The following is a 230,686-nucleotide window of genomic DNA, read 5'->3' on the forward strand; positions in this document are numbered from 1 at the left end:
TATCAACAGATTCGGCTGACAGGCAAGCACACGTGCAAGCATTAAACGACGAGTTTCTCCCGTTGATAACACTCGAAAACCGCTGTGTGACAAGTGAGTTAGGTCAAGTTCTTCAATAAGCGTGTTGGTAAGATTATCATCGTTGCACTGTTGATAAATAAGAGAATAAACCGTGCTACCAGTATCGATTTTATCCATAAAATCAGTATCATCAATAGCCAGTTCGGATTCTAATAAACGCTGTTGTTCGGTTAGTGAAATTTGTGCGATATTTTTAGTCAGACCTAGAATTTCACCGTGATCTACTTGCTGTTCTTGGCAAAGTAGATCACCAAGAATGGAGCCGATATCACCTTCTGTACTGAATATTCCCCAAGATTGATGTTGAGAAATATGCCAATCTTCTATTTCAAGCATTGTACTGATGGTTTGCCGTGTTACTTGGCGAAAAGTAATCTCCATTTTTCACTATTTCCTTATTATTTTATGGCAACATGTAATTAAACCATGAGTTAGGGTATAAATAGAAAAAAAGATTCATACAGCTATAGACACTGTATGAATCTACAGTATAATTAATCGCAATTAAGCAAATAGTGCGGAGAAAGTAATGAACGAAAATAAGCAAAAGGCGCTGGCAGCGGCTCTAGGTCAAATTGAGAAACAATTCGGTAAAGGCTCAATTATGCGTCTTGGCGATAACCGCACTATGGACGTAGAAACAATTTCAACGGGTTCTTTGTCTCTAGACATTGCATTAGGTGCCGGTGGCCTTCCTATGGGACGAATTGTTGAAGTTTATGGCCCGGAAAGTTCTGGTAAAACAACACTAACACTTGAGTTGATTGCTGCTGCTCAACGTGCAGGAAAAACGTGTGCGTTTATTGATGCGGAACACGCTCTAGATCCTATTTATGCTAAAGCTTTGGGTGTAGACATTGATGCACTTTTGGTTTCTCAACCTGATACTGGCGAGCAAGCACTTGAAATTGTAGATGCACTGGCTCGTTCTGGCGCAGTAGATGTTATTGTTGTCGATTCTGTTGCCGCACTAACCCCTAAAGCGGAAATTGAAGGTGAAATGGGTGATAGTCATATGGGGCTTCAAGCTCGTATGCTTTCTCAAGCAATGCGTAAGCTAACTGGTAATCTGAAACAATCCAATTGCATGTGTATTTTTATCAACCAAATTCGTATGAAAATTGGTGTTATGTTTGGTAGCCCAGAAACCACAACAGGTGGTAATGCCCTGAAATTTTACGCTTCTGTTCGTCTTGATATTCGTCGTACCGGTGCAATTAAAGAAGGTGATGAAGTAGTAGGTAATGAAACGCGAATTAAAGTTGTTAAGAACAAAATCTCAGCGCCATTTAAGCAAGCGGAAACACAAATTCTTTACGGAAAAGGCTTTAACCGAGAAGGCGAGCTAATTGATTTGGGTGTCAAGCATAAGTTGGTTGAAAAAGCAGGGGCTTGGTACAGTTATCAAGGTGATAAAATTGGCCAAGGTAAAGCGAATGCCGGCAAATATATGCGCGAACATACTGCAACAGCTCTAGAGATAGAAACTAAACTTCGTGAGTTATTATTGGCACCAGTAGTCATTGATGAATCAGAAGAGCCTGAGGCTATTAAACCAGAACCAGAATTATAAACTAAAAAAGCCTCGCTAATGCGAGGCTTTTTATTTTAACTGATTGAAATATAAGTTTTTGTTAAAAGTTTCTTTACTTTCAAGTATTACCTACTAAAAACTAACTCATTGAATATTCTTTGTAAACTCAATGAGTTGACCTTCATCTGATATGATTGTATATCGAATATGGTTAGTGTTGAGATTCATCATATTCAGTGGTTTAACCTGTACACTTAGAGGCAGGGTTGTTACACGCTCTATCACTTCATCACCTATCTGTATTGATAAGAAATTCATGTGCCAATGTGTTTGGTTCGATATGTGTAGTTGATTCCCTACTATTTTAAAATTTATATCTTGGTAATCTGTATCGGATGGTTTTTGTACCCCATTTGGCCTAACTAATATTTTCAAGCGATATCGTAAAGGTAGTGTCACCTTTGCCACATTATCCTCATTATCCATGCCTTGAGGATTAATATCTTGAGGTACCTGCAATATATTCAACCAAAATAAACTCTCACTGGTTACATCTTTTAAATCCGAACGATTCAGCATAACTTTGATTTGCCGTATTTCACCCGGTTCTAACTTAAAAATGGGTGGCAATACAAATACTGGAGTCAATTCCTCGGAAGGATAAGCTAAAATATTGCCAGCATCTGTCCATAATTGGATTGCCGTGGGGTACTCTGCTGAATTAACTAGGCTCAATTCAGCAAACCTATCGTTAGCATTAATGATCAGTCGGGTTTTATCTATATTTACTTCAGCAGTGGCATTGCTAATACTTACAATTGCAAAAGTGAAAAATATAACTAGTTTACTGAAAACTAACAATAATTTGGACTTGGCCATAAACCCTCCCCGCAGTGACCGTTTCCCCAGGTAGTTTTTCTAGTGATGCTGAAAAATTGCCTCGATATATATTATGATCCACCTCAGTTCCTGCGTGCTGGGCCAGCTCTTGGTAGCCATACCAACCACCAGAATTACCGGTATTCGTTAACCTGCTTGGCAAGAGTTGCATCGCTCTGTTATTGCTGTCATAGATTCTAATTCCCACGCCTTGGGCCATATCTGAATCGCCATAATTATTGCTAAGTAAATAGGTAAGGCCACCTTCAGTGGTACTTAGTCCAAGCTCTTGTGCTTTTGATATGGCATTACTTGAGTTGACTAAAAATCCCATCGAAACCGGTCGGGATGTGGTGTTTATGCTAGTGCTTGATTCTACAGCAGTTCCCGACTTCGCATCGGTTTCACACTTCAAGCCTACAGAAAAATTTTCTACGACATTTTGACCAATATTTAGATATTCGCTGCTAACAGTAGGGAACATTATATGCGGCGTATAATCGGTAACTTCACAATAGGCACCGCGGACAAAAGTTAGTTGGTTCTGCCATCCCCAACCACCTGGCCAATAGCTATACCAACCATTATAACAACCCCCACCATGATCACATCCGACGGTTAATCCAGAACTTAGGCCACCTCCTTTAAAGGCTATATAGCCTAGAACCCTAGTGTAGGGAGGGGTATATCGACCATAATCTAAACCATAGTTTGTACTACTATTTGATACTTTTATAACTTCTACGCCTACATCACTGAATAGGCCTGCATGAACGTAAACATAATTATCATCGTAAAACATTTCGGAAGGGTCGAGCTTTCTCGCTTTCCAGTAACGTGAGTAGTATTCACCAGTAGAAAGATTAGTGAAGCGAAATGCAGCATACCGATAGTCTGAATAGTAGGCATTAGGTATGCCTATTACCTCATTCCTACCAGCAAAGTTATCGTCTCCATTGGTGGCATAGTACTCGTATAGTTCATCTTTATCCGATAAGTCGCAGCGAAAAAGAACCTGCTTTTGACCATAGGAGCTTCTATTTGCGCTGGTTAAAAATGAAGCCACAGATGATGCCAATACCGTACCATCTGGTTGAAATGCACTGCCACTATTAATGTTAATAATACCGGGCAGTCCAAGGCTACCATAGTTACCATCTGCCGCTCCATCAACATTGTTGCTTACGTAATAACCAGCCGCTATAGCTTCACTAGACAAATAAGAGGAGGTTGTAGTATCAAGTTTTCTACAAGCCGAAACTGCGAGTGAGCTCCACACAATACACATTACTACCACTAGCTTAATAATTATTTTCATTTTTTTTGCTCACAAGTTTGTGAATACGTATTCAATGCTGCTGTTTTATCCAGAGAGGTAGGATTGATGGGAATAAAACACTCGCGATTGTCATTCCAACGTAAGGTCACACCTTTGGCGCTTTCGTTCAACCTAACATACACTTGCCCAGCTTGCCCAACCATACCAACACTCATTCCCGTATCATCAAATGCGTCCGCTCCCATTGGCGGGTATTCGCCATTTTCTAGCGTAGTGGCTATCAATACGGCATAACCTGTTATTGTTTCAAATGTAACTTTTACTACCGCACCAGAATATGGCACGACTTTCTGGCTGCCGGTTTTTAAATCTACATTGCTGTAAGTATCTGGAGTCGCACCTAGCGCCACATTAGAGTATCGATACGACATTAAAGAAGGAAAAATAGCATAGCCGTTTCCATCAATTTGCGCGCCTTGACCATTTAATAATTGTAATCCTTGCCCATCTTCAGCATGGACTAAAGCAAAAGCATCGCTAACATAAGGGCCGAATGTTACGCCTCCGCTATGAGCAAGAATGGTACCTGACATTCCTGCGGAAACACGATTGTAGCCTTGCCCAGTTGCCGCTGAAAAGGATACATTCCCATACCTAGTCCTGGTTGATAGATTTGCGCCATAGGTATTATTACCACTTTCATGACCAGCATAAGCAGAATAGGACATTTGTGCTTTTTCTCCAATAGTTCCGGCGATGCTGGTGGTTGCTGTTTCTCCAGAATCACTTTGGGTATAGTTAAAGCTAACGGTTGACCAGCGGTCGAATATATCAAACGGTATCGACACGCCTACTGCCATGGTTGTTTCGTACCTTCCGTCGGTGCTATTGGTAAAACTATATTGCCTTCCTAAAGATAGATTATAGGAGACATTGTTCCAACTATTACTGTATGCCGCTTGATAGTTAATATTGGCGTTATCTTGATCATAATAATCGGCTATTGAGCCACTGACATTCAGTGATCCAAATTCCGCTAATGACTGGCTAAGCGATATGGTGAATCTATTGCGTTGATTAAAAGTGTCGGAAACATAGCCGCTTGTACCAGTGCTAATTTGTTCCCTTCTACCTAACACATCTGTCAAACTCATATAACCTTTTGATGAGTATCGATAGGCGAGCAATGATAGGTGCATACCAGTATCGAATGAACGAGCAAACGAGGTCTCGAGTTGCCATCCTTTGCTTGCTGGTTCACTTTCATAAGCTTGAGTGAAAGCATAGGTTCCTTTGAAACCAAATGCGCCTATTGGCGTAGCTATTACGCCGCCTGACATGTACGCTTGATAATCCTCCCCTAGTCTTACTCCTGAATTTAATGTTAAGAAATTGCTCATGCCATGTTGTATGGTCGCCTGAGCAAACCAGCTATTGACATTGTCGTAACCACGCACATTGCCAGTAGCAACATTATAAACTTCATTACCCGGCCTTATTGACAAAGGTACCGACGAGTACGGGACGGTATACGTATTCACCACGCCATCACTTTCACGAATGATTACCTGTAAATCACCATTGCTTTTTGTATCGTTTAAATCATTGATAACAAATGGTCCCGGCGGTACGGTGATTTCACGAATGACTTGGCCATTTTGTAAAACGGATACATGGGCGTTTGTTAAAGCCACTCCATTTACTTCTGGTGCATAACCTAATTGGCTTTGTGGCCACATACGCTTGTCGGTTTCGAGCTTGATACCTGTGTAAGATACGCTACCAAATAACCCTTCTGAAGTATAAGATTCACCTAAAATGACGTTACTAGCAATGCTAGCAATTGGCCTCTGAACGTAAGTGTTTAGTGCGCTGTAATCATGCTCATCATCACTGATTCTAACAAAACCGTCATGCCTAAATTGCCACAGTCCTATGTTACTGCCTACTTTGAAATTACTGTTTAAATACTGGTGATTTTGTGAATCATCGTATTGAGTGAAGTAGTAGTTAGAATTATGCTTAATAAATAAAGCAGATATACCACCGTCCCATTTACTCGGGTCGATATAACCCTCTCTTTCTCGAATTAACGCAGCTTGAGGAATTGTGTAGTCAAGTTTGAAATTTGATGGTTCAAATTTCCATGAAGATGACGGGATTAAATCAGATACAAAGTAACACTCAAGATTATGTTTTGGCGCTGGTACTCTCAACACGTCTAATTGAGTAAGAGAAAAGCACCCTTCAAATTTATCGAGTTTTGCGTTCATCGCAGAGCGTATCTCAAAGTTGGCTTTAACCAGTTTTCCATTTAAGTATAGATCAATGGTACTTGTGCCATTTATCCCATAGTTGGATAAATCAGAGTCACTATTTAAGTAACGATCGACATTAACGCTTCCTTGAAATAAAGAGGCATCAAATTGAGGCTTTTCAACCGCCATAGCAAAACAACTAAGTAGAGTTAAAGCCGTAGCAATAAAAATCTTTTTTTGCATGAAACTTACTACCTCTATTAGAAGTAAAGTGGATACTTTCTTTCCGTTAGACCACCTTGGTCATTAACGGACGAGAAAGTAAAGTTTGCTGGTGTAGAAGACAAGTCGTTACCAAAATCTGATATAAATTCAAAGTCTTGATAAGAATATGGCGCAACCATTAAGCCTGCCGATGCTAACTTTGTATCGCCGTACTCAAGCTTCGCCACGCCAGACATGGATAAATATAAAGGTCTATTATTGGTTACTCGTAATTGTAAGGTTTTATTATTGTATTCAAGAACATCAAGTTGAATATCTTGTGCCCAATTGGTTTGGTAATTGGCGATTTTTTTTGGTCGGTAGAAAAGTTTTACTTTGTGCTTAATGGTAATTACAAGTTTGTTGTTATCTTCATTACCATCGGTAACATCTGTATTTGCTGGAACCTGCAAAAAGTTGAAGTATGATACGGATTCTCGGTCGTCAGAAAACGCCTGTTTATCAATAAGGACAGCCCTTATAACTTGTCCAGTGTTTGCTTCTAATTTTGCGATAGGAGGAATGACTGCATAAGGTGTTTCTTCAATTTTTTCAGATGGCTTGTCATTGTTTTCAGTCCAAGATTGCACAAAAAACACTTTGTCACTTTTATTGTTCAGCTGAACATTGACGAACTCTTTACCTTCATTATATACAATACGACTTCCTGTCATGACGATATTGGCAGATGTATTGGTAGAAATAAAAAAGAGTAGAAAATAGAGTGTTTTTTTCATAGCACGAATCCCAGAGTTAACCGTATTTGCAACCAATTGGTTTAAATGAAGAATAGTAAGATATAGAACGTTTTTATCAGTGTGGTTTGTATGTATTGAACAGATGGGTATAAGATAAAATTTATTTCTTATACCCAACTTAATCAGAGGTGCTTCAGGTAGAGCACTTAATGTGATTTATTGATACGAAATTGCATATTGGAGAGATGCGTTTACCGTACCGGCAGCTGAAAGGCCTGTGGCATAGTACTGAGCTTTATATGTAGCGGTAGCTTCTGTGGCTGTTGCATCAGCAAGATTCAAGTCACCAACTCCGTTAAAATCACTGGTGAAATCAATCGCGCTGCTTGCAGTATCTAAAATTTGTATATCAACATTTGTCGCTGATCCTGTATTTCCTAAGTTTCCTGCTGTCGTTACTTGGTTGCCAACAAAAACAGTAGATATATCGCCTGTTGCACCAGCGGTACAACCAGAAACAGAAATATTGAATTCAGTAGTACCAGCAACGTTGCCATCTGCTGCCAAATCTGAGGTAGATACAGTTGGTAATAATACTACTGGATTTGCTTCCTCTCCATTTACATCAACAACACAAGTTTGGTCGGTTACTTCCCCTTGAAAGGTAATAACGTTTGCTTGTGCTGCTAAAACACTGGTGCTTAATATTGTGACGGCAGAAAGTAGTGCTAAATTTGACTTTTTCATTTTTTAAACCCTTAAGGATAATCTATCCTATAAATTTGATGAACCATTCAGTTCGTTAATTGATGAGGGCACTTTAGTTGATCTGAATGATCTATTCGTTATCATTCAGATCGAAATAATATAAATTAAATGCTAATAATTACGTTTTTAGAAGTTAGTTGGATTTATTAAAGTCATGATAAGAAAATGTAAAATAATATTTCATCTACACTACGAACATATAATGAATGTGTTATTTAAATGTTATTTTTGTTAACGAAATTGTTACAAAGTAACAGTGAGCTTAAAAAGTAACTCTTATTCTTTTATTTAAGAAAACTAGCCGAAATCAGCCCCTTCATTTACAATACCCGGCAAATAATTATTTTTGGGCGCTATTGCTCTAAATTCATCTTAAAAATTTTGGGAAGAGTCGCATGTATATGAGCACCGACGAGTTACGCCGTGCGTTTCTAGAGTTCTTTGAAAGCAAAGGACATCAGATAGTAGAAAGTTCATCATTGGTTCCAGAAAACGATCCAACTTTGTTGTTCAACAATGCCGGAATGAACCAGTTTAAAGATTGTTTTTTAGGTATAGATAAACGTGCCTACACAAGAGCGACAAGTGCTCAGCGTTGTGTCCGTGCAGGTGGTAAACATAATGACTTAGAGAATGTTGGGTTTACTGCGCGTCACCATACTTTTTTCGAAATGCTGGGCAACTTTAGTTTTGGCGACTATTTTAAAAACGATGCAATCAGTTATGCATGGGAGTTTTTAACTAAAGTACTCAAGTTACCACAAGAAAAATTATTAGTAACTGTGTATGAAACCGATGATGAAGCATTCGATATTTGGAACAAAGATGTCGGTATTCCTGCAGATCGTATTGTTCGCATTGGTGATAAAGACGGCGGTAAACCATACGAGTCAGACAACTTCTGGCAAATGGGTGATACCGGGCCGTGTGGCCCTTGTACTGAGATTTTTTATGACCACGGTGAGCATATTTGGGGTGGACGCCCTGGCACACCTGAAGAAGACGGCGATCGTTTTATAGAAATATGGAACAACGTCTTTATGCAATTTAATCGTCATGCTGACGGTACAATGGAACCTTTGCCTAAGCCATCAGTCGATACAGGAATGGGGATTGAGCGTATTGCCGCTATTATGCAAGGTGTGCATTCAAACTATGAAATTGATATCTTCCAAACCTTAATTAAAGCCTCTGCTGAAGTGATTGGTTATGAGGACTTATCTAATCAGTCGCTTCGTGTTGTTGCTGATCATATACGTTCTTGTGCTTTTTTGATTGTTGACGGTGTTATGCCATCCAATGAGGGACGAGGGTATGTACTTCGTCGAATTATTCGCCGTGCCGTTCGTCATGGTAATAAGCTCGGTGCGCAAGGGGTGTTCTTCTATAAATTGGTTGCCGTTCTTGCTGATGTTATGGGGTCTGCTGGTGTCGAGTTGAAAAAGCAACAGGCCTTGGTTGAGAAAGTTCTGCGAATCGAAGAAGAAAACTTCAGTCGTACACTTGACCGTGGTATGACCATCCTTAACGACGCGTTAGATGCGCTTGAAGGAAAAGAACTTGATGGTGAAATGGTATTTAAACTTTACGATACCTATGGATTTCCAGCCGATTTAACCGCTGATGTAGCACGTGAACGTAACTTTACTATTGATGAAGCTGGCTTTGAAAAAGCCATGTCAGCACAACGTAAAAGAGCGCGTGAAGCGGGGCAATTTGCGACTGATTATAATGAAGCGATTAAGGTTGATGCAACGACTGAGTTTTTGGGTTACCAAGGGACAGAGTCTACTAGCCAAGTGGTAGCAATATTTGTTGATGGAGGCCAAGTTGATTCATTATCAGCAGGGGATAAGGCGATTATTGTTTTAGATGAAACGCCATTCTATGCAGAATCCGGTGGTCAATGTGGCGACGCTGGTGTTCTTAAAGTGGCCTCGGGTTTGTTTAAAGTTGAAGATACTCAGAAATTAGGTAGCGCAATTGCTCACCATGGTGAATTAATTGAAGGTGTTTTTGCTAAAGAAGATGCGGTACACGCGTTGGTTGATGCAAAACGCCGACAAGCGATATCTCTCAATCACTCTGCTACCCATTTGGTGCATGCTGCTTTACGTCAAGTACTTGGCGAACATGTTACTCAAAAAGGGTCATTAGTAAAACCAGACGGCTTACGTTTTGATTTCTCGCACTTAGAAGCGGTTAAAGCGGAAGAGTTACGTGAAGTAGAAAGAATAGTAAACCGCCAAATACGTGCTAACAATGTGATCGAAACAAATATCATGGATATTGAGTCAGCCAAGAAAAAAGGCGCGATGGCTCTGTTTGGTGAAAAATACGATGCGCAAGTTCGTGTCTTAACTATGGGCGATTTCTCTACTGAGCTTTGCGGTGGTATCCACGTAAATAATACCGGTGATATTGGGCTGTTCAAGATTGTTTCCGAAAGTGGTATCGCAGCTGGTATCCGACGTATTGAAGCGACCACAGGTGAAGCTGCACTTGATGTACTTGAAGCACAACAAGCGCAATATGAATTGAGATTGATTGAAGCTACTAATAAATCTAAAGGATTAGAGAAAGAAATACAGCAACTAAAAGATAAATTAGCCACGGTAGAAAGTGCCAATGTGCTAGGTAAAGTTGAGCATATTTCTGGACACAAAGTGTTAGTTGCAGCATTACAAGATGCAGATAATAAAAACTTGCGTATTATGGTAGACAACATCAAAAACCAGATCGGTAGTGGTGTTATTTTGTTAGCTAACATTAATGGTGATAAGGTTGGTCTAATTGCTGGTGTAACCAAAGATTTAGTTGGCAAAGTAAAAGCGGGTGAGCTGGTAAATATGGTCGCAATGCAGATCGGCGGTAAAGGCGGAGGTCGTCCAGATATGGCACAAGCTGGCGGCACCGATGTGGCCGCTTTACCTGAAGCGCTTAAAACCGTTAAAGGCTGGTTAGAAGAACGCTTTTAATTCAGTATGTTAAGTTAGTAAAAAAACCAACTAATTATTCATTAGTTGGTTTTTTTACATCAAATAGAACCTAATTTGTCGAACATTATTTATTGGTTATTTAATCAACGTTGACGTGTTATTAACTTAAGGCCTGCCCATGTTTAGTTTGCTATTTATCCATGCTTAGAAACAAATCAAAGAAGTGGTCAGAAGTACGAGTATCAAGATAAGTAACGTTAAGAGTAGTTTTTATGGAAAAAATCCGTAATAGTTAATAAGTTGACTATAGTTATTGATAACGTTTTAGTTTTAAGTAGTAAATAACAAGCTTTCTGTCGTATTGTCGGTTGTATGTAAATTTGTTCGTCGTATGTAAAAGTGAAATAAAAAGAATAATTTTGACAAGTGGTGGTAGGTATACCATCTTTTTGTTAAGCCCTGTTTGTTAGGGAAAAGAGCTAACCTTATTGATGAAATATAAATAAATTAAAAGGAAGAGCTTGAAAAGCAAATAAAAGTAACTATTTCTTTACTAGACTAGTTTACGTAAATGCTATTAATGTTGGATAATAAGCGTTATTGCTTAAAAGTTCAGAGATTACTCAAGGAGTGGAAGAATGCTGATTTTAACTCGCCGGGTAGGCGAAACCCTAATGATAGGTGATGAAGTAACAGTGACAGTACTGGGTGTGAAGGGTAACCAGGTTCGAATTGGTGTTAATGCTCCGAAAGAAGTATCCGTGCATCGTGAAGAAATTTATATGCGTATTCAAGCAGAAAAAGGTGCTGCTCCAGCAACAGGAAATTTCTAAATTTTCTGTTGATGAAGGAGGCTGGCTTGTTGCTAGCCTTTTTTGTATCTGATAGGTTCCTTAAAATATGTGTAATATTGAAGATGTTAAATGGCTGAATATTTCCAATAAAAGCATGTTTTTCCATCTGGTTGGTTGATTAGTGGCCTATCACGCGTTTTTTCACTAATTTAATTCAGAAAGTATTTGACATATTTTGGGTAAATCGTAATATGTGCCTCCGCAAGATGGTGAGGTGGCCGAGAGGCTGAAGGCGCTCCCCTGCTAAGGGAGTATACGGCTTAATACCGTATCGAGGGTTCGAATCCCTCCCTCACCGCCATTCTTGTGAAATAAACATTGCGCGCTCGTAGCTCAGCTGGATAGAGTACCTGGCTACGAACCAGGCGGTCGAAGGTTCGAATCCTTCCGAGCGCGCCATATTATTTAATTAATGATGAATGTTCTTGTTAGTTTTGCAGCTAAAAAGATAGATCGTTAAATAGAAAAGATAAAAACGGTGAGGTGGCCGAGAGGCTGAAGGCGCTCCCCTGCTAAGGGAGTATACGGCTTAATACCGTATCGAGGGTTCGAATCCCTCCCTCACCGCCATTATTAGATAAACATTGCGCGCTCGTAGCTCAGCTGGATAGAGTACCTGGCTACGAACCAGGCGGTCGAAGGTTCGAATCCTTCCGAGCGCGCCATTATTTAAACAACTTAGTTAGTAACAGTTTTAAATTGTTACTGGCTGGGTTTTTGTTACATCGTTTTAGCAACACCCTGCGCGCTCGTAGCTCAGCTGGATAGAGTACCTGGCTACGAACCAGGCGGTCGAAGGTTCGAATCCTTCCGAGCGCGCCATTATTTAAACAACTTAGCTAGTAATAGTTTTAAATTATTACTATTTGGGTTTTATATAACATCATTTTAGCAACACCCTGCGCGCTCGTAGCTCAGCTGGATAGAGTACCTGGCTACGAACCAGGCGGTCGAAGGTTCGAATCCTTCCGAGCGCGCCATTTTCTCTTGTTATCCAGTTCATCTTTTCTTGGTATCCAACGCCATTGTCTCTGTTTTTTCAATATAGTGATAATTTTTTGTTGTTTTTAAGCAAAAACATCCGCTATTAACACTTTTTTATCATCTTCATTACCTTGTATTTACAAAGTTCTATTATCTGAAAAAGAAATTTTAGTTTTATCTGTTATCTCTCCGTTTTATTACCTATCTCTCAGTATTTTTAACTTTATTGGCTTAATTTATTTTTATCGTACGCTTGTTTTTGAAGAGAGTTAACTTTTAGTATTGGTATTGTTTAATAATTTAAATCATAAAAACTGCTGTTAGCTCACTTGAGTGTGTATTCAAATTTGACAATTTATCACTAATCGAGATAATCCTAGCCGTACAAGTTTGCGAATGGATCTCAAACTTGTTGATAATGTGTCTTTAAGACAGCGAAAGGAAGCATAATGACAGATATTGGAAGCTTATTGGAACAAGCAGCAACACTCATGATTACAGGCATGGCGGTTGTGTTTTTGTTTCTTACCATTCTTGTATACCTAGTTCGGTTCATGTCTTCGATAGTACCGGAAGAAATCCCAGAGCCGATCGTTGCTCCACTTCAGAATTCTAAAGTTCAACAATCATCATCTACTGTTAGTCCACAAGTTGTAGCAGCGATATCTGCTGCGGTGCATAAATACCGAACTTCTAATACTAAGTAGTAGTTTTAATAAGATTAAAAGGAGTTATTGAGCATGTCTAAACCACTTGCTATTACTGATGTAGTGTTGCGTGATGCTCATCAATCGCTGTTTGCGACTCGTATGCGTATTGAAGATATGTTACCTATTGCGTCTGAATTGGACAAAATTGGTTACTGGTCATTAGAAACATGGGGTGGAGCGACATTTGATTCCTGCATTCGTTTCTTAGGTGAGGACCCATGGGAACGCTTGCGTGAATTAAAAAAAGCAATGCCAAACACGCCAATGCAAATGTTGTTAAGAGGCCAAAATCTTTTGGGCTATCGTCATTATGGTGATGATGTTGTAGAAAAATTTGTAGAGCGTGCACATGTCAATGGTATGGATGTTTTTCGTATCTTTGATGCAATGAACGACGTGCGTAATTTTCAACAGGCAGTCAAATCTGTTGTAAAAGTTGGCGGACATGCCCAAGGCACTTTATCTTATACAACCAGTCCTGTGCATAATTCTGATACTTGGGTTGATTTAGCCAAACGTCTAGAGGATTTGGGGTGTCACTCACTGTGTATTAAAGATATGTCTGGCTTACTGAGACCTTACGAAGCAGAAGAGTTAGTGACTCGAATTAAAGCATCTTGTGATGTGCCACTTGCACTTCATTGTCATGCAACAACCGGTCTTTCTACTGCGACTGCGGTTAAAGCAGTAGAAGCAGGTTTAGATATCCTTGATACCTCTATTTCGTCTATGAGCCAAACCTATGGGCACACTCCAACAGAAACCGTTGTAGCTATGCTCGAAGGAACAGAGCGCGATACTGGGCTAAAATTAGAGCCACTTGAATCCATTGCCACTTATTTCAGAGAAGTTCGTAAAAAGTATGCAAAATGGGAAGGTGCAATGAAAGGCGTAGATTCACGCATTCTTATTGCTCAAGTACCTGGTGGCATGTTAACCAATATGGAAGGTCAATTAAAAGAGCAAGGTGCGGCAGACCGAATAGACGAAGTTCTACAAGAGATCCCGCGTGTTCGTGAAGACCTTGGTTTTATTCCTTTGGTTACACCAACATCTCAAATTGTCGGTACTCAGGCGGTTATTAATGTTCTTACCGGCGAGCGTTATAAAAGCATTACTAAAGAAACAGCTGGTGTACTAAAAGGTGAATATGGTACTGCGCCAGCAGAAGTAAACAAAGAACTACAAGCCCGCGTATTGGAAGGTTCTGAAGCGATCACTTGTCGCCCAGCTGATCTGATCGATGATGAATTAGATACTCTAACGACTGAGCTGCTAGAAAAAGCCAAATCAGACGGAATTTCACTAGCAGAAGATACCGTAGATGATGTATTAACCTATGCGTTGTTCCCTCAAGTTGGTCTGAAATTTCTGAAAAATCGTCACAACCCTGATGCATTTGAGCCTGCCCCAGGTAAAGAGCCGGAAGTTTCCGCTACCCCTGTAGTGTCTTCGGCTACTGTTGGTGGCGTGGAAGCGTATAGCGTTAAAGTGGATGGCCAAGTTTACAATGTTGAAGTTGGCCCTGAAGGCGAGTTGACGTCTGTCACTTCACCGTCAGCTACACCGACAGAAAAAGTTACAGCCCCGCAGACAAACTCTACCGCCGCAGCTAATGCAGAGCCAGTAGTTGCACCATTGGCTGGTACTATTTTCAAAGTTATTACCACTCCGGGAGCACAAGTTGCAGAAGGGGATGTATTGATTATTTTGGAAGCGATGAAAATGGAAACAGAAATTCGTGCAGCAAAAGCAGGAACCGTTGCTGATATCAATGTAAAAGAAGGGGATGCTGTCGCGGTTGGCTCTCCTTTGCTAAGTTTGACGTAAGGGAGAATCATGGAAGGTTTAATGCGTCTTTGGAGTGAAACAGGAATAGCCAATTTTGAGTTTGGTCAGCTGTGTATGATCGCAGTTGGCTGTGTGCTGCTCTTTTTGGCTATTCGTAAAGGCTTTGAGCCTTTACTGCTGTTACCTATTGGTTTTGGTGCCATACTTGCTAATATCCCTAATGCAGGTTTTACTGAGCCTGGTGGAATATTATACTACATCTATCACGTAGGGATAGAGACAGGCGTGTTTCCTTTGCTCATATTTATGGGTGTAGGGGCCATGACGGATTTTGGTGCTTTAATTGCGAATCCAAAAACTTTATGGTTAGGTGCTGCCGCTCAGTTTGGTATTTTTGTAACTCTGTTTGGTGCCATTTTGTTAAATTTCATTCCTGGTATGGAGTTTAGTTTAGCCGATGCTTCTTCTATCGCTATTATTGGTGGCGCAGATGGTCCCACAGCAATATTTTTATCTAGCCGGTTATCACCAGATTTATTAGGTGCTATTGCGGTTGCAGCATACAGCTATATGGCGTTAGTGCCTATTATCCAACCTCCGATAATGAAAGCACTTACCACGCCAGATGAACGAAAAATAACCATGGCTCAATTACGTCATGTTGGTAAAGTAGAAAAAATACTTTTCCCACTTGCCGTATTAATGATGACTATCCTGTTTTTACCATCAGCGACGCCATTAGTTGGTATGTTTTGTTTAGGTAATTTAATGCGCGAAGCCGGTGTTGTTGAGCGTTTATCTAAAACTGCCCAAAATGAACTGATCAATATTGTCACTATTTTCTTAGGTCTAGGGGTTGGGTCTAAATTACAAGCAGATAAATTCTTAAATTTGGAAACTTTGGGTATTCTTGCTCTCGGCGCTTTGGCATTTAGTATTGGCACTGCGGCAGGGGTTATGATGGCCAAATTAATGAATAAGCTATCAAAAGAAGATATTAACCCATTAATCGGTGCAGCAGGGGTGTCAGCAGTACCTATGGCCGCTCGTGTGGTAAATAAAGTCGGGCTAGAAGCCAATCCCCAAAACTTTTTGTTGATGCATGCTATGGGACCTAATGTGGCTGGTGTACTTGGTTCTGCTGTTGCAGCCGGTATTTTGCTAGCATTGGTAGGTTAGTTAGCATTAAATATTCAATAGCTTAGATTGTGCTGTGAATATTTGGTTTAACTAAACAGAACAAAATGGTTTATAGTCAAAGGGATGCAAATGCATCCCTTTTTTTGTCAATTTAAAGGAATAGTTATGACAGACAACATCAAAATAGTAATACCTGAATTTGGAGAGCCTCAAGTACTCGATTTTGTGACTGACACAGTGCCAGTTCCAGCAAAAGGTGAAGTATTGGTTAAGGTCTATTTTGCTGGCTTAAATCCGATTGATGTAAAAACCAGAGCAGGATTAGGTTGGGCCGCAGAGCAAAATAAAGATAATTTACCTTGGACACCAGGGTATGACATATCAGGGAAAATAGTTTCTTTAGGGGAAGACTCTAAACGTTTTTCGGTTGGAAATACAGTCGCTGGGTTGGTTGGTTTTCCATTGACCGCTGGGGGATATAGCCAGTATTTATGTGTGCCTGAAGAGCAATTAAGCCTAGTACCTGATGCGGTAACCTTAGAAGCCGCCGCCGCTCTCCCTGTCGCATCTCAAACCGCGGCACAAGCATTAAGCCAAGCTGAAGTGAAGGCAGGAGATAGAGTTCTTATTCTTGCTGGTGCTGGTGGTGTTGGACATATAGCCGTGCAAATTGCGATTGCAGCGCAAGCTGAAGTTTATACAACGTGCAGTGAAGCAAACTTAGATTATTTGGCACAATTAGGTGCTAATGCGATTAACTACGAATTTGCTGCGGCATCTGAACGAATTTCCGATGTTGACGTATTGATCGATCTTGTTGGTGGCGATACGGCTTTAGACGCACTTAAGTGCTTGAAAGATAAAGCACGAGTAGTGACAGTCCCGACGATAACTAAAGATTTAATTTGTGAAAAAGCACAAATGTTAGGGTTTAGTGCGAGTGGCATGTTGGTTACTCCGAGTTCAGAGCAACTTGATGCCATGTTATACATGGTGAGTGTTGGTTTGTTAAAAGTTGACGTACAGCCCGCCATATCATTCAAACAGGTTGTTGACGCTCATAGACAAATAGAAACTGGCCATACAAGAGGAAAAATTGTGTTGGATATGCGGTGCTAGAGCCGTTATATCTTTACTTTACTGAATCGGCTCTATGGGTACTGGGGATATCAGGCTTTTTTAGTGCCACCTTGCTACCCGGAGCGTCAGAAGCAACCTTCATAGCAACATTGAATACTCATCAATATACCGCTGTATCGATTCTATTGGTGGCGACGCTGGGGAATACATTAGGTGGTGTAACCAATTATTGGATAGGTTTTTGGTTACCGCATCGAACCTCAAAAGAAAAATATGGTCATAAAGCAGTAGAATGGCTACATAAGTATGGATATGCTGCACTTTTATTGAGTTGGCTACCTGTTATTGGCGATCCTCTTTGTCTTGTTGCTGGCTGGCTAAGAATGAAATTTATGCCTTGTATTATGTTAATTGCTTTCGGTAAGGCAATAAGATACAGCTTTTTGCTAGCACTATATTTTGGTTTTTTTTAAGGAGTTATTGATGAGAAAAGTTTGGCTCAGTGTGGCCTTTTCGGTCGCTTTATATGGCTGTTCTCAATTATCGTCACCTGATAATGATCTTCAAATCCCTGAAGGGTTTACCTTTATTGAACAATCTTCCAATCAAACGAACAAAGTATCTATTCCTTATTCCAAGTTTAAATTAGACAATGGATTAACTTTGATATTGTCACCTGATGATTCTGATCCATTGGTTCATGTTGATGTCACCTATCATGTAGGTTCGGCAAGAGAAGAGGTTGGCAAATCTGGTTTTGCTCATTTTTTTGAACATATGATGTTTCAAGGCTCAGAGCATGTTGGTGATCAACAGCACTTTAAAATAATTACTGAAGCAGGCGGGAGTCTCAATGGCACCACCAACAAAGATAGAACCAATTATTTTGAAACTGTTCCGTCTAATCAATTAGAGAAAATGCTTTGGCTTGAATCAGACAGAATGGGATTTCTAATTGACGCGGTGTCGCAAAAAAAATTCGAAATACAAAGAGATACAGTAAAAAATGAACGCGCACAAAATTACGATAATCGACCATATGGCTTAATGTGGGAAAAAATGGGTGAAGCATTGTACCCAGAAGGCCATCCTTATTCATGGCAAACCATTGGTTATGTTGAAGATTTAGATCGTGTTGACGTCAATGATCTTAAAGCGTTTTTTTTACGTTGGTATGGGCCTAACAATGCAACCTTAACTATTGGCGGTGATATTGATGTACAGCAGACTTTAGAGTGGGTAAATAAGTATTTTGCTTCCATACCTAGAGGTCCTGAAGTCAATAATGCTCCTAAGCAGCCAGCCACTCTAACAGAAGATAAATACATTACTTTAGAAGATAGAATTCGCCAACCTATGGTCATGATCGGCTGGCCAACCACCTATAAGGGTGAAGAGCAACAAGTCACTTTAGATACATTAGCCTCCGTTTTGGGTAGTGGTAAAAATAGTCTGCTCTACCAAAAACTAGTTAAGACAGAAAAAGCGATTGATGCAGGAGCATTTCATCAATGTGCTGAATTATCTTGTAGTTTTTATGTCTATGCTATGGGGGATTCTGGCGACAGTGGTAATTTAACCAATTTATACGATGAACTCATGTCTATATTGGATGAATTTAAAGCCTCCGGTGTAGAACAAGATAAATTAGAAGAAATTATTGGTAATGCTGAATCGAACGCAGTATTTGCACTACAAAGTGTAAAAGGAAAGGTATCGCAACTTGCGGCGAATGAAACATTTTATAACCAACCGGATCGTATTGAGGTGGAATTAGAGCAATTAAGAGACGTAACGCCTGAATCTATAATGTCGGTGTATCAAAAGTTTGTTGATGAAAAAGCTAAAGTAACCTTAAGTGTTATCCCTAAAGGAAAATTAGATTTAGCGGTAAGAGAAGCCAATTTTGTTACTCCGAAGCGAACTTTACCCGAGTACAAAAAAATACAAGACAGTGAGTTAAATTATACTAAGGCGGTTGACGATTTCGACCGTTCCGTGATGCCTCAAGTTGGAGGGGCGGTTAAAGGAAAAATGCCAGATTTGTACAATGTGTACTTGGATAATGGCATTGAAGTCTTGGGGACTGAAAGCACAGAAATTCCAACGGTTGAATTGCAAATCATCTTGCCTGCTGGGCACCGGTATGTACCTAAAGGAAAAGAAGGGCTGGCTAATCTGACCTCTGAAATGATGCAAGAAGGTACCACGCAGCGAAGCATCGAAGAAATTCGAGCTGAACTCGATAAGCTAGGAAGTGATATTAGTATTGGTTCGGGTAATTACACAACAACAATCAGCGTCTCGTCTTTAGATAAAAATTTATCCGAAACGTTGGCGATTGTAGAGGAGATGTTATTTGAGCCTGCTTTTAATTCTGCTGATTTTGAACGATTGAAAAAGCAAGCGATCGAAGGGTTAATCTATGAACATCAAAAGCCTTCATGGCTTGCTTCGCAAGCAACTCGACAAGTTCTGTTTGGCAACAGCATTTTTGGACGGTCAAATGATGGCACACTACAATCGATAAAAGAGTTACAGTTAGACGATGTTGAAGCGTTTTATCACTCCAACTACACTCCAATGGGAACGTCAGTGGTTGTTGTGGGTGATGTGGATAAAGCAACACTAGTGAGAAACTTGAGCTTCTTGAGTGATTGGCAAGGAAATGATGCACCCATTCTACAGCCACAAGTTATAGAACCCAATACAGCTCAACATATCTATTTAATTGATAAACCTAATGCACCACAAAGTGTTGTTCGATTGGTAAGGCAAGGTTTACCGTATGATACGGTTGGTGAACAATACTTAACGCAACTAGCAAATTTTAATCTAGCGGGCAATTTTAATAGCCGTATTAACCAAAATTTGCGAGAGGACAAAGGTTACACGTATGGCGCAAGTGGCTACCATGCGAGTAATAAAGAAGTGGGAATTATGTTGTTTAGCGCTCAAGTTCGAGCCGACTCCACATTACCTTCTATTGAAGAGATGTTAGCCGAGCTCAAACAGTACAGCCAGCAAGGCATGACAACTGACGAACTCGATTTTATGCGTTTAGCGATTGGTCAACAAGATGCTTTGAAATACGAAACACCTAGTCAAAAAGCGAGATTATTATCTAATATAGTCAATTATTCACTGGATGAAGATTACATAGAACAGAGAAATACTCTTTTAGATAATGTCACTAAGGCCGATTTAAACGCAGTATCAAGTAAATGGTTTAAGCCAGAAGATTTTCAGATTATTGTTGTTGGAGACGCGAAGAGCTTAAGACCTCAATTAGAAAAATTAACTATTCCCATCGTACAACTTGAAATAGCTAAATAAAGTACCTATATCTCATAAAGTAGCAAGATCAAAGAGTGGTGAATAGTTACCATTCTTTGATCGTCTGGTTTTATACGGTGAGTTTATTTGCCATAGATTCGTTTCATTAATCCATACCTTGCATTGATATACGTTCTATTGATAAGCAGAAGCTTGTTAAGCTGGCAATTAATATAAAAAGGCGTAATCTACGCCAAAACATAATTAAAAGTGACCTTTGTTTTGACAAATTTTTCATCAAGACTGCAAAAAGTAGCAAAGAATCCAGAAAATTTCACCAAAATAGGTAGAGGAGTCGAGCGAGAGGCTTTACGTTATACCTTAAATGGAAATTTAGCGCTTACGCCTCACCCTGAGAGGTTAGGATCGGCACTAACCAATAAATGGATAACCACAGATTTTTCCGAATCTTTGTTGGAATTTATTACTCCTGTTTCGTCAGATGTGGAAGAGCTTATTGGTCAACTTTCAGATATTCACCATTTCTCATTAAATGCAATGGGTCAAGAAAAACTGTGGCCTCTCTCTATGCCATGTTATGTAGAAAACGAAGATGATATTGCATTTGCTCAATATGGCCGTTCAAATATTGGCCAGATGAAGACTCTATATCGTAAAGGTTTAAAAAACCGTTATGGTAGTTTGATGCAAATTATCTCTGGGGTGCATTTTAATTTTTCGTTTCCAGATTCAATTTGGGATTCGCTCCATGGTGAACAAAATGAACAAGATAGATGTCAAACTCGCTCAGATGAATATTTCAATGTAATACGTAATTATTATCATTTTGGCTGGCTCATTCCCTATTTCTTTGGCGCCTCTCCGGCGATTTGTTCTTCCTTTTTACAAGGTAGAGAAACTAATCTTCCGTTTGAAAATATTGGCCAAACTTTATACCTGCCTTATGGCACCTCACTACGATTAAGTGACCTGGGTTATACCAATAGTGCTCAAAGTGAATTAAAAATTAGTTACAACAATTTAGATGAATATTTAGTCGGTTTGGATAAAGCCATACACACACCCTCTGAAGATTTCGCTAAAATTGGTATCAAAGTAGAAGGCGAATATCAGCAATTAAATAGTAATGTTTTGCAGATTGAGAATGAGTTGTATGCTCCGATACGAGCAAAACGTGTTGCTCAAGAAGGAGAGAAACCGTCAGAAGCTTTAAAGCGTGCGGGTGTAGAATACATTGAAGTTCGTTCTTTAGATGTTAATCCATTCAGTCCTGTAGGCGTGACCAAACAACAGATCCGTTTCCTCGATCTTTTCTTAACTTGGTGTTTAATTAAAGACACGGGGCCAATGAACAACAAGCAACTCGGTTGTTGGAAAGACAATTGGAATCGAGTGATTCAAGAAGGCCGTAAACCGGGTCTAATGTTAGCTGAAGGCTGCAATGGTGACGAAAAGTCACTACAAGAGCTAACTAGGCAGATTTTTGTGGATTTACAGCGGATTGCAGTTGAAATGGATAAAGCCGTTGGTGGCGATGAATACCAACAAACTTGTCAAGAGTTGCTAACTTGGATTGATAACCCTGAACTGACTATTTCAGGACGGTTATTAGAAAAAACCAAGCAGTTAGGTGGTATTGGTCAATTAGGTTGTGAGTATGGCTCTCAATATAGAGAATACCATTTAACCAGCAGCTATACTGTTTACAGCCAAGAAGAAATGATTCATGAGTCAGAAACTTCTGTACAGGCTCAAAAAGCAATCGAGAAAGCGGATAAGGTTAACTTTGATGACTTTCTAACTGACTATTTTTCATATTTAAAATAATGATAAGATTCGATATAAAACATCGAATCATTGGAGATTAAGCAATGCCGTTATTAGATAGCTTTACTGTAGATCACACCAAAATGAACGCGCCAGCAGTACGCGTAGCCAAAAAAATGCAAACACCGAAAGGTGATACTATTACGGTATTTGATTTACGCTTTTGTGCTCCGAATAAAGATATTCTTTCTGAAAAAGGCATTCATACATTAGAGCATTTATACGCCGGATTTATGCGTTCACATTTGAATGGGAGTGATGTTGAAATAATTGATATTTCTCCAATGGGTTGTCGTACTGGTTTTTATATGAGCTTAATAGGTACACCAACAGAAGAGCGTGTAGCCAAAGCTTGGCTAGACTCAATGGATGATGTACTTGAAGTAGAGAATCAGAACAAAATACCAGAACTAAATGAATATCAATGTGGTACTTACGATATGCATTCATTGAAGGAAGCAAAAGACATTGCGACCGATATTATTAAAGCAGGTGTGTTAGTGAATAAAAATGATGAACTGGCTTTACCCGATAGCATTTTGAAAGAATTAAATAACTAAGCCCAATTTAGGCATAGAGTTATTAAGATATAAGCAGATATAGTCTAGATAAATAAAAAACGGCATCGATTAAGATGCCGTTTTTTTTTACTTATATTATGTCTTTTCTGGAAAAACTTTAACTAAATTAATTTTGTTCTCTGTAAACTCAACAATTTCCATTAAATGTTTTTCAATTTCAATACTCACTTTACTTTCAGGAATATCTTCCAAGTGCTCTAGGATGAGACCGTTTAATGTCCTTGGGCCATCAGTTGGCAATGTCCATTTCAAACCTTTGTTGATGTCGCGAATATTAGCACTACCTTCAATAAGAAAACTGCCATCACCTTGTGGTGTGATTTCTTCAGATAAACTAGGAGCAATAGAGGTGGTAAACTCACCAACAATTTCTTCCAGAATGTCTTCTAATGTAATAAGACCGATAATGTCACCGTACTCATCAACGATCAAACCAATACGTTCTTTATTTCTTTGGAACTTAAGTAGCTGAACATTTAATGGTGTCGCTTCTGGGATAAAATAGACTTCGTCTGCCGCTCGTAAGAGTGTTTCTTTGGTAAACTCATTTTTTTCTAACATTAAACGATAAGCTTCACGCAGGCGTAACATACCCACGACCTCATCTATCTGATCCCGATATAAGACAACGCGCCCATGAGGGGAGTGAGTTAACTGACGAACAATCGATTTCCAATCGTCATTAATATCAATACCGGTAATTTCATTTCTTGGCACCATGATGTCATTTACGGTGACATGCTCTAAATCTAAGATAGAAACAAGCATATCTTGATGTCGACGTGGTATCAGCCCTCCAGCTTCGTTTACTACTGTTCTAAGTTCATCGGAGCTAAGATGATCTTGAGCAGCATGATCAGCTTTGATTCCCATGAGTAGCAGTACACCATTGGTGATTAGGTTAACTAATATGACCAAAGGAGAGAGTAATTTCATTAGTACATTGAGAAAGATACTACTGGCGTAGGCGACTCTTTCTGGATACAAAGCAGCTAACGTCTTAGGGGTGACTTCCGCGAACACCAATACAACTAGTGTCAATAATCCTGTCGCAATTGCTACACCGACATTACCAAATAAGCGTATGCCTAAAATAGTCGCAATAGCAGAAGCAAGTATGTTAACTAAGTTGTTACCTATTAAAATGAGACCAATTAAACGATCAGGTCGAGCTAATAACTTTTCGACTCGCTTGGCTCCCTTATGCCCTTGACCGGCAAGGTGCTTTAATCTGTAACGGTTTAAAGACATCATTCCTGTCTCGGAACCCGAAAAATAACCAGAAATGATAATTAGACATGCGAGAATGGCAAACAATATACCCGTTGATATGTCATCCAAAGTGAGGACTTCCTTTTTTTATTATTCGCACAATTAATGACCTAAATAATTTTCACTGTCAATTAAAATGAAATATTGAATGTAGATAAAGCGATTAACCTAAAATAATTTCGCGTACAAAGCGACTGCCAAAATAAGCAAGTGTCAATAAAGTCGCACCCGCTATAGCAAACCACGTTACTCTTTTACCACGCCAGCCTTTTTGGTAATGCCCCCATAATAAAATGGAGTAAATAATCCAAGCAATAAAAGATAAAATGGATTTATGTGCAGACCCTTTTGCAAACATGTCATCTAAGAATACCAAACCAGACAGCAAAGTTAAGGTTAATAAACCGTTGCCAATGAGAATAATATTAAAAAGCTGTCGTTCTACTTTCATCAGAGGAGGAAAGTTAGGATTGACGACCATTGCTTTTTTATTTTTCAATTTATAATCTAACCAAGCTAACTGAATGGCATATAAAGCTGCGATAGTGAGTGTTGCATAGGCAAATAATGCGATTGTAATGTGAATTAGTAATCCATGTTTGTCTTCAAAATGAGTAATAAACGTGCCCGGTAGAAAGCTAGAGGATAAAATACTGATGATGGCGAAACTGTAAACTACCGGTAATAGAAACCATAATCGTACTTTGAACATTGCCATGCTCATAACCCAAGCGATAATAAAACTCACTACTGAAGCGACATTTAGCATGCTTAGGTTTTGACCATCATTGCCATTATGGATTAAGCCGTGTAATAACCAGCCATGAAAAATAATGGCGAGTGAAGCACTAATAAAAACCGTTTTAGTTTTTATTAAGCTCTGTTGAGAGAGTCCTGGCACTATAGTTGCGACGGCTAGTGTGTATAAAACGGCAGCGGCGATAGCGATTAAACTGTCCATGATGTCCTAGTGATTTCATATTTATTCAAGTGATTATAACGCGGTTAAGCACGATGAGCTATCTAAGGATCGAATAAATAGCGTTTAGATTTTGGAAGATCAATTACCTAAGGTATACTGAGAGTATTACTCGCCTTTGCTTTGCTAAAAGGCTTTGCGAAAAGGTTTTGCGAAGAGTCCCAGCTAAAGAGACAGACATGTTTGAAAATTTATCGGATAGACTATCCAGAACACTTAAAACAATAAGCGGCAAAGGTCGCTTAACCGAAGATAATATAAAAGAGACATTGCGTGAAGTACGCATGGCTCTTTTAGAGGCTGACGTTGCCCTTCCCGTTGTTCGCGATTTTGTTAAGCGAGTGAAAGAAAGCGCCGTTGGTGTTGAAGTATCTAAATCCCTTACTCCCGGTCAAGAATTTATAAAAATAGTTCAAAAAGAACTTGAAGGCGTAATGGGAGAAGCTAATGAGGCACTGAACCTAGCTGCTCAGCCTCCTGCTGTTATTTTGATGGCTGGTCTACAAGGGGCTGGTAAAACTACCAGTGTCGGTAAATTATCCAAGCTATTAAAAGAAAAAGATAATAAAAAAGTATTAGTTGTTTCTGCCGATGTTTATCGTCCTGCTGCAATAAAACAACTTGAAACGTTAGCCAGCGATATTGGTGTGGACTTTTTCCCATCGTCAGCTGATCAAAAACCGATTGATATTGCTAACGCTGCCATCGACCATGCTAAGAAAAAATTCTACGATGTTTTGTTAGTCGATACTGCGGGTCGTTTAGCAATCGATGAGCAAATGATGGGAGAAATAAAAGCCCTTCATGAGGCGATTGAACCTGTAGAAACATTATTTGTTGTTGACGCTATGACAGGTCAGGATGCAGCCAACACTGCTAAAGCTTTTGGTGATTCACTTCCATTAACTGGGGTTGTATTAACTAAAGTTGATGGTGATGCAAGAGGTGGTGCGGCACTTTCTGTTCGTCATATTACAGGAAAACCGATTAAATTTTTAGGTGTTGGTGAAAAGACCGATGCTTTAGAACCTTTCCATCCTGATCGTATTGCTTCTCGAATCTTAGGCATGGGTGACGTTCTCTCTTTAATTGAAGATTTAGAGAGAAACGTAGACAAAGATAAAGCCGCTAAAATGGCGAAAAAATTCAAAGAGAAAAAAGGCTTTGATTTAGAAGATTTTCGTGAACAGCTTGGTCAGATGCAAAATATGGGCGGCATGATGGGGATGATGGATAAACTCCCAGGAATGAATAATTTGCCAGCCAATGTAAAAGATAAAGTGGACGACAAAATGTTTAAGCAGATGGAGGCAATTATTAGCTCCATGACAATGAAAGAACGTTTGCGTCCTGATTTGATTAAAGGTTCACGTAAAAAACGCATTGCCGCTGGTTCCGGTGTTCAGGTTCAAGATGTAAATCGTTTATTAAAACAATTTACTCAAATGCAAAAAATGATGAAAAAAATGCAGAAAGGTGGCATGAAAGGAATGATGCGCAACATGCAAGGCATGATGGGTGGCATGGGAGGAATGGGTGGTATGGGCGGTGGTGGCCCATTCGGCCGATAAATCAGTTTGGTAACAAAACCTAGAAACGCTCCATCGATGTGTAAAAATTCAAACAAAAGGGTTATATTTTTAACCCTTTTCCTTTCTAAAGTTAGATTTAATCAACCTCACAAAATCCTTGCAAAAGCCTCAGATAAGAGTAAAATTCGGGGGCTTTAAATTGGCACGAGACCCCAAACTGTTTTACATAGTATGGGGTTATTTTTATTATTGAGAAAGCAAAGAGGACGATATGGTTACCATTCGTTTGGCACGTCACGGCGCTAAAAAGCGTCCATTTTATCAAATCGTAGTAGCAGATAGCCGCAATGCAGCTACTGGTCGCTACATTGAGAACGTTGGTTTCTTTAACCCAACAGCTCAAGGTCAAGAAGAAGGTCTGCGTATCGACCTAGACCGCGTTAACCATTGGGTTGGCGAAGGTGCTTCATTATCTGACCGTGTTGCTAAATTAGTTAAAGACGCTCAAAAAGCGGCTTAATTAGTTAGTAACAAAGCAAATGTCGGTTAAAGGAAACGAACTAATGAAAGAGCAAGCTGAAAGAATCGTAGTGGGCAAATTTGGTGCTACTTACGGTATCAAAGGTTGGCTTAAAGTTATTTCCTATACGGACAATGCTGAAAGCATTTTTGACTATAGCCCTTGGTATATAAACCAAAAGGGCCAATGGGTTGAGTACAAAATTGAAAGTTGGAAGCGCCATAACAAAGGTATGGTGGCTAAAATAGAAGGCTTGGAAGTCCGCGAGGATGCACATCTTCTCACTAACTTTGAAATTGCAATTAATCCAGAGTCATTACCAGAACTGTCAGAAGATGAATTCTACTGGCGTGAATTATTTGGTATGCAAGTTCTAACAACGCAAGGATATGACCTCGGTACTGTCTCTGATATGTTAGAAACAGGCTCAAATGATGTTTTGGTTGTGAAAGCAAATTTGAAAGATGCTTTTGGCCAAAAGGAACGATTAATACCGTTTCTTGAAGAGCAAGTGATCATAAATATAGATCGTGATGCTCGACGGATCGAAGTTGACTGGGATCCTGGATTTTAATTCCACAGTAGAGCGAGAGAACAAATGTGGGTTGGCATAATTAGCCTATTTCCTGATATGTTCCGTTCAATTACTGAATTTGGAGTTACAGGTCAAGCGGTGAAAAAAGGTCTTTTGTCAGTTGAGTTATGGAATCCTCGTGATTTTACTCATGACAAACATCGAACTGTCGATGATAGACCTTATGGTGGTGGTCCAGGTATGTTAATGATGGTTCAGCCTTTGCGCGATACTATCCAGGCAGCCAAAAGATCATCGCCAGGAAAGACGAAAGTGATTTATCTCTCACCTCAAGGTCGAAAACTCGATCAACAAGGTGTTGAAGAACTGGCGACCAATCAGAATTTAATTCTTATTTGTGGCCGTTATGAAGGGATAGACGAGCGCATTATAGAATCCGATGTTGACGAAGAATGGTCAATAGGGGATTTTGTAATGACAGGCGGTGAATTACCAGCCATGACGTTAATTGATTCAGTCTCAAGGTTTATTCCTGGTGTACTTGGAGATTTTAGCTCAGCAGAAGAAGATTCTTTTGCAAATGGTTTGCTAGATTGCCCTCACTATACACGTCCTGATGTATTAGATGGAGTGGAAGTGCCTTTGGTATTGAAATCCGGAAATCATAAGGATATTCGTCGCTGGCGATTAAAGCAATCGTTAGGCCGTACTTGGCTAAGAAGACCAGAGCTCCTGGAAAACCTAGCTCTGACTGACGAACAGGAACAATTACTGGTTGAGTTTATAAAAGACAATTCGTCGTAAACAGCAATCAAGTAACCTATTTTATTTAGTATCAGTTTATTCTAGGAATTTAAAAATGAGTAACATCATCAAAGCTCTTGAACAAGAGCAAATGAAACAAGACCTTCCAACGTTCAGCCCAGGTGACACTGTTGTTGTTCAAGTTAAGGTAAAAGAAGGCGATCGCGAACGTTTACAGGCTTTTGAAGGCGTTGTAATCGGTATTCGTAATCGTGGCCTACATTCAGCGTTTACTGTTCGTAAAGTTTCGAACGGTGAAGGTGTTGAACGTACGTTCCAAACTCACTCTCCAATGGTTGATAGCATTGAAGTTAAGCGCCGTGGTGCAGTACGTCGTGCCAAGTTGTACTATCTACGTGAGCGTTCTGGTAAGTCAGCTCGTATTAAAGAGAAACTTGCTAAGAAGTAATGCTATAACCAGCATTCTCAAATTGAAAACGGGTTCCAGCTGGAACCCGTTTTTTTGTTATTAAATCACGAGATAGATAAGCTCGTGAAAGATAAAACAGTTAATATTGGTCTTCAGACCAACCATCAGAATCTGACATATCTGGTGCGCCTGCGATGCTATTTTCTTCATCAGCCCATTCACCAAAATCAATCATTTGACATTTTTTACTGCAAAATGGACGAAATTTACTTTCCTCATTCCAAACAACATCGGTTTTGCATTGAGGGCATTTGACAATAGTAAGTTTTGACACGGCAGGTTATTCCTTGTTACACAAAAATAATGAGTTGTTATTTAAAAAATTAATGACAGGTTCTTTAATCGGTTAGTTACAAATAGCGAGATCAAATTCGATGTCTTGGCTACAAGCCTGGCCACTATCAAAAGACATAAATTTAATTGCAAACCTATTTTTATGCCCCGAAATCATTGGGAATACACCATACTCCAGTGGGATATTGAGTCGGAGTATATTAGCTTCGTCGGCATCGCTTTGAAAAAAGCCGTTTCGAGCAATTTGAGGAGTAAAGTACCCTGTTTCTCGACAGAGTTTTAACCATAGAGTTAATGATTTTGATAATGGGGCTAAGGTGTCCATCCAGTTTTTGGCATTTTGTTGTCTATCTGCTAATGGCAGATGATTCCAATAGTGGAGAGCGGGTAAATCAAAACAACAAGTTCCTCCGGGCAAATTAAACCGTTGGCGAATAGAACTTAAAAAGCGATCATCTTTTAGTGAACGACCAAAGCGTTCAGCTGACATAAGGTATTTATGTGTTGTATCAATTTCGGTCAATACCGTGGATAATTTTTCTTGATCAACGCCGTCGACATTTAGCCAATGCTTGTAGTTTAAACGTTGTTTTTCTAAGTCTTTTGCTAATTCAGCTTTTAATTGGATTTGCTCAAATATTTCCAGTAAATCAAAGATTGAACGGAAAAACTGCTGATACTGTAGATTATCGGAAAAAGAGGCGGAGTGGTGCATCTGTCTTACAAGTGCTTCGACTCTCAGATAGATACGAGTTTTTTCATTCAGTGGGTGTTCAAACTTGTGTTTTGTCATTCCGCGACCTTATCTTCTCCCTGAGTTAATAGTTAATAGTTAATAGTTAATAGCTAATCGCATGTATTGGTGATGCAATGTGGTTACCATTGACAGTAAATTACAATTTTCATTATTGTTTACAATAACATCATCCGCGTATTTAAGTCGTTGCTCTCGGCTAGCTTGGGTTGCAAGTATCATTTCTGCCTGAGTTTTAGACACATTATCACGTTTTACTGTTCGTGATAATTGCACGTCAGGATTAACATCCACAACTAAGATTCTATTTGCCATCGATTGTAATTGATTTTCAACCAATAAGGGAACCACTAATAATGCATAAGGTGAGGTAATCTCATTTATGTCTTGCTGCATTTTTTGCCTGATTAACGGGTGAAGATGATTATTTAACCATGTTTTGGCATCGTTATCGGTGAAAATTATCTCTCTTAACTTTGCTCTATTTAGCTCACCATTTTGTTGCAGTATTTCGGTTCCAAAATAGCGAACAATACTTTTCAAACCTTCCGTTTCCGGTTGTACGACTTGCCTAGCAACAATATCTGCGTCAACGATGCCGATGTTAAAATGTTGGTGGAATAAATTGGCAACTGTTGTTTTACCACTGGCAATACCACCTGTTAATCCTACTATGTACCCCATAATTATATGCTCAACATGGATGAATAATACCAATACATAATTTTATCTCCCCATAGTAAACTTATCCATCCCGCGATGGCTAAATAGGGGCCAAATGGGAATTGCATGCCTATGTCTTTTTTTTGTAAGCGTAATTGAATTAAGCCGAACAGCAAACCAATTATAGAGGACAATAAGATGATGATAAAAAGGTGCTGCCATCCAAGCCAAGCACCTAATGCTGCAAGTAGTTTAAAATCACCATATCCCATGCCTTCTTTTCCTGTTAACAATTTGAATAGCCAATATACGCTCCATAAACAAAGGTAACCGGCAATAGCCCCAATAACAGCATCATTTAAAGATACTGGGCTTTGATTGATGAGAGCAATAAAAATACCAAACCAAGTTAAAGGCAAAGTGATTTGATCAGGAAGTAGCATGGTATCGAAATCAATAAATGTGGCTGTTATCAATGCAAATGTAAAAAAGACCAGTGCAACAGAGTAAAAACTAAAAGGGAAATGAACAGCAATAGCGATACTCATTATGGCAGTAAGTAACTCGATCAATGGATATCTAATACTAATTGCTTGCTGACAATGATGGCATTTACCTTTTAATAACAACCAACTCACAATGGGGATGTTATCTACTATTCTTAGGGGGTGTTTACAATTAGGACAATGAGAGCGAGGTGTACTTAAGGTTATCTTTGGGTTATTAGTTGTAAAGCTGGTATTGTTTGTTAGGTTGAGTTGTGGGAATGTATCAATGCAATCTTGTTTCCACTGTTGTTGCATCATCAATGGCAGACGAAGAATCACAACATTTAAAAAACTGCCCACAATGAGTCCAAAAATGCCAATAAAAGTAGGATAAAGCCAAGGGTAATAGTCAAATAATTGCATTGTTAGACTCAATTAGAAAAAAGCAAAATCATTCTACCCTAATATGTTCATCATGTTAAAGATAGGTAAGTAGATAGCCACGACTAAACCTCCAATAACTAAGCCTAAAAATACAATCAAAAATGGTTCTATAAGAACGCCCAGTTTCTCCATTGTTTGGTCCAGTTCTACAGTGTAAATGTCAGAAACCTTGTCGAGCATGAGATCTAATTGGCCGGTTTGTTCTCCTACCATGACCATTTGAATCATTAATCCCGGAAAGCATCGATGTTGTTTCATCGCAACGTAGATTGGCTGCCCATTCGAAATTTGTTCAAACATCAGTTCAAAGGCCTGCTTAAAATACAGATTTCCAGTCACATTAGCAGTACTCATTATCGCTTGTGCTACAGGAATGCCAGAACGTATAGCAACGGAAAGCGTGGCACTATATCTACTGATTATCGACTTGGTTAATATGGGGCCAATTAAGGGAAATAGAGTTAATTGTTTATCTATTATAAAGCCAACTCGTTCAGATTTAAGCAGTAGTTTAAATATTACAGCCAGAAAAAATAAGGACAGTAAGTGCTGAAAGGCATGAGCACTCAACCATTTTGATAGGCTAATAATTTGCTGTGTGAACCAAGGCAAAGGAGCATTGAAGCTAGCAAACATTTTTTCAAACTCTGGAATGACAGTTGTTAGCATTAGATAAGTAATCGAAAATGCTAGTAGGATAACGACAAAAGGATAAATAAGTGCTTTTATTTGTCTCGCTTGTTGTAACGCGACCTTTTCTCGATAATTGGCTATTCGGTTAAATGTTGCTCCTAATTGTCCTGACAACTCTGCACAAGCAACTAAGCTTACGTAAATTTCATCAAATTGGTAGTCAATTTTCTTAAGTATGACAGATAGTGGAATCCCTTCTTCTACGGCATTTTTTATCTCAGAAGTCATGTTTTTACATGAGTTTTGTTGCTGATTGTTTAGTATTAAACTTAGTGACATAGATAATGGCAGCCCAGCATTGAGCATGGTAGCAAGTTGCCTAGTAAATAATGTAATGTCTTTCGTCCGAACGGTTGATGATTTTTTTTTCCAAGTTATAAATGCAGATTTTGGCTTTATGCAACGAATTTTTATCCTTTGTTCCGTCAGTCGTATTATGACTTCTTGCTGACTCGAGGCGTAAATTGTGTCATGTATGATTTTACCGTCGCTGTTTACACCACGCCAATAATAGTGGTTACCGGTTTGTTGTGTTTTCATTCTCGACCTTTATCTAGGATTACCGCTGTGCTGAATATAGAGCGTTAACGACAGTAGCAATCTCGGTATGGTATTCAGTAAAGCAACACTCGTTGCAATTCATCGATACTGGTTATCCCTTCTAGTAACTTTTGCTTACCTGAGTCTTTTATAGGAAGGAAATGGTTTTTTAACGCAATTTTCTCAATATTGAAGGCACTGGTTTGGCTTTCAATAGCTTCTATTATATTTTTGTCGAGGTTAAGTATTTCATATAGTCCGACTCTGCCTGAGTATCCATTTATACAATTACTACAGCCATTGTTATTTGCTTGATAAATAACATTATTTGGTTGCAATTCGTCTGCCAAGGCTAAGGTTGAATCGTTATCGATCTCTTTGCAGATAGGACATAGTTTCCTTACTAAACGTTGGGCGACAATAATGGATAAGCATGATGCTAAACAGTGTTTGTCTGCTCCCATATTGATGAGTCGAGTCAGTGTTTCACATGCGGAATTGGTATGTAAGGTGGCAAGAACAAGGTGGCCTGTTTGTGCTGCTTTAATAACTATTTCAGTACTATCAATATCTCGAATTTCTCCTACCATGATGATGTCTGGATCTTGGCGTAATAATGCCTTTAGAGTGATAACAAAATTCAGTTCAATTTTTTCATTGATCTGCACTTGATTAACACCTAACAGGTTTATTTCTACGGGATCTTCTGCGGTTGAAATGTTTTTATCGGGAGTATTAACAATATTAAGAGCGGTATATAAAGATACGGTTTTTCCACTACCAGTAGGGCCAGTAATTAAAATAAGCCCTTGAGGTTTATGTATGGCAGATAAAAAAAGATCTTGTTGAGCCGAAGTAAAACCTAACTTATCTATTTCTAGGGGAATGGTTTGAGTTTCTAGTAACCTTAATACTACTTTTTCACCCCACAATGTGGGTAATGTAGACACTCGAATATCAACCGTTTGTTTAGATATTAATGTGAACTTAAATCGACCATCTTGAGGTAATCGTTTTTCCGCTATATCTAGGTTGGCAAGTACTTTTACTTTTGAAGACAGCCTATTGGCTAATTGAAGATCGGGTGACTGGATCTCGTTTAAAACACCATCACAACGTAATCGAATACGATAAGTTTTTTCGTAAGGTTCAAAATGAATATCTGAAGCTTTTTTTTCGATGGCATGAGTTAATACCTGATTTAAGTAACGGCTGATAGGATCGTTACTTTGAGTATGGGTGGCTGTTGTTATCCGTTCTTCATCAGAAAGTGTGACCATTTCTGAAAGTTGTTGGTTGCTGATAGTATTTTGAATTTGCATAACACAGCCTTTATCTATTTATCTATTTATCTATTTATCTATTTATTTAGCAAAGCAGAAACTAGCACTGGAGCTAAAGGATGGTGTCGGTAGTGCAGTGGTTTGGTAGCAATGTGCTATCAGTGATATCAGTAACACAGATCCAAGAACCATCTTGCTCTCTTTGTAAGGCTATTTTTTTGTCTTCAAATTGAGTTGAGTTATTCATGGTCAAAATTACTTGGCCAGAAGATTGCGCATTGGCGTCAGATTTAGATTCTAAATCGCCGATGGGTGAAGTTGTTGCTCCTAGCTGTGCGGATATATTTGTATTGGTTAGTGCTGGAAACTGCCCATTAGTGGCAAGGTAATCTTCGATGTTTATTTTTAGCGCGGAAATAGTGGCCAGTGCCGCGCCGAGTTGTGATTTTTTTATGTAATTTTGATATTGAGGGATAGCAATTGAAGACAATACACCGATCACTGCGACAACAATCATCAACTCTATAAGAGTAAATCCGTAATTTTTTTTCGTTGAATGTTTCATGTCTTTCCTGACTCATAAGATAACAGACAGAAATAGTAAGAAAAGCGGTTGGAAATAAATATGTATTTGAATTTTAGTTTGGAGACAGTTAGCTTAATTTTTTGCGTTATACATCATTTACCGGAAATGATTCGTTCAGACACAAGGTTAATCATGCTTTTTTAATACTAGTATTGAGTCTTTGCGAATAAGTAACAGATATATTTACAGAGAAACGTTTTTGGAAGGTAATCAATATGATTCCAGAAGAGGGACATAGACCTCTTCTGGATAATAATGCCTATCTAAAAATCGATTTATTTAAATTAACCAAAAACGTTACTTAAAACGCATAGAAAGATCCATCGCTTTTAAGTGTTTTGTTAGCGCTCCAACAGAGATGTAATCGACACCTGTTTTGGCAAACTCTTTAATGGTTTCTAATGTGACATTGCCCGAATTCTCAAGGGCAGCTCTACCGGCATTAATTTTCACGGCTTCTTTCATCATCTCGGTAGTAAAGTTATCGAGCATAATAATATCAGCGCCAGCACTAATCGCTTCTTCAAGTTCGATGAGGGATTCTGTTTCGATTTCAACTGGTTTGCCAGGATTCAGTTCTTTGGCAATAACTATAGCTTTAGTGATCCCACCGCAAGCAATAATATGATTCTCTTTTATTAGGTAAGCATCAAAGACGCCAATTCGATGATTAAAACCACCACCACAAACGACAGCATATTTTAGCGCACTACGTAAACCAGGAATGGTTTTGCGTGTGTCGAGTAATTTACACTGTGTTCCAACCAACTGTTGAGCGTATTGTGCCGTAACGGTTGCACAACCTGAAAGCGTTTGAATAAAGTTCATCGCATTACGTTCACCAGTTAACAATATTCTCGCTGGTCCTGAAAGAGTACAAAGTGTTTGGTTTGGTTCTACTGTATCACCGTCATTAACATGCCATTCGATAACAACTTGATTACCAAGTTGGTTAAATACTTCGTTCGCCCAATCTTGGCCACAAAAGACACCATGTTCTCTAGTAATAATGGTCGCAACACTTTGTTTATCGGCGGGAATGAGTGCAGCAGTAATATCTTTGGTTGTGTCTAACGTTCCGCCAAGATCTTCACGTAGTGTTTCAGACACTGCACGTGAGATCTCTAAAGGGAGTTGTTGTTTTAAATAATTGAGGCGAACATCACTATCGTGTGTATTTTTCATTGTCGAGCTCTAACGCAAAGAATTTAGATAGCAGGAATGATACTCCTGCTGGTGAATTTTTTCAGCAGAAAAACCAGCAAATTGTGCCTCTAGAATGAAAATACCTTGCTGCGTGCCTCATCAATTTGGCAGTTGTTGTTTATTTGCTAGCTGAGGTAAAGTGAAGGAACTATAAAGTGAGGAAAAGGTCTATGAAGTTAACAAAAGATTACTGGTTAGAAGGTGTTAAGCAGGTTCCTTCTCCTCATTATGATACAAGGCCTAGCTCAACAGAGGTAAGTTTACTGGTTGTGCACAATATCAGTCTTCCTCCCGGGCAGTTTGGCAGTCAAGCCATTGAGCAGTTTTTTACTGGTAAATTACTAGCGAGTGATCACCCTTTTTTTGCTGTGATTGCAAGTATGAAGGTATCAGCACACTGTTTGATTCGTAGAAATGGTGAAATCGTTCAGTTTGTGCCATTTAATATGAGAGCATGGCATGCAGGAAAATCGAGCTTTGCAGGTATAGAACGATGTAATGACTACTCTATTGGCATAGAACTTGAGGGTACCGATTTTGAGTGTTATACCCAACAACAATATTTGTCTCTAGCAACAGTTACTTGCGTTTTAATGCGTCACTATCCATTGATTACACCACATCGAATTACCGGCCACCAATATATCGCGCCGTTAAGAAAAACCGATCCTGGTTTGGTGTTTGATTGGCGATATTTTCACCGTGTTATTAATGAAATAACGCTATAAATTATGGGTATATACATTGACTGAATGTAACGGTATCAAAAGATTAATGTGCATCGATGGCAATGAAATGTTACCAATGGGTTAAAACGCCTGTTTTTTATGATTTGAATCAATTTTCGTCTAGACATTAACGTTATTTTTATGTTAACTTTTGTCCACTTTAAAATTGGTATTACCAATTTACATGGTTCGCAAGTTTGAATTACTGAGTAAACAAATAACATGGCTTATCAAAGGATACGTCAGCCCAAGCTTTCTGACGTAATAGAGAAGGAACTTGAACGGTTGATATTGGAAGGAACATTTTCTCCAGGGCAACAATTGCCTCCAGAGAGAGAATTAGCGATACAATTTGATGTTTCGCGTCCTTCTATCCGTGAAGCCATTCAGAGATTAGAAGCCAAGCGTTTATTAACGCGTCGTCAAGGTGGGGGAACTTTCGTAAGTGAAAATTTATGGAAAGGGTTTTCAGATCCTCTGCTTGAACTCTTGTCTACTCATAACGATACTCAACTAGACTTGCTTGAGTCTCGCCATGCTTTAGAAGGTATTTCTGCGTATTTTGCAGCCTTGCGTGGTACCGAAGAAGATTTTGCAGTAATTCGCCAAATTCAAGTGCGGATTAAAAAAGCTGAAGAAGAAAAAAATGTAGAACAAGAAGCGGTTGAAGTGATGAAATCTCTTATTGCTATTACTGATGCCGCTCATAATGTGGTTCTGCTACATATTGTGCGTAGCCTAGCCCCTCTTCTTGAGCAAAATGTATTACAGAATTTAAAACTATTGAACCGCCACAGTGATGTGGTTGGAAAAGTAAGTAGACACAGAGCTAATATTGTAGATGCGATTGTTTCTAGACAGCCTGAACGGGCCCGTGAACTTTCTCATACGCATTTAGCTTATATCGAGGAAACATTGTTGGATATTAATCGTCAGGAGAATAGAAGAAAACGCTCTTTACGTAGACTCCAGCAGAGTGATGAATCTTAATGATAGATTTATCGCATGTTCACCAGAGCTAACTAAAAAAAGGATAGACCGCCATGTCTGAAGTCATTAATAATGACGTTGATGCACTGGAAACTCAAGAGTGGCTTGCCGCACTAGAGTCAGTGGTACGTGAAGAAGGTGTAGAGCGTGCACAGTTCTTACTAGAAACAGTTTTAGATAAAGCACGCCTTGATGGTGTAGATATGCCAACAGGTGTAACTACTAACTACATCAACACTATTTCGCCTGACCAAGAACCTGCTTACCCAGGTGATACAACTTTAGAGCGTCGTATTCGCTCTATTATTCGTTGGAATGCAATCATGATTGTATTGCGCGCCTCTAAGAAAGACTTAGAGTTGGGCGGTCACATGGCATCTTTTCAATCTTCGGCTGCGTTTTATGAAACATGCTTTAACCATTTCTTCCGTGCTCCTAACGAGAAAGATGGTGGCGACTTAGTTTACTATCAAGGTCATATCTCTCCTGGTATTTATTCTCGTGCATTTGTTGAAGGTCGACTTACTGCGGAACAACTTGACAACTTCCGTCAAGAAGTAGACGGCAAAGGTATTCCTTCATACCCACACCCTAAACTTATGCCAGAATTTTGGCAATTCCCAACAGTTTCAATGGGACTTGGACCAATTGCTTCTATTTATCAAGCTCGATTCCTTAAGTATCTTGACGGTCGCGGACTAAAAGATACATCAGAGCAGCGCGTTTACGCTTTCCTAGGTGATGGTGAAATGGATGAGCCAGAATCACGCGGAGCAATTTCATTTGCCGCTCGTGAAAAACTGGATAACCTTTGTTTCCTAATCAACTGTAATCTACAGCGTCTAGACGGCCCAGTAATGGGTAACGGTAAGATAATTCAAGAGCTAGAAGGCCTGTTCAAAGGTGCTGGCTGGAATGTAGTTAAAGTGGTTTGGGGAAGCGGTTGGGATGCTCTGCTTGCTAAAGATACCTCTGGTAAATTGCTACAACTAATGAATGAAGTTGTTGATGGCGATTATCAAACATTCAAATCTAAAGATGGCGCGTTTGTTCGTGAACACTTCTTTGGTCGTTATCCTGAAACAGCAGCGCTTGTTTCTGACATGACCGATGATGAGATTTTTGCTCTTAAGCGCGGTGGTCATGATACATCTAAGCTTTATGCTGCTTATAAAAATGCCGCTGAGACCAAAGATCGTCCAACTGTTATCTTAGCCAAGACGGTTAAAGGTTACGGCATGGGTGCAGCAGCCGAAGGTATGAACATTGCTCACCAAGTTAAGAAAATGGACATGACACATGTTCAACATCTTCGCGATCGTCTAGGCCTTAAAGATCTTGTTTCTGATGAAGAAATGAAGTCTCTACCTTACCTATCGTTAGAAGAAGGTAGCGCAGAGTATGAATATTTACATGCTCGTCGTAAAGCGTTGCACGGTTACACACCAGTTCGTTTACCTAAGTTTACCCAAGATTTAGACATTCCAAAACTGGAAGAGTTTAAACCATTGCTTGAAGAGCAAAAACGTGACATTTCGTCAACAATGGCATTTGTACGTACTTTAAATGTTTTGCTTAAAAACAAAGGTATCGGCAAAAATATCGTTCCTATTATTGCCGATGAAGCACGCACGTTCGGTATGGAAGGATTATTCCGTCAAATCGGTATCTATAATCCAAATGGTCAGAACTATACGCCACAAGATAGAGACATTGTTTCTTACTATAAAGAAGCAACATCAGGTCAAGTACTTCAGGAAGGTATCAACGAATTAGGCGCGATGTCGTCATGGGTTTCTGCAGCAACATCGTACAGCACCAATGATTTACCGATGATTCCGTTCTACATCTATTATTCTATGTTCGGTTTCCAACGTGTTGGCGACATGGCGTGGATGGCTGGTGATCAGCAAGCTCGTGGTTTCCTATTAGGAGCAACAGCAGGTCGTACTACACTAAATGGTGAAGGCCTACAACATGAAGATGGTCATAGCCATATTTTGGCCGCTACGGTTCCAAACTGTATTTCTTATGATCCAACGTTTGCTTACGAAGTAGCTGTTATTGTTCAAGATGGTATTCGTCGTATGTACGGTGACCAAGAGAACGTTTTCTACTACCTAACATTAATGAACGAAAACTACGCAATGCCTGCGATGCCAGAAGGCGCAGAAGAAGGTATTCGTAAAGGTATCTATAAGCTTGAAACTTATACTGGTACTAAAGGTAAAGTGCAGCTACTAAGTTCAGGTACTATTATGAACGAAGTACGTAAAGCTGCTGCGATTCTAAGTGAAGAGTACGGCGTATCATCTGATGTTTATTCTGTTACTTCGTTCAATGAAGTGACGCGTGATGGACAAGCTGTTGAGCGTTACAACATGCTTCACCCAGAAGCTGAAGCAAAAACAGCTTACATCTCTGATGTGTTGGGTACAGAACCAGCGATTGCAGCGACGGATTACATGAAAAACTATGCTGAGCAAGTACGTGCGTATATTCCTGCAGAATCTTATAAGGTACTGGGTACTGATGGTTTCGGTCGCTCAGATAGCAGAGAAAACCTACGTCGTCACTTTGAAGTGAACGCAGGTTATGTGGTTGTTGCGGCTCTAAATGAACTAGCGAAACGTGGTGATGTTGAAAAATCGGTAGTAACCGAAGCGATTAAGAAATTCAACATTGATACAGATAAAACTAACCCGTTATACGCTTAATAAGGTAGGAAAGAACAATGGCAATCGAAATTAATGTACCTGACATTGGTGCGGATGAGGTTGAAGTTACTGAGATTCTTGTTAGCGTAGGTGACAAGGTTGAAGAAGAACAATCTCTTATTACTGTTGAAGGCGACAAAGCTTCAATGGAAGTCCCAGCTTCACAGGCTGGTGTGGTAAAAGAAATTAAAATCGCTGAAGGCGATAACGTGTCTACTGGCTCGTTGATCATGATCTTCGAAGACGCAGAAGGTGCTGCAGCCCCTGCTCCGGTTGAACAAGCTGCTCCAGCCGCTGCTCCTGCAGCTGTGTCATTAAAAGAAGTGAATGTACCTGATATCGGTGGTGATGAAGTTGAAGTTACTGAGATCATGGTTTCTATTGGTGATGCTGTTGAAGAAGAGCAATCACTAATCACGGTTGAAGGCGACAAAGCATCAATGGAAGTCCCTGCTCCTTTTGCAGGTGTACTAAAAGAAATCAAAATATCAGAAGGCGACAAAGTAACGACTGGTTCGCTAATCATGGTATTTGAAGTTTCAGAAGGTGGCGCTGCGCCAGTTGAAGCGGCTGCACCAGCTGCTCCTGCGAATAATGCCCCCGCCGTTGCTGAGTTAAAAGAAGTCAATGTACCTGATATCGGTGGCGACGAAGTTGAAGTTACTGAGGTTATGGTTTCTGTTGGTGATGCAATTGAAGAAGAGCAATCACTTATCACCGTTGAGGGCGACAAAGCTTCAATGGAAGTACCTGCACCATTTGCTGGTACATTGAAAGAAATCAAAATAGCAGAAGGCGACAAAGTAACTACTGGCTCTCTGATTATGATTTTTGAGACAGTATCAGCAAGTGCGGCTGCCGCGCCTGCTCCTTCTGCTGCCCCTGCCGCCGCTCCAGCTGCGAAAACAGAAGCGCCTAAAGCTGCTGCTTCTGCGCCAGCTAAGAGTGACGAGTTTGAGGCAAACAATGAGTACTCTCATGCATCTCCAGTTGTACGTCGTATAGCAAGAGAGTTTGGTGTTAACTTAGCGAAAGTTAAGGGTACTGGTCGTAAGAGCCGCATCCTTAAAGAAGATGTTCAGAGCTACGTTAAAGAAGCACTGAAGCGTTTAGAATCTGGCGCATCGTCAGCTAAAGGTGGCGACGGTAGTGCACTTGGTTTGCTTCCTTGGCCGAAAGTTGATTTCAGCAAGTTTGGTGATACTGAAGTTAAGCCATTATCACGTATCAAGAAGATTTCAGGCGCAAACCTGCATCGTAACTGGGTAATGATCCCGCACGTAACACAGTGGGACAACGCAGACATTACGGAAGTAGAACAATTCCGTAAAGAGCAGAACGCAATCGAAGCGAAGAAAGATTCTGGTATCAAGATTACTCCGCTTGTTTTCCTAATGAAAGCTGCAGCCAAAGCGTTAGAAGCGTTCCCTTCATTTAATTCTTCTTTAAGTGAAGATGGTGAAAGTTTAATTCTTAAGAAATATGTCAATATTGGTATTGCGGTTGATACACCAAATGGCCTAGTTGTTCCTGTATTTAAAGATGTGAACAAAAAAGGCATTTATGAACTTTCAGAAGAGCTTATGGCTATTTCTAAGAAAGCGCGTATGGGTAAACTGACAGCGTCTGATATGCAAGGTGGTTGTTTCACTATTTCTAGCTTAGGCGGTATTGGTGGTACAGCATTTACTCCTATCGTTAATGCCCCTGAAGTTGCTATCTTAGGCGTATCAAAATCTGAAATGAAACCTGTTTGGAATGGTAAAGATTTTGTACCGAGACTACAATTGCCGTTATCATTATCTTACGACCATAGAGTAATAGACGGAGCAGAAGGTGCTCGATTTATTACTTACTTGAATGGTTGTATGACAGATATTCGTCGTTTAGTTCTGTAATACCAAATGATAAAGGTGGCAAGTTTGCCGCCTTTTCTTGGTTAATGTAATTAATTTATGCAATTGTTTCATTTCAATAAGCGGTTTGAAGTGGAATTGTTGTCTAGCTCACAGGCTAAATGGAATTTCTTTTCACTTTGTTAACAAGTTTGTAAACTGTGGCAACCTGAAAAAGAAATGAATCATTAATTATCAATATTTAGCCTGTTAGGGAAAATGACTACAAGAGGTCACAATGAGCAAAGAAATTAAAGCCCAAGTTGTTGTACTTGGTGCAGGTCCTGGTGGATATTCAGCTGCATTTCGTTGTGCAGACTTAGGTTTGGAAACAGTACTTATTGAGCGCTATAGCGCACTAGGTGGTGTGTGTTTAAATGTTGGTTGTATTCCATCTAAAGCCCTATTGCACGTTTCTAAAGTAATTGAAGAAGCTAAAGCGCTAGCAGAACACGGTATTGTGTTTGGCGAACCACAAACGGATATTGATAAAATTCGTTTATGGAAAGAGAAAGTAGTTGGTCAGTTAACCAACGGTATTGCTGGCATGGCGAAAATGCGTAAAGTAACCGTGGTTAATGGTTACGGTAAATTTACAAGCCCTAATTCTATTGAAGTTGAAGGCGAAGACGGTAAAACGACCGTTAACTTCGATAATGCAATTGTTGCTGCCGGTTCTCGCCCTATTAAACTGCCATTTATCCCTCATGAAGATCCACGTATTTGGGATTCTACTGATGCACTTGAGCTGAAAGAAGTACCAGGAAAGCTGCTTATTATGGGTGGTGGTATTATCGGACTTGAAATGGGTACAGCTTATCACTCGTTAGGTTCTAAGATCGACGTGGTTGAGATGTTTGATCAGGTGATCCCAGCTGCAGATAAAGACATTGTAAAAGTGTTCACTAAGCGAATTAAAGATAAATTTAATTTGATGCTAGAGACTAAAGTAACGGCAGTAGAAGCAAAAGAAGACGGTATTTACGTAACAATGGAAGGTAAAAAAGCACCAGCTGAACCTGAACGTTACGACGCAGTATTGGTTGCCATTGGTCGTGTACCTAATGGTAAATTGCTTGATGCAGAGAAAGCAGGCCTAGAAGTTGATGATCGCGGCTTTATCAATGTCGATAAGCAAATGCGTACCAATGTACCGCACATTCATGCTATCGGTGACATCGTTGGACAACCAATGTTGGCTCACAAAGGTGTGCATGAAGGTCACGTTGCTGCTGAAGTTATTTCTGGTAAGAAACATTACTTTGATCCAAAAGTTATTCCTTCTATTGCATATACTGAGCCAGAAGTGGCTTGGGTTGGTAAAACAGAAAAAGAAGCGAAAGAAGAAGGTATTAACTATGAAGTGTCTACTTTCCCATGGAGTGCTTCTGGACGTGCTATTGCATCGGATTGTTCTGATGGCATGACTAAGCTTATCTTCGATAAAGAATCTCATCGTATTATTGGTGGCGCTATCGTTGGTACCAACGGTGGTGAATTACTAGGCGAAATAGGTTTGGCTATCGAAATGGGTTGTGATGCAGAAGATATCGCATTAACGATACATGCTCACCCAACCTTACATGAATCTGTTGGTCTTGCAGCAGAAGTGTTTGAAGGATCAATTACTGATCTACCAAACAAAAAAGCAAAGAAAAAGAAATAGAGTAAAGCGATTACTCTGATTTATTGAAAAGGCCGCTTCATTGAGAAGCGGCCTTTTAGTTTGTTTAGCATCAAATAATTGCATTTTGATGAGATATCTAACCTTACCGATATAACTAGAACAAACGATATTTTTATCGGTGTCGGTACTGGCTATAACTGTTGACACTATTTATCGTTGTAGATACAAAGCATGTCTAAAAAATTGGTGGTGAAAGCGGTTAAATGTTCTTTATCACCGTTTCTATTGGCTTCTAAATAAATAGCGTAACAAATCGCTTGAAACATTTTCGCTAAGTTTTCTGGATTTTGCTGTGCGCTTATTTCTCCGCGTTCAATGGATTGGGTAAACATATTCTCCACTAAAAGTCGGCTATTTTTATTCAGAGAGACGTAAAGCGGCCATACTTCATCACGAGCGGAAGCACTCCATTCAAACCAAATTTTTAACCAATGTGTATCTTGTAGAACAAGTTCACACATAGATTCTGCTACGTTTTTCAGGTTTTCTCTAGCGTGTAAAGAAGTATCAAGATTTTCGTTAAGAAAGCCTGAAAATTGACGAACTACGTGATGTAGTATTTCGTCAACTAAATCTTCTCTGGTTGGGAAATAATTAAAGACAGTTGCAACTGAAACTTGTGCAACGTCCGCGATATCTGCATGACCGCCACGGCCAATACCGCGACGAGCGAAAACTTCTAATGCTATATCCATCAATTGCAGTTTGCGTTTTTGAGGTGATAAGCGAGTTCGGGGATGTTTTTTTATCATATCCATGCTGGGTTACCTTAGCCAAATCGTTGTTAATTAATTATGTTTATTATTATTTTATATTACTTTATGAGTGTACAGGTGCATATGATCTTGGTCAATTTATACAGTTAACAATTATGTCACTAATTTGAGAACTATTGATAAAATCGTCATAAATCTTAGATTTCAATTTTATACCAGCGTACGGTTAACGTTGTAATTCGACAATACTGGCATATGAATAAGGTTAGTTCGGTAGTTTACTAGTCGAATAGGTTTAAGTTCATCACCCAGAGAACTAATTGGTAACCGTTAATAGAGTAATGTTAGAATGCGCCAATATTTTTAGTTACCTCTTAAAATAGAAGTAGGTAACTTAACCAAGATAATTGAGAAAACTATGAAACATACGGTTGAAGTGATGATCTCTGAACAAGAGGTTCAGAAACGAGTAAATGAACTAGGTCAGCAGATCACAGAACACTATAAAGACTCGGATAATCTGGTAATGGTTGGTCTATTAAGAGGCTCTTTTGTCTTTATGGCTGACTTAGCTCGTGCTATTAAAATTGATCTCTCTGTTGATTTTATGACCGCATCTAGTTACGGAAATACCATGGAAAGCTCTCGTGACGTACGCATTTTAAAAGATTTAGACGACGATATTAAAGGTAAAGATATCATTTTAGTTGAAGATATTATCGATACAGGTAATACCTTGAGTAAAGTATGTGAAATATTGTCACTTAGAGAGCCTAATTCAATCGAAATTTGTACGCTACTCGATAAACCTTCGCGTAGAGAAGTGACGGTAGATGTTAAGTGGATAGGCTTTGCTATTCCTGATGAATTTGTCGTCGGTGTTGGTATTGATTACGCGCAAAAATATCGTAACCTGCCGTATATTGGTAAAGTTGTACCACAAGATTAAAAGTATCTGTTAAATAAGTATGAAACTTAAACACAGAAAGCGAGCGTTAATGCTTTCTGTGTTTATAAACCAATTAGAAGCGGGTTATTCGATAATACAATTACTCATGATCTTAGCTATTGCACCTTGATAAGCAATGCCTAAGGTTTCTCGGCTATGACTTCGCATACCCAAATCTTTCAATCTTCCGTCACCAATACCGTATACAACACCATGTATGTCAATATGTTGGCCTCGTTCCCAGGCACTTTGAATGATCGATGAATTGCCTAGGTTGTAAACTTGTTCAGCAACATTAACTTCACATAGCTTATTGCCCCACTGATCTCGTGGATACTCAGCTAGCCAGCTTTTGTGTTTTAGGTATAAATCTCTAACATGCAATATCCAGTTATTTATTAAACCTAATGGTGGGTTGTCTATCGACGCGTTTACGCCACCACACCCATAATGGCCACAAACAATAATATGCTTAACTTTTAGTACATCTACCGCATACTGAACAACCGATAAGCAGTTTAAATCGGTATGAATAACTTGATTGGCCACATTTCTATGTACAAACAGTTCGCCTGAATCTAGCCCGGTTAATAACTCAGCCGGTACTCGGCTATCTGAGCAGCCTATCCATAAGTATTCTGGGCTCTGCCTACTGACTAGTTTAGTGAAATATTCAGGACTCTCGGCGGTCATGCGATTGGACCACGTAGCATTATTTTCAAATAGTTCTTTAATATGTGGCATTTTTGTTCCCTCTTTATCTCATACACTATACACAAGCTATGACATTGACCGTTATAATTAGTTGATAAATATTTATAATTTCAATGCTGGTTGGAGCAGTTAATTGCAAAACAGACTCTTCAAATGGCAAAATAACAGGCAGCTTTATTACACAAACTCTAATCTCTGCATTGAGGATTGTTTTTCGCTGTAATAACCTCCATATACAAAGATGGCCCGCGATACATTGATGCACTAAAATCAGTTTCTATCGTTTATCAACGAAATTTGGCAAGGCACTAAATAAGACAATAATTATGTTTGCACTTGAAATAGATAATTTAAAAAAAACATACGCTGGTGGTTTTGAAGCACTGAAAGGTGTCAGTTTGAAGGTGGAGAAAGGGGACTTTTATGCGCTTTTAGGTCCAAATGGTGCAGGTAAGTCAACGACTATTGGTATCATTACTTCATTGGTTAATAAAACTTCAGGCAATGTAAAAGTTTTCGGAAAAGATATTGATACCGATCTTGAGCTGGCAAAACGGTATATAGGTTTAGTACCTCAAGAATTCAACTTTAATCAATTTGAAACAGTCGAGCAGATTGTTATTCAACAAGCAGGTTATTACGGGGTTTCTAAAGCTCAAGCAAAAGAAAGAGCCAAGGTATGTTTATCGCAGTTAGATCTTTGGGATAAGCGCTCAGAACGCGCTCGAGCGCTTTCTGGCGGTATGAAGCGAAGGCTGATGATTGCGCGAGCGCTTATGCATGAACCTAAATTGTTGATCTTAGATGAACCAACGGCTGGAGTGGATATTGAATTACGTCGTTCAATGTGGGACTTTTTGCAAAAAATCAATCGCGAAGGGATCACTATCATTTTAACCACTCACTATCTGGAAGAAGCCGAAATGCTTTGTCGTAATATCGGCATTATTAATAGTGGTGAAGTGATCGAAAATACTACGATGAAAGCGTTGTTGAATAAATTGGACGTTGAGACCTTCATCCTTGATTTGAAGCCAGACAGCCCAGAACCGCAACTCAATGATGTACATTCGATGGAGATTAAGAATGGCTCATTAGAAATTGCTATTGATAAAACACAAGGCTTAAATTCGGTGTTTAGTCAATTGTCTGAGCAAGGTATTCAAGTGTTATCGATGAGAAATAAAGCCAATCGATTAGAAGAGTTGTTCGTTGGTATTGTCCGTGCGCAGAGCGAGAAGTAATTAGTTATGTATCAAATATATTGGGTAGCATTTAGAAGCTTATTATCGAAAGAAATCAATCGTTTTACACGAATTTGGGTACAAACATTGGTGCCACCGGCCATTACTATGACGCTGTATTTTATTATTTTTGGTAATCTTATTGGGTCGAGAATTGGTGAAATGAGTGGATTTACTTACATGGAATACATTGTTCCTGGATTGATCATGATGTCGGTTATTACCAACTCTTATTCTAATGTCGCTTCCTCTTTTTATAGTTCAAAATTCCAGAAAAACATAGAAGAGTTGTTAGTTGCTCCAGTTCCAAACTATATCATTATTGCTGGATTTGTTATGGGGGGAGTAACACGAGGATTACTTGTTGGTGCTATTGTTACTTTTGTGTCGCTGTTTTTCGTTGATATACAGATAGAGCATTGGGGGATCATTATTGCTACCGTGTTTATGACATCGGTTGTGTTTTCATTAGGTGGTTTAATTAATGCGGTTTTCGCCAAAACATTTGATGATATTTCTATTATCCCAACCTTTATTTTAACGCCATTAACTTACTTGGGCGGGGTGTTTTATTCTATTAGTTTATTGCCTGAATTTTGGCAAGGCGTATCAAAAATTAACCCGATTGTTTATATGGTTAATGCATTTAGATATGGTTTTTTGGGTGTGTCTGATGTGGGGATTGTAACCTCGTTTTCTGTGCTTAGCCTATTTATGCTCGTGCTGTATGCTATTGCCCATTATCTAATATCTAAAGGTACAGGGCTACGTTCTTAATACTAGGTTTTTAACACTACGTTCTTAAATTAAAGAGCAAAGGGCAAAACTGCCCTTTGCTTAAAGTGATTACTTTTCTTCTACTTGTTCTTTTTTATCATTCGTTACAAGTTTATCTTCGACCGCCAAATCAACTAACTGATTATCAATCAATCGAGCTTTGCCTAAGAAAGCGGAGATTAAAATAACCGCTTGGGTTGACTGTTCATTAATGGTTTGTAGAGTATTTGCATCACGGATAAATATTTCATCCGGTTGGAGATCTGCGGCTCTAAGTTGATCTTGAGCATCTTCAATTATGGCGTTGTAATCCACTTTACCACTACGTATTTGGCTACTTATCCAACGCATAGTTCTAGCTAGTACTGGCGCTCGTTGACGTTCATTCATAGTTAGCAAACTGTTACGAGAACTCATGGCTAAGCCATCCATTTCTCGTACCGTTGGCACACCTATTACTTCAATATCCATGCAAAGGTCTGTTGTCATTTGTTTTATGACTGCCAGTTGTTGAAAATCTTTCTCGCCAAAACACGCTACATTTGGAGAAACGATATTAAATAACTTGGCAACAACCGTGGCTACTCCGCGAAAATGGCCAGGGCGAGATGCGCCTTCAAGCATATGAGACAAACTAGGCACTTCGACAAAAGTTTGTTTATCTAAGCCTTGTGGGTACATTATGTCTGGGGTAGGAGTAAAGACAAAATCTACCCCTTCCGAATTTAATTTACTCAGATCTTCATCAAGAGTACGTGGATAATTGTTTAGATCATCTGCTCGGTCAAATTGCATTGGATTAACAAAAATACTTACAACAACAATATCAGCTTGTTTTTTCGCCGTGCGTACCAACGTTAAATGACCATCATGAAGGTTGCCCATTGTAGGGACAAAGGCAATGGTTCGACCTTCACGCTTTAAAGCTGTAATGTGTTCCCTTAACGAAGAAACATCAGTAAATGTTTGCATGATTTATTTTCCTCAAGCAATAGTATGGTTAGGACCAGGAAAGGTCGTTGCTTGAACTTCAGCAATGTATAATGATACTGCTTCTCGCATATCGCCCGTTTCTGCCAAGAAATTCTTCGAAAATTTGGGCATATAATTTGCGGATATACCAAACATGTCATGCATCACTAAAATTTGGCCATCCGTATCACTTCCTGCGCCAATACCAATCACGGGCACATTAACGGCTTCGGTGATTTTTTTAGCGAGTGCTGCGGGAACACATTCTAATAAAATAATTTGAGCGCCTGCTGCTTCCATTGCTAAAGCATCTTTTAGTATTTGATCGGCTTTTTGTTCTTCACGGCCTTGTACTTTGTAGCCACCAAATATATTCACAGATTGGGGAGTTAATCCTAAGTGAGCGCAGACTGGAATAGCACGATCAGTTAAAAACTTAACGGTGTCAACCAGCCAGTCGCCACCTTCTAATTTCACCATATTCGCGCCAGCTTGCAGCAACAAAGCGGCATTTTGACCAGCTTGCTCTGGTGTGGCATAACTCATAAAGGGCATGTCGGTCATTAATAGGCTATTAGGGCTTCCTGCACGTACGCTACGTGTATGATAGGTCATATCTTCGACTGTGACAGGAAGAGTTGAGTTGTTGCCCTGTAAAACCATTCCAAGGGAGTCTCCAACCAATAGTACTGGCATTTCTTGTTGCTCGAAAAGTTGAGCAAAGCTCGCATCATAAGCGGTAGATGAAGCAAATTTTTTGCCTTGTTGTTTCCAAGTCATTAAGTCGTTTATAGTAATTTTTTTCATGTATGATCCTTAACGGGCTTTTGTTTGGCTATGATTGCCAAATTTTAAGGCCATTTTTATCTACTTTTGAGAGCAGATTTGATAGCACTTCACCATCTGGAAATATTAAATTCGGGGCGATTTCTGCCAGTGGGTAGAGAACAAACTCTCTTTCTTTCATTCCATAATGAGGAACGATAAGGCGATCAGAATCAATAGTGTTATTTCCGTAAAGTAGAATATCTAAGTCGAGAGTTCTTGGCCCCCAACGTTCTTTTTTACGAACTCGACCATGTTCTAACTCAATCGCTTGAGTTGCATCTAACAACATAATGGCTGGCAATTCTGTCTGTATTGCTACCACAGCATTAATGTAATCAGGCTGCTGCTGTGGCCCCATTGGAGTACTACTATATAATGAAGAGGCGGTTAAAAATTGGCTCTTTGGCAAACCTTTCAATGCTTTTATTGCATTTTTTGTTTGCGTAACGGGATCGTTCAGGTTACTGCCAATCGCAATATAAACCGTCTTCATTCTTTTGGTTTGCTCTTATTTTTATTTCGATAATTTTTACGTCGTCGAAAGTTTGTTTTGTCTTGACCGAGTTCATTACTCATCGTTTGGCGAGCATTTCTGCCAGAGTTTTGGTAGGTTTGCCACCATTTTGCTAATTCTTTGGTTTCGCCTTGCTCAACTTCTCCGCGCATCTCTAAGAAGTCAAACCCTGCTCTGAATTTGTTTAATTCCATTAGACGACTTGCTCTTTTGCCATGTCTTCTTGGTAAACGTAATTGCAGTTGCCAAATTTCTCTAATTGTAGCGGTATGTCTTCGTGGTATTGCGATAGTTTTAACTTGTTTGTCCAATACAATATTACTGGCTTCCATAATGGCGTCATAGTAAGGCAAGCCTTTTTCACTCATCATTTGACGAGCGACACCAACAACTGGGTACCACAACATAGCGGCAAAAATAAAGGCAGGATTAACTCGCTTGCCATCATTAATCCGTTTGTCGGTCGATTCTAAAACCAGCTCGATCATATGTTCGGTGTCAGATTCTCCGGTATCGGTAAAGTATTCAGAAATCAGTGGAAATAATGGTCTAAATAGGTCGTAATCTCGCATCAATAAATAGGTTTCAAGCCCATTGCCTGATTGCAGAAGTTTTAATGACTCTTCAAAAAGACGTGCAGAAGGAATATCATCTAGTAAATGGGCGAGCTCAAGCATTGGATCAGCAGTTGTCGCACAAAGATCCATATCTAATTTAGCCGCAAACCTAACCGCTCTCAGCATACGAACTGGATCTTCGCGGTAACGCGTTTCCGGATCGCCAATTAGTCGAATTAGTCCGTCATCAAGGTCTTCTTTTCCATCGGCAAAATCGTAGATACTAAAATCGGCAATGTTGTAATACATCGCATTGATTGTAAAATCTCGGCGTTCGGCATCTTCTTCAATTGTTCCGTACACGTTATCTCTAAGTAACATGCCTTCATCTGATTGAGCCGAAACATTTTTTGCTGGTTCTTGATGGTGGCCACGAAACGTTGCGACTTCAATGATTTCGCGCCCAAACATAATGTGTGCTAAGCGAAATCGACGTCCTATGAGTCGACAGTTCTTAAATAAAGCTCTAATTTCTTCAGGTGTGGCATTAGTGGCTATATCAAAGTCTTTAGGTTTATGATTTAAAAGTAAGTCTCTTACTCCACCACCAACTAAGAATGCATCAAACCCTGCATTGCTGAGGCGGTATAGCACCTTCAATGCATTGTCACTAATGTCTTTACGGGAAATACCGTGGTCATTTCGTGTGATAATGTTCAGCTTAAATTCTCCAATATTATGGTGGTACTAAAAACGGTGCTAATAATAGCCTACACAACGTCATTTGAGAATGGTGTTGTTATCTCATTGGTATTGGGTAGTGTATTAATTGACCAGTTGGTGCATCCCCAAACGAGTATTTCGTCCAAATTAGCGGCTTCGACCTCTGGCGGCAAGGAAAATCCTAAAAATTGCATTGCTTTAATAAGCGTTGCTTTGGGCGATTTCAGGTCGATGGCTTTTGCATGATTCTGTTTAGATAATTTATTACCTGACGGGTCGGTTGCCAATGGTAAGTGTAAGTAACTAACAGGTGTTACATTGAGAAGGTGGTAGAGGCTAATTTGGCGTCCTGTAGGTTCGATTAAATCGGCCCCTCTAACAACTTCGGTTACATGTTGTTCAATATCATCTATTACAACAGCTAAATTGTAAGCAAAAAGGCCATCTCGACGTTTGATGATAAAATCTTCGTTTGCTAACGCTTGAGGAATGGTAATTCGTTTTTGCTTTATATCATCAAAATGATAAACAGGTTGGTCGACTCGCAATCGTATAGCGTTATTCATAGGAGAAGTCAGTTTTTTGTCTCTACAGAATCCGAGATAAAAGCCGCCTTGTGCTTTTATCTGTTTTCTTGAACAGTCACAAAAAAACGCTTGGCCGTTATTTAACCATTTATCGATGTAAGCTTGATAGACTTCGTGTCGTTGGCTTTGATACATGACGTCACCATCCCAATAGAGATGATAAGCTTCTAGAGAACGCAATATCAAGCTAGCAGCGCCTGGTACTTCTCTTGGTGGATCGAGATCTTCCATTCGAACCAACCACTGGCCTTGATTGGATTTCGCCTGAAAATAGCTTCCGAGTGCTGCAACTAATGAACCGAAATGTAATGGTCCTGAAGGAGAAGGAGCAAAGCGACCAATATAGTTCATATTTGGATTAGTTTTTCGTTTAGGGAGTAATGGGTTTTCTGTTTAGAGCGACTAAATAATAGCAAAAAAACAGTAATAGTTTAAAGCGAATACAATAAAAATAACCACCGCAAAAAGGGAGCAAAAGCTCCCTCAAATTTTTGCTGCAAGGTTAACCTTGCATTTGTCTTTCTTTCATTTCAGCAAGTGTTTTACAATCGATACATAAATCGGCTGTAGGACGAGCCTCTAAACGACGTATGCCTACTTCGACACCGCAAGATTCGCAAAACCCAAAATCGTCTTCTTCGATCTTCTTCAACGTTTTTTCAATTTTTTTGATTAAACGACGTTCGCGATCTCGGTTACGTAATTCAAGGCTGAACTCTTCTTCTTGTGAAGCTCTATCAACTGGATCTGGGAAGTTTGCAGCTTCATCTTGCATATGATGCACTGTTCTTTCAACTTCATCTCTAAGTTGGTCTCGCCATGCTCCTAAGATTTTAGCAAAGTGAGCCATTTGTTCTGGTGACATATATTCTTCACCAGCTTTCTCTTGGTAAGGCTCAACGCCCGCTATGGCTAAAATACCTAGCGCTTTTTTCTTCTCTGGCATACCACTTCTCCTACTGACACCAACATCAACTGACTTGCAGTTAATTTTAGGCGCGTATCTATATCAGAAAAAAAAGCTGGAAGCAAACACTGAAATTCCATTTTGCTCGCTGTGTGAACATTGCATCATTTTTGGTTCATCATTTAATAAAATCAATTGACGAAATAAGTTGCATACTGTTCATTGAAATATCTGCTTTATAACAGAGTATTTCCACACCAGCTTTTCTTGCTTGCTCTAGTAATAATGAATAATTTGCATCTATATGGTGTGCTGCGGATACTTTTTCAATACCTGAATGTAAAACAGCGAATAAAAGTACGGCTCGATTGCCATTATTGACCATTTCTGTGAGTTCGCGCAGGTGTTTTTGTCCTCGAGTAGTCACTGCGTCGGGAAAATAGCCAATACCTTGAGCACCTAGCAAGGTGACACTTTTTACTTCTATGTAGCAAGGTTGGGTATTTTTCGACTCAAGTAAAATATCTATTCGGCTATTTTCGCTACCATATTTTACCTCAGTTTTGAGCGTTTCGTATCCCTTTAATTCTGAAATAATATTGTTATTGATAGCCTCTACAGCAAGCGTATTTGCTCTAATAGTATTAATACTAATCATATCGCCCTGTTGAGTTTGACTAATCTCCCAACTATTTGGATACTTCCTTTTTTGGTTGCTAGACGTGGAATACCAAATGGTATTGCCGGGATCTGCACATCCGGTCATTGCACCTGTATTTGCGCAGTGTATGGTGCGAACTTCACCACTTGGAAGTTCGATATCGGCCAAAAACCGTTTATAACGTTTTATCAATGTTGCGCATTCTAACTTCGGTTCAAAGTGCATATTATCTCGGTTTTCATTACAATCTATATATTAAGTAAATCATAAGGTTCTACCTTGTCACAACTACCAATTGAATCTGTTATCTCTGATTTGTTGACTCAGATAAATCTGAGTAATCAAATTATCCTTAAAGCGCCACCGGGTGCAGGTAAGTCAACATTTTTTCCACTTGAGTTAATTCGGAATAATATTATTGAAGGCAAAATTGTCATGCTAGAACCAAGGCGTTTAGCGGCAAAAAATATTGCTCATTATTTAGCGAAGCAACTGGGTGAAAAAGTAGGAGAACGTGTTGGTTTTCGAGTAAGAGGCGAGACCAAGGTTAGTTCTAAAACTAAGTTAGAGATAGTGACCGAAGGTGTAATGACTAAAATGCTTCAGTCTGATCCTGAATTAACTGGAATTGGCTTACTTATTTTTGATGAATTTCATGAAAGAAGTATTCATGCCGATACGTCTTTGGCTTTTGCGTTAGAAGTGCAAGATGCACTGAGAGACAATCTAAAGATTTTGTTGATGTCAGCAACACTTGATAATAATGCATTGTATAACGTATTACCTGAAGCTAAATACATTGAATCTGAAGGTCGAAGTTATCCTATTGATTACCAATATTCTCCTTTGGGTGTTAATGACGGGTTAATTACTGGGGTTGTGAAAGTTATTCAGCGCACCTTATCCAACGAACATGGTTCAGTATTAGTGTTTTTGCCAAGTGTCGGTGCGATTAAAAGTGTGGCTTCTGCGTTAGAGCGAACAGTTGACGATACACCAATCCTCCCTCTGTATGGAAGATTGACTTTTCAGCAACAGCAACAAGCGATAACGCCGAGCATAGACGGTAAACGAAAAGTAGTGTTAGCAACCAACATAGCAGAGACGTCGTTAACCATCGAAGGTATCCGTATTGTTATTGATTCTGGGTTGGAAAGAGTGGCTAAGTTTGATCTCAAAACTGGAATCACCAAATTGGAAGAAAGCCGCATAACTCAATCTTCTGCTATTCAAAGAGCGGGTAGAGCAGGACGTTTACAACAAGGGCTGTGTATTCGATTATATAGCGAAGAACAATATAAACAGCAAACGAGTACTCCCGAGCCTGAGATCCTGCGTTCTGATCTTTCGTCGTTATGCTTAGAACTGATTCAATGGGGCGTAACTGAAGTCAATCAACTCCGTTGGTTAGATATTCCTTTAGCAACTAACCTTTCTCAAGGTTTCGATTTATTAGAAAAATTAGGTTTGATTACTGATGAGAAAAAATTAACGTCTGTTGGTTTGTCTGCGCAAAAATTAGGAATAGAGCCAAGACTTGGTGCCATGTTATCTAAACTACATTTACATCAGTTTGATGCAAAAGGTAATAACGACAGCAGCAGTGGTGATTTTATAAATCAGGATAATTTGATAATCACAGCCTTAGCGTTGATCGCTATGCTAGAAGAGTCTTCTCAAACTAATGTTGATATAGCCCAATCACTGTATTTATTGAAGGAAAAACGCCATCGAACTCAACACTCAATTGAAGCGAGAATTCGATATCTTGCGCAAAAAATAGGGTTCAAGTTTACACTCAATAAAATTGATGAAGATAACGCCGGTTTGTGTCTCGCATTAGCTTATCCTGATAGGATAGCCCAACAACGTCAAGGACGTGATGGGCAATTTTTATTTGCTAATGGCCATGGTGGCGCTATAGATAGCTTAGAAAATTTATCAACCCAAGAGTATATCGTGGCAGTCAATCTGATACGAAATCATAAACAAACCAGCCAAATATTTGCAGCAGCTAGTCTTAATATAAGCCGGCTATACCAACTTAACCCTAGCTTATTTGAATATAAAGAGTGGGTTGATTGGGATGATTTTAAAGGTCAATTAATCGCTGAAAGACAATTAAAATTGGGCAAGTTAATTATATCTGTTCAACCATTACCAAAACCTGATGCAAAAAAAATGACACAAGCATTGCTTAATTTTGTCAGACGTAAAGGGTTATCCTGCTTAAACTGGACGACATCGAGCCTTAGCTTGTTACAAAGAATACGCTGTGGCGTAGAGTGGTTTGAGGAAAAGTCTTGGCCTGATTTTTCTGAACAAGGCTTATTAGATAACTTAGAGACATGGTTAGAGCCGTTTATGACAGGAAAATTAACGGTAAAAAGCTTAACCAGTATTGATCTATCAAAAGCATTACGTGCTTACTTAGGTTGGCCATTGAATCAAGAGATAGATACATTGCTCCCAGTTTATTATCAATTACCGACTGGAAGTAAAAAATCAATTATTTATCAGCAAGGTTCAGAGCCTATAATCTCGGTTCGAATGCAAGAGGTATTTGGTGAAAAAGATTCACCATTAATTGCTGATGGTAGAAAACGAATTGTATTGGAACTTTTATCTCCAGCTTATCGCCCATTACAGATTACCTCTGATTTAGCCAGTTTTTGGACTGGAAGTTACCAAGAAGTGCGAAAAGAAATGAAAGGAAGATACCCTAAACATCCTTGGCCTGACGATCCGGTCAATCATGTTGCTACTACAAAAACTAAACGACAGTTGAAGTCATGATAAAGACAACAAATAGCTTAGGTAATCAAAATTACGTCAATGGCAATCGCGTAAAAAAAGCCAATAATATGAATAAAAATGAGATGATAAAAACCAGAAGCAATGCGACAAAAAAAACACCAGTAAAACGAAAATCACCGGCTAAAAAGAGCACGACTAAGAAAAAAACCACCACAAAAACTAAAGTAAAACAGAGTAATAATAAAAAAGGGTGGTTTAAGGTAATCTGGAGTTTCGGTTGGAAATTATCTGTTACGTTAGTCGCCGTGTTGGTTTTTGTCGGCATTTATTTCGATTCAATAGTGAAAGAAAAATTTGAAGGCCAAGTGTTTGATTTACCGACTGTGGTTTATGCACGAGTGCTAAACTTATCACCTGGTATGGAGCTTAGCTTGCAAGAAATGCTGCAAGAGTTGGATGTCTTGGCCTATAGAAAAGTACAGAATCCAAAACATGTGGGAGAGTATTCTGCTTCATCGACAAAAATAGAGTTAATCAGGCGTCCTTTTGATTTTGAAGACGGCCCTGAACCCGATCGACATGTAATGTTGCATTTTGATAATCTAGGTTTGAAACGGATTGAGTCTTTAGAAAAAAAAGGCGATCTTGGTTTTTTAAGAATTGAACCGAAAATGCTTGGCATGTTGGAAAAGCAGGTGAGTGAAACGCGTCTTTATTTAAAGCGTAATCAATTTCCTGAGTTTTTAGTTGATGCATTACTTGCAACCGAAGATAGAAACTTTTATCAGCATGATGGCGTTTCTCCAACTTCGATACTTAGAGCATTAGTTGCCAATATCAAAGCTGGTCGTACCGTTCAAGGCGGAAGCACCTTAACTCAACAATTGGCAAAAAACTTGTTTCTGAGTCGGGAAAAAACGATTTGGCGAAAAATTCGCGAAGCTTACATTGCTTTGATTCTAGATTATAGATACGACAAAGATAAAATCTTAGAAGCATATTTAAATGAAGTGTATTTAGGTCAAAGTGTTGGACAAGCGGTACATGGATTTGGTTTGGCGTCTCGGCTGTATTTCGGCGCGCCAGTACAAGAGCTAAGGTATGATCAGCTCGCGTTGCTAGTGGGAATGGTGAAAGGCCCATCTTATTATAATCCAATTAAAAATCCGCAAAGAGCGAGAGAGCGACGAGATCTAGTGTTGCGACTTATGATGCGACAAGAATATTTAACCGCGAGTCAATATGATCAAGCGGTAAGTCGAGATCTAGATATTCAAGACAATCCACGAATTGCTCGTCGACAACCTGCTTATTTTCAACAATTAGCCAATGAGTTAAAACAAAAGGTCGGAGATAAATTTAACACATTGGCCGGACTCACTCTGTTTACTACCTTAGATCCTGTCTCGCAAACGATGTTAGAGCAAGCGGTACAGAAAAAAATACCAGAACTAGAAAAATACAGCGGTAAAGGATTAGAAGCCGCAGCCATTGCCGTTGACCGAAAAACGGGTGAAATTAGAGCGATGGTCGGAGGGAAACGTATTGGGTATGACGGTTTCAATAGAGCATTAAATGCAAGCAGACAAATTGGATCATTGGTTAAGCCTGCCGTGTATTTAACTGCATTATCCGATCCTGAACATTATAATTTAGCAACATCACTTACTGACAAGCCGATTACTTTAAAAGGTAGTAAAGGTAGTGTTTGGCAGCCTAAAAACTTTGATAATAAATTTAGAGGAGACGTGCCACTTTATCAGGCAATGGCTAAGTCTATTAATATTCCAACAGTCAGGCTTGGGCTAGAATTAGGTATTGATAAGGTAACGGATACACTAGAAGCTCTTGGTGTGGACAGGCAAGAAATTCGTCCTGTGCCATCAATGTTTCTCGGTTCATTTTCACTCACCCCATTTCAGGTTGCGCAAATGTACCAAACGTTAACCAACTCTGGTCAAAGGGCATCACTCACTGCTTTGCGAGTGGTAAAAGATAACGATGATAATATTTATTATCAGTCAATGCCCAAAAAACAGAGAACGGTTGATCAACAAGCGGCTTGGCTTACGACTTACGCAATGAAAAAAGCGATTAGTGAAGGCACAGGACGTTATTTACATACCAAATATAGTTGGGCTGCGTTGGCGGGTAAAACAGGCACAAGTAACGATAGCAGAGATAGCTGGTTTGTTGGTGTCGATGGGCGAGAAGTGGTGACATTATGGGTTGGACGAGATGATAACAAACCAACTAAATTGACAGGATCTAGCGGTGCTTTGCGTGTGTATAGCGACTATCTCTCCTCTAGAATTCCACAGAGGTTGACACTACCTTGGCCAAAAGACATGGTTACCATCGGCTTTAAGCAACAAAAAAATGGCCAGTATGAACTAGATTGTGACAATAAGTATAAGCTGCCAATTTGGGATAAAAATCATACTTTAAAGGATTCTTGTGCAAGTATGACCCCATGGTTTAAAAAATTATTCAATTGATATAATCAGAGTTTTTATCGCTGTTTATTCAACTTTATGCAAAGGGATTAATGTGAAAAGTAAGGATCTACTTATTCGTTGTTGGTATTTGATCATAGCTTTATTGGTTCTTCAGACCAATGGTACGTCTGCTGAGACTGGAGCACTTGTCGGCTCTGGAGTCATTGTTGAGTCTGAAATACCAGTTGAGTCTGAAATACCGGTTGACTCAGAACTTGTTGTTAACGCGAAAATGGCAGACATTTCCAAAAAAAAATCACGACCTACTATTGCATTAGTTCTTGCCGGAGGAGGAGCAAAAGGCGCGGCTCACATAGGTGTCCTTAAAGCGCTCGAAGAGATGTATGTGCCGGTTGATATTATTACTGGTACAAGCATGGGCGCATATATTGGGGGTTTATATGCAACCGGAATGAGTGCCGACGAAATTGAATCACTCATTTACTCAACGGAATGGAACGATGGTTACAGAGATAGAGTGGACAGAAGTGAACTTAGAGTCATTCAAAAATCGCACGAAGATCATTACCAGATAAATACAGATTTAGGTGTTCGATTTGGTGAATTACGCTCCCCTAAAGGCGTGGTTCAAGGGCAAGGAATGATGCAGATCTTACGTGTCACTTCAGGAAACTTACCTACCTTTCAATCTTTTGACCAATTGCCTATTCGATACCGAGCGGTTGCTACTGATATCATTGATTTAAAACCAGTTGTTCTTGAAAAAGGCTTGTTGGCGGATGCAATGATGGCAAGTATGTCGGTTCCTGGAGCTTTACCTCCTTATGAAATTGATGGTCGCTTATTGGTTGACGGAGGGGTAACCAATAATATGCCAGTAGATTTAGCCAAAGAATTAGGTGCGGATATTGTTATCGCTGTTGATATTAGTACGGAGTATTTTAATAAGGAACAGATGAGTAATTTTGTCACCGTAGGTGGTCAATTATCGAATTATCTTGTCCGTCGTACCACCGATGAGCAAACCCAATATTTAACAGATCAGGATACCTTATTAAGGCCAACCGTTGGTGATATGGAGACAATGGAGTTTGATAAAATGCCTGTAGCTTATACTCAAGGGTATGACGTTGCACAAAAAGAGAAACAGGCGTTATCGCGTTATTCTGTATCAACAAGCGAATATCAACAGTATATTGATCATAAAGAAAAGCTGAGACGCGAGCTGATTTATGGCGATGACCTCGTAGTGGATCGTATTACTTTGAATAATAATTCCCATTATGATGATAGGTTAGTATTAAATAAATTAGCCATCGAAAAAGGCAACAAAATATCCACTGAATCTTTGGAAAAAAGTGTGCGTAACCTTTACGCTATTGATCGGTTTGAAACCGTCGCTTACCACTTTGAAACAAATAATGATGAAACGAATTTAATCATTGATGTTAAAGAGAAAGAGTGGGGGCCCAATTATATGAACTTTCGTTTGTTTGTAGAGGAGGATTTTGCATCAGACAGTGAATATTCTTTGGGTTTTTCAACCAATTTTACTGGCTTAAATAGTGCCGGTGCAGAATTAAGGTTTAATCTAGACTTTGGTACCGATAGACAAGTCGCATTGATTTGGGAATCTCCTTTTTTATTCAGCCCTAGTTTAATGAATATGGCGAGTGTGGTTTACAGTAAAGATCAAAAAAGTACGCCGATAGGCGGTTATTTGAGTGGTTCACCTTTGGATATGACCGACAACTCCTTATCGACAACTTATACTGATTTTACTGTTGAAGCTGCTATTGGCTATCAGCCTGAATTTTGGCATGCCTCTTACCTGGGATTAAGATATATCGACGGCTCAGCAAATTTAACCACACTGCCTATTTTAGGGAATGCTGACTACACTCGAAGAGGCGCTTTCGTTCACTATCGATTGGATACTTTAGATGATTATAGTCTTCCTACTTCCGGTTTTTTAGTCGATTTAGATTACTTCATTTCCGACGATTCAGTCAGTGGTAGTCGACTTTCTTACACTGATGCAACGGAACAGATTGAGTATAGTCATGATGTTGTACATGAAGTTTCTGCGAAATTTCGTGGTGCGGTTAGTTTTGACAAACATACTTTGGTTGCAGCGGCTGAATATGGCGTAGTAGCAGATAAAAGCAGTAACAATCCACCTATTCAACCTAAAGAGTTGGGTGGTTTTTTACGTTTGTCTGGCATATCGAGAGACAGTTTAGTCGGCGATAATTTATTATTTGGTAGTGTTGTATACCGCTATAAATGGTTTGACAACGATTTTGGACTCTTTACAGCACCTGTCTATTACGGTGCATCGTTGGAGTATGGCGGCGTCTGGTCTGATACCGATGTGTCCGCTTCTGATGCTCCATTATATATGGCAGGTTCGGTATTTGCTGGTGTAGCATCTCCTATTGGACCGATAGTATTTGCTTTTGGCATGACGGAAGAAAATCACCAATCCTATTATTTGATTCTGGGTCAGACGTTTTAGTTGTAGATGAGTGAATGATTGTTTTTATTGATATGAGCATTTTAAACTACAACTTTAGTCGTAACTTGCTATGTTGGTCAATATGATTAGATTTTAATTTTTCGTTAAATTTGCTATATTCCTCGCACAGTTTGGTCTTTGCCACTATTGATCATTAGCAAGAAATCAACAGCGAAAAAAGTGGTGAGCCATATTTCCAAGGATGTTTGTATTTTTAAATATAGACCGTAATAAGAGGAATAAGTCGTGCTTGAAGCCTATCGTAAACACGTCGAAGAGCGTGCAGTAGAAGGAGTTGTACCTCAACCCCTAAATGCTGAGCAAGTTGCTGCTCTTGTAGAGCTTGTTAAAAATCCCCCAGAAGGTGAAGAAGAAGTACTTCTTGAACTTTTTGAAAATAGAATTCCACCAGGAGTAGATGAAGCGGCTTATGTCAAAGCTGGCTTTTTAACTGCTTTAGCAAAAGGAGAAGCATCTTCTCCGCTCATTAACAAAGAGAAAGCGACCGAATTGCTTGGTACTATGCAAGGCGGCTATAACATCGAATCACTAATCGATTTATTAGAAGACGACACGTTAGCACCGATTGCAGCTAAGGCACTTTCACACACATTGCTAATGTTCGATTCGTTTTATGATGTAGAAGAAAAAGCAAAAGCTGGCAATGCTTATGCCAAGCAAGTTATTACGTCTTGGGCAGAAGCTGAATGGTTTTTATCTAAGCCAGAATTGCAAGAAAAAATCACACTAACTGTGTTTAAAGTAACTGGTGAAACTAACACGGATGATCTCTCTCCTGCACCTGACGCTTGGTCTCGTCCAGATATCCCTTTGCATGCTTTAGCAATGTTGAAAAATGCACGAGAAGGCATAGAACCTGATGTTCCAGGTTCAGTTGGTCCAATTAAGCAAATAGCTGCTCTACAAGAAAAAGGTCATCAATTAGTCTATGTTGGTGATGTTGTCGGAACGGGTTCTTCGCGTAAATCAGCAACAAACTCAGTATTATGGTTTATGGGAGATGACATTCCTTATGTACCGAATAAAAAAGCCGGCGGATACTGTCTTGGCGGTAAAATTGCCCCAATCTTTTTCAATACCATGGAAGATGCTGGCGCCTTACCAATAGAAGTTGATGTTGCTAAGTTGAATATGGGCGATGTTATTGATGTGTTCCCGTATGAAGGTAAAGTGACTAACCATGAAACGGGCGCTGTCTTAGCTGAATTTAAGCTTAAAACAGATGTACTGATTGATGAAGTAAGAGCCGGTGGACGTATTCCGCTTATTATTGGACGTGGGCTTACAGATCGTGCTCGTGAATCTCTAGGGTTAGACGCTTCAGATGTTTTCCGTCGTCCAGTTGCTGTTGCCGATACTGGCAAAGGTTACTCATTAGCACAAAAAATGGTTGGTAAAGCTTGTGGCGTTGAAGGTATTCGCCCTGGGACTTACTGTGAACCTAAGATGACAACTGTTGGTTCTCAAGACACAACGGGACCAATGACTCGAGATGAACTCAAAGATTTGGCGTGTTTAGGTTTCTCTGCCGATTTAGTTATGCAGTCTTTCTGTCACACATCTGCTTATCCAAAACCAATAGATGTAAATACTCACCATACATTGCCTGATTTTATTAGAAATCGAGCTGGCGTTTCATTACGTCCAGGTGACGGTGTTATCCACTCTTGGTTAAACCGTATGCTATTACCCGATACTGTGGGTACTGGGGGCGATTCACATACTCGTTTCCCTCTTGGTATTTCTTTCCCTGCCGGTTCTGGCTTGGTTGCTTTTGCCGCAGCTACAGGGGTTATGCCATTGGATATGCCTGAATCAATCTTAGTTCGCTTTAAAGGTGAAATGCAACCGGGTATTACTCTACGTGATTTAGTTCATGCTATTCCACTGTACGGTATAAAACAGGGGCTTTTGACCGTAGAAAAAACAGGAAAAATTAATGAGTTTTCTGGCCGAGTATTAGAGATTGAAGGTGTAGAACATCTTACAGTTGAGCAAGCTTTTGAGCTCTCTGATGCTTCAGCAGAACGCTCTGCGGCAGGTTGTACAGTTAAGCTTTCTGAAGAGTCAATATCAGAATATCTGAACTCTAATATTGTTATGCTTAAATGGATGATCTCAGAAGGTTATGGTGATCGCCGTACTATCGAGCGTCGTATTAAGTCTATGCAAGAATGGCTAGCGAATCCTGAATTAATGGAAGCGGATGGTGATGCTGAATATGCTCATGTTATTGAAATTGATTTAGCTGAAATTAATGAACCTATTTTGTGTGCACCTAATGATCCTGATGACGCGCGTTTGCTATCAGAAGTACAAGGTACAGCAATCGATGAAGTATTTATTGGTTCATGTATGACAAACATCGGACATTTCCGTGCTGCAGGTAAGCTTTTAGATAACTATAAAGGCCAACTTGATACTCGTTTGTGGATCGCACCTCCAACTAAAATGGATAAAGATCAGCTAACTGAAGAAGGTTATTATGGGATATTTGGTCGAGCAGGAGTAAGAATTGAAACCCCAGGTTGTTCATTATGTATGGGTAACCAAGCTCGTGTTGCGGATAATGCCACAGTAATGTCTACATCGACTCGTAACTTCCCTAACCGTTTAGGTACAGGGGCGAATGTTTATTTAGCTTCTGCCGAATTGGCATCTGTTGGTGCTATTTTAGGCAAAATTCCTAGTAAAGAAGAGTACTTGGAATACACTAAACAGTTAGATGCAACCGCATCGGATACCTACCGCTATTTGAACTTCCATAAAATGGGACAGTACACAGATAAAGCGGACACGGTCATCTTCCAAGAACCAGCTTAAAGTCTAAATAATTTATTTTAGTCTAAATAGAACCCGCTTATTTTAGCGGGTTTTTATTTGTAAAGTTGATACTAAAAAATCATGCATAACTTGATATAATGAATATATGTGCTATGTCTTAATAATGAGACGAAAAATTGCATAGAATGGCTTAATAATGGGACAGTAAATTTGCGGTTCAAAACTCGACTATTTTCTGTTAGTGATATTATCTCAAAATGATAAAGGATTTTTGAATGGGAACTCAATTCCGTATGGATTCTGTCCCCGGTCCACTCGTCGTGGTAAGCGGTAAGCATGAACCTTGGTTGTCTGTTTTAGAACAAGCTGGTTGGCAATGTCAAAGGTGTGCTGACTTACGTAAAGCCGATACATTGTTGCTTGATATAGGGCCTTGTATAGGGATTGTTGATCTAAGTCAGGATGAATTTAGTTTAAATGGAATCGCTAATTTAGTCAGTCGATATAAGCATGTACGTTGGATTGCGTTTATTAGAGAATCGCAGTTAAACTCCGATACCATTTGCCAGTTTATCGTTAATTTTTGTATTGATTTTTTCACCTCTCCTATTCCAGATGCACAACTATTAAGTACCATTGGCCATCAATCTGGCATGCTAAAATTAGAAAAAAATGTATGGCCTGATTACGGCAATACTAAAAATATGGGCATTTCTGGTGAATCAATTTCAATTAAACGTTTACGAGAACAAATAAGGCGTATCGGTTCGACTGATGTGAGCATTGTTATTTATGGTGAAAACGGTGCAGGAAAAGAAAGCGTTGCTAAAGCCGTGCATAATATGTCAGCACGAGCTAACGAACCTTTTGTGGTCGTTAATTGTGGCGCTCTTTCTGAATCTAGGATGCAAGAAGATATTTTTGGTATCGGAGCAGAAGAAGGGACGAAGAGTTATCTAGAGCAAGCTAATGGCGGAACTATCTTTTTTAACGATATTTTAACGTTACCTTATTCACAACAGAAAAATTTATTGCGATTCATGCGTGATGGAAAAATTGAGTCGGATAATAGTAGTAAAGAACTGAATGTTAGAGTACTTACTGCATACAGCTCAGATATTGAAAAAGCTCTAATTGATAAAGATTTTAACGAAGAACTTTATCACTATATTAATGTATTAAGAATTAATGTTCCTAGCCTTAAAGAAAGAGCAGGGGATATTACTATTTTGGCTCGACAATTTTTGAGAGAGTTCTCTAAAGATTATAATGCTCAAGCGAAAGATTTTTCCGATGAAGCTCTTAAAGCGCTGACACAATATCATTGGCCAGGAAATGTAAGAGAGTTGATGAATCAGATTAAACGCGCGGTTTTGATGTCGGACAGTGAGATTATCGATGTTAACCAATTAGACTTACCACAAATATCAAATGATAAACGTAGTCTTAAAGTTATCAGAGAAAATGCAGAACGCGATGCGTTGATTTATGTTCTAGAATCGTATGATGGTCAAGTCTCACCTGCGGCTAAAGAGTTGGGTGTTTCAAGGGCGACTATGTACCGATTATTGAATAAGCACAATCTTATTACAGAAGCCATTTAAGAAGAAGAAAGCCGATACAACATTGAATAGCTCCAGAGAAGAGTAGAAGTAGCTAAACTGGCGATGAGATCTAGATAAATAATCGATCTTTACACGGACAGAAGAGACTTTCGAAAATTAGCGAGTTGATCTAGATCTACTGGTAGCGGCTTTCGACTTTTAGCTTCAAGTAACCCTGCTTGTTTAAGCTTTTTACAATATCGGATGACGGTTGTTGTGTCACTGCCACTAAATTCACCTATTTCACGATAGGTCCACGGGTATTCTGGGTAAGTATCAAACATATAGTAGATGGTATCTAAAATCCGCTTTTTAGCGCTAAAGGCATTAAATTGCATTAAGCGTTTCTCCGCTTCTCCTAACTCTTCACAAACTTCACGCATGAGACGATTAGCTAACGATGGTGCAATTTTTTCCAGAGCAGTAAAATCGTTTACATTGATATGCACGATTTTACTGTCTAACATCGCGCGAGCTGTTGAGGGGTAATATTGTTCGGTAAACAGTGACCGATATCCAAAATATGCGCCTGGTCCATATATGCGTAGTAGTGTTTCTTTTCCATTTTCTGAAACTTGATACAGTCCGACTAAACCTTGTGCAACATAATAAAAACCACGCGCAGGTAAACCATTACGATAAACCAAATACTGTTTGGCAACGTCACAATAATTTACGTGTTCAATCAACTGTTGGTGAATATCTAAGCACATATCCGAGGAAAAAAACATTTAATAGCAGATGGATGTGTATACCTTACGCGAAAACCAAATTGCAGAATATGATCATCACCATAAATTATTCATCGTTGCATAGAGTAAAGTGCGATTAAATGAAATCGTTTACAAATGTTACATGATTTATTGGTGTGGCATAAAAGGGCTATGGTATGGATATTGGCAGTTTGATGACAGAGTTACTGACCGCAGAAGCCACCGGAATAAAATTGGGGTTAGGCAGTTTATTCGGTTTGTGTCTTGGACTTACTGGCGTAGGGGGTGGTGTGTTATTAATACCTATGTTGCAGTTATTCTGTGATATGTCACCAGTATTGGCAGTTGGTACCGCTAGCTTGATTTCCGCCTTAGTGAAGATAAATGTTTCGGTTATCCATGTAAGAGCAAAAAATGTGTCATGGCGACAAATTGTATTGCTATTTATTGGCGCCGTTCCGGTCACACTGATGGTAACTCAGTTGGTTGTATATTTAAATAATCATCCAGAGTATAAAGAGACGACTCAATCTTCTGTTGCAATGTTAGTCGCTTTGGTCATGATTGGTTCTCTTGCTTCAGTGTGCATCAAATTTCGTTCTCGTTATCATCAAGTTAACGAATCTGCTAACGGGACAGGCACCCAAGTTCTTGCTCAAATTACCGGGACACAAATTACCGGGACAGGCACGACTAGACACAAAACTAATGGCAAGAAAGCTCTACTATCAGGTATGTTTTGTGGCACGGTAATGGGCTCTACAGGTGTTGGTGGGGGCGTACTTTTACTGCCAATACTTAACAGTGTATTAAATATTGATATTAAAAAAGCGATTGGTTCTTCGGTAGTGTTGGCATTGTTTTTGTCTTCTGTTGCGGCACTAGGATACGCAAAAGGAGGACAAGTAGACGTTGTCACTGCACTGTTGTTTGTATTTGGTTCATTTTCTGGTGTGGCAATAGCCGCGCGTTTAATTCGTCAATTATCGGAAAAAATGACCTATATTATTACCATTTCTGTTATATCTATCAGTTTGTTATTGTACCTTTTTGCTTAGTGAGTAACGATATAGCTCAATGATGATAAAGTTTCTCTTGCATAGCTAGTTAGCTGGCTTTATCTTTTTGATCTAACTTGCTCTTTTTGAGTGAAAATGATGCTAATGACGGGTTGCAACCGAAAAGAAACTGGTCATTGATAATTGAAGGGAGTGATTATGATATCTAAATGGGCAAAGCGTTTCTATCAGATGGCTGAACTGGTCGCGTCATGGAGTAAAGATCCATCGACTCAAGTCGGTGCGGTGATAACAGAGAAAAATCGTATAGTCTCTGTAGGATTTAATGGTTATCCACATGGTGTTTCTGATAGTGCCAATACGGATGATCGTGATATGAAATACTTGAAAACGCTGCATGCCGAGGAAAATGCGATTTTGTTTGCCAAAAGAGCATTAGATGGTTGCGAGATTTGGGTGACACATTTTCCATGTCCAAACTGCGCGGCAAAAATTATCCAAACAGGCATATCGGCGGTTCATTGCCCAGAGCAAACAGACGATTTTTTATCACGCTGGGGGGATAAAATTACGGTCAGCCAAGATATGTTTTTGCAAGCAGGCGTTAAAGTTGATTGGTTAGCTATTTCTGAAATAAAGTAATCGTTTTGATATTAAGCAATCGTTCTAATATTAAGTAATATTTGATGAGTAAAGTTTTTTCGCAAATAAAACCCTCTAGGTAGGGTTTTAATTGGTTTTCCTGTTGCGCCAAAAGCTTCGGTTAGAACACGACTATTGGCAGCTTTTGGCCTCAGTTGTAACACTTCGCCATGTTTGGCGGTAATTTGCTCTACTTGCCCTAAAACGATCATTTCCATTAACTCTTCCCAATCTGCTTGTAGCTGTCTATCTTGTTCTTCATTCGGGCTCCATAAAATAGGTGAGCCTACTTTACGATCTGATAAAGGAATTTCACGCTCTCCTTCTACTGGGATCCAGAGAACTTTAGACAACTTTTGACGAACATGGCTAGTGTGCCAAGTTAAACCATGCACTCCAACTAATGGCGCAACACAAACGAATGTTGTTTCAAGCGGTGCGCCAGTATAACTAACTGGAATACTTTTTAACTCTATACCAAGGTCAATGAAATCTTGTTGGGGTTTGCTTCCTGCTTTGGCTCCTAAGTGCCATTCGAGTAACTGTCCTACCCAACCTTTGTCACGTTTTAAATTTGGTGGCATTGGTATGTTTGCGCTAGATGCTAATTCAGTAAAAGATGATCCAGCAATATCCAATGCTCTTTGCATAAGTTCAGCTTCTGTTTTAGGTTCAGGATTCATAAGTTGTCACAGCAAGTCAAAAAAGCAATGGTAACAAATTTGTGATTAGGAAAAGAATCTTTATGTTGATCCCATTTAGCCATTCACGTTCTATTTAGAGTTATCCACAGGTAAAAAAATAAAAACCGCGATTATTTTCTAACTGGATCAATTAACAGTAGTTTAGGGCCACTTTATCGATTGAAAAAAACAACAAATAATGAAACATGCTAGTATGACTGTGGATAAACATTATGGTGGTGGATCTTTGACCGATCAAAAATTATCAAAGATCTTTATAAAAGAAGATAGTATTAAAATAGCATTAAAACTATTTAACTCGTTGTTATTAAATTTAAAATTAAAAATTTTTAATCAGTTAAGTTTTTTGAACTGCTTATTGAGAAACCAATTAATATAGTTTAACAGTAATTCTTCACAAACTTATTCACAGAAAAAGTGAATAAATAACGGTAAGGTGGTTAGACTATGTTGATAACTACCAAAGTCAGTAAACCTAGTGTAAAAGTGAGTGTTGGTTAATAAATATTACTTAAATGTGGCGAGTAAATTTGCGACCTTTGGGGATATGTGGAAAAATCACAGTAACAAATATTTTTTTAGAGGTTGGCCAGTGATCGATGGCGATGGTTACCGCTTAAATGTGGGAATCGTGATTTGTAACAACCATGGTCAGGTATTCTGGGCTAAACGATACGGACAACATTCTTGGCAATTTCCTCAAGGGGGAATTGATGAAGGCGAAACTCCAGAACAAGCTATGTTTAGGGAGTTATACGAAGAAGTTGGTCTTACTAAACAAGATGTGAAAATCATCGCAACAAGTCGTCATTGGTTAAGGTACCGCCTACCAAAACGTCTTGTTCGTTGGGATTCTAAACCTGTTTGTATCGGACAAAAACAGAAATGGTTTTTATTACGTATGGTGAGCGATGAGTCGCAAGTCAATATGCAACGTGGTAATACCCCTGAGTTTGATGGTTGGCGGTGGGTTAGTTTTTGGTATCCTGTTAGGCAAGTTGTTTCGTTTAAACGCGATGTCTATCGGCGAGCAATGAAAGAGTTTGCATCTTTAGCTATGCCCTTTAAAGAACGAAAAGTAAAGGGTAAGCGAAAAAACCGTAGGGGATAACAATGCTAACTCAACTAAGGGACATAGTTGAAAAGGTTATGAAGCTTGATGATGTTCATCAAGCTTTAAACCTATTAGTTAAAGAAACGTGTCAAGCAATGCAAACAGACTGTTGTACAGTCTATTTGGCTAATGATGAGCATCAACGTTTAGAGTTAATGGCCACGCAAGGCTTACAGCTTAGAGGTAATTCAATTCAAATTGGTTACAATGAAGCACTTGTTGGTTTAGTGCGACGCAGCGCAGAACCGCTTAATTTAGCAGAAGCCTCAAAACACCCTAATTATAAATTCTTCCCTCAACTGGGCGAGCAAGTTTATAACTCCTTTCTCGGTACGCCAATAATACACCGCAAGCAAGTATTGGGTGTGTTGGTTATTCAGCAAAAGTCACCACGTTTGTTCAGCGAAATGGAGGAATCGTTTTTAGTAACTCTTGCTGCGCAAATAGCGGTCATAATTGCTCATGCACAAGCTCAAGGCCTCTGGCTACTCTCTGAGCAAGGCTCCGAAAAAACAACCGGTATTGCGGCTTCACCTGGGGTTGCTGTTGGTCCTTTTTGGTGGGATAACACTCAGCCTGAGTTGTCGGATGTGTTACCAGCATCAACGATCAATATTGAGCAAGAGCATGAATGGTTAATGCTGGCGATTGAAAGCGCTATTAATGACTTTCGACGTATGCGCAAAAAGTTTGATGGCGAACTAAATAAAGATGCTCTAGCTATCTTTGACTTATTTACTCACTTACTCAATGACCCTATGCTTCGTGCTGATTTAAAGGCACAGATCAACAAAGGTGATCGAGCTGATTGGGCTCTAAGGCAAGTAGTCGAGACCTATTCCTATCGATTTGCTCAAATGAGTGACGTATATATGCGAGAACGAGCTCAAGATATTAAAGAGCTCGGTCAGCGTTTACTTTACTTTTTACACAATTCTGAATCAGGTCAAATTGAACTAGATAAACCGGTTATTTTGGTTGTGAGTGAGCTCACGGCTTCAATATTAGCCAGTATACCCAAAGAAAAGCTGCTAGCTGTTGTGTCGCTCGAAGGCGCAGCGAACTCTCATGCTGCTATTTTATCTAGAGCATTGGGAGTACCTGCTATTATGGGCGCTGTCTTGTCTCCAGAATCGGTACATAATCGTATCGGAGTGGTGGACGGCTACAGCGGTGATATTCTTGTTGAGCCTAATGAGCAAATATTAGAAGAATATATAGCCTTACAGACCGAAGAGTATGAGCTGTCTCAAATGGTTGAAGGGGAACTTGCTCAAGAAGCCTGCACTCAAGATGGAAGTAGAATTGAAGTACTGCTTAATGCTGGTCTTAGTGCTGATTCTAATATTGCTATTAACCAAGGTGTTGATGGTGTAGGGCTATATAGAACTGAAATTCAGTTTTTAATGGAACATCGATTTCCATCCGAGGATGAACAAACTCAACAATATAGAAAAGTATTAGAAGCGTATTCAGGCAAAAATGTGGTGATGCGTACACTCGATATTGGTGGAGATAAGCCTTTACCTTATTTACCCATCGAAGAAGATAACCCATTTTTAGGATGGCGAGGGATTCGTTTTACCTTAGATCATCCTGATATATTTTTGATCCAATTCAGAGCGATGTTACGTGCCAGTGTTGGGTTAGATAATTTGCGTATTTTATTGCCGATGATCGCCAGTTGCCAAGAAGTTGACGAAACATTGGTATTGTTAGATCGGGCGTATACCGAAGTTAAAAAAATTGAACCTCAGGTGAAAAAGCCAAAAGTCGGTATTATGGTGGAAGTGCCTTCTATGATTTACCTATTGCCTATGCTGGCGAGTAAGGTCGATTTTGTTTCAGTTGGCAGCAATGATCTTACTCAATATTTGTTAGCGGTTGACCGAAATAACTCCAGAGTCGCTGGTATATATGAGTCGATTCACCCTGCAGTACTTCTTGCCTTAAAGCAAATTTTAGATACTTGCAATCAACATAACATTCCTGTGAGTCTATGTGGCGAATTAGCCGGAGATCCAGTTGGCGCACTGTTGCTGGTTGGTTTAGGTTACACCACATTGAGTATGAATACTTCGAATGTTGCTCGAGTAAAATACTTACTCAGACAGTCCACTATGTCTGATTTACAATCGTTTGCCGAACAATCATTGACTAAGCAATACAGCAAAGACACTTATTCTATGATGTTCAAGTATTTAGAAGATAAAGATCTTGCCGGCTTTACTCGCGCAGGGAAAAAATAGATCCTAGCGAATCAAAGCAACAATTAAATACAGTCTTCCCTATATTTTTTTTGTTTATCATAGGTAAAATGGTCGCATCAGATTTATCGCACGTGTCACTTAAAAGAGTAACTATTTATGCCTCAAGGCTTTATTGATTTCCCACAAATTGATCCTATTCTCGTTTCCATTGGTCCAGTATCTGTTCGTTGGTACGGATTGATGTATCTATTTGGTTTTATGTTTGCAATCTGGTTAGCCAACAGAAGAGCTGACAAACCCAATAGTGGTTGGACTAGAGAACAAGTTTCAGATTTGCTGTTTGCTGGTTTTTTAGGTGTTGTAGTTGGTGGTCGTGTTGGCTATGTTTTGTTTTATCACTTTGATCTATTCCTAGATGATCCACTGTATTTATTTAAAGTGTGGACGGGCGGTATGTCTTTTCACGGTGGTTTAATTGGTGTTATCTCTGCTATGGCATGGTACGGGTATCGCAATAAACGCGCTTTTTTCAGTGTCGCCGATTTTGTCGCCCCTCTTGTGCCATTTGGTTTAGGCCTTGGCCGTTTAGGTAACTTTATGAATGATGAGCTCTGGGGACGAGTGACTGATGTTTCTTGGGCGGTATTATTCCCGAGTGGTGGATATTTACCACGTCACCCTTCTCAACTTTATGAAGCTTTCTTAGAAGGTGTAGTGTTGTTTATTATACTAAATATCTTTATTCGTAAACCAAGACCAGCAGGCGCCGTGTCGGGCCTATTTTTGATTGGATATGGTGCATTTCGCTTTATCGTCGAGTATTTCCGCGAGCCAGACGAGCATTTAGGTCTATTTGGTAACTTTATTTCCATGGGACAAATTCTGTCATCTCCGATGATAATTATTGGTGTTTTGATGATGATTTGGGCCTATAAAACCGAACGCCAAGCAGTAAATAAAAAAGGGTGAGATTGTGAAACAGTATTTAGATTTGTGTCAACGCATTGTTGACGATGGCGTTTGGGTCGAGAATCGTCGAACCGGTAAGCGTTGTCTTACCATAATTAACGCCGATTTAACTTATGATGTAGCTAATAATCAATTCCCTTTAGTGACCACTCGAAAAAGCTTTTGGAAATCGGCGGTAGCTGAATTACTTGGTTATATTCGTGGCTATGATAGTGCAGAAGATTTCCGAAAATTAGGGACTAAAACTTGGGATGCTAATTCAAATTTGAATGAAGCTTGGTTGAATAATCCGCACCGTAAAGGTGATGATGACATGGGCCGAGTTTATGGTGTGCAAGGTCGAGCTTGGGCAAAACCGGATGGAGGGCATATCGATCAACTGAGAAAAATTGTTGACGACCTTTCTAACGGAATTGATGATCGAGGCGAAATTTTAAACTTTTATAATCCCGGCGAGTTTCATATGGGCTGCTTGAGGCCGTGTATGTATAGCCATCATTTCTCTTTGCTAGATGGCACTCTATATTTGAATAGTACCCAGCGTTCATGTGATGTGCCACTTGGTTTAAATTTCAATATGGTTCAGGTGTACGTATTTTTAGCTATCATGGCACAAATCACAGGTAACAAGCCTGGACTGGCTTATCATAAAATTGTTAATGGCCATATTTACGAAGATCAATTGCCTTTGATGAAGGATGTGCAATTAAAACGTAAGCCTTTATCGGCGCCGCAATTTAAAATAAATCCTAAAATTAAATCATTGGAAGATTTGGAAACGTGGGTGACATTGGATGACTTTGAAGTTGTTGGCTACGAGAGTCATGAAGCCATCAAGTATCCATTCTCGGTATAAAAGTCCCTTTTTTCAATATAAATAACTAATTGGATAGAAAATCCCCCAGTAACTTTCCATTACCGGGGGATTTTTATTTATACCTTGTTTACAGCCTAACTAACCGTTAAGTGGTAAGTGCTAATATCGTGCCTGGCATAACAATAAACACAACAACCAGATAAATGGCGACTACCGCTCTATTTTTTATCGCCATATCGGAAATAATATCCGCACCTTTGAGTGGTAACTCACGTAAGAAAGGAATACCAAAAATAAATACCGTGGCAAGGATATTAAAGGTTAAGTGAACCAAAGCGATCTGTAAGGCATAAACGGCAAACTCTCCTGTTACTGCTGTTGCAGCCAGTAAAGCAGTAATACATGTTCCTATATTCGCACCTAATGTAAATGGATAGATATCTCTTACTTTAAGGACACCTGTACCAACTAACGGAACCATTAGACTTGTTGTCGTGGATGATGATTGAACCAATACCGTGACAATAGAGCCGGACAAAATACCATGTAGTGGCCCCTTACCAATTGCACTTTGTAGAATGTTTTTCGCTCGACCAACCATCAACTTCTTCATTAATTTACCCATAAAAGTGATAGCAAAGAAGATGACACTAATACCAAGAGCAATAAGGACCACACCAGTAATTACATCACTAAAGCTACTGAGAAACTCTGTAAGGGATGAGATAACTGGTTTAGTTAATGGTTTGACAAAATTAAACCCCTTAATACTCATATCACCTGTAGCGAGCATAGGTGAAACGAGCCAATGAGAGATTTTTTCTAATAAACCAAACGCCATTTCGAGTGGTAAGAAGATGATAACGGCCAATAAATTAAAAAAATCATGAATGGTCGCACTGGCAAAAGCGCGTTTAAATTCATGCTTACATCTCATATGACCTAAGCTAACTAAAGTGTTGGTAATGGTTGTTCCTATATTGGCTCCCATGATCATTGGAATCGCTGTGCTTACAGGTAAGCCACCTGCAACTAAGCCGACAATAATAGACGTTACCGTACTTGACGATTGGATCAGAGCCGTAGCCACCAAGCCGATCATTAAACCTGCTACAGGATGTGAAGCAAACTCAAATAGTGTTTTTGCTTGTTCACCGACGGCAAGTTTAAAACCACCTCCAACCATAGATACAGCAAGAAGCAGTAAATAAAGCATGAATACCAAGTTAGCCCAACGCATAACATTAGCCATTGAACGTTGTTGTGGTGAGCCAGTTGTTGTCGCTTGGTTCATTTTTTTCTCCAGGACATAATACAAGTTAATTAACTTATCTGATGGGCATACTAGAGAGTAAATATTTCACTAATATTACATTTTTATAAAACTAATGTTTTATCTGTATTTATTTATTTGGCCTATTTTTAAAATGCATAAAAATATAACTATTTGTTTTTTAATGTTTATTTTTGATTTTAACTGGTGTTTTTTCTATTTAGACTGCTCTTAAGGGATTTATTGCGTTAGTTTTATTGCAGTTTTAATAAATTGTTACTAATTTTTATTCGGTAAAACTTGTTATTTTGCTATTTTAATTCGGATATAACGAATAATTAGCTTCATAAATATGTTGCGCCAACATGGGTACACTAGCAACATAAGTCCAATCGCAACATAGGTACAATCGCAACATAGGTACAATCGCAACATAGGTACAATCGCAACATAGGTACAATCGCAACATAAGTACACTAAAAAACTAGCCACAACAGACTAAAATGAGTGGAACAGCAGAATGTCGCATTTAAATTATAACCACCTTTATTATTTTTGGATGGTGTGTAAGCAAGGATCGGTATCGAAAGCAGCCGATGCGTTATTTTTAACGCCTCAAACGGTTACAGGACAAATTAAGGCGTTAGAAGAACGAGTGGGAGGTAAACTAACCAAACGTAGTGGCCGAAGTATTCAACCTACTGAATTGGGGCAGCTCATATACAAATATGCTGATCGCATGTTTGGGCTCAGTTATGAGATGTTGGATATTGTGAATTACAGCCAACGATCGAACGTGTTATTTGATGTGGGAGTCGCTGATGCTCTTTCTAAACGTTTGGTAAGTAAAATATTGATGACCACAATCCCTGAAGACAACAGTATTCATTTGCGCTGTTTTGAATCAACCCATGAACTATTGTTAGAACAGTTGTCACAGCATAAATTGGATATGATTCTTTCAGACTGTCCGGTTGATTCAACACAAAGTCCGGGGCTGTATAGTAAAAAACTAGGAGAAAGCTCATTGAGTTTTTTCTGTTCTGGTCATATTGATAAATTTAGTTTTCCTGAAATTTTACAAGAGCGCAAATTATTGGTTCCGGGAAGTAGAACATCAATGGGAAGGAAAATTTCTCAGTGGTTCGATCAGCAAGGTATTCAAGTCAATATTCTTGGTGAGTTTGATGATGTCGCGTTGATGAAAGCATTTGCTCGCTACCACAAAGATGTCATCTTCCTTGCGCCTAATCTTTATATTTCAGAGATAGGTCAAGAGTTGTCTTCGCAACTCATTGCTAATGTGAGTGAACTAAAAGAAGAATATTATGTGATTTTTGCTGAGAGAATGATTCAGCACCCAGCGGTTAAAAATGTGTGTGATGCTGATTTTAGTCATTTATTTGACTAAATTAGGCTTTTCTTGTTTAGAAACTTGATGAAAAATCAATATAGAGGTAATTTGTCTTACTATTTTATAAATAATCACTATTTATAAAATAATACTTACCTATAAAGATGAATAAAAATTAGATAGATAATTCAAACCAGTATTATTTAGTTTGATGGAGAGTAGCGAAATGAACCTTCAGGATATGGAACAAAATTCTGCACAGGCAGTGGCTTTATTGAAAGCTATGGCAAATGAGCGAAGATTACAAATTCTTTGTATCTTACATGACCAGGAATTATCTGTAGGTGAATTGTGTGCTAAATTAAATCTTAGTCAATCGGCCTTGTCTCAACATCTTGCTTGGTTAAGACGTGACGGGTTAGTCACAACTAGAAAAGAAGCTCAAACCGTTTATTATTCATTACATAGTCACGAAGTTAAAGAGATGATTCGTCTGCTTCATTCTTTGTACTGTGTTGTTTAGCGTTTATTCTTTATAGAATTAAGAGATGATTTAGCTTCGCTGGTCTCGAATTGTTTTATTTTAGATATAAAAAAACCGGCAAATGCCGGTTTTTTTTCGCTTAAATCAATTCTTAATAAAACAAAAAGTAATATTAAAGAGCTTTGATTGCAGAAGCGAAACGAGACTTGTGACGTGCAGCTTTATTCTTATGAATAACGCCTTTATTCGCCATACGGTCTAGGATAGGTGAAACTACTGCAAATGCAGTTGTTGCAGCTTCTTTATCGCCTGCTTCAATAGCAGCGACAGTTTTTTTCATGTAAGTGCGCATCATAGAACGACGGCTAGCGTTATGCTGGCGACGTTTCTCAGCTTGGATAGCGCGCTTCTTAGCAGATTTACTGTTTGCCAAGGGTCTAACTCCCAAAAACTTTAGTTCGGTGACAATTTAAGGCGGAAGAGGATGCCTCTTTCATACCAATATGTCAAATGATTTGTGCAAAAACTCAACTAAATCCACACAAATTTGGAATAGTTAGGTTAACGCGGTTAAGATGGCGGGATTCTAACAGTATTTCAGTACCAATGCCATTAAATAAGTGACCAAAATACATGCTTGCTATAAATTGGTATTTAGTTTTGCTATTTATGTAAATAAAAGAGGTATTTGTGAGCAAGCGACTCTTAAAGTCAGGCTTAATTGTCAGTGCAATGACACTTATTTCACGTGTGTTGGGTTTAGTTCGTGATGTTGTGGTTGCTAATCTTATGGGAGCAGGAGCGAGTGCTGATGTATTCTTCTTTGCCAATAAAATCCCCAACTTCCTTAGGCGACTGTTTGCTGAAGGCGCATTTTCTCAAGCATTTGTTCCGGTATTAACTGAGTATCAAGCATTAGACGATAAAGAGAAAACCAGACAGTTGATCGCTAAAGTGTCGGGTACATTAGGAGTGCTTGTCACTATTGTGACAGTATTTGGTATTGCTTGTTCGGGAGTTGTTACCGCTATTTTTGGTGCGGGTTGGTTTATCGATTGGCTAAACGATGGACCGTCCGCTAACAAGTTTGAACTGGCCAGCCTTATGTTGAAAATAACATTTCCTTACTTGTGGTTTATTACTTTTGTCGCGTTATCAGGTGCAATTCTTAATACTTTAGGCAAATTTGCGGTTTCATCATTTACTCCTGTTTTTTTGAATGTAATGATTATTGGATCTGCCTTATTTATTGCTCCTAATTTATCTCAGCCAGAAATTGGACTCGCCATAGGGGTATTTCTAGGTGGAGCCGTTCAATTTATGTTTCAAATTCCTTTTCTTATTAAAACAGGCTTTCTTGTAAAACCCCAGTGGGGATGGCGAGATCCAGGTGTGGTTAAAATTCGCACATTGATGATCCCTGCACTATTTGGTGTTTCTGTTAGCCAAATAAATTTGTTGTTAGATACTTTTATAGCCAGTTTCTTAGCAACCGGATCGATTAGTTGGCTATATTACTCCGATCGTCTTTTAGAGTTTCCTTTAGGTTTATTTGGTATTGCTATTGCAACGGTAATTCTTCCTGCACTCTCTCGTAATCATGTGGATGCGCATAGCGAAGGATTTAGAAATACCATGGATTGGGGAATTCGCATGGTGTTGCTACTCGGTTTGCCGGCCATGCTCGGGTTAATGGTATTGGCAAAGCCTATGCTTATGGTGCTGTTTATGCGTGGAGAGTTTAGTGCTTATGACGTACAACAAGCATCAATGTCTTTATTCGCTTATGCGTCTGGTTTGCTAAATTTTATGCTAATTAAGGTACTTGCTCCGGGGTATTACTCAAGGCAAGATACTAAAACGCCAGTAAAATATGGAATAATAGCAATGACCGCCAATATGGGCTTTAACGTCATTTTTGCCTATTTTTATGGTTATGTTGGTTTAGCGATGGCAACTGCTTTATCGGCTTTTGTTAACATGGCATTGCTTTATAGAGGGCTGCATATTGCACAAGTATACCGTTGTTCTAAGCAGACGATTCTCTTTGTATGTAGGTTGTTTATTTCTGGTGCGGTAATGGTTTATGTGCTTAGTTGGCAGTTACCAGTAATGTCTGTTTGGCTTGAATGGGAATTGTTTGAACGGGTGAAAATGCTAACTTTATTGATTTTTAGTGGAGCTCTCAGTTATTTATTAGCTGCTGTCATTCTAGGGGTTAGACCTCGACATATATCACCAACAAATTAACAAAAAGCTTAGGGTTAGTTTAGTTTGCTAAAAGAAAGCGTACCAATAGAATACTGACGTTATTTGCATGATAATAAAAGCAGTTACGGACAAAGGTTGTTTGGTATATAATCCGACGTTTTCGTACTAATTATTTTAATAAACTGAACTGGGGTTGCTCATTTTAAGCTTAGTTTATGTTATGACGTTGAGTTTGTAGTTGATCTAATGGAATTGATTCGTGGCATTCATAATATAAAAGCGCATCATAGTGGGTGCGTTTTGACTATTGGCAATTTTGATGGTGTCCATTTAGGACATATGGAAGTGTTAGCGCAAGTCGCTCATCAAGCTAAACTTCTCAAGGTTGCTTCAATGGTCATGACATTTGAACCCCAACCTATGGAGCTTTTTGCAAAAGAGAATGCTCCGGCGAGACTTAACCGACTACGCGATAAATATGTTCAACTTAGTAAGTTAAAAATCGATCGATTACTGTGTGTTAATTTTAATCGGCGTTTTGCCGACTGGACTGCGGAATCTTTTATAAGTGACTTGTTGGTTCGGCGCTTGAATGTTAAATTTTTAGTTGTTGGTGATGATTTTTGTTTTGGCCGAGGCCGAGTCGGTAATTTTTCCATGCTTAAAGAAGCGGGTTTAAAGTACGGTTTTGAAGTTGTCAGTACGCAGAGCTTTTGTGTCCAAAAACAAAGAGTCAGTAGTACCGCTATTCGCCAAGCACTGAGTGAGAATAACTTAGCAGAAGCAGAAAAATTGTTAGGTAGAGCATATAGTATTAATGGTCGCGTATCTCACGGGCAAAAACTAGGACGAACCATTGGTTTTCCTACTGCCAATATACCGTTAAAACGAACGGTTTCACCTGTATCTGGTGTCTATGTTGTTCAGGTGTATGGCGTGAGTGACAAACCGTTAGGCGGTGTCGCTAATATAGGCCAACGACCGACAGTAAATGGTGTACGCCAGCAACTGGAAGTTCACTTATTTGATTTTAGTGAAAATTTATACGGAAAACAGCTTGAAGTTTCATTGTTGAAAAAGCTGAGAGAAGAAAAACGTTTCGAATCATTTGAAGCGTTGAAACAACAAATTGAATTAGATGCTGATGCTGCACGGGTGTGGTTACATCAGCTAGAGAATTAGTTGAATATTCAACTAAATAATGTCTAACGCTCGCCCAAGATAACGGAATTAAGAATCAATGACAGACTATAAAGATACCCTGAATTTACCAGAAACAGGGTTTCCAATGCGCGGTAACTTGGCTAATAGAGAGCCAGAAATGCTTAAGCGTTGGTATAAAGAAGATCTTTACGGTGAAATCCGTAAAGCAAAAAAAGGCAAAAAATCCTTCATATTGCATGATGGCCCTCCCTACGCCAATGGTGATATTCATATTGGTCATGCGCTGAATAAGATTCTTAAAGACATTATTATTAAATCTAAAACCTTAGCTGGATATGATGCACCTTATGTTCCGGGTTGGGATTGTCATGGATTACCAATTGAATTAATGGTCGAGAAGAAAGTCGGTAAACCAGGTCAAAAAGTGACTGCGGCTGAGTTTCGTGAGAAATGTCGTCAATACGCAGCAGGTCAAGTCGAAGGTCAAAAAGAGAGCTTTAAGCGTCTTGGTATTACTGGTGAATGGGATAAGCCTTATCGCACTATGGATTTTGGTACCGAGGCAAATATCATTCGAGCATTAGGCAAAATTGCTGATCAAGGCCACTTATTGAAAGGGTTTAAGCCTGTTCATTGGTGTACAGATTGTGGTTCTGCTCTTGCTGAAGCTGAAGTGGAATATAAAGATAAAGTGTCTCCTTCGATCGATGTGAAATTTCTAGCCGTTGATGAAGAACTGCTTGTAGAGAAGTTCTCGTTGATTAAAGACCACCAAGGTCAAGGTGATATTTCAGTTGTTATCTGGACTACAACGCCTTGGACACTACCTGCAAACCGTGCAGTTACAGTAAGGGAAGATTTAGAGTATGTCCTTATTCAGGTTGAAGGTGACAATCCGCATAGACTAATTGTTGCCTCTGAACTCGCAAAAAGTGTGATGGATCGTGCTGGTATTGAGCACTATCACAACCTTGGGTTCAGTTCAGGAAAAGAATTGGAACTGGTTCGCTTTAAGCATCCATTCTATGATTTTGATGTGCCAGTTATTTTAGGCGACCACGTAACAACCGATGCAGGTACTGGTATCGTTCATACCGCACCTGGTCATGGTCAAGAAGACTTTGTTGTCGGTCAGCAGTACGGTTTGGAAACGGCTAACCCTGTCGGCTCTAATGGTGTCTTCCTGCCTGATACCGAACTTTTTGCTGGACAACATGTATTCAAAGCAAATGATGCGGTTTTAGACGTATTGAAAGAGCGTGGTGCTTTATTACATCATCATGCCTATGAGCATAGCTACCCTCATTGCTGGCGCCATAAAACGCCTATTATTTTCCGGGCAACGCCACAATGGTTTGTTTCAATGGATCAAGCTGGATTGCGCGCTAAAGCTTTAGAAGCAATCAAAGGTGTACAGTGGATCCCTGATTGGGGACAAAGTCGCATTGAGAGCATGATAGAAGGCCGTCCGGAATGGTGTATCTCTCGTCAACGTACTTGGGGCGTTCCAATTGCGTTATTTGTTCATAAAGAAACAGCAGAACTTCACCCTAATTCTCCTGAACTGATTGAGAAAGTAGCAACGTTGGTTGAAGAAAAGGGTATTCAAGCATGGTGGGATGTTGATCCTGTTGAGCTAATGGGTGAAGAAGATGCCGCAAAATATGAAAAAGTTCTGGATACTCTAGATGTTTGGTTTGATTCAGGAGTAACGCACTATTCTGTGGTTGATCATCGTGAGGAATTTAACGGTCATACAGCGGATATGTATCTTGAAGGGTCGGATCAACATCGTGGTTGGTTCCAGTCGTCAATGATCTCTTCTATTGCTATGAAAGGGGTTGCACCGTACAAACAAGTATTGACTCACGGTTTTGTCGTTGATGGTCATGGTCGAAAAATGTCGAAATCGGTTGGTAATGTTGTTGCACCAAAAGATGTTACTAATCGTCTTGGTGCCGATATTCTACGCCTGTGGGTTGCTTCAACAGATTATACTGGTGAAGTGGCTGTTTCTGATGAAATCTTAAAGCGTAGCGCTGACGCATATCGTCGTATTCGTAATACTGCGCGCTTTTTATTAGCTAACCTAAATGGCTTCAATCCTGAAACTGACTTAGTGCCAGTTGAAGAAATGGTCGCACTTGATCGTTGGGCTGTTGGACGTGCGAAAGCAGCCCAAGAAGAAATTGAAAAAGCGTATGACGAGTATAATACACACGGCGTTACGCAACGTTTGATGCAATTTTGTTCGATTGAAATGGGGTCGTTCTATCTCGATGTGATAAAAGATCGTCAATACACTGCGAAAAAAGGTGGCAATGCTCAACGTAGCTGTCAAACGGCACTTTATTATATCGTCGAAGCTCTGGTACGTTGGATGGCTCCAATCATGTCATTTACTGCAGATGAAATCTGGAATGAAATGCCTGGTAAGCGTAGTAAATATGTATTTACTGAAGAGTGGTACGACGGGTTATTTGGCCTTGCAGATGGTGAGCCATTAAACGATGAGTTTTGGAGTGACGTTCAACAAGTTCGTGGTGCAGTGAACAAATTGCTTGAATCAGCGCGTAAAGAGAAAGTTATTGGTGGTTCATTACAAGCCGAAGTAACACTTTATGTTGACGCAACGTTAGCGGATAAATTGAATAGTTTGCAAGATGAGTTACGTTTCGTTCTTCTAACCTCAAAAGCAGCAGTTAAATCTTTGGCTGAGAAAACAGATTCTGCTCAAGAAACAGAGATTGAAGGTCTATTTGTCGATGTGGTTGCTTCAGATGCACAGAAATGTGATCGCTGTTGGCATCACGTTGCAGATGTTGGCACTATCGAAGGTCATGAAAAAATCTGTGGCCGCTGTGCGTCAAATGTTGACGGTGATGGTGAAGTACGTCAATTTGCTTAATCTAAAAATATTATGACTATGAAAGCAATGACACTTAAACAATCTGGAGTTCGCTGGCTATGGCTAGCGGCTTTAGTGTTTGCTTTTGATATTGGTATTAAACTGGTTGTTATGGACAGCATGGGATATGGATGGGCACATCGCATAGAAGTGTTACCTTTCTTTAATCTATTGTATGTTCATAACTACGGTGCTGCTTTTAGCTTCTTGAGTGATCAAGCTGGTTGGCAGAGGTGGTTTTTTGCTGCTATTGCATTTTTCGTTAGTGGCTTACTTTTGTTTTGGATGAGTAAATTACCTGCAACTGAAAAGTGGAATAATATTGCTTATGCAATGATTATTGGTGGTGCACTTGGTAATGTATTTGATCGGCTAGTGCATGGTTTTGTGGTTGATTACCTAGATTTTTTCTGGGGGAGTTATCATTGGCCAGCTTTTAATCTTGCTGACTCTGCTATTTGTATCGGTGCCGCTATGATTATTTTAGATGGGTTCTTTAGCTCTAAATCGAGTTCGAAATAGCTTATTGGGCGATAACCAAAAAAGAAACCAGTAACTTACTTATTAAGATTAAGTAACACTCTATTAAATAAACACCAGTGAGAATTTCCTCTTCTGGTGTTTTTTATTTATAGTCAATCGCTCTATATAAATCACATCTCTTACATCCTGATCAAACTTGTGGTTTTTAAAACCTTCGGTTGGTGGTTAAATAGAGAATAGTGTCCCTTTATTATCTTTAGGAATGTTTTAAACCATGTCTAAAATCTTATCTTCGGAGACTGATTCGTTTGATTCAGTCTCTTCTAATAGTAAAAATAAAGTTATCAATAATAGTAAAGTGGTGCTTCATTTTACTATTAAATTAGCGAATGGTTCCGTTGCTGATTCAACTCATAATATGGGTAAACCGGCTCAATTATCAATTGGCGATGGAAGCCTGAGTGAAAACTTTGAAAGTCACTTGCTTGGTTTGTCTGCTGGCGATAAAAAATCTGTTAACCTTAAAGCAGAAGATGCTTTTGGCGCACCTAACCCTGATAATATTCACCATATGGACCGTTCTAAATTTGTCGGTGATGCTGCTGTCGAAGTCGGTACTATTATGGCTTTTTCTGGGCCTGATGGCGTCGAAATACCAGGAATTATTTCAGATATCACGGGTGATTCCGTAACCGTTGATTTTAATCACCCTTTAGCTGGGCAAGATGTCACCTTTGAAGTTGAAATATTATCTGTAGAATAACCTACAAAGATAAACGAAGAGTCATTAAATGAAAATATTACTGGCGAATCCTCGAGGATTTTGTGCTGGAGTGGATCGCGCTATCAGCATTGTAGAACGAGCTTTAGATTTATATAAGCCACCAATATATGTGCGTCATGAAGTTGTACACAATCGTTTTGTTGTGGAAGGCTTAAAGCGCCGCGGGGCTGTTTTTATCGAAGAACTTCATGAAGTACCGGATGATAACATTGTTATTTTTTCTGCTCACGGCGTATCTCAAGCGGTGAGAGAAGAGGCGAAATCTCGAACATTAACGGTATTTGATGCTACTTGTCCATTGGTTACTAAAGTGCATATGGAAGTGGCTCGTGCGAGTAAGAAAGATATGGAAGTGGTGCTGATCGGTCATGCAGGACATCCAGAAGTTGAAGGGACAATGGGGCAATATGCTAGTGCTAACGGCGGAATGTATTTGGTTGAAAAACCAGATGACGTGAGTAAGTTAGTGGTACGAGATCCAAGCAACCTACATTATGTGAGCCAAACAACACTCTCTGTTGATGAAACTGCTAGTGTTATTGAGCGGCTTAGAGCGGTATATCCGGATATTCAAGGACCACGTAAAGATGATATTTGTTATGCGACTCAAAATAGACAAGATGCAGTACGTGAGATGGCGCAACAAGTTGATGTTTTAGTTGTGGTGGGGTCTAAAAACTCCTCTAATTCTACTCGATTGAAAGAACTCGCAGAAAAATTAGGTACAAAAGCCTATTTAACCGATTGTCCTGAGGATATTAGTGCGGATTGGTTTAATAACATGGTTAATATTGGTGTGACTGCTGGTGCTTCGGCTCCCGAGGATCTCGTTGACCAAATTTTAGATAGAATAAAAGAGCTTGGTGCAACCGAAGTCGAAGAAATTTCAGGCAGAGAAGAAAATATGTTTTTTGAAGTTCCAAAAGAACTGCAAATAAAAAATCTTTCTTAGTTTTTACTCTTTGTTGGAATTAGGTTTTCTATTTATAAAGTGAGCCACTAACACTAAAATAAGTTTCATCAATTGTTCTAAAAAGGGAGGAGCGAATTGGCTCCTCCCTTTTTAATTTATAATTACTTTAGGCTGTTTTCGCGGTTGATTCGACTTCCTCTTCATCTAGTTCTTCATCGAGTAAATCTATGTCTCCCTTACCTTTAGAAATGGTAATCACGTAAGCTGTAATCAATACTGCAGCAATAACGCCAACAACAGTTGATATAGAAATTGGCAAACCGAAACCTAATTTAGAGCTGCTCATAATAAAGGATACGCAAACCGTCGTCATAAACATCGCTGGAATGGTCGCAATCCAATGTAATTTATTATGACGAAGTAGGTATGCAGAAGCTGTCCAAAGCATGATAGTAGCAGTAGATTGATTAGCAAACCCGAAGTAGCGCCAGATAATACCAAAATCTACTTGAGTCAAAATTCCACCGAGAACAAATAGAGGAACGGCCATCAACAGACGTTTAGGTAAAGTTTTTTGCTCAACATTAAAGTATTCAGCAAGAATTAATCGGCTCGAACGAAATGCAGTATCGCCAGATGTGATAGGGAGAATTACCACACCAAGAAATGCTAAAATACCGCCAAAGACACCTAGTAGGCCAAATGAAGAACTATAAACCACGTTACCTGGTCCACCTGCAGCAACCGCCTCTTGCAACCCTTCTACAGATCCAAAGAAAGAGAGCGCAAGAGTACACCAAATAATAGCGATAACACCCTCACCAATCATTGCACCATAAAATACAAAGCGACCATTTTTTTCGTTTTCCATACATCGAGCCATTAATGGAGATTGAGTCGCGTGAAAACCAGAAATAGCACCACAAGCGATAGTAATAAATAGCGCAGGCCATAATGGAAGGTTATTTGGGTTCATATTAGTGAATATATCACTGATCACAAAACCACCTAAGACAGTGTGTTCGCTTGAGATAACAATTGCTGCCATTAAACCAATGGACATAAAGACAAGTAATGCGCCAAACAAAGGGTAAAAGCGACCGATGATTTTATCTACAGGTACAATAGTCGCGATAATGTAGTAGGCAAAAATAACTACAACCATTGTTACATTGGATATTTCAAAAGACGTTTGCTCGTTAACAAGATTGGTGATCATACCTGCAGGAGCGGAAACAAACACGACCCCAACTAGTAGTAAAAGGACGATAGCAAAAACGTTCATAAAATGGCGCGCTCCGTTACCTAAATAACGGCCTGACAGCGCTGGTACTGAAGCACCTTTGTTACGAACAGATAGCATCCCAGAAAAATAATCGTGCACACCACCAGCAAAAATACAACCAAATACAATCCAAAGTAGAGCCGAAGGACCATATAGCGCGCCCATAATTGGACCAAATATAGGACCAACACCAGCAATATTTAGTAATTGCACAAGATAAACTCTAGGCGTTGACATTGGTACAAAATCGACACCATCTTGCATGGTATGTGCCGGGGTTTTACGGTTTTCGTTAATACCGAATACTTTTTCTACAAAAGTACCATAAATGAAGTAGCCGCCGATCAAGGCAACCACACAGAAAAGAAACCACATCATAATATTAATTGTCCCACGTTTATTAGTTATTTGTATCGCTCAGTTTCAATATTAAGTTGGACTAATGTCAGTTGCATTCCATGTGTGCTTGAGTGGACCTATTCTATGTTAAGTGGCATTTATATGGATTTAATGGTTTGGTGTTTTTTTTAATGTGATCAAGCGCATTATTTTGGTAAATGGTCATGCGTCTTAGATATAGGTGCATAGCTATTTGACTTAAAAGAAAATATAGCCCATTTTTAGTAAGTATATTGAATCCCTAAGGAATGAAAATGTTAAGAAGTAAAGTGGTCTTGTTTGCACTCTCGCTGTTTTTAACGGCTTGTTCCTCAAGTGATAGGGAGTTAGCTAAAAATGGTGATTGGTACCAGGTTGGCTTTTCGGATGGTATTAAAGGATTCCATACTCGCTCTTTTGATGATTTACAGAAATTAGGTCAAGTGAATCAAGCCGAATATGATCAAGGATATATTGACGCAATAAAGGAATATTGTAATCCTAACTTTGCTTATCAAATTGGTTTTTCTGGCCAATATTATGAAGGGGTATGTGAAGGAACCGTCGACGCGCAAAAATTTAGAATGGAATGGCAAAGAGGTTGGGCAGAGTCCCAATAGTGCTATTTTATTCATGCGTTAATTTTTCTTTTACTCTTAATAACGCTAATTATTTTAGATGGTGAAGGTTTAATTAATGCTTACTGAAGACATGTATAAAAAGGGACAAATTTTAATCGGTGTTGTTTGTCTCGTCGTCTTGCTTTTTTTGGCCGCATTGCTTTTTTGGTCTGGTCGATTTTTCACTACGATAGATCAGTTTACTTCAATTACTCATTTAACTTATCAATTAGACAAGGCGCGTCTAAGTGAACTGACTTACATGAGAGATAAGGATGAGAATAGCGCTGAGGACACAGCATTTTATATTGATCAAGTACTCCATACTATAATCAAAATAGAACAAATAGATGGACGTACAGATGAAGACCAACAAGCGTTGGATCTCTTTACTCAGAATATCTTAGATTATAGGAAAAATTTCAGCATATTTGTCGAACAAAGACAGCAAATCGATGCGTTAAACTTCACTTTACGTACTCAAGCAAATAATGCTGTTTTTTTAGTTGAGCGGTTAGTGCGTCAACCGTTATCTTATGAACTAAATAATTCCAATGAGTTAGATAAACTAAAATTAGATTTATCAAATTTACTTCAAATGGAAAAAGAGTATTTACTGCTTAAATCTCAAGAGAGTAAATCTCTTTCTATCTCACAAATTAATCAACAATTGGATCATATAATTGATGCTGCCGAGCAGGTTGAAATAACACTCGTTAGCAGTAATGCTATTCAAGATATTAATGGTTTTGTTGCTTGGATTTCTTCTTATAAATTGACTTTTGAACAACTGGTAAATGCTGATTTAAATGGGGAGAGCATCAGTAAAAATGTTATCTCATCAGTATTAAAAGCCGATGAAATTCTGCAAAAATATTTAGATCTTCGCTATCAAGACTTACAACGTTCTAGAGATAACTCAAAATATTTGTTTTATCTCGCCAGTGTATTTATTTTTATTATGTTATGGCTCATGGTTATTTTGCGTCGTTCGCAAGTCGCAATGAGAGATCTAAACCTATCGGTTAAACAAGCAAAAGAAAACGTAGAAGAAAAGCATCGTTTATTAACTACTCTATACAATAGTATTCCTGATCTTATTTATATTAAAGATACTCAAGGACGATATATTGATATTAATAAGAAGTTTGAAGATTATGTTGGAGCAAACAAATCTCAAATTATTGGCCATCAAGATGCTGATTTTTTCGATAAAAATGAGGCTAAAAAACTACGAGAACAAGATTTAAATGTGATGGCGAATAGAGAAACGCATCGCTATGAATTTACGCTTCGCCTTGATAATACCGATCGTGAAAGTATCCCTTTTGATATTGTTCAAACTCCGCTATTTAATAATGATGGAGTAATGACAGGGTTGATGAGCATTGCACGCGACATCACGGAAAGAAAACGACAACAACAAGCTTTACAACAATCACAACAGGAAGCGATTCAAGCCAATAAATCTAAGTCCGATTTTTTGGCAAATATGAGCCATGAAATAAGAACCCCAATGAATGCCATACTCGGTATGAGTTATTTAGCTTTGCAAACAGACCTCGATACCAGGCAACGAAACTACATACAAAAACTCCATCGCAGTGCTGAATCTTTACTCGGAATCATTAATGACATTCTCGATTTTTCGAAAATCGAAGCAGGAAAAATGCAAGTTGAGCAAATAGACTTTGAATTAGAAGACGTCTTTGATCAACTTGCTAACTTAGTGGGATTACGTGCTGAAGAAAAGTCTCTAGAGTTCCATTTTGATATTCCAAGTGAAATACCAATGTCGCTTAAAGGTGATCCGCTGCGTTTAGGACAAATATTGACTAATTTAGGTAATAATGCCGTCAAATTTACCGACAAAGGAGGAGAAGTTATTATTAAAGTTATTCTCTTAAGTCGTAAAGAGAATACTCTTTCGTTGCGGTTTGAGGTTAATGATAGTGGAATAGGAATGACGCCAGAGCAGATGTCTCGTCTGTTTCAATCTTTTTCTCAAGCAGATTCATCAACAACAAGAAAATATGGAGGAACAGGGCTTGGTCTAACCATTTGTAAAAAGCTTGTTGAAATGATGGGGGGAGAAATTGGCTGTAGCAGCGTAGAAGGAAAAGGAAGCCAATTTTATTTTGTGTTAGATTTTGTGATTCAAAAAACTCAATCGATTGAAATTCAAAAAATCACCTCTAAATTAGACTACCTAAATATATTATTAGTGGACGACAATTTAGCATCTAGAGACATCTTCACTCAAATGCTGACCAGTTTTTCTTTTAGTAATACGGCGGTTGGCAACGGAGCTGACGCGATTAAATCCATTGTCGATGCAGAAAAAAACAATGAAAAATACGACATTGTTTTGTGTGACTGGGATATGCCTGAAATGGATGGGATAGAGACAGTGAAACAGATTATATCTCATTCAGCTATTACTCATAAACCAAAAGTAATTTTACTGGCCAGCCATGCTAAAGAGAGTGCATTTGACGTTACTAATGAGTTGGGTATCAATGATGTTATTTTTAAACCAACGACCTCTTCTCATTTGCTAGACAGCATACTAAATACTATTGGCGCAAAAAATCTCATAGAAAATAGTAATAAAAGCAGAAAGGATGATTCATGTGAAGCTCGAAAACACTTACGTGGAGCACATGTTTTATTAGTCGAAGACAACGAAATTAATAGAGAACTAGCTGTTGAATTATTGACTACAAACAAAATGACTGTCGTGTTAGCTAATAATGGTCAAGAAGCTTTAGATAGAGTAGCTGAGCAATCATTCGATGGCGTATTGATGGATTGTCAAATGCCGGTAATGGATGGCTATACGGCGACCAAAAAAATTCGCCAACAGCACCATTTGGCTGTACTACCGATTATTGCGATGACGGCAAATGCGATGGTTGGCGATAAACAAAAAGTATTAGATGTTGGGATGAATGACCATATATCGAAACCTATTGATGTTGATGGCATGTTTATTACCATGGCTAAATGGATACATCCTGAAAGAAAAGTAACGGATACCATTGAAAGCAGCCATCAAGAATTAACCTCTGAATTGAATGTTCCGAATATTTTTGCAATCGATATAGAATCAGGCTTAAAAAGAGCTCAAAATAACTCCCAACTTTATGTCAAATTACTAAAACGTTTTTATCATAATTATCAACATTTCGTGGAAGATTTTGACAAAGCATTAAATGGTACTCAGGATACTGACCAAGCGGAAAGGATGGCTCATACCTTAAAAGGAACCGCTGGAACAATCGGAGCAAATCAAGTATATAGCGCTGCCGAACAGCTTGAATCTGCTGTAAAAAATAACGTATCTGATAGTAAAGCGAGTTTATTGCGCTTAGTTGAACAACTTGAACCTACTTTAATTGATATAAAGGATAAATTAGTCGATATAAATAGTTCTCCAGAACAGCAGGTTGTTCGGCGGAAGCTTAATTATGAGAAACTAGATACGTTGCTTGTGCAATTAGAACATTGTATTGCTGAATACAATACTGAGGCTTCGGAAGTTGCTCAACAGATCGCGAGTATCTTGGAGTCTACCGATAGAGCTGATTCTTTCAATAAGATAATCGATTATGTTCAAGAGTATGAATTTGATGCAGCTGCCGAATGTTTAGTTGACTTTAAAGGTAAAAATAGCCGTTGATTTTTTCTTCGAGGACAGCCACCTTATGAAAGAGTTGTCCACAAATTTTATACTAGGACAGGCACTTTAATGGCTTTACTTAAGTTTAGTAGTGTTTATCGGGACAGACACTGTATGAAACAAACAGACTGTTTACATTAAAAAATAAATTATCGCTCGAAAGGCGATTAATCATTTATCTGCTCTCAACGTATTTCCGTTATATTGGTTGCGATACCTAATATAGGAAGCATCCATGACCACTGCAAGAAGCCAACAAGTTAGTATTGACGCCACACCTTATTATCACTGCGTTTCTCGTTGTGTTCGCCGCTCTTTTCTATGTGGTTATGATGCCTTTTCACAAACAAGTTACGAGCACAGAAGAGACTGGATTGAATCTCGCATCAAAATACTCGCCACTGTCTATTGTATCGATATTTGCGCTTATGCGGTGATGAGTAATCACTACCACCTTGTGGTGCACATAAACAAAGCCAAATTGGATGAATTAACTGATAGTGATGTTATTCAGCGTTGGTCTCAACTTCACACCACACCAGACATCATAAAACGATTTATGGGCCATGATTTGAAAGGGAAAGCTGAAATCAGCTTAGCGAATAAGATAATTCTGCAATGGCGAGAGCGACTCTATAGTTTGAGTTGGTTTATGCGTGAGCTAAATTTTGATATCGCTTTGAAAGCGAATAAAGAAGATAATTGCAAAGGCCACTTTTGGGAAAGTCGATACAAAAGTCAGGCTTTGCTCGATGAAAAAGCGTTGCTTGCTGCAATGGCTTACACTGACTTGAATCCCGTCCGTTCCGGTACCGCTAAAACCCTCGACACCTCTGATTACACTTCAATCAAAAGTCGATTAAAGACGCTTTATCAACAACAACCCACCGAGCCGAATTTATTTCCTTTCGTTGGCAGTATAAACGGCAAAATTAACGCGGGAATACCATTTAGACTGATGGACTATATAGAGTTGGTTGAATGGTCAGGCAAAAGATTGAAAAAAGGCAAAGCGAGCCTACATCTGTGTACTCCGCCTATTTTACAAAGGTTAAATCTAACGGATAAAGATTGGTTAATTGCTTGCTCTGAGTTAGAGAAACAACGAGCCATTTTAGTTGGGTGCAGACAAAGTTTTCCATCAGCTCTACCTAAATTACGCCGAAGTCGAATACGTGGATACCAGTTAAGTTAGACAAATTTAATCAATTTTCCTTTCATTTAGAACGTATAAAACTTCTTATTCGTGTGTAATATTTGGTATGCCTTCTTAATAGAATACGTACTTTCAATATTTAGAATGTTTTATTTTGAAAGTATTAAAATATATCCCTATATGTTAAATCCGAGCTTAGGATGTATGTCCTGACATTAATGCAGTTAGCCTGGAGCTTATATCAAAGGTGCATGTCCTTGTAATTTTTGAGGTGCATGTCCTTGTAATTTTCTTGTAATTTTTGTAATTAGTCTGCTGGGTAGATAACTCCTAAAGACGCTGGCTTACTTGCGCCAGTTACTTCTGGAAGGTTACTTGGTAAGCTATTGCATCGTCTATATGCTAACCATGCAAAAGCAATCGCTTCCATATATTCGCTATTTACTCCCTTGTCGTCAGTGGTACAGACATGCCAGTTTGGTAGTAAAGTTGCTAGGCGTGCCATTAATCGTGGATTACGTGATCCTCCACCGCAAACGAGTAACTCGGGTGCATGTCCTTGGTAATATTTTTTTACCTCGTTGGCTATGGTCAAGGCGGTAAATTCACTGAGTGTTGCTTGGACATCTTGAGGTGCAAAAGTAGAGTTCAATTCGTTCAGTTTTTTCTTTAACCAATCTAGATTAAATAATTCTCGTCCAGTACTTTTAGGCGCTTCTAATTGGAAGTAATCGTCGTTACATAAAGTGGTTAGCAACTCGGGGATAATTTTTCCCGTCGCTGAATATTGACCATTTTTATCGTAATTATCACCTGTTTGCGTATGAATCCAAGCATCTAATAACATATTTCCAGGTCCAGTATCGTAACCCAATGTAGCGGTATTTGCTCTTAATACTGAAATATTGGCGATGCCACCGATATTTAGCACTACGATGCTGGAGCTAGAAGGATTAAATACCGTTCTATGGAAGGCAGGAACCAAAGGCGCGCCTTGACCTCCTAATGCAACGTCTTTGCGTCTAAAATCGGCAACGGTCTTGATGCCGGTTTTTACAGCAATAATATTGGCATCACCTAACTGAAGCGTGAACGGATAGTCGCCAAAAGGCTGATGATAAACGGTTTGACCGTGGTTACCAATCGCCGTGATAGCAGAAGCATCCAGATTAGACTTCGCTAACAGCTGGTTAACTGCGTCTGCGTAAAGGTGGCCTAATTGACTATCTATTAATCCCACTTCGACGAGGTTTGTTTGCTGTCCCATCGCTATATTGAGTACATGTTGTTTAACATTCTCGGGGATAGGAAAGGTATCTGAAGCAATAAGTTCGGTTGTATCTGAGTCAATAGCAACAAGAGCCGTGTCTACACCATCTAAGCTTGTTCCTGACATGACACCAATATAGAGTGGTTTTGTTTGCATCGTGGCCTCGATTTTTTACTGTTAAATGCTTGAATATGAGCAATTCACAGCCAACAGTTAAGGGTTGGCAATTTATAAACTTTACTATATCTACCGCTATTAAGGTTATAATATTTTCTTAATTGTTACACCAACACATGCTAGATGACAGATTCAGGAGAAGTTTAAAATGGGGCCACTATGGGTCGATGTTGCTGGTTATGAATTAGATGCAGAAGATAAAGAAATTTTGCAACACCCGACAGTGGGCGGTTTAATTTTATTTAGTCGAAATTTTCACGATAACGATCAATTGTTGGCTTTATGTCGACATATTCGAAAAATAACCAATCAACAAGTACTTATTGGTGTTGATCAAGAAGGTGGTTTAGTACAGCGTTTTCGAAATGGGTTCTCTAGTATCCCGGCTGCTCAGCAGTTTGCTCAGCACCACAATGGAGCTTTTTTAGCGCAACAAGCCGGTTGGTTAATGGCTGCCGAATTGATTGCGCATGAAATTGATCTTAGTTTTGCCCCTGTGTTAGATATGGGGCATGAATGTAAGGCGATTAGAAGCAGAGCGTTTGGCGAGGATATTCAAACGATAGTGAAATATAGCTCTGCTTACATGAAAGGTATGAAACAGGTTGGAATGGCAACAACAGGTAAACACTTTCCCGGACATGGCGGTGTTATTGCTGACTCTCACATAGAAACGCCTTATGACTCTCGAGACGATATTTTAGACAACGATATGGTTATCTTTAAGCAACACATATCGATGGGGATTCTAGACGCAGTAATGCCAGCACATGTGATATATCCACATTATGATACTCAACCTGCGAGTGGATCTGCTTTCTGGCTACAAGATGTACTGCGTAAAGAATTAGGTTTTTCGGGTGTGGTTTTTTCCGATGATCTTAATATGACAGGCGCTTCATTCATGGGGGAAGCCGCGCAACGAGCGCAACAAGCGCTGTTAGCTGGATGTGATATGTTGCTACTGTGTAATAATCGTCAGGCGAGCATCGAAGTTCTTGATCAACTTCCTATATGTAAGCAATCAGAAATAGCAGCTAAAGCAAAAGCACTTTTTAAAAAGCAGTCGTTAACACTTTCTGAATTAAAGTTTTCTAATCAATGGAAAGAAGCGAGTAATGCGATGAAAAAATTAACCGAACAGGCCAATAAGTAAGAGAATAATATTCAATTTTACCGTAAAAATAAGTTGTAATGCTACACGATGCCTAGCTTTTCTTTGAGGATTTTTAAGTAACGACGGCTTACCGGAATGCAATATTCACTCAGAGTGACGATTTCCGCTAAGCCATTTTCTAGTAATTTTATCTCTTTAATTGTTTTGGTATTCACTAAATATTGGCGATGGCATCGTAATAAATCGGTTTTTTCTTCTAAGACTTTAAGGGTTAATTGACTTGTAGCAGTCTGAGAAGAACTACGAATGTGAACACCACTGATATCACTGAATGCACACTCTACATTTTTTGTTGGGATGATCATAATTCGGTTCAAGCCTATGCAAGGAATTTGTTCTAATGACTTAGGAGCGATGAACGAAAGATCTTGGTGTTTATTGTCTTTGTTGTGTTGTTTGATTAATCGACAAACCGTTTTATCTAAGCGCGCTGTATCAATAGGCTTTAATAGATAATCAAATGCATTGTCTTCAAAAGCTTGTACTGCATATTGGTCAAAAGCAGTAACAAAGACCACCTTAGGCATAGTATCGGGATCGAGCATAGCAAGAAGTTCAATACCGGTTATCTGTGGCATTTGAATATCTAAAAAGATAACATCAGGCTTAAGGGTGTTTATTTTCTTCAAACCTTCAATAGCATTACTTGCTTGAGCGATCACTTTGATCGCTTTGGTCTCTCCTAACAACTCAATAAGTTCTTCTCTGGCAAGTTGTTCATCATCGATAATTAATGCTGTAAGCATTTGTATAACCTTTATTTTTTTATTATTAATTGGGAATAAAAAAACTCATTCGAGTCAACTGGTCTTTTTCAACGTGAGTTTTTAGTTCACCGCTAGGCCCAAAGTAGTTCGACAAGCGCTTGCTCACAATTTGCATACCTAATCCAGTATGGTTTTCATTTGGCTGGGCGTAACTACCCGCATTATCTTCCACAATAATTTCACATCCACCTGTATTATAACGACTGTAAATTTTAATTCGTCCGCCTTGCAATAAATGTGATATTCCATGCTTTATCGCATTTTCGACCAGAGGCTGAAGAGTAAAGCTTGGCACGACTTTATCTTGCAGAGTCGTGTCTATATCAATGTCTACCTCTAATCGATCACTAAAACGCGCTTTTTCTATCGTTAAATAAGCATTCACATGATCTAGTTCCTCTTTCAAGCTCACTGTTTCAATGTTTTGTTTAAGATTACTTCGGAAAAAATGGGATAAATGCTGGATTAGTTCTCGGGCTTTATTCGGATTTTTTCTAATAACAGCACTGATGGTATTGAGAGCATTAAAAAGAAAATGAGGATTAACTTGAGCATGTAACAGCTTTATTTCAGATTGAGACAATAGCATCTGTTGTTGTTGGTAATCGCCATAAAGAATTTGGCTAGAAAGAAGTTGCGCAATACCTTCTGCCATCGACATGTTGATCGTAGAAAATAATTTTCTTTTCGGTTCATATAATTTTATAGTTCCGACTACTTTATCACCCGCTCGTAAAGGAATAATTAACGCTGAACCAAGTTTGCAATGGTTAGAAATGGAACATTGATAGGGGTTTTCTTTTCCATCAAGGTAAATAATATCATTTTTTTCCATCGCATCTAATGTGCGTTGTGATGATATTGGGGTATTCGGTCGATGGTGGTCATCGCTAATACCGACAAACGCTAATATCTTATCTGTATCGGTAATTGCAACCGCGCCTACATTGGTTTCCTCATAGACAATTCTGGCGATCTTAGCTGCATTCTTGGAATTGAAGCCAGTATTTAAAATACCAACAGAACGTTCGGCTATATTCAAGGCTCTTCTAGAGAAAGTCGCAGAGTATTTTTCAAAAATAGTTTTTCTATCTTGAAGAATACTCATAAAAAGAGCGGCACCAATAGAATTAGCAATGATCATCGGAGCGGCAATAGCAGACACCAAGTTATAAGCTTGATCAAAAGGCTTCGCAAATAGTAGAAGTATTAACATTTGCGTTATTTCAGCGAATAGCGTAATTGAGAAGACGACTCTAGGATTAAATAATTGTTCTCGTTTATTCTTACTAATTAAATAACTGTGCAATAAGCCACCGATAAGCCCTTCCGCAGTGGTTGATATAGCGCATGCAATATCGGTAAAGCCTCCTAACGTATAACGATGTATTCCCCCAGTAAAACCAACAGCAAAACCGACTATTGGTCCACCAAAAATGCCGCCCATTACTGCCCCTATAGCGCGAGTATTGGCGATAGCATCGTTTATTTGTAGGCCAAAGTAAGTACCCATTATACAAAATAGCGAGAATATGAAATAGCAGTTCAGTTTGTTTTCTAGGCGGCTTGATATATTAAGTAATGGTAAAAAAACAGGGGTTTTACTGAGCATATAAGCTAAAACAAGATATACGCACATCTGTTGTAATAGAGAGAGAATCAAATCCATAATATAAACCGAGTCAATGTGATTGCTATATCATGATATTCCAGATCAAATAACGAAAGTAGCGGCCAGGCTAGAATTTTTAAAATAGTTCAATTGTTCATAGTTGTAAACTTATTTTTACATTTAATGTTTTTAATTATTTACACTTGAAACTTTCGTTAATACTGTTACTTTATATGTAATCTGGCTGGTTTGTCTCACTGACCACAAATAAGTGTAAAATATAGTTTACGGAAAACAAGATGAAAAAAAGTACATTAAGTAATATTAATATCAGTGATGAACAAGTTTTAATCACTCCAAGCGAATTAAAGAAAAAACTGCCTTTAAGTGATAGTGCTCGGCAGTTTATCCAAGAATCACGACAAACAATTGCAAATATAATACATAAAAAAGATCACCGTTTGTTAGTGGTATGTGGGCCGTGTTCTATTCATGATATTGATGCCGCCATGGAATATGCGAAGCGATTGAAAGAACTTTCTGCTCAATTGAATGATCAAATTTATATTGTTATGCGTGTTTACTTTGAAAAACCACGCACTACGGTTGGGTGGAAAGGGTTAATTAATGATCCTCAACTGGACGGCACGTTTGATATTGAACATGGTTTGCATGTAGGACGTAAACTGTTGGTCGATCTTGCTGAAATGAATATTCCGTTGGCAACAGAAGCCTTGGATCCTATTAGCCCTCAATACCTTTCAGACACGTTTAGTTGGGCTGCAATCGGTGCTAGAACAACCGAATCGCAAACTCACCGTGAAATGGCTAGTGGCTTATCCATGCCAATAGGATTTAAAAACGGCACTGATGGTAGCCTGTCTACCGCAATTAATGCCATGCAAGCGGCGTCCTCTAGCCATCGATTTATGGGTATTAATACTGATGGACAAGTCGCTTTACTTACCACACAAGGTAATAGTAATGGTCATGTTATTCTTCGTGGCGGTAAGCAAACCAATTATGATTCTGTCTCGGTTGCTGAGTGCGAAGGTGAGTTACAGAAACACGGTCTTGATGCGTCGCTAATGGTGGATTGTAGCCACGCTAACTCACGCAAAGATTACCGCCGTCAACCTCTGGTCGCTGAAGATGCTATTTCTCAAATACGTCAGGGAAATAAATCCATTATTGGTCTAATGATAGAAAGTCATATCAATGAAGGTAACCAGTCATCTGATATTCCTTTGGATGAAATGGCTTATGGCGTATCAATTACCGATGCGTGTATTAACTGGCAGGATACTGAGACACTGTTACGTCAAGCACATAAAGAGCTGGTTCCGTTTTTAAAAGATAGGCTTAAATAAATTTATCTTATTGACATCGTTCATCAGTTGTATAAGTTGGGACAAATTATCGCGTAATGAAAGGCAATGTTAAATCGTGACAGTTGATGTACTCATGATCTAAATTGATATATTACGTATGTTAATTTAGATACCGATTTGGTAACGAAACATAAACAGTGAAGCATCCTTAGTTGCTTCACTTTTTCTATAATTACTTTTCTATAAACACCGTGTATCGATGTTCTTTCATAACGAGAATACAGGTGTAAATATTATAGATAGAAAGAAGATAAAGGCAGATTTGATGGCTGTTGAGTTAAATGAGTTGCGAGAGCAAATAGATGAAGTCGACAAACAGATGATTGATTTGTTGGTACGTCGTCTAGCGCTTGTAGAGAAAGTGGGTGAAGTTAAAAGTGAACACGGGTTGCCTATTTACGCGCCTGACCGCGAAGCGGCAATGCTCGCATCTCGTCGACAAGAAGCAGAAAAACGCGGTATTCCACCACAGCTTATTGAAGATATTTTACGAAGAACGATGCGTGAATCTTATGCGAGTGAAAAAGATTCTGGTTTTAAATGCTTAAATCCTTCATTACGTTCAGTTGTTATCGTTGGTGGTCATGGGCAATTAGGTGGCCTATTTGCTCGCATGTTTACTTTATCTGGCTATCAAGTGAAAATTTTAGGCAGTAAAGATTGGCATAACGCAGATGTATTACTTAAAGATGCAGGGCTAGTAGTGATTACTGTTCCTATTCATTTAACGTCAGGCGTGATTGATAAATTAACACATTTACCCGATGACTGTATTCTGTGTGATTTAACTTCAATTAAATCAAAACCGTTAGAAAAGATGTTAAGTGTTCATGCTGGTCCAGTGGTGGGATTACATCCAATGTTTGGCCCTGATGTGCCAAGTTTGGCCAAACAAGTTATTGTATATTGCCACGGTCGTGGAGAGGAAGATTATCAATGGCTATTAGATCAATTTACTATTTGGGGGGCTTCTCTTAGTAATATCGATGCAGAAGAGCATGATCATGGTATGACTTTGATTCAAGCATTGCGTCACTTTACTTCTTTTGCTTATGGTTTACATTTAAGCCGAGAAAATCCAAATATTGAAAAGCTGTTGCAACTTAGTTCTCCTATTTATCGTTTAGAGTTGGCTATGGTCGGGCGGCTGTTCGCTCAAGATCCTAATTTGTATGCTGATATTATTTTGTCTTCGCAAGAAAATATTCAGATGATCAAACGTTTTCACTCCAGTTTTGGGGAAGCGATAGATATCTTAGAAGGTCATGATAAAGAAGCCTTTGTACAAAATTTTGCTAAAGTGAGTGATTGGTTTGGTGACTATTCCCAGCAGTTTATGACAGAAAGCCAAAATTTGTTAAAGCAAGCAAATGACGCCATTCAAAGAAATTAGTTTTTTAATATAAAGCTCGTCAAGTGACCATATAGCATTATCTAACTTATTGATTGATTAATAATATTTAAACCCCAGTTCGTTCAATAGAACGAACTGGGGTTTTGTTTTTGAAGACGATTAATCATAAAGAAACCGCTAAGAATAAATGGCGACACTAGAGATCGCTAGAAAACAGCAACTTTCCATATCTATCAAGCTGTTCCAATCGCTGCTTCGCATTGGCTAAGAAATTGGTTTTTTCTTGTCCTTGTAACGATTTTGATTGAGGTAATTTTACCGTTCTTGGATTTTTATGGACACCGTTTACTAAAAATTCGTAATGCAGATGAGGTCCAGTAACGCGGCCTGTCCCTCCTAAAGTCCCTACGGTATCGCCTTGTTTTACTCGTTGTCCGGTTTTAACGTAACGGCGTTTCATATGCAGATATTTAGTAATATAAGTATTGCTATGACGGATAAATACATAGTTACCGTTAAATTGGTTATATCCTGATTTATCAACAATACCGTCTCCTGCTGCCCAAATAGGTGTACCAACAGGGGCAGCGTAATCGGTGCCTCTATGGGCGGTGATTTTTCCTGTCACAGGGTGTCGTCTAGTAGGATTGAAATTAGATGTCACGCGTCTGAAATCAATAGGCGAACGTAAAAAAGCTTTTTTCATCGCTCGTCCAGCTTGATCAAAATAATTACCGGTGTTGTCATCGATAATGGCGGTAAAGGTTTCTCCTTGATTTGAAAACATAGCAGCAATGATTTTGCCTCGGCCCATTTTCTCACCTTCCACCAGCTTCTCTTCATACAGAACTTTAAAATTATCGCCCGAACGGATATCCAGTGCGAAATCAATATCCCAACCAAAAATTCCGGCAAGTTCCATAATTTGATTCGGTGTTAAATGAGCAGCGAGTGCAGCATTCCAAAAATTTGATGAGATGGTTGCTTCCGCGTAGTTAAGTTGAATATTAACGTCTTTACTTTCTAATTTACCTGCGAACCCTTGCTCTGTTTTACTGATACGGAAGGTTTCGAAAGGGCTTAGCACTCGGGTTATTTGCAGTAAATCGTGCTTTTGATCAAAACCAAAAGAAAGTTCATCTCCTACACGTAGGCGAGAAAGTTGATTATTAATTTCTTTATCACTGGAAATGACTTTATGCAAAAGTTGTGGAGATAAACCAATTCTATTAAATAATTTTGCTGCACTTTCACCCGAGTTAATGGTGTATTTTTCCCATTTAACGACCGAACTTGATAATTGGTTGTTTATTATTGTTGGTACTTCAAGTTTGATTTCAAGAGGATAATGTTTACCTATTTCTAGAGTTGTTTGATTTTTGCTGAGATCTTCAGCGTCAGGAAGAAATAACAACACAGTTATTAATGCAGAAATAACGAGGATCAATGTTCTGTGGAGACTAGGAAGCCGAAAAAAAGTAGCAAGCATGGTTATTAATAGTTAATTTAGGTGAAATATTGGCAATACAGAGTTTAACTGGTTTCAAAATACATAGCTATTCAAGTAAACTGTACTCCAAATAATTTTTGCCAAACCTGCGGGAGTTAACAAGAATGGCGAGTATAGAAACAGCATTGGCTGAAATAAAACGTGGTATTGATGAATTATTACCAGAAGATGAGCTAATTGCAAAGCTTAAAGAAAATCGTCCATTACGTATTAAGTTAGGAGCGGATCCAACTGCACCCGATATTCATTTGGGCCATACCGTTATCCTAAATAAATTACGCCAATTTCAAGAATTAGGCCATGATGTCACGTTTTTGATTGGTGACTTTACTGGTATGGTGGGAGACCCGACAGGGAAAAATACAACTCGTCCGCCATTGACTCGCGAAGATGTATTAGCTAATGCAGAAACATATAAACAACAAGTTTTTAAGATTCTCGATCCAGAAAAAACCAAAATAGAGTTTAACTCGACTTGGTTGTCTGAGTTGGGAGCAGAGGGCATGATTCGTTTAGCTGCCAATCAAACCGTAGCCCGAATGTTAGAACGCGACGATTTTAAAAAACGTTATTCTAACAATCAACCTATCGCGATTCATGAATTTATGTATCCGTTATTGCAAGGCTATGATTCTGTTGCAATGGAAACCGATGTTGAACTAGGTGGTACCGATCAACGCTTTAATTTGTTAATGGGACGTGAGTTGCAAAAAGCCAATGGTCAAAAGCCTCAATGCGTCTTGACTATGCCCCTGCTTGTTGGTTTAGACGGTGAGAAAAAAATGTCTAAATCAGCGCATAACTACATTGGTGTAAGTGATGCACCTAATGATATGTTTGGTAAAATAATGTCAATTTCTGATGATTTGATGTGGAGTTATTATGAATTGCTCTCTTTCCGTCCTTTGACTGAAATAGAACAATTTAAAGCGGAAGTTGAAGCAGGAAAAAATCCTCGTGATATCAAAATATTACTAGCCAAAGAAATTATTGCTCGCTTTCATACCGATTCAGATGCAGAAGCCGCAGAACAAGACTTTATTAATCGTTTTCAAAAAGGTGCTATACCAGATGAAATGCCAGAGTTTGAGTTCGAAAACGGCATCGCAATTGGTAACCTTCTTAAAGAAGCGGGTTTGGTCAATTCAACATCAGATGCAATGCGTATGATACGTCAAGGTGCAGCCAAAATTGATGGTAATAAAATTGAGGATACCAAAATGATCCCTCAAGCGGGTACAGCGGTCTATCAAGTGGGTAAACGAAAGTTTGCTCGTATAACGCTAAGCTAAAGTTGTAGCATCGTGAGGTGTATAACTTATCTATTTTTCAATTAGTTAGAACGTAAGTTGCTTGGCTTGTGAAAAATAGTTTGTTAAAATTAGAAAAAGGCGCAGTTTGCGCCTTTTTTTCATTAGGCTATTTATACACGATATAAATAGCCTAATTTAAAGCAAACAGATATTAACTTTCTTACCCATAACTCAGGTTAAATAATGATGTTACTTAACGATATTATTGTAGATATTCGCTGTGTTCTGATAATTTGATTAAATCGCGATAAAAAGAATCTTCAAACTGAAATATTGCTGGTAATGCGTTAGTTCTTGTCTGGTCTTTAGCCGGAAAATAATCTGTTACAAATTGTACAAATACCGCTTTTGGTTGCTTATTTGGGTCGAGTACGAATCCTGCCATGTTGTAGCTGCCATAAATTGAGCCACTTTTAGCTTGTAGTTGACCCTTTATTTGAGGTGTGTTCATACTTTTTCTATATCTAAGTGTGCCTGTTTCACCTGATGTCGCAAGCATATTTACAAAGTCTAATTTTTGGTCGTTATGCCATATATAGGTCAGTATTTGAGTTAAGTCGTTAGCACTAATTCTGTTATTTCTCGATAGTCCCGAACCATCAGCTAGCTGTGCATCATTTAGATCTACACCTGTATTTGAAAAAATAATCTGTTTTATCGCTTCCGTTCCATTGGTAAAACTACCGGGTTGTGAGTAGAAACGAGCACCAATAGTCTTAGTGATATTATCCGCAATCAGGTTGGTTGAATGCTTCAGCATTTTTTCTATTATTTGTGATAATTGTGCAGAAAAATGAGACGCAATAACGTGACCTTCGATGTCGTTACTTAGTAAAAACTGACCATTGAAGGCAATGTTATTTTTTATAAGTAGGGTGCGTAATTTATCTTCGACATATAAATCCGTTTGTTGCACCGCAAATTTAAGAGGTAATGGCTTATTGCGTTTTACAAGGCAGCCTGACAGTAGATATTGATTTCCAGAAGATGTGGTCAATTCCAACTCACATTGCTGTGCTTTTTGTTGCTCTTTTGATACGGTAATCGCGTTAGTTTTAACGACTATAGGTTGATGCTTTGGAACATGGACGCGTGTCGTTCCATCATCATTAGTATAAATTGAAGCCTGTACGCAATTACCATCCAACGTTATGGCACTGGATGGTGCACTATAGCAAACGCCTAAAATATCCCAAGGCCAGCCAACTGCTCGTTCATATCCTGAAAAAGCCCCTTTATTCAGCCATATATTGCCTTCGATTTTATGTAAGCCTTTATTATGTAATGTGGTAAGTAGCTTATCTAAATCGCTGTACGTTAACGTTGGATCGCCAGAGAAACGAAAAATAATATCCTTTCCTTTTTTCTGAGCTTGTGTTTCGAAGCGAAAATTGTCACCTAATTCTAACCTTGCCGCTAAAGCGGTAATGATTTTTAAGGTACTAGCGGGGGGGAAAAGTTTATCGGTATTAATGGATAAAAGCGTTGTTGATGAAGTGGTGACCGATAAACTGACTTGACTGCCCGAAGGTAATATTTCGACTGGTGCATAAGCGAATGAATAGCTTGAGAAAAACATTAAAATGAATGCCACAATTATGCGCATGTTTATCGACCAATAGTAGGATAAAAAATTAAGTATATAGAAGAAAAAAAATGCCTGCTATAAAAAGCAGGCATTTAAGAAAATCTAATAGTTGTCGTGTTAAACTATATAAAACACATAAGGTTTAGAAGTCGTAGCGTAAACCTAAAGCTAGTTCATCTTCAGCCTTAACTGCTCCAACATCACTTTTATCAAGCATATTGAAATTGTATGAAATATAACTGCGGAAGTTTGGTTTGAAGTAGTATGTCGCATCTAGCGCAACGCTGTCTGTCGCGGTCACTTTATTTTCTTCAGCGTTATTGTAGGTTGTGGTTAAAACTAATTGATCAATTTTATAAGCTGCAGCTAATTCGTATCCAGTGTAATCAATACCTGATTCTGTATCGGTATTTATTGTGCCATCAGTGTAAATACCGGCAAGATATAAATCGGCAATTTTGTATGATGCAGCGAACATATATTCATCTTCATTATCTTGTTCCGCGTAACCAGTACCAAGAGTTAAACCGGTATCCGATACCTCATAAGTTGCGGATAATGAATAGCCATTTTGGTTGTTATCTTCAAAATCGGTACCGTTAGTCTCTCTATCAGCGAAACGGTAGCTAGCTTTAAATCCTAAATTGTCCATGTCACCTTTATAGGTGACCATGTTGTCGGTACGGTCAGCTACGGCAATTTTATGCGCAGCACTATTACCGTGATATGCCATAATATCGGTAAAGTCAGTGATCACACCCAAGGCACCGCTGTTTTTACCGTAAGTTACTTCACCAAACGCACCACTAAAACCAGCATAAGCGTAACGGTTGTCTAAGTCACTGCCATCGCCATTGTCTGCTGTGGTGAACTCGCCTTCATAAAAGCCAACGCCATACAGTTCGTCCGTTATTTGTGTTGTGCCTAAAAAATTAAGACGAACACGAGATTTATCTTCCGCTTTGCCATCTTGCATAGAAAGACGAGCTTCTGCACGGCCACCAATTTCCAAACTGTTGCCGTTAGAACTGTATATTTCTGTTCCGTTAATAGAACCTGCTTGTTTTCCATCCGCTGCAGCGAATGAGCTGGTTGCGATTGTGGCCGTCGACACAGCTAGTGCTAAAATTGTTTTGTTCATTTATAAAATCCTAAGTTTGCTAATAATTTTAAAGGTAAACGTAATGTTGTTTAACATATAAAAAGGAATTTAAGCTGCTATTGAAAAGCCTAAAATCAGTATTGGTGTTTTTCTTGTTAGAGGTTGTACCGTTAAAGTTTCGCCTTTGGTTAGTAAAATGATATAAAAATAATCCTGCTGTCGCTCTATTTATTATAAGATACTGATTATAATTAGTTTATATTATTTTTAGTGTTCGAGATTTATACGATATTTTTTAGTCGTTTTTAGATTTTTTGATATTAAAATTTAAGAGAATAGGTATGACATTTAATCCGTTAGTATCCATATGCTAATTTTGTGATACAAATCGTTAATATAGATGATTAATAGCCAATCTTTGTTTACACTAGACCAAATTCAATTATATTTAAACTCACTCAGCTCTTGTTGAGTGGGTTCGTTTTGTCCAAAGCTGACTTTGGTTTAGAGGTTAAAAATGGAAAAAGTCCCAATGACTCTCCGCGGTGAACAAAAACTGCGTGAAGAATTAGATACATTATTAAAGCGTCGTCCGATTATATCTGCTGCAATCGCTGAAGCTCGGGAGTTAGGTGATCTAAAAGAAAATGCTGAATATCATGCAGCAAGAGAAGAGCAAGGTATTTGTGAAGCTCAGATTAGAGATATTGAATATAAACTATCAGTTGCGCAAGTTATCGATGTCACCAAAATGGATAACACAGGTAAAATCATTTTTGGTTCTACCGTTACTTTGATTGATTTGGATACCGAACAAGAGTCGACCTATCAAATTGTTGGTGAAGATGAAGCTGAGATCAAAGCAGGGCGTATTTCGGTTAGTTCTCCGATCGCACGTGGCTTAATTGGTAAGTTAGAAGGTGATGAAGTGGTCATTTCTACACCAGGTGGCGATAAAGATTATGAAATTGACAAGGTTCAGTATCTTTAATCTGACAGTTTGTTGAGTTGAGTACAGAAAAAGGGTCGCAATTATAGCGACCCTTTTAATTATAAAGTATATTATTTTCTTGGTATTTCGATTTTACGTGCTTCAGATTGGCGATAAAGTACGAGGGTTTTTCCTATAGTCTGTACTTTTTCAGCTTTACTCTCACGAATAATCGCATCAATGATAAGTTGTTTAGTTTCTCTATCTTCAGAGGCAACTTTAATTTTGATCAACTCGTGGTGGTCTAGTGCCAGTTCTATTTCCGCTAGAACAGCCTCAGTTAATCCATTGGCGCCCATTAGCACAACCGGTTTTAAGTTGTGTGCTAGGCCTTTAAGGTGCTGTTTTTGTTTGGTGCTTAGATTCATTACGCGGCCAATTATGTTAGTAGTTAAAATGTGCTTTAATTTCAAATATCAAAAATGCATGATAATTTTTGAAAGTATAAACGAATTCGGGGTTGAAAAACGGTATTTTAACGCCATCTAATCACGAAGACTAATTTTTCTACCATACTTATTTGGTAATGTGTCTAAATGTACTAGGAATAGAATGAGTAAACAGAAACTTTCAGCAAGTTCAGGACGTTGGCTTAAAGAGCATTTTGACGATAAATATGTCAATGAAGCGAAAAAAAGAGGTTATCGTTCTAGAGCTATCTTCAAACTTGAAGAAATTCAAGAAAAAGATAAATTGTTGAAACAAGGAATGTCCGTAGTGGACTTGGGGGCAGCACCCGGAGGCTGGTCACAATATGCGACTCAGATCGTCGGTGATACTGGACAAGTTATTGCTTGTGATATTTTACCGATGGACTCCATTGCTGGAGTGAGTTTTTTACAAGGTGATTTTAGAGAAGATTCAGTTTTAGAAGCACTTTTGCAAAGAATTCAACCCGATATGGTTGACGTGGTAATGTCCGATATGGCACCGAATATGGCAGGAAATTTGTCAGTGGATCAACCAAGAGCGATGTATTTAGTCGAACTTGCGCTTGATATGTGTCGACAGGTTCTAGCTGCTAATGGTAGCTTTGTTGTTAAAGTGTTCCAAGGTGAAGGCTTTGATCAATATGTGAAAGACGTACGTGATTTGTTTAAAGTCGTCAAAATTAGAAAACCGGACTCATCGAGAGCGCGTTCTCGAGAAGTTTACATAGTGGCCACCGGATATAAAGGCTAAACTATTACGCTGTAGATACAGGCAACGATCTGTAGTACTCTACTTTTAATTACAATTAGTTATCGAGAGGCTTGCACCTTGAGTGACATGGCAAAAAATTTAATTTTATGGTTGGTTATAGCTGTTGTTTTGATGTCTGTATTCCAGAGTTTTGGACCCAGCGAAAGTAACGGAAGAACAGTAGATTATACCACCTTTGTACAAGAAGTTGGCCAAGGCCAAATTCGTGAAGCACAGTTTGATGGCCGAGAAATCGTATTCTATCGTCGTGATAATTCACGTAACGTGACGTATATGCCTCTTAGCGATGATAAATTGCTTGATGATTTAATTAACCAAAATGTAAAAGTGCAAGGTTCTCCACCAGAAGAACAAAGCCTACTTGGTTCAATTTTCATTTCTTGGTTCCCAATGATCCTGCTGATTGGTGTGTGGATTTTCTTCATGCGTCAAATGCAAGGCGGTGGCGGCAAAGGCGCTATGTCATTTGGTAAGAGTAAAGCCAGAATGATGAGCGAAGAGCAAATCAAAACAACCTTTGGTGATGTCGCAGGTTGCGATGAAGCTAAAGAAGATGTTAAAGAATTGGTTGATTACCTTCGCGACCCAAGTCGATTCCAAAAACTAGGCGGTAAAATACCAACAGGTGTATTGTTAGTTGGTCCTCCAGGTACAGGTAAAACGCTACTTGCGAAAGCAATTGCAGGCGAAGCTAAAGTTCCGTTCTTCACTATCTCTGGTTCAGATTTCGTAGAAATGTTTGTCGGTGTTGGTGCCTCGCGTGTACGTGATATGTTTGAACAAGCGAAGAAGGCCGCACCTTGCATTATCTTTATTGATGAAATTGATGCAGTTGGTCGTCAACGTGGTGCTGGTGTTGGTGGTGGTCACGATGAACGTGAACAAACGCTTAACCAAATGCTAGTTGAAATGGATGGTTTTGAGGGTAATGAAGGTATTATTGTTATTGCCGCCACTAACCGCCCAGATGTTCTTGACCCAGCATTGTTGCGTCCTGGTCGTTTCGATCGTCAGGTTATGGTTGGTTTGCCAGATGTGCGTGGTCGTGAACAAATCCTAAAAGTACATATGCGAAAAGTACCGCTATCGGGTGATGTTGAACCATCGCTTATTGCAAGGGGTACGCCTGGTTTCTCAGGTGCAGATTTAGCGAACTTAGTGAATGAAGCTGCCTTGTTTGCCGCTCGTGGAAACAAGCGTAATGTATCCATGGTTGAGTTTGAATTGGCTAAAGATAAAATCATGATGGGTGCGGCTCGACACTCTATGGTTATGTCTGAAGAATCAAAAGAGTCAACTGCGTATCATGAAGCTGGACACGCGATTGTTGGTTTGTTAGTTAAAGATCATGATCCGGTTTATAAGGTATCAATTATACCTCGTGGCCGTGCTTTGGGTGTTACCATGTTCTTACCAGAGCAAGACCGTATTAGTATGTCTCGTTTGCAGTTAGAATCTTCTATTGCAACCTTATACGGTGGACGCCTAGCTGAAGAAATGATTTACGGCCAAGATAAAGTGTCTACGGGTGCTTCTAATGATATCGAACGCGCGACTGATATCGCACGTAAAATGGTTACTCAGTGGGGTTTCTCTGAAAAACTGGGCCCATTACTTTATGCAGAAGAAGAAGGTGAAGTGTTCTTAGGCCGTAGCGTGACACAGACCAAACATATGTCGGATGACACAGCTAAGCTAATAGATGACGAAATTCGTAGTATTATTGATAAAAACTACGCACACGCTAAGCAAATATTGGAAGACAATATGGATATCATGCATGCAATGAAAGATGCATTGATGAAATATGAAACCATTGATGCTGGTCAGTTAGAAGACTTGATGGCAAGAAAAGACGAAATTCGCGAGCCACAAGGTTGGACAAGTGATTCAGCCGAAAAAGTGAGTCAAGCTCGTGCAGATGCAAAAGCTGCTATGGGTGCCGACAAAGCAGAAAATGCTCAACCTAAATCTGCGGCGGAAGATGCTTCTGTAGAAACAGTGGCAGCAGATATTGAGACTCAAGACACTGCCGATAATGTTGAACAAAAAGCAGAAAAACAAAGTGATGTTAATAAAGATAACAAATCTGAGTAACTGCTAAACACTAAAACCAAGACCTCGATATGTTCGGGGTCTTTTTGTATGTCGAATATGCCAATATGAATTTAAAGTCGAACAACAAACAACTGTCGTTAAATACACCGCAGGTGATGGGGATATTAAATGTTACCCCAGACTCGTTTTCTGATGGAGGTGCGTTCAACAATATTGCTGACGCATTACTTCGTGCAGAAAAAATGATAGAAGCAGGCGTGGCGATTATTGATATAGGCGGTGAATCAACACGACCAGGCGCAGCAAAGGTTACGCTACAAGAAGAGCTTGCCAGAACAATCCCCGTTATTAAAGCCATTAGAAAAAAACATGATGTGTGGATATCAATTGATACCAGTAAAGCAGAAGTGATGCGCCAAGCTCTTGATGCTGGAGCGGATATCATTAATGATGTCCGTGCATTAACCGAACCAAATGCTTTAGACGTCGCTGCACTGTTTGATGCGCCAGTATGTTTGATGCATATGCAGGGACAACCTCAAACCATGCAAACCAATCCCGTTTACGAAGACTTGTTTACAGAAGTTGAACAATTTCTTTCTCAACGAGTACAAGCGTGTAGTGAAGCTGGTATAGATTCGAGTAGAATTATTCTCGATCCAGGTTTTGGGTTTGGCAAATCGTTGCAACATAATTATCAGCTACTTGATACATTAGAGCAGTTCCATTCATTTGGTTTTCCATTGTTAGTGGGAATGTCGAGGAAATCGATGCTTTTTAACTTGCTCAATAAAAAACCAGCAGAAACAATGGCTGCCAGCATAAGTTGTGCAACTATTGCTGCATTGAAAGGCGCGCAGATAATCAGAGTTCATGATTTTGAAGAGACATTAGATGCGTTAAAAGTAGTACAATGTCTCACTGAAAATAAATACAAATAGAAAATAATGACAAATAAATAGGATACTAACATGTCAGAAAGACGTTATTTTGGTACCGATGGTGTTCGTGGCAAAGTGGGTGAATTTCCGATTACACCAGACTTTATACTAAAACTGGGTTGGGCTGCAGGTCGCGTTCTTGCCAAGCAAGGTACAAAAAAAGTAATCATTGGTAAAGACCCACGTATTTCCGGATATATGTTGGAATCGGCGTTGGAAGCTGGGTTAGCGGCCGCTGGGTTAAACGCAACGTTAACCGGCCCTATGCCAACACCTGCTATTGCCTATTTAACGCAAACTTTTCGTGCTGAAGCCGGTATTGTTATTTCTGCATCGCATAACCCTTATTATGATAATGGCATCAAGTTTTTTTCATCGGAAGGGATGAAGTTACCTGATGAGGTTGAACTTGCTATAGAAGCCGAGCTTGATAAAGCACTGGTTTGTGTCGAATCTTCTCAGCTTGGTAAAGCCGCTCGCCTAAATGATGCCGCTGGACGTTATATTGAGTTTTGCAAAAGCACATTTCCAAATAATCTAAATTTAGCCAAATTAAAAATAGTAATTGATTGCGCTAATGGAGCGACTTATCACATTGCACCTTCTGTTTTTAAAGAGTTAGGTGCAGAAATCGTTACGATTGGTGTCGAGCCTAATGGTGTAAATATTAATGCGGAAGTAGGCGCGACTGATGTGCGAGCTTTACAGAAATTAGTGGTCGAAGAGAAGGCCGATCTAGGCCTTGCGTTTGATGGTGATGGCGATCGTATTATTATGGTAGACCATCAAGGCAACAAAATAGATGGTGACCAAATCGCTTATATTATCGCTCGTGATGCCCTTCGACGAGGAGAATTAAAAGGTGGCGTTGTCGGTACCTTAATGAGCAATTTAGGTATGGAGAATGGATTAAAACAACTAGGCATTCCTTTTGTTCGAGCTGCTGTCGGTGATAGATATGTAATGGAGCAACTGCAAGAGAAAGGATGGTCAATCGGTGCAGAGAATTCAGGCCATGTCATTCTTCTTGATAAAGTGACGACGGGAGATGCAATTGTTGCTGCGTTGCAAGTACTTGCTTCAGTAGTTGCGAGCGAAATGACGTTAAAAGATCTATCTGAAGGAATGACACTCTATCCACAAGTGTTGGAAAACGTAAGGTTTTCCGGTGATAGTAATCCACTCGAAGCCGATATAGTGAAAGTAGCAACTGAACACGTAGAGAACGAATTAGGTTCGAAAGGGCGTGTGCTTTTACGTAAATCAGGTACGGAACCTTTGATAAGAGTAATGGTAGAAGGCGAAGACGAGCAGCTTGTAAAAGCTTCTGCGTTAAAGATTGCCGATGCTGTTAAAGCAAGTTTTGGTGCTTAATTGACCATTTGAAATATAACTCGCATTTTTTACTTGTCAGCTTTATGCCAATCCTATAGTATTGCTCGGCCTTCGATACCGGAGGTCGCTGGCTTTGCCTCTGAATAATAGGTAGCGCTAGTTCGACAAATAGTTACATAGGTGGAAAAATGACTACTATTCTACTTGTGATTTACCTGTTGGCTGCTGCTGGTGTTATTGGACTAGTATTGATTCAGCAAGGTAAAGGCGCAGATATGGGGGCCTCATTTGGTGCCGGTGCTTCAAACACAGTGTTTGGTTCTGGTGGCTCAGGGAATTTCCTAACCCGAATGACTGCAATATGTGCAACTGTATTTTTCGCTGTAGCTCTTGTTTTTGGTAATTTAGCAACACACCAAACCGAATCTCAATGGATAGACCCGACACAAGGTCAAACAATCCTTGAAGATGCTACAGCAGATTTACCGAGTGAAATTCCAGCCGAGCAAACTGGCGACGAAATTCCTCAATAAATGTTTTATTTATTGTAAATTGTTTATTTTTTATAAACAAAAAAAGCAATATATGCCGAGATGGTGAAATTGGTAGACACGCTAGCATGAGGTGCTAGTGCCTTAGGGTGTGAGGGTTCAAGTCCCTCTCTCGGCACCATTAATTTGATTTTGATAGCAGTATTAGGATTAGATTGATGTAACTTGTAAATCAAACTGTTGAGCGTATAATACTCGACAGTCGGACGCGGGGTGGAGCAGCTTGGTAGCTCGTCGGGCTCATAACCCGAAGGTCGTCGGTTCAAATCCGGCCCCCGCAACCAATACTCATCGAGGACTGATGTGCAAGTTATCATAGTTAATGGCGATTTATAAAGTCACATTAACTATGAGCTAAATGGTAACGAAAGTTATGGTTTAGTTATATCAGGGTCCAGCAATAATAAACCTCGGCTATTTCGGGGTTTTTTATTATCTGTACTTCGGGTTTTGGCTGAAGTGCGGTGTTATTGCTTGGAATTTAGAATGGGCTCTGAGCCCTTTTTTCGTTTCTGGAGTGGTTAAATGACTGGTTTAGAAAGACAACTAACGGAAATGCTTGAATCTCCTGTTGGAGCATCGGGTTATGAATTAGTCGGTCTTGAGTTTATTCGTGCAGGCGAACACTCAACTTTACGTATTTATATTGATAGTGAAAACGGCATTAACGTTGATGATTGTGCTGAAGTTAGCCGTCAAGTAAGTGCGGTACTGGATGTTGAAGATCCGATCTCTGTTGCATACAACTTGGAAGTATCTTCTCCTGGTTTGGAAAGGCCACTTTTTAAAACAGAACATTACCAACAATTTATTGGTCACGAGGTCAACATTGTCCTGAAAATGGCCATGGGTAATCGCCGTAAGTGGAAAGGCACTATCCAAGCTGTAGAGGGTGAGACGATAGTTATCACCGCTGAAGGACAGAGTGAAGAATTTGCAATAAGCAATATTTCTAAAGCTAACCTGATCCCTAAATTTTAGTTCTCCTAGAGAGAATTGTTTAAGAGGCTAGATAAATGAACAGAGAAATTTTAGCAGTTGTTGAAGCTGTTTCTAACGAGAAAGCTGTTCCTCGTGAGCGTATTTTTGAAGCGCTAGAAATTGCATTAGCAACAGCAACAAAAAAGAAGCACGAACTGGAAATTGAAGTTCGTGTAGAAATCGACCGTAAAACTGGCGATTTTAATACTTATCGCCGTTGGATGGCGATGGAAGAAGTAGAGAATCCAACTAAAGAAATTTCGATTGAAGCAGCTAAATACGAAGATGAAACGATTGAGATTGGCGGATACATTGAAGACGATATTGAATCAGTAACGTTTGACCGTATTACTACTCAAACGGCTAAACAGGTTATTGTGCAAAAAGTACGTGAAGCTGAACGTGCACAAATAGTCGAGCAATTTATCGACAACGAAGGCGAACTTGTTACCGGCGTAGTAAAAAAAGTTAACCGTGAAACCATCATTTTGGATCTTGGTAGTAACGCTGAAGCAGTTATCATGCGTGATGACCAACTTCCTCGAGAAAACTTCCGTCCAGGTGACCGTATCCGAGGTCTTTTGTATTCGGTTCGACCTGAAGCTCGTGGGTTCCAATTGTTCATTACTCGCTCTAAGCCTGAAATGCTAACGGAGCTTTTCCGCATTGAAGTGCCGGAAATTGCGGAAGAACTGATAGAGTTGAAAGGTGCGGCTCGTGACCCTGGTTCGCGCGCTAAAATAGCAGTAAAAACCAATGATCGTCGTATTGATCCTGTTGGTGCTTGTGTTGGTATGCGTGGTGCACGTGTACAGGCGGTATCAGGTGAACTTGGTGGCGAACGTATTGATATCGTATTATGGGATGATAATCCTGCTCAATTCGTTATTAATGCCATGGCTCCAGCTGATGTTGCATCAATCATCGTTGATGAAGATGCACATGCAATGGATATCGCAGTTGAATCTGATAATTTAGCCCAAGCAATTGGACGTAACGGTCAGAACGTTCGTTTAGCCTCTCAACTTACTGGTTGGGAGTTAAATGTTATGACGGTTGAAGACTTGCAGAAAAAGCATCAAGAAGAATCGGTTGCTTCTATCGAAAACTTTATGAAGTATCTTGATATCGAGCAAGATTTTGCTGAAATGTTGGTTGAAGAAGGCTTCTCAACACTTGAAGAAGTTGCTTATGTTCCAGTAAATGAATTATTAGAAATTGATGGTCTAAACGAAGAGATCGTTGAAGAGCTTCGTGGTCGTGCGAAAGATTCACTAACGACACTTGCTCTTGCACAAGAAGAGTCATTTGAAGGCATCGAACCTGCAGAAGATCTACTAGGTCTAGAAGGTTTAGAGCGTGAATTGGCATTTAAGTTTGCAGCCAAAGGCGTTGCAACATTAGAAGAATTAGCTGAACAAGGCATTGATGATTTAGAAGGTATCGATGGTTTAACAGAAGAGCGAGCAGGTGAATTGATTATGGCCGCCCGTAACATCTGTTGGTTTGGCGACGAAGATTAATTTCAGCAAGGAGGTAGCGCATGACGCAACTTACAGTTAAAGCACTGAGTGAAGAAATCGGCACACCGGTTGACCGCTTGTTAGAACAACTTGCTGATGCTGGCATGTCAAAGACCAGCAACGACAATGTTACTGATGAGGAGAAGTCTAATCTTCTTACTCATCTCAAGAAAGAACACGGTGATAATTCAGGTGAATCTGAACCAACTCGCTTAACTTTACAACGTAAGACTCGTAGCACACTTAGTGTTGCAGCTACAGGCGGTAAAAGTAAAGATGTGCAAGTTGAAGTACGCAAAAAACGCACTTACGTTAAGCGTAGTTCAGTAGAAGATGAAGCAAAACGTGAAGCGGAAGAAGCCGCAAAACGCGAAGCTGAAGAAGCGGCAAAACGTGAAGCGGAAGAAGCCGCAAAACGTCAAGCTGAAGAAGCAGCAAAACGTGAAGAAGAAGCGAGAGCTAAGCGTGAGGCTGAAGCCGAAGCAAAAGCAAAACGTGAAGCAGAAGCAAAAGCGAAGCGAGAAGCAGAAGCAAAAATGAATCCAGAAGAAACAGCTAAGCAAGAAGCCGCACAAAAAGAAGCCGATGCATTGAAGCGTCGTCAAGAAGAAGAAGCAAAGAAAAAAGCGGAAGAAACCGCACTTAAGCTTGTCGAAGAAGCTCGTAAACTAGCAGAAGAAAACCAAGAACGCTGGTCAGAAGAAGAGAAGAAAAAGAAAGCGCAAGAAGAAACGTCTGACTATCATGTCACGACATCTACGCACGCACGTGAAGCAGAAGATGAAGCGGACCGTCAAGCTGCAGCTCCTGGGCCAAGCCGCCGTAAGCGTAAGAAAAAAGCAGCTGATTCTACAGAATCTCAAGGTCGCGGTGGACGTAACCAACGCGGCAAAGGCCGTAAAGGTAAGCTAGCTAAGCCAACTTCTATGCAACAACACGGGTTTGATAAATCGGCTACAGTTGCAAAACAAGACGTTGCTATTGGCGAGACGATTGTAGTATCTGAACTGGCAAACAAAATGTCCGTTAAAGGTACAGAAGTCATCAAAGTAATGATGAAAATGGGTGCGATGGCAACCATTAACCAAGTTATCGATCAAGAAACCGCTGCTCTTGTCGCAGAAGAAATGGGACATAAAGTTATTCTTCGTAAAGAGAATGAACTAGAGGAAGCAATTCTGTCTGATCGCGATGGCGCAGCTGATGCTGTTCCTCGTGCACCAGTAGTAACTATCATGGGTCACGTTGACCACGGTAAAACATCGACACTAGATTATATTCGTAAAGCGCATGTTGCATCAGGTGAAGCGGGTGGTATTACTCAGCACATTGGTGCATACCATGTTGAAACTGATAACGGCATGATCACTTTCTTAGATACGCCTGGACACGCTGCGTTTACTGCAATGCGTGCTCGTGGTGCCCAAGCTACAGATATCGTTGTTCTGGTTGTTGCAGCAGATGATGGAGTAATGCCACAAACCGTTGAAGCGATTCAACATGCTAAAGCGGCTGAAGTACCTCTAATTGTTGCTGTAAACAAGATAGATAAAGAAGGTGCAAATCCAGACAATGTTAAAAATGAACTAGCACAGTACGATGTTATCCCTGAAGAATGGGGTGGCGAAAACATGTTTGTTCATATCTCTGCTAAACAGGGCACCAACATTGAAGGTTTGCTAGAAACTATCTTACTTCAATCAGAAGTTTTAGAATTGACGGCTGTAGCGGATGGCATGGCTTCAGGTGTGGTTGTTGAATCTCGTCTTGATAAAGGTCGCGGTCCAGTTGCAACTGTATTAGTTCAAACCGGTACCTTGAATAAAGGTGATATCCTACTGTGTGGCCAAGAATATGGTCGTGTTCGCGCAATGCGTGATGAAAATGGTAACGAAATCGTTTCTGCTGGACCATCTATTCCAGTTGAAATTATTGGTTTATCTGGTGTGCCTTCTTCAGGTGATGAAGCTACAGTTGTACGTGATGAGCGTAAAGCGCGTGAAGTTGCTAACTATCGTCAAGGTAAATTCCGTGATGTTAAGCTAGCACGTCAGCAGAAATCAAAACTTGAAAACATGTTCTCTAACATGGAAGCTGGTGAAGTTGCCGAACTCAATGTAGTTCTGAAAGCGGATGTTCAAGGTTCGGTTGAAGCCATTACCGATTCACTACATAAACTGTCTACCGATGAAGTAAAAGTAAGCGTAGTCGGTTCTGGTGTTGGTGGTATTACCGAAACTGATGCGGTTCTAGCTGCAGCTTCTAACGCTATTATCTTAGGTTTCAACGTTCGTGCAGACGCGTCTGCACGCCGTACCATTGAAAATGAAAACCTAGATCTACGTTACTACTCAATTATTTATCAATTGATTGACGAAGTGAAACAAGCCATGGGTGGCATGCTTGCTCCAGAGTTCAAACAAGAAATTATTGGTTTGGCTGAAGTACGTGAAGTGTTCAAATCACCTAAACTTGGTGCCATTGCAGGTTGTATGGTCACAGAAGGTGTGATTAAGCGTAACGCACCAATTCGTGTTCTACGTGAAAACGTGGTTATCTACGAAGGTGAGCTAGAATCATTACGTCGTTTTAAAGATGATGTACAAGAAGCGAAAAATGGTTACGAATGTGGTATCGGCGTTAAGAACTATAATGATGTTCGCGCAGGGGACCAAATAGAAGTATTTGAAACCGTTGAAATCAAACGTACTCTTGATTAATCGCGATTGACGAGCGTTTTGAAAAAGCGTTACTAGCCCTTGGTTAATATGCCAAGAGCTAGACCCTAAAATAACTTTAGGGCCGGTTGTTAAATACACCATGAGGGGCTCTTAGCCCCTCATTTTTTCTAAGAGAAGAAAATAATGTCAAAAGAATTTAGCCGCACGCAACGCGTGTCGCAGCAATTACAAAAAGAGCTTGCGTTGATTTTACAACGTGAAGTTAGAGATTCACGAATTGGTATGGTGACTATCTCTGACGTTGAAGTATCACGTGACTTAGCGTACGCAAAAGTATTCGTAACGTTTTTATGTGTTGGCGACCAAACACCAGAAACAAGCCTCGCAGCGTTGAAAGAACATGAAACACATGTGCGAATGATGCTAGGCAAACGTATTCGATTGAGGCTCACTCCTGAAGTGCGTTTTACTTATGACAATACTCTTGTTGAAGGTATGCGTATGTCGAATTTAGTCAGTGAAGTAGTTAGTGATGACAAACGTCGTGCTAATGAATCTGGCCGTGTAGAAGGTGAAGAGTAATGGGACGTAGGGGTCGTCGCAAGGGTCGTCCTGTTGATGGGGTCATTTTACTTGATAAGCCGTCAGGCATCACATCTAACGACACGCTGCAAAAAGTAAAGCGAATTTATTTTGCAGAAAAAGCTGGCCATACTGGTGCACTCGATCCATTAGCGACAGGTATGCTGCCTATTTGCTTTGGTGAGGCAACCAAGTTTTCTCAGTTCTTACTCGAATCAGATAAACGTTATAGAGTGATAGCTAAACTTGGTGAAAGAACTAATACATCTGATTCTGATGGCGAAGTTGTACAAACTCGAGAAGTGAAAGTTGATCGCGGTCAACTCGAACGTTGCGTGGCGAAGTTTCGTGGTGAAACCGATCAAATTCCATCCATGTTCTCTGCACTAAAATATCAAGGCAAGCCTTTATACGAATACGCAAGAGAAGGAATCGAAGTACCCAGAGAATCGCGAAAAATCACCGTTTATTCAATCGAGATAATTGGCTTTGAAGGTACAGAAGTTGAGATGGAAGTTCATTGTTCTAAAGGGACATATATACGAACTATTGTTGATGATTTAGGTGAAATGCTGGCTTGTGGTGCACATGTTAGTTATTTACGTCGAACAGGTGTGTCTAATTATCCTTACGAGAAAATGGTGACACTGGAGCAGTTAGAAGCATTACTAGAGAAAGCTCACAACGAGGATATACCTCCGCGTGAACTACTCGATCCACTGCTCATGCCTATGGACTCTGCCGTTCAAGATCTACCTGAAGTGAATTTGATCCCAGAGCTGACTCATATGATACAGCATGGCCAACCAGTACAAGTGTTTGGCGCACCATTAGACGGTATTGTCCGCATGACCAGTGGTGAAGAGCGATTGTTTATTGGGATCGGTGAAATAGATGATGATGGAAGAGTTGCGCCCAAAAGACTGGTCGTTTTTCGGGATGACGTTGTTCAAGGCTAGTGAACAAATGTTCGATGTTAAAATAGCACTTGCGCAATTGTATCTAGCCAAGTAACATACGCGCTCCTCGTGTCGGCTGAATCAGAGATTGGCGGCACACTTTATTTACTTAACTCTTATTTAGGAGAGATTATGTCTCTGAATGCAGAAACAAAAGCAGCTATCGTAGCAGAATATGCACAATCTGAAGGCGATACAGGTTCACCAGAAGTACAAGTAGCACTACTTACTGCTTCTATCAACCACCTTCAAGGTCACTTTGCTAACCACAAACATGACCACCATAGCCGTCGCGGTCTTTTACGTATGGTTTCTAGCCGTCGTAAACTTCTAGATTACCTTAAAGGTAAAAACCTAGAGCGTTACCAAGACCTTATCAAACGTCTAGGCCTACGTCGCTAAGAACAGTTTGTTGAAAAGGGGCTATTTATAGCCCCTTTTTCTTTTTAGTCTAAAATCTTCATAAATTTGCTTTCTTTTCCCTGCTTCTGTCTGCACTTTTTTGCATTTTTCATCTATACTATCGCCCAACTAAGTTTTGCTTAGTTTAAATTTACACTTTATCGAGTATTACAGTCAGCGTAGCCGGCCTTTAGGTTGCGACTAATGAAAGTGAGTTATTTTTGGTAGATCATTTTTATTAGTCGCGATGAGTAATACCGAAAGGTGTATTCTCTATGTGGTTCTGAAAAACAGAATCCAGCTATATTTAAGGAAATATAATGTTCGCGAATCCAGTCGTAAAAACATTCCAATACGGTAATCATACCGTTACTTTAGAAACAGGCGTTATCGCACGTCAAGCAACATCTGCTGTTATGGTAACAATGGATGATACTGCAGTATTTGTATCTGTAGTGGGCAAAAAAGCAGCCGTTGAAGGACAAGACTTTTTCCCTTTAACCGTTAACTACCAAGAGCGTACTTATGCAGCTGGTAAAATCCCTGGTGGCTTCTTTAAGCGTGAAGGTCGCCCTTCTGAAGGTGAAACACTAACTGCTCGTTTAATTGACCGTCCAATTCGTCCACTTTTCCCTGACGAATTCAAAAATGAAGTACAAGTTATCGCAACTGTTGTTTCTGTTAACCCAGACGTACAGCCTGATATCGTAACTATGATCGGTACTTCTGCTGCGTTATCTATTTCTGGTATCCCATTTAATGGTCCTATCGGTTCGGCTCGTGTTGGCCACATTGATGGTCAATTAGTGCTAAACCCGAGCAATACAGAGCTAGAAACATCTAAATTGGATTTGGTTGTTGCTGGTACTGATGGTGCGGTGTTAATGGTTGAATCAGAAGCGGATAATCTTACTGAAGAAGAAATGCTATCTGCTGTTGTATTTGGTCACGATCAACAACAAACCGTTATTACTGCTATTAAAGAATTTGCTGCTGAAGTTGCCACTCCTGCATGGGATTGGGTTGCACCAACTGTTGATGGTGATCTGAAAGCTAAAATTGCTGAATTAGCAGAAGCTCGTTTTACTGAAGCGTACCAAATAACAGAAAAAATGGCGCGTTATGAGCAAGTTGGTGAAATTAAATCTGACGTATTAGCGGCACTAAAAGCTGACAATGAAGAGCTCGACGAGAACGAAGTGAAAAAAATGCTGGGTTCTTTAGAGAAAAACGTCGTACGTGGCCGCATTATTGCCGGTAATCCACGTATTGATGGTCGTGAAAAAGACATGGTTCGTGCCCTTGATGTACGTACAGGCGTTCTTCCACGTACTCACGGTTCTGCTCTGTTTACTCGTGGTGAAACTCAAGCACTGGTTACAGCAACACTTGGCACACAACGTGATGCACAAATTATTGATGAATTAACAGGTGAGAAGAAATCACACTTCCTTCTACACTATAACTTCCCTCCATATTGTGTAGGTGAAACAGGTTTTGTTGGTTCTCCTAAGCGTCGTGAAATTGGTCACGGTAAGCTTGCAAAACGTGGTATTCAAGCAGTTATGCCTTCAGTCGACGATTTCCCATATACGGTTCGTGTCGTATCTGAAATCACAGAATCGAATGGTTCTTCTTCAATGGCTTCTGTGTGTGGTACTTCTTTAGCACTTATGGATGCTGGTGTTCCAATTAAAGCGTCTGTTGCTGGTATTGCAATGGGACTAGTTAAAGAAGGCGACGATTTTGTTGTTCTTTCTGACATCTTGGGCGATGAAGATCACCTAGGTGATATGGACTTTAAAGTTGCAGGTACTAACGAAGGTATCACTGCACTGCAAATGGATATCAAAATTGAAGGTATCACGAAAGAGATCATGCAAATTGCGCTTAACCAAGCACAAGGCGCTCGTAAGCACATTCTTTCGGTAATGGATGAAGCAATCTCAGGTGCACGTACAGAAATTTCTGAGTTTGCTCCTCGTATTCACCAAATGAAGATCAATCCTGAAAAAATCCGTGACGTTATCGGTAAAGGTGGCGCTGTTATTCGTTCTCTTTGTGAAGAAACGGGTACAACCATTGAAATCGAAGATGATGGTACCGTTAAAATTGCAGCCACTTCTGGAGATCAAGCTGAAGATGCGATTAATCGTATTAAAGAGCTAACAGCTGAGGTAGAAGTTGGAACGATTTATACTGGTAAAGTGGCTCGTTTAGCTGACTTTGGTGCTTTTGTAACGATTCTTCCTGGTAAAGATGGATTGGTTCATATTTCTCAAATCGCTGACAAGCGTGTAGAGAAAGTGACAGATTACTTAACCGAAGGGCAAGAAGTTAAAGTTAAAGTACTAGAAATTGACCGTCAAGGTCGTGTGCGTCTAAGTATGAAAGAAGCACAAGATAAGCCAGCCGAAGCACCAGAAGCAGAATAAGTGATATTTTGTAGGTAGGTGCAGTTAGGCTTTGTGATTAAACTTAGGCTTTTCTAGTAAATACCGCCAGAAGCGTGTTATAAAAGGGAGAACATTAATGTTCTCCCTTTTTTACATCTAATGTGTACAAATGGGTGGTCTAGCATATAAGGAGATATGTATCTGTGAAATGGTTACAAATAGCAAGCGTCAGTTTATTACTGGTGCTTTCCGGTTGTGCTACTACGGCAAATGAAGAGCTTCAGTGGGTTTATCCACCAATGGCCGTTCCACTACAAGCAAGTATTCAGCAAGAAGTGCAAATAGCTCGGCTTAATCAATTACTACAACGACCTGATTTAAACGCCGCGACCAAAAGTAAAATGCACTACGAACGAGGCAGTTATTACGACAGTGTAGGGTTACGTGACTTAGCGCGTCTTGATTTTAACCAATCTTTAAACCTCAACCCAGCTCAACCAGATATTTTTAATTTGCTTGGTGTCTATTTTACTCAAATAGGTGAATATGACGCGGCATATGAAGCGTTTGATTCAACTCTAGAGCTTGACCCATATAACGAGTACGCTGAGCGTAATATGGCGATTGCTTTATATTACGGTGGTCGTAATGAGTTAGCTTATCAAGAGATGAAAGCACATTATGAGAGTAACCCAGATGATCCGTTTCGAGCGTTGTGGCTTTATATTATAGAGCGAGAGTTAACCCCGTTAGAAGCAGAACAAAATCTTGAAATGCGTTACGCCAATAAAAATCAAAATTGGGGTTGGGTCTTAGTCGCGATAATGCTGGATGAGGTTAGCGAAGAACAGGCTTTTAAAGCAGTATTGCAGGGGACGCAAGACAATATAACTTTGGCACAACGTTTGACTGAAGTGTATTTTTATTTAGCGAAGCGCTACCAGTTTTCTGAGCAATACGCTGACGCGATCGCACTATATAAACTTGCTTTATCCTTTAATGTTTATGAGTATGTTGAACACCGCTATTCGTTTTTAGAACTTGCTCGTATATACGATGATGTAAAAGCGATCCAACAATCAACAGTAGAAAAAAACACAGAAGCTCTCTAAAAGTATATCGATCTGCAATAAAACGCCGAATATTAATTCGGCGTTTTATTATTTAGATTTTACGGTTAAACCCGAAACCTGCAGTGTGTCAGGTTGATTTTTTGAGCTTATGAGCTCTCCATTCCGGCCAGTTGGTGCCAATATCCGTTACATTGGAAATTAGCTAGTTTTTCTGGATTTTCTCCGTCTTCATTCTGGCGAAATTGGTCTAGCTTAGCGAATGTTTCGACATTAAGCGGGCTTAAACGAACCACGTCGACTAATCCTTTCATGCCTTTAAGTTCATTGATTAAGTTATAGCAATAACCAGATTGCGTCTGAATCCCATTAAGATTGAAAACCGATTGGCCTTCTTGGCTATCGACCTGTAGACCAGTTGGATACTCAATACAGCATGTTTCACATTCGTCTTTTGGTCGATTCTGAGCTCTTGCGGTAAAGCAACGAGCGGAATAGGCTAATGGGAGATAGCCGTGACTGAATACCTCTATTTCGAATTGTCCTTTAATTCCGAGCTCATCACATTGCATCATGGTTTTCTGCAACCATTGCTTAGAAAGCTCTACTGGCATGCACCAACGTATCATGCCTTTCTGTAAGAATAATTTAAGAGTATGGGCATTATATGTATTAACGGCAGCACCAACGACAAATGGAACCTTGTGTTCATGGGCGAGTTGAATCGCTGATACATCATTGGCTTCAATAAAAAACTCGCCATTATTTATGTATCTTTTCATCATATTGACTTCGCTTGGTGCTTCTAGCAAAGCCATTGTCGACAACACTACTTGCTTGCCACTTGCAGCAAGATCTTTGGCTAGACTTAACCAATCGTTTGGCTTCATTAACCTTCTTTTTGAGCAGACGGTTTCACCGAGGTAAATTATGTCGGCATTTGAAGATTTGGCTTGCTCATAAAATTTTTCAACATCCTGTTTAGGCCAAAAATAGAGTATTGGGCCTAGCGCATATTTCATCTCATTAGACATACTTATCTCCGCCAGTTACTGCCATTTACGGTGGTAAGCACCGAGTGTTGTTTGTGTTCCTTCTGAAACGTTAGCGAGTGCTTTATTCCAACACTCGTCAACATGATAGGTTTCAGGGGTGCTTTGGTAACTATCGATAGCTGCTCGCCAGGTTCGAGTGACCTGTTCAACATAAGCAGGGCTGCGTTGACGGCCTTCTATTTTTACCGACGCGACATTGGCAGAAAAAAGATCAGGTAACATCGATAAAGTATTCAAGCTGATTGGTTCTTCTAATGCGTGATATCGCTTAATATCGCCATCTAGTTTTACATCAAATCGACCTTTGCATAAGGTTGGATAACCTGCATTTTCACCTTCAGCATACCGATCAATTAGGATTTCATTCAAACGCGACTCCAAACCATCGTTCGTCTCTTGCCAGCGGACATATTTAGCGGGTGAACAAGCACCAACGGTATTGGGTGATTCCCCCGTCATATAAGAGGAAAGGTAGCAACGTCCTTCTGCCATGATACATAAACTGCCAAATGCAAAGACCTCTAATTCAACATTTTTATCAATGGTTCGAGAAAGTTGCTTAACTTGATGAATCGAAAGAACGCGCGGTAAAACGACCCTCTTTATATTAAAATTTTGCTGATAGAAATGGATGGCAGCCACATTAGTCGCCGATGCTTGTACCGATAAATGCAGTTCTAAATCTGGATACTTGGTTGCTGCGTACTCCAATATGGCAATATCGGCAATAATGAGCGCGTCTACGCCCATTGCTACCGCATTATCTACCGCTTTTGTCCAACGATTAAATCCATCCGGGTGTGCGAAAGTGTTCAATGCGACATGAAGTTTTTTATTATGATCACGAATATACTGTATTGCTCGGTCTAGTTTTTTACCTGTAAAATTTAGACCTGCAAAGTGTCGCGCATTAGTGTCATCTTTGAATCCGATGTAGACAGCATCTGCTCCACAATCGACCGCCGTTTTTAATGCAGGTAAATTGCCTGCGGGGCAAAGTAATTCCATTAGATCTACCCAATTGTTATTGATGTTTGCATTCTATGGGCTAACGGAATGGGTAGATTTGATATGAGGCAGGTTTATTTTAATCTGCAGCGAATAATCACGCGTTTATATGATTATTTCATCATTAACATTAATTTTTATGCCTTTTGTTCTGGGCCAATAGTTCTTCTATATCTTGTTTAGGTTGCGGCCGATAAAAATGAAATCCTTGAATTGTATGGCAGTTCAAATTAGACAGTAGAGTGGCTTGTTGTCTTGTTTCTACCCCTTCTGCGACTACAGTTAGATCTAAAGAACGACCTAAATTAATGATATTTTCTATAACCGTCACCTGCTTTGGCAGTTTATCGATATCGTTAATAAACGCCCGGTCTATTTTTAGTTCATCAATAGGAAAGCGTGCTAAATAGGAAAGAGAAGAGTAACCAGTACCAAAATCGTCAATTGATAAAGAAAAGCCAAGATTTTTAATCGCCTTAAGCATTTGTAATGTGTGCTCACTATCGCTCATCACGGCACTTTCAGTCAATTCAAATGTAATGCAGTTTGGATCAAGTTCGGTTGTGCGAAGTTGTTTCTCCATATAATCGATAAGTTTAGGGTTGCCAAATTGTTCTGGAGATAGGTTTATCGCAACACGTCCAGGAAGGATACCTTGAATTTTCCAACGTTTAACAGTGGCAAATACTTCTCGCATTACCACTCGTCCCAGATGTTCTATCAAGCCTGCTTTTTCCGCAACCGGTATAAAGGCCGCAGGGCTAATATAACCTTCAATAGGGTGCTTCCAGCGAATCAATGCTTCAGCTCCGTTAATGCTAAAGTCGCGAGCGTTTACTTTAGGTTGATACCACACTTCCAATCCATTTTGCTGCAGTGCTTTTTGCAGTTCAATTTCTAGCCAAAGGCGCATGCGAGCTTCTTTGTTCATCTGATCATGATATTTTATCAGTCGATTTCGACCACGATCTTTAGCTTCGTACATGGCTGTGTCGGCATTTTGTAACAAGATACGGGCGTCATTACCATCGTCAGGAAACATAACGCTACCAATTGAACAAGCCAGACGTTTACTAAAATGGTGCAGATCAAAAGGTTGATTAATGATGGATATTATTTTTTCAGCTAATGACTCTGTAGTTCGATTGTGTTCTGGTTCCGGTAAAATAATACCAAATTCATCCCCGCCTAAATGACCTAATATTGCTTGAGAAGGTAGCAAACGTTGTAAGCGTGATGAGACTTCTTTTATTACTTTATCGCCAATATGATGCCCTAGAGAGTCATTAATGTTCTTGAAGTTATCAATGTCGAGATAAAGCATGATCAGTGGTATTTCATTGTCGATAAAATGTTCAAGACGTCGTGTAAATCCGTAGCGATTGTAGAGCTTGGTTAAAGAATCGTAATGGGTATCATGCTTGTCATCGATCGAACCAGAGTCGCTAACGTCAGCGTCTTCGATAATGATAATAATGGACTGGGTACCTAAATTGGTGGTATGAGTTGCACGTAAACGAACTTTTCTTTCAATACCACATCGAGCACTGGTTAAACAGATGAGAGGCTCATTAAGTAACATAGAACTAAAGGATTCATTGAATACAGTTTTAGTACTCTCGTCTAAAAATAAGCGATGAATTTGTTCGCCTAATATACTTTCAACATCAGAAAAACCGAGTAACCTTAGTGCAATAGGGTTGGTTGAAATAATGGTTTCGTTTTCAACTAATAAAAACCCGTCAGGTAACAATCCCGTTAACATGGAAAATTTCACTTCAGACTCTTCTAATGAACGAGTCAGAATTTGTTTCTCTGAAGTGTCATTTGCGTGAAAAGAGATGAATTCAACTTCTCCATCGAGGATGACCGGAGAAACACTGAAGTGCAAACTGGTATCGTGTTCGTTGTCATTTAAAGTAACTTCAGTCTCAACGTATTCGCCAGTGAATGCACGGTCGTAGAAAAGTTTAAGTGTTGCATAAAAATGGTCGCCTAGAATGATGGTATCGTTCAGGCCTATTAGGTCATCTTTAGACATGCCGGCAATTTCACAATACCGTTCGTTAACGCTAACGTAATTATGCTCTTTATCGAGAACGGCAAAGAGAAATGGACTGGAATCTGTCAGTTTTGAAAACCAGTGCTGTAACTGCTTTTTTGGCATTAAGTTTCTACCGCTTTTACATTGAGCAATTGAATGAATAGCATTCATTTTAATTGAGATTATTATTAACTATAACTGCGAAACAAGCGAGATAAAAGAGATCACAGCATCACAAGTACTTTTTATGACACATAACAGGAATTCTGAGGCGATATCTATTATCATAGCTTGATTGATTCAATAAAGTATCGGAATACCCTAGTGTTAAACAAGCTTCGAACCAAAATAGTTGAAAATTCAGCGCAAATTTTGAGACCTTCAGTCCATTTTTTACCGTCAGCCATACAGAATAAAATATTACTAGAAGCGCTAAGGCATGTTTTCCATGAAGCATTGGAGGATGGTGATTTTGCGTTTTTACAAGAAAATTGGTTAAAAATTACTATTATTGACCTAGATTTACAGTGGTTTATTAGTTATCAAAATGAAAAATTGCTTGTTAGTAAAAAAGAAGAAAAAGAACAAGTCAGTTTTTCAGGAAAATTAAATGATCTAGTGTTAATTGCTGGTCGAAAAGAAGACCCTGATACATTGTTCTTTCAAAGAAGGTTGAGCATTGAAGGTGATACTGAGCTTGGGTTAGAAATTAAGAATTTAATGGATAGCGTTGATCTTGATGCATTACCTAAACCACTTACATTACTTTTAAATGAACTGGCTGATTTTGTTTATAAAGGGTTACATCATGAAAAAAATCAGAATGGAATAGTTAATGCTTATTAGAACTGAAGCACCTGCGGATATACTACCAATTGATGCTCTACTGAAATCTGCTTTTGAAACAGAAGCCGAAGCGAGCCTTGTGATGAGTCTACGCGAGAATAGCCGTTTTACACTGTCACTCGTTGCCTGTACGGATGAAGGCAAGTTGATTGGATACGCATTGTTTACTCCGGTCTCATTGAATGGTGAACATTTTGGCTGGCAAGGACTGGCACCTATAGCGGTTAAACAAGAGTTTCGTCGTCAAGGGATAGCAGGGAAGATGATTAAACAAGGGCTAGATTCATTGTACGAATTTGGCTATCTAGGTTGTGCAGTATTGGGCGATCCGGAGTTTTATTCTCGCTTTGGTTTTATTGATGCCACAGAATTTGGTATGCACTCTAGCTGGGATGTTCCTCAAGGCGTTTTCCGTGTGAGAGAGTTAACGGAGAATGAGTTTGCTGGTAAACAGGGTTTACTAGAATATAGCCCTGAGTTTTCTGAACTTTAAGCCTGTTATGAAAGAACCTAATACTGATATTCAATATTTAGCCGAAATGGGGATTCAACACTGGCGCTTATCACATCCTGCAAGACTGACGGGGGTTGAAGTTGCTGAATTTTTATTACCTGAATCTTGCCTGTTATTACTGGTTTCTCCGGTAAAACCAAGCGGCGATATAGTGATTATGTTTAATAACGTATTGAAAAGTATGCAATTAAGTATACATCAATCAATGCATGTTTTTCCTGAACAATTGTCCAAACTTGGCGAGAATCAGCTGCAATGGATTTGGTTTGCTGGTTGCGATCCAATAAATAATATAGATGTTACTGTTAAGACCTTAACCAGTCCGCTTTTATCTCAAATAGAAGGGAATAAACAGCATCGTCGAGATTTATGGCAACAAATATGTGCTTATGAACAATCGAATTAAACCGTTAGAAGATGTGTTTTTACAAGACGTATGGCGAATAGAGCAAGTCGCTCATAGCCATCCATGGAAACAGTCTATGATTAACGACGTGAATAGCCGTGGAGCATGTCATTATGTTTTAGTTAATGAAGACAGGGTTGTTGGTTATTTTTACGCTCAAAACATTGTAGGGGAAGTGACTTTGCTCAATCTTGCCGTGGATCCACAACAGCAAGGCAAAGGGTTTGGCAAAATACTTATTGAATACTTTTTATCTATTTGTGAACAGAAAAAAGCGGAAAGTGCTTGGTTAGAGGTACGTGAAAGCAATCATAAAGCGCATCGCTTATACGAATCGATAGGTTTCAATGAAGTGGACCGACGTCACAATTACTACCCAGCAAAGAAGGGAAAAGAGGACGCGATTATTATGAGTTATTTGTTTTTTTAATCAAACCTGATTTTTTCTTGGTGAACCCAAACTGCAGCTTCAACTCGAGAACGTAGCTGCAGTTTTTTTAAAACACTTTTTACATGAACTTTGACGGTACTTTCTGATATTGATAGTTTATTTGCTATCATTTTATTGGATAAACCTAGTGCAATATTTTTTAATATTTCTTGTTCACGTACACTTAATATGCCTATAGCAACATGAGTCATTTTGTTCTTTTTCGTTTCTCGCAAATTACCCACTAAAATGGATGTAAGCTCAGGGCTGATTACTGTTTTACCAAGACATGCATTTTCAATCGACAGCAATAACTCTTCTGGTTCCATATCTTTTAGAAGATAACCATCAGCACCTAATTTGATTGCTTTGGATACATCATCATTACAATTAGATACCGTGAAGATCACCACTTTGCTGCAGACACCTTTATCTCGTAATAATTTCAATGTTTTTAAACCATCGAATTCGGGCATATTGATATCTAAAAGTATTAGATCGGGTTCGTAATCCAATGCATATTGCACCCCATCATGACCATTATTTGCCTCTGCTACAACGGTTAAATGTTTTTTAGTATTTAGTAATTGTTTGATCCCATTTCTTAACATAGGGTGATCATCAATCAATAATATAGTGGCGGCATCTGTATTTGTGAAATTATGTTTATTGGCCATTTTCATTCTCGATTTAAGATAGGAAAAGTAAGATAAAACTGTGTCCCTTGGTTTGGTGACGATACAATATTCCATTCACCTGATAGTGATTGAGCTCTATCTTCAATTATTTTTAACCCATAATGGGAATTCTCTTCATACGATGAAAAACCGCATCCATCATCATTAACAAATAATGAAATTTCGTGTCCATTAACACTCAAATTAACTTCTACTTTTGATGCTTCAGCATGCTTATAGACGTTATTTAGTATTTCTCTAATGATTTGTAGTAAATGTATGGATTGATGTGTGGATATTGTATTAGCCGGTATATCATATTTAAAATTAATAATTAAATTAAGCTTGTCATTATATTCTGATATGGTTTTTTCTAACGCTGGCATAAAGCCAAGCCCATCTATTTTTAGTCTGAAAGTTGTTAATAGCTCTCTCAGTTGACTATAAGCACTATTGACTTCATTACGCATTTCTTGAATGATTTTTTCTTGTTCGGAATGAAGGTTGTCTTTATTCATTTGTAGAATACTAATTTTAATCTTTAAGCAGGACAAAGACTGAGCGATAGAATCGTGTAGTTCACGAGCAATAGTATTGCGTTCTGTTAAAAGAGATAATTGCTGCTGTTGTTGGTCTTTATAATATATAGATAAGGCTTGAGTGAGCAGATCTGAAAAGGCAATGAATAACTGCTGTTCATCATGATGTAATGGATTATTTGCATCCGCATACAGTTCAATTTTTCCATAGTGTTGGTTAGAGTCGTGCAAATCTCGCGTAGTCTTAACTAGATTTTTATTAGTGGTTAAATTTTCATCAAAACAAAGGTAACAGTTTGATCTTTTACAAAATTGTGGCCTTTTATTTGAGCCGAATTGAAATTCTTGTATTTGATCACTTTCTTGATAGTCTAAAATTACAATATTTATTTTTTGTATGTCAGTTAACACCATGAGCTCTTTTACTAATGGTGATAATCTGTCACAACTGTATTTCTCCATATTGAAAGTTTGACATGTCCTATAAAGAAAATCTAAATACTTATTTTGTTTGTTAAGTTTTTCTGTTTTATGTTGAACTACTTTTTCTAAATTTATGTACATGTTTTTCAGACTATCGGACATCAAATTTATTGACTCCCCAAGCTGATTCATTTCATCTTTATTTATGTTTGTTATGAATTTTTTATCAAAATTACCATTTTGAATGGATTTAGATATATCCAGTAATTTTTTCCATGGAATAAATAATCTTATTCTTAAATTAATTATAGTTGTTATACCGAAAAGGATCATAATAAAAATAAACGAGTATTGTATGTTTCTTAATCTATTGATGCTTTTTTCTGTATTTACTGTGGTTTTATCAATTAATGTGTTAAGTAACTCTATAAACTTCCCTGATATTATTTTTGTATCCAGATTATTATAATTATCCGGTATGGTTTTTATTTTTTCATTGAAAAAATTTAGAGTTGTTAGGTAGTCCTTGTTTAATTTGTTGTTATTAACATGGTTTTCAAAAGAAGGAAGGACAAGTTTTTTTTCTATGGAATAGATTGATTTTAACGATGCATTTTCATCATTTATATAAGCGATGAGTTTGTAAGTTTCCATTCTTATTGAACCAATTTGATTGACTAAATTGGTTCGACCTTGGATGTTTTCTGATATTTGTAAAGAAATCAGCATTCCTAATATTGATATACTGCATAATATCAATATTAGGAATGTGATTTTATGCGTAATTGACAACCTGTACCAAATATAACGGCTCACTATCAATTACCCTTTAAAATTACAATTTATGCATTATAACTCATTATAAAAACGACTAAATACTCCTTGAGGGGTAGTACTAAATAGTTTTTACTTTTTGAAAAATTTAATAATTATTAATATTCTGATTAATCAATAAGATAAGGATTACGTAATAATTATAAATGGTTAGATAACTAATTTCTGGTCGTTGACTGTTCAGGATATTGTTGATGTAAATCAATAAATGAATATCAATATTTACCGTTAATGTAGGCGTCTATTCTTATAATAATGGGGACAGCATGCCAATAAACTCAGATTCGGGAAATATTGAACATCAATCGAATAAGCGTCTAATTAAAGAATGGTTTCCCGATAACCCAGATTTTTGGAAACAACAAGGACAACAAGTTGCAAAAAGAAATCTATGGATATCGGTTCCATGTTTGCTGTTGTCTTTTTGCGTGTGGATGATCTTTAGTGCGGTTGCGGTAAATCTTCCTGAAGCTGGTTTCAATTTTTCAATGAAACAGCTTTTTCTGTTAACGGCTTTACCTTCTATTTCTGGCGCGTTGGGACGAATCCCATATTCCTTCACTATTTCTATATTTGGCGGCCGTCGGTGGACCGCTTTCAGTACTTTTATTCTCGTGGCTCCAATGATTTGGCTAGGGTTCGCTATTCAGGATACTTCTACACCTTATTATGTTTTTGTCATGATTTCATTGTTATGTGGTTTAGGTGGGGCGAATTTCGCCTCTAGTATGGCTAACATTAGTTTCTTTTTTCCTAAGGAAAAACAAGGATCTGCATTAGGGATAAATGGCGGTCTTGGAAATCTCGGCGTTAGTATTATGCAAATGATAGTGCCTATCGTTATTTCAATAAGTTTTTTTAGTTTTAGTTCTGAACCAGATGGTAGTGCTCTCTTTTTGCATAATGCAGCTTGGTTTTGGGTGCCTTTTATTTTGCTGTTTAGTGTGATTTCTTGGTTTGGAATGAATGATATTGATAGTGCTAAAGCCTCATTTTCTGAACAAGTAAAAGTCTTAAAGCAAGGTCATTTGTGGTTGATGAGCTTACTCTATTTGTCTGCTTTCGGTTCCTTCATCGGCTTTTCGGCTGGATTTTCTATGTTGGCAAAAACGCAATTTCCCACTGAAAATATACTTCAATACGCTTTTATTGGTCCTCTTGTTGGCGCTCTAATGAGGCCTATTGGTGGCGTTTGGTCTGATAAGTTCGGTGGTATAAAAGTAACATTTTTTAATTTTTCTTTAATGGCGATACTGACTATATCAATTTTTTTTACTTTACCAAAAGAAGGCGAATCCGGTAGTTTTATTTTATTTTTATTGATATTTACTGGGCTGTTTGCCTGTTCAGGAGTAGGGAGTGGATCAACCTTTCAAATGATCGCGGTTTTATTTCGTCGAATAATCACGCAACAAGCAGAAATAGCAGGTTTAGATAAAAAACTCATTGTAAGAAAATCTGGTACAGATACCGCTGCCGCATTAGGTTTTATTTCTGCTATTGGTGCTTTTGGTGGATTTTTTATACCTCAGGCATTTGGTATATCATTAACGTTAACTGGTTCGGCTTCTGGTGCATTAAAAATATTTCTATTTTTTTATGTACTCTGTGCCGTTGTTACTTGGCTTGTATATGGACGAAAAACAATCAACTCTTGTAATAATAAATAATAAATAATAAATAATAAATAGGCTAGTTTAATTGATTTTTGGGGTTTTATTTTTGGTTCTTATTTTAATTAAGTTCCTCATTAATGTTTTATTTGTATTTATTTTTAAATGGTTTGTTGATTAATAGTATAGGTATAAGTACGTATCTAACTTTAAATATATTTAATAAGAATGATTGGTTGAAAAAATAATTAATATAAAAATTATTTCCTTAAAAAATAGGAGAAACACTGGATGAGCAAGTTTTTAGATCGCTTTCGATATTTTAGACAAGTAGGAGATACATTTTCTGGGCGTCATGGTCAAACACTCCACACCAATCGTGACTGGGAGGATAGCTATCGAAGCCGTTGGCAACATGACAAAGTGGTGCGTTCTACACACGGTGTCAATTGTACCGGATCTTGTAGTTGGAAAATTTACGTAAAAAATGGATTGGTTACATGGGAAACTCAACAAACCGATTACCCGAGAACACGTCCCGATTTGCCCAATCATGAACCGAGAGGTTGCCCACGAGGAGCAAGTTACTCATGGTATCTTTATAGTGCCAACCGACTAAAGTATCCCATGGTGCGCAAGCCGCTGTTAAAACTATGGCGTGCAGCTAAGGAGCAATATTCTGACCCTGTTGATGCATGGAAATCGATTGTTACCGATTCTGGTCGTGCTAAAGAGTATAAGTCAGCGCGAGGTCGTGGAGGCTTTGTACGCAGTTCTTGGGCCGAAGTTAATGAGATCATTGCTGCTTCTAATGTGCATACCATTAAAGAACATGGGCCTGATCGGGTGGTCGGTTTTTCTCCTATTCCTGCCATGTCGATGGTCTCTTACGCCGCAGGTGCAAGGTATCTATCGTTGATCGGCGGTTCTTGTTTGAGTTTTTATGATTGGTATTGCGATCTACCACCGGCATCTCCTATGACTTGGGGAGAGCAAACTGATGTCCCAGAATCAGCCGATTGGTATAACTCGTCGTATATTATTGCTTGGGGATCCAATATCCCTCAAACACGAACGCCAGATGCACACTTCTTTACGGAAGTTCGGTATAAAGGAACAAAAACTGTAGCGATCACTCCTGATTATGCTGAAGTGGCAAAATTATGTGATCACTGGTTGAATCCAAAGCAAGGGACAGATAGTGCGGTGGCTTTAGCGATGGGCCATGTGATTTTAAGTGAGTTTCACGTTAAACGCCAATCAGAATATTTCCAAAATTACTTACGTCAATATTCTGATATGCCTATGTTGGTTAAGTTGGAGCCTCGAGAAAATGGCGGTTTTTCTGCAGGACGTTTCTTAAGAGCTTCTGATTTGACCAATAACCTTGACCAACAAAATAACCCCGAGTGGAAGACGATTGCGATTGATGATGTCACTGGAGATATGGTCTCGCCAAATGGTTCTTCTGGTTATCGTTGGGGAGAGAAAGGCAAGTGGAACCTAGAGCAAAGAGCAGGAGACCCACAGAGTGCGGTCAAGTTGCGTTTGGGTATTCAAAATCAAGACCAAGTAGTAGAGGTTGCATTTCCTTATTTTGGTGGGTTGGAGCATGAACATTTTCAACATGTACCGCTTACCGATTTGGTTAATCGCAAGTTACCGATTAAACGTATTGTACTTGGTGATGGTTCTGAAGCTTACGTGACAACGGTTTATGATTTAACCCTAGCAAATTATGGCGTTGAACGAGGTTTCAACGACTCCAGTTGTGCGCATGAGTATACCGAAGTCAAAGCGTATTCTCCTGCTTGGGCGGAAAAAATTACCGGCGTATCAGCGGATGATATTACCCGTATCGCTCGCGAATTTGCAAGTAATGCCGAGAAAACTCACGGTCGTTCTATGATCATAGTGGGCGCTGGTTTAAACCATTGGTATCACATGGATATGAACTATCGCGGTTTGATCAATATGTTGGTTTTCTGTGGTTGCGTAGGACAAAGTGGAGGTGGATGGGCCCACTACGTTGGGCAAGAGAAGTTACGTCCGCAAACGGGTTGGCAACCACTTGCTTTCGGTTTAGATTGGCAAAAGCCACCACGTCATATGAATGGTACTTCGTTTTTCTATAACCATTCTAGTCAATGGCGCTATGAGAAACTTAATACTGATGAATTACTTTCACCTCTAGCCGATAAATCGCGTTATAGCGATCACTTGATTGATATGAACGTTAAAGCTGAGCGTTTAGGTTGGCTGCCATCTTCCCCACAGTTCAATACCAATCCACTGCATATTGCAGATCATGCTCGTGACGCAGGAATGTCCGCGAGTGAATACACAGTTAATGCATTGAAAGAAGGTTCGATTCGTTTTGCCTCGGAACAACCAGAAGAGCATTACCCGCGAAATATGTTTATTTGGCGTTCTAATCTATTAGGTTCGTCGGGTAAAGGTCATGAATACATGCTTAAGTACTTATTGGGTACAGAGCATGGTATTCAAGGTAAGGATTTAGGTGACTTTAGTCCAACTAAGCCAAACGAAATTGATTGGAAAGACGAACCAACGCAAGGCAAGTTGGATCTTGTTGTGACTCTTGATTTCCGTATGTCCAGCACGTGTTTATTTTCCGATATTGTTCTACCAACAGCAACTTGGTATGAAAAAGATGACATGAATACCTCGGATATGCATCCATTTATTCATCCACTTTCTGCTGCTGTAGATCCTGCTTGGGAGGCTAAATCTGATTGGGATATTTATAAAGAGCTTGCCAAGGTTTTTTCTCATGTTTGTCAAGGCCACCTTGGCAAAGAAGAAGATGTAGTGACTTTACCTATTCAGCATGATTCTCCGGCAGAGATGGCCCAAGCGTTTGATGTCAAGGATTGGAAATTGGGTGAGTGTGATCTGATCCCAGGTAAAACCGCACCACATATTGTCACGGTCCAACGAGATTATCCCAATACTTATGCTCGCTTTACTTCATTAGGCCCTTTGCTTAATAGCCAAGGTAATGGTGGAAAGGGGATAAACTGGAATACGGATAGTGAAGTTGAGCTGCTTAAAAAACTCAACTATGTCCATCCCGAGGGAGAAGCCAAAGGGTTAGCAAAGATTGAATCAGCAATTGATGCTGCAGAAGTGATACTTACTTTAGCTCCTGAAACTAATGGTCAAGTAGCAGTAAAGGCGTGGGATGCATTAAGCGAACTTACTGGCCGTGAACATCGGCATTTAGCGCTAAATAAAGAAGACGAAAAAATTCGCTTTCGTGATATTCAAGCTCAACCTCGAAAGATTATTTCTAGTCCTACTTGGTCTGGCTTGGAAGACGAACATGTATCTTACAATGCGGGTTATACCAATGTGCATGAACTGATTCCTTGGCGCACACTAACAGGACGACAGCAGTTATATCAAGATCACCAATGGATGCGAGACTTTGGTGAGAGTTTGGTGGCCTACCGTCCACCTATTAATACCCGTACTGTGCATGAAATTATGGGTAAGAAAAGTAATGGTAATAAAGAGAAAGCGTTGAATTGGATCACACCGCATCAAAAATGGGGTATTCATTCAACGTACAGTGAAAACTTGCTCATGCTGACCTTATCACGAGGTGGTCCCATTGTTTGGATGAGTGAAACTGATGCGAAGGATCTTGGCATAGAGGATAACGATTGGATTGAAGCTTTTAATAGTAACGGTGCTTTAACCGCTCGCGCGGTGGTTAGTCAACGAGTGCCTGATGGGATGGTAATGATGTACCACGCTCAAGAACGTTTAGTCAATCTTCCCGGTGCTGAAATTACTGGGCAGAGAGGAGGGATCCACAATTCAGTGACTCGAACTTGTCCTAAACCAACACACATGATTGGTGGTTATGTTCATCAGTCTTATGGGTTTAATTACTACGGTACAGTGGGATCTAATCGTGATGAATTTGTTGTAGTACGCCGCATGAATGAAGTCAAGTGGTTAGATAATGAAGATAACGATTATATACAAGAACCCAATATTTACAGTGGTCAGGCGGGAGGTAAAGAAGAATGAAAATTCGTTCACAAGTCGGCATGGTACTCAACTTAGATAAATGCATTGGCTGCCATACCTGTTCGGTAACCTGTAAAAATGTATGGACTAGCCGTGAAGGTATGGAGTACGCCTGGTTCAATAATGTTGAAAGTAAACCTGGTACGGGTTACCCAACAGATTGGGAAAACCAAGACAAATGGAAAGGCGGTTGGATACGGAATATTAAAGGTAAACTGCAACCTAAAATGGGCCATAAAGTTGGGGTGTTAGCAAAGCTATTTAATAACCCCGATATGCCTGTAATCGATGATTATTATGAACCGTTCACTTTTGACTATGAGCATTTGCACAATGCGCCACAAAGTAAGCATCAACCCATTGCTCGGCCTCGCTCTCTGCTCACAGGCCAACGGATGGATAAAATAGAAAAAGGGCCCAATTGGGAAGAGATTTTGGGAGGAGAGTTTTCAAAACGATCTGCTGATCAGAATTTCAATGACATGCAAAAAGAGATGTATGGTCAATTTGAAAACACTTTTATGATGTATTTGCCTCGCTTGTGTGAGCATTGCTTAAACCCTGCGTGTGTTGCTACTTGCCCAAGTGGCGCGATTTACAAGCGAGAAGAAGATGGCATTGTTCTTATCGATCAAGATAAATGTCGCGGTTGGCGCATGTGTTTGACTGGTTGCCCATATAAGAAAATTTATTTTAATTGGAAAAGTGGCAAGTCCGAAAAGTGTATTTTTTGCTACCCAAGGATTGAATCTGGTCAACCTACAGTGTGCTCGGAAACATGTGTTGGGCGTATTCGTTATTTAGGCGTTATTTTGTACGATGCCGATAAAATTGAGCAGGCGGCCTCGGCCGAAGAGACGGTCGATTTATATCAAAGTCAGTTGGATATATTTTTGGATCCTAATGACCCAGATGTTATTAAAGAAGCCCTTAAACAAGGTATATCAGAGAATGTATTGCAAGCAGCACAACGATCTCCGGTTTATAAAATGGCGATTGATTGGAAGCTAGCATTGCCGTTACATCCTGAGTATAGGACTCTACCGATGGTTTGGTATATTCCTCCTCTATCTCCTATTCAGTCAGCTTCTGATGCTGGGCTTATGGGCAGCCAAGGTGTATTACCTGATGTAAAAAGCTTGCGAATACCGGTTCAATATCTGGCTAACTTATTAACGGCAGGCGATACAGCACCCGTGCTCAATGCACTTAACCGAATGTTAGCGATGCGCCATTTTAAACGTGCAGAAACTGTGGATGGAACCATCGATACGAGTGCTTTAGAGCAAGTTGGGCTAAGTGAAAGTCAAGCTCAAGAAATGTATCGATATCTTGCGATTGCTAATTATGAAGATCGATTTGTGATCCCTACCTGTCATCGAGAATTAGCAACAGAAGCTTTTCCAGAGGCGAAAGGATGTGGGTTTAGTTTTGGTAATAGTTGCCACGGAGGCAGTGATAGTAAAATCAACCTGTTTGATAGTCAGCGTATCGATTCAATTGACATCAATGCAAAAACGCTAGGGGATAAGTAATGGAAATGAAATCATTAAGACTTATTGCATCGTTATTAGATTATCCTGAAGCGGAAATTTGGCACTATCCTAAAGATCTTTACAGTCTACTTGGTATGTGCAGTGAATTAAAACCGCTTCATCATCAGAAATTGCGTGATTTTATATCAAGTATGTCTTCACAACCATTACTTGATATTCAAGCTAATTACAGTGATTTGTTTGATAGAGGCCGGTCTCTTTCTTTGTTTTTATTTGAACATGTGCATGGTGAATCTCGAGATCGTGGGCAAGCGATGATAGATCTAATCAATCAATATGAAGCTTCTGGTTTGCTGCTTGATTGCAAGCAACTGCCAGATTATTTACCTATCTATTTAGAATATATATCTCAACAAGGAGAAGAAGGCGCGGTTGATGGCTTAAAAGATGTTGCTCCAATTTTAGCTTTGCTTAAAGAACGATTAAAACAAAGAGAAAGTGAGTACTTCTGCCTATTTGACGTGTTGGTCGATCTGTCTGGAAATACTATTAAAGAAAAAGTACTAGAAGTAAAAGTCGGTAAAGAAACCAGAGATGATACACCTCAGGCATTAGATGAAGTATGGGAAGAAGAACAAATTAAATTTTTAGGGGAGGATGGCTGTATATCGGCACAACAAACGCGGCATCAGCGACGGTTTGCTAATACGGTTTCTCCTCAGTATTTGGATATAAACGAAATTAATGGAGCGAAACAATGAGTTTTCTGAATGGTTTCTTTTTTGATATTTATCCTTATATTGCTGGCTCGATATTTTTAATTGGTAGTTGGCTTCGCTATGATTATGGCCAGTATACGTGGCGTGCTGGTTCAAGTCAGATTTTAGATAATACCAATATGCGTGTTGCTTCTAGCCTATTCCACATTGGTATTATTGGCATATTTTTTGGCCACTTTGTGGGGTTATTAACGCCTCATTGGGTGTATGAATCGTTCTTATCATTACCTGCAAAACAGTTGATTGCCATGATAGCTGGGGGAGTATTTGGTTTAATGACAATTGCTGGTGGAGCTATGTTACTAAAGCGACGTTTAACCAATGTTCGAGTTCGAGCTACTTCCTCTTTTTTCGACATCATGATATTGACATTAATTGTTACTCAGGCATGTTTGGGTGTGTTGACTATCCCGTTTTCGGCGCAGCATTTAGATGGCAGTGAAATGATGAAGTTGGTTAGTTGGGCGCAAGAGATTGTAACCTTTCAATCTGGAGCATCTCTTAATTTAGAAGGCGTAGGATTTATTTTTCGTTTACACATGGTTTTAGGCATGACCTTGTTTCTATTGTTCCCATTTTGTCGTTTAGTTCATATTTGGAGTGTTCCGGTAGAATATTTATCTAGACATTATCAATTAGTTAAAAGTCAAAAGTAAAACGAATTAGCTCACCGTCAAGCAGGCTGAAAATCGACATTTCAGCCTGTTCCTCTCTGCTTTACCGTCGAATTTATTTTGATTACCCCATTAATGTTATTGATATCATTCTGCTGTTTAAGTAGTACAACAAAGAAATAATGGTCAATTACTCAAGCATTGATTGTTTATAATGCTCAGATCAGCGAAAATAACCATTAACCACGATTAACGCAACGGATTTGAACGAAGAAGAACTGAAATTAGAGTGCTTCCATCAATGTAATTGAATCTGTGTACAAACTAAAAGAACTTATCCATGGCAAACCAAGAATTTCTGAATGAAGTCAATAAGCGAAGAACCTTTGCTATCATCTCGCACCCCGATGCTGGTAAAACAACAATAACTGAAAAAGTGTTACTGTTCGGACAGGCTATTCAGTCTGCTGGTACGGTAAAAGGCCGAGGTTCAAGCCATCATGCTAAATCAGACTGGATGGAGATGGAGAAAGAACGTGGTATTTCGGTAACCACTTCTGTTATGCAATTTCCCTACAACGAATGTTTGGTTAATTTACTGGATACTCCAGGGCACGAAGATTTCTCGGAAGATACCTATCGAACGCTAACTGCAGTTGATTCCTGCTTAATGGTTATAGATGCAGCAAAAGGGGTAGAGGATCGTACGCGAAAACTTATGGAAGTTACGCGTCTACGAGATACTCCCATTGTTACATTTATGAATAAATTGGACCGAGATATCCGTGATCCAATGGAACTGTTAGATGAGGTAGAAAACGAACTGAAAATCGCTTGTGCGCCAATTTCTTGGCCTATTGGTTGTGGTAAAGAGTTCAAAGGGGTTTATCATATTCATAGGGATGAGACAGTCTTGTATACGACAGGGCAAGGCCATACCATCCAAGAACGAAATGTTATCAAAGGGTTAGATAACCCAGATCTGGATGTTGCCATTGGGGATGATTTAGCTGAACAACTTCGAGAAGAGTTGGAATTAGTGATTGGCGCGTCACATGAATTTGATCGTGATTTATTTTTGTCTGGTGAACTAACGCCAGTATTTTTTGGTACAGCATTAGGTAATTTTGGTGTTGACCACATGCTCGATGGGTTAACGGAGTGGGCTCCACTACCTTTGCCTCGTCAAGCTAATGAGCGCGAAGTTGAAGCAACAGAAGAAAAGTTTTCAGGTTTTGTTTTTAAAATTCAAGCAAATATGGATCCTAAACACCGTGATCGTATTGCCTTTATGCGCGTAGTTTCTGGAACCTACAATCAAGGCATGAAGATGAACCATGTTCGTCTTGGTAAGCAAATAAATATTTCGGATGCTGTGACCTTTATGGCAGGAGATCGTTCTCGTGCGGCACATGCGTATGCGGGTGACATTATTGGCTTGCATAATCATGGCACGATTCAGATAGGGGATACCTTTAGCCAAGGCGAGTCGCTGAAGTTTTCTGGGATCCCTAATTTTGCCCCTGAACTTTTCCGTCGTATCCGTCTAAAAGATCCTTTAAAGCAAAAACAGCTGCTTAAAGGTTTGGTGCAGCTTTCTGAAGAAGGCGCTGTTCAGGTATTCCGTCCATTGCAAAACAATGATCTGATTGTTGGCGCGGTTGGTGTGCTTCAATTTGATGTGGTGGTAGCTCGATTGAAATCGGAATATAACGTTGAAGCCATATATGAAGGCGTTAACGTTGCGACTGCTCGTTGGGTTGAATGTGCTGATGAAAAGAAATTGGATGACTTTAAACGTAAAGGGCAAGCAAATTTAGCGCTAGATGGTGGCGATAATCTTTCTTATATCGCGCCAACGATGGTTAACTTGAACCTCGCTCAAGAACGTTTCCCTGATATTGTATTTAGAGCGACTAGAGAGCACTAAGTTTTTAACTGCTTACTCTACTGATTATTAGTTACTGTTTTTATAAATGTAACTAATAAAGAAAAAATGGAGCCAATTGGCTCCATTTTTGGTTAATAATAATCGCTAATAGTAAACTTAATATTAAACGTTATTCACGTTCCTTAGTATAAGGCACGCCAATTGCTTTAGGTGCAATCGCTTTACCGATAAAGCCAGCAAGAAGGAATACCGTTAACACATAAGGAATCGCTTCTATAGCCTGAACTGGGATTTGGAACTCACCAATACTGACGCCTTGTAAACGAATTGCTAACGCATCTAAGAAACCAAATAGCAAGCAGGCTCCCATAGCGGTAAATGGCTTCCATTTACCAAAAATAAGAGCCGCTAATGCCATATAGCCTTTGCCTGCGCTCATATTAGGAATGAATTGAGCGGTTTGACCAACAGAAAGGTATACACCACCAATACCAACTAAAGTACCGCATATGATCATGGCGCTATAACGCATCTTAACCACGGATATACCGGCCGTATCAACCGCATTGGGTGACTCACCAACTGCACGTAAACGAAGGCCAAAACGAGTCTTGAACAATACATACCATGCTAAAGGTACAATAAGCACTACTAGATACTCTAACACTGAGTGCCCACTTAATAGTTCGGAATACAGTAGGCCGATAACAGGTATATCAGCTAGTGCATCTGCACCCGGTAAGTTGATTGGAGCAAACCGAGCATCACCAGAAAGCGCTGGTGTTTGTCCGCCTTGGTGGAACCAGTGACGACCTAGAGTAACAGTTAACCCAGCTGCTAGTATGTTGATAGCCATACCACTAACAACTTGATCGCCTCGATGAGTAATAGAAGCAAAACCGTGTAGCAAAGCAAGTAATATAGATACCGTTACACCACCTAGTAGGCCAACCCATGCCGATCCTGTTACGTGTGCTACGGCTGCGCCAGTAAAAGCAGCAGCAAGAAGCTTGCCTTCTAGTGCGATATTGACAATACCAGAACGCTCACTAAACATACCAGCTAAAGAAGCAAGAATAAGTGGAGTAGCGACCCGTATGGTCGCATCAAGCATTAATATAATCGTCTCAAACATGATTAAGCTGCTCCATTTTCTGATTTAACGAACAATTTCAAATAGGTTCGCTCTAGAGTAGGTCTAAACATGTGTTCTAATGCTCCTGAGAATAAAATCACTAACCCCTGTAACACTACAACGATGTTCCTATCTACACCGTATTCGAAACTTAATTCAGCGCCACCTTGATACAGAAAGCCAAAAAGCAAACTTGCTAACAGTACACCAATAGGGTGGTTCCTTCCCATTAGTGCAACTGCGATACCGGTAAAACCAAATCCTTCAACAAAATTGAGTTTGATTTGATGGAGTTCACCTTGCAGTACGTTTAAGCCAAAAAAACCAGCTAACATACCTGAAACAAGCATGGTTATAACCACAATTTTAATGTAGTTAATGCCGGCATATCCAGCGGCAGATGCATTTGCGCCGACTGAACGGATTTCGTATCCCCAGCGAGAATGCCAAATAAATAGCCATACAAATACACAGCAGACTAAGGCAAAAATAAAACTCAAGTTGAGTGGGCTAGGGGCCATTTCGATACCAAAAACAGAAAGGATTTGGTGCATTTTTGGTAACCAGCTACTAACTGCAAATACGCGACTTTCCGTCGCCATTGTGTTTTCAGGTTTTAAAATATCAACTAATAGATAAGCCATTAAAGACGCGGCAATAAAGTTAAACATAATCGTAGTAATAACGATATGAGACCCTCTTTTTGCCTGTAAATACGCGGGTATAAATGCCCATGCTGCGCCAAAAAAACCACCAGCAATAATGGCGAAAGGGAAGACGATATACCATGGTGCGTATTCACCAAGTGTTAGACAGATTAATCCAACACCCAAACCGCCTACATAAGCTTGACCTTCACCACCGATGTTAAATAATCCAGCATGAAAAGCGACTGACACCGCTAAACCAGTAAAGATAAAACCGGTTGCATAGTAGAGGGTGTAACCGAACCCTTCGGCATAGCCAAAGGCACCTGTCCACATAACTTTTGCCGCATCAATAGGGCTAATATCGATATAAACAAAGAGTAATGCCGAAACTAAGAACGCAACCACGACATTGATTGCTGGTAGTAAAGCAACGGTCACCCAAGCAGGAATTTTGGCCTGACTCATTATAGGTCTCCTTGGGATTTAACATGATCTGGGACGATATTCGCCATCATTAAACCTAATGTTTTTTCATCAGCCTGTTCAGGGAGTACTTCACCAACAATACTTCCATCAAACAAAACAATAATTCTATCGGCTAAGCTCATTATTTCATCAAGCTCTACCGACACTAATAACACGGCTTTTCCAGCGTCACGGGTAGCGACTATTTGCTGGTGGATATATTCAATAGCACCTATATCAACGCCACGGGTTGGTTGTCCAACAAGCAATACATTTGGATCTTCTTCCATTTCTCGAGCAATAACGAGCTTTTGCTGATTACCACCAGAAAAATTAGCGGTTTTGAGAGAGACATCATTTGGACGCACATCCCATTTATCCATACTGGACTGACAGAGTTCTCGAATTGCTTGTTTATTTTGTAGTAATCCGTTGTTGTATTTAGGCAGGTTGTGATAACCGAGAATATAAGCTTCTTGTGCTTCAAACTTATTGATCAAACCTTGTTTGTGGCGATCTTCTGGTATGTGCCCAACGCCCATCGCTCTGACTTGTTGAGGATCACTAGGTTGTTCAGGGCTGAGAATATGGCCATTAAGTTCGATAGTTCCTGAGGCAGGTTTTAAAATACCCGACAATAAACTCAGAACTTCAGATTGACCATTGCCCGAGACCCCTGCGATACCAACAATTTCACCTTCACGAACTGAAAAACTGATATCTTTGATTCGTTGAACATTACTGCTATCGAAATAACTTAAATTTTTAACATCAATCAGGGCTTTTTTCGGTTTTGCTGCTTCTTTTTCAACTTTAAGGAGGACTTTTCTTCCTACCATAAGTTCGGCTAATTGATCTTGATTGGTCTGCGCGGTCACAACATGATCAACCATTGTTCCTTGACGCATAACGGAAATATTATCCGTAATTGCCAGAACTTCACGCAGTTTATGCGTGATAATCATAACGGTTGTGCCTTGAGCTCGAAGCTTATCAAGAATAGAGAAAAGGTGGTCAGCTTCTTGTGGTGTTAAAACACCGGTAGGCTCATCAAGAATGAGTATTTTTGCGTCTCTATATAACGCTTTTAGAATTTCAACTCGTTGTTGTAACCCGACTGGTAATTCACCAACTATTGCATCGAGAGGAACCTCTAAGCCATAGTCTTTTTCAATTTGGACAAGCTTTTTCCTAGCAGAGCTCAAACTTTCTTGTAGCTTCCAGCCGCTTTCTGCCCCGAGCACTATATTCTCTAATACGGTAAAAGTCTCAACGAGCATGAAATGCTGATGAACCATGCCAATACCAGCAGCAATTGCTTCTTGAGAATTAGTAGGTTTATAAGGCTGACCATTTACGAGCATTGAACCAGTATCGGCGAGATAAAAACCGTATATTATGCTCATTAGAGTCGATTTGCCTGCACCATTTTCACCAATAATTCCGTGAATAGTGCCTGCGGGAATTTTTAGATCAATATCTTTGTTAGCATGAACGGCGCCAAAACGCTTATTGATCTCTTTTAGTTCAATGGCAAAATTTTGAGCTTGAGTCACGTGGAATTCCTAAACTGCAAAATAATTATAAGTACGCCGTTGCCTAAAGTTAACACTTTACAAAAGCAACGGCGTAGAGATTACTCAACTACTGATAATACTAGAATTAGTAGTTGCAAGTATTGTCTGACATATAATCATGAACACTGATTTTTCCAGAGATAATATCGGCTTCAAGAGCTGATGCGTATGCTTTCATGTCTTCTGTTATCAGACTTTCGTTGTTTGCATCTAACGCCCAAGCTACACCGCCTTCTTTAAGACCAAGAACTTTTATGCCTGGCTCCCAATTACCTTCCATGCTGTCAATCCAAGTCTCTTTTGCTGCAACACCAACACGTTTAACCATTGATGTTAGCATTGTACCTGGTTGAAGGTGGTTTTGGTTTGAATCTACCCCTATAGCCAGTTTACCTGCATCTTTAGCTGCTTGATAAACACCAAGGCCAGTACCACCTGCTGCTGCATAAATTACATCTGCATTTTTAGAAAATTGAGATTTAGCAAGTTCAGATCCTTTTGCTGGATCAGCAAACGCAGCTGGTGTTGAACCCGTCATATTTTGCAGAACAACAGCATCAGCGTTGGCATATTTCGCACCTTGCTCATAACCACAAGCAAACTTACGAATTAGTGGAATATCCATACCACCGATAAAGCCAACGGTACCTGTTTTAGAAGCTTTAGCGGCTAAAGCACCAACAAGGAAAGATCCTTCTTGCTCTTTAAATACAATTGACTGCACGTTCGGCTTATCCACAACCATATCTATAATAGTAAATTGGATGTCTGGGAATTCTGTAGCAACTTTTTCTACTGCTGAAGCCATATTGAAGCCAACGGCTACGATAGGGCTAAAGCCACGGCTTGCTAAACGACGAAGTCCTTGTTCACGTTGGGCTTCATTTTGTGGTTCAAATTCGCGGACTTTAATGCCTTTTTCAGCTTCAAGTACTTTTACACCGTTTTGAAATACTGCTTCGTTAAAAGATTTGTCAAATTTGCCTGCTGTATCATAAATAACGGCTGGTGTTGGTGCTGCAAATACGCTAAATGAAGAAACGGCTAGCGCAAGTGCAGTTAGCTTTAGAGTAGTTTTTTTCACTGTATAATCCCTATGTTGAAATCCAAAATTGATAACCAATAAATGAGTTCTATTTGTATTTATATGCAACTGTGTTATCTGTTTTTGCGAAATTTACACATAAACAGTTATCACTCCCCAGTTTATCGTTTGCGTGCTAAAAAAAAAAGCATTTTGCTCACACCTAAATCAGCTAACACGACATTTAAGCATATGATGATGTGATCAATATCACGTTTTTTATCTGAATTTACTCCGTAGTCAGTCTGTTTTTCTACAAATTAATAAAAATGCAACGTTCTTGATTGGACTATATATGGTTGAATTAAGGTAAATCGATCCAATTAACACAAATATAGCTAATAACAAATATAGCTAATAAGTGTGCAATAAACGTTTTTTTTAGATGAATGATTTATAATAAATGTGATTTACCTATTAATTAAAGTATCAGTTAGGAGAGGTAGGTATGTTTGATAAATTTAATAAGTTAATTAAGCGTTACGATGACTGGTGTAAGAGAATGGGATTGTTACCCGAGCAAAAACGTTGTTGTGTACCGATAACGAAGCAAGATGTTTTTGACAATAAAGAGAGAAAAGATGAATGAAATCTCTTGTCGGTTATTTGATACCCATTGTCATTTAGACCGATCGGATTTTTGTAGCGATGATGATTTTGCTCAACAATTGGAAATTGCGCAATCAGCAGGTGTAGACAAGTTTCTTATACCAGGTTGTGGCGTTTTTAATTGGGATAAAATAGAACAACTGTGTTCAACATACCCCAGTCTTTATTTCTCATTAGGGTTACATCCTTATTATACCGATCAGCATCTTGATCAACATTTAATTTTACTTGATACCAAGTTGTCTCAAAAACATGAGAAATGTGTTGCTATCGGAGAGTGTGGTCTAGATTTTTATCAATCCAGTAATGATGAACAGCTGCAAAAGCACTATCTTATAGAACAAATTCGATTGGCCAATAAGTATCAGTTGCCGCTCATTTTGCACTCCAGAAAATCCCATCAAGATATCATTAAGCTTATTAAGCAACATCCGCTTGATTGTAAAGGGATCATACATGCTTTTACTGGTAGTTATCAGCAAGCACTCGACTATATTAATTTAGGCTTTTATATCGGTGTCGGCGGTTCTATTACTTATCCTCGAGCGAAGAAAACCCGAAATACTATATCTTTATTACCTTTAGAGTCATTGGTTCTTGAGACCGATTCACCTGATATGCCACTTAATGGTTATCAAGGTCAAAAAAATCACCCTAAAAAACTGCCAATTACGCTAAATGAGCTAATCATGCTGCGAAATGAGTCAGAGCAAACGGTTGCAAAGCAGCTTTATCGAAATAGTCTATCTGCCTATAATATTTTAGATTAATTGCAAGTTAATATAGCCAATTAATACACTATTACTGGTGTAAGTGTGAATGTAATCTCATTTTGAAAAATTGTTACATGATTTTTAATTGGTAAGTGTGATCTATGCACTGAATTATTTTCAAAGGTCTGTTTATAATCGCCTCGCTTTTTAGATCCATTTTGTCACACGCCATTTAACTAAAATAAGGAAGCCATAAACCATGAGCCTGTTTATGAGCCTAATCGGCATGGTTGTACTCATAGCGATTGCAGTACTTCTATCCGACAACCGCAAAGCAATTAATTTACGAACCGTGGGTGGTGCATTTGCCATTCAGTTTATCCTTGGTGCATTTGTACTTTATGTTCCTTGGGGGAAGGATTTATTAGGAGGTTTCTCTAGCGGAGTCGCCAGTGTTATCGATTTTGGTAAAAGCGGAACGAGTTTCCTTTTTGGTAACTTAGTGAGTTTTTCTGTCGATGGTCTTGGTTTTATCTTTGCTTTCCAAGTGTTGCCTACATTGATATTTTTCTCATCATTGATTTCTGTACTTTACTACATCGGTGCGATGCAGTGGGTAATTAGAATTCTTGGTGGGGCATTAGAAAAAGCGCTTGGTACTTCACAAGCGGAATCTATGTCAGCAGCGGCCAATATTTTTGTTGGTCAAACAGAAGCACCTTTAGTTGTTCGTCCATTTGTACCTAAAATGACGCAATCAGAACTATTTGCAGTAATGTGTGGTGGTTTAGCATCTGTTGCTGGTGGTGTGTTAGCTGGCTACGCATCTATGGGTGTTCCGTTAGAATACCTGGTGGCTGCTTCGTTTATGGCGGCACCAGGTGGATTATTATTCGCTAAGATTATTAAGCCAGAAACAGAAGAGTTTGATAATGATATTCAAGCAGATTTAGAAGGTGGCAACGATAAACCGGCTAACGTTATTGATGCAGCAGCAGGTGGCGCTTCATCTGGTTTGCAGCTGGCGCTTAATGTTGGCGCGATGCTTATTGCTTTCATCGGTTTGATTGCACTAATCAACGGTATGTTGGGCGGCATTGGTAATTGGTTCGGTTATGAATCATTAAGCTTAGAGCTTATTTTAGGTTGGGTATTTTCTCCTCTTGCTTTCCTTATCGGTGTTCCTTGGGAAGAAGCAACGTTGGCAGGATCTTTCATTGGTCAAAAAACCATAGTGAATGAATTCGTCGCTTACTTAAACTTTGTTCCTTATGTGGGTGAAAATGCGCAAGTAGTTGCTGCAACTGGTCAAGTTATGTCAGAGAAAACAACCGCGATTATCTCTTTTGCTCTATGTGGATTCGCTAACTTATCCTCAATCGCGATTTTACTCGGTGGTTTGGGTGGCATTGCACCAGGTCGACGTCACGACATTGCTCGCATGGGTGTTAAAGCGGTTTGTGCTGGTACACTATCTAACTTAATGGCAGCAACTATCGCAGGTTTTTGTATATCATTGGCGGCAATGTAATTTAGCTACAAGGGTATTAAGTTAGCTTCAAAGTTATCGTTTAAACCCAATGTAAAACACGGACGCAAGAAATTGCGCCCGTGTTTTGTTTTTCTGGGAATAAATTAAAGTGAATGCCGCTAATTTAACGGCGATTGTCAGATTATTTGTTTTTTTTGAGATGGGAAACGTTTGCTTTAAATGTTGCATCTATCACATTTAAATGAAAAGGCTATAATGTATACATCTTAAATATTAACAAAAAATCATCACAATTACCTACATAGTCTCACTATCTATTATTTTTAGTTGAGTGATTAATTATAGGTTTTGGTGCATTTTGACAGTGTCAAACATGATGTATGGCATTAAATAAATAGATAAATAGATAAATAGATAAATACCGCAATCATAGATTGTTGTACCAGAAATGAGATTGGTACTGTGCGGTGACAGGGATGGCAATTAATAGTTTGATTGAATGAAGCTATTAAGTCTTCAAGGAACCAAGTCCGTTCATTTCGTAATCAAAAAGTGATGTCTAATCTAAAATTTTTAAATAGATTAGTTTCGTTTTACTTTTTGGCAAACAAATTGAATATTTTGATCGGAGATAGAAATGAGCGATTTAAAAGTAGCAGCTCTACGTGCACTTAAACTTATGGATTTAACCACGCTAAATGATGATGACACCAATGAAAAGGTGATCGCTCTTTGTCGTGATGCGAAAACAGCCGTTGGTAATACCGCTGCAATTTGTATTTACCCGCGTTTTATTCCCATTGCTAAAAAAACACTTCGTGAGCAAGGTACGCCAGATGTTCGTATTGCAACAGTAACTAACTTCCCACATGGGAATGACGACATAGATATAGCGGTAGCAGAAACAAAAGCAGCGATAGCGTATGGTGCCGATGAAGTGGATGTTGTATTCCCTTATCGCACATTGATTGCCGGCGATGAAACAACGGGTTTTGAGTTGGTGAAACGTTGTAAAGAAGCTTGTGGTGACGTTTTATTAAAAGTCATTATTGAAACTGGCGAGTTGAAAGAAGAAGCTCTTATTAGAAAAGCGTCTGAATTGTCGATAAAAGCAGGTGCAAACTTTATTAAAACCTCCACCGGTAAAGTACCGGTAAATGCCACACCAGAAGCGGCTAAAATCATGTTGCAAGTTATTCGAGATTTGGGTGTTGCCGAAACGGTAGGTTTCAAGCCTGCTGGTGGCGTGCGTACTGCTGCAGATGCTGCGGAATTTTTAGCTATGGCTGACGATATATTAGGGCCAGATTGGGCCGACAATATGCATTATCGCTTTGGTGCATCGAGTCTACTGACCAGCTTACTTAATACACTAGAAGTAACAAAAGACGTTGCGGATCCAAACGCTTACTAATCAAAAGATGGCCTCTTTATAATTTAGCATCTTTAAATGATGGCTATGTTGGAAGGGGCGGTTACTTTTTCCATTAAAAGTAGGACAATTCTAATGTATTTACCTCAAGAAATTATCCGTAGAAAACGCGATGGTGAAACGTTAACTGAGCAAGAGATTCAATTTTTCATTCAAGGTGTTGCGGACAACAGTGTTTCTGAAGGTCAAATAGCAGCGTTTGCTATGGCTATCTTTTTTAATGAAATGACGATGCCTGAGCGCATCGCTCTCACTTGTGCCATGCGCGATTCTGGTATGGTTATCGATTGGGCACATATGAATTTTGATGGGCCTATCGTAGACAAACACTCCACAGGAGGCGTTGGTGATGTTACGTCATTAATGCTCGGTCCTATGGTGGCTGCATGTGGTGGTTATGTACCAATGATCTCTGGGCGCGGTTTAGGGCATACCGGCGGAACTCTGGATAAGCTTGAATCGATACCGGGATATAACATAACGCCGACCAATGAGGTATTTGGACAAGTTACCAAGCAGGCTGGTGTAGCGATTATTGGACAGACGGGCGATCTCGCGCCAGCAGACAAACGTGTTTATGCTACTCGAGATATCACCGCAACAGTGGATAATATTTCATTGATTACGGCTTCTATTCTATCTAAAAAATTAGCCGCAGGTCTTGAATCTCTTGTTATGGATGTGAAAGTAGGATCAGGCGCCTTTATGCCTACTTACAAAGAATCAGAACAGTTAGCAAGATCTATCGTTGCTGTGGCGAATGGTGCAGGCACCAAAACGACCGCTATACTGACTGATATGAATCAAGTGCTAGCTTCTTCAGCGGGCAATGCTTTAGAAGTGCGAGAAGCGGTGCAGTTTTTAACTGGCGAATACCGCAATCCTCGTTTGTATGAAGTCACTATGGCATCTTGTGCTGAAATGTTGGTGTTAGCTAATTTAGCCAAAGATTCAGATGATGCTCGTCAAAAATTACAAACTGTATTAGATAATGGTAGTGCAGCTGAGCGATTCGGTAAAATGATTGCCGGTCTTGGTGGCCCGGTTGATTTTGTTCAGAATTACGACAACTATCTAGATAAAGCTGAAGTTATTAGACCTGTTTATGCTGAAACACACGGCATTGTTAGTGCCATGGATACACGTGCCATTGGCATGGCGGTTGTTGGTATGGGGGGCGGACGTAGAGTGGCTTCGGACACGATTGATTATGCCGTTGGTTTTGACCATTTTATTCGTTTAGGTGAAACGGCAAATGAAGATAAACCGTTAGCAACCATACACGCAAGAACCGAACAACAATGGCAAGAAGCCGCAAACGCACTACTTAATGCAATTACAGTGGGTAGTGAACCTTATATTTCAACTCCAGAAGTCTACCGCCAAATTAGAGCGGAAGATGTACAAACAGCTTCTGACGGAGAGTAAAAATGAAAAGAGCAATTATTTTAGTATTAGATTCATTCGGTGTTGGTGCAACACAAGATGCTGATAAATTTGGTGATGTAGGCTCGAATACTTTAGGTCATATCGCTGAACATTGTGCAAAAGGCTTAGCCGATAACGACACAAGAAAAGGACCATTAACCTTACCTAACCTTTCTAAACTAGGATTAGGATTAGCTGGGCAAGAATCCTCTGGGACTTTTCCTCAAGGGCTTGATCAAAACGCTGAGATCATTGGCGCTTATGGTCACGCTGCAGAATTATCATCAGGTAAAGATACGCCATCTGGTCACTGGGAAATTGCTGGTGTGCCAGTGTTATTTGATTGGGGTTATTTTTCTGATAAAACCAACAGTTTTCCTGAAGAACTATTAGAAAAAATTGTTCGACGAGCCAAACTTCCTGGTTATTTAGGTAACTGTCACTCATCGGGAACCGTTGTTTTAGACGAACTTGGTGAAGAACATATGAGAACTGGCAAGCCCATTTTTTACACCTCAGCCGATTCTGTATTTCAAATTGCCTGCCATGAAGAGACGTATGGGCTAGACAATCTACTTGAGCTATGTCAAATCGTTCGTGAAGAGCTTGAAGATTATAATATTGGTCGTGTTATTGCTCGTCCATTTATCGGTGCGAAGGCAGGTGAATTTGCTCGTACAGGTAATAGAAAAGATTTGTCTGTTGAACCTCCTGCGACCACTATTTTGCAGAAATTGGTTGAAGAGAAAAATGGTCAAGTGGTCTCTATTGGTAAAATAGCCGATATTTATGCTAATTGCGGTATTACCAAAAAAATCAAGAAAACAGGATTAGAAGATTTGTTTAATGCGTCTTTAGAACAAGTAAAAGAGGCAGGCGATAACACGATTGTATTTACTAATTTCGTTGATTTTGATTCATCTTATGGTCACCGTCGTGATGTGGCTGGTTATGCCGCGGCATTAGAATATTTTGATAAACGTCTTCCAGAAATGCTAGAAATTCTGCAAGAAGAAGATGTGCTGATTCTTACCGCTGACCATGGGTGTGATCCTACATGGCCGGGAAGCGACCATACAAGAGAACATATCCCTGTATTAGTTTATGGCAAAAATATACCAGCTGGTTCACTTGGCCGCAGAGATACCTTTGCCGATATCGGTCAGAGTTTAGCTAAATATTTTGCGACATCAGATATGGATTACGGTAAAAGCTTTTTGTAATTTGTCTAGCCTGAACTAGTTTAATGTAATCAAGTAGGGCGTATTGAATCGCCCTATACATAAGTCTATCCCGCTATTATTGGGATTAGTAATGATTTGAAAACAACCAAGGAATAAATTAATGGCAACTCCACATATTAACGCTGAAATGGGTGCTTTTGCAGATGTCGTTTTAATGCCAGGCGACCCGTTGCGCGCTAAGTACATTGCTGACACGTTTTTAGAGGACGTGGTTCAAGTGTGCGATGTACGTAACATGTTTGGCTATACTGGCACCTACAAAGGTCGTAAAGTTTCAGTGATGGGCCATGGTATGGGAATTCCGTCGTGCTCGATTTATGTCACTGAGCTTATCAAAGATTTTGGCGTTAAAAAAATTATTCGTGTTGGTAGCTGCGGTGCAGTAAGTGAAGACATCAAAGTAAGAGATGTTGTTATCGGTATGGGTGCGTGTACTGACTCTAAAGTGAACCGTATTCGTTTTAAAGGGCATGATTTTGCTGCTATTGCGGATTACAAAATGGTTAAAGCTGCTGAAGAAGCGGCAAAAGCTCGTGGAATTGATGTAAAAGTAGGTAACTTATTTTCTGCTGAACTTTTCTATACTCCAGATCCAAGCATGTTCGATGTAATGGACAAATACGGTATTGTTGGGGTAGAAATGGAAGCGGCTGGTATTTATGGTGTTGCTGCTGAGTACGGTGCCAAAGCACTGGCTATTTGTACGGTTTCTGACCATATTAAAACAGGAGAGCAAACCACATCTGAAGAGCGAGCTACTACATTTAACGACATGATGGAAATTGCGTTAGATTCAGTGCTACTTGGCGATGAAGATTAACTAGCACTAGATTGGTGTATAAATAAAAAGCTCTGATGATCTATCAGAGCTTTTATCTAAGTAAATAGCTAAGTAAATTGCCAAATATGTAAATAATAGTGAGTGGATCGTTATCTTACTTTATATCCTGAATAAGGAGGTTTTGCTGCTTGTCCTTAGGTTTTCTACTCAATATCAACGTAATCAACATTCCGCTTAAAAAACTCATTACTATCATAATGTACATATAACGGTCACTATTGCGATAATGATGATCTGATATCGCGGTTACCATGCCTTTCTCAAACGTAATACGTATATAGCCAATAAGGTTTTTCTCAGCAAAAATCGGTTCAACAAGTTGTAAACGACCGATACTTGCGGTCTCTAAAGGTGTATCCAAGCCTAGAATTTCTCTAATCGATTTTGCATCTTGGCTAGCCGCCAGCTTTATTCCTTCCGAATCATAAATAGTCGCATCGAAAACCAGCCGTTCTTTGGCTAATTGATTGCTTAGTTGAAGTAAACGTTCTTGGTCGCTATTGGTTATCATATCACTCGCGGAAAGGGAAGCCTGAGAAATAAGAACTTTTGTTAGGGTTTCTAGTTGATGAGATTGAATTCGTTCATTTCCTTTGCTGATGACCATGCTATTTTTAGCCGTGTAGCCAAACATCAGTAATAAAAGAATGACGGCAATACCTTTTAAAAATAGACGTATTGAGAAAAGTGAGCGTTTCATATTCAACCATTATTGATTCTTTTTTTAGGTATTCACATATTGGGGCTTGCCTTTTGAAATTGCAATAGGGTAACGTTTAACAGAATTTAAATGAATGGGCATGGAAGCAGTGAAAACTTTACCGATAAAAAAACACGCAACACTTCTTAAACGTCTACCTGAAACTCGACTGTCGAGCCAGTTAGATAAATCAAAAGCCAATTGGATCGTTTTTTCCGATTATCTTTCGCCAAAATTATTTAATGATATTGATTTTTATACCGGTACATTCAATGCCGTTTTAGATACCTGGAAAGTAGGACAATATGAAGTTGCACTTATGGATGGCAATTTGACCGCTAAGCACGAAGATATACTTCAGTCTCTTCATGTTGAATATGCTTGTTTAACTGATGTGCCGGATTTGTCTCAACCGGGCTTAATTGTTTTTGATATGGACTCGACTGCGATTCAAATAGAGTGCATTGATGAAATAGCTTATTTAGCTGGCGTAGGAGAACAAGTATCAGAAGTGACAGAAAGAGCGATGCAAGGTGAACTCGATTTTGAGCAAAGTTTAAGGCAACGTGTGGCCGCTTTACAAGGTGCAGATGAATCGATACTGGAACAAGTCCGGTCAACACTGCCATTTATGCCAGAAGTAAGAGAGTTAGTCAGTAGTCTGCAGAAGTTTGGTTGGAAAACAGCGATTGCCTCGGGTGGTTTTACTTATTTTTCAGACTATTTAAAAGATGAGCTATCTCTTGATTATGCTCAATCTAACACGCTAGAAATTGTAGATGGAAAATTGACAGGAAAGGTGGTTGGTGATGTTGTTTCAGCACAAACTAAAGCAGAGATCCTTGAGCAATTAGCATTCGATAATGACATTGATATATCGAATACCGTTGCGGTTGGTGATGGGGCCAATGATTTAGTAATGATGGGCGTTGCGGGTTTAGGTGTCGCTTACCATGCTAAACCAAAGGTACAAAAACTAGCACAAACAGCGGTTAACTACTCTGGCCTGGGAGGCGTACTGTGCATTTTGTCAGGACAATTAGCTAAGAGTAAAAAAATCAGTTTATGATATAAATAATACTAGCTAAATTAATTCGTTAAATTTACTCCAGTGTTATGCCTAATACTGGAGTAAATAATCAGCTTTATTCTGTTCGTTTTAAGCGAATTAAATTATGTTAGTTCTAAGCGAATCAAAATTTCTTCTGTAATATCCACAATTTCACCAAATCCAATAATAGAATTAAATTCCTTCTCTAATGCTCTAGCGTGATGAGTGGTAGAGGAGGCCAGCTCAATTAATTCTTGCATTAATATTTGCGTTGATTTTTTACTAACCGGCATACCAGTCATCCTTAATGCATAGAATTCACCCAGTTGCTTGGATTTTTTAATAAATCGAATTCTTTCTTGAAAGGTTTGAAATTCATCATACAGTTTGGTGTAAACCGCTTCTACTTCATCACTTCTTTTTATCACTGCAATATAAATATCGTGATAAGTTGGTTTTGCATCTGGAACAGGTCTAAGAGGATTTTTCAATAATCGTGCACTACGATTTTTAAAAATGGCTTCTAAAGAGAAGGTATTTTTATGCCCCAGTTTTTGTAGTGTTTTTAAGTAGGGCTCTAGTGGGAAGTTAACCCCAATAGCGATAGGTTGAAGAACATTTTTTATCTTTGATATATAGATAGGTGTACTGGTTAGCCTTGGTAGTAGTACGTCGTACATGGCGTTTAACAAGTCATTGCTAGGTAAATCTTCATTGGTCAATAGAAGTTTATTTTTGTTGTGGTTGATGAGTTTTTTTAGAAAACTAATAGTACGAATAGTGTGGGTACTTTCTTCTAATGCAAGATGTAATATCAAGGTTTTAGGATCGAAACGTACGACTTTGTACGGGATGTTAGATAAAGGCGCGGACTCATCATAACGTTGCAGCTCCGTTAAGTTGACATTTAGTTGATCGTTTACCTTTACCGTAAGCGGTTGAGATAAAGCGACGAGTAAACCGTGTGACGAAAAATTAATCGTTTTGCCAGAAATGTGTTCGTTGTTGTTTAGCCCTAGTTTTACCGGAGATTTAAATTGGTAACGTGGAGCTTTACGTCGTGATATTGCGTCGTAATATAGCCCTCTAGGATTACCTGTTATTTTTCGGGGGTGTCTAAATTTATTCAACACACTTGAATTTAGGCTCGGTTTTTCGGTCAATAAGTAATCTCGAACCGAGCTCATATCAGATATTTCTTGTAATAATCCAAAATGAGTGAGTGGGGGTTCATTATCTGTTGAAGTGGCACAAGAAAATTGAGTGATTTCTTCTTCACTCAGTTCAAACATATGAATACGGAACACTTTCCAACTTTTACGCCTCGCTCCACTGTGCCAGAACAGATGCCTTTCGCTGCCTGTGGCTTCTGGCAACATCAGTGAAAAGTATAAATCTTTGCCTTGGTGATCATGTGTGAAAGAATAAATGACGTTGCTAGAATGTTTCACGCCTGATTTTGTGAGTTCATCCATCCTTGAAGGATTGAATAGATAGCTAAAAGATTGCTGACCTCGTTCATCATGCCAATAGTCCCAAATTTCTTTGTTAAAATCGTTTAGTAACGCAAATTTTAATTCTGTTCCAGAGAAAAATAGCGGCAGATTGCGTGTGTATTTAATATGAGTGTATTCGTAACAGTGTGTTCTCGCCTGTAGTATTTTGTCTTGATTATCATGATTGGCTTTTTTAGCATAGCTATCGAGCATAATATCAATGGCTCTAGCGATAATAGTGGTATCTGATATTCTGATTGCTCTCAGCCAGCGAATACTTTCATTTTCATTACATTCGTCAACCCCAATAATTCGGTATTCAATCGGCTTACTAAGCTCGTTCAGTTGACTTTGTTTTTCTATTTGAACAAATTTTGCGTCGATTATTTCACCAAGATTGTAATCGAAGGCACTCGGGACTTTTAGTTTTACACCTGAGCTAGATAAATCGACACTGGTAGCACAAATTTCTTGGCCACTTTGCAGTCGAATGTCCACCTGAGTAGACATTTTTAACCGTTGTTCTTGTCGGTTAAGAACCAAGCCAAGTTTTATGGCTTCTACATTAAATGGGCTTTCTGGAGCGTTGATGTTTGAATTAGGGTTATCTTTTGCATTTTGATGCATAACACGAAAATTATTTCTCGTGTTAACCATCGCTTCGTAAACCCCTTCAGTGTAACTACCAAATCGTTTGATTTTTTTATGGTAAGAATTGATCGCTACGTCGTCTAACCAATGTGTTCTTCCATCCAGTTTATATTCTCGACACTCGCCTTGAACTCTCCCTCTTAAATCAATTGATTTAATACAAGGGCTCATTAATCTATTTAACTCCATTTTGGCAATCACTTTTGCGGAAGCCGGCTCTCCTTCTGTTAGCTGAGCTAACACTTCTTCGAAGTCGGGCGCACCATAAACTGGAATTAATCTTTCTACTAAAGAGAGTATTTCAGATTGTTGCATTTTTTCTGTTAGAGTGTCCTGATTGAGTCGATATAGGTATATATCGACAAATTATTTGTTAACTTTAAAATATATAAATAATGTATTTTAGATATATAAACAATAATTTTAGAAATATAAAAATGTAAATTTAGGCTAATGCTTACTGATACCTTTTCAAATGATTAGGGGGATAGATTAGCCATAACATATTGAGGAATCATGGCAAAAGTAAAACGAGCCTACGTATGTAACGATTGTGGAGCGGATTTCCCTCGATGGCAAGGGCAATGTAACGCCTGTGGGTCTTGGAACACAATTACAGAGGTGCGTATGGCGGCATCTCCTCAAGTTGCTAGAAATGAACGACTAGCTGGGTATGCAGGAGCTGCCGAGTCAACGGTGCAGGTTCTTTCTGAAATTGACTTGCAAGAAGTACCTCGTTTTTCTAGCAGTTTTAAAGAGTTTGATCGCGTGCTTGGTGGGGGCATAGTACCTGGCGCGGCTATTTTAATTGGGGGGTCACCAGGTGCAGGTAAATCTACATTGCTTTTACAAACAATGTGTTTACTCTCTTCTCACATGCCTACGTTATACGTAACCGGTGAGGAATCATTGCAACAGGTTGCCATGCGTGCTTCTCGGTTAGGTTTGCCGAAAGAGCACCTTAAGATGCTTTCAGAAACTAATGTAGATAAAATATGTCAAATTGCTGAACAAGAACAACCTCGCATTATGGTTATCGACTCAATTCAGGTTATGCATGTTTCTGATGTTCAGTCGTCTCCAGGCAGCGTTGCTCAAGTAAGAGAGTCGGCAACGACCTTAACGCGATATGCAAAACAAAATAATGTAGCCGTTTTTATTGTTGGTCACGTTACTAAAGATGGTTCACTTGCCGGACCGAAAGTACTCGAACATATTATAGACTGTTCGGTTCTATTCGATGGCAATTCTGATAGCCGATTCAGGACATTGCGTAGTAACAAAAACCGCTTTGGCGCTATTAACGAATTGGGCGTGTTTGCTATGACTGAGCAAGGGCTGAAAGAAGTCAGTAACCCTTCTGCTATCTTTCTTTCTCGTGGAGAAGAAGAGACGTCAGGCAGTTCAGTAATGGTGATATGGGAAGGAACTCGACCTTTATTGGTTGAGATTCAAGCTTTAGTTGACTACTCCCAGCAAGCAAACCCGCGACGAGTAGCCGTAGGTTTAGATCAAAACCGTTTATCGCTATTGCTTGCTGTTCTACATAAGCACGGTGGATTACAAATGGCTGATCAAGATGTATTTGTTAATGTGGTTGCTGGGGTTAAAGTAACCGAAACCAGTGCCGATTTAGCGTTAATTATGTCGTTGTTATCCAGCTTCAAAGATAGACCATTAGCTAAGGATGTGGTTGTGTTTGGTGAAGTGGGTTTAGCCGGTGAAATTAGGCCAGTACCTAATGGACAAGAACGGTTAATGGAAGCATTAAAGCATGGATTTAAGACGGCTATAGTACCAGCGGCTAATATGCCTAAAGGTGGTATTCAAGGCATGAAAATTCATGGAGTGAAAAAATTGTCAGAAGCTATTGAAGCATTTGATGAAGTTTAATTGTAAAAAGTGATTTACGCATTGATAAAAGAGCCATCAATTTTTGTTTAACAGTAAATAAATTCTAACTACAATTAGATGTACGTGGTAAGATGAGCCACTTTTTATATAATCAACGCACGTTAGGGTATCAGTCTCGAGGGATTGTGGTATACTCTGCGCGCATTTTTATACCTTATTAACAGAGTAAGACAATGACTGATTTATCAAAATACAGAAATATTGGTATTTTCGCGCACGTTGATGCGGGTAAAACTACTACAACAGAGCGTATCCTTAAACTGACTGGTCAAATTCACAAGACTGGTGAAGTTCATGATGGCGAATCTACAACTGACTTCATGGAACAGGAAGCTGAGCGTGGTATTACCATTCAGTCAGCGGCAGTAAGCTGTTTCTGGAACGACCATCGCTTGAACGTTATCGATACTCCTGGACACGTTGACTTCACAGTAGAAGTATATCGTTCACTTAAAGTACTAGATGGTGGTATCGGTGTATTCTGTGGTTCTGGTGGTGTTGAACCTCAATCTGAAACTAACTGGCGTTATGCGAACGAATCTGAAGTATCGCGTTTGATCTTCGTTAACAAATTGGACCGTATGGGTGCTGATTTTTATAACGTAGTTGATCAAGTTAAAAACGTTCTAGGTGCTACACCGCTTGTAATGGTTCTACCAATCGGCCGCGAAGATGACTTCGTTGGTGTTGTAGATCTATTAACTCGTAAAGCATACGTTTGGGATGACACTGGTCTTCCTGAAAACTACGAAATTCAAGACATCCCAGCTGACATGGTTGACGATGTTGATCAATATCGTGAAGAGTTAATCGAAACTGCAGTAGAGCAAGACGATGACCTAATGGAAGCTTACATGGAAGGTGAAGAGCCTTCTATTGAAGATATCAAACGTTGTATCCGTAAAGGTACTCGTGATCTTGCATTCTTCCCTACTTTCTGTGGTTCTGCCTTTAAAAATAAAGGTGTTCAAATCGTTCTTGACGCAGTTGTTGATTACCTACCTTCTCCAACAGAAGTTGAACCTCAACCTCTTATGGACGAAGAAGGCGAAGAAACAGGCGATCACGCTATTGTTTCTGCTGACGAAACATTTAAAGCTCTTGCATTCAAAATCATGGATGACCGCTTTGGTGCACTAACGTTTGTTCGTATTTACTCTGGTAAATTGAACAAAGGTGACACTATTCTTAACTCGTTCACTGGTAAAACAGAACGTGTTGGTCGTATGGTTGAGATGCAAGCAGATGATCGTAACGAACTTACTAGCGCACAAGCTGGTGATATCATCGCGATTGTTGGTATGAAGAACGTGCAAACTGGTCACACTCTTTGTGATCCTAAGCACCCAGTAACACTTGAGCCAATGGTATTCCCAACTCCAGTAATCTCAATTGCTGTATCACCTAAAGATAAAGGTGGTTCTGAGAAAATGGGTATCGCAATTGGTAAAATGGTTGCAGAAGATCCTTCTTTCCAAGTTGAAACTGACGAAGAAACTGGCGAAACTATCTTGAAAGGTATGGGTGAGCTTCACCTAGATATCAAAGTAGATATCCTTAAGCGTACTTACGGTGTTGACTTAACTGTTGGTGCTCCTCAAGTTGCTTACCGTGAAACGATCACTAAAGCAATTGAAGATAGCTACACGCATAAGAAACAGTCTGGTGGTTCTGGTCAGTTTGGTAAAATCGACTACCGTATCAAGCCAGGTGAACCAGGTTCAGGTTTCACGTTCAAATCAACAGTTGTTGGTGGTAACGTACCTAAAGAATTCTGGCCTGCAGTAGAGAAAGGCTTCGGTGGCATGATGGAAAACGGTGTATTAGCTGGTTTCCCAACTCTAGATGTTGAAATTGAATTGTTCGATGGTGGTTTCCACGCAGTGGATTCATCTGCAATCGCATTTGAAATCGCAGCAAAAGGTGCTTTCCGTCAATCTATGCCTAAAGCTGGTGCACAACTTCTTGAACCTATCATGAATGTTGATGTATTTACTCCAGACGATCACGTTGGTGATGTTATCGGTGACCTTAACCGTCGTCGTGGTATGATCAAAGATCAACAAGCTGGCGTTACTGGTGTTCGTATTAAAGCAGATGTCCCTCTTTCTGAGATGTTTGGTTATATCGGTCACCTACGTACGATTACTTCTGGTCGTGGCCAATTCTCAATGGAATTCGCTAACTACTCTCCATGTCCAATGAACGTGGCAGAAGCAGTAATTGCAAAAGTTAAAGAAGATAAAGAGAACGAAAAGAAATAATTCGTTTTCTAATCTGAACTGAAAAAACCCGAAAGTATATACTTTCGGGTTTTTTATTAACCATTAAAAATAAAGAGATAAATAACGAAAGCTGATAGCGATTCAAACCGTATCAACTAATCATTATTGAGTCAGTTTTATTGTAAATCTAACCAAATACCCTCAACTTTTGCTCTGGCCCATTCTGTTTTACGTAAAAATTTCAAACTCGATTTAATGCTAGGATCTTTTTTAAAGCAGTTAATGTTGACCATATAGCTTAATTCTTCCCAGCCATAGTGCTCAACAAGATCAGTTAGCAGTTTTTCCAGTTTTATGCCGTGTAGAGGGTTGTTCGGTTGCATGATAATATGCCTAGTCGGTTATTTTTATTTATTATACGATATTTAATCGCAGGTTAGTTAGCTTGCAAGGCAACCATTGATAGTTTTAATCATCACTCTTCCCACACGACTACTTCATCTTTTGGCCAGTTAACTCCAATGTCGTGATATTTTTTCTCTAACACATGGCGTTTGATCTTCAACGTTGGTGTTAGAATGGTGTTTTCTATGCTCCAAGGTTCTTTTATCATAAGTACACCTTTAATTTTTTCGTGAGACTCAAGTTCTTGATTGATCGTAGCTATTACGCGTTCTAGTCGTTTTTGATAACGTTGTTTATCAAAGTTCGGGAACTGATGAGGTACCGCCAGCAATATTGGCGCAGGCATACCTAGTCCAACTAAGCACATCATCTCTATACGACTATATTCGTACAGTTTTTTTTCTATAGGAACTGGTGCGACGAATTTTCCTTTAGCTGTTTTAAATGTATCTTTTTTTCGTCCTTGAATAGTAAGGTAACCTTCGTTGTCAATTGAACCTATATCGCCAGTGTGTAGCCAACCTTGTTCGTCAAAAGATTCGTCAGTTGCCGATTGATTTTTATAGTAACCAGAGAACATACCTTGGCTGTGAACCATTATTTCTTCGTCTGAAGCGATTTTCAATTTGACGCCTGGAGCACAGTTTCCCACCGTGCCAATTTTATCTGCTTTAAACGGGTAATTAAGTGTGCTATAGGCGAAAGACTCCGTCATTCCCCATGCTTCTGTGATATTGATCCCGATACTGTGATACCAGTTTAATAAAGCAGGTGAAACAGGTGCAGAACCGCATCCTAAAATTCTGGCCTCATTTAACCCTAAACCTTCAATAATTTTCTTTTTAACCAACGAATTGATGAATGGAATTTTCAACAGAAAATTGAGTTTTTTCTGCGGCATTTTGTCTTGAATTCGCTGTTGGAACAGAGCCCACAACCGAGGTACTGAGATAAACAAGGTTGGTCTATGCATTTTTACGTCGTCAATAAAAGTGTCGAGTGATTCAGGGAACGCGACTTGAACACCACCTGCGATTGAAGATCCGAAAATATATACCCGCTCGGTAATATGAGCGAGCGGTAGGTATGAAAAGGCTCGGTCTTCTTGGTTGATATCTAAATGTTCTACCAAGCGTTGCGCAGACCAACTGAATGCACCATAGGTTAACATTGCGCCTTTTGGCGTTCCGGAAGTACCAGATGTGTAGACGATAGACATCAACTTATCATCAGAATGCACAGGGCGCTCTTTTGTTGGCGTGGAATTTTGGAGCAGATCTTCATAGGTTAGTTGGCATTTTGCTGCACTTTCATAAGGTAAAGATATGGTGGTAAGCTGTGGATGCGATTGAAGTGCTTTTTCTACCGCAGACGCATCGTCTAATTTACCAATAAAGGCGGCTTTACTTTCGCTGTGTTGGAGACAAAATTCAATGGTATCCGCGCCAGCAGTAGGAAAGATGGGCACGCTAATAAAATCCCCCATCATTAGAGCTAAATCAGTAATAAACCACTCAGCGCAATTTTTGGAAATTAAAGCTATTTTATCACCCGGTTTAAGGCCTTGTTTACGTAAGGCTGTTACCAATTTCCCCGCGATAGTTGCAACTTGAGAATATGTGTAAGTAACAAATTTTCGATCGATGATCTGCTTTAGATAGACATCATGAGGTCTAGAGGCGGCCCATTTTAATATGAGTTCATTGGGTGGTGGTAATACACAGAGACTGGCGGAATTTTCTGCTGTTATTTTTTCCTCTAAGCTCATAACATTCTCACTAATTTGTTATATTATTGTTAATTTAGTGTAACACGCATGACTTTGTTTGGTAGTTTTTAAACTAGTGTTTGAATGCCTAATTAGTCGATTAGTGAGTAAGATCAATATTCCGCTTTAGTTACGGTAGACGGTAAAAAGAGTTACGGTAGGCAGTAAAAAGGCGAACTAAAGGTCCGCCGTAAGTATAAACTGAGTGAGCTACGTGATTAAGTTTTACCTAGTTACTCGTAATACAAATATCATTCTCATCAAATAAATGTACATCTGATGCTGCACAACTGAGAATGACTTTTTGGAAACTCTTAATTTCTTGGTCGCCGGGTAGGTGGACAGTGAAACCATCGATACCAGATGACTGACCAAACATATAGGTACTATTACCCAGCCTTTCAACCACTTCACTTTGAAATGCTATTTTTATATCGGCTTGATCATTAAGTACTAGGTGCTCGGGACGAATCCCAAAGGTAATTTTATCGTCTATTGCTAGGGTCGTTTTGCTATACGGAACAGAGAATTGGTCGCCATTTTCGGCTTTTAGTGTGACTTGTTCTGAGCTGACTTGAGTTACGGTTGTCGGGATAAAGTTCATTTTTGGTGAACCAATAAAACCTGCCACGAACAAGTTACCAGGTCGATGGTAGAGATCAAGAGGAGACCCGACCTGTTCAATTCGACCATCTCTAAGGACAACTATCTTATCTGCTAATGTCATCGCTTCTACTTGATCATGAGTTACATACACCATGGTATTTTGCAGTTCTTGATGCAATTTAGCGATTTGTAAACGCATTTCAACCCGAAGTTCTGCATCTAGGTTGGATAATGGTTCATCAAATAAGAATACTTTCGGATCGCGTACAATCGCCCGGCCTATAGCAACACGTTGACGTTGCCCTCCGGACAGTTCTTTAGGTTTTCTTTTACGTAGTGGGTCAAGTTGTAACGTTTTGGCTGCAATATCGACCTGTTTTTTGATTTGCTCTTTTGCAACCCCATTCATCTTAAGACCAAAGCCCATGTTTTCTTCTACTGTCATGTGCGGGTAAAGTGCATAAGACTGGAATACCATTGCAACCCCGCGTTCTGCTGGGTCAATGTTGTTGACTAAAGTATTGTCGATATGTACTTCACCTTCAGTAATATCTTCTAAACCAGCAATGAGTCGTAACAAGGTCGATTTACCACAACCAGATGGGCCAACAAATACGACAAACTCTCCGTTTTCTATTTCTAGATCGATCCCATGAATAGTTTGAACATCACCAAAACGTTTGATGACTTTTTTTAGAGTAATGTCCGCCATTACCGACTCCTTTACTACAGCGTTGCTGAATGTTGGTTTAAACCATATGTACGCTAGGTGTTTTATTTATAAAAAGCTTTATTTAAACAAAGCAATATTTGTATAAAACATACGCGTTTTAGGGAGATTTGTTAGCAATGAAATTTGAATAGTTGATCTCAGTCATATTTATAAAGCGAATTATCGCTATTTTTGTGAAAACGTTTACAAAAAGGCACCTTGCTTGTGCAAACGGGTCACCTTAGATCTATTATAAATCAGTCAGCCGTCGTGCTTTATAACTATTACTTTATAGTTATTCATCATTATTCGACTTTTTTATATATTCGAATAGGGTGATTGCGCGACATAACTAGTGGGAGTGTCGGACCAATGGAGCCTTCAGTGAAAACGATCTACCCAGAAAACCGTATGCCTTCGGTAAGTAACAAAAGGCGAATCAGTTCCAAGTTATCACCGTGGTTATTTTTAGCGCCCGGAATGATAATTTTTGCCATTTATGTCGTTTATCCTATTCTCTCCAGTATTTGGTTAAGTTTTTTCGAGTGGGATGGACTGGGTGAAAAAGTATGGGTTGGATTCGATAACTACGTCGAGCTGTTTGATTCAGGTGCTTTTTACACTGCGATTAAAAATAACCTATTGTGGCTGATGTTTTTTATGTTAGCACCACCGATAGGGTTGGCTATTGCGCTGTTCCTAAACCAACAAGTTAGAGGGATTCGAGTAGTAAAATCGCTATTCTTTTTTCCATTTGTTATCTCTCAAGTTGTCGTAGGTTTAGTGTTTGCTTGGTTTTATGACCCGAGTTTTGGTTTACTTAATATTGCTTTAGGTTGGTTTGGTATTGAACCAATATCGGTATTAGCCGATGAAGATTGGGTAACCTACGGTATTATCGCGGCTGGCCTTTGGCCACAGATCTCCTATTGTATGATCCTATATCTTACTGGCTTGAACAACTTAGACCCAGAGCAACTAGAAGCGGCGCGATTAGATGGCGCTAAAAAATTCAAGATGCTTTGGTACATTGTTATTCCCCAGTTAAGACCGGCTACTTTCATTGCTATTGTTGTGACTGTGATTGGCGCATTACGCTCTTTCGACTTAGTGGCTACCATGACATCTGGCGGGCCATGGGGGAGTTCGACGGTATTAGCTTATCTCATGTATGAAGAATCTATCTTTAACTATCGTATGGGCTACGGCGCTTCAGTTGCCGTGATGTTATTCCTCATTATGGATGTCTATATCGCTTACTTCTTGTGGCGCATGTTAAGGAGTGAAAAATAATGTTTCCAAAACCAATTGAAAAATCAGGTCGTTTCGCCAACATTAGTTATCGTGTTGCATTGCCTATTGCTTTAGGTATGTGGTTACTGCCGCTAATGGCAGTAATGATGACTTCTATTCGCTCAATGGAAGATATTAATAAAGGTAACTATTGGGGATGGCCGACAGATTTTAATCTGGTCGAAAACTATACCCAAGTGTTCACCGCTACTCCAATGGGCCAGTATTTAATAAATAGCTTAATGATAACCCTTCCTGCGGTTGCAGGCGCGGTGGCTCTGTCTACCTTGGCGGGGTTTGCTTTAGCTAAGTATAAATTTAAAGCCAATTTGTGGATCTTTGCGCTGTTTATTGCCGGTAACTTTGTGCCTTTTCAAATTTTGATGATTCCAGTGCGCGATATTACCATTGCCTTTGGCATTTATGACACGCATTGGGCGCTGATTTTTTTCCATATCGCATTTCAATCCGGATTTTGTACCTTATTTATGCGTAACTTTATGGTGGGTATCCCTGATGCGCTTATTGAGGCTGCGCGAGTTGAAGGCGTCAGTGAAATGAAAATATTTTGGCATGTTGTGTTACCTCTGGTGAGACCGGCATTAGCAGCACTTTCTGTACTGGTTTTTACTTTTATCTGGAATGATTTTTTCTGGGCTTTGGTATTAGTACAAAGTGATGAAGTTCGTCCTGTCACCGCCGGATTAAGTGCTTTGCAAGGACAATGGTTAGCATCGTGGCAATTTATGTCTGCTGGTGCAGTTGTTGCCGCCGTACCACCTGTTATCTTGTTTTTTACTATGCAACGTCATTTTATTGCTGGATTAACGTTAGGTGCGACCAAAGGGTAATGTTAAAAAAATGTTGATTAGAACACCAGAGTGAGAGACCGTTCAAAGAGCAAAGACTCTAGATAACGTAAGCTAACTCACTTCTAAAAAAGAAACGTGAAACAAATAGAACAATATAATTAGAAATCGGACCAACCTGAGCAATAGCTCAAAAAACAAGGACCTCAATATGAAATATGTGAAACATATTGCTACCTCTACACTGCTTGCTGCAACTGTATCGACGACTGCGTTTGCAGGTGTACTCGTTATTAACTCCGATCAAGCTGATCCGGCACCAAAAGCCGCATGGGCAGAGATTATTCAGCGGTTCGAGACTGCAAATCCGGATATTACAGTAAAATATAATCTTTATGATAAAGAAGCGTATAAAACAACAATTCGTAACTGGTTAGTGACCTCTCCACCAGATGTTGTTTACTGGTATGCCGGTAATCGCATGAAAACTTTTGTTGATCGCGGCTTAATTGAAGATGTCAGTGATTTATGGCAAGAACAAGACATGATGAGTGACTTTAAATCTGCCGCTCCAGCAATGACGGTAAATGGAAAGCAATACGGTGTTCCATATACTTATTATCAATGGGGAGTGTACTATCGTAAAGACCTGTTTGAAAAATTTGGTATTGCAGAACCAAAAACATTTGAAGAACTAAAATCGGCTGCAGCAACACTGAAGAAAAATGAGGTTGCACCATTTGCTATTGGGACTAAATATCTTTGGACAGCAGCTGGTTGGTTTGATTATCTTAACTTACGTACAAACGGTTTAGATTTCCATATTCAATTAATGGATGGAAAAGTACCTTATACTGATGAGCGAGTTAAGAAGACCTTTGAAAATTGGAAAGAACTGGTAGAGCCTGGTTATTATTTGAAAAATCATGCCTCTTATTCTTGGCAAGAAGCCCAACCGTTCTTATATAATGGTCAAGCAGCTATGTATCTAATAGGTAACTTTATTGCGCCTAATTTTCCAGAAGAGATCAAAGACAAAATGGGCTTCTTCCAGTTCCCAGTAATTGATCCTTCAGTGCCAATGGCCGAAGATGCACCAATGGATACTATTCATATTCCTGCCAAAGCAGAAAACAAAGCTGACGCACGTAAGTTCCTTAAATTTGTTGCTCAGCCAGACATACAACAGCTTATTAACAGTAAAATGTTGCAGATCCCAACCAACAGTAAAGCGAAAGCGGTCGATAATGAATTCCTCAATATCGGTGTAAAAATGCTGTCGGAATCGGCTGGTACTGCACAGTTCTACGACCGTGATACCAGCCCTGCGATGGCAAAAGAAGGTATGAAAGGTTTCCAAGAATTTATGGTTAAACCTGAACGTTTAGATGCCATTCTAAAACGTCTGGAAAAAGTACGTCAGAGAGAGTTCAAATAACTTCTGTTTAATTGAGTCTGACTATGAAACAGCCGCAGCCAATTTGGTTGCGGTTTTTTCCTCTTTTTATATTTATTGGAGAGGTTAATTATCTCTCAGGCGCACGTCACTTATCCCCTTGAGTCTAAATTAATTTCTCCAATTGATATCACTTGCAGGTTATAGAATATGAACACTATTCATTTATTTAGCGCCAATACCAGCGTTGTTATTCTTACAAAACCCACACCACAAATTCTCTATTGGGGGCAAAAACTCGATCAATGTGATGATTCGATTGCATTATTAACAGAACGAGCGGTTTCACAAGCACGTCTAGATATAGATATTCCTTTATCACTGTGTCCTGAAAATGGCAGAGGTTTATTTAGTACGGCGGGGTTAGAAGGTTTTCGAACGGATTCACAAGGGCGAAATGTTGATTGGGCTCCTGTTTTCCAAACCATACAAGTTCAAGCTGATGAGCAGTATGCAACATTGACCTGCTTGGATGAAGTGGCGCAATTACAACTTACGATCGAATTGTATTTGGACAGTTCTGGGGTGTTGAGAAAAACGCTGTGTATAAAGAATAGTGGTAAAACGTGTTATCACTTGAATCGTTTAGTTAATACATTACCGTTACCACATCGTGCGGATGAAGTGATGAGCTTTCATGGCCGTTGGAGCCGAGAATTTCAAACTCAACGAGTCTCTTTGCAACATGGCGCTTTTAGTCAAGATAATCGACGCGGGCGGACATCTCACGAATATTTTCCGGCTATGATGGTGGGTAATAAAGGTTTTTCAGAGCAGAACGGTGAAGTATGGGGAATGCATTTAGCTTGGAGTGGCAATAATCATATTCGCTGTGAAAGCAAAAGTGATGGTCGACGTTTTGCTCAAATGGGCGAGTTACTTTTGGCAGGGGAAATATCCCTTGCGCAAGGTGAATCTTATAAGACACCAGAACTCTATGCATGCTATAGCAACATAGGACTGAACGGTATTCGAGCACAATTTCATCGATTTGTTCGGCAAAATATCCTTGCATTTCCAACCGATACAGTTAGACCCGTACATCTTAATACTTGGGAAGGGATCTATTTTGACCATGACCCAGATTATATTAAAAACATGGCAACTGAAGCGGCTAACATCGGTGTTGAACGTTTCATTATTGATGATGGTTGGTTTATTGGCAGACATGGAGAAAAATCTGCATTAGGTGATTGGTTCTTAGATAAAAATAAATACCCAGATGGGCTCGAACCGGTGATCGAACATGTTAATCAATTGGGTATGGAGTTTGGTTTATGGGTGGAACCAGAAATGGTGAATCCTGATTCGAATTTATTCCGTAAACACCCAGATTGGATACTTGGCCTTGATGGTTATGAGCAGCCAAGTGGGCGATACCAATATGTGTTGGATTTGCAAAATACACACTGCTTTAATTATTTGTTCAATTGCCTAGATGCATTACTTACCGATTATAATATTCGCTACTTCAAGTGGGATATGAATCGAGAATTAGTCCAACCGGCACACGAAGGCAGCCCGGCCGTTAATGGGCAAACTAAAGCATATTATCGACTTTTGGATGAGTTAAGTAATAAGCATCCAACCGTTGAGATTGAATCATGTTCTTCTGGAGGTGGGCGTATTGATTTTGAAGTACTCAAGCGCACACACCGTTTCTGGACCTCAGATTGTAATGATGCATTAGAAAGACAAACCATTCAGAAAGGGATGAGCTATTTTTTCCCACCTGAAGTAATGGGCGCTCATATTGGCCCATTTGAAAGTCACACTACTCGTCGTCGGCACGATATTAATTTACGTGGAATTACCGCACTGGGTGGTCACATGGGAGTGGAGTTGGATCCAGTGAAAGAGAGTGATCAAGAAAAATCACGCTTTGCACATTATATAGCCTTACATAAGCGTTTCCGTACATTATTGCACTCTGGTGAGCTGTTCTATTTAGATTCCAATGACGTCAATCGTACCGTTTACGGAGTCACTAATAGCGATGAAATGCTCCTTACTGTCTGCCAACTTGCTATGCCTGACTACGCCAATGCAGAACCTATTCGTTTGGCTTACTTGCAGCCCAATAAGCAATACAAAGTAGACGTAATTGATTTTCCACAAGCCAGCAAAGGGTTAATGAAACAGATGCCACATTGGATGCATGAAAGCCGCATATTTAGTGGTGAATTACTTAATAAAGTTGGTTTAAGTATGCCTATTCAAGATCCTGAAACCGCCATGTTAATTAGTATTCAAGCAGTATAGAGGATATAACCAATGATAACTTTTGAAGCCTTGATCGCACGTCGAGATTGGGAGAATCCACTATGTTTTCAAACTAATCAGATAGAGGCTCATAGTCCACTCAACCATTTTATCTGCGTGGAAGATGCACTAATCAAGAAAAATAGCGCCAAGATGAGTTTAAATGGCCATTGGAAATTTAAACTATTTTCTCAGCCGGAAATAGTACCCGATGCATTTACTGTCGCCGATTTTGATGATTCCACTTGGAATAGCATCAAGGTGCCAAGTAATTGGCAGTTACAAGGTGAAGATATTACGGTAATGCACGGTGCCGACCAACAAAGGTTAGATCATCCTATCTACTTAAATATAAAGTATCCATTCGATGTTAACCCACCATTTGTACCCAAAGATAATCCAACAGGCTGTTATCGGACCTCTTTTGAAATGAACGCAGCGGATCTTGAAGCGCAAACCCGCATTATATTTGATGGAGTTAATTCTGCATTTCATTTGTGGTGTAACGGAGTATGGGTTGGGTATTCACAAGATAGTCGGTTACCCGCTGAGTTTGATCTGTCTGACCACTTAGTGTCAGGTACTAATACGTTATCGGTAATGGTATTACGTTGGAGTGATGGTAGTTATTTAGAAGATCAAGACATGTGGTGGTTAAGCGGTATTTTTCGGGATGTATCTTTGTTGTACAAGCCTCAAACGCACATTGCCGATGTATTTGTCACCCCTTCACTCGATGCTTGTTTTCGTGACGGCACGATTGCCACGGAAGTTGTTTTAGCCAATCCAAAGCAGCATAAAGTACAAATTCAATTGTTTGATGGGCAGACAGCAGTAACAGAGCCAGTAGAAGGACAAGTGCAAAATAGGATTGTTGATGAGAAAGGTGGATGGGACGACCGAGTTTTTCTCAGCTTAAAGATTGAACAACCTAAACATTGGACAGCGGAGACGCCGAATTTATACCGATTTGTGGTATCGCTCATTGATAAAAATGGCAAAGTAGTTGATGTTGAAGGCTACGATGTTGGTTTTAGAAATATTGAAATTACAAATGGGCAACTGCTCGTGAATGGCAAAGCTTTATTGATAAAGGGAGTTAACCGACACGAACATGAGCAAGATAACGGCCATGCTATCAGCGAAGCGAGCATGATTGCCGACATCAAATTACTCAAGCAATCGAATTTTAATGCGGTGCGTACCGCACATTATCCGAATCATCCACGTTGGTATGAATTATGTGATGAATACGGGTTGTATTTAGTTGATGAAGCGAATATTGAAACACACGGTATGTTTCCAATGGAACGATTATCGGCTCATACTCAATGGAGCGCGGCTTACATGATGCGCTTTACTCAGTTAGTCGAAAGAGATAAGAATCATCCTAGTGTAATTATATGGTCGCTTGGTAATGAATCAGGACAAGGTGCGACTCATAATGCCATGTATGCATGGGCAAAAGAGCGCGACCCATCTCGTCCTGTGCAATATGAAGGCGGCGGTGCGGATAGTACTGCGACCGATATTATTTGTCCTATGTATTCTAGAGTCGATCAGGATCAGTTGTTCCCTGCCGTACCTAAATGGGCGATAAAAAAATGGATTGGTCTGCCGGGAGAAAATAGGCCGTTAATATTGTGTGAATATGCTCATGCAATGGGGAATAGTATTGGCAGTTTTAATAAATATTGGCAAGCATTCAGGCAGTACCCTCGTTTACAAGGTGGATTTATTTGGGACTGGGTTGATCAAGGTTTAACTAAAGTTGATCAGAACGGCATTAAATATTGGGGTTATGGCGGTGATTTTGGCGATGTAAATAATGATCGACAATTTTGTATTAATGGCCTCATTTTTCCTGATAGAACGCCTCATCCGACTTTATTTGAGGTCAAGTATTGTCAACAACCTTATCAATTTTCCCTGATTAATAGCCAACAAATAGCACAGTCTGTTCATTGGACAGTTCAAGTAACTAACGAATACCTTTTCCGTACAACCAGCAATGATCGGTTTACTTGGACGTTACTAGAAGATGGTAAACCAGTGTCACTAGGCGAATCAGAGTTAACAATACAGCCTGATGACCAATACCAATGGCAGATTGAGTGTGATTATCAACTGAAGATTGGTTGTGATTATTGGCTTAATATTGATGTTAAACTCAAAGAGGAAACGCAATGGGCAGAACAGGGTCATGTTGTAGCCACAGAGCAATTTAAGGTAACCAATAAAAATCGTTTATCACTAGAGAGTGACGTGTGTTCCAACGCTCATTCAAGTATTGAGATAACAGAACAACCGGATAGTTGGATTGTTACAGTCAATAATACCGAATTTAGCTGGGATAGAAACAGTGGGGAGCTTGTTAGCTGGAGCAAAGCTGGAAAAGCGATGTTAGCTGAATCGATAAAAGATAACTTCTATCGAGCGCCGATAGATAATGATATTGGCACCAGTGAAGCTGATTTTCTCGATCCTAATGCACCGATTGCACGTTGGAATGACGCTGGATTAGGGGCATGGCAAAAAGAATGTATTTCAACTCAGCTCACAACGATTGGTGATGAGGTATTGATTACTAGTCAGTTCGCTTATCGTTATAACAATCAACTTATGGCGCTGACGAAATGGAAACAATACGTTGCGATAAATGGTCAAGTTACCTTAGATATTGAAGTGCAAATAAACGAGCACTTGCCACCATTGCCACGAATAGGGCTCGAAATACCGTTATGTCCTGATTCAATCAGTAACAATGTTTCTTGGTATGGCTTAGGGCCTTTTGAAAATTATCCTGATCGTTTATCTGCTGCACGGCTAGGGCATTACCAACTTCCACTGGAAGACATGTTTACGCCTTACATTTTCCCAGCGGAAAGTGGCTTAAGATGTGATACTAGCTGTATTGATTTAGATGGAATAAAAGCAAACGGGCAATTTCATTTTACCGTAAACCAATATGATCAATTGCAATTGAATCAAGCAAAACATCCGAATGAATTAGTGAAACAGAATATTGTCTATTTACGTTTAGACCATAAACATATGGGCGTTGGCGGTGATGACTCATGGAGTCCAAGTGTTCATAAAGAATACTTAATTGAAGAGAAGCAATGTCGATATCAAATTAAACTTAGTTGAATCTGATTGTTCTAACTTTATTTTTTAGCGTTGTTTAAAAAAAGAGCTTATTAGATAGATAAAACCCCCGAACTTCATAAAATAGAGGTTCGGGGGTTTTTAATTAAAGAGTCATATTAAGAAAGAGCTTCTATTTGACCTTTAATTATTTCAGAGTGAGTACCAAATACTGCTTGGAAATTATCACCTTTAACAAATACACCCGCGGCGCCTAGTTCTTTTAGTTTGTCGGTATCAACAAGCTCAGCGTTGTGTACAGTAATACGTAAGCGAGTAATACAAGCTTCTAACTCTTTAATGTTAGCTTTGCCACCAAATGCAGCCATGATATCAATTGCCAACTCATCGTTACTAGTATTCGCTTTTGTTTTTGCTTCACTTTCATCTTCACGACCTAGTGTTTTTAGATTGAGCGTTTTGATTAGAGTAGTAAAGACTACAAAGTAAATTACGGCATAAACCAAACCAATTACCGGCAGCATCCAGCCATTCGTTGAATTACCAAACAGCAATGTAAAGTCGAACAATCCGTGGCTGAATGTTGTACCGTGCTTAATTCCTAACAGAATCATTACAACAAAGGCTGAGCCAGCAAGTAATGCGTGAGCAACATAAAGTAGTGGCGCAACAAATAGGAATGCAAATTCAATTGGTTCAGTAATACCAGTTAGGAATGACGTTAACGCTGCAGACCCTAAAATTGAAGCCACTTTAATTTTGTTTTCCGATTTTGCGGTTACATACATAGCCAGACATGCAGCCGGAAGACCAAACATCTTGAACATATAACCACCCGCTAAGTTACCCGCTGTAGGGTCACCTGCTAAATAACGAGGTATTTCACCGCGAACTACTTCACCAGCTGCTGTTGTAAATTCACCTACTTCATAGAAGAATGGCGCATTCCAAATGTGGTGTAGACCGAAAGGTATTAGTGCTCGTTCAACCAGACCGTATATGCCAAATGCCACTTCTGGAGACTGATAAGCCGCCCACTCAGAAAACATAGCGATACCAGCACCAATAGGCTGCCACACGATGGCAAGAATAGCCGCAACCACACAAGCTGCAAGTGACGTAACGATTGGAACAAATCGTTTACCACCAAAGAAACCTAAGTAAGTTGGGAGTTTAATTGCGTGGTAGCGATTAAATAGCTCGGCTGCAACCAAGCCCATGATAACCCCGCCAAATACCCCCGTATCCGTACCTTCAGCAACAACACCGAGTACACGAGTCATGGTTAGGTAACCTAGTGTCGCAGCAAGTGCCGCTACACCATCATTTTTAGTAAAACCAAGTGCTACACCAATAGCGAATAAAAGTGCCATGTTAGCAAATACACCTAACCCTGCTTCGGTCATTATTTGCGCTACGATGTCAGGCAAGAATTTTGCAACTTCTGAGTTACCACCAATACCAAGTAAAATACCAGCAGCTGGCATACAGGCAACAGGTAGCATTAAACTGCGACCCATTTTTTGCATTGTACTAAATAAGTTCATTAGAACTCCTTATTAATATAATAGTTAATCAATTAATTAATAGAATGATTAAATTAAATTTTTTGTTTTATTTGTTAAAGTTAATAAATATTGATTTAAAAGTATTAATAAAAGGAAGCGATACTAAGGCGCTAAAAATTTATTTTTAATACATTTAAATAGAAGATATATATCTCGTTTACGGCGAGTATATTACCTGAGGCATAATGCTCTGAACGAGTTAACTGTCACGCTGAACGTAACAAAACGTAACATAATGCAATACTCGAGTAAGAGTCTGGTAAGATGTGTTGAATCTACGTTACAAAGGCGATTTCAGTGAATAATGTGAATTTTAATTTCAGAAAATGATGTTAATAACAGCAGATAATTTACGATTACCTGATAGCAAAAAATAATAAGAGAAGAGGTAAGCTTATGTATGCAAATAAACGAATACTAGTCGTGGATGATGATGAAGAAATTCGCGATCTTCTTGAGGAATATTTAACCAAAGCAGGTTATACCGTTATTTTAGCGTCTGAAGGTGAAGAGATGAAACGTCGCCTTTTAGAAGCTGAACCGGATTTAATATTACTTGACGTGATGATGCCTGGAGATGATGGTTTTACTTTATGTCAGTACGTAAGAAAGTCTTCCAATGTACCTATTATTATGCTGACCGCAGTTTCTGACGAAACCGATCAAATTGTTGGATTAGAAATAGGCGCAGATGATTATGTCGCTAAGCCATTTAGTCCAAGGCAGTTAACAGCTAGGATTAAAGCCATGCTGCGGCGCACACAAGTAACCGATTCTGCACCAGAAAAACCAAAACCGAAGTATATTCAGTTTGCTGATTGGAAATTACATGTTCAGTCGCATACGTTAACCAATCAGTTAACAAACAATGAGTTTGAATTATCGGGAAAAGATTTCACTTTGTTAATGCTATTTTTGCAAAACCCGAATCAAATTCTTGATAGAGACAGTATTTCGCAAGTAATCAAAGGTAGAAATGCGCTGCCTACAGAGCGAGGACTTGATGTACAGTTATCACGATTGCGTCATCAACTCGGCGACAGTGGTAAAAAACCCAAACTGATTAAGACTATGCGTGGAGACGGTTACATACTTTCTGCAGATGTTACTTATGAAGATTGATGCTATTTGCCAGTGCTAATACCGCATACTAAATGTTGATTACGATATACAAATGTATAAATAACGCTCATTATGAAAACGAGTACCATCGATGGAAACTAACAAAAATATGGGCTATGTATTTTGCACTAAGTTTACCCGTTTAGGCTGTAAAGTGAAGGAAAAATGTGTCTCCATCATTCCTCGATCTCTCGTCTCTCGTACGTTATGGCTTACATTACTTTCGGTTATTTTTGCTCAACTTATTGCTACCACGATCTGGTATGCCCAATCAAAAGATAGAGAGTTAGAAGGGCTCAAATCTACTGCCACTAGTATGGCAAATAACTTTGCTTCAACCGCCAATTTTTTCCAATCTTTACCTTTGCAATATCGCCATATGGTATTGAACCAATTAAGAAATATCGGAGGAACACGTTTTTTTGTTTCATTTAATGAAGAGCAAATAACGATTGATCCAGCCGGTAGTAGTGAAATGAAAACCGCGACCGTTGAGGTATTTGAGTCGGTTTTGGCACAGAAATTAGAAAAGATTAATGATATAGAAAATATTAAAGTTGAATTCTCTCGGCCAGAAAATCTTCATGTGCTAACCAACGATACTTTGTTAAGTGATCTTCCTAAATCTTGGGCACATTATACTCTGCGTTTAGAACCGCTAAATCCGCCCATTTTAGTGGTACAAATTAAGTTAGCCGCTAATGAATGGCTGTATATTGCCGCGTTACTGCCGTCGCCTTACGTTATGCTAGAAGATGAAGTGATTACTAATCAACAACTGTTTTTTATCTTTTTTATCACCGCACTATTAATGAGTTTTACCTACATTATGGTAAGGCGGCAAGTTAAGCCTTTAAAAAACTTAGCCAAAGCAGCAAATGCATTGAGTACTGATATCAATCAACCGCCATTAGTTGAAGAAGGTGCAAGTGAATTGGTCACCGCAACCCGCGCATTTAATCGTATGCAAGAAAGCTTGAAAAAATATATCGATGATAGAGAGCGGTTATTTAGTGCGATTTCCCATGACTTAAAAACACCCATTACTCGTTTACGGATCCGCTCTGAATTAATAGAAGATGAGCAGAGAGAACTTAAATTTAACCGCGATTTGGATGAGTTAGAGTTGATGGTAAAAGGTGCCTTACAAACGGTAAAAGACACCGATATCCATGAGAACTTAGTCCAAGTTGATGTAGTAGAGTTGCTCAAGACTATTGCTGAGCAATACAACACAAAAACAGAGCACGTGCTGTTACAAACGTCTAAAAGTATTCCTTTGGTTTGTAAGCCGTTAGCGTTAAAACGATGTTTATCTAATTTAGTTGGTAATGGCGTCAAGTACGGTAGTAAAGTCACTATTACTATACGTGATAGTGCCAAAGAACTGGAAATCAATATCATTGATCAAGGCCCTGGTATCCCCGAAACCAAAATGGAACAAGTATTTAAGCCTTATGTGCGATTAGCTAACGACAGTGATGGACACGGGCTAGGGCTAGGAATTTCGAGAAGTATTGTTCACTCATTAGGTGGGCAACTGGTTATGTGCAATTTAGATGAAGGTGGATTACAAGTGCAAGTAAATTTACCAAGAGTGGCGTTAAGATGAGAATATTACCACCAAAAATAATCGTTAAATCTGGTCCTAAACTTAACATTATTCCTGAAATTAAAGCGTTGGCAACCCTGAAAAATATTGCAAGGTTACTGTTGTGCTCTGCGTGGTTCAGCTTGTTAATTAGCCCTACTGCCAACACAGCCGAAGTGGAAGTACTGCACTGGTGGACTTCTGGTGGAGAGGCTCGTTCCGCGAAACTATTAGAACAAGGCATCGAAAGTAGGGGACATATTTGGAAAGATTTTTCGGTTGCTGGCGGTGGTGGACAAAGTGCCATGATGGTACTCAAAGCTCGAGCCGTGTCTGGTAATCCCCCAACTTCGGCTCAAATCAAAGGTTATGATATCCAAGAATGGACAAAATTAGGTTTTCTGACCAGTTTGGATGATGTAGCAAAAGAAGACGATTGGGATTCACTTTTACCATCAACAATATCCGAAATAATGAAATATAAAGGTCGTTACGTTGCGGCTCCAGTGAATATTCACCGAGTTAATTGGCTTTGGGTTAACCCAAAAGTTTTACAACAAGTTGGGGTGCCTGTCCCGACAACGCTAGATGAATTTTTTACTGTTGCAGATGCAGTTAAGGCGGCTGGTTATATCCCTTTAGCTCACGGGAGACAGCCTTGGCAAGATGCGACTGTTTTCGAATCGTTAGCCATTGCCATACTTGGGCCAGAAGATTATTACAACGCTTTTGTTGAACTTGATTTCGATGTGTTATCCGGTAAAAAGATGCAGCAGGTGTTTAGCGCCTTCAAGAAAGTCGCGAGCTACATTGATGAAAATGCACTCGGTAGAGACTGGAATGTGGCGACTCAAATGGTCATGAATGGTGAAGCCGCAATGCAGTTAATGGGCGATTGGGTAAAAGGTGAAATGACATTTGCTGGTAAAGTACCCGGAGAAGATTATTTGTGTGTTGCCGCTCCGGGAACAGAAGATATATTCAGCTACAATATTGACAGTTTTGTGTTCTTTAAATCTCATGACCCATCAAGAGGTTTAGGGCAAAAAGAGTTAGCTAAAACAATCATGTCTAAAACATTTCAACAGCAATTTAATTATAGTAAAGGCTCACTTCCTGCTCGCAATGATGTGTCTATGCAAGGGTTTGATGAATGTACCTTTAAGTCTAGGAATGCATTTACCCAAGCGGAAAACAATCACACATTAGTACCTAGTCTTTCCGCGGACATGTCAACAACCAGCTTTATTCGTGACGCGATGATAGACGTGATTAGCGAGTTTTTTAGTGATCCATCTGCCGACCCTAAAAAAGCGCCCGCTCGATTAGCCAAAGCGGTTAGAGCGGCTAAATAATCTTAGGATTATCCATTTTAGCTAATCGCATTGCATATTATTTTGAGGCGCTATTAATAATGATTTACGTTTACATAAAGAAGTAGTTAAGTAACCAAGACTTTCTTAAGGTTTTTTTTTTGCCTTTAATTGGCTACTAAGATTTATTTGTGGAAACGTTTACACTATTTGAGTTTGATCACAGCAATTAAGGTTGATAGCCTCTACACTTCATTCATCGTCTATTGAGTGTACTGATTTGAATTACAACGCCAATAGATTCTAATTTTTAGCGCGTAGTTGCGTAAAAGAGAGGCTAATGTGAAAGTTTTAGTTACGGGTGGGATGGGGTACATCGGCAGTCATACTTGTGTCCAAATGTTGCAAGCAGGTATTGAACCAATCATTGTCGATAACCTTTGCAATAGCAAAACCGCTGTACTAGATAGAATAGAGGCGCTAACTGGCGCTCGCCCAGCTTTTTATATAGGTGATATTCGTGACGAGGCATTTTTGGATAGCGTTTTTTCGGAGCATGATATTAACTCCGTTATTCATTTTGCAGGTTTAAAATCGGTCGGTGAATCTGTTGCCAAACCTCTCGAATACTATGATAACAATGTAAATGGCTCTCTTGTGCTTGTACGATCTATGCATAAAGCTGGAGTCAAAAGTATTGTATTTAGCTCTTCTGCGACCGTTTATGGTGACCCCGATGTTGTGCCAATTACTGAAGACTCTCCAGTAGGCGCAACAACCAATCCATATGGCAGCAGCAAGTATATGGTTGAAGGGGTATTAACCGATTTTTTTAAAGCTCAACCCGATTGGAGTATCACATTACTTCGATATTTTAACCCAGTGGGAGCTCACCCTTCAGGTACCATGGGAGAAGACCCACAGGGTATTCCTAATAATTTAATGCCATTCATTGCACAAGTTGCGGTCGGTCGACGTGAAAAACTGTCGGTGTTCGGTGATGATTATTCTACACCTGATGGTACAGGTGTACGTGACTATATTCATGTGATGGATTTGGCCGACGGCCATATTGCCGCGCTAAATTCTGTTGGTAAAAAAGCAGGCTTGCATATTTATAACTTAGGCACAGGTAAAGGCTCTAGTGTCTTAGAAATGGTGGATGCATTTGCAAAAGCAAGCAAACAGCCTGTTCCTTATGAAATATGCCCTCGCCGTCCTGGTGATATTGCTGAGTGTTGGGCAAGTACTGCTAAAGCAGAAAAAGACCTTGGTTGGAAAGCGACCCGCACGGTTGTCGAAATGACAACAGATACATGGAATTGGCAATCTAAAAACCCACAAGGTTATAAATAAAATCTAAGGCTAGATATCTGACATTACTCCCTAATACTAATAATTAGGTATTTAGCCATTCAACTCAATTGCAGTGAGAATTTGTATGTCTGAAATTAAATTTAACCCTGTAGATCATCCTCATCGTCGTTTTAATCCTTTGACAGGTCAGTGGATATTAGTCTCTCCACATCGAGCTAAACGTCCTTGGAGCGGTCAGGATGAAGTCCCTAATACGGCAGAACTCCCTCACTATGATAAGAACTGTTTTTTGTGTGCAGGCAATACTCGTATCTCTGGTGATAAAAACCCAGATTATGAGGGAACTTATGTATTTAGTAATGATTTTGCTGCGTTAATGCCAGATTCTCCTGATGCCCCTGCATCTGATAACCCATTATTTAAAACGCAAAGCGCACGTGGGTTGAGCCGAGTGATTTGTTTTTCTCCCGATCACAGTAAAACCTTGCCCGAACTGCCGTTGAATAAAATTCGTGGTGTGATTGATACATGGAATGAGCAAATAGAAGAGCTAGGTAAAGATTACGTTTGGGTTCAAGCGTTTGAAAATAAGGGTGAAACTATGGGGTGTTCTCAACCTCATCCACATGGACAAGTGTGGGCAAATAGCTTCTTACCTAATGAAATTGAACGCAAAGAAAAGCATTTAAAAGAATATTATCAAACTCAAGGCTCAAATCTACTTTGTGATTACGTTAAAGCCGAATTAAAAGATGGCGAACGCATTGTGGTTGAAACCGAGTATTGGGTAGCGGTTGTCCCTTATTGGGCGGCATGGCCATTTGAAACTATGTTGTTACCCAAAGAACATATTCGCCGTATGAGTGAATTAACCGACCAACAACGTGATGATCTTGCGCTTGCCATTAAGAAACTAACCAGTCGTTATGACAATTTATTCCAATGTTCTTTCCCTTATTCCATGGGCTGGCATTATGCGCCTTTCTTTGAGCAAGGCACGGATATAGATCATTGGCAGTTGCACTGTTTGTTTTATCCACCGTTATTACGTAGCGCTTCCGTTCGTAAGTTTATGGTGGGGTATGAAATGTTGGCCGAATCTCAACGAGATTTAACTGCCGAACAAGCGGCAGAAAAATTACGCCAAGTGAGTGATATTCACTTTAAGCAGCAAGACTAATCGTAGGTATCGATAGCGAGTCGTTGAGTGTTTGTGGACAAGCGCTCAAGTTTTATTTGCTTTGGTTACAGGTAAATAGAAATAGTTAAACCTAAACAACAAATAAATTGCGCTTAAATCTGATCCTGATGAATTGAAAATTAAAAGAGAAAGAGACTATGACTACATTATCAAACCGCGTGAAAGCGTCTTTTAGCCAAGAGCTAGGATATGAACCGACGCATCTTATTCAAGCGCCGGGACGTGTTAATTTAATTGGTGAACATACCGATTATAATGATGGCTTTGTGTTGCCTTGCGCAATTAACTACCAAACGTTAGTTGCAGCAGCAAAACGGGACGACAATATTGTTCGTGTCGTTGCGGTTGATTATGATAATCAAGTTGACGAGTTTGATTTGACTCAGGAAATTAATTTTCATGACAAGCGAATGTGGGCCAATTACATTCGTGGTGTTGTTCATTGCTTAATTCAACGCGGCTATCAATTCAAAGGCGTCGACATTGCGGTAAGTGGTAACGTACCACAGGGAGCAGGTTTAAGTTCTTCTGCTGCGCTCGAAGTTGTTATTGGTCAGACGTTTAAAGAGTTGTATTCACTGCAAATTAGTCAAGCCGACATCGCCCTCAATGGCCAACAAGCCGAAAATGAATTTGTTGGTTGTAATTGTGGCATCATGGATCAACTGATTTCTGCTAAAGGCAAAAAAAATCATGCTTTACTGATTGATTGCCGTTCACTAGAAACAGAACCTGTGTCAATGCCAAAAGACATGTCAGTTGTTATTATCAATTCGAATAAAAAACGTGGATTGGTTGATAGTGAATATAACGCTCGTCGTGAACAGTGCGAACAAGCGGCTCGTTTCTTTGGTGTAAAAGCATTACGTGATGTCACTATTGAACAATTCGAGGCGCGTAAAGCGGAACTCGATCCTGTTGTTGCTAATCGAGCCAGGCATATTATTACAGAAAATGATCGTACCGAAGAAGCAGCTGAAGTACTTAAATCTGGCAATATGAAGCGAATGGGAGAGTTAATGGCTCAATCACATGCTTCTATGCGCGATGACTTTGAAATTACCGTTAAAGAAGTCGATGTTTTGGTGGATTTGGTTAAAGAAGTGATTGGCGACGCTGGTGGCGTGCGAATGACTGGTGGTGGGTTTGGTGGGTGTATCGTTGCTTTAGTGCCGCCGGCGTTGGTTGAAAACGTACGCGCAGTGATAGAAGAAAAATATCAGGCAGCAACCGGTCTTAAAGAATCGATTTATGTGTGCCAAGCAACAGATGGCGCAGGATTGCTTTAATGATGCCATTCATTGGTTAAATGATAATAAGCTTAGTTTTTCAGTGATATTAGGCTCAGTTGATAGATATTATTGCTTGTTAAGCCGCGTCATCAATAAAGTTAGATTATTAAAATGAGAGAATAAAACCGTCATGGTCGAAACGTTAAAACAAACGATGACAAGTGAGGCTGCCTTTGATGGGCAGCCTGCATTGTTAATTGAGCTTCGCAATACTTGTGGAATGTCGATTACCCTAATGGATATTGGTGCCACTTGGCTTAGTTGTGTGTTACCGATTGATAATAAAGGCCGTGAAGTGCTACTAGGCACGTCAACAATGGCTAATTATAAAAAAATGTCGTCATATATGGGAGTAACCGCAGGGCGGTTTGCTAATCGTATTGCAGCAGGACAGTTCCAGATCGATGGCAAGAAGTATCAAGTCTTAATCAATCAATCAGGAAATACCCTACATGGTGGTCCTGATGGGTTTAGTCACAGACGCTGGAAAATCGCGTCTCAGGGAATAAACTATGTCCAGTTCAACCTAACGTCACCTGATGGAGACCAAGGCTTCCCTGGAAACCTAGATGTATTTGTTACCTACCAGTTGACAGAAGATAACCAAGTTATCATTAGCTACAAAGCATCAACAGACAAAGCTACGCCAATCAATTTAACCAATCATGCCTATTTTAATTTACAAGGTGAATCATCAGGTACCGATTGTAAATCTTACTCACTTTATATTAATGCAGACCATTACTTACCCACCAATAATATAGGGGTTCCTTTAGGAGAATTAGCGCCAGTAATTGATACTGGTTTTGACTTTAGAGTGGCGAAAAAAATAGCTAAAGACTTTTTGCTTGATGAACAACAACAGTCCCCTAAAGGGTACGATCACTCCTTCTATTTAAATGCGGAATGTCGCAACGGTGCATGTGCTGCTATTGTTAGCACAGAAGATAGAAGTGTTTCAATGAAAGTGTACACTAACAAACCAGCTATTCAGCTTTATACCGGTAACTGGCTTGGCGGTGAAAACGATAGAAATGCTGGTCAATATGAAGATTACGCAGGGGTGGCTTTAGAAACGCAATTTTTACCTGATTCACCAAATCATCCAGAATGGGAGCAAGAAAGCTCAATTCTTCGTCCAGGTGGGCAGTATTGCTATCAAACTAAGTATGCCTTTGAGTTTTAATCACAACGGTTGTCTTTGCTATGTAGTGTTGAAATAACTTACGTCTTTTGAAATGACTATGGTTTTTGAAATAACGGTTCAAGAAAACGTTTTTTAGAGATATGAGTGACAAGGGATCATTCTTCGCTCTCTTATTTCTCTGCTACTGGCATATTCTGCATTATTGCCATTTATGTGTTGTATATGTTCAGTGGTGAGTTCCGCCACTTTGGCAACATAACCACGGCAACCACATTCAGACTGTTTAATGTCACTGCATAGCGTCGACCCAGTCGTTTGCAAGAACTGTTGGCTGATCTGCTTACTTAGCTCATTTTCTCCTAGTAATATATAAGCAGCGTAAAGCGTACCACAAATTCCTCCTTCAGCTCGTCCACCGCCAATTGCTTTGGCTGAACGAATGGTTAACTCAGACATGCCTGACTCATGTTGATAGGCCTTTAATACTGCCTGAGCACAGTTATATCCTTGTTCACCATGAAAAAAATCCGCTGCTAATTGTTTTTTTGAGTGGCTGTCTTTCATTGGTCTATTTCCTTATTATATTGGTTATCCTTCAAGGTACTGTTTTGTTGACTGTGCTTACGTTGTCCAATCACATAGTCGATCTATACTGATAGAGTTTCGTTAGCTTGTCGTTTTGCGACAGATTCTCGACGAACGATGGTTGGAGAGAATCGATTTTCTTCTGTTTCTATTTGCTCTTTTTTGGCCAGAGAAAGAGAAAGTCGAGCCGCTTTTTCGGCCATTAACTGGATTGGATAGCGGATAGTGGTGAGAGTTGGATGAACGTAACGTGCAATTAACCCATCATCGAAGCCAACTATGGACATTTGCTCGGGGACTTGTAAGCCATTTTCTTCAAAAATAGAAATCGCCCCTGCTGCCATATAATCGTTATATGCCACTACAGCGGAAAAAGGGACTGATTTGGCTAATAGGTTCGTTGCAGCGTATTCACCCCCTTCACTGTTAGGTTCTCCATATTCGATATAGCTTTGCGACGGATTTAATCCGTTATCCATCATTGCGGTTAAGTAACCCTCGATACGCTCTTCTACATCTTCAATCGCATGGGAAGAAGCAATACAGGCAATTTGAGTATGTCCGTGACGGATCAAAAACTCAGTAGCTAAATACGAGCCTTTTCGATTATCGAGTGAAATACACCGGTGGCCTAATTCAGGAATGTGTCGATTAATAATGACCATGCCGGGTACTTCATTAGCAAACCCAATTAATTCTTTGTCTGTTAAGCTTTTAGAATGAATAATCAACGATTCACAACGACTGTTAATAAGCAGTTCTATCGATTCTCTTTCACGTTTTAGATCATGGTAACCATTACAAATAAGAATATGTTTACCGTGCTGCTGCGCAATATTATCAATCGCTTTTACTGCGGTACCGAAAAATGGGTCAGAAACATCAGAGACCAGTACACCAACGGTATTAGTGGTTTGGTTAACCAACGCTCTGGCGTTGGCATTAGGCCTATAGCCCAGCTTACGCATTGCGAGCTTTACTGCCTCTACAGAGGTGACACTTGCTTTAGGTGATTTGTTTATCACCCGTGAAACGGTAGCAACGGATACACCGGCTTCCTTTGCTACATCTTTGATCGTTGCCATAAGTTACCTCTACTCTCAGTGTCTTTTATTTAACAATGTAAGTGGAAATAACGCAATGCGGCGTGTCGCATAATCAATAAGTAGTATCTAACTCACTGTTTTATTGAATAGTATTACTTTGTAAACGTATAGCATTTTTTTATAAACGTTTAGCATTCAGGTAGTTGCCAGAGTCTAGCCACGTTTTCTGCAAGATCTGCAAGATTAATATCAGCTTCAGCGAACGCAGTACTGAGATCAAACGCTCGTGGAATCGCAACGAATACCGCGTCTATACCGCAGTTATAGACAGCTTGATAATCGTTACCTACACACCCGACCATTGCAATGACCGGTATATCTGTCTTTTTAGCAGCCTGAGCGACACCCATTGGCGTTTTTCCATGCGCAGTTTGCCAATCAATACGGCCTTCACCTGTAATAACAAGATCGGCTCCCACGAGTTGCTTATCTAACTTAACGGTATCGATAACAATCTCAATGCCTGGTTTGAGTTCGGCATTAGAAAAACCGATCAAAGCGCCGCCCATACCGCCTGCTGCTCCTGCACCTGCTGCGGAAATAATCGACTTACCCAGCTGCTGCTGTACTTTATTACCAAAGTTGAGCATACCTGCATCAAGTAAACTAATATCGCTATCGGTTGCGCCTTTTTGTCGGCCAAATGTGGCAGTGGCGCCGTGCTCCCCGCATAATGGATTATCGACGTCGCAAGCAACGAGAATGTCACAATTTGCAAAGCGAGAGTCTATAGAAGAGCAGTCAATGGTATTTATATCGGCAAGTCCGGCACCATTGGTTTCTACTGGTTGGTTATGAGCATTAAAAAATTTAACTCCGAGTGCGTCCAGCATGCCAATACCACCATCATTGGTTGCACTACCACCTAAGCCGATGATTAATTTTTTCGCACCAGCATTTAAAGCATGCACAATCAATTCGCCCGTGCCATAACTTGAGGTTAATTTTGGATCTCGTAATGAATTTTCTACATGATGTAAACCACTGGCGGCCGCCATTTCTATGACGGCAGTTTCTCCGTCACCTAGCATGCCATAGAATGCGTTAACGCTTTTTTTCAATGGCCCAGTCACACTTAGGTGAACAATTTTTCCATTAGTTGAATCGACCAGAGATTGCACCGTGCCTTCTCCACCGTCGGCAACCGGGACATGCAATATTTCTGCGTCTTTCCAGACTCGGCGTAAACCATTTTCTATAGACTGACAGACTTGCTTGGCAGTGAGACTTTCTTTGAATGAATCTGGCGCAATAACTATTTTCACAATATATCCTCATTCATAATGGAGCATTGGTTAAGGTAATTAGTCTCACTTATTATGCAGAAGTATCGGTCAAATATCTTTGTGCAAGTGACTAATTATTTTGGATTTATTTATCCAATTATTGAGCTTATGAATAATTTTAATGGCAATTTTGCGTTATTACTAAAATAAACCGATTAACTAGAAAGCATATGCGCTAAGTAAAGTTCAACTAATCCAGAAAATTCATGTGGTGAAGTGTTCGTTATTCTTTCTATTTTATTTAGACGATAGCGTAAAGTGTTTCTATGAATGAACAATGATTCAGCACAAGCTTTTAGGTTACCTTGGTGAGTAAAAAGGGCCTGTAACGTTTTGACTAACTGTCCGGATTTGTCCGCGGCTAGTAACTGAGAGTAGGGAGCGGACAGTTGTCTTCCTTGCCATGTATCGGTTAATGGCGAAAGCAGGACTGGTAATCTGACGTCATCGAATAAAAACAGGTTTTTGTCTGGTTGGTGCAGTTGGCCAAATGCCATCACTTGCTGAGCACTTTTGAATGAAATAACTATATTTTCAGCTCCTTTGAAATACTTGCCTAGAGCGATATTCACATCACCAATGCCCTTATGTTTTAAATGTTGAAAAAGGTGTTGTAAACGTTGAAAAAGTTTCTCAAGAATTTGCTGATCTTGTTCGTTGACGTCACGAGTATTGTCAACCTGATACGGCTTTAAAATCACCATCTCATTAAACGACAACACCGCCACAAGATCGTCTTCTTGATAATGCTCAAGTAATTCAACTACTTGACGAATAGTTTCTTGGCTTACTGGAACGACTGACCGTTCAAAGCGAATAACGGCGGCTACCCTAGGTACAGATAGATCAATTTCGAGTCGAGATGACCAATCCTCTAGTTCTGTCTTGGATAATTTGTTCTGTACCCACGCGGTTATAAATTCTTCTTTGTGGCGTCTGTCCCATTGAAGTTGTTCGATGAGTTTGGCTTGCTCCACTATCATTTCTGCGGTCATTTTAACTAATTCCGCATAGCTACGAATAGAGTTGGGATCGCCGGTAATTCCAACCACTCCAATGACTTGCTCTGAAACTTTAAGCAGTAAATTTATACCGGGTTTAACGCCTTTTAGGGTAGGGGTATCACCGTGATTAACTTCAAGGGTATCGCCATGTTTAAGTGCCAGTAAAGCACCGTCATGTATTTTTCCTATTCGGTCATTATCACCACTGGCGATAATGGTACCAGCGTGGTTCATTACATTGATATTGTTGCCAATGATAAGCATAGTACGGTCAACAATTTGTTGGGCTAACTGATGATCAAGAAGCATGGTTCGGTACCATTTTTATAGAGCAATGAGTTGTGATTTTAACGTTTAAATAGTCATTCTTGTTGATAGTAGCGCGTAACCTTGAAAACAAAAAGGACTGGTAATCCAGTCCTTTAAGTTAATCAACTTAATTTGGCTAATTGTGCAAGCGAGTTATTGTTATAAAATAATGCTTGCAGCATTTAAGGCTGTGAATTAGTTGTTGTGTAATTCGCTGTTAAGTTCAATCGCTGATTTGTTGGTTAGACACTCGATTTGACCTGTTACAGAGTTACGACGGAAAAGAAGGTCGGATTTACCGGCAAGATCTCTTGCTTTAACTACTTCAACTTCTTGTCCTTTAGCATCTAGCATGCGTACTTTAGAACCTGCGGTAACGTATAATCCGGATTCAACAGTACAGCGATCACCTAGTGGGAAGCCAAGACCCGAGTTGGCACCTAATAAGCTATTTTCGCCGATAGAAACAACAACCGTACCCCCACCAGAAAGCGTCCCCATAATAGAAGCACCACCACCAATATCAGAACCGTTACCGACCACAACACCAGCTGAAATGCGACCTTCTACCATGCTTACTCCACTGGTTCCTGCGTTGAAGTTGATAAAACCTTCGTGCATAACGGTTGTTCCTTCCCCAACATGAGCACCTAGACGAACACGAGAAGTATCTGCAATACGAATACCAGTAGGAACAACGTAATCAACCATTTTAGGGAACTTGTCTACACAATCAACGACAATCACTTCACCCGCTAGACGAGCTTCTATTTGACGTTCTGCTAACTCAGGTAGGTCGATTGGGCCTTTATTCGTCCATGCAATATTGTGCATTAGACCAAAAATGCCATCCAGAACGGTACCGTGAGGTTGAACCAAGCGATGTGAAATTAATTGTAATTTCAAATATCCTTCCGCGACAGATAGTGGTTTTTCATCGGATTCTAAGATAACCAAAACTAATGCTTGCTCAGACGCTGCTGCTTTCTCTGCAAACGCGGCATTTTCAACATCTGCATTTGCTGCAAATGCGGTAGCAAGTTCAGCGCTGAGTGCATTAGAAACTTCAATTGCTTGGTTACCAGACTCATAACCTGTTAATTTGCTTAGTGCAGCAACAAGTGACTCGCTAGGGTTTAAAACCGGGTTTGGAAAAAACGCTTCAATAATTTTGCCTTCACGGTTTTTGGTTGCCGTGCCGAATGCGAGAGAAAAATAAGCCATTTGTTGTATCTCCAAATATAAGTGTGATGGTTCGATTGCCACAGAAGAAAGCATCCAATTTAAGGGTCTTTGCGCTACGGCGTTATCCAACGCAATTTGAGTTAGGTTTTGCTCTGTTTGTCATCATAAAGATAGCGAACCTGAGATTAAAGAGCTAAACAGTATAAAGTCTGTAAATTGATATGGCTTGTCTTTTTGGCGATATATTTCTTTAAAAAGAAAGCTATTTTCAGTAATAAATTGGTTAGTCGCATTAAAAAACGCAGCGATTGCTGCGTTTTTTGTCAGGTCATACTTGCCGTTGCTAAGCTTAGGTTAAGCGGCGTTTTCTTGTGAGTCTTGTTGTGTATCTTCGACCGCAGCGACTTTTTTCGGTTTTTTAGGCGCTGGTTTGCGTTTTGCGCCTAGAGCATAAAGTACTTCATCTTTGTTCTGAGCCAAAAATAGTGAAAGTTCTTCTTGTTTTGCTTCATCTTCAACAAGATCACTTTTACCAATCAGCTCAAAAAGCTCATCTGCCATATCTAACATTTTGTCATAAGCGTCAGCTTCAGCTTTAGAGGTAAAAGTCATCTTTTCTTCTCCGTTGCGCTCGACCACGTACTTGACGATTACAGCCATGGTTATTCCTTAAATATTGTCCTATTTGTTACTGTGCTTTTATACAGCTTATTACTGATTAAGTCCACAATCATCTGTGGTTTTTAGAGTAAGCAACAAGTCTACGACTGACTTATTTACCAATTATTAATAACTCGGAATTTCAAGCCGTTTCTCTAACATCCTGACGCCTTGAGACACAATTAATATAAGAATTAAGTATTCTAAAACAAGGAAGCTATAAATCTCTAATGGCAAATACTCATTGACGACCAATTCATTCGCTTTTCTGGTGAGATCATTTAAACCGATAACACTGACAAGAGACGACATTTTGAGAATATAGACAAATTGATTACCTAGAGGAGGCAGCATTTGCCTTAACGCCAGCGGTAAAATAATCAAACGCATTTTTTGCCAATAAGAGAGACCAAGTGACTTGGCTGCCTCATGTTGGCCTTGTGAAATAGATTGAATTCCACCTCGAAACACTTCTGCCAGAAAGGCACTTTCAGCAATCGATAGTGCAATAACACCTGCCCAAAAATGGTTAAGACTAATCTCTAATAATGTCGGTAAGCCATAATAAACCCACAATAGTAGGACCAACACTGGAATCGCTCGTATTACTTCAACATAAGCTCGGTTGATCATTCGTAAAATTCGCCACTTAGATAAAGCGAACAGAGCGATAACTAAGCCAATGATCATGGCAAATAGCATACTTATTAATGAAATAGTAATAGTGTCGTAGAACCCAGACACTAAAAAATTAAGGTTTGCTGAGCCTTGCTTTGTATTTGGATCGAGTACATACCAACCCCATTGATAATCACTGCATCCTGTTAATGCGAGCAAAGACAAAGTAAGAATTAGGTATTTCTTATGAAAAAACAGCATGAATAGAGTCTAGATATTTAAAGTGTAAGTGTTATGTTAACAACTTATAGAAAAAAAGCATAAATCATACGGGAATAACCTAAATCATATAGGAATAAACATGAAGAAATGGATGCTACTTTTTTTGACCGCCACGTTAAGCATAAGTAATGCGATGGCAGAAACGAGCCGCTTACAAAGCATATTAAGCTCAGGCGTACTCAGAGTTGGGACGACAGGGGATTGGAACCCTATGACGGTAAAAGACCCAACAACCAATAGTTACAAGGGTTTTGATATTGATGTGACGACTGAGCTAGCCAAAGATTTAGGTGTTGAAGTCGAATATGTTGCCGCCGATTGGAAAACATTGGTTAACGGCATAACGGCGGATAAATATGATATGACAGGCAGTGCGTCATTAAACATGTCTCGTGCTAAAGTCGCGGGTTATAGCCAACCTTATTTTTATTTGGCTTTCGTTCCTGTCGTGCAAAAAAAATCATTAGATAAATTCACCGATTGGCAAGATATTGATAAACCGGACGTTAAGGTTGCAGCAACACTTGGTACGGTACAAGAAAAAATGGTAAAAGACTTTTTCCCTAACGCTGAACATATCGTAATTGAAGCGCCTGCTCGTGATTTTCAGGAATTGCTTGCCAGAAGAGCGGATGTCTCCGTTACCTCAAATGTTGAAGCGGCGACATTGGTTGAACGTTTCAAACAGCTTGCGATTGTTCCAGTAGAACAAGCTCGTAAGCCAACACCAATTTCAATGCTTCTTCCACAAAATGATCAGGTATGGATTAACTATATTAATCATTGGATTGAATTGAAAAAAACACAAGGTTACTTTGAAGAAACAGCTGCAAAGTGGGGTCTAAAAAGCCTGTAGTTTTTTGTAAATTAGTCTTATCAATTTGATAAAAACATCAATCCCCTTAATTTGAATTGAGGGGATTTTTTTATTTATCGATAGGTTAGGTTATTTCTAACCCTAAGGTTACTTGCTTAAAGCATTATGCTAATCTTCTTGTATATTATGATGCCAACTTCGTTATGTCGTAGCCATTGAGCGATCGGTTCATTGATCTTCGCTTTAATGGGCAGAGGATTTGCCTTGTTTACTGTTTATCACTCCAACCAAATTGATGTTCTTAAGTCTCTTCTTGCTGAACTTATTCGAGCTAACCCTTTAGATAACCCATTTGATAAAGAGCAAATCTTGGTGCAGAGTCCAGGTATGTCTCAATGGCTAAAAATTGAGTTAGCCAAAGAACTGGGGATTGCGGCGAATATTGAATTTCCCTTGCCCGCTACGTTTATCTGGTCAATGTTTGTAAAAGTGCTCGATGATGTTCCCACTAAAAGCGCATTCACCAAAGAATCAATGATTTGGAAGTTAATGCATGTGCTTCCTCAGCAACTAAATAATCCAGATTTTGTCCCATTACAAAGCTATTTAGTTGATGACGATGACCAGTCTAAACTGTATCAATTAGCAGAGAAAATAGCCGATATCTTGGATGGTTATTTAGTTTATCGTCCAGAATGGATTACTCAGTGGGAGAAAGACCAATTGGTGGCCGATCTTGGTCAATCGATTATCGACTCTGGCAAACCAGGCATTGATCTTGGTAAACAAGAAGCATGGCAAAAAACATTGTGGCAAGCCATTTATGATCACACGGTTAATCTAGGCCAGTCTCCCTATCACCGGGCCAACCTTTATGATGACTTTATTGACACGTTAGAGCATTACACCGGCACCCTCGAATCATTACCTAATCGGTTGTTTGTATTTGGTATATCGTCTATTCCGCCACGTTACATGGACGCGTTAGCTGCTCTAGGACGCCATATTGATGTGCATTTAATGTTTACCAATCCATGTCGTTTTTACTGGGGTGATGTTAGAGATAGAAAATATGTTGCCAAACTAGCGGCGAAAAATAAAAAGCCAGATGAATTGGTTGACCGTGTCGAGAGGGATTCAGGTGAATCGCCAGAGCAGCAACCTCTTCATACTGATGTTATTGGCAATAGTTTACTTGCTTCTATGGGAAAATTAGGTCGAGATAATATGTTGTTATTATCTCAACTGGCTTCGAATGAAATTGAAGCCTTTGTTGAGGTGAACAGAGACAGTGTCTTGCATCAAATTCAGGCGGATATTTTAAATCTTGAAGAACGACAAGATGATCAAAACCTATTGTCGAGCCAACATAAAAATCCAATAGATGTAAATGATACCTCGCTTAGTTTACACGCCTGCCATAGCCCAATGCGCGAAGTGGAAGTGCTGCACGACCGTTTATTGGAAATGTTTGAACAAGATCCGAATCTTAAACCACGAGATATTATTGTTATGGTGGCAGATATCAATAATTACAGTGCAGCGATTCAGGCGGTATTTGGTAACGCACCAGGCAAGCGAAGTATTCCTTTTTCTATTTCAGATAGAAGTGCGACTCAAGAGAGTCCTATTTTAAATGCTTTTCTCCGGCTGATTGCTTTACCACAAAGTCGTTGTGGTGCTCCTGAGATATTAGAACTGTTAGAAACACCAGAAATATTGAATCGATTCAGCTTGAATGATAATGAATTTGAACGAGCTCGACGCTGGGTTGAAGAGTGTGGCATTCGCTGGGGGTTAGATAAATCGACAGGAAGTGAATTTGATTTACCCGACACAGAACAGAATACTTGGTTATTTGGTATTCAAAGAATGTTACTGGGTTACGCGATGCATAGCAGTACGGATGTTTATCATACTTCCAATGGCTTGATCGCGCCTTACAATGAAGTTCAGGGAATGGATGCTGAAATAGCCGGTAAATTGGCCAGCTACATTGATAAGATTTCTTTCTATCGCGGCATGCTTTCCAAGACACAATCGCTTGAAGATTGGTTGGATCTGCTTTATCGCCTAATGGATGATTTTTTCCTAGTTGGCATTGAAGGCGAAGTGGCGATGAAATCCATCCGTGATGTGTTGCAACAATTATCTTCTCAGTTAAAAGACGCCGCTTATAGTGAACCAATGTCAGCGAGTATTATGGTTGATTATTTACAAAGTAAGTTATCCAGCTCACGTGTTAGTCAGCGTTTTCTCGCCGGACAAGTTAACTTCTGTACTTTGATGCCGATGCGATCTATTCCTTTTTCTGTAGTTTGTCTGTTAGGAATGAACGATGGTGAGTATCCTCGAGTGATGCCGAAAGAAGGTTTAGATTTAATGAACCAACAAGCCAGGCCGGGTGATCGCTCACGACGAGATGATGATCGATATCTGTTTTTAGAAGCAATACTTTCCGCCCAAACCCGTTTGTATATTAGTTACGTGGCTCGTTCTATTCAGGATAATAGTGAGCGCTCACCTTCTACATTGGTATCTGAGTTACTTGATTACTGTGGGCAAAATTTCTGTTTGTTGGGACATCAAGATTTAACGAGTGATGAATCTTATCTCGCGTTGGTTGAGCATTTAACTTGCCATTACCCTTTAGTTCCGTTTAGTCCAAGTGCATTTAGTGGCGATTATCGAAGTTATGCTAAAGAATGGTTACCAGCAGCAAAAAGACAAGGACGACAAGCGGATAAATTCATACAAGAGCTGCCCGATTATCAAATAGTCTCTGAGCAAAAAGATTCGCTACCTCTGATTGAGTTACAACGCTTTTGGCGTTTACCGGTGCAATATTTCTTTAATCGACGACTAAAAGTGTTTTTTGAAGATTTTGCTCCAACGATGGAAGATGACGAACCGTTTTTATTAGATAATTTGCAAAATTATCAGGTAAGGCATGAACTATTACAAACGTTATTGGATGCCCGGCTTAATCAACAAGATGAGTCATTGGTTTATCAAAATTTTGTTCAAGAGCAAAGAGCTAAAGGCAGTTTGCCCATTGGTTCTTTTGGTGAACTAGAAATGACTGCTAATTTAGATAAAACCGAGCAAATGGTTGAGGTTCTTTATTTTCTTTGTCAAAACCCGTTAGACGATATTGAAGTTGATTTGCAAATCGAATCTGATCAATTGAACGAATCGATTAATTTAACTGGCTGGTTAGGTGGACACTATCAATCGGGTCTTATCCGTCATCGCAGCGGTACTATTCGTAGTCAAGATTATCTTAATGCTTGGATAGAACACTTGTGCCTGGCTTTGAATGGGCAAAATAAAATGACCCACCTTATTGGCTTCAATAATAAATCGGGACTGGAGCATAAAGTTATCTTGCCCGTCGATAAGGCTCAAGCGAGTAAATATTTGGCCGAATTAGTTGAATATTATTTTCAGGGATTGAATCAACCGTTAGCTTATTTCCCAAAAACCGCTCTGGTCGGAGTGCAGAGGATCATGGCAAGCAAAGATGATGCGCAAAAGCAGATGGCCACCACCTTTAATGATGGTTATCAATTTCCTGGCGAAGGCAGTAATCAATATATCAATCGAGTCTGGCCGGAATGGAATGACCATTTATGCCAGCAAACGACTAATATCGCTGTAGAAGTATTATCAAATGTATTTAAGCAGCTCAAAGACCGAGATGAGATGGAATCTTAGCGTATGTTTACCGCGATGACTGACAAAGAGTTAACGCAAAGCGGGCCGCCTGTAAATCATTATTATTTGTAGGGTGTTTACAGTACGGCCAAAGGTCAGAGGGACCAAGAATTTTTCTGTTGATGCGAGCTTTTGATTAAATATATGCTCCGCAAATTGATTGGCTAGGATACTAAAGGCAAACTAATTGGTTAACAGTGACGATCGTCTCGCTATCAGACAGCAGTTTTGTATAAAGACAAAGATATTTTAAATATTTGTTATAGCTCACACATCATTTTTACAATGGATAATCGAGAACTGAAATTATGCCACAAACCCTAAACACAATGACTTTTCCTCTTCACGGCGCAAGGCTAATAGAAGCTTCTGCAGGAACAGGAAAAACGTTCACAATTTCTGGTTTGTACTTACGTTTGTTGCTTGGTCACGGTGATAAAGAGACCACTCATGGAATGCCTCTCACCGTTGATCAAATATTAGTGGTTACTTTTACCGAAGCTGCTACGGCAGAATTAAGAGAACGCATTCGGAGCAAAATCCATGACGCGCGAATTGCATTTTTGCGCCAAGAGAGTAGCGATCCAGTTATTAAGTCGTTATTAATTGAAGTAAAAGATACCGATTGGGCGATAGATATTTTGCTAAATGCCGAGCGTCAAATGGATGAAGCGGCTATTTTTACCATTCATGGCTTTTGCCAAAGAATGCTTACCCAAAATGCTTTTGAATCGGGCAGTCGTTTCAGTAACGAATTTGTTACCGATGAAAGTAAGCTTAAAGCGCAAGTGGTGACCGATTATTGGCGTCGAAATTTCTATTCGCTGTCAGTCTCTTTGGCTAATGAAGTAAGAACGATATGGAAATCACCAGATAACTTGCTCGGTGACATCTCATCGTTACTAACCGGTGCGCCAATAGCGCTTACCGTCGCACCAATGGAAAATTCATTAAATCATTTACATCAAAAAAATATTGAGTCTATTGAACAATTCAAAGCCAATTGGATAAAAAATTCAGCTGATATACCTCAAGTTATTAATGAGTCTAACGTAAGTAAGCGCTCATTTAGTAAAAAAAATCTCCCCGCGTGGTTTAATGAAGTATTGAGATGGGCTAATTCACCTACCACGGATTATCGCTATCCCGATAAACTGGAAAAATTCACTGACGAATTTGTACAAGATAAAACAGCGCAAGATCAAGTGGTGCCTCAACACCCATTATTTTCCGCAACCAGTGAATTTATAGCGAACAAACCAAGTTTAAAAGAGCCTTTACTTGCCCACGCGATACATATGTGCCGAGAGCAGTTGAAGCAGGTCAAGCAACAAAAACATTGGTTGTCATTTGACGATTTATTGACCAATCTTTCGGCTGCAATTGATAGCGATGAACTTGGTATTCTGACTAGTCGAATCCGCCAACTTTACCCTGTCGCCATGATTGATGAATTTCAAGATACCGATCCGCTGCAATACAGTATTTTCAGTCGAATTTATTTGGATAATCCAGAGACTGGATTATTTATGATTGGCGACCCGAAACAGGCGATTTATGCTTTTCGTGGTGCGGATATTTTTACTTATATCCGTGCTCGAAATGAAGTGAAAAATCATTACACTCTCGATACTAATTGGCGGTCAAGTGCCGATATGATTGAAGCGGTAAACGGACTGTTTTCTCAAGCCAGTTCGCCTTTCATGTACGATAAAGATATTCCATTTTATCCAGTTAATCCGAGCCCAAATGCTGAATATCGTCGTTGGTGGTTAGCGGGTGAACAACAAAAAGCCCTGACTTATTGGTTCGACAATGCCGAGCAACCGATACCAAAAAACGCTTATTTAAATACTATGGCGGCTCAAACAGCACAAAAAATCAGCCAAATATTGAGTAGTAATCAGCAGAAAACCTATTTTGTCGATGCCAAACAACAACATCAACCAATAGAAGCCGGTAATATCGCCGTACTGGTGAGGACTGGTTCGGAAGGGCAACTTATTCGACGAGAGTTGGCTAAAAATGGTGTCGCGAGTGTGTATTTATCCAACCGAGACAGTGTTTTTCAAAGTAGCATGGCTACGGCAACATTACGTTTGTTACAAGCGGTACTTTATCCAGAAGATGAACGGTTACTAAGAGCGGCACTTGCATCTGATATCTTACTTAAAACCAGTCGTGAGTTAGATAACCTTAATGATGATGAAATCGAACTAGAAAATAAGATAAATCAGTTTCGAGGCTTTCGAAAAATTTGGCAGCAACGCGGTGTCATGCCAATGTTGAGAGCCATAATGACAGCTGAGAGCATTGCTGAGAACTTATTAACTCAACAGTTTGGCGAGCGTCTTATTACCGACTTTTTACATCTCGGCGAATTGTTACAACAAGCCAGTCTTACTCTCGATAGCGATCATGCCTTGATTCGTTGGTTTGCCGAAGCCATTCAACAAGGAAAAAGTGGTATTGGGGCGGCTGATGATGAAATTCAAAGATTAGAATCAGAAAGAAATTTAGTACAGATAGTAACTATTCATAAATCCAAAGGGCTTGAATATGATTTAGTTTTCCTGCCTTTTATCTCAACCTATCGGGAATCTAAAAGTGGTCAGTTCTACGATGATTCTCAACAGAAAACCGTTCTAGACCTGAAATTAGAGGCGGAATCTATCAGGTTATCGGATGAAGAACGTTTAGCCGAAGACTTACGTTTACTGTATGTCGCCGTGACTCGTGCGGTTTATGGTTGCTTTATTGGCGTAGCGCCTTTGCGAAGAGGTCAAGCTAAAAAAGAGCCGACCAGCGCTCATCTGAATTCAGTAGGATACTTGTTGAAAGACGGGCAGCCACTAACTTGTACGCAATTAGAGAGTGAAATAATTAGGCAAGAATCACAATGTTCTCAAGCAGTAACCGTTAGTTATATTAGTGAAGAGAGTACTAATGACCTGAGTTATAGTGACGAAAGTATTAGTGACGAAAGTATTAGTGACGAGCGTATTTGTGGCGAGAGTATGTCAGAGGGGGAGTTTTCGAATAGTAGTGATAATAATATGCCAACAGCAGGGTATTTAGATCATAGTGAGCCAAAAGAACATGATGATCTAAATGCGCGTGAAATGACCATTGAGATAGATAAAAACTGGTGGATAACCAGCTATTCAAGCCTCGCGAAGCAGGGGCATGCTGCTACAAGTGCTCACACTGCACTGGATATTGAAATTCAATCGATGGGACTTGATATCGATTCGGCTCAAGATGCAGATCAAGTTGTGGTTGAAGAGCCAGAGCCGAGTATATTCACATTTCCTCGTGGAGCGAGGCCTGGTACGTTTTTACATACTATTTTTGAACAGATTGATTTTACGTTGTCGGCAGGGAGTCCTCAAACCACCCAAATCATTGCTGATTTATTGCAGTCTCATCAATATGAGGATAAGTGGTTACCGATACTGCAACGTTTAGTTGATAATGTACTGTCTACACCATTAGACGGACAGAACTTGCTACTTAACAATAAAGATAATTCATCTAAGTTGGTAGAAATGGAGTTTTTATTGCCTATTGAGCATCTCTCTTCGTTTTTGTTTAATCGTTTAAATAGTCACTATGATCCACTGTCGAAACAAGCAGCCTCACTTGGTTTTGGTGACGTCAATGGAATGCTTAAAGGTTTCATTGATTTAGTGTTTGAACATCAAGGTAAATACTATGTACTGGATTGGAAATCAAACCATTTAGGGGATGACCCACAACAGTACACTGCTGATGCATTAGAACAGGCAATGATAGAACATCGCTACGACTTCCAGTATCAAATATATGCTTTAGCCTTACATCGGTTCTTACGTAATCGAGTGGTTAATTACCAATATGAGACTCATTTTGGTGGCGTATATTACTTATTTCTTCGTGGTATAGATGGTACTCAAAATCAAAATAAATCCGCTAATGGCATCTTTTTTAACCGACCAGATAAAGCGTTCTTAAATAAGTTTGATCAATTAATAGATGGCGAGTCAGTCGAGGTTAGCAATGCTGAATAAAGTAGAGTGGTTACAAGAAACAAGTGGCATCCGATTGCTTGATGTACAATTTGCTCGTTTTATTGCTTCTATTGAAGCTAATTCACCTAACGACGTTGGTTTCATTGCCGGTTTATTAAGTTATGAGCTGTCTAAAGGGCACATCTGTATCAAACTCAGTGATTTTAATCCGGCTCACATTCTTGGCCTTTACGGGCAAACCGCAGACATTTTGTTGGCTGAATGTGCCAAGGTTAACTGGCATCAAATTTTGACTGGTGCCTCTTCTATTGGCGATGAAATAGATAGCCAACAGCCATTGATTTTTGATGGAGAAAGATTGTACCTGCAAAGGTATTGGTACTATGAATGCTTTTTGGCAGACAAACTCAATAACCTAGCAGAACCAATGCCGTTTTCAGTTGAAGAGAAACAAACGCTCGCCGAAACGTTAGATCGTCTTTTTCCAACAGAGGCAGATCAAGTAAAGGAAGTCAATTGGCAAAAGGTTGCGGTTGGGGTGGCATTATCGCGTAAACTTTCGGTTATCTCTGGTGGACCCGGTACAGGCAAAACGACCACAGTAGTAAAATTGCTTTCTGCCTTGATTGAACAAGGTTTGCAAAAAGGACAAATACCTAAAATTAAGCTGGTTGCTCCTACAGGGAAAGCAGCGGCAAGATTAACCGAGTCTATTGGTGGCGCAGTGGATAGTTTAGTCAACAATGAGCAAACCAAATTATTAATGCCCACTAGTGCGAGTACCATCCATCGGTTATTAGGTGCGATGCCAGATCACGCTGAATTTCGTCATAATCAAACTAATCCATTGCATCTTGATTTACTGGTGGTAGATGAGGCTTCGATGGTTGATTTACCTCTAATGGCAAAATTACTCGATGCGTTGCCAAAACAAGCTCGGTTGATTCTTTTAGGTGACAAAGATCAGTTAGCCTCTGTTGAAGCTGGGGCAGTCTTAGGGGATATATGTGCTTTTATTGATGGTGGATATAGTGCAAAACAAGCTTCTTTATTAGCTGAACTTACCGGATTTGATCCTGCTTGGTTGTCCGCAAAGGCCTCATCTTCTATACAAGACAGCGCTACAAGCAATCGTTTGTCAGAGTGTTTATGTCTGTTGAGAAAAAGCTATCGTTTCAACGAAAATTCAGGAATAGGCGTGCTTGCTAAAGCGATCAATCAATCTGATATTCCCGCGCTAATATCAGTATTGGACTCTGATTATCAAGATGTGATTCATCATTCGTTAACCACCGACAGCTATCGAGAGATGATTGATTTTCTTGTCGCAGAGTATAGCAACTATCTCACTTGCGTTAACAAGGCGATAGAAGATAACTCTGAACGAATTACTCAACATGCTAGAAAGGCGTTATTTTTATTTGCTCAGTGTCGATTATTGTGCGCAGTGCGAGAAGGTAAGTTTGGTTTATCTGGGCTTAACCAACAGATAGAAGCTGGTTTGAAGCAAGCTAGACTGATTAATACTACGGACGAGTTATGGTATTTAGGTCGGCCTATTATGATTACTCGCAACGATCATGCTTTAGGTTTATTTAATGGTGATATAGGTATTACCATGTTGGTCACAGAAATCGATAAAATGGGCGAACAACGTCGCTATTTAAAAGTATTTTTTGAACTCCCTGATGGCAGCGTTAAAGCTGTATTACCAAGTAGGATCCCAGAACATGATACTGCCTATGCAATGACTATCCATAAGTCTCAAGGCAGTGAATTTCCCACAACGGTGATGGTTTTACCTAATCAATACTCTAAAATTTTAAGCAAGGAACTCATTTACACAGGGGTAACTAGGGCAAAAAATAAACTTATCGTTTTTGCAGATAATCAAGTAATGATAAAAGGGGCGAAAACCAAAACGCAAAGATTAAGCGGTTTGAAGAGTAGGTTAGTTAAAGCCACCTAATATTATTAGGTGGTCTTTTATTACTTTATTTTACAAAACGGTTTCTGAAAAAGAAACGTCTCTAATGCCGTGTCTTCTCTGACAGTGCAAAATCATTTTCTTGACATTGTCGTTTACGGGAAACACACAATGTACATTTAATCCATTAAGAAAATTATTCTCGGCCATATCAATAAAGCTTTGGGCCGAATTACATATGATAGTTTTCATAAAAATACTCAAGTTAGGGAATCTTTCAATTCTTGAGCCATCTGACCGGCGCATACTACCAGCGTTATAAGAAAATGAAAACTATTCACGCTTAAAAAACAAACAGAATATTCGCCTTTTATTATAAGTTATTGTTTATCTAAATATATTTTATATGTCTAATAACAGTATTTTTGAGCGTCTTTGGAAATTATACAGATCTTGTTTGCCCATTGGTAATTGAGACACTCCAACTTCTTGAAAACCTTGTTCTCTAAACCAATGTAAACTATGAGTGGTTAGGACAAATATTTTTTCTATTCCAACACGGCGAGAGTATTGCTTCATTTGATTAAGTAAATCTAACCCTCTATTACCATCGCGATAATCTGGATGTATCGCAACACACGCCATTTCCGCCATTTTTTCTTCAAAATAAGGGTAAAGCGCTGCGCAACCTATCACCAAGCCATCTTTTTCGATTAAGGTAAATTGATGAACTTCTTGTTCGAGTTGTTCACGTGAACGGCGAACAAGGATTCCTTGCTCTTCCAATGGCCTAATTAATTCTAAAATTCCGCCAATGTCATCTATTTCTGCTCTTCTAATTTGTTCGGCACTCGCCATTACCACCTGTGTTCCGATACCGTCTAAAGAGAACAGTTCCTGTATTAATGCGCCGTCAATGTTGTAACTTATTAAATGACTTCGATTAACACCAGCTCGACATGCTGAAATTGATCCTCTCAGAAAACGTAAAGTACCCGAGCTGTTATCGAGCGCCAGATCATTATTGGATTCCAATTGCTGTAAAATATTTTCAGCACTGTTTGGAAATAATTCCGCGATAACATTGTCATCTTGATCCTTAATACCTTGTTCTGAGCAAAAACCGATTAGCTTATCTGCTTTGAGGCGAATCGCTACTTGGGTAGCAACTTCTTCGGATAATAGGTTAAAACACTCGCCAGTAACAGAACTGGCAACCGGCCCCATCAATACAATGGAACCTTGATCGAGCACCTGATTAATGGCCTCAGTATCAATTCTTCTTACTTTACCGCTATGGCAGTAATCAATACCATCATCTATGCCCAGAGGTTGAGCAATAACGAAGTTACCGCTAACCACATTCAGTTGAGTACCAGCCATAGGAGTATTGTTTAAGCTCATCGATAAACGAGCGGTAATTGCCAATTGCAGTTGCCCTGCGGCTTGCATTACTAAGCCAAGCGTTGATGTCTCAGTGATTCTAATCCCTTTGTGATAAGGGGTGGTAAGATTATTTGCGTCGAGAATTCGATTGATCTGAGGTCTGGCACCATGAACAAGAACTATTTTTGCGCCGAGGCTATGAAGTAATGCAATGTCATTGATTATATTAGTGAAATTTGCAGCGTCTACGGCTTCTCCACCGAGCATTATCACCATCGTTTTGCCGCGATGAGCGTTAACATAAGGAGTGGACTGTCGGAAGCCTTTAACTAAAGCGGTATTACGCATCTTCATAGTAAAAATATTTGGTTGAATTATTATATGGATATAATGAATTAAAATTCAAATCTGAGCAAATGTTTTTTCTGTTCATTTCAAATTTTAGGTGTTGTTATCGCCCTTAGCGTGTGTATATGGTTTAATATTTATTATCAGAACCTAAAATTTGTAGGAAGTATGTCTGATCTAAGAAATAAGTCACTGACAAAAAAACAGCTTAGAGTGAAACGAACTGTAATTGTGGTTGTGGTGCTTTTGCTGTTATTTATCACAGCAATAGCTAGCGTATTAGTAGCACGCTCTTTTGAAGACAAACAATTAAGAAGCAAAATATATGGAATATGGGAAGAACAGAATGTACCTTCCTATGCACAAGAGAGCTTTGAAGTCCGTAAAGAAGCGATATACGTTGAACAGAGAATTGTTGATACCAATTACATTTTCGATGGCAGAACATTAAAATATAGTTTTAAAGGCCAAACGTATGAATATAAAGTATTAGATAAAAATGTGACTGAAATGAAGAGAGTCAGTCCGTCATATTATGACAGTGTTTTTCATATTCGTGGTAAGATCTACCCACAACAAGGGGTTAATGATTCTATCGAACAATAGAAATAAGTTATTTCCAAGCGACTTTAATATTAGGCAATAAGTTGTTTAATCAGCTAGTGTCTTTTCTCAACTAATGGAATGTTTTCAGTGCCTTTAAGCCATAAGCTCATCAATAATATTCAAGTATCACTATTAATTCTTTGTTTTTCTATTTTAGTAGGGTGTAGCCAATCAACTAGTCTGGCTCAACAGTATAACGGAGATACTTTCTCGTCTAACTTAAATCAAGTAGATAGTATTTATTCTAACAAGCCGCGCGACTTTTCTAATTTTTCTAAGCAAGCTGAGCAGGTTATTTCTCATTCCCCTTCAATGGCGACACGCTATCAAGGGTTATATGAGCAGTTGAACCATTGGGTTATACAAAGCGGAGAGCCGGCCGAACTCGCTAATTACGGTATTGAAATCGCACAACTTGGTGGAGGAGACAAAAAAGGCAACGTTCTGTTTACTGGTTATTTTTCTCCAGTGATAGAGTTACGTCATCAAGCAGATAACAGATTTAAGTACCCGTTATACGGTTTACCTGAATGTAGCGATGACTGCCCGACGAGAAGCCAAATTTATGACGGTGCTTTAGATGGTTTAGGTTTAGAACTAGGTTTTGCTGAAAATATGATCGACCCTTTTATTATGGAAGTACAAGGCAGTGGTTTTGTTCATTTTGCAGACGATAATACTTTGCAATATTTTGGCTATGCAGGAAAGAACAACAAAGAATATGTCAGCATAGGACGCTTGCTTATTGAATCGGGACAAGTCAAACGAGAAGACATGTCGCTGAAGGCAATAAAAAATTGGGTTGGGCAAAATGATGCGGACAAAGTACAGCATTTATTACAGCAAAATCCTTCTTTTGTGTTCTTCGCGCCGAAACAAGATTTAGCGGTGACCGGGGCAGCTGGTATTCCTTTATTGCCAATGGCTTCAGTTGCAGGAGATAAAAATTTATTTCCCATGGGAACACCTATTTTAGCTGAGGTTCCATTACTTAATGCTGATGGAACCTGGAGTGGAGCACATGCTTTACGCCTGTTAATTGTGCTCGATACGGGCGGAGCAGTGAAACAGAATCATTTAGATTTATACCATGGAATGGGCCCTAGAGCGGGCACAGAAGCCGGACATTACAAACATTTTGGCCGAGTGTGGAAACTTGGCTTAACCGGAGAGCCTACCGCGTCACCTTGGCTAACTTCTAGCGACTATCAAGCAACCTCGAATTGATGGTCGTTTCTAATTCATAGCAATTTATAGTTAATGACAATTAATAGCTATCAAGCGAATTTATTTAACGCTAAATCAACCTAGACTTTTACTACAAGAGTGCGTATAAAACGCACTCTTTCATTTTCAATACAGTTTCGGAATCGACATTATGAATGACCTAAATTCTCCAACTTCAGAAAATTATGAGCAACGTTTTGGTGGGACTCGTCGATTGTATGGCCATCAACAAGTGGAGATTTTAAGGGCAGCGCATGTATGTGTAGTAGGCATTGGCGGCGTTGGTTCGTGGGCGGTGGAAGCATTAGCTCGTACTGGAGTAGGTGAGCTGACATTAATTGATATGGATGATGTGTGTGTCACCAATATCAACCGTCAAATTCATGCGATTTCTGGTACGGTTGGGCAAAGTAAAGTAGAGGTTATGCAGCAACGGGTTAAATTAATTAACCCAGAGTGCAAAGTGAATATTATCGACGACTTTATTACGGTTGATAATGTGGCAGAACACATCACAAAACAATACGATTATGTCTTGGATGCTATCGATAGCGTTAAACCAAAAACTGCACTTTTAGCGTATTGTAAAAGTAATAAAATAAAAGTAATTACTACTGGTGGTGCTGGTGGGCAAACTGACCCTACTCAAATTCAGGTGGCAGATTTAGCTCGGACAATTCAAGATCCTCTTGCCAAGAAGATCAAAGATAATTTGCGTCGCTTTTATAATTACAGTAAGAACCCACAACGAAAATTTGGAATAGACTGTGTATTTTCGACCGAACAACTAAAATATCCTCAAGTAGATGGCAGTGTTTGTACAACTAAAGCAACAGCAGAAGGCCCTAAACGCATGGATTGTGCGACAGGATTTGGCGCTGCAACGGTCGTGACTGCTACTTTTGGTTTTGTTGCTGTGTCTAGAATTATTGAAAAATTGCTTGCTAAGCACAGCTAACCATACTCAAGTTAATAGTCTGCTAGTTATCGCAATACAAGCCTATTTGTTTTTAGTGATAAAAATCTGTTGATTTATAACAATATAAAGCGGCTTATTTATAACAATATAAAGCTACGTAGCATAAAAAAGGAAGCATATGAATTTCCCCAGTTCGCCATTTACCAATGAAATAACAACCGTTGATATCATTGCAACCATGCAAGATTGTAAAGGCTGGGAAGATAAATATCGTCAGGTTATTCAATGGGGTAAAGCATTACCTAAAATGCCAGATGACCTAAAAAGTACTCAAGTGTTAGTGACCGGCTGTGAGAGTGAAGTATGGCTGCTTGGTGAGAAAATAGACGGTAAATGGTTTTTTTGTGCCGATTCTGATGCGCGTATTGTTCGAGGACTTATTGCGTTAGTCATGGCTGCGTTTGATGGTTGTTCTAGCGAAGAGATTACCGATTTTGATGTCGATACTTATTTTGAGCAACTCGGTTTAGTTCAGCACTTAAGCCCTTCACGAGGAAATGGCTTAAAAGCGATTATTGATACGATTAAGCAGCGAGTATTAAGTAATTAAATTAGGCTGCTTTAGCCTAATTTATCGTTTTTAATCTGAATGACGGATAGCTTCAACTTACTTATCGCTTACAAGATACTCACTGCTTTATTGACTGCATCGACCAGTCTTTTTACATCGTCTAATGTATTGTAAATCGCGAAAGAGACTCTTATTGTTCCCTTCACTTTCAACGCATCCATGAATGGGTGAGCACAGTGATGTCCTGCTCGAACGGCTATACCTTGTTGGTCAAGTAAGGTCGCGATATCTTGATGATGCACACCGGGCATGACAAAGCTGATTAAGTTACTGTTTTGTTGAAAACCAACTATTTGAATATCATCTATTTTAATTAGTGCGTTATAAGCGGTTTGTTGCAGTAAATGTAAATGTTGCTCTACTTCTTCGTTACAAAATTGAGTTAGCCACTTGATTGCGCAGGCCAGTGCAATTGCGCCAGAGATGTTGGGGGTCCCAGCTTCAAATTTCCCCGGTAATTCTGCATAACTGGTACCTGAAAAAGAGACTTTATTAACCATTTTTCCACCACCGTGCCAAGGCGGCATCATGTTGAGTAGATCTAATTTTCCGTACAGCACACCAATTCCAGTTGGAGCATAAAGCTTGTGTCCGGAAAATAAGTAAAAATCGGCATCTAACTGCTTCATATCAACTGGTTCATGAACAATGCCTTGTGCGCCGTCGATGACGACTACTGAGCCAAATTTATGTGCTGATGAGATAATATGTTCAATAGGATTGCGTGTACCAGTGACGTTACTAATATGTGCGACGGCGACAATTTTTACTCTGTTATTCAGTAATTGATGAAACGCCTGCATATCGAGAGTGCAGTCCTTTTTCATCGGAATTTTAATGACTTCTGCACCGGTTTGTTCAGCGACGATTTGCCATGGAACAATATTGGCATGATGCTCCATTTCACTGACCAGTATTTGATCTCCGGCTTGTAGAACGGATCTTGCGTAAGTTTGTGCAATAAGATTAATGGCTTCGGTTGCACCGCGTGTCCATATGATTTCTTTTTGACAAGATGCATTGATAAAGTGCTTGACCGTTTCTCGTGCGGTTTCAAATTCACTAGTGGCGTTAGCAGTAAGGCTATGGCTGCCTCTATGCACGTTGGCATTTTGTTTTTGATAATAATGTTGAATGCAGTCGATAACCGCTTGGGGTTTTTGTGTGGTCGCAGCACTATCTAAATACACCAGTGAACTATCTGTATTAAGAGCGGGAAATTGCTGTTTTACTTGTTGTGCATTAAACATCGTTTTTACCCAATATCGAATAGTGAAGGGTGGGTAATGTTACCATTGGTTCGGCGACGGTCCATGCATGAGCTTTACCGGATATTTGAATAATGATTTCCATGGCAAATTCAAGTGCAGAGCCGGGACCTTGGCTGGTAATGAGTTTATTATTTATGTCTATGGTGACTCTTTTTTCGCGCCAATTTTTGGCTGGTATCTGATCTTTAAATGCAGGGTGACCGGTCATTATCGCTTCTGGATAAATCTGATGTGTTTGTAAGACCAGTGCCGGAGCCGCACAAATAGCCGCCATCCATCTGCCGTCATATTTTTGTTGTTTAATCATTTCTATTAACACGGTGCTCTGCTTAAATACTTCACTCCCTTCAACGCCACCTGGCACTGCTATTACATCAAACTCTTCATCTGCAATATCAACTAATCTACAATCCGCGGTCAAGCTTACGCCTCTAGAAGCTTGCATTGTTAAATTACCTGCAAAATCAGCGCTAGCAACGGTTACTTGGTAGCCCGCTCTAACCATCATATCAATGATAGTCACGGCCTCCATCTCTTCGGTTCCTGGAGCAATAGGGACTAACACTTTATGTTTTAAGGTTTTTTTTTGCAAATCTGTCTGTTGCAAAGCATTTGTGTCTAAAGTATTCGACGGCATAGTTAACTCCACGATTGTTCGATGGTTTTGATTCTACTGTATAGATCTTGGTTTGCTGGTACGTTGATCAGGTGTTGCCGAGCAATTCGGCACAGATACCCGTTAATATAGTCGATTTCTGTTCTACGTTGGTGAACAATATCCTGCTGCATGGAAGAATGATTATTAGCGGTTGCTTTGACAACGTTTATTACGCTATCAAATAAATTTTGTTCTGTTATAACGATTTTTTCTGCTTGCATCACTGCACATAGTTCCGCCACGATGGTTTGGATTTGTGCCGTATACTGATAGTTAAGTAAAGCACCATTTAGGCACTGATGTAATGCGGTTAGTGGATTAATAACGCAATTTATAGCGAGTTTATGCCATAACGCAGTTTGAATAGAGTCTGTCCATGACGCAGACGCTAAAGCGTGATCAAATACATCGGCTAAAAAATGACATTGCTTACCTAATAAGTTGTTTCCTCCCAACATCGTCATACCGAACCCTGTATGGAGTACTCGATCGTTTGAAGGCTTATAAGCCCCGTGAGTGGTGGTTGCGACAACAATAGGGTGTCTACCGACTTGTTCAGGGAGTTCATCAATTGCTCCCATGCCATTATGCATAAATACTAAAATGGTTTCTGGTATTAAATGGTCAATTATAGGCGATAAAGCTTGTTCTACCTGCCATGCTTTAACGGTGATCAAAATTAAGTCAGACGCTTTTAGCTGAGCAAGGTTGTTGGTAAAAAACTCATTACATGCCTGCTTGTTCTTTTCGAGGTATTTACTGGTACTGGCTATTTCATTGTCTTCAGACAAAGTGAGCGTTAATGATGATGTGTTTGAATGGCGTAGCCACAGTGAAACATTATGCCCTGCATTAGCTAAATGATGAGCCCATAATGAGCCAATAGCTCCCGCACCTAGTATCGTAATATTCAAAGCAGCCACACTAAAATGAAAGTTTGGCTAAGAATAGCGATAGTCGGTAATGATTCCAAATAAAAAAGGCGCAAAAGCGCCTTTTGGAAGTTAAACTGATGACATCAGAACTTGTATGTAGCCGAAATGTAATGACCTGCACCAGTTGATTTAAAAGAACTGGTGTCTTTAATGCCATAAATATCTTTGTATAGTTTTAGTCCGTAGCCGATTGCATAACGGTCAGAATGCCAATAGATACCATTGAACATTGCTCCACCATTGCTTGCCGTTGAGCCAAATTTATTGCCATCAGCATCATCCATAGCAAATTGATAATCAATATAACCTTGGTATGAAATAAATGAACCATTTTCAAAGAAGTGGAACGGTTTAAACCAGTTAGTAGAAATCTGGAAGCCATTCCAATCTTTTGCATTATTGTTATAGTATCCGTAAAGGTTTAAGCCTATTTTTCCAAGCCATGGAACCATTACATCAGAGCCAATACCGACTTTACTATTGTTCACGCCAAAAGTACTTTCTGCATCACCTGACCATTCAAACAAGGTAGCAACGTAAAGCTCTTGTACTGGGCCAAAAGAGAGATCTTTTTCTAATAAACCGTCTAAAGACACACGAGGCGCTAGTTTCATAAATGATTTAGCTGCGCCCGCTTTGTCACTGTCAGAGCTTGTGGTTAAGTTGAAAATATCAACATATCCGTAAAGATCGAAGATTCCTGAGCGGCCACCAAACTCCATCTCTAGATAATCATGATTTGATTCACCTGGTAATTCGTCGAATGCCCCCATAAGGTTAAATTGCATCCATTTGTAATCATTTTTGTGTATATCGCCATCAGTATAGTCGGCAGCAATTGAAGGAGCAGATGTCGCTGCCAGCAATGCAAGAGTAATAAGTGATTTGCGCATAAGTAGACTCTCTGTTGTAAAATAAATTAGTTAGTTTATTTGTATTGGTTGTTGTTCTACAGAAAATACTAGCGACAATGCTCACAATAAAATATGGGGTATAATGCAAGACGACATATTTAATGTGATCTAGTTCTCATTTATTATTGATTTTTTTAATTGATGTTATCTTTTTGTTTTTATTTCATTCTTTTTTCATTTTTATGTGATTTGTATCACTATAAATTTTTTGTTTTCGTTTATTCGATTGCGTTCACTATATCAACATAAAAAGTAATGTTTAATTTTTCCTTTATAAATAACAATTAATATTGATAGATTTATTATTTTAAGTTCATTGCTTTAATTTTAATGATTTATAATTTGTTGAATATCAAGTTTTATTTATATAATTTTGATGTAAGAAAAGAATTAATAGTTTATGTACTGTTAGTGAAAAATAAAAAGGCAGTCTTTTACTCTACACTCAAAGTATGACCGCCTAAACGTACAAACGCTCGATGAAGTTCATCGAGCGTTTGTACGTTTAATGAAGGTGAAAACCTATAACAGAGGAAAACCGACAGTAGAGTTATTCAAAATTACGACTAATTAGTCGGTTCGGTTTTTAGCCTTATCTAGAAGTCTATTAAAATAATGCCTTAGTGAATAAAGCATGATTAAACTTGGGATCACCATGAATGCGGTAATAACAAAGAACAGTGACCAATTATCTAAATAGTCAACCAATTCACCGCTAAAAGAAGCTAGCGTAGTTCGACCAAAGTTACCCAAAGACGCCAATAAAGCGTATTGTGTAGCGGAAAAAGCTTGGCCTGTTAATACGGTAAGAAAAGAGACAAAAGCTACAGTTGAAAAGGCGGTGGTAAAGTTATCTACAATAATGGTCGCTAAGAAGAGGTGTTCGTTAGGTCCAACACTGGCGATCCAAGCAAACATTAAATTACTCGATGCCATTGCAACTCCACCAATCATTAAGCCACGCACAATACCGAACTTAACATTGAACATACTACCAACAAGAGTAAAGAAAATGGTTACCCACCATCCTATTAATTTGGAATATTGGCCAATTTGCTCGTTACTGAATCCGACCTCTTTATAGAAAGTAATCGACATTCTACCCAAAAATGCTTCACCTATTTTAAAAAGAAATACGAATAAAAGAAGGGTAACAGCAACTTGCACGCCATTGCGTTTGAAAAAATCAGCAAACGGTTCAACAACCGTTACGCTTATCCACGTAGCTAAACGAGATTTGACGACTTTATTGTATTTTTGTTCAGCAATTTGTTGTAATTCATCTCGGCGAGTAACAGGCTCACCGACCAGAAGAGTAAATATAATTAGAATAGCCATAATTCCGGCCATGCCATAATACACACCGTTCCAACCAATCGAATCTGCATTAATAAAGGCTAAGTAACCTGGTAAAGAGTAGCCTGTCCACCATCCAATGACTGCCATCGCGGAGGCTTGTGGAAGCTTGTGTGCCTCGGATTTTGGAAAAGTATCAATTCTATAGGCGTCAATGGCAATATCTTGTGTTGCTGAGGCGGTAGCAATACCTAACGCAACCATGGAGGTAAACATTAAATCAGTTGCAGGGTTTACGCCGGCGATAATAACAGTACCGATCAGAATGATACATTGACATAAAAATATCCAACTGCGTCGCTGGCCTAGCTGAGTATATAGCACAGGTAATTTAACCCTGTCTATTAATGGAGCCCACAAGAAATTGATGGCATAGACCGCAAAAACAGAACCAAAGTAACCTATCGCTGCACGAGTTAGCCCTGCATCTTTTAGCCAACCAGACATGTTGGAGCCAGTTAATACCCAAGGAAAACCACTTGAACAACCTAACATCATCACCCATAACAGCCGTCTATCTAAGTAGCTTTTGAGTGTTTTAGCCCAAGTCATTTGATTGTCCATGTAACTATCCTTGTTAGCCAAAAAAGAAGGGAATACCTTGTTAGTCTAAAATAACGGAACACATCGTTGGTTTAAAAATTAGACCAGAGGGATTTGTTCCGTTTTTATAGGTTATTCTTGTACCGTCATTTTATTGATCACGATAGCCGTCACAGGTACATCATGATAATTTCCTAGCGATGCAGTTTGCTGTGTTGCCATTTTTTCAACAATGTCAAGACCTTGTGTTACTTTGCCAAATACAGCATAGCCTGCATTACTTTCTGTTTGATTGAGAAAATCGTTGTCGGCATAGTTGATGAAAAATTGACGTGTGGCGGAATCAGGGTTCTGTGTCCTTGCCATGGCAATCGTTGCTTTCTCATTTTTAAGGCCGTTATTGGCTTCATTTTTAATAGGTGCAACCGTTGCAACTCTATTCATATTGGTGTCAAACCCACCACCTTGTGCCATAAAACCACGGATAACGCGATGGAAAACGGTTCCCTCGTAGCTACCATCTTCAACGTATTTCAAAAAATTTTCTGTTGAAATAGGGGCGTTTTCTGAATCCAACTCAATGGTAAAGTCACCTAGAGAGGTTTCTACTTGTACGTTTGGAGCTGCAAAAACCGAAAAGCTGGCTAAGCAGAGTAGGCTATAAATAATTTTTCGCATTAAAAATGCTCCTTCATATAATTTTTAAGTTCAGTGTCATTGGCAATTTCATTTAATACTAAGTTGGTTGCGTCGTTCACAATTTGTTCTATTTGAGCGTCAGAGGCACTAAAGGTACCGGTTTTTGTCGCTGAACCGTTAAATGTTTTTACTAGTTTTCCTGTTGGTGTTTCAGCAGTAATTTCTAGTCGAATTTTTGCGTCCATTTCGTACGATGTAACGCTATGTTTTACATTGACCAATAAGTGCTGTATTTCCAGTGTTACATTGTTATCACTGTTGATTGTGTTGTTATACCCTTGTGAACTTAGTTGCTCTAGTAGCGCGTTTTCTAGTGTTACTCTTACGTTTTGTTTCGCGTGAATAGGTTGGATATTGTTTCTACCGCTATCAACTAGCGCAACATATTGTGCTGAACGAATATCTCTACTGTCTAATGAATACATTAGATTATCGACTATTCTATTTTGGCTAGTGGTTGTGTGCGGTTCGAAGTTAATTTGAGGTTCTTTTGGAGTAGAAGAACAGGCTGCCAACAATAGTATAGATGCAGTGAAAAACAGTTTTTTCATAAATAATGTCCCTTTAAATGCTATGCAGTAGAAGATAGTAGTTACAATACGCCATTTCACAACCTTAAGTAATTACTTAGTTGCTTGTAAAATAACAAATTTGTTATTTCTGGCTATTTGGGTAACTTTTGAACGACCAAATAGTCTCGCTAGTTTCTCATCGTATCCTAGGTGACTATTACCGATAACCATTAATTTCCCCTTTGGCCAGAGAACATGCTTCGCGTCACAAAACATTTGCCATGCTATGTGGTCAGTAATGGCGTTATTTTGATGAAAAGGAGGATTACAAACAATCAAATCGGCACTGTTGCTGGCAAAGCCATCTAAACAGTTATTGGCGATAAATTGACAGTTTTCAATGTTAGAGCGTTCGTCAGTCACATTCATTTTCGCGGACTGTAACGCCATATAACTTTCGTCAACACACGTGAGCTTCGCCGAAGGGTTGAGCTGAGATAATTTCACTGATAACACACCGTTACCGCAACCAAGGTCGATGATATGTTGAAAGTCATCACCAGTTGGTAAGTGTTGTAACATAAATCGCGCACCAAGATCGAGGCTTTCACCCGAGTAAGTATTAGGGTGGTTTTTAAGAGAGTAGGTCTCACCTTCTACTGGCCATTGTTTAATTGGGTTAACTGAAATAATCTCAGCGCTGTTTGGTTTGCTAAATACTAAACGGTGTTTTTTCCACGCTAAGGAGGTTTTAGTTTCACCGAGATATTTGCTAAACAACGTTAATGTGGAAGTATGAATCTCTTTCGCTTTATTGACCCCAATAACGGGACAGCCTACTTTTAACTGATTTCTTAATTGATATAACTGCCATGTTAATAAACGATTACTTTTAGGCAACTTTAATAAGACAAGATCTATGTTGCTGGGTATGCTATCCATTGCATTGATAAGTTTTATATTTTCAGCTTTGTTTTCTATGGCGTTTTGTAGAGTAGCTTGATGAGAAATGAAAGAATCACTCATCATAGTTACATTATGCTGAGCGGAAAACCAACAGGATAACGCACCAAAACTGTCATTAAGAATGAGAATGTTTTTTCCTGCTTCTAGCATTAAATCCTCTACGTAATTAATAACATATTTATCACCTGCATCCCATGCTTGTAAGGTTTCGTTGGTACGTTTTGGAAAACGGTGCAGTGATAACGTTCTGTCTCGTAGAGGTAAGTAACTATTAACTTCGTTCATTAGGATATTAACCAATTGTTTGTAAGTACTTTTTGTTAGTAGGTACTTTGTTTATAAGTTTTTTTGTAGTTAGGCTGTTTGTCAGTGTCGCCTTTAAAACTATAATTCATATCAATACAGAGCAATAACTTATACTATTGCCGTCCAAGCAAACACCACTCAGTAGGTGTTATTATGATGGATGAATTTCTAATTTGAATGAAGTAATATTATCGCAGATGGTAAGATAAGTTGCTATTATTCGGACTTATTATCAGTTTTTAAGCCTTTTATTTGGCGCGAATTTAGCCATTTTTACTGCAGAGCGAGTAAGTTGGCAGCAATTTACTCGTTCTTTTGTGATGTTAAGATTATGATATAACTCCTATTAGGTATTAATGTACCACGGACAAATCAAGTATTATGGTAGCCCTTGCTGGGCTTGCTAACTTAATTAGAGCACCAAGAGAATCACTATGCTTCAAGAATTAATCGAAACTAAATTGCATAACGCTTTTTCTCCAAAACATTTGCAAGTGCTTAATGAAAGCTATATGCACAATGTTCCTCCTGGGTCTGAAAGCCATTTTAAAGTCGTGGTTGTTAGCCAAGAATTTGAAGGGTTACGTCTAATTGCAAGACATCGAAAAGTTAATCAAATCTTAGCGGAAGAGTTACAAGGGAATTTACACGCCTTATCTATTCATACTTACACCGAATCTGAATGGCAGGCTGAAAGTGGCTTTGTTCCCTCTACTCCGGACTGCTTAGGTGGCAATAAAAAATAGGGTAGTTAATATAAGAAAATTAATTTTTTCAGTCGTTTGTTTCGTCATTTGTCATACTAAATGTTATCAAATAATTAAAAAGGACAGATGAAATTAAATATTTGACGTTGAGTATTTACAATTGTGCTTGAGTTCAAATTTATTGATATTGGATCGAATTCCTACCAAGCCTGATAAAAAAAATGGCAGTTATTAGGGCTCTAGGCCATGGCATCCTGTCTTGAAAAGATGCTAAACTGTCGCACCTGATAAACTTTTCAATAAAAACTGTGAAAAGTTAATTAACAAAATGTTGCAGTTTCGATGCGTTATGATCGGAACACGATACATGCACATCGTGCTTATGTGTCACGCAAAACAGAATCTTTTTCCCGATAAAATAGTGCAAGTGCGTATGATTACAATAAAGAAGGGTCTAGATCTTCCGATTTCGGGAGCTCCTGCCCAGGTGATTAATGATGGTAAATCCATCAAAAAAGTCGCCTTGCTAGGCGAAGAGTACGTTGGTATGCGTCCTACTATGCATGCTCGCGTTGGAGATGAAGTGAAAAAAGGCCAAGTTCTTTTTGTTGATAAAAAGAACCCAGGTGTTTTATTCACCGCTCCTGCAAGTGGTAAAGTTATCGAAGTAAATCGTGGGGCTAGGCGTGTACTTCAATCTGTTGTGATTGAAGTTTCAGGCAATGAGCAAATCACGTTTGATAGCTACGATTCCAAATCGTTAGCAACGCTTGATCAAAACTTGGTCAAGAAGCAGCTAATAGATTCAGGAATGTGGACTGCATTGCGTACTCGTCCGTTCAGCAAGGTTCCAGCGGTTGATTCAAACACTAAGGCGATTTTTGTTACAGCAATGGATACTAACCCCTTAGCTGCCGATCCCGAAGTGGTTATTAAAGAGCAACCAGAAGCGTTTGTGGCAGGTTTAGATCTGTTAGCAAATCTATCTGATGGTAAAGTTTTTGTTTGTAAGAAAGGCAGCAGCCTTCCTAGCAGCCAACAACCGAATGTTGAAGAGCATGTTTTTGATGGTCCGCACCCAGCGGGACTGGCAGGAACGCATATGCATTATCTGTATCCTGTAAATACAGAAAATGTAGCTTGGAGCATTAACTATCAAGATGTGATCGCGATTGGTAAGCTGTTTTTAACCGGTGAGATTTATACTGATCGTGTTATAGCTTTAGCTGGCCCAGTGGTTAATAATCCTCGTTTAGTTCGTACCCGTATAGGGGCATGTACAGAGGATATGATTGACAACGAATTAATGCCGGGTGAAGTTCGAGTGATTTCTGGCTCGGTACTTTCTGGTGTTCAAGCCAGTGGTCCACATGCATACCTTGGTCGTTATCACACTCAGGTTTCTGTATTGCGTGAAGGTCGCGATAAAGAGTTGTTCGGTTGGGCTATGCCTGGCAAGAATAAATTCTCTGTAACTAAATCTTTCCTTGGCCATTTATTTAAAGATCAGTTGTTTAACATGACAACATCAACAAATGGTGGTGACCGTGCAATGGTTCCTATTGGTAATTACGAAAAAGTAATGCCACTGGATATGGAACCTACTTTGCTTCTTCGTGATCTATGTGCTGGAGATACAGATAGTGCACAACGTCTAGGTTGTTTAGAACTAGATGAAGAAGATTTAGCATTGTGTACCTATGTATGTCCTGGCAAATATGAATATGGCGAAATGCTTCGCGATTGCCTAGATACAATAGTGAAGGAAGGGTAATCCATGCTTAAAAAGTTTATTGAGGATATCGAACCGCATTTTGATGCGGGCGGTAAATATGAAAAGTGGTACCCGCTCTATGAAGCGGCTGCGACACTTTTTTACACTCCAGGTCTAGTAACCCAACGTAGTTCTCATGTTCGTGATAGTGTTGATCTAAAACGTATCATGATTATGGTTTGGTTTGCGGTATTCCCTGCAATGTTCTGGGGAATGTATAACTCTGGTCATCAGGCCCTTATTGCGCTAAATCATATGTATGAAGGTGCGCAATTAGCAGAAGTTATTTCTGGGAATTGGCATTACTGGTTTACAGAAGCGATTGCAGGGAGTCTTGGCCCAGATGCAGGGTGGCTAACTAAAATGTTGCTTGGTGCGTCCTATTTCTTACCTATTTACGCTGTGGTTTTCGCGGTAGGTGGTTTTTGGGAAGTGCTTTTCTGTATTGTACGTAAACATGAAGTAAACGAAGGCTTCTTTGTAACTTCTATTTTGTTTGCCTTGATTGTTCCGCCAACATTGCCACTTTGGCAAGCAGCAATGGGTATTACCTTTGGTGTAGTTGTCGCGAAAGAAATCTTTGGTGGTACAGGTCGTAACTTCTTGAACCCAGCACTTGCCGGTCGTGCTTTCCTATTTTTTGCTTATCCTGCTCAAATTTCAGGTGACGCAGTATGGACAGCAGCTGATGGTTTTTCAGGTGCAACAGCATTAAGCCAATGGGCACATGGCGGTTCTGGCGCTCTAATACATAATGTTACTGGTGAGCCTATCTCGTGGATGAATGCCTTCTTAGGTAATATCCCTGGTTCTATTGGTGAGGTATCAACCTTAGCATTGTTGATCGGTGCAGCATTGATTGTGTATATGGGTATCGCTTCATGGCGTATTATTGCCGGAGTGATGATCGGCATGATTGCAACATCGTTCCTATTTAACGTGATTGGTTCTGATACTAACCCTATGTTCGCTATGCCTTGGCATTGGCACCTTGTTCTTGGTGGCTTTGCATTTGGTATGTTCTTTATGGCAACAGATCCAGTTTCAGCTTCATTCACCTCAAAGGGTAAATGGGCTTACGGCATTCTTATCGGCTTGATGTGTGTACTTGTTCGCGTAGTTAACCCAGCGTATCCAGAAGGGATGATGTTGGCTATCTTGTTCGCTAACTTGTTTGCACCTTTATTCGATTATTTTGTCATCGAGAAAAACGTTAAGCGGAGGCAAGCACGCTATGGCAAGTAATAACGATAGCATTAAGAAAACGCTGTTTGTTGTTATCGCAATAAGTTTGGTTTGCTCAGTAGTTGTTTCTGCTGCAGCGGTATTCTTACGCGACAAACAACAAGCTAACGCGCTTCTTGATAAACAAAAGAACATCGTAGCTGTTGCAGGCTTAGACGGTAAAGAAGGCTCAATTCCTGAACTTTTTGCTCAATATATTGAACCTCGTTTGGTAGATTTTAGCTCTGGTGAATTTGTAAATGGTAAAGATGCTGCTCTATATGATCAACGTCAAGCTGCAAAAGATCCTAGCCAATCGACTAAGCTAACAGCGGATGAAGACAAAGCCAAGATTATGCGTCGAGCAAATACTGGCGTTGTGTACTTAGTTAAAGATGGTGACGAATTTTCCAGAGTTATTTTGCCAATACATGGCAATGGTCTTTGGTCTATGATGTACGCATTTATCGCAGTGGAAACTGACGGTAATACGGTTGCGGGTATTACTTACTACGAGCAAGGTGAAACGCCGGGGCTAGGTGGTGAAGTAGAAAACCCACGCTGGCGTAACCAATTTGTTGGTAAAGAACTATTTGATGAAAATAGTCAGCCAGCAATTAAGATTGTCAAAGGTGGCGCTCCTGAAGGAAGTGTTCACGGAGTTGATGGTCTTTCCGGTGCAACTTTAACGTCAAATGGTGTTCAGAATACATTTGATTTTTGGTTAGGTGATATGGGCTTTGGTCCTTTCTTAACTAATGTACGCGATGGAGGTCTGAAATAATGTCTATTGATGTTAAAGAGATGAAATCGAATCTTTTCGCTCCTGTCATGGACAATAACCCAATAGCCCTTCAGGTTCTTGGTGTGTGTTCGGCACTTGCAGTTACAACTAAACTTGAAACTGCATTTGTAATGACGATAGCGGTAATGTTTGTTACAGCGTTCTCAAACTTTTTTGTCTCGCTAATTCGCAACCATATTCCAAATAGTGTACGTATCATCGTTCAGATGGCTATTATCGCTTCTTTGGTTATCGTAGTAGACCAAATTCTGAAAGCCTATCTGTATGATATTTCTAAGCAGCTTTCAGTTTTCGTTGGTTTGATCATTACAAACTGTATTGTAATGGGCCGCGCAGAAGCTTATGCGATGAAATCGAATCCTATTCCTTCTTTTATTGATGGTTTAGGTAACGGTCTTGGTTACGGCTTTGTTCTTATTACGGTCGGTTTTTTCCGCGAATTATTTGGTTCTGGTAAGCTTTTTGGTATGGAGGTTCTTCCTCTTATATCTGAAGGTGGTTGGTATCAACCAAATGGTATGATGCTGTTAGCACCATCGGCGTTCTTCTTGATTGGCTTTATGATTTGGATCATCCGAACCATAAAACCAGAACAAATAGAATCGAAGGAGTAAGATCGTAATGGAACATTATATTAGTTTGCTTGTTCGTTCGATCTTTATCGAGAACTTAGCACTTTCGTTCTTCTTGGGTATGTGTACCTTTTTGGCGGTATCTAAGAAAGTTAAGACCTCTTTTGGTTTGGGTGTAGCTGTTGTTGTTGTGCTTACCATTGCGGTACCAGCAAATAACTTGCTCTATAACCTAGTTCTAAAAGAAAGCGCGCTTGTGGAAGGTGTGGATTTAAGCTTCCTTAACTTTATTACCTTTATCGGTGTTATTGCTGCGTTGGTACAAATATTAGAAATGGTATTAGACCGCTTCTTCCCACCTTTGTATAACGCGTTAGGTATCTTCCTACCTCTTATTACAGTGAACTGTGCCATCTTTGGTGGCGTGTCGTTTATGGTTCAACGTGAATATAATTTTGCTGAGTCAGTTGTGTATGGCTTTGGTTCGGGTATCGGTTGGATGTTGGCTATTGTGGCATTGGCAGGTATTCGTGAAAAAATGAAGTATTCAGACGTGCCTCCGGGTCTCCGCGGCTTGGGTATTACTTTTATTAGTGCTGGCTTAATGGCGTTAGGCTTTATGTCTTTCTCTGGTGTTCAACTGTAAGTCGGGTAAACGACACAATTAATAAGGAATAGTAAATGCAAAGCATTATTCTTGGTGTAGTGATGTTTACCGTGATCGTACTTGCACTCGTTTTAATCATTTTAATGGCTAAATCGAAGTTAGTACCATCAGGTGATGTTACCATTACCGTAAATGGCGATCCTGAGAAAAGTTTCGTTACCTCTCCGGGGGATAAGCTTTTAAGCGCAATGGCAGGCAGTGGCATCTTTGTATCTTCAGCTTGTGGTGGTGGTGGTTCATGTGGCCAGTGCCGAGTTAAAATCAAGTCTGGTGGTGGCGACATTCTTCCTACCGAACTGGATCATATATCTAAAGGTGAAGCACGTGAAGGCGAGCGTTTAGCTTGCCAGGTAGCGATTAAAACCGACATGGATATTGAGCTACCTGAAGAAATCTTTGGGGTTAAAAAGTGGGAATGTGAAGTTCTTTCTAACGATAACGAAGCAACCTTTATAAAAGAATTGGTTCTTAAGATCCCAGAAGGTGAAGAAGTTCCATTCCGTGCTGGTGGTTATATTCAAATTGAAGCAGAACCGCATCATATTAAATACTCTGATTTTGATGTGCCAGAAGAATATCGTGGCGATTGGGATAAGTTTAATCTGTTCCGTTATGAGTCTATTGTTAAAGAGCATTCAATTCGTGCTTATTCAATGGCTTCCTATCCTGAAGAGGAAGGGCTGATCAAACTTAACGTACGTATTGCAACGCCTCCACCAAACAACCCTGATGTGCCACCGGGCATTATGTCTTCGTACATTTGGTCGTTGAAACCTGGAGATAAATGTACTATTTCTGGTCCATTTGGTGAGTTTTTCGCTAAAGATACCGACAATGAAATGGTCTTTATTGGTGGCGGTGCTGGTATGGCTCCTATGCGTTCACATATCTTTGATCAACTTTTACGTTTGAAATCTCAACGTAAGATGACCTATTGGTATGGTGCTCGTTCTAAGCGTGAAATGTTCTATATTGAAGATTTCGATAAGCTAGCAGCTGAAAACGAGAACTTTGAATGGCATGTTGCTCTTTCTGATCCATTAGAAGAAGACAATTGGGATGGTTACACCGGCTTTATTCACAACGTGATTTATGAGAACTATTTGAAAGATCACGATGCTCCAGAAGATTGTGAATATTACATGTGTGGGCCTCCAATGATGAATGCAGCCGTTATTGGCATGTTGAAAGACTTAGGTGTTGAAGATGAAAACATCTTGCTTGATGACTTCGGCGGATAAGTTTTAGTTTTAATGATAAAAAATGGCTGACTCAATTGAGTCAGCTTTTTTTTTATTTTGTAAAGCCAACTTTGGATAAACGGTCTCTTGGTTAATGATTCATTTATCGTCCATGTAATGGTGTTCTATTTATCTGATAATTCGTAAATAATCAATTATTTGCTTAACAACTTGTTGGCTATTTTTCAGTAAATATATTGTCTAAGTTGTTTTTAGTGATGCGACCTTTGCCAAAAATAGTTATATACTATTGCCTCTCAAAATCCCATTTTCTAAATTATAAGGAGAAGGCAATGCAGCCTAGCTCTGTAAAAATGTTCAATAAGATGAAATTTTTAATCCTGTTTATCGGTTCTATATTTGTAATGGCTGGTTGTAGCGATACCAGAGAACAAATACACCTTACTGGGCCAACAATGGGAACGACTTATAACATCAAGTTTATTAATGGTGACACGGTTCCGTCTAAAGAATCATTACAAAAGGAAATTGATAGGTTACTAGAACAAGTCAATGACCAAATGTCGACTTATCGAAAAACGTCAGAATTGAGTCGATTTAACCAGTATAAAGAAGCAAATTTCTTCCCTGTATCGGCGGAAACAGCGTTAGTAACCAAAGAAGCAATACGGTTAAATGAATTAACTCTAGGCGCGTTAGATGTCACAGTGGGACCATTAGTTAATTTGTGGGGGTTCGGTCCAGAGGCGAGACCAGATGTTGTACCAACCGATGAAGAGTTGGCGATACGCAGAGCAAATGTAGGTATTCAACACCTTACTGTTCAAGATAATAACTTGAAGAAAGATATTCCTGACTTATATGTTGATTTATCCACGATAGCAAAAGGGTGGGGAGTTGATGTCGTTGCCGATTATGTTGAATCGGTCGGAATTAAAGATTACATGGTTGAAATTGGCGGTGAGATGCGCCTTAAAGGTAAAAACCATGACAATGTTGGTTGGCGAATCGCCATCGAAAAGCCAGATGTTAATGAGAGAGCTGTTCAAGAAATTATTTCACCGGGAGATATGGCATTAGCGACTTCTGGTGACTACAGAAATTACTTCGAACGTGATGGGGTTCGTTATTCTCATATAATAAATCCAGAAACAGGTAAGCCTATTAATCATAAAGTGGTATCCGTTACCGTATTACATCCTTCTTGTATGACGGCTGATGGATTGGCTACTGGTTTGATGGTTTTAGGTGATAAAGAGGGGATGAAAATTGCAAATGAAAATAATTTTTCGGTGTTCATGGTAGTTAAAACTGAAGATGGTTTTAAAGAAGTCTACTCAGATGCATTTGCTCAGTATTTGTGAAAATAAATCAGAAATAAGGTGATACAGTGGAAACTTTTCTAATAACGTTTGCTGTTTTTCTCGTTGTCATTGCTGCAATGGCGATTGGTTATATATTTCAAAAAAAATCGGTAGCAGGAAGTTGCGGTGGTTTAGATGCAGTAGGAATAGATAAGGTATGTAATTGTCCTGAGCCATGTGATGCAAGGAAAAGACGTGAAGCTAAAGAAGCGGCGAGAGCAAAAAAAATGGCAGAATGGGAAAAAACTCGACTGCTATAAATGACCAGTTAGAACATATAGTTAACATGAATGAATGTGATAGTCGAATATCGGTCGGCTATCTATTTATATTACCCAGTGTTACATTTAAGTAATGCGTATTCTTACAATAAAATACAACGCTTATGGATGATTATTTCTGGCTGATCGTCAGTGCTCTTCTAGTTTTTATGATGCAAGCAGGCTTTCTATGTTTAGAAAGTGGGCGTATACGCAGTAAAAACAGTATAAATGTTGCGGCAAAAAATATATTTGATTTTGTCATATCCGTTGTGATTTTTTGGACATTTGGCTTCGCTCTTATGTTTGGCCAGTCAATGTTCGGATTAGTTGGCGCTTCTGAATTTGTTTTTGATTCAGCAAGCTCTCCTTGGAATATTAGCTTCTTTCTATTTCAATTGATGTTTTGCGGAACGGCAACCACTATTGTGTCGGGGGCTGTCTCTGAGAGGATGTCATTTAATGGCTACTTGTTAGCCGCTGCAATCCTTAGTGGTTTCATCTATCCGATTGTTGGTCATTGGGCATGGGCGAGTGCGTTCAATCCAGACAATTTAGGTTGGTTAGAGCAATTAGGTTTTGTCGACTTTGCCGGCTCTATGATCGTTCATGGTGTTGGTGGTTGTGTTGCTTTAGTCGCTGTTATCATTATTGGTCCTCGAATAGGACGATTCCAAAAAAATGTTACTTTACCGCAAGGCAGCAATTTACCATTGTCCGCATTAGGTACATTGTTACTTTGGTTTGGTTGGTTCGGATTTAACGGTGGAAGCAGTTTAATCTTCAATCAACAAGTTCCAGTTGTGCTGCTAAATACCTGTATTGCAGCCGCCTGGGGCGGTATTTTCGCTTCTATTATCTATTATTTTTACCATAAATTTGTTGATGTTACTGTGTTACTGAATGGCATTATTGGTGGGTTGGTTGGTATTACCGCCGGTTGTCATGCTTTGACTTCGTTAGAAGCGATGTTAGTTGGTATTGTTTCGGGAGCTATTATTGTTTTTGGTGAATCTTGGATTGAGAAGTTAAAAATAGATGATGCTTTAGGCGTGGTTCCTGCTCATTTGTTTACTGGTATTTGGGGCGTATTGGCGGTAGGTTTATTTGGTGATTTAGATATCCTAGCAACCGGAAATACACGCAGTGAACAGATATTAGCCCAAGTTATTGGTATTGGAGCCATAGTATTTTGGTCGGTATCAATTAGTTATGTATTACTCTCAATATTGAATAAATTTGTCCCTTTACGTGTGTCTAAACAAGCCGAAGAAGACGGGCTTAATGTATCGGAACATAATGCAGCTACAGAACTTAAAGATCTTCTGGTATCCATGGCTAAACAAAAAGAGAAAGGAGATTTTTCTGATTTAGTCCCAGAGCATTCTTTTACTGAAGTTGGTTTGGTTGCACGTGAATACAATCAGGTGATCCAAAAAGTGCAAACAGAAATTTCCGCGAGAGATGGGGCGATAAGAAACTTTCAGTCCAGTGAAAGGCGGAAAAGTGCCATTTTAGACTCATCAATGGATTGCATTGTTACTCTGGATATTAAAGGGCGGATATTAGAATTTAATCCAGCAGCGGAAAGAACATTTGATACCAGCAAGCAAAGAGTAAAAAATTCGCAGTTTATCGACTTATTTGTGCCTATTGATGCTCGTTTGTATGTAGAGAATAGTTTAAAAGATGGCTTTGCAAATTCCGAAGGATTATTGTTAAACCGGCGCAATCGTCTTAATTTAATGCGTTACAATGGGGCGATTTTTCCAGCCGAAATATCGATTACCTTTTCTCACCTTATAAATAACACGCTCGGAGAGTATGTTCTCAATATTCGAGACGTAACTCGACAAATCAAACTTGAAGATAGACTTAAAAATCTAGCTTATAGCGATTCATTAACTGGATTATATAACCGAGCCTATTTAATCGATAATATGACCAAAGCGTTACGAGAAATTACGCTTATAGACGAAACGGTAGCAATATTTTTTCTAGATCTAGACAAGTTTAAGCGCATAAACGACACGTTAGGGCACAAAGCAGGCGATTTATTGCTTTGTGAAGTAGCTAACCGTTTGACCACCGTTACTAGGGAAAGTGACGTAATAACCCGTTGGGGAGGCGATGAATTTATCATTCTCATGCGGGGCAATTTGAATAAAATGGTGGTTTGCCGTAAAGCAGAAGAAATACTAGCGACAATGCGTGAACCTGTTGATATAGAAGGTAAATCATTAAATATTCCAACCAGTATTGGCGTTCATTTAGTTATAGATGATGATGCGGATGTAGATGCGAATAAAGTGATTCAGTATGCTGACATTGCAATGTATCAAGCCAAGTTAAAAGGTCGAGATAACTATCAATTTTTTGAAGCGGAAATGGCGCAAAACGCCAATCGTAATTTTAGGTTTGAACAAGATTTAAAAGATGATATTTATTCAGATCGTTTTTTCTTAGTCTATCAACCAAAAGTGGAAAAGTGCGGACGAGTGATTGGCTTGGAAGCTTTATGTCGCTGGGTGCATAAAGACGATGGATTTATTTCCCCTACCGACTTTATCCCAGTTGCAGAAGAATCAAATTTAATTATTTCATTAGGTGAACGAGTTATTGAATTGGTATTTAGCCAATTGAATACTTGGCGAAGTAAACAACTTAACGTTGTTCCTGTTTCTATTAATATTTCTGGTAAACATTTAATTTCACCTGACTTTATTCCGTACTTAATTGATATGTTAGATAAATATTCAATTCCGGGAGAGTTAGTTGAAGTTGAGATCACTGAGTGGGTCTTAGTCTCGGATATAAACCATTGCATCAAAGTCCTTTCACAATTGAAAAAGTTAGGAATTTCAATATCAGTGGATGATTTTGGTACCGGTTATTCATCCCTCAACTATCTTAAACGCTTACCGATTGATGTTATAAAAATAGATAAGTCTTTTGTCGATGAATGCCATACCGTAAAAGAAGATGCCAAAATTTGCACTGCCATTATCAGTTTGGCTCAAAACTTGGAATTATCCACAGTGGCTGAAGGCGTTGAATATAGTGAGCAATTAGCGTTTTTGGTCGAAAGTGGTTGTGATCTATTTCAAGGGTATCACTTCTTTAAACCTATGCCCGCTGAACAGATAGAGAAATCTGTGCTGTAAAGTGTCACAGCAACAGAGTAACTAAATAGAGTATGTTTGGATGCTCTATTTTCGACATACCAATATCACACGATGTTTTTGGTTGAAAGTACGTTATACTGTGTTTTTATACAGATTTCATTGTTAGTTGCCATGCCAAAAATTGATGTTACTCCTGCAGTTAAACAGAGGAAAATAATCCACATTGATATGGATTGTTTTTAAACTTGAGGGTGTCAATCAATGGATAAACTTGTAAGTTAGTTACTTTGAGCTACATTTAAACTGAGAGTGTGACTATTGTGGGTTTTAGTGTATGTACAGACGGTTTGACACGACAGTTAATAAGCATCATATCTATGTTGATGGTAGCCAGAATCCATTGGTACTACCGTGCCTATTTTCTAGATACACGGAACTGCAAGGGATCAAGGTAGAGATAAAATCATACAAGAATCGTGATACAAACCAGAAAGAAGATGAGTTTAAGCACACTGAAATTGGGTCTGACGCAAGTTACAAAATCTGTAATCATTTGGGGCGTTTCTTAGAGTGGGTTGATAGCTATGATGAGAGTTATTACGTCAAGCTTTCTACTCATACAGCATTGCCGCAAGAAATCATTAATGAATATATTAATGATTACCTCATTGTCGAATGTAGAAGTAGTGAACACGTTGCTAGGCAAGCAGTTAATGCATTATGTGCATACTATAATTGGCTAATGTACTTTTTTGATAATAAGTATAAAGCGATTTATATTAAATCGACACATCGAGAGATAGCCAGGAACAATAACAGACAAGAAAAGGCAGTCAAGTATCTTTTACCCCAAAACAGGCAGCTTTTTTATCAGAATACCGATTCACTTTTAGAAGAATTAGTTCTTAGATGCGGAGGTGAGCTAGGACTTCGTACTAAAGAAAATCAAGGGCTATTATTAAACGATTACAAAGCAAATACTAAGGTTCATAAAGGGTTGTTAAACTTATTCAATGATTTAGACCTACACCCAAACAAGGAAGAATTTGAGTATCACCTTAGCTCTCTCTACACTAAATATAGTCGCTCTAGAACGTTATATATTCCAAGGTATCTTCTAGAAAAAATTAAGCTCTATTATGATACAGAGCGTCCACAATCTGACTCAAATCACCTATTTGT

The 230,686-nt window shown here is 39.4% G+C and carries 184 protein-coding genes and 8 tRNA genes (2 of these 192 cut by a window edge); 123 read left to right on the forward strand and 69 right to left on the reverse strand.

Annotated elements, in window-relative coordinates; translation table 11 throughout:
• On the reverse strand, positions 1-462 hold the beginning of the coding sequence (gene modF, locus ACLKML_RS14205; protein WP_413283743.1) for a molybdate ABC transporter ATP-binding protein ModF. The gene continues 996 nt to the left of window position 1, outside the view; 462 of the gene's 1,458 nt are visible here — the first part of the coding sequence; its start codon is at positions 460-462; its stop codon lies beyond the left edge, outside the window.
• 148 nt (positions 463-610) lie between these two features.
• Between modF and recA the strand changes: the two genes are divergently transcribed.
• Positions 611-1,654 carry a recombinase RecA gene (gene recA / locus ACLKML_RS14210; protein ID WP_413283744.1) on the forward strand — a complete coding sequence of 348 codons (1,044 nt, stop codon included), beginning with the start codon at positions 611-613 and terminating at the stop codon, positions 1,652-1,654.
• 105 nt (positions 1,655-1,759) lie between these two features.
• Here the strand turns inward: recA and ACLKML_RS14215 are convergent, their stop codons facing one another.
• The 5 genes from ACLKML_RS14215 to ACLKML_RS14235 form a co-directional block, all read right to left on the reverse strand.
• The gene (locus tag ACLKML_RS14215) at positions 1,760-2,494 is read right to left on the reverse strand and encodes a fimbria/pilus periplasmic chaperone (RefSeq protein ID WP_413283745.1); all 735 of its coding nucleotides are present in this window, start codon (positions 2,492-2,494) and stop codon (positions 1,760-1,762) included.
• Complete coding sequence (gene stbD, locus ACLKML_RS14220; RefSeq protein ID WP_413283746.1) at positions 2,460-3,812, reverse strand: fimbrial usher protein StbD; 1,353 nt, start codon at positions 3,810-3,812, stop codon at positions 2,460-2,462. The genes ACLKML_RS14215 and stbD overlap by 35 nt, the downstream gene beginning before the upstream one ends.
• Positions 3,809-6,274 (reverse strand): fimbria/pilus outer membrane usher protein, encoded by a 2,466-nt coding sequence (locus tag ACLKML_RS14225; RefSeq protein WP_413283747.1) that lies wholly within the window; start codon positions 6,272-6,274, stop codon positions 3,809-3,811. Before ACLKML_RS14225 ends, stbD begins: the two co-directional genes overlap by 4 nt.
• A 17-nt stretch (positions 6,275-6,291) precedes the next feature.
• The gene (locus tag ACLKML_RS14230; protein WP_413283748.1) at positions 6,292-7,032 is read right to left on the reverse strand and encodes a molecular chaperone; all 741 of its coding nucleotides are present in this window, start codon (positions 7,030-7,032) and stop codon (positions 6,292-6,294) included.
• 177 nt (positions 7,033-7,209) lie between these two features.
• Positions 7,210-7,740: a fimbrial protein gene (locus ACLKML_RS14235; protein WP_413283749.1), complete on the reverse strand. Its 531-nt coding sequence runs from the start codon at positions 7,738-7,740 to the stop codon at positions 7,210-7,212.
• A 416-nt stretch (positions 7,741-8,156) separates the two neighbouring features.
• Here ACLKML_RS14235 and alaS point away from each other — a divergent pair, with 416 nt between their 5' ends.
• The 16 genes from alaS to luxS all read left to right on the forward strand — a co-directional run bounded on the left by alaS (position 8,157) and on the right by luxS (position 22,943).
• Positions 8,157-10,739 (forward strand): alanine--tRNA ligase, encoded by a 2,583-nt coding sequence (gene alaS / locus ACLKML_RS14240; protein ID WP_413283750.1) that lies wholly within the window; start codon positions 8,157-8,159, stop codon positions 10,737-10,739.
• A gap of 599 nt (positions 10,740-11,338) precedes the next feature.
• Positions 11,339-11,533 (forward strand): carbon storage regulator CsrA, encoded by a 195-nt coding sequence (gene csrA / locus ACLKML_RS14245; RefSeq protein ID WP_317716919.1) that lies wholly within the window; start codon positions 11,339-11,341, stop codon positions 11,531-11,533.
• A 229-nt stretch (positions 11,534-11,762) separates the two neighbouring features.
• Positions 11,763-11,855 (forward strand) — tRNA-Ser (locus tag ACLKML_RS14250).
• A 21-nt stretch (positions 11,856-11,876) separates the two neighbouring features.
• Positions 11,877-11,953, forward strand: a tRNA-Arg gene (locus tag ACLKML_RS14255).
• A gap of 78 nt (positions 11,954-12,031) precedes the next feature.
• A tRNA-Ser gene (locus tag ACLKML_RS14260) sits at positions 12,032-12,124 on the forward strand.
• Positions 12,125-12,142: 18 nt separating this feature from the next.
• A tRNA-Arg gene (locus tag ACLKML_RS14265) sits at positions 12,143-12,219 on the forward strand.
• Between the two features lie 80 nt (positions 12,220-12,299).
• Positions 12,300-12,376 (forward strand) — tRNA-Arg (locus ACLKML_RS14270).
• A gap of 81 nt (positions 12,377-12,457) precedes the next feature.
• Positions 12,458-12,534: transfer RNA gene (locus ACLKML_RS14275), tRNA-Arg, on the forward strand.
• Between the two features lie 453 nt (positions 12,535-12,987).
• Positions 12,988-13,245: an oxaloacetate decarboxylase subunit gamma gene (locus ACLKML_RS14280; protein ID WP_413283751.1), complete on the forward strand. Its 258-nt coding sequence runs from the start codon at positions 12,988-12,990 to the stop codon at positions 13,243-13,245.
• Positions 13,246-13,278: 33 nt separating this feature from the next.
• Entirely contained in the window at positions 13,279-15,078 is a 1,800-nt protein-coding gene (gene oadA, locus ACLKML_RS14285; protein WP_413283752.1) for a sodium-extruding oxaloacetate decarboxylase subunit alpha, read from the forward strand.
• Positions 15,079-15,087: 9 nt separating this feature from the next.
• Complete coding sequence (locus tag ACLKML_RS14290) at positions 15,088-16,218, forward strand: sodium ion-translocating decarboxylase subunit beta (protein WP_413283753.1); 1,131 nt, start codon at positions 15,088-15,090, stop codon at positions 16,216-16,218.
• 126 nt (positions 16,219-16,344) lie between these two features.
• Positions 16,345-17,298, forward strand: coding sequence for an NADP-dependent oxidoreductase (locus ACLKML_RS14295; protein ID WP_413283754.1), 954 nt, complete (start codon positions 16,345-16,347; stop codon positions 17,296-17,298).
• Positions 17,292-17,732: a YqaA family protein gene (locus ACLKML_RS14300; RefSeq protein ID WP_413283755.1), complete on the forward strand. Its 441-nt coding sequence runs from the start codon at positions 17,292-17,294 to the stop codon at positions 17,730-17,732. The genes ACLKML_RS14295 and ACLKML_RS14300 overlap by 7 nt, the downstream gene beginning before the upstream one ends.
• A gap of 10 nt (positions 17,733-17,742) precedes the next feature.
• A complete protein-coding gene (locus ACLKML_RS14305; RefSeq protein ID WP_413283756.1) occupies positions 17,743-20,595 on the forward strand; it encodes a M16 family metallopeptidase in 2,853 nt (950 codons plus the stop codon).
• A 222-nt stretch (positions 20,596-20,817) separates the two neighbouring features.
• Complete coding sequence (gshA, locus tag ACLKML_RS14310; RefSeq protein WP_413283757.1) at positions 20,818-22,383, forward strand: glutamate--cysteine ligase; 1,566 nt, start codon at positions 20,818-20,820, stop codon at positions 22,381-22,383.
• Between the two features lie 44 nt (positions 22,384-22,427).
• Positions 22,428-22,943: an S-ribosylhomocysteine lyase gene (gene luxS / locus ACLKML_RS14315; RefSeq protein ID WP_413283758.1), complete on the forward strand. Its 516-nt coding sequence runs from the start codon at positions 22,428-22,430 to the stop codon at positions 22,941-22,943.
• A 96-nt stretch (positions 22,944-23,039) separates the two neighbouring features.
• Here the strand turns inward: luxS and ACLKML_RS14320 are convergent, their stop codons facing one another.
• Both ACLKML_RS14320 and ACLKML_RS14325 read right to left on the reverse strand, forming a co-directional pair.
• Entirely contained in the window at positions 23,040-24,305 is a 1,266-nt protein-coding gene (locus ACLKML_RS14320) for an HlyC/CorC family transporter (RefSeq protein ID WP_413283759.1), read from the reverse strand.
• 94 nt (positions 24,306-24,399) lie between these two features.
• The gene (locus tag ACLKML_RS14325) at positions 24,400-25,197 is read right to left on the reverse strand and encodes an inner membrane protein YpjD (RefSeq protein ID WP_413283760.1); all 798 of its coding nucleotides are present in this window, start codon (positions 25,195-25,197) and stop codon (positions 24,400-24,402) included.
• A gap of 197 nt (positions 25,198-25,394) precedes the next feature.
• Here ACLKML_RS14325 and ffh point away from each other — a divergent pair, with 197 nt between their 5' ends.
• The 5 genes from ffh to rplS all read left to right on the forward strand — a co-directional run bounded on the left by ffh (position 25,395) and on the right by rplS (position 29,015).
• Positions 25,395-26,786 (forward strand): signal recognition particle protein, encoded by a 1,392-nt coding sequence (ffh, locus tag ACLKML_RS14330; RefSeq protein ID WP_413283761.1) that lies wholly within the window; start codon positions 25,395-25,397, stop codon positions 26,784-26,786.
• A gap of 232 nt (positions 26,787-27,018) precedes the next feature.
• Positions 27,019-27,267 (forward strand): 30S ribosomal protein S16, encoded by a 249-nt coding sequence (gene rpsP, locus ACLKML_RS14335; protein WP_317716906.1) that lies wholly within the window; start codon positions 27,019-27,021, stop codon positions 27,265-27,267.
• 19 nt (positions 27,268-27,286) lie between these two features.
• Positions 27,287-27,841, forward strand: coding sequence for a ribosome maturation factor RimM (rimM, locus tag ACLKML_RS14340; RefSeq protein ID WP_413283762.1), 555 nt, complete (start codon positions 27,287-27,289; stop codon positions 27,839-27,841).
• Between the two features lie 24 nt (positions 27,842-27,865).
• Positions 27,866-28,606: a tRNA (guanosine(37)-N1)-methyltransferase TrmD gene (trmD, locus tag ACLKML_RS14345; protein WP_413283763.1), complete on the forward strand. Its 741-nt coding sequence runs from the start codon at positions 27,866-27,868 to the stop codon at positions 28,604-28,606.
• Between the two features lie 55 nt (positions 28,607-28,661).
• Positions 28,662-29,015 (forward strand): 50S ribosomal protein L19, encoded by a 354-nt coding sequence (gene rplS / locus ACLKML_RS14350; RefSeq protein WP_413283764.1) that lies wholly within the window; start codon positions 28,662-28,664, stop codon positions 29,013-29,015.
• 100 nt (positions 29,016-29,115) lie between these two features.
• Here rplS and yacG read toward each other — a convergent pair whose 3' ends face one another.
• The 8 genes from yacG to nadC form a co-directional block, all read right to left on the reverse strand.
• Positions 29,116-29,310 (reverse strand): DNA gyrase inhibitor YacG, encoded by a 195-nt coding sequence (yacG, locus tag ACLKML_RS14355; protein WP_413283765.1) that lies wholly within the window; start codon positions 29,308-29,310, stop codon positions 29,116-29,118.
• Between the two features lie 72 nt (positions 29,311-29,382).
• Positions 29,383-30,123 carry a cell division protein ZapD gene (gene zapD, locus ACLKML_RS14360; protein ID WP_413283766.1) on the reverse strand — a complete coding sequence of 247 codons (741 nt, stop codon included), beginning with the start codon at positions 30,121-30,123 and terminating at the stop codon, positions 29,383-29,385.
• Between the two features lie 39 nt (positions 30,124-30,162).
• Positions 30,163-30,768, reverse strand: a complete 606-nt coding sequence (gene coaE, locus ACLKML_RS14365; protein WP_413283767.1) for a dephospho-CoA kinase — start codon at positions 30,766-30,768, stop codon at positions 30,163-30,165.
• Between the two features lie 2 nt (positions 30,769-30,770).
• Complete coding sequence (locus ACLKML_RS14370) at positions 30,771-31,658, reverse strand: prepilin peptidase (protein ID WP_413283768.1); 888 nt, start codon at positions 31,656-31,658, stop codon at positions 30,771-30,773.
• 33 nt (positions 31,659-31,691) lie between these two features.
• On the reverse strand, positions 31,692-32,912 hold the full coding sequence (locus tag ACLKML_RS14375; protein WP_413283769.1) for a type II secretion system F family protein: 1,221 nt from the start codon (positions 32,910-32,912) through the stop codon (positions 31,692-31,694).
• A 74-nt stretch (positions 32,913-32,986) separates the two neighbouring features.
• A complete protein-coding gene (locus ACLKML_RS14380; RefSeq protein ID WP_413283770.1) occupies positions 32,987-34,234 on the reverse strand; it encodes a GspE/PulE family protein in 1,248 nt (415 codons plus the stop codon).
• A 73-nt stretch (positions 34,235-34,307) separates the two neighbouring features.
• Positions 34,308-34,760, reverse strand: coding sequence for a pilin (locus ACLKML_RS14385; protein ID WP_413283771.1), 453 nt, complete (start codon positions 34,758-34,760; stop codon positions 34,308-34,310).
• 318 nt (positions 34,761-35,078) lie between these two features.
• Positions 35,079-35,966: a carboxylating nicotinate-nucleotide diphosphorylase gene (nadC, locus tag ACLKML_RS14390; protein WP_413283772.1), complete on the reverse strand. Its 888-nt coding sequence runs from the start codon at positions 35,964-35,966 to the stop codon at positions 35,079-35,081.
• Between the two features lie 191 nt (positions 35,967-36,157).
• Between nadC and ampD the strand changes: the two genes are divergently transcribed.
• The 5 genes from ampD to lpdA all read left to right on the forward strand — a co-directional run bounded on the left by ampD (position 36,158) and on the right by lpdA (position 43,983).
• On the forward strand, positions 36,158-36,715 hold the full coding sequence (ampD, locus tag ACLKML_RS14395; protein ID WP_413283773.1) for a 1,6-anhydro-N-acetylmuramyl-L-alanine amidase AmpD: 558 nt from the start codon (positions 36,158-36,160) through the stop codon (positions 36,713-36,715).
• A gap of 222 nt (positions 36,716-36,937) precedes the next feature.
• The gene (pdhR, locus tag ACLKML_RS14400; RefSeq protein ID WP_413283774.1) at positions 36,938-37,705 is read left to right on the forward strand and encodes a pyruvate dehydrogenase complex transcriptional repressor PdhR; all 768 of its coding nucleotides are present in this window, start codon (positions 36,938-36,940) and stop codon (positions 37,703-37,705) included.
• A 53-nt stretch (positions 37,706-37,758) separates the two neighbouring features.
• Positions 37,759-40,422, forward strand: coding sequence for a pyruvate dehydrogenase (acetyl-transferring), homodimeric type (gene aceE / locus ACLKML_RS14405; RefSeq protein ID WP_413283775.1), 2,664 nt, complete (start codon positions 37,759-37,761; stop codon positions 40,420-40,422).
• 17 nt (positions 40,423-40,439) lie between these two features.
• Entirely contained in the window at positions 40,440-42,320 is a 1,881-nt protein-coding gene (gene aceF / locus ACLKML_RS14410; protein WP_413283776.1) for a pyruvate dehydrogenase complex dihydrolipoyllysine-residue acetyltransferase, read from the forward strand.
• A 235-nt stretch (positions 42,321-42,555) separates the two neighbouring features.
• The gene (lpdA, locus tag ACLKML_RS14415) at positions 42,556-43,983 is read left to right on the forward strand and encodes a dihydrolipoyl dehydrogenase (protein ID WP_317716890.1); all 1,428 of its coding nucleotides are present in this window, start codon (positions 42,556-42,558) and stop codon (positions 43,981-43,983) included.
• 167 nt (positions 43,984-44,150) lie between these two features.
• Here the strand turns inward: lpdA and ACLKML_RS14420 are convergent, their stop codons facing one another.
• Positions 44,151-44,762, reverse strand: a complete 612-nt coding sequence (locus ACLKML_RS14420) for a TetR family transcriptional regulator (RefSeq protein WP_413283777.1) — start codon at positions 44,760-44,762, stop codon at positions 44,151-44,153.
• 376 nt (positions 44,763-45,138) lie between these two features.
• Between ACLKML_RS14420 and hpt the strand changes: the two genes are divergently transcribed.
• The gene (gene hpt, locus ACLKML_RS14425; RefSeq protein WP_413283778.1) at positions 45,139-45,669 is read left to right on the forward strand and encodes a hypoxanthine phosphoribosyltransferase; all 531 of its coding nucleotides are present in this window, start codon (positions 45,139-45,141) and stop codon (positions 45,667-45,669) included.
• A gap of 84 nt (positions 45,670-45,753) precedes the next feature.
• On the opposite strand, the gene can is transcribed toward hpt, so the two are convergent.
• The gene (gene can, locus ACLKML_RS14430) at positions 45,754-46,413 is read right to left on the reverse strand and encodes a carbonate dehydratase (protein WP_413283779.1); all 660 of its coding nucleotides are present in this window, start codon (positions 46,411-46,413) and stop codon (positions 45,754-45,756) included.
• 296 nt (positions 46,414-46,709) lie between these two features.
• Here can and ACLKML_RS14435 point away from each other — a divergent pair, with 296 nt between their 5' ends.
• Positions 46,710-47,627 carry an ABC transporter ATP-binding protein gene (locus tag ACLKML_RS14435; protein WP_413283780.1) on the forward strand — a complete coding sequence of 306 codons (918 nt, stop codon included), beginning with the start codon at positions 46,710-46,712 and terminating at the stop codon, positions 47,625-47,627.
• Between the two features lie 6 nt (positions 47,628-47,633).
• On the forward strand, positions 47,634-48,404 hold the full coding sequence (locus ACLKML_RS14440) for an ABC transporter permease (protein ID WP_413283781.1): 771 nt from the start codon (positions 47,634-47,636) through the stop codon (positions 48,402-48,404).
• Between the two features lie 69 nt (positions 48,405-48,473).
• Here ACLKML_RS14440 and panC read toward each other — a convergent pair whose 3' ends face one another.
• The 7 genes from panC to sfsA all read right to left on the reverse strand — a co-directional run bounded on the left by panC (position 48,474) and on the right by sfsA (position 54,378).
• Positions 48,474-49,376 carry a pantoate--beta-alanine ligase gene (gene panC, locus ACLKML_RS14445; RefSeq protein ID WP_413283782.1) on the reverse strand — a complete coding sequence of 301 codons (903 nt, stop codon included), beginning with the start codon at positions 49,374-49,376 and terminating at the stop codon, positions 48,474-48,476.
• Positions 49,377-49,388: 12 nt separating this feature from the next.
• Positions 49,389-50,183, reverse strand: a complete 795-nt coding sequence (panB, locus tag ACLKML_RS14450) for a 3-methyl-2-oxobutanoate hydroxymethyltransferase (RefSeq protein WP_413283783.1) — start codon at positions 50,181-50,183, stop codon at positions 49,389-49,391.
• Between the two features lie 28 nt (positions 50,184-50,211).
• Positions 50,212-50,697 (reverse strand): 2-amino-4-hydroxy-6-hydroxymethyldihydropteridine diphosphokinase, encoded by a 486-nt coding sequence (folK, locus tag ACLKML_RS14455; RefSeq protein ID WP_413283784.1) that lies wholly within the window; start codon positions 50,695-50,697, stop codon positions 50,212-50,214.
• On the reverse strand, positions 50,694-52,010 hold the full coding sequence (gene pcnB / locus ACLKML_RS14460; RefSeq protein WP_413285892.1) for a polynucleotide adenylyltransferase PcnB: 1,317 nt from the start codon (positions 52,008-52,010) through the stop codon (positions 50,694-50,696). Before pcnB ends, folK begins: the two co-directional genes overlap by 4 nt.
• Before the next feature lie 35 nt (positions 52,011-52,045).
• A complete protein-coding gene (gene gluQRS, locus ACLKML_RS14465; RefSeq protein ID WP_413283785.1) occupies positions 52,046-52,936 on the reverse strand; it encodes a tRNA glutamyl-Q(34) synthetase GluQRS in 891 nt (296 codons plus the stop codon).
• Between the two features lie 151 nt (positions 52,937-53,087).
• Positions 53,088-53,531 (reverse strand): RNA polymerase-binding protein DksA, encoded by a 444-nt coding sequence (dksA, locus tag ACLKML_RS14470; RefSeq protein ID WP_317716871.1) that lies wholly within the window; start codon positions 53,529-53,531, stop codon positions 53,088-53,090.
• Between the two features lie 139 nt (positions 53,532-53,670).
• Positions 53,671-54,378, reverse strand: a complete 708-nt coding sequence (gene sfsA, locus ACLKML_RS14475; protein ID WP_413283786.1) for a DNA/RNA nuclease SfsA — start codon at positions 54,376-54,378, stop codon at positions 53,671-53,673.
• Between the two features lie 54 nt (positions 54,379-54,432).
• Between sfsA and hrpB the strand changes: the two genes are divergently transcribed.
• The 5 genes from hrpB (at position 54,433) to ACLKML_RS14500 (ending at position 66,296) form a co-directional block, all read left to right on the forward strand.
• Positions 54,433-56,949, forward strand: a complete 2,517-nt coding sequence (gene hrpB, locus ACLKML_RS14480; protein ID WP_413283787.1) for an ATP-dependent helicase HrpB — start codon at positions 54,433-54,435, stop codon at positions 56,947-56,949.
• An 83-nt stretch (positions 56,950-57,032) separates the two neighbouring features.
• Positions 57,033-59,408 (forward strand): penicillin-binding protein 1B, encoded by a 2,376-nt coding sequence (mrcB, locus tag ACLKML_RS14485; protein ID WP_413285893.1) that lies wholly within the window; start codon positions 57,033-57,035, stop codon positions 59,406-59,408.
• A 52-nt stretch (positions 59,409-59,460) separates the two neighbouring features.
• Complete coding sequence (locus ACLKML_RS14490; RefSeq protein WP_413283788.1) at positions 59,461-61,887, forward strand: patatin-like phospholipase family protein; 2,427 nt, start codon at positions 59,461-59,463, stop codon at positions 61,885-61,887.
• 246 nt (positions 61,888-62,133) lie between these two features.
• On the forward strand, positions 62,134-64,731 hold the full coding sequence (gene acnB / locus ACLKML_RS14495; protein WP_413283789.1) for a bifunctional aconitate hydratase 2/2-methylisocitrate dehydratase: 2,598 nt from the start codon (positions 62,134-62,136) through the stop codon (positions 64,729-64,731).
• A 236-nt stretch (positions 64,732-64,967) separates the two neighbouring features.
• Entirely contained in the window at positions 64,968-66,296 is a 1,329-nt protein-coding gene (locus ACLKML_RS14500; protein WP_413283790.1) for a sigma-54-dependent transcriptional regulator, read from the forward strand.
• Between the two features lie 89 nt (positions 66,297-66,385).
• Here the strand turns inward: ACLKML_RS14500 and ACLKML_RS14505 are convergent, their stop codons facing one another.
• Positions 66,386-67,027 (reverse strand): Crp/Fnr family transcriptional regulator, encoded by a 642-nt coding sequence (locus ACLKML_RS14505; protein WP_413283791.1) that lies wholly within the window; start codon positions 67,025-67,027, stop codon positions 66,386-66,388.
• 158 nt (positions 67,028-67,185) lie between these two features.
• On the opposite strand from ACLKML_RS14505, the gene ACLKML_RS14510 reads away from it, so the two are divergent.
• Both ACLKML_RS14510 and ACLKML_RS14515 read left to right on the forward strand, forming a co-directional pair.
• A complete protein-coding gene (locus ACLKML_RS14510; protein ID WP_413283792.1) occupies positions 67,186-68,067 on the forward strand; it encodes a sulfite exporter TauE/SafE family protein in 882 nt (293 codons plus the stop codon).
• A gap of 159 nt (positions 68,068-68,226) precedes the next feature.
• A complete protein-coding gene (locus tag ACLKML_RS14515) occupies positions 68,227-68,670 on the forward strand; it encodes a dCMP deaminase family protein (RefSeq protein ID WP_413283793.1) in 444 nt (147 codons plus the stop codon).
• A gap of 11 nt (positions 68,671-68,681) precedes the next feature.
• Here the strand turns inward: ACLKML_RS14515 and mutH are convergent, their stop codons facing one another.
• Complete coding sequence (gene mutH / locus ACLKML_RS14520; RefSeq protein ID WP_413283794.1) at positions 68,682-69,353, reverse strand: DNA mismatch repair endonuclease MutH; 672 nt, start codon at positions 69,351-69,353, stop codon at positions 68,682-68,684.
• A gap of 613 nt (positions 69,354-69,966) precedes the next feature.
• On the opposite strand from mutH, the gene rppH reads away from it, so the two are divergent.
• The 4 genes from rppH (at position 69,967) to ACLKML_RS14540 (ending at position 74,523) form a co-directional block, all read left to right on the forward strand.
• A complete protein-coding gene (gene rppH / locus ACLKML_RS14525; protein ID WP_317716857.1) occupies positions 69,967-70,485 on the forward strand; it encodes an RNA pyrophosphohydrolase in 519 nt (172 codons plus the stop codon).
• A 2-nt stretch (positions 70,486-70,487) separates the two neighbouring features.
• Positions 70,488-72,737 carry a phosphoenolpyruvate--protein phosphotransferase gene (gene ptsP, locus ACLKML_RS14530; RefSeq protein WP_413283795.1) on the forward strand — a complete coding sequence of 750 codons (2,250 nt, stop codon included), beginning with the start codon at positions 70,488-70,490 and terminating at the stop codon, positions 72,735-72,737.
• A 117-nt stretch (positions 72,738-72,854) separates the two neighbouring features.
• The gene (gene lgt / locus ACLKML_RS14535) at positions 72,855-73,667 is read left to right on the forward strand and encodes a prolipoprotein diacylglyceryl transferase (protein WP_413283796.1); all 813 of its coding nucleotides are present in this window, start codon (positions 72,855-72,857) and stop codon (positions 73,665-73,667) included.
• Positions 73,668-73,671: 4 nt separating this feature from the next.
• Positions 73,672-74,523, forward strand: a complete 852-nt coding sequence (locus ACLKML_RS14540) for a thymidylate synthase (RefSeq protein ID WP_413283797.1) — start codon at positions 73,672-73,674, stop codon at positions 74,521-74,523.
• A gap of 106 nt (positions 74,524-74,629) precedes the next feature.
• On the opposite strand, the gene ACLKML_RS14545 is transcribed toward ACLKML_RS14540, so the two are convergent.
• Complete coding sequence (locus ACLKML_RS14545) at positions 74,630-75,778, reverse strand: Na/Pi symporter (RefSeq protein WP_413283798.1); 1,149 nt, start codon at positions 75,776-75,778, stop codon at positions 74,630-74,632.
• Between the two features lie 499 nt (positions 75,779-76,277).
• On the opposite strand from ACLKML_RS14545, the gene nhaR reads away from it, so the two are divergent.
• The gene (gene nhaR / locus ACLKML_RS14550) at positions 76,278-77,168 is read left to right on the forward strand and encodes a transcriptional activator NhaR (protein ID WP_413283799.1); all 891 of its coding nucleotides are present in this window, start codon (positions 76,278-76,280) and stop codon (positions 77,166-77,168) included.
• A gap of 169 nt (positions 77,169-77,337) precedes the next feature.
• Positions 77,338-77,634 (forward strand): ArsR/SmtB family transcription factor, encoded by a 297-nt coding sequence (locus tag ACLKML_RS14555; protein ID WP_413283800.1) that lies wholly within the window; start codon positions 77,338-77,340, stop codon positions 77,632-77,634.
• A 133-nt stretch (positions 77,635-77,767) separates the two neighbouring features.
• Here ACLKML_RS14555 and rpsT read toward each other — a convergent pair whose 3' ends face one another.
• The gene (gene rpsT / locus ACLKML_RS14560) at positions 77,768-78,028 is read right to left on the reverse strand and encodes a 30S ribosomal protein S20 (protein ID WP_413283801.1); all 261 of its coding nucleotides are present in this window, start codon (positions 78,026-78,028) and stop codon (positions 77,768-77,770) included.
• Between the two features lie 257 nt (positions 78,029-78,285).
• Between rpsT and murJ the strand changes: the two genes are divergently transcribed.
• From murJ to ispH, 6 genes are all read left to right on the forward strand, one after another.
• Positions 78,286-79,845 (forward strand): murein biosynthesis integral membrane protein MurJ, encoded by a 1,560-nt coding sequence (gene murJ, locus ACLKML_RS14565; protein ID WP_413283802.1) that lies wholly within the window; start codon positions 78,286-78,288, stop codon positions 79,843-79,845.
• 207 nt (positions 79,846-80,052) lie between these two features.
• Positions 80,053-80,988: a bifunctional riboflavin kinase/FAD synthetase gene (gene ribF / locus ACLKML_RS14570; protein ID WP_413283803.1), complete on the forward strand. Its 936-nt coding sequence runs from the start codon at positions 80,053-80,055 to the stop codon at positions 80,986-80,988.
• Between the two features lie 58 nt (positions 80,989-81,046).
• On the forward strand, positions 81,047-83,878 hold the full coding sequence (ileS, locus tag ACLKML_RS14575) for an isoleucine--tRNA ligase (RefSeq protein WP_413283804.1): 2,832 nt from the start codon (positions 81,047-81,049) through the stop codon (positions 83,876-83,878).
• 12 nt (positions 83,879-83,890) lie between these two features.
• On the forward strand, positions 83,891-84,400 hold the full coding sequence (lspA, locus tag ACLKML_RS14580) for a signal peptidase II (RefSeq protein WP_413283805.1): 510 nt from the start codon (positions 83,891-83,893) through the stop codon (positions 84,398-84,400).
• Between the two features lie 235 nt (positions 84,401-84,635).
• Positions 84,636-85,124: an FKBP-type peptidyl-prolyl cis-trans isomerase gene (gene fkpB / locus ACLKML_RS14585; RefSeq protein ID WP_413283806.1), complete on the forward strand. Its 489-nt coding sequence runs from the start codon at positions 84,636-84,638 to the stop codon at positions 85,122-85,124.
• Positions 85,125-85,152: 28 nt separating this feature from the next.
• Positions 85,153-86,097 (forward strand): 4-hydroxy-3-methylbut-2-enyl diphosphate reductase, encoded by a 945-nt coding sequence (gene ispH, locus ACLKML_RS14590; RefSeq protein WP_413283807.1) that lies wholly within the window; start codon positions 85,153-85,155, stop codon positions 86,095-86,097.
• 127 nt (positions 86,098-86,224) lie between these two features.
• Here the strand turns inward: ispH and ACLKML_RS14595 are convergent, their stop codons facing one another.
• Complete coding sequence (locus ACLKML_RS14595; RefSeq protein ID WP_413283808.1) at positions 86,225-87,721, reverse strand: carbon starvation protein A; 1,497 nt, start codon at positions 87,719-87,721, stop codon at positions 86,225-86,227.
• A gap of 275 nt (positions 87,722-87,996) precedes the next feature.
• On the opposite strand from ACLKML_RS14595, the gene ACLKML_RS14600 reads away from it, so the two are divergent.
• The 3 genes from ACLKML_RS14600 (at position 87,997) to ACLKML_RS14610 (ending at position 93,218) form a co-directional block, all read left to right on the forward strand.
• Positions 87,997-88,341, forward strand: a complete 345-nt coding sequence (locus ACLKML_RS14600; RefSeq protein WP_413283809.1) for a DUF2799 domain-containing protein — start codon at positions 87,997-87,999, stop codon at positions 88,339-88,341.
• Positions 88,342-88,417: 76 nt separating this feature from the next.
• Positions 88,418-92,023, forward strand: coding sequence for a response regulator (locus ACLKML_RS14605; RefSeq protein ID WP_413283810.1), 3,606 nt, complete (start codon positions 88,418-88,420; stop codon positions 92,021-92,023).
• Between the two features lie 235 nt (positions 92,024-92,258).
• A complete protein-coding gene (locus tag ACLKML_RS14610) occupies positions 92,259-93,218 on the forward strand; it encodes a transposase (protein WP_413283811.1) in 960 nt (319 codons plus the stop codon).
• 268 nt (positions 93,219-93,486) lie between these two features.
• On the opposite strand, the gene ACLKML_RS14615 is transcribed toward ACLKML_RS14610, so the two are convergent.
• Positions 93,487-94,605: an anhydro-N-acetylmuramic acid kinase gene (locus tag ACLKML_RS14615; protein ID WP_413283812.1), complete on the reverse strand. Its 1,119-nt coding sequence runs from the start codon at positions 94,603-94,605 to the stop codon at positions 93,487-93,489.
• 169 nt (positions 94,606-94,774) lie between these two features.
• Here ACLKML_RS14615 and nagZ point away from each other — a divergent pair, with 169 nt between their 5' ends.
• Complete coding sequence (gene nagZ, locus ACLKML_RS14620) at positions 94,775-95,782, forward strand: beta-N-acetylhexosaminidase (protein ID WP_413283813.1); 1,008 nt, start codon at positions 94,775-94,777, stop codon at positions 95,780-95,782.
• A gap of 41 nt (positions 95,783-95,823) precedes the next feature.
• Here nagZ and btsR read toward each other — a convergent pair whose 3' ends face one another.
• Together btsR and ACLKML_RS14630 are read right to left on the reverse strand one after the other, a co-directional pair.
• Positions 95,824-96,549: a two-component system response regulator BtsR gene (btsR, locus tag ACLKML_RS14625; RefSeq protein ID WP_413283814.1), complete on the reverse strand. Its 726-nt coding sequence runs from the start codon at positions 96,547-96,549 to the stop codon at positions 95,824-95,826.
• Positions 96,550-96,574: 25 nt separating this feature from the next.
• Positions 96,575-98,239 (reverse strand): LytS/YhcK type 5TM receptor domain-containing protein, encoded by a 1,665-nt coding sequence (locus ACLKML_RS14630; RefSeq protein ID WP_413283815.1) that lies wholly within the window; start codon positions 98,237-98,239, stop codon positions 96,575-96,577.
• 242 nt (positions 98,240-98,481) lie between these two features.
• Here ACLKML_RS14630 and ACLKML_RS14635 point away from each other — a divergent pair, with 242 nt between their 5' ends.
• A complete protein-coding gene (locus tag ACLKML_RS14635) occupies positions 98,482-99,552 on the forward strand; it encodes a 3-deoxy-7-phosphoheptulonate synthase (RefSeq protein ID WP_413283816.1) in 1,071 nt (356 codons plus the stop codon).
• A gap of 286 nt (positions 99,553-99,838) precedes the next feature.
• Positions 99,839-100,966 (forward strand): bifunctional chorismate mutase/prephenate dehydrogenase, encoded by a 1,128-nt coding sequence (gene tyrA / locus ACLKML_RS14640; protein WP_413283817.1) that lies wholly within the window; start codon positions 99,839-99,841, stop codon positions 100,964-100,966.
• 157 nt (positions 100,967-101,123) lie between these two features.
• Here the strand turns inward: tyrA and ACLKML_RS14645 are convergent, their stop codons facing one another.
• Positions 101,124-102,416 (reverse strand): peptidoglycan DD-metalloendopeptidase family protein, encoded by a 1,293-nt coding sequence (locus ACLKML_RS14645; protein ID WP_413283818.1) that lies wholly within the window; start codon positions 102,414-102,416, stop codon positions 101,124-101,126.
• Positions 102,417-102,541: 125 nt separating this feature from the next.
• Here ACLKML_RS14645 and tyrS point away from each other — a divergent pair, with 125 nt between their 5' ends.
• Entirely contained in the window at positions 102,542-103,729 is a 1,188-nt protein-coding gene (gene tyrS, locus ACLKML_RS14650; RefSeq protein ID WP_413283819.1) for a tyrosine--tRNA ligase, read from the forward strand.
• Positions 103,730-103,952: 223 nt separating this feature from the next.
• Here tyrS and dacB read toward each other — a convergent pair whose 3' ends face one another.
• Positions 103,953-105,356, reverse strand: a complete 1,404-nt coding sequence (gene dacB / locus ACLKML_RS14655; protein ID WP_413283820.1) for a serine-type D-Ala-D-Ala carboxypeptidase — start codon at positions 105,354-105,356, stop codon at positions 103,953-103,955.
• Between the two features lie 124 nt (positions 105,357-105,480).
• Complete coding sequence (locus ACLKML_RS14660; protein WP_413283821.1) at positions 105,481-106,479, reverse strand: porin; 999 nt, start codon at positions 106,477-106,479, stop codon at positions 105,481-105,483.
• A gap of 478 nt (positions 106,480-106,957) precedes the next feature.
• Here ACLKML_RS14660 and greA point away from each other — a divergent pair, with 478 nt between their 5' ends.
• The gene (gene greA, locus ACLKML_RS14665) at positions 106,958-107,431 is read left to right on the forward strand and encodes a transcription elongation factor GreA (protein WP_413283822.1); all 474 of its coding nucleotides are present in this window, start codon (positions 106,958-106,960) and stop codon (positions 107,429-107,431) included.
• 71 nt (positions 107,432-107,502) lie between these two features.
• On the opposite strand, the gene yhbY is transcribed toward greA, so the two are convergent.
• On the reverse strand, positions 107,503-107,799 hold the full coding sequence (yhbY, locus tag ACLKML_RS14670) for a ribosome assembly RNA-binding protein YhbY (RefSeq protein WP_317718549.1): 297 nt from the start codon (positions 107,797-107,799) through the stop codon (positions 107,503-107,505).
• Positions 107,800-107,983: 184 nt separating this feature from the next.
• Between yhbY and rlmE the strand changes: the two genes are divergently transcribed.
• The 15 genes from rlmE to nlpI all read left to right on the forward strand — a co-directional run bounded on the left by rlmE (position 107,984) and on the right by nlpI (position 124,155).
• Positions 107,984-108,613: a 23S rRNA (uridine(2552)-2'-O)-methyltransferase RlmE gene (rlmE, locus tag ACLKML_RS14675; RefSeq protein WP_413283823.1), complete on the forward strand. Its 630-nt coding sequence runs from the start codon at positions 107,984-107,986 to the stop codon at positions 108,611-108,613.
• Positions 108,614-108,700: 87 nt separating this feature from the next.
• Positions 108,701-110,731 (forward strand): ATP-dependent zinc metalloprotease FtsH, encoded by a 2,031-nt coding sequence (gene ftsH / locus ACLKML_RS14680; protein ID WP_413283824.1) that lies wholly within the window; start codon positions 108,701-108,703, stop codon positions 110,729-110,731.
• 65 nt (positions 110,732-110,796) lie between these two features.
• Complete coding sequence (gene folP / locus ACLKML_RS14685) at positions 110,797-111,633, forward strand: dihydropteroate synthase (RefSeq protein WP_413285894.1); 837 nt, start codon at positions 110,797-110,799, stop codon at positions 111,631-111,633.
• 30 nt (positions 111,634-111,663) lie between these two features.
• Positions 111,664-113,007: a phosphoglucosamine mutase gene (glmM, locus tag ACLKML_RS14690; RefSeq protein WP_413283825.1), complete on the forward strand. Its 1,344-nt coding sequence runs from the start codon at positions 111,664-111,666 to the stop codon at positions 113,005-113,007.
• A 149-nt stretch (positions 113,008-113,156) separates the two neighbouring features.
• Positions 113,157-113,501 carry a preprotein translocase subunit SecG gene (secG, locus tag ACLKML_RS14695; RefSeq protein WP_413283826.1) on the forward strand — a complete coding sequence of 115 codons (345 nt, stop codon included), beginning with the start codon at positions 113,157-113,159 and terminating at the stop codon, positions 113,499-113,501.
• A 54-nt stretch (positions 113,502-113,555) separates the two neighbouring features.
• Positions 113,556-113,640, forward strand: a tRNA-Leu gene (locus ACLKML_RS14700).
• An 86-nt stretch (positions 113,641-113,726) separates the two neighbouring features.
• Positions 113,727-113,803: transfer RNA gene (locus ACLKML_RS14705), tRNA-Met, on the forward strand.
• A 241-nt stretch (positions 113,804-114,044) separates the two neighbouring features.
• The gene (gene rimP, locus ACLKML_RS14710; protein WP_413283827.1) at positions 114,045-114,500 is read left to right on the forward strand and encodes a ribosome maturation factor RimP; all 456 of its coding nucleotides are present in this window, start codon (positions 114,045-114,047) and stop codon (positions 114,498-114,500) included.
• Positions 114,501-114,535: 35 nt separating this feature from the next.
• Positions 114,536-116,023, forward strand: a complete 1,488-nt coding sequence (gene nusA, locus ACLKML_RS14715; RefSeq protein WP_413283828.1) for a transcription termination factor NusA — start codon at positions 114,536-114,538, stop codon at positions 116,021-116,023.
• A gap of 20 nt (positions 116,024-116,043) precedes the next feature.
• Positions 116,044-118,743 (forward strand): translation initiation factor IF-2, encoded by a 2,700-nt coding sequence (gene infB / locus ACLKML_RS14720; RefSeq protein WP_413283829.1) that lies wholly within the window; start codon positions 116,044-116,046, stop codon positions 118,741-118,743.
• Positions 118,744-118,887: 144 nt separating this feature from the next.
• Entirely contained in the window at positions 118,888-119,286 is a 399-nt protein-coding gene (rbfA, locus tag ACLKML_RS14725) for a 30S ribosome-binding factor RbfA (protein WP_413283830.1), read from the forward strand.
• A complete protein-coding gene (gene truB, locus ACLKML_RS14730; protein WP_413283831.1) occupies positions 119,286-120,245 on the forward strand; it encodes a tRNA pseudouridine(55) synthase TruB in 960 nt (319 codons plus the stop codon). The genes rbfA and truB overlap by 1 nt, the downstream gene beginning before the upstream one ends.
• Before the next feature lie 132 nt (positions 120,246-120,377).
• Complete coding sequence (rpsO, locus tag ACLKML_RS14735) at positions 120,378-120,647, forward strand: 30S ribosomal protein S15 (protein ID WP_317718539.1); 270 nt, start codon at positions 120,378-120,380, stop codon at positions 120,645-120,647.
• A gap of 320 nt (positions 120,648-120,967) precedes the next feature.
• Positions 120,968-123,082 carry a polyribonucleotide nucleotidyltransferase gene (gene pnp / locus ACLKML_RS14740; RefSeq protein ID WP_413283832.1) on the forward strand — a complete coding sequence of 705 codons (2,115 nt, stop codon included), beginning with the start codon at positions 120,968-120,970 and terminating at the stop codon, positions 123,080-123,082.
• Between the two features lie 164 nt (positions 123,083-123,246).
• Positions 123,247-124,155 carry a lipoprotein NlpI gene (gene nlpI / locus ACLKML_RS14745; RefSeq protein ID WP_413283833.1) on the forward strand — a complete coding sequence of 303 codons (909 nt, stop codon included), beginning with the start codon at positions 123,247-123,249 and terminating at the stop codon, positions 124,153-124,155.
• A 107-nt stretch (positions 124,156-124,262) separates the two neighbouring features.
• Here the strand turns inward: nlpI and ACLKML_RS14750 are convergent, their stop codons facing one another.
• The 3 genes from ACLKML_RS14750 to ACLKML_RS14760 all read right to left on the reverse strand — a co-directional run bounded on the left by ACLKML_RS14750 (position 124,263) and on the right by ACLKML_RS14760 (position 128,343).
• Positions 124,263-125,135, reverse strand: a complete 873-nt coding sequence (locus ACLKML_RS14750; RefSeq protein ID WP_413285895.1) for a U32 family peptidase — start codon at positions 125,133-125,135, stop codon at positions 124,263-124,265.
• A 27-nt stretch (positions 125,136-125,162) separates the two neighbouring features.
• Entirely contained in the window at positions 125,163-126,176 is a 1,014-nt protein-coding gene (ubiU, locus tag ACLKML_RS14755) for a ubiquinone anaerobic biosynthesis protein UbiU (RefSeq protein ID WP_413283834.1), read from the reverse strand.
• Between the two features lie 130 nt (positions 126,177-126,306).
• A complete protein-coding gene (locus tag ACLKML_RS14760) occupies positions 126,307-128,343 on the reverse strand; it encodes an EAL domain-containing protein (protein ID WP_413283835.1) in 2,037 nt (678 codons plus the stop codon).
• Between the two features lie 201 nt (positions 128,344-128,544).
• Here ACLKML_RS14760 and ubiT point away from each other — a divergent pair, with 201 nt between their 5' ends.
• Genes ubiT through rimI form a run of 4 tightly spaced genes read left to right on the forward strand, consistent with a single transcriptional unit; the run spans position 128,545 to position 130,416 of the window.
• Positions 128,545-129,066, forward strand: coding sequence for a ubiquinone anaerobic biosynthesis accessory factor UbiT (ubiT, locus tag ACLKML_RS14765; protein ID WP_413283836.1), 522 nt, complete (start codon positions 128,545-128,547; stop codon positions 129,064-129,066).
• Entirely contained in the window at positions 129,056-129,559 is a 504-nt protein-coding gene (locus ACLKML_RS14770; RefSeq protein ID WP_413283837.1) for a GNAT family N-acetyltransferase, read from the forward strand. The genes ubiT and ACLKML_RS14770 overlap by 11 nt, the downstream gene beginning before the upstream one ends.
• Positions 129,560-129,566: 7 nt before the next feature.
• Positions 129,567-129,986 carry a DNA polymerase III subunit psi gene (locus ACLKML_RS14775; protein WP_413283838.1) on the forward strand — a complete coding sequence of 140 codons (420 nt, stop codon included), beginning with the start codon at positions 129,567-129,569 and terminating at the stop codon, positions 129,984-129,986.
• A complete protein-coding gene (rimI, locus tag ACLKML_RS14780; protein WP_413283839.1) occupies positions 129,970-130,416 on the forward strand; it encodes a ribosomal protein S18-alanine N-acetyltransferase in 447 nt (148 codons plus the stop codon). The genes ACLKML_RS14775 and rimI overlap by 17 nt, the downstream gene beginning before the upstream one ends.
• Here the strand turns inward: rimI and narL are convergent.
• Positions 130,413-131,093, reverse strand: coding sequence for a two-component system response regulator NarL (gene narL, locus ACLKML_RS14785; RefSeq protein ID WP_413283840.1), 681 nt, complete (start codon positions 131,091-131,093; stop codon positions 130,413-130,415). The genes rimI and narL overlap by 4 nt on opposite strands.
• A gap of 2 nt (positions 131,094-131,095) precedes the next feature.
• Positions 131,096-132,709, reverse strand: a complete 1,614-nt coding sequence (locus ACLKML_RS14790; protein WP_413283841.1) for a histidine kinase — start codon at positions 132,707-132,709, stop codon at positions 131,096-131,098.
• A 446-nt stretch (positions 132,710-133,155) separates the two neighbouring features.
• Between ACLKML_RS14790 and ACLKML_RS14795 the strand changes: the two genes are divergently transcribed.
• From ACLKML_RS14795 to prfC, 6 genes are all read left to right on the forward strand, one after another.
• The gene (locus ACLKML_RS14795) at positions 133,156-134,559 is read left to right on the forward strand and encodes a NarK family nitrate/nitrite MFS transporter (protein ID WP_413283842.1); all 1,404 of its coding nucleotides are present in this window, start codon (positions 133,156-133,158) and stop codon (positions 134,557-134,559) included.
• 234 nt (positions 134,560-134,793) lie between these two features.
• The gene (locus ACLKML_RS14800; protein ID WP_413283843.1) at positions 134,794-138,564 is read left to right on the forward strand and encodes a nitrate reductase subunit alpha; all 3,771 of its coding nucleotides are present in this window, start codon (positions 134,794-134,796) and stop codon (positions 138,562-138,564) included.
• Positions 138,561-140,099, forward strand: a complete 1,539-nt coding sequence (narH, locus tag ACLKML_RS14805; protein ID WP_413283844.1) for a nitrate reductase subunit beta — start codon at positions 138,561-138,563, stop codon at positions 140,097-140,099. The genes ACLKML_RS14800 and narH overlap by 4 nt, the downstream gene beginning before the upstream one ends.
• Positions 140,099-140,821 carry a nitrate reductase molybdenum cofactor assembly chaperone gene (narJ, locus tag ACLKML_RS14810; RefSeq protein WP_413283845.1) on the forward strand — a complete coding sequence of 241 codons (723 nt, stop codon included), beginning with the start codon at positions 140,099-140,101 and terminating at the stop codon, positions 140,819-140,821. The genes narH and narJ overlap by 1 nt, the downstream gene beginning before the upstream one ends.
• A complete protein-coding gene (gene narI / locus ACLKML_RS14815) occupies positions 140,818-141,495 on the forward strand; it encodes a respiratory nitrate reductase subunit gamma (RefSeq protein ID WP_413283846.1) in 678 nt (225 codons plus the stop codon). Before narJ ends, narI begins: the two co-directional genes overlap by 4 nt.
• 298 nt (positions 141,496-141,793) lie before the next feature.
• Complete coding sequence (gene prfC, locus ACLKML_RS14820; RefSeq protein ID WP_413283847.1) at positions 141,794-143,383, forward strand: peptide chain release factor 3; 1,590 nt, start codon at positions 141,794-141,796, stop codon at positions 143,381-143,383.
• 130 nt (positions 143,384-143,513) lie between these two features.
• Here prfC and ACLKML_RS14825 read toward each other — a convergent pair whose 3' ends face one another.
• The 4 genes from ACLKML_RS14825 to ACLKML_RS14840 form a co-directional block, all read right to left on the reverse strand.
• Complete coding sequence (locus ACLKML_RS14825) at positions 143,514-144,479, reverse strand: ABC transporter permease (protein ID WP_413283848.1); 966 nt, start codon at positions 144,477-144,479, stop codon at positions 143,514-143,516.
• Positions 144,480-144,481: 2 nt separating this feature from the next.
• Positions 144,482-145,594 carry an ABC transporter permease gene (locus tag ACLKML_RS14830; RefSeq protein ID WP_413283849.1) on the reverse strand — a complete coding sequence of 371 codons (1,113 nt, stop codon included), beginning with the start codon at positions 145,592-145,594 and terminating at the stop codon, positions 144,482-144,484.
• Positions 145,594-147,150, reverse strand: coding sequence for an ABC transporter ATP-binding protein (locus ACLKML_RS14835; protein WP_413283850.1), 1,557 nt, complete (start codon positions 147,148-147,150; stop codon positions 145,594-145,596). The genes ACLKML_RS14830 and ACLKML_RS14835 overlap by 1 nt, the downstream gene beginning before the upstream one ends.
• Before the next feature lie 106 nt (positions 147,151-147,256).
• A complete protein-coding gene (locus tag ACLKML_RS14840) occupies positions 147,257-148,255 on the reverse strand; it encodes a BMP family ABC transporter substrate-binding protein (protein ID WP_317717132.1) in 999 nt (332 codons plus the stop codon).
• 448 nt (positions 148,256-148,703) lie between these two features.
• Between ACLKML_RS14840 and ACLKML_RS14845 the strand changes: the two genes are divergently transcribed.
• The 7 genes from ACLKML_RS14845 to deoD all read left to right on the forward strand — a co-directional run bounded on the left by ACLKML_RS14845 (position 148,704) and on the right by deoD (position 155,993).
• Complete coding sequence (locus ACLKML_RS14845) at positions 148,704-148,844, forward strand: hypothetical protein (RefSeq protein WP_413283851.1); 141 nt, start codon at positions 148,704-148,706, stop codon at positions 148,842-148,844.
• Complete coding sequence (locus ACLKML_RS14850) at positions 148,837-149,634, forward strand: TatD family hydrolase (protein WP_413283852.1); 798 nt, start codon at positions 148,837-148,839, stop codon at positions 149,632-149,634. Before ACLKML_RS14845 ends, ACLKML_RS14850 begins: the two co-directional genes overlap by 8 nt.
• 202 nt (positions 149,635-149,836) lie before the next feature.
• The gene (locus ACLKML_RS14855; RefSeq protein ID WP_413283853.1) at positions 149,837-151,108 is read left to right on the forward strand and encodes a NupC/NupG family nucleoside CNT transporter; all 1,272 of its coding nucleotides are present in this window, start codon (positions 149,837-149,839) and stop codon (positions 151,106-151,108) included.
• A gap of 598 nt (positions 151,109-151,706) precedes the next feature.
• On the forward strand, positions 151,707-152,483 hold the full coding sequence (deoC, locus tag ACLKML_RS14860) for a deoxyribose-phosphate aldolase (protein ID WP_413283854.1): 777 nt from the start codon (positions 151,707-151,709) through the stop codon (positions 152,481-152,483).
• Positions 152,484-152,576: 93 nt separating this feature from the next.
• Positions 152,577-153,929 (forward strand): thymidine phosphorylase, encoded by a 1,353-nt coding sequence (gene deoA / locus ACLKML_RS14865; protein WP_413283855.1) that lies wholly within the window; start codon positions 152,577-152,579, stop codon positions 153,927-153,929.
• Between the two features lie 2 nt (positions 153,930-153,931).
• Positions 153,932-155,152, forward strand: coding sequence for a phosphopentomutase (locus tag ACLKML_RS14870; protein WP_413283856.1), 1,221 nt, complete (start codon positions 153,932-153,934; stop codon positions 155,150-155,152).
• Positions 155,153-155,273: 121 nt separating this feature from the next.
• Positions 155,274-155,993 carry a purine-nucleoside phosphorylase gene (gene deoD, locus ACLKML_RS14875; RefSeq protein ID WP_413283857.1) on the forward strand — a complete coding sequence of 240 codons (720 nt, stop codon included), beginning with the start codon at positions 155,274-155,276 and terminating at the stop codon, positions 155,991-155,993.
• A 115-nt stretch (positions 155,994-156,108) separates the two neighbouring features.
• On the opposite strand, the gene ACLKML_RS14880 is transcribed toward deoD, so the two are convergent.
• Positions 156,109-156,714 (reverse strand): YtjB family periplasmic protein, encoded by a 606-nt coding sequence (locus ACLKML_RS14880; protein WP_413283858.1) that lies wholly within the window; start codon positions 156,712-156,714, stop codon positions 156,109-156,111.
• 100 nt (positions 156,715-156,814) lie between these two features.
• Here ACLKML_RS14880 and serB point away from each other — a divergent pair, with 100 nt between their 5' ends.
• Positions 156,815-157,783, forward strand: a complete 969-nt coding sequence (gene serB, locus ACLKML_RS14885; RefSeq protein ID WP_413283859.1) for a phosphoserine phosphatase — start codon at positions 156,815-156,817, stop codon at positions 157,781-157,783.
• A gap of 104 nt (positions 157,784-157,887) precedes the next feature.
• Here serB and ACLKML_RS14890 read toward each other — a convergent pair whose 3' ends face one another.
• Positions 157,888-160,227 carry a PilZ domain-containing protein gene (locus tag ACLKML_RS14890; protein ID WP_413283860.1) on the reverse strand — a complete coding sequence of 780 codons (2,340 nt, stop codon included), beginning with the start codon at positions 160,225-160,227 and terminating at the stop codon, positions 157,888-157,890.
• Between the two features lie 201 nt (positions 160,228-160,428).
• Here ACLKML_RS14890 and radA point away from each other — a divergent pair, with 201 nt between their 5' ends.
• Together radA and fusA are read left to right on the forward strand one after the other, a co-directional pair.
• Entirely contained in the window at positions 160,429-161,805 is a 1,377-nt protein-coding gene (gene radA, locus ACLKML_RS14895) for a DNA repair protein RadA (protein WP_413283861.1), read from the forward strand.
• A gap of 194 nt (positions 161,806-161,999) precedes the next feature.
• Entirely contained in the window at positions 162,000-164,090 is a 2,091-nt protein-coding gene (fusA, locus tag ACLKML_RS14900; RefSeq protein ID WP_413283862.1) for an elongation factor G, read from the forward strand.
• Between the two features lie 137 nt (positions 164,091-164,227).
• Here the strand turns inward: fusA and ACLKML_RS14905 are convergent, their stop codons facing one another.
• From ACLKML_RS14905 to ACLKML_RS14915, 3 genes are all read right to left on the reverse strand, one after another.
• Positions 164,228-164,437 carry a VF530 family DNA-binding protein gene (locus ACLKML_RS14905; RefSeq protein WP_413285896.1) on the reverse strand — a complete coding sequence of 70 codons (210 nt, stop codon included), beginning with the start codon at positions 164,435-164,437 and terminating at the stop codon, positions 164,228-164,230.
• Between the two features lie 89 nt (positions 164,438-164,526).
• A complete protein-coding gene (locus ACLKML_RS14910; protein WP_413283863.1) occupies positions 164,527-166,224 on the reverse strand; it encodes an AMP-binding protein in 1,698 nt (565 codons plus the stop codon).
• A gap of 229 nt (positions 166,225-166,453) precedes the next feature.
• The gene (locus tag ACLKML_RS14915; protein WP_413283864.1) at positions 166,454-167,542 is read right to left on the reverse strand and encodes an ABC transporter ATP-binding protein; all 1,089 of its coding nucleotides are present in this window, start codon (positions 167,540-167,542) and stop codon (positions 166,454-166,456) included.
• A 372-nt stretch (positions 167,543-167,914) separates the two neighbouring features.
• Here ACLKML_RS14915 and ACLKML_RS14920 point away from each other — a divergent pair, with 372 nt between their 5' ends.
• From ACLKML_RS14920 to ACLKML_RS14940, 5 genes are all read left to right on the forward strand, one after another.
• Entirely contained in the window at positions 167,915-168,835 is a 921-nt protein-coding gene (locus ACLKML_RS14920) for a sugar ABC transporter permease (protein WP_317717147.1), read from the forward strand.
• The gene (locus ACLKML_RS14925) at positions 168,835-169,686 is read left to right on the forward strand and encodes a carbohydrate ABC transporter permease (protein WP_413283865.1); all 852 of its coding nucleotides are present in this window, start codon (positions 168,835-168,837) and stop codon (positions 169,684-169,686) included. Before ACLKML_RS14920 ends, ACLKML_RS14925 begins: the two co-directional genes overlap by 1 nt.
• A gap of 169 nt (positions 169,687-169,855) precedes the next feature.
• Entirely contained in the window at positions 169,856-171,082 is a 1,227-nt protein-coding gene (locus tag ACLKML_RS14930; protein ID WP_317717149.1) for an ABC transporter substrate-binding protein, read from the forward strand.
• 168 nt (positions 171,083-171,250) lie between these two features.
• On the forward strand, positions 171,251-173,362 hold the full coding sequence (locus ACLKML_RS14935; protein WP_413283866.1) for an alpha-galactosidase: 2,112 nt from the start codon (positions 171,251-171,253) through the stop codon (positions 173,360-173,362).
• Positions 173,363-173,374: 12 nt separating this feature from the next.
• Entirely contained in the window at positions 173,375-176,512 is a 3,138-nt protein-coding gene (locus ACLKML_RS14940) for a beta-galactosidase (RefSeq protein ID WP_413283867.1), read from the forward strand.
• Between the two features lie 116 nt (positions 176,513-176,628).
• Here the strand turns inward: ACLKML_RS14940 and ptsG are convergent, their stop codons facing one another.
• Positions 176,629-178,017, reverse strand: a complete 1,389-nt coding sequence (ptsG, locus tag ACLKML_RS14945) for a PTS glucose transporter subunit IIBC (protein ID WP_317717152.1) — start codon at positions 178,015-178,017, stop codon at positions 176,629-176,631.
• A 417-nt stretch (positions 178,018-178,434) separates the two neighbouring features.
• Between ptsG and ACLKML_RS14950 the strand changes: the two genes are divergently transcribed.
• The 7 genes from ACLKML_RS14950 (at position 178,435) to galM (ending at position 187,060) form a co-directional block, all read left to right on the forward strand.
• Positions 178,435-179,160 (forward strand): response regulator, encoded by a 726-nt coding sequence (locus ACLKML_RS14950; protein ID WP_413283868.1) that lies wholly within the window; start codon positions 178,435-178,437, stop codon positions 179,158-179,160.
• Positions 179,161-179,251: 91 nt separating this feature from the next.
• Entirely contained in the window at positions 179,252-180,772 is a 1,521-nt protein-coding gene (locus ACLKML_RS14955) for an ATP-binding protein (protein WP_317717154.1), read from the forward strand.
• On the forward strand, positions 180,769-182,106 hold the full coding sequence (locus ACLKML_RS14960; protein ID WP_413283869.1) for an ABC transporter substrate-binding protein: 1,338 nt from the start codon (positions 180,769-180,771) through the stop codon (positions 182,104-182,106). The genes ACLKML_RS14955 and ACLKML_RS14960 overlap by 4 nt, the downstream gene beginning before the upstream one ends.
• A gap of 300 nt (positions 182,107-182,406) precedes the next feature.
• Positions 182,407-183,420: a UDP-glucose 4-epimerase GalE gene (gene galE / locus ACLKML_RS14965; RefSeq protein WP_413283870.1), complete on the forward strand. Its 1,014-nt coding sequence runs from the start codon at positions 182,407-182,409 to the stop codon at positions 183,418-183,420.
• Positions 183,421-183,505: 85 nt separating this feature from the next.
• Complete coding sequence (locus ACLKML_RS14970) at positions 183,506-184,561, forward strand: UDP-glucose--hexose-1-phosphate uridylyltransferase (RefSeq protein ID WP_413283871.1); 1,056 nt, start codon at positions 183,506-183,508, stop codon at positions 184,559-184,561.
• 158 nt (positions 184,562-184,719) lie between these two features.
• Positions 184,720-185,871, forward strand: a complete 1,152-nt coding sequence (galK, locus tag ACLKML_RS14975; protein WP_413283872.1) for a galactokinase — start codon at positions 184,720-184,722, stop codon at positions 185,869-185,871.
• Between the two features lie 133 nt (positions 185,872-186,004).
• Entirely contained in the window at positions 186,005-187,060 is a 1,056-nt protein-coding gene (gene galM, locus ACLKML_RS14980; protein ID WP_413283873.1) for a galactose-1-epimerase, read from the forward strand.
• A gap of 93 nt (positions 187,061-187,153) precedes the next feature.
• On the opposite strand, the gene ACLKML_RS14985 is transcribed toward galM, so the two are convergent.
• The 7 genes from ACLKML_RS14985 to ACLKML_RS15015 form a co-directional block, all read right to left on the reverse strand.
• Positions 187,154-187,585, reverse strand: a complete 432-nt coding sequence (locus ACLKML_RS14985; RefSeq protein ID WP_413283874.1) for a C-GCAxxG-C-C family (seleno)protein — start codon at positions 187,583-187,585, stop codon at positions 187,154-187,156.
• An 83-nt stretch (positions 187,586-187,668) separates the two neighbouring features.
• Positions 187,669-188,691: a substrate-binding domain-containing protein gene (locus tag ACLKML_RS14990; protein ID WP_413283875.1), complete on the reverse strand. Its 1,023-nt coding sequence runs from the start codon at positions 188,689-188,691 to the stop codon at positions 187,669-187,671.
• Positions 188,692-188,840: 149 nt separating this feature from the next.
• Entirely contained in the window at positions 188,841-189,977 is a 1,137-nt protein-coding gene (locus ACLKML_RS14995) for a glycerate kinase (RefSeq protein WP_413283876.1), read from the reverse strand.
• Between the two features lie 176 nt (positions 189,978-190,153).
• Positions 190,154-191,311 carry a sugar diacid recognition domain-containing protein gene (locus tag ACLKML_RS15000; RefSeq protein WP_413283877.1) on the reverse strand — a complete coding sequence of 386 codons (1,158 nt, stop codon included), beginning with the start codon at positions 191,309-191,311 and terminating at the stop codon, positions 190,154-190,156.
• Between the two features lie 195 nt (positions 191,312-191,506).
• Positions 191,507-192,535, reverse strand: a complete 1,029-nt coding sequence (dapD, locus tag ACLKML_RS15005) for a 2,3,4,5-tetrahydropyridine-2,6-dicarboxylate N-succinyltransferase (RefSeq protein WP_413283878.1) — start codon at positions 192,533-192,535, stop codon at positions 191,507-191,509.
• Positions 192,536-192,850: 315 nt separating this feature from the next.
• On the reverse strand, positions 192,851-193,156 hold the full coding sequence (locus ACLKML_RS15010; protein WP_413283879.1) for a YebG family protein: 306 nt from the start codon (positions 193,154-193,156) through the stop codon (positions 192,851-192,853).
• Between the two features lie 126 nt (positions 193,157-193,282).
• Entirely contained in the window at positions 193,283-194,035 is a 753-nt protein-coding gene (locus ACLKML_RS15015; RefSeq protein ID WP_413283880.1) for an amino acid ABC transporter permease, read from the reverse strand.
• A 112-nt stretch (positions 194,036-194,147) separates the two neighbouring features.
• Here ACLKML_RS15015 and ACLKML_RS15020 point away from each other — a divergent pair, with 112 nt between their 5' ends.
• From ACLKML_RS15020 to recD, 4 genes are all read left to right on the forward strand, one after another.
• The gene (locus ACLKML_RS15020) at positions 194,148-194,912 is read left to right on the forward strand and encodes a transporter substrate-binding domain-containing protein (RefSeq protein ID WP_413285897.1); all 765 of its coding nucleotides are present in this window, start codon (positions 194,148-194,150) and stop codon (positions 194,910-194,912) included.
• Positions 194,913-195,137: 225 nt separating this feature from the next.
• Complete coding sequence (gene recC / locus ACLKML_RS15025) at positions 195,138-198,590, forward strand: exodeoxyribonuclease V subunit gamma (protein ID WP_413283881.1); 3,453 nt, start codon at positions 195,138-195,140, stop codon at positions 198,588-198,590.
• Between the two features lie 308 nt (positions 198,591-198,898).
• Positions 198,899-202,639, forward strand: coding sequence for an exodeoxyribonuclease V subunit beta (gene recB, locus ACLKML_RS15030; RefSeq protein WP_413283882.1), 3,741 nt, complete (start codon positions 198,899-198,901; stop codon positions 202,637-202,639).
• Entirely contained in the window at positions 202,629-204,569 is a 1,941-nt protein-coding gene (gene recD, locus ACLKML_RS15035; protein WP_413283883.1) for an exodeoxyribonuclease V subunit alpha, read from the forward strand. Before recB ends, recD begins: the two co-directional genes overlap by 11 nt.
• 30 nt (positions 204,570-204,599) lie before the next feature.
• On the opposite strand, the gene ACLKML_RS15040 is transcribed toward recD, so the two are convergent.
• Entirely contained in the window at positions 204,600-204,779 is a 180-nt protein-coding gene (locus ACLKML_RS15040) for a hypothetical protein (protein ID WP_413283884.1), read from the reverse strand.
• Between the two features lie 150 nt (positions 204,780-204,929).
• The gene (gene argA, locus ACLKML_RS15045) at positions 204,930-206,267 is read right to left on the reverse strand and encodes an amino-acid N-acetyltransferase (protein ID WP_413283885.1); all 1,338 of its coding nucleotides are present in this window, start codon (positions 206,265-206,267) and stop codon (positions 204,930-204,932) included.
• 207 nt (positions 206,268-206,474) lie between these two features.
• Between argA and ACLKML_RS15050 the strand changes: the two genes are divergently transcribed.
• The 4 genes from ACLKML_RS15050 (at position 206,475) to csdE (ending at position 209,623) form a co-directional block, all read left to right on the forward strand.
• Complete coding sequence (locus tag ACLKML_RS15050; protein ID WP_413283886.1) at positions 206,475-206,867, forward strand: DUF2850 domain-containing protein; 393 nt, start codon at positions 206,475-206,477, stop codon at positions 206,865-206,867.
• Positions 206,868-206,984: 117 nt separating this feature from the next.
• Positions 206,985-208,094, forward strand: a complete 1,110-nt coding sequence (gene mltA, locus ACLKML_RS15055) for a murein transglycosylase A (RefSeq protein WP_413285898.1) — start codon at positions 206,985-206,987, stop codon at positions 208,092-208,094.
• 151 nt (positions 208,095-208,245) lie between these two features.
• Positions 208,246-209,052, forward strand: coding sequence for a tRNA cyclic N6-threonylcarbamoyladenosine(37) synthase TcdA (gene tcdA / locus ACLKML_RS15060; protein WP_413283887.1), 807 nt, complete (start codon positions 208,246-208,248; stop codon positions 209,050-209,052).
• Between the two features lie 139 nt (positions 209,053-209,191).
• Positions 209,192-209,623: a cysteine desulfurase sulfur acceptor subunit CsdE gene (gene csdE, locus ACLKML_RS15065; protein ID WP_413283888.1), complete on the forward strand. Its 432-nt coding sequence runs from the start codon at positions 209,192-209,194 to the stop codon at positions 209,621-209,623.
• A 68-nt stretch (positions 209,624-209,691) separates the two neighbouring features.
• On the opposite strand, the gene csdA is transcribed toward csdE, so the two are convergent.
• The 8 genes from csdA to ACLKML_RS15105 form a co-directional block, all read right to left on the reverse strand.
• On the reverse strand, positions 209,692-210,894 hold the full coding sequence (csdA, locus tag ACLKML_RS15070; protein ID WP_413283889.1) for a cysteine desulfurase CsdA: 1,203 nt from the start codon (positions 210,892-210,894) through the stop codon (positions 209,692-209,694).
• A complete protein-coding gene (locus ACLKML_RS15075; protein WP_413283890.1) occupies positions 210,887-211,552 on the reverse strand; it encodes a DJ-1 family glyoxalase III in 666 nt (221 codons plus the stop codon). Before ACLKML_RS15075 ends, csdA begins: the two co-directional genes overlap by 8 nt.
• A 2-nt stretch (positions 211,553-211,554) precedes the next feature.
• Positions 211,555-212,487, reverse strand: coding sequence for a 2-dehydropantoate 2-reductase (gene panE / locus ACLKML_RS15080; RefSeq protein ID WP_413283891.1), 933 nt, complete (start codon positions 212,485-212,487; stop codon positions 211,555-211,557).
• 104 nt (positions 212,488-212,591) lie between these two features.
• Entirely contained in the window at positions 212,592-213,401 is an 810-nt protein-coding gene (locus ACLKML_RS15085; RefSeq protein ID WP_413283892.1) for an outer membrane protein OmpK, read from the reverse strand.
• A gap of 591 nt (positions 213,402-213,992) precedes the next feature.
• On the reverse strand, positions 213,993-215,342 hold the full coding sequence (locus tag ACLKML_RS15090; protein WP_413283893.1) for an AmpG family muropeptide MFS transporter: 1,350 nt from the start codon (positions 215,340-215,342) through the stop codon (positions 213,993-213,995).
• Between the two features lie 111 nt (positions 215,343-215,453).
• Positions 215,454-215,999: a peptidylprolyl isomerase gene (locus tag ACLKML_RS15095; RefSeq protein ID WP_413283894.1), complete on the reverse strand. Its 546-nt coding sequence runs from the start codon at positions 215,997-215,999 to the stop codon at positions 215,454-215,456.
• Positions 215,999-216,571: a YajG family lipoprotein gene (locus tag ACLKML_RS15100; protein ID WP_413283895.1), complete on the reverse strand. Its 573-nt coding sequence runs from the start codon at positions 216,569-216,571 to the stop codon at positions 215,999-216,001. The genes ACLKML_RS15095 and ACLKML_RS15100 overlap by 1 nt, the downstream gene beginning before the upstream one ends.
• Before the next feature lie 72 nt (positions 216,572-216,643).
• Positions 216,644-217,783 carry a methyltransferase gene (locus tag ACLKML_RS15105; protein ID WP_413283896.1) on the reverse strand — a complete coding sequence of 380 codons (1,140 nt, stop codon included), beginning with the start codon at positions 217,781-217,783 and terminating at the stop codon, positions 216,644-216,646.
• 455 nt (positions 217,784-218,238) lie between these two features.
• Between ACLKML_RS15105 and ACLKML_RS15110 the strand changes: the two genes are divergently transcribed.
• The 11 genes from ACLKML_RS15110 to ACLKML_RS15160 form a co-directional block, all read left to right on the forward strand.
• On the forward strand, positions 218,239-218,550 hold the full coding sequence (locus ACLKML_RS15110; protein WP_413283897.1) for a BolA family protein: 312 nt from the start codon (positions 218,239-218,241) through the stop codon (positions 218,548-218,550).
• A gap of 394 nt (positions 218,551-218,944) precedes the next feature.
• Positions 218,945-220,285 (forward strand): Na(+)-translocating NADH-quinone reductase subunit A, encoded by a 1,341-nt coding sequence (locus ACLKML_RS15115; RefSeq protein ID WP_413285899.1) that lies wholly within the window; start codon positions 218,945-218,947, stop codon positions 220,283-220,285.
• Between the two features lie 3 nt (positions 220,286-220,288).
• Positions 220,289-221,530 carry an NADH:ubiquinone reductase (Na(+)-transporting) subunit B gene (locus ACLKML_RS15120; RefSeq protein WP_413283898.1) on the forward strand — a complete coding sequence of 414 codons (1,242 nt, stop codon included), beginning with the start codon at positions 220,289-220,291 and terminating at the stop codon, positions 221,528-221,530.
• Positions 221,520-222,293: a Na(+)-translocating NADH-quinone reductase subunit C gene (locus ACLKML_RS15125; protein ID WP_413283899.1), complete on the forward strand. Its 774-nt coding sequence runs from the start codon at positions 221,520-221,522 to the stop codon at positions 222,291-222,293. Before ACLKML_RS15120 ends, ACLKML_RS15125 begins: the two co-directional genes overlap by 11 nt.
• A gap of 20 nt (positions 222,294-222,313) precedes the next feature.
• Positions 222,314-222,928 (forward strand): NADH:ubiquinone reductase (Na(+)-transporting) subunit D, encoded by a 615-nt coding sequence (locus tag ACLKML_RS15130; RefSeq protein WP_411572409.1) that lies wholly within the window; start codon positions 222,314-222,316, stop codon positions 222,926-222,928.
• 7 nt (positions 222,929-222,935) lie between these two features.
• Entirely contained in the window at positions 222,936-223,532 is a 597-nt protein-coding gene (gene nqrE / locus ACLKML_RS15135; RefSeq protein WP_317717187.1) for an NADH:ubiquinone reductase (Na(+)-transporting) subunit E, read from the forward strand.
• Positions 223,533-223,567: 35 nt separating this feature from the next.
• Positions 223,568-224,794: an NADH:ubiquinone reductase (Na(+)-transporting) subunit F gene (gene nqrF, locus ACLKML_RS15140; RefSeq protein ID WP_413283900.1), complete on the forward strand. Its 1,227-nt coding sequence runs from the start codon at positions 223,568-223,570 to the stop codon at positions 224,792-224,794.
• Between the two features lie 326 nt (positions 224,795-225,120).
• Positions 225,121-226,119: an FAD:protein FMN transferase gene (locus tag ACLKML_RS15145; protein WP_413285900.1), complete on the forward strand. Its 999-nt coding sequence runs from the start codon at positions 225,121-225,123 to the stop codon at positions 226,117-226,119.
• A 26-nt stretch (positions 226,120-226,145) separates the two neighbouring features.
• Entirely contained in the window at positions 226,146-226,379 is a 234-nt protein-coding gene (gene nqrM / locus ACLKML_RS15150) for a (Na+)-NQR maturation NqrM (protein ID WP_413283901.1), read from the forward strand.
• 125 nt (positions 226,380-226,504) lie between these two features.
• Entirely contained in the window at positions 226,505-229,543 is a 3,039-nt protein-coding gene (gene amt / locus ACLKML_RS15155) for an ammonium transporter (RefSeq protein ID WP_413283902.1), read from the forward strand.
• A 295-nt stretch (positions 229,544-229,838) separates the two neighbouring features.
• A protein-coding gene (locus ACLKML_RS15160; protein ID WP_413283903.1) for a site-specific integrase crosses the window boundary here: on the forward strand, positions 229,839-230,686 show its 5' portion. The gene runs 376 nt beyond the window's last position; only the first 848 of its 1,224 coding nucleotides appear in the window; the start codon lies at positions 229,839-229,841; its stop codon lies beyond the right edge, outside the window.

The sequence above is a fragment of the Vibrio sp. MA40-2 genome, assembly GCF_047302445.1.
Taxonomy (GTDB): domain Bacteria; phylum Pseudomonadota; class Gammaproteobacteria; order Enterobacterales; family Vibrionaceae; genus Vibrio.

What these genes read in the sequence shown, in the direction of transcription:
- ACLKML_RS15090 (WP_413283893.1), bottom strand. Translation starts at nt 215,342, where the DNA reads ATGGACAATCAAATGACTTGGGCTAAAACACTCAAAAGCTACTTAGAT.
- ACLKML_RS14605 (WP_413283810.1), top strand. Translation starts at nt 88,418, where the DNA reads ATGCTTACTGAAGACATGTATAAAAAGGGACAAATTTTAATCGGTGTT.
- ACLKML_RS14215 (WP_413283745.1), bottom strand. Translation starts at nt 2,494, where the DNA reads ATGGCCAAGTCCAAATTATTGTTAGTTTTCAGTAAACTAGTTATATTT.
- ACLKML_RS14375 (WP_413283769.1), bottom strand. Translation starts at nt 32,912, where the DNA reads ATGAAAACACAACAAACCGGTAACCACTATTATTGGCGTGGTGTAAAC.
- narI (WP_413283846.1), top strand. Translation starts at nt 140,818, where the DNA reads ATGAGTTTTCTGAATGGTTTCTTTTTTGATATTTATCCTTATATTGCT.
- ACLKML_RS14800 (WP_413283843.1), top strand. Translation starts at nt 134,794, where the DNA reads ATGAGCAAGTTTTTAGATCGCTTTCGATATTTTAGACAAGTAGGAGAT.
- ptsP (WP_413283795.1), top strand. Translation starts at nt 70,488, where the DNA reads ATGCTAACTCAACTAAGGGACATAGTTGAAAAGGTTATGAAGCTTGAT.
- deoD (WP_413283857.1), top strand. Translation starts at nt 155,274, where the DNA reads ATGGCAACTCCACATATTAACGCTGAAATGGGTGCTTTTGCAGATGTC.
- ptsG (WP_317717152.1), bottom strand. Translation starts at nt 178,017, where the DNA reads ATGAACTTATTTAGTACAATGCAAAAAATGGGTCGCAGTTTAATGCTA.
- ACLKML_RS15040 (WP_413283884.1), bottom strand. Translation starts at nt 204,779, where the DNA reads ATGAAAACTATCATATGTAATTCGGCCCAAAGCTTTATTGATATGGCC.
- can (WP_413283779.1), bottom strand. Translation starts at nt 46,413, where the DNA reads ATGCCACATATTAAAGAACTATTTGAAAATAATGCTACGTGGTCCAAT.
- ffh (WP_413283761.1), top strand. Translation starts at nt 25,395, where the DNA reads ATGTTTGAAAATTTATCGGATAGACTATCCAGAACACTTAAAACAATA.
- rimM (WP_413283762.1), top strand. Translation starts at nt 27,287, where the DNA reads ATGTCGGTTAAAGGAAACGAACTAATGAAAGAGCAAGCTGAAAGAATC.
- ACLKML_RS14235 (WP_413283749.1), bottom strand. Translation starts at nt 7,740, where the DNA reads ATGAAAAAGTCAAATTTAGCACTACTTTCTGCCGTCACAATATTAAGC.
- ACLKML_RS14510 (WP_413283792.1), top strand. Translation starts at nt 67,186, where the DNA reads ATGGATATTGGCAGTTTGATGACAGAGTTACTGACCGCAGAAGCCACC.
- rlmE (WP_413283823.1), top strand. Translation starts at nt 107,984, where the DNA reads ATGAGTAAACAGAAACTTTCAGCAAGTTCAGGACGTTGGCTTAAAGAG.
- panB (WP_413283783.1), bottom strand. Translation starts at nt 50,183, where the DNA reads ATGAAAAAAATTACTATAAACGACTTAATGACTTGGAAACAACAAGGC.
- ACLKML_RS14825 (WP_413283848.1), bottom strand. Translation starts at nt 144,479, where the DNA reads ATGTTTGAGACGATTATATTAATGCTTGATGCGACCATACGGGTCGCT.
- ACLKML_RS14890 (WP_413283860.1), bottom strand. Translation starts at nt 160,227, where the DNA reads ATGCAACAATCTGAAATACTCTCTTTAGTAGAAAGATTAATTCCAGTT.
- lpdA (WP_317716890.1), top strand. Translation starts at nt 42,556, where the DNA reads ATGAGCAAAGAAATTAAAGCCCAAGTTGTTGTACTTGGTGCAGGTCCT.
- yhbY (WP_317718549.1), bottom strand. Translation starts at nt 107,799, where the DNA reads ATGAATCTAAGCACCAAACAAAAACAGCACCTTAAAGGCCTAGCACAC.
- ACLKML_RS14505 (WP_413283791.1), bottom strand. Translation starts at nt 67,027, where the DNA reads ATGTTTTTTTCCTCGGATATGTGCTTAGATATTCACCAACAGTTGATT.
- amt (WP_413283902.1), top strand. Translation starts at nt 226,505, where the DNA reads ATGGATGATTATTTCTGGCTGATCGTCAGTGCTCTTCTAGTTTTTATG.
- ACLKML_RS14775 (WP_413283838.1), top strand. Translation starts at nt 129,567, where the DNA reads ATGAAAGAACCTAATACTGATATTCAATATTTAGCCGAAATGGGGATT.
- csdE (WP_413283888.1), top strand. Translation starts at nt 209,192, where the DNA reads ATGAATTTCCCCAGTTCGCCATTTACCAATGAAATAACAACCGTTGAT.
- ACLKML_RS14660 (WP_413283821.1), bottom strand. Translation starts at nt 106,479, where the DNA reads ATGAACAAAACAATTTTAGCACTAGCTGTGTCGACGGCCACAATCGCA.
- panC (WP_413283782.1), bottom strand. Translation starts at nt 49,376, where the DNA reads ATGCAAACATTTACTGATGTTTCTTCGTTAAGGGAACACATTACAGCT.
- ACLKML_RS14855 (WP_413283853.1), top strand. Translation starts at nt 149,837, where the DNA reads ATGAGCCTGTTTATGAGCCTAATCGGCATGGTTGTACTCATAGCGATT.
- galM (WP_413283873.1), top strand. Translation starts at nt 186,005, where the DNA reads ATGGTCGAAACGTTAAAACAAACGATGACAAGTGAGGCTGCCTTTGAT.
- glmM (WP_413283825.1), top strand. Translation starts at nt 111,664, where the DNA reads ATGTCAGAAAGACGTTATTTTGGTACCGATGGTGTTCGTGGCAAAGTG.
- alaS (WP_413283750.1), top strand. Translation starts at nt 8,157, where the DNA reads ATGTATATGAGCACCGACGAGTTACGCCGTGCGTTTCTAGAGTTCTTT.
- ACLKML_RS15145 (WP_413285900.1), top strand. Translation starts at nt 225,121, where the DNA reads ATGAAATTTTTAATCCTGTTTATCGGTTCTATATTTGTAATGGCTGGT.
- ACLKML_RS14370 (WP_413283768.1), bottom strand. Translation starts at nt 31,658, where the DNA reads ATGCAATTATTTGACTATTACCCTTGGCTTTATCCTACTTTTATTGGC.
- ACLKML_RS14930 (WP_317717149.1), top strand. Translation starts at nt 169,856, where the DNA reads ATGAAATATGTGAAACATATTGCTACCTCTACACTGCTTGCTGCAACT.
- dapD (WP_413283878.1), bottom strand. Translation starts at nt 192,535, where the DNA reads ATGGCTTATTTTTCTCTCGCATTCGGCACGGCAACCAAAAACCGTGAA.
- ACLKML_RS14970 (WP_413283871.1), top strand. Translation starts at nt 183,506, where the DNA reads ATGTCTGAAATTAAATTTAACCCTGTAGATCATCCTCATCGTCGTTTT.
- dacB (WP_413283820.1), bottom strand. Translation starts at nt 105,356, where the DNA reads ATGCGCATAATTGTGGCATTCATTTTAATGTTTTTCTCAAGCTATTCA.
- sfsA (WP_413283786.1), bottom strand. Translation starts at nt 54,378, where the DNA reads ATGCACTTTGAACCGAAGTTAGAATGCGCAACATTGATAAAACGTTAT.
- ACLKML_RS14225 (WP_413283747.1), bottom strand. Translation starts at nt 6,274, where the DNA reads ATGCAAAAAAAGATTTTTATTGCTACGGCTTTAACTCTACTTAGTTGT.
- truB (WP_413283831.1), top strand. Translation starts at nt 119,286, where the DNA reads ATGGGACGTAGGGGTCGTCGCAAGGGTCGTCCTGTTGATGGGGTCATT.
- stbD (WP_413283746.1), bottom strand. Translation starts at nt 3,812, where the DNA reads ATGAAAATAATTATTAAGCTAGTGGTAGTAATGTGTATTGTGTGGAGC.
- ACLKML_RS15130 (WP_411572409.1), top strand. Translation starts at nt 222,314, where the DNA reads ATGAAATCGAATCTTTTCGCTCCTGTCATGGACAATAACCCAATAGCC.
- luxS (WP_413283758.1), top strand. Translation starts at nt 22,428, where the DNA reads ATGCCGTTATTAGATAGCTTTACTGTAGATCACACCAAAATGAACGCG.
- ACLKML_RS14230 (WP_413283748.1), bottom strand. Translation starts at nt 7,032, where the DNA reads ATGAAAAAAACACTCTATTTTCTACTCTTTTTTATTTCTACCAATACA.
- galK (WP_413283872.1), top strand. Translation starts at nt 184,720, where the DNA reads ATGACTACATTATCAAACCGCGTGAAAGCGTCTTTTAGCCAAGAGCTA.
- rplS (WP_413283764.1), top strand. Translation starts at nt 28,662, where the DNA reads ATGAGTAACATCATCAAAGCTCTTGAACAAGAGCAAATGAAACAAGAC.
- prfC (WP_413283847.1), top strand. Translation starts at nt 141,794, where the DNA reads ATGGCAAACCAAGAATTTCTGAATGAAGTCAATAAGCGAAGAACCTTT.
- tyrS (WP_413283819.1), top strand. Translation starts at nt 102,542, where the DNA reads ATGGCGAGTATAGAAACAGCATTGGCTGAAATAAAACGTGGTATTGAT.
- ispH (WP_413283807.1), top strand. Translation starts at nt 85,153, where the DNA reads ATGAAAATATTACTGGCGAATCCTCGAGGATTTTGTGCTGGAGTGGAT.
- rpsP (WP_317716906.1), top strand. Translation starts at nt 27,019, where the DNA reads ATGGTTACCATTCGTTTGGCACGTCACGGCGCTAAAAAGCGTCCATTT.
- ACLKML_RS14385 (WP_413283771.1), bottom strand. Translation starts at nt 34,760, where the DNA reads ATGAAACATTCAACGAAAAAAAATTACGGATTTACTCTTATAGAGTTG.
- ACLKML_RS14940 (WP_413283867.1), top strand. Translation starts at nt 173,375, where the DNA reads ATGATAACTTTTGAAGCCTTGATCGCACGTCGAGATTGGGAGAATCCA.
- ACLKML_RS14325 (WP_413283760.1), bottom strand. Translation starts at nt 25,197, where the DNA reads ATGGACAGTTTAATCGCTATCGCCGCTGCCGTTTTATACACACTAGCC.
- radA (WP_413283861.1), top strand. Translation starts at nt 160,429, where the DNA reads ATGGCAAAAGTAAAACGAGCCTACGTATGTAACGATTGTGGAGCGGAT.
- trmD (WP_413283763.1), top strand. Translation starts at nt 27,866, where the DNA reads ATGTGGGTTGGCATAATTAGCCTATTTCCTGATATGTTCCGTTCAATT.
- ACLKML_RS14290 (WP_413283753.1), top strand. Translation starts at nt 15,088, where the DNA reads ATGGAAGGTTTAATGCGTCTTTGGAGTGAAACAGGAATAGCCAATTTT.
- recD (WP_413283883.1), top strand. Translation starts at nt 202,629, where the DNA reads ATGCTGAATAAAGTAGAGTGGTTACAAGAAACAAGTGGCATCCGATTG.
- hpt (WP_413283778.1), top strand. Translation starts at nt 45,139, where the DNA reads ATGAAACATACGGTTGAAGTGATGATCTCTGAACAAGAGGTTCAGAAA.
- ACLKML_RS14830 (WP_413283849.1), bottom strand. Translation starts at nt 145,594, where the DNA reads ATGAGTCAGGCCAAAATTCCTGCTTGGGTGACCGTTGCTTTACTACCA.
- lgt (WP_413283796.1), top strand. Translation starts at nt 72,855, where the DNA reads ATGCCTCAAGGCTTTATTGATTTCCCACAAATTGATCCTATTCTCGTT.
- ACLKML_RS15000 (WP_413283877.1), bottom strand. Translation starts at nt 191,311, where the DNA reads ATGCTTCTTGATCATCAGTTAGCCCAACAAATTGTTGACCGTACTATG.
- fusA (WP_413283862.1), top strand. Translation starts at nt 162,000, where the DNA reads ATGACTGATTTATCAAAATACAGAAATATTGGTATTTTCGCGCACGTT.
- ACLKML_RS14790 (WP_413283841.1), bottom strand. Translation starts at nt 132,709, where the DNA reads ATGGAAACTTACAAACTCATCGCTTATATAAATGATGAAAATGCATCG.
- recB (WP_413283882.1), top strand. Translation starts at nt 198,899, where the DNA reads ATGCCACAAACCCTAAACACAATGACTTTTCCTCTTCACGGCGCAAGG.
- ACLKML_RS14915 (WP_413283864.1), bottom strand. Translation starts at nt 167,542, where the DNA reads ATGGCGGACATTACTCTAAAAAAAGTCATCAAACGTTTTGGTGATGTT.
- mrcB (WP_413285893.1), top strand. Translation starts at nt 57,033, where the DNA reads ATGATAAAAACCAGAAGCAATGCGACAAAAAAAACACCAGTAAAACGA.
- ACLKML_RS14985 (WP_413283874.1), bottom strand. Translation starts at nt 187,585, where the DNA reads ATGAAAGACAGCCACTCAAAAAAACAATTAGCAGCGGATTTTTTTCAT.
- ACLKML_RS14435 (WP_413283780.1), top strand. Translation starts at nt 46,710, where the DNA reads ATGTTTGCACTTGAAATAGATAATTTAAAAAAAACATACGCTGGTGGT.
- nagZ (WP_413283813.1), top strand. Translation starts at nt 94,775, where the DNA reads ATGGGGCCACTATGGGTCGATGTTGCTGGTTATGAATTAGATGCAGAA.
- oadA (WP_413283752.1), top strand. Translation starts at nt 13,279, where the DNA reads ATGTCTAAACCACTTGCTATTACTGATGTAGTGTTGCGTGATGCTCAT.
- ACLKML_RS15010 (WP_413283879.1), bottom strand. Translation starts at nt 193,156, where the DNA reads ATGGCTGTAATCGTCAAGTACGTGGTCGAGCGCAACGGAGAAGAAAAG.
- aceF (WP_413283776.1), top strand. Translation starts at nt 40,440, where the DNA reads ATGGCAATCGAAATTAATGTACCTGACATTGGTGCGGATGAGGTTGAA.
- zapD (WP_413283766.1), bottom strand. Translation starts at nt 30,123, where the DNA reads ATGACAAAACACAAGTTTGAACACCCACTGAATGAAAAAACTCGTATC.
- ACLKML_RS14515 (WP_413283793.1), top strand. Translation starts at nt 68,227, where the DNA reads ATGATATCTAAATGGGCAAAGCGTTTCTATCAGATGGCTGAACTGGTC.
- ACLKML_RS15125 (WP_413283899.1), top strand. Translation starts at nt 221,520, where the DNA reads ATGGCAAGTAATAACGATAGCATTAAGAAAACGCTGTTTGTTGTTATC.
- tcdA (WP_413283887.1), top strand. Translation starts at nt 208,246, where the DNA reads ATGAATGACCTAAATTCTCCAACTTCAGAAAATTATGAGCAACGTTTT.
- pdhR (WP_413283774.1), top strand. Translation starts at nt 36,938, where the DNA reads ATGGCTTATCAAAGGATACGTCAGCCCAAGCTTTCTGACGTAATAGAG.
- ACLKML_RS14750 (WP_413285895.1), bottom strand. Translation starts at nt 125,135, where the DNA reads ATGAAATATGCGCTAGGCCCAATACTCTATTTTTGGCCTAAACAGGAT.
- greA (WP_413283822.1), top strand. Translation starts at nt 106,958, where the DNA reads ATGGAAAAAGTCCCAATGACTCTCCGCGGTGAACAAAAACTGCGTGAA.
- btsR (WP_413283814.1), bottom strand. Translation starts at nt 96,549, where the DNA reads ATGCTTACAGCATTAATTATCGATGATGAACAACTTGCCAGAGAAGAA.
- argA (WP_413283885.1), bottom strand. Translation starts at nt 206,267, where the DNA reads ATGAAGATGCGTAATACCGCTTTAGTTAAAGGCTTCCGACAGTCCACT.
- ACLKML_RS14595 (WP_413283808.1), bottom strand. Translation starts at nt 87,721, where the DNA reads ATGATGTGGTTTCTTTTCTGTGTGGTTGCCTTGATCGGCGGCTACTTC.
- rpsO (WP_317718539.1), top strand. Translation starts at nt 120,378, where the DNA reads ATGTCTCTGAATGCAGAAACAAAAGCAGCTATCGTAGCAGAATATGCA.
- aceE (WP_413283775.1), top strand. Translation starts at nt 37,759, where the DNA reads ATGTCTGAAGTCATTAATAATGACGTTGATGCACTGGAAACTCAAGAG.
- ACLKML_RS15110 (WP_413283897.1), top strand. Translation starts at nt 218,239, where the DNA reads ATGCTTCAAGAATTAATCGAAACTAAATTGCATAACGCTTTTTCTCCA.
- ACLKML_RS15115 (WP_413285899.1), top strand. Translation starts at nt 218,945, where the DNA reads ATGATTACAATAAAGAAGGGTCTAGATCTTCCGATTTCGGGAGCTCCT.
- ileS (WP_413283804.1), top strand. Translation starts at nt 81,047, where the DNA reads ATGACAGACTATAAAGATACCCTGAATTTACCAGAAACAGGGTTTCCA.
- ACLKML_RS14935 (WP_413283866.1), top strand. Translation starts at nt 171,251, where the DNA reads ATGAACACTATTCATTTATTTAGCGCCAATACCAGCGTTGTTATTCTT.
- ACLKML_RS14910 (WP_413283863.1), bottom strand. Translation starts at nt 166,224, where the DNA reads ATGAGCTTAGAGGAAAAAATAACAGCAGAAAATTCCGCCAGTCTCTGT.
- ACLKML_RS14880 (WP_413283858.1), bottom strand. Translation starts at nt 156,714, where the DNA reads ATGAAACGCTCACTTTTCTCAATACGTCTATTTTTAAAAGGTATTGCC.
- infB (WP_413283829.1), top strand. Translation starts at nt 116,044, where the DNA reads ATGACGCAACTTACAGTTAAAGCACTGAGTGAAGAAATCGGCACACCG.
- narH (WP_413283844.1), top strand. Translation starts at nt 138,561, where the DNA reads ATGAAAATTCGTTCACAAGTCGGCATGGTACTCAACTTAGATAAATGC.
- nhaR (WP_413283799.1), top strand. Translation starts at nt 76,278, where the DNA reads ATGTCGCATTTAAATTATAACCACCTTTATTATTTTTGGATGGTGTGT.
- ACLKML_RS14635 (WP_413283816.1), top strand. Translation starts at nt 98,482, where the DNA reads ATGAAAAAAAGTACATTAAGTAATATTAATATCAGTGATGAACAAGTT.
- ACLKML_RS14920 (WP_317717147.1), top strand. Translation starts at nt 167,915, where the DNA reads ATGGAGCCTTCAGTGAAAACGATCTACCCAGAAAACCGTATGCCTTCG.
- gluQRS (WP_413283785.1), bottom strand. Translation starts at nt 52,936, where the DNA reads ATGAACTATATTGGTCGCTTTGCTCCTTCTCCTTCAGGACCATTACAT.
- narL (WP_413283840.1), bottom strand. Translation starts at nt 131,093, where the DNA reads ATGGCCAATAAACATAATTTCACAAATACAGATGCCGCCACTATATTA.
- nqrF (WP_413283900.1), top strand. Translation starts at nt 223,568, where the DNA reads ATGCAAAGCATTATTCTTGGTGTAGTGATGTTTACCGTGATCGTACTT.
- ACLKML_RS14280 (WP_413283751.1), top strand. Translation starts at nt 12,988, where the DNA reads ATGACAGATATTGGAAGCTTATTGGAACAAGCAGCAACACTCATGATT.
- dksA (WP_317716871.1), bottom strand. Translation starts at nt 53,531, where the DNA reads ATGCCAGAGAAGAAAAAAGCGCTAGGTATTTTAGCCATAGCGGGCGTT.
- folP (WP_413285894.1), top strand. Translation starts at nt 110,797, where the DNA reads ATGAATTTAAAGTCGAACAACAAACAACTGTCGTTAAATACACCGCAG.
- ACLKML_RS14955 (WP_317717154.1), top strand. Translation starts at nt 179,252, where the DNA reads ATGGAAACTAACAAAAATATGGGCTATGTATTTTGCACTAAGTTTACC.
- ACLKML_RS14760 (WP_413283835.1), bottom strand. Translation starts at nt 128,343, where the DNA reads ATGCCAAAAAAGCAGTTACAGCACTGGTTTTCAAAACTGACAGATTCC.
- nusA (WP_413283828.1), top strand. Translation starts at nt 114,536, where the DNA reads ATGAACAGAGAAATTTTAGCAGTTGTTGAAGCTGTTTCTAACGAGAAA.
- ACLKML_RS15095 (WP_413283894.1), bottom strand. Translation starts at nt 215,999, where the DNA reads ATGCGAAAAATTATTTATAGCCTACTCTGCTTAGCCAGCTTTTCGGTT.
- mutH (WP_413283794.1), bottom strand. Translation starts at nt 69,353, where the DNA reads ATGAATCCTGAACCTAAAACAGAAGCTGAACTTATGCAAAGAGCATTG.
- ACLKML_RS14630 (WP_413283815.1), bottom strand. Translation starts at nt 98,239, where the DNA reads ATGGATTTGATTCTCTCTCTATTACAACAGATGTGCGTATATCTTGTT.
- ampD (WP_413283773.1), top strand. Translation starts at nt 36,158, where the DNA reads ATGAAGTTAACAAAAGATTACTGGTTAGAAGGTGTTAAGCAGGTTCCT.
- ACLKML_RS14420 (WP_413283777.1), bottom strand. Translation starts at nt 44,762, where the DNA reads ATGGATATGATAAAAAAACATCCCCGAACTCGCTTATCACCTCAAAAA.
- ACLKML_RS15120 (WP_413283898.1), top strand. Translation starts at nt 220,289, where the DNA reads ATGCTTAAAAAGTTTATTGAGGATATCGAACCGCATTTTGATGCGGGC.
- coaE (WP_413283767.1), bottom strand. Translation starts at nt 30,768, where the DNA reads ATGGGGTACATAGTAGGATTAACAGGTGGTATTGCCAGTGGTAAAACA.
- ACLKML_RS14545 (WP_413283798.1), bottom strand. Translation starts at nt 75,778, where the DNA reads ATGAACCAAGCGACAACAACTGGCTCACCACAACAACGTTCAATGGCT.
- ACLKML_RS14305 (WP_413283756.1), top strand. Translation starts at nt 17,743, where the DNA reads ATGAGAAAAGTTTGGCTCAGTGTGGCCTTTTCGGTCGCTTTATATGGC.
- ACLKML_RS15085 (WP_413283892.1), bottom strand. Translation starts at nt 213,401, where the DNA reads ATGCGCAAATCACTTATTACTCTTGCATTGCTGGCAGCGACATCTGCT.
- nadC (WP_413283772.1), bottom strand. Translation starts at nt 35,966, where the DNA reads ATGAAAAATACACACGATAGTGATGTTCGCCTCAATTATTTAAAACAA.
- ACLKML_RS14795 (WP_413283842.1), top strand. Translation starts at nt 133,156, where the DNA reads ATGCCAATAAACTCAGATTCGGGAAATATTGAACATCAATCGAATAAG.
- ACLKML_RS14990 (WP_413283875.1), bottom strand. Translation starts at nt 188,691, where the DNA reads ATGGCAACGATCAAAGATGTAGCAAAGGAAGCCGGTGTATCCGTTGCT.
- ACLKML_RS14870 (WP_413283856.1), top strand. Translation starts at nt 153,932, where the DNA reads ATGAAAAGAGCAATTATTTTAGTATTAGATTCATTCGGTGTTGGTGCA.
- ACLKML_RS14295 (WP_413283754.1), top strand. Translation starts at nt 16,345, where the DNA reads ATGACAGACAACATCAAAATAGTAATACCTGAATTTGGAGAGCCTCAA.
- rbfA (WP_413283830.1), top strand. Translation starts at nt 118,888, where the DNA reads ATGTCAAAAGAATTTAGCCGCACGCAACGCGTGTCGCAGCAATTACAA.
- rimI (WP_413283839.1), top strand. Translation starts at nt 129,970, where the DNA reads ATGAACAATCGAATTAAACCGTTAGAAGATGTGTTTTTACAAGACGTA.
- pnp (WP_413283832.1), top strand. Translation starts at nt 120,968, where the DNA reads ATGTTCGCGAATCCAGTCGTAAAAACATTCCAATACGGTAATCATACC.
- ACLKML_RS15015 (WP_413283880.1), bottom strand. Translation starts at nt 194,035, where the DNA reads ATGCTGTTTTTTCATAAGAAATACCTAATTCTTACTTTGTCTTTGCTC.
- ubiU (WP_413283834.1), bottom strand. Translation starts at nt 126,176, where the DNA reads ATGGAATTACTTTGCCCCGCAGGCAATTTACCTGCATTAAAAACGGCG.
- secG (WP_413283826.1), top strand. Translation starts at nt 113,157, where the DNA reads ATGACTACTATTCTACTTGTGATTTACCTGTTGGCTGCTGCTGGTGTT.
- narJ (WP_413283845.1), top strand. Translation starts at nt 140,099, where the DNA reads ATGGAAATGAAATCATTAAGACTTATTGCATCGTTATTAGATTATCCT.
- csrA (WP_317716919.1), top strand. Translation starts at nt 11,339, where the DNA reads ATGCTGATTTTAACTCGCCGGGTAGGCGAAACCCTAATGATAGGTGAT.
- ribF (WP_413283803.1), top strand. Translation starts at nt 80,053, where the DNA reads ATGGAATTGATTCGTGGCATTCATAATATAAAAGCGCATCATAGTGGG.
- fkpB (WP_413283806.1), top strand. Translation starts at nt 84,636, where the DNA reads ATGTCTAAAATCTTATCTTCGGAGACTGATTCGTTTGATTCAGTCTCT.
- csdA (WP_413283889.1), bottom strand. Translation starts at nt 210,894, where the DNA reads ATGTTTAATGCACAACAAGTAAAACAGCAATTTCCCGCTCTTAATACA.
- ACLKML_RS14960 (WP_413283869.1), top strand. Translation starts at nt 180,769, where the DNA reads ATGAGAATATTACCACCAAAAATAATCGTTAAATCTGGTCCTAAACTT.
- rimP (WP_413283827.1), top strand. Translation starts at nt 114,045, where the DNA reads ATGACTGGTTTAGAAAGACAACTAACGGAAATGCTTGAATCTCCTGTT.
- lspA (WP_413283805.1), top strand. Translation starts at nt 83,891, where the DNA reads ATGACTATGAAAGCAATGACACTTAAACAATCTGGAGTTCGCTGGCTA.
- ACLKML_RS15105 (WP_413283896.1), bottom strand. Translation starts at nt 217,783, where the DNA reads ATGAACGAAGTTAATAGTTACTTACCTCTACGAGACAGAACGTTATCA.
- ACLKML_RS14555 (WP_413283800.1), top strand. Translation starts at nt 77,338, where the DNA reads ATGAACCTTCAGGATATGGAACAAAATTCTGCACAGGCAGTGGCTTTA.
- ACLKML_RS15100 (WP_413283895.1), bottom strand. Translation starts at nt 216,571, where the DNA reads ATGAAAAAACTGTTTTTCACTGCATCTATACTATTGTTGGCAGCCTGT.
- ACLKML_RS14610 (WP_413283811.1), top strand. Translation starts at nt 92,259, where the DNA reads ATGACCACTGCAAGAAGCCAACAAGTTAGTATTGACGCCACACCTTAT.
- ftsH (WP_413283824.1), top strand. Translation starts at nt 108,701, where the DNA reads ATGGCAAAAAATTTAATTTTATGGTTGGTTATAGCTGTTGTTTTGATG.
- ACLKML_RS14645 (WP_413283818.1), bottom strand. Translation starts at nt 102,416, where the DNA reads ATGCTTGCTACTTTTTTTCGGCTTCCTAGTCTCCACAGAACATTGATC.
- ACLKML_RS15075 (WP_413283890.1), bottom strand. Translation starts at nt 211,552, where the DNA reads ATGCCGTCGAATACTTTAGACACAAATGCTTTGCAACAGACAGATTTG.
- ACLKML_RS14500 (WP_413283790.1), top strand. Translation starts at nt 64,968, where the DNA reads ATGGGAACTCAATTCCGTATGGATTCTGTCCCCGGTCCACTCGTCGTG.
- tyrA (WP_413283817.1), top strand. Translation starts at nt 99,839, where the DNA reads ATGGCTGTTGAGTTAAATGAGTTGCGAGAGCAAATAGATGAAGTCGAC.
- ACLKML_RS14615 (WP_413283812.1), bottom strand. Translation starts at nt 94,605, where the DNA reads ATGCAAACAAAACCACTCTATATTGGTGTCATGTCAGGAACAAGCTTA.
- ACLKML_RS15020 (WP_413285897.1), top strand. Translation starts at nt 194,148, where the DNA reads ATGCTACTTTTTTTGACCGCCACGTTAAGCATAAGTAATGCGATGGCA.
- deoC (WP_413283854.1), top strand. Translation starts at nt 151,707, where the DNA reads ATGAGCGATTTAAAAGTAGCAGCTCTACGTGCACTTAAACTTATGGAT.
- deoA (WP_413283855.1), top strand. Translation starts at nt 152,577, where the DNA reads ATGTATTTACCTCAAGAAATTATCCGTAGAAAACGCGATGGTGAAACG.
- ACLKML_RS14380 (WP_413283770.1), bottom strand. Translation starts at nt 34,234, where the DNA reads ATGCAAATTCAAAATACTATCAGCAACCAACAACTTTCAGAAATGGTC.
- ACLKML_RS14600 (WP_413283809.1), top strand. Translation starts at nt 87,997, where the DNA reads ATGTTAAGAAGTAAAGTGGTCTTGTTTGCACTCTCGCTGTTTTTAACG.
- ACLKML_RS14770 (WP_413283837.1), top strand. Translation starts at nt 129,056, where the DNA reads ATGCTTATTAGAACTGAAGCACCTGCGGATATACTACCAATTGATGCT.
- recA (WP_413283744.1), top strand. Translation starts at nt 611, where the DNA reads ATGAACGAAAATAAGCAAAAGGCGCTGGCAGCGGCTCTAGGTCAAATT.
- serB (WP_413283859.1), top strand. Translation starts at nt 156,815, where the DNA reads ATGGAAGCAGTGAAAACTTTACCGATAAAAAAACACGCAACACTTCTT.
- folK (WP_413283784.1), bottom strand. Translation starts at nt 50,697, where the DNA reads ATGAAGACGGTTTATATTGCGATTGGCAGTAACCTGAACGATCCCGTT.
- ACLKML_RS14850 (WP_413283852.1), top strand. Translation starts at nt 148,837, where the DNA reads ATGAATGAAATCTCTTGTCGGTTATTTGATACCCATTGTCATTTAGAC.
- nqrE (WP_317717187.1), top strand. Translation starts at nt 222,936, where the DNA reads ATGGAACATTATATTAGTTTGCTTGTTCGTTCGATCTTTATCGAGAAC.
- ACLKML_RS14440 (WP_413283781.1), top strand. Translation starts at nt 47,634, where the DNA reads ATGTATCAAATATATTGGGTAGCATTTAGAAGCTTATTATCGAAAGAA.
- ACLKML_RS14925 (WP_413283865.1), top strand. Translation starts at nt 168,835, where the DNA reads ATGTTTCCAAAACCAATTGAAAAATCAGGTCGTTTCGCCAACATTAGT.
- ACLKML_RS14845 (WP_413283851.1), top strand. Translation starts at nt 148,704, where the DNA reads ATGTTTGATAAATTTAATAAGTTAATTAAGCGTTACGATGACTGGTGT.
- ACLKML_RS14950 (WP_413283868.1), top strand. Translation starts at nt 178,435, where the DNA reads ATGTATGCAAATAAACGAATACTAGTCGTGGATGATGATGAAGAAATT.